Raw genomic sequence first — 230,686 nt, 5'->3', positions numbered from 1 at the left:
TTGGTTTGCGTGATCCGCGTCAACCTGATCAATTACTCGGCGTGGTGGCATTGAACAAAGGTTTTGTTGCTTCGTCAGGCGACTACGAACGATATGTCATGCACGAGGGACAACGCTTGCATCACATACTAGATCCCAAAACAGGTTACCCGACCAAAGGCCCGCATGGCGTGACATTAATTAGCGATAAACTCGAAGCGATTAATGGCCTGGGGGCTGCCATTATGGTGGCCGGCGCACAATCTGGTCGCACCAGACTTCAGCAGATGAGCGATGTAGATGCATTGATCGTCGATGCCAACAATCAACTCTGGACATCATCTGGAATGGCGCGTCGCTTGGTACGTAGCTAAGCTGACGTTTGAGCTTTGTTTGACATTCCGCAGAGCTACACTTGAGGCGACTAACTCGAGAGCAGAATACTGACCGCATTCACGAGAACTTTTCGAATGTGCTTGCTGTTTCATTTTGCCATCCTTAATTTGACATAATATAAATTATGCGAAAAAATCGCGTTTATTTTCCTGTTGCGCATATTGGGATATTTGGTCGATGAACTTTATTCACAGCATGGGTTCAAACTAAGCTCTCTAAACTACTAAAAAAACGGAGCTGAAATGAATGTAAATCCTTATTTCGTTTTCACAGGATTATTCCTGAACTTTGCATTGATTTGTAGTGCGCCAGTGCATGCGACTGAAAAGCCCGCTATGTTGCAGCAGACTTCGCCGGTCTTGGTCTCGACCCCTGCCGCACGTAGCCTTGATGTGCAATCAATTGATGGGATTGTTGCCGCGCTTTATGATGTTATTTCTGGTGGAATTGGTCAGGCACGCGATTGGAATCGAATGCGCTCGCTGTTTGTACCTGAGGCTAGGATTATGGCCATCGGCCCAAAGCGAGACTCGAAGGATTTTGGTCTTCGAATCATGAGTGTCAGTGACTACATCGCAAATTCCGGCCCGATTTTAATTGAAACTGGTTTTCGCGAAAAAGAACTCAGTCGAAAAACAGAACAATGGGGTGAACTTGCACATGTGTTCACCACCTACGAAACAAATACGGAAAAAAATAAATCAATACAGCGAGGTATCAATAGTGTGCAATTAATGCACGATGGAACTCGCTGGTGGATTATTTCTTTATTATTTGAAGCCGAAAGACCTCAACTTCCTCTGCCTGAAGCCTATTTGAAGTAGTCGGGTTATTGCTTATTCTTTTAGAGAGAAAGGATTTGTAATGCATACAAATCCTTTGGTTTGCAACCTCATGGTGCGGTAAGTTTCAGCAGATGGCTGCGGATTTAAAACTTACTCCGTGGGAGTTTGATCTGTTACAGATTCCGTATCACGTGCAGATTCTTGAGAAGAGTCTTCATCAGAGTCAGTATGTCCCCGCTCCGCACGCGTCTTTAATTTTTCTTCTTTTTTGCGCTTTTTCGCCAATTCTTTTTGGCGTTTTTCGTATCCGTAATTTGGTGTAGCCACAATTTTCCTTTAGTTATGCCAGCACTTTAACACATGGAGGGTGTTGCGATCTTAAGAATAAAATTAAAAAGAGACTTAGGAAATCGTACGGTAAGCTGACCGTAACGGCGCTAGCGTCCGTTTTGCGTAGGTCCTGACATTATTTAATAGTATCTTCTTTATATTGTCAGTTTCCATTTTATCATTTAGTATCTTCCGATCAATACTTGGGACACAAGGATACGATATGACTCAGCTGCCTCCTGCTTTGAATGGATCAATCAACGATAATCCTGAATTGATGTACAAAGGATTGGGCCATGTAGTTCGTGCCTTACATGATGCATTAACTTGGGTTGGCGCCGACGATATTCTGGCTGAAGCTTCCAATGAATTCCCCTCTGCGCGCGAACGGCTTAATCACATTGCGGTACTCACGGAAAAAGCAGCTAATACAGTTCTATCTGCCGTTGAAAACACCCTTCCATTGCAGCAAAGCACAACAAGAAATGCCGAAATACTGCTGCAAAAAATAGACACGCCACAATTGGCCGAACTATCAAAAGAAGAGTTAATCGCACTGACTTTGCAAATGCATGAATTTATCCAGGAAACAAAAATTAACAGCACCAGTACTGAGCGGGCCTTGTCCGACATTATGATGGCGCAAGATTTTCAAGACTTAACAGGGCAGTTGATTAAAAAAGTCGTTAGCTTATTGGAGCGAACTGAAAAAGATCTACTAGCCCTACTTATCAGTGGCGCACCAGAGGGGGCAGTTTCTGCTATAAAAAAAGAAGACCTCTTGGCGGGGCCAGGAGCTGTTGGTGGAATACAATTGAATCAAGAAAACGTGGATGATTTGTTGTCTGATTTAGGGTTTTGAGTTGCCTGAGAAACTAAAAAAGGATTAGTTTACTTAGCTTGCATTTCATCCGATGTACATCGCTGAATTAGCGCACAAAAAAATCAGGCTTAAAAAACAGCCTGATTTTTTGTTTGGAGTTACATGAGTGGGATGCACTATTAATCGCTCATCAATCGCTCATCAAATCGTATGCAATATTATCTAGCCTTAGATAAAATCACTAACCACTTACGGAACAATAAAATCTCTAAATGGCCAGCCTGTACTCCAGTTGAGCACTCAATTACAGGATTTACTTGGTAGTGTCGATTTCTAAAATCATTGCAGACAAAAATCTCGCGACGTCCGAAGCGCATTAAGAAAGTGCTAGGAGAAAATTGCACGGTGAAACGCGTATCCAGTGTTTGTTCTAAGTTAGTCATTTGATAAAATCTCCGTCATTAAATGTCGATATGGTCTAAGCTGATTTACTCACAATTCCTCGCAACAGAAATACTGTATGCGCGTTCAGTAGTTAGTAATGTAAAGCAAAAATACTGTGTATGCAATCAGTATTTTTGCGTTGTTGTTTTAGTTTTAGTTTGTATAGACAATAGCTTAATGATGCCGATTTGCAGACCACATTTCATTCAGGTATGCACTTCCCCCCAAGTCTTAATGACTTTCAACCAGGCCTTGATCTGTTAATCGTAAAACTCGATCACAGCGTGTCGCCAAATCTGCATCGTGGGTGACGATCACAAATGCCGTCCCTAAGGTTTTAGATAGTTCCAACATCAAAGCAAATACCTGATCTGCGATGCCACGGTCTAGATTCCCAGTTGGTTCGTCTGCTAATACGCAAGCTGGATTGGTGACCAAGGCTCGTGCTAACGCCACGCGTTGACGTTCGCCCCCAGATAACTCACCTGGCACGTGCGTTACGCGATGAGCCAAACCGACTTTAGTCAGCATCGTTTTGGCAATCTCTTGCGCCTCCGCGCGCTTCATGCGGCGAATTAACAAAGGCATGGCGACATTATCTAAAGCAGAAAATTCAGGCAGCAAATGATGGAATTGATACACAAAACCGAGCGACTGATTACGCAAATCACCGCGCGCAGATTCACTCATATTGGCAAAATCATTGCCGAGCAAATTGACGATGCCTTTGCTTGGCGTATCCAAGCCACCAAGTAAATGGAGTAAGGTTGATTTACCAGAACCCGATGCACCAACGATCGCGATGCGTTCGCCAGCGTGGATAGCAAAATCGACACCATGCAAGACCTTGACTGCTTGCTCACCTTGACCGAAGGTTTTTGCCAAATTTTTACACGATAAAACAGTTTGCAGCTTACTCATAGCGCAGTGCCTCCGCAGGTTTAACGCGGGCCGCACGCCAGCTAGGGTAAATTGTTGCTAAGAATGCCAATACAACTGCGATGCCGCCTATGGTCCAGACGTCTGACCAGTGTAAATCTGAAGGTAAAGTGCTGATGACATACACTTCTTTCGCCAAGAACTGTATGCCTAGAATTTCCTCAATGAAGGGCACGATGACATCGATATTGAGTGCCACAATAATGCCCGACAAAACGCCGAGCGCAGTGCCAAATAGTCCGACTAAGCCGCCCTGCACCATAAAGATTTTCATGATAGACATCGGCGAAGCACCTAAAGTACGCAAGATCGCAATGTCGGCCTGTTTCTCGGTCACTGTCATGACTAAAGTCGAGACCAAATTAAAAGCCGCGACCGCAATAATCAAGGTCAAAATAATGAACATCATGGTTTTTTCTGTTTTCACGGCGGCAAAATAATTACTGTTCTGCTGAGACCAATCGCGCGTAATTAAACTGCCGCCTAAAGAGCGGCTCAATTCAAACGCAATCTGTGGCGCTTGCAACATATCTTTAATGCGCAAACGCACGCCGGTTGGTGCTTCTTGACGGAAAAATTTCTGAGCATCGGCAAGGTGAATAAAAGCCATACCCGAATCGAATTCATAGTGCCCTGCTTCGAACACCGCAACGACGGTGAATCCTTTTAAACGCGGGATCGTACCAGCTGGGGTTAATTGACCTTCGGGCGCTGCCAAAGTGACTTTATCGCCTATTCCCACATGCATCGCGCGCGCTAGTTCAACACCGAGGATGATATTGAAGGCGCCTTCTTTCAAATCACTTAATTTGCCCGCTTTCACTTTGCTCGCGACGATAGAAACTTTAGGTTCTTCCTCAGGCAAAATGCCGCGTAATACTGCACCGCGCATTACACCATCATTGACGATCATACTTTGCGCATCGACATACGGCGCGGCACCCAAAACCGCAGGATGTAATTGAGCCTGTTTTGCGGTCGCTTGCCAATCTGGAATCACACCACTGGCATCAAATACTTCGATATGCGGCAAAACAGATAACATCCTGTCCCTCACTTCTTTTTGAAAACCGTTCATGACCGAAAGGACGATAATCAAGGCGGCCACACCAAGTGCGATGCCAGCCATAGAAATAAGGGAAATAAAAGAAATAAAACTATTGCGGCTACTACGACGACCTGCACGGGTATACCGCAAGCCGACCAGCCACTCAAATGAGAGATTTTTCACGTAAAGAGCGATTCCAATTAAACAAAAAAAGCAGACTAAGCTTCAAGAGCCCGTAGTTTGCCATACAATACGCCTAGAATGTTGATAATTAACTAGGAAAATCAACAGTTTAGAGTATCTTTTGAGAGTGAAAAAAACGCATCAAAACAAACAATTGCACCCTAATAAAATCAAACACTTAGCACTTGGGTTTGTACAATTTTCGGCTAGTTTTCATTCATGAAATTTAAGATAAATGAATTTTTTTATTTTCAGTAAATTAGTGTTCGGTAAGTTCAATTCAAATTTAATTTAGGCATCAATATGACCTTGGCTTGCGCAATCTATGGTTATGAATTTACACGTGAATTCACATGCCAAGGCATGCGATTCTTACCTAGATATACTTGTGTAACCGATGCTAGCGAAAAGGCTCGCGATTTAGCTTCTTATCAGCTCACAGGTATAGTTATTCTTGAAAAGTACGATAGTCATCAGATCTTCTGCTTGGAAGCGGTGTTATCTTTCATAGAACATCTTGATGTACTTATATCTGATCCTCTTCCAATGCAGGATTCTGACCTGTTCGAAAAGTTTCCACTAATCGGAAGAACCTCAACAAGAAATAGCGGAGGTGGTGCTGTTCTGCATCAGGACGCATTCTGTTTTGACATGCGATCAGATTTCATTAAACTGGCGATGGATAGACTTGCTGACGAACAGTTCGCAAAAAACACGCGCTGGAAAACTCTCTTCTTTAAGGCGACGACGCCATTTCGCATAAAACCGTCATACGTTGATGTTTCCTACTTTCTACTCTTCTCAGGGCTTGAAACTTACGTTCGTCAAACACTAAACGATCGAGAAACCCAAATTTCCACACTCATCGCAAGAAGATTACGCCAACTTGGTTTTGATATTTACGAATTCAAGCCCAAGGACCTTAAGCGTTCCGCTGATACCTATGCTCGACTGCGCAATCGCCAGTTTCACAACAGTTCAATGCAGACCACTCGAAAATATCAAGGAAAAGTGATTGATTACAATCTACTCGACTATTACCCCAACTTCCGCATCCTTGTGAGTTTGGTTGTGCTTAAAGCATCAGGGTTCGATCATCCGGCACTAAATTGGGACTCATGGATCACCATGCAGTATTGAAGATGGCGACGCCAATCAAGAGAGGTTTTATTTTGATAGCGTACGCTCTCAAGACTTCATACTTAGAAAAAAAGGCGGCATTTCTGCCGCTTTCAGTCAATTTTTGGGTTTTTCTAGCTTCAAATGCAATTGCTTTCGTGTCTTTACTTTTCTCGGTGCAGCTAGCTTTTTAATAACTGGATCTTTTGCCAATCGTGCAAGCTCAACATCGCATTGAGAAAGAAAACCTGCTAGCCCACCAAAGGCATCTGAACGTTCTTGTTTGATGTAGTCTGGCATTCGCCCCTTATAAATTACTGCATGTTGAATTTGTCCCCATGCCTCTTGCAACAATGTTCTAACTTGAAGTTCGAACTTATGAAATAATTTTGGCTCCCTACCCCAACATGGATCTACAGGGACAGGCTCTATGATGTAATGAATACCGACATATCCATTATGATTCATCCTTCTTTCATCACGTCCTTTTTGAAGTTGCATATCTGAGAATCTTGGATTTTCTATAGAGTCATGAATAGTGACGCGAATGATTTTGAATCTCTGGTGAGAAATAATTTCCTGATGCAAGGGAAGAATTGAGTCGTGCAAGTATGCAATTACCCTACAACCGACCCAATCATCTATCAGTGCTTCAAAGTCATTAAAATTTTTTGCATTTACCCATTTGGCTTGAGACGGATGTAACTCACCAATTTCTAGTCGACGCTTTTCATCGCCAATTTTCCCATCGATTTTTGTTAAGACACTGGAGATATCTTTTACTCGGAGTACATAACTATACAAATTTGGATCTTGGTGAACTATTCCTCCAATGGCATCATCAATCCATAACTGCTGTCCCTTGAAATTATCTAAACGTCGCGCAAATTCTCGATGAAGTTCCAATTCAAGAGCATTTGATATTTCAGAACCCATGTCACCTCCATAAGTGTAAGTAATGTATATAAGTTTCATTAAGCTACATTGATGCAATAAAATAATCAATAATTTTATAGCAAATATTTGGTAACCTTTTTGTCAGTATTATCATCAACCTCCTCTATTTTTTCAGTCTTGATAAGCATGTGCCAAGTGCCGTAATTACAACTGGTGGAATGGGCATCAGATATTGAACAAAAAACGCTAGGACGGTGACTTAATGATTACCTCTCTATTTTGATGGAGAAAATTTCACTGGCAAAAAGTACAGTTGTGTACGCAAAACTAATGCTTATACGTATTTGCAAGTTCGATTTCGCATGGATGAATTTGAAGGACATCACAACACAGCACGTCTCTAAACAAATCAAGGAAAGCATGGGTCACAAGCACGTAAAAATGACTCCTGAATATAACGATTTACGCGGTGGCGGGCGGAGGATTTTCGAGGCAAAGACGAATTAGCCTTTTGTACGACTCTCAAAAAACCTTATGGATAATAGGTCTTGGACAGTATTGGTTGATTCCCATACAATGACGCCATGAGCTATTTAGAAATTATTTTGCCTTTCGGCATACCGCCTGCGCCCTTGGCTAAAGAATTAGTCAGGCAAATGAAAACACCTTCACTGGCAACACTTTTGGGGTATGTCTCAAGCGAACAACATCATGATTTTGATGAGTTTGCGCGTTTGCTACCGCATGAATTGTGGATTACCCGACACTTCAATCAAACGCATGCCAAGTTGAATAGCCCTGCGCTTAGTCATAGTCGTATGCACGGTTTTGGAATGCAAGCGCCAGCAGGTTTTTGGTTTACTTTGAGCCCTATCCATATTCATATCGCACGTGATCACATGGTCATGACCGATCCGCGTCGTCTCGATATCAATGAAGAAGAATCACGAGCGCTTTTTAATGCTGCAAAAGAAATTTGTGAAGAGCTAGGAAAAACACTTGTCTATGGTGATGCGAAAATCTGGTTTTTAAGAGCCGATGAATGGGCGTCATTACAAACAGCGAGCCTAGATGCAGCGGCTGGTCATAATATGGAAATTTGGATAGCCAAAGGTGAGCACGAAGTCGCTTGGCGCAAATTACAAAATGAAATCCAAATGCTCTGGCATATTCATCCAGTCAATCAACGCCGAGATGAGCTTGGTCGAAACACGATTAACTCAGTTTGGCTACATAGCGGAAGTGCGGAACTTCAAACCTTGGATTGCCAGTTAGGGCTAGAACGTTTTTCTGATTTGCATCAGCAAACAAGTCAGCGAGCAACCCAACAAACAAATAAAAGCGATGCCAAACAACGTGTCCTGATCGAAAATTTAATCGAGCCCACGCTAAATAGCGATTGGGGTACTTGGCTGGCACACATGAATCAATTGGAACAAGACTGGTTTGTGCCAGTTTTACAAGCTTTACAAAATAAACAGTTCAAATCTGTGCAATTGGTATTGAGTAATGGGCAATCTCTGACAGAGTTGTGTTGCCACGCGCCACAAGCATGGAAATTTTGGCGCAAACCTAGCTTAGAAACTTTATTCAAACTAGCACATCGATCACAGCAAAATGCATAGAAAATAGTTCGCCAAACCTATCAACTTCATTCACTCATTTACTTTCGATCGCTATGACACGCATCAGCACACGCCCCTACGCATTTCGCCAAGCAGAGTTACTGAAACAAAGTGGCTTACATCCTGTATTGGCGCGTCTTTTTGCAGCGCGTGGCATTCTCAGTGCAGAAGAATTATTGACGGATCTGCCTGCCTTAATCCCACCAAATCGTTTATTAAATAGCGAAAAAGCGGCGAAGTTTTTAGCTGACGCGATTGCTGCCAAGAAGAAGCTCGTGATTGTTGCCGATTATGACTGTGATGGCGCCACGGCCTGTGCGGTGGGCTTGCGTGGCTTGCGTATGTTGGGTGCCGAAGTTGATTACATCGTGCCGAACCGATTTGAATATGGCTATGGCTTAACGCCAGAAATTGTCGAACTCACAGCGCGGGAAAAATCACCCGATATTATCGTTACCGTGGATAACGGCATCGCCAGCATCGATGGCGTCGCGGCGGCGAACGTACGTGGCATACAAGTCTTGGTAACGGATCATCATTTACCAGCCGATACTTTGCCGCAAGCGAGTGTGATCGTGAATCCGAACCAGCCATTTTGCGACTTTCCGAGTAAAAATTTGGCCGGTGTTGGTGTGATGTTCTATGTGCTGCTGGCATTGCGCGCAGAACTGCGACAACGCGGTGCATTCGATCAGCAGAATCAACCTAAATTGGATACTTTGCTTGACCTAGTTGCGCTAGGCACGGTCGCCGACGTGGTTAAACTTGATCCGAATAATCGTATCTTGGTGGCGCAAGGACTCAAACGTATGCGCGCTGGTCGTATGCATGCCGGTATCGCTGCGCTATTTCGTGTCGCTGGTCGCGAGCCACGTTTAGCTAGTCCATTTGATTTGGGTTTTGCGGTCGGTCCGCGTTTAAACGCAGCAGGTCGCCTGGCAGATATGTCGCTGGGGATAGAATGTTTAACCACCGACGATGAAGGCCGAGCTTGGCAAATCGCGCAAGAACTGAATAGCATCAATGCCGACCGCAAAGACATAGAACGAGAAATGCAGGATGTCGCCCTCCTCCATCTCGATGATTTTCAAGCGCAAGACACGCACACCATCACGGTCTTTGATGAATCTTGGCATCAGGGCGTGATCGGTATCGTAGCTTCTCGTTTGAAAGATAAATTTTTTCGCCCGACGATTACCTTCGCTCCCGGCGATGAAGGTTTAATCAAAGGCTCTGGGCGTTCCATTCCAGGTTTTCATTTACGTGATGCCTTGGATTTGGTCTCAAAACACGCGCCCAGCTTGATACAAAAATTTGGCGGACACGCAATGGCGGCAGGTTTGACTATTCGCGCTGAGGATTTCGCTGCGTTTCAAACAGCATTTGAAGCAGTGGGGAAATCCTGGCTACGCCAAGAGCAGTTAGAACGGATCATAGAAACCGATGGCGCCTTAGAAGAAGCGTATTACTCCACCGATTTTATTGAACTTCTTGATAGTCAAGTCTGGGGGCAAGGTTTTGCGCCACCGATATTTTGTGATGAATTTAAATTGGTGTCACAGCGCATTTTAAAAGAGCGCCATTTGAAGATGGTATTGGAGAAAAATGGCATGCGCTATGATGCGATTTGGTTTGGTCATACGGATAGTTTTGGGGAACGCATCAATGTCGCCTTTAGACTCGATGCGAATGAATACAATGGCGTGACCAAGGTGCAGTTATTGGTCGAACACGTAGAGCCAGCTTAATCGTCATCGGCGATCTGCAAATCAGCTGGGTCGATGTCGTAATCAAGAATATCAGCTGGTTTGCAATCTAACACCAGACAAATTTTTGCCAGGGTATCAAAGCGTATCCCGCGCACTTTCTCAGTACGCAACATGGATAACTGCGTTTCAGAAAGTCCGATTTGTTCGGCCAATTGCTTAGCACGCATTTTTCTGCGAGCCAGCATGATGTCTAAGTTGACGCGGATAGGCATGTCAAAAAAACTTAAACAAAGCTATCAACTTGGCGCTGTAAAGACTGTGCACGCTGCGCGACATATTTGAGGATCAGACCTATCATACCTATCGTCACAGCTTCGACATCCCAGTCTGTTGTTAGATCGCGAGAACCTTGATTGATCCAAGCTTCAATACTTGGCACAAACAAGATCGTGGCCATTGCCGCATACATCAAATTGGCACCAATCGACTGCAAGCTTTTGAGTAAGTTATGATCAAAAGATTTGCTGAGTTCAAATTTTTTCAAAAAATCTGCCGCCGCCCAAAGTGCCAAAACATAGATGATTGGTACTAGCAATCCCGTCCAAAAAAATGGCAATTTCAATGAAAGCATGAAGGTATTTTCCACACTAAAATTGCCGCCTAAGGTATAGGCAGGAAGCACTTGGATCAACCGATCCGCAATTAAATTAAGGATGAAAATAATTGCGATGATTTTGACAAAAATACTTAATTTGCCTGATAGTGGTGTCGTTTGCTTCATCGTTGCCGCTTTGCTTGAATTCATACTTATCCTTGGGTGAAAACAAAATAATTACATTAATACACATATTAATTTAAGTAAAACTTAAAGTAAATGGATTTATTGTCTGTGGTGATTTAAACAAACTGAGGCTAGTGATAAGATTCCAACTTCTCTTCCTAATAAAAAATGTCGAAACCTATATCGTGCAATCAACTATCTACTGGATTTATCATGCATAAAATTGCCCTCCTATGCGCCAGCATGCTACTGCCAATCGCATTCGCCAGTGCGCAGTCCAATATCCGATTAAGCACTGTTGAAGGTGTAGAAAACGAAGACTTAATGAACGTCTTACGTTTTCAAGGAATTAATTACAACAAAGTAAAATTTTCAGGCACACATTTATGGGGCAAAGATTTTAAAATTTTTATCCGTGACTACGAAAACGGCAAACTCATCAAAACGCACGAAATCTTTGATTCAAAAGAAGAAGAGTTCTTTAAACTTAAAGAACAAGAGTTTAATTTTAATGTGTTAGTGCAAGGCACTAGCAATGGTAAAGCTAAATTTGATTTTCGCTTTTTGGGCTTTGGCGTTGTGAAGGAACTTAACTTGGGTGTCGCACACAAGGACTTTATTCTGAAAAGTTTTCAAGCTAAATCAGAAGAGCTTGCCTTCCCTGTCAATCAAAATCACAGTATTTTGACTTTCATCATGCCTTATAAAACAAAGGCCAAATCTATGCAGTATCCTGATGTAATCGGTTCGGGCATTCGCCCTGAAGATTTGGGGCGACATTTTAAAATTCCACGTTATTTCTTGATCGATGTTCGTTTTGACTAAGTCTGATTATTCAGCCTGTTGAATAAGCCTGTTGATTCAAACAGCCAAGTATCTAAATAGTTTTACGCGGTAAGTATAGAAGAAAATAAAGCGCATCAGCTCAAGCTTGATGCGCTTTATTTTTTGCGGGCTAGCTGGTAATCGGAAATAACAATTTCGATTACTTTAGCAATTTAGCTGCTGGCATTGAGACACTTGCACTGAGCAGATTATTTCGCATTCCAGATTGCCATCATATCGGCGGAACCTTGCGAACGAATTCCATTGTCAGATAAAACACCTTCAGTTTCAGCTAGCATGGCTTTGCGTGGTAACACCATCGTTTCTCCATAACGTTGGTCGTAATGAATTACAATCAATTCATCTTGCATATCACGTAACAACGTTACCAGATGCTTTAAGCTTTTTACGGGAATGCCATTGATCGAGTAAATCACAGAGCCAAATCGATTGCTATAACCTGTCACCAGTTTGTGCGGGAAAAATGGAGAACTGATTACCACCAATTCTTCGCGATCTTTCGTAGGCATTTCTCCGCGCAAGGTTACCAAAGGGCTAGCGTTATAGGCGTAGCCGTTTAGCGCTGGCGCATTGTTACTCAGGAAGCTCATATATTCAACTGTCGCGCGGGAAAATACGATGGGGCCAAAGATAAAGTACGACGGATAGCCACCTTGCAAATCACCGATTAAATGTGGTCGTCCAATATGAACAGGCGCTTGCACGCTCATCGGTTTTCCAGCTCTGACAATCTTGAGAGCAAGCTTGCCATTGATTGCAGCTTGTTGCACTTTATACTTAAACATCACGCGCACACTTGGTTTAATTCTCACCATGCATTGATTGTCGATTGCAGTATCTCCAATATGTGTGATCACATCCCATTCTTTTAAAACTGAGCTGCTCGATTGATCATATGGTCTGTGAATAATGCAACCTTCGACGCTTTTATCGAGTTTGAGATATTCACGAACTGTAGGGTTTTCTAAAGTTTGCGTGACATCGAGTAAGGATGGTTTACCGTCATACTTTTTATCGGCGATATCTTTAAGAAAAATCTCAATCTCTTCGTTAGGAATGATGTAACCAATATTTTGTGCATGCATCAATCCAGAAAATGCCAAACCTATCATCTTGTCACCAGCAATCACGGGGCCTCCGCTATTGCCAGGATTGATCGCCGCATCAATCTGTATTCGCAAACCACCAGTGCTGCCATCATAGTCAACAAACTCAATACGAGAGACGATACCTTTGGTGATCGACAATGAGTTGCCGCCTGTTGGATAGCCATAGGCGAAGACTGCATCAGTGACTTCGGGTAATTTATTGCTGCGGGCGACGGCTGCATGGCTATCAAAAAACTTTTCATCGTCAAGTTTTAAGATTGCCAAATCCATGCCACGTGAGATCGCAACTACGGTGGCAGAAACCTTATCACCTTCCTGCCCCGTTTGTACTTGTACCTGACTTGCATATTCCACTACATGTGCATTGGTTAGAATGCGGCGCCCTTCAATGACCACGCCGGAACCAGTCACTTCTTGTGGTGAAGCTTTTCCCCAAGGCTTGAATGGGTCGGGGCCACGCAAAGTAGAGAATACTTTAACCACGGATTTTTCTAAATTACTTGCCGTGGCGGTCGCCACTTTATTATCGGCTGCATGCACTAAATTCATTGAGCTGAATAAGGTCCATGAGATAAAACTGAAACCTGCGAAAAACTTTTTAAACATCTGAGAGTCTCTTTGCATAAGCTAGTTATTATAAAAATGTAGATGAAAATTAAATACGACAACGACTAAAAATAAACGCAAAACAGGCACAAGCCCATGTTGAGATGTGCAACGATGAAACTTAGATGAACATTTCCCCCGCTTGGACAACAAAAAAATTATTTAGTTGTGGCCGACTCTTGCGTTGTTGGTGCTTTAGTTGAACAAGATTTCGCAGTGCTTACACCTTTTAGATATGAGCGTCGGACAATGCCTGCCATTCCTGCCGCGGCGACTTCTCGTGCATGGCTATCCGCACCTGTTAATCGTCTTACCCAAGAACGAAAAGGAACAAATCCTTCGGTAAAACTTTTTAATGCGTTGATGGTCGCATTGCCTAATTTGCGCTCGACAATATTGCCATTTGCATCGACTTTCGCCGCATCTAAATCGGGGCCCAATACAGCATTTAAGCTATCTATTTCACGTTCGTACCAAGCACAATCTGCTCCAGGCACGATTAGATAAGGTGCTTTTCTAGCATTCATTAAGACTTCAGGAATATCCGATTTAACAATATTCAGATCACTCAACGGTGATGTCATCGCCGCACCGACTCTGGAATCAAATCCGGTGTCTGCACTGGATTTCTCTGTCTTTTTTTGCACTGTTTCTGATTTGCTTGCACATCCAGACAAGCTAATGATGGCAACACAAACAGCAATCCATTGATTACTTCTACTCACAATTTGATGTGAATCCATTTTTTTCCTCACGCTAAACTGCTATCCATTTAACAAAGCGCTGACAGACGCAATACAAGTCCAAATTTTGTAAGCCGAAATTTCTTGTGTGCTTATTTTTAGCTTATTTGGGACTTACTTTATGCTTATTTTGTAATTAATTGAATCGTATCAGCTTAGATCGATTCTACCCTCTGTTGCCTCGACTTGCTTGCATCAAATGAAATATATGCGATTCAATTGCTAGCACACATCGCTCATTTTGCTTGCAAGATCGAGATTGAACATGAGAATGAGCTTAAGCTCAACAATCCAAATTTGCTCGTCATCAAAACAGAAATTCTGTAAGGTCGGAATTTTGCCGAATAAGCTAGTGGAGCCTTCACACAATCATTAGCAAAAACAAAGGCTTACAAGATCGACTGTTTTACATCAGACAGGCGAAGAATCCTAGATTCAGGTAAAATCGCGCCCATGAATCCTGCACCGAAAAATCTCTTCGCCTCCCCGCGTTATCGCCCCGATGTTGGCGGCAAACATGCTGCTCCTTTTCTTCCTATGACACGTGCCGAAATGGACGTACTTGGTTGGGATAGTTGTGACGTCATTTTAATTACCGGCGATGCCTATATTGATCATCCTAGTTTTGGTATGGCATTAGTTGGACGTTTGCTTGAACAGCAAGGATTTCGGGTCGGCATTATCAGTCAACCCGATTGGCATTCAGCGGAAGATTTTCGCGCCCTAGGTCGACCAAATCTGTATTTTGGCATCACTGCCGGCAATATGGATTCGATGGTGAACCGCTATACGGCAGATCGCAAAATTCGTTCAGAAGATGCCTACACACCAGATGGTGATCCGAATAAACGTCCAGACCGCGCTGTGGTGGTCTATGCACAACGGGCACGCGAAGCTTTTCCTGAGGTGAATGTCGTCATCGGTAGTATTGAAGCGAGTTTGCGCCGTATCGCGCATTACGATTATTGGTCAGATAAAGTGAAGCGTTCAGTCTTACCAGACTCTAAAGCGGACATGCTATTGTTTGGCAACGCAGAGCGGGCGATTGTTGATTTAACGCACAGACTGGCAGCGGGTGAGTCGATCAAATCTATTCGTGACTTGCGCGGTACCGCGTTTATGACACCCTCTAACTGGCTGCCAGATGACGATTGGTCTGAAATCCAATCGATCAAAATCGATACGCCAGGCAAAGTTGAAGTGCATACCAATCCGTATGAAATGATGCCGGAAAAAGAGGCAAAATGCGCAACTGGACAAGCACCAGCATCAGCAGCGGCTTCAGTAGTTGCGGAGCAAGCAGACGTGATCAAACAACAAGCGATTCGCATCATGAGTCGTGAAGAACGTCAGGCGATGCTCAAGAATAAGCACAATAACACCGTGATTCGATTACCATCATTTGAAGCGATTAAAGATGATCCGGTGATGTACGCTCATGCTTCACGCGTATTTCATCTGGAAGCAAATCCAGGAAATGCTAAAGCATTGTCGCAAGCGCATGGTGACCGCGATGTGTGGATTAATCCGCCACCACTACCCTTAGCAATGGATGAAATGGACGGCGTCTATGATCGCGCTTATGCGCGTGCGCCTCACCCTAGCTATGGCAAAGCGCGTATTCCTGCTTGGGAAATGATTCGTTTCTCCGTCAATATTATGCGTGGTTGTTTTGGTGGTTGCACCTTTTGTTCAATCACTGAGCATGAGGGTAGGATTATTCAGAGTCGTTCTGAACCGTCTATCCTTCGTGAAATCGAAGAAATTCGCGATAAAACCAAAGGTTTTACCGGCACGATTTCAGATCTCGGCGGGCCAACTGCGAACATGTATCGACTCGCTTGCAAAGATAAAAAGATTGAAGAATCTTGCCGTCGTTTATCTTGTGTTTATCCTGGCATTTGCAGCAATTTGAATACCGATCATAGTAAATTGATTTCGCTTTATCGTAAGGCGCGTGCAATACCCGGCGTGAAGAAAATTCTGATCAGTTCTGGACTACGTTACGATCTTGCCGTGCGCTCGCCAGAATATGTGAAAGAATTAGTCACGCACCATGTCGGCGGACTATTGAAGATCGCACCAGAACATACCGAGACCAATACTTTGTCGAAAATGATGAAGCCTGGAATTGGCGCTTATGACGAATTCAAAGCGATGTTCCATAAATATTCAAAAGAAGCCGGCAAAGAACAGTATTTGATCCCCTACTTCATCGCAGCGCATCCGGGAACAACCGATGAGGATATGGTGAATTTGGCGCTGTGGCTAAAGAAGAATGATTTCAAGCTCGATCAGGTGCAAACCTTTATGCCTACGCCTATGGCATTGGCAACGACGATGTACCACACGCGCAAGAATCCTTTGAAGAAAATTACGGCAGACTCTGAGGTGGTAGAAACTGCGCGTTCTGGCAAGATCCGTAAATTTCATAAAGCTTTGTTGCGCTATCACGCACCGGAAAATTATGAAGTTGTTAAAGAAGGTTTGTTGCGCATGGGGCGTGGTGACTTAATCGGCAGTAGTGAACGCCATTTGATTCCATCGAGAGCGCCAGTCGTCGCTAATTTGGTGAGTACAGGCGTAGTGGCTGTTAAACGCGGCGCCGCACCGAAGTTAAACACTTTCGGCAAAAGTTCGGCAACACGTCTGGCAGCTAAAGTTGCACCTACAGCGTCTAAATCTGGCCTTGCTTATAATCCGGCCAAACCCAAAAAAGTAGCTGCTAAGTCTGGTCGGCGATAAACCATTATTTCGGTACATCTTCAGCATGCTGGAAGCGAATTCCTTGACAGCATGCTGAATCAAATGAAGAAGAAAACGTCTTAAACAACAAGCACAAGAATTTATCCGCCTACAGCATCAATCTCGCGTTACAATTTTCATCGAGGAAATTCTCTAAGTCCCCTATTCCCCTAATTTTCCTACACAGGAGAGTCGCGATGAAGCACATGAAAACCGTGTTGATTTTGGAACATACTGAAGAAGTATTCGATAAATTAACTTGCGATGTCTGTGGCACGGAATCCCACTGGGACGAGAACTGGTCAAGTGCAGAACCAGAAAAACATATCACGACCGTACAATTAGAAGAGGAAGAATCCTTCCCAAATGGCGGTCAGTCAACGCAAACGCAATTTCACATTTGTCCGACTTGTTTTAAAACCAAGCTTAGCGCATGGTTTGAAAGTCATCGACAAGCAAAAGCTACTGTATCCAATTCGGTGTGGTGAGTTCACCAAAGTTTTGCCTGCAATGAATGAGTAACAAACCATTTTCTTTGCTCGGTGAAGTTGAGAAATATCCGTATGCACAGGTATTTCTCAACGGCCTTAGTCGAAGCTACATTGGTTGAAACCATGTATTTATGCATTCAATGACGACATTTGGCCTGTGTTTGCGCAAGTTTGAAGCACACTCGGGTATAATTTAGGGTTTATTTATCTCACCTAAAAGAAGCCCAAATGGAAGCCGAACGACTCAATAGCATTGCCAACCTGCTCATCGACTTAACAAGTCGTGAAGCCGAACTTCGGAGGTATCTTTGACTTCGATATCAAGTCAGAGAAACTCGAACAAGTTAACGGTGAATTAGAAGATCCTAAAGTTTGGGAAGAACCTAAACGCGCACAAGAACTTGGCAAAGAAAAAAAATCCTTAGAAGCCATTGTTCACACCCTCATCAAAATCGATGCCGATCTGAAAGACGCCAACGAAATTTTCGCGATGGCACGTGAAGAAGACGACGAAGACACGCTAGAAGCGATTGAAGCCGACGCTGCGAATCTGAAAGAATTAGTCGAAGGCATGGAATTCCGTCGGATGTTTAATAATCCCATGGATCCAAACAACTGCTTTATCGATATTCAGGCTGGCGCTGGCGGCACTGAGGCGCAAGATTGGGCATCGATGCTGTTACGCCAATACTTACGTTATTGCGAACGCAAAGGCTTTAAGGTTGACATCCTCGAACAATCTGATGGCGAGGTTGCTGGTATTAAGACCGCAACACTCAAGGTTGAAGGCGAATACGCTTACGGCTTTTTGCGCACCGAAACTGGTGTGCATCGTTTAGTGCGTAAATCACCATTTGATTCTGCGAATGGCCGTCACACATCATTCTCCAGTTTATTCGTGTATCCGGAAGTCGATGAATCATTTGAAATCGACATCAATCCTGCTGACGTGCGTGTTGATACCTATCGAGCATCTGGTGCCGGTGGTCAGCATATCAATAAAACTGATTCTGCGGTTCGTTTAACCCATGCACCTTCTGGCATCGTCGTCCAATGTCAAAACGATCGCAGTCAACATCGCAACCGAGCTGAAGCTTGGGAAATGTTGAAAGCGAAATTGTTTGAATTGGAATTACGCAAACGCATGAGTGAAAAACAAAATCTGGAAGACACCAAGACCGATGTCGGCTGGGGTCATCAAATTCGCTCCTATGTACTGGATCAATCTCGCATCAAAGATTTACGCACCAATTACGAGATGGGTAATACCAAAGCAGTATTGGATGGCGACTTAGATGGATTCATCGCAGCGTCGCTCAAGCAAGGCGTGTAAAAATGTGCGCGCATAAATCCAATTCTAGGGTGCATTACAGCGTTGCCAATGCTCGCAATACCGACGTATTGCTGTGCTTGCTGCCTTGTACTGCATCCCTATAATTGAATTTCTACACGCACATTTCCGATTGCATTATTAAAGAAATAAAATTTCATTTTAGAGAACAATCATGTCCGACCAACAAAATACAGCAGCAGAATTGCCACAAGACGAAAATTCGATTATCGCTGAGCGTCGTGCCAAGCTCGATGCGATTCGCGCGAAGGGTGTCGCCTTCCCTAACGATTTTCGTCCGCAACATAAGGCCGCTGACTTACAAGCTCAGTATGGCGATATCAGCCGTGAAGACTTAGAAGTGCAAAACGTGGAAGTTGTTGTCGCTGGTCGTATGATGCTCAAACGTGAGGCTGGTAAAAAAGCGGCGTTCGCGACTTTGCAAGATGCTTCTGGTTTAAAAGCCGATGGCCGCATTCAGCTCTACGTAACTAGCGATAAAACGGGTGAAGCAGAAATGGAAGCTTTCCGTCATTATGACTTGGGCGACATTCTTGGCATTGAAGGTGTTTTATTTAAAACTAAGACCGACGAATTGACTGTCAAAGTAACGAAGTTGCGTTTGCTGACCAAGTCTCTGCGCCCACTGCCAGACAAGTTCCACGGTCTGTCCAATCAAGAAACCAAATACCGTCAGCGTTACGTCGATTTGATCATGAGCGAAGAAACACGTCGCACATTCAAAGCCCGTACTGCCGCGATGAATTCCATCCGTAGCTTCATGAATAGCCATGATTTTATGGAAGTAGAAACGCCAATGTTGCACGTCATTCCAGGTGGTGCTGCGGCAAAACCGTTCATCACGCATCACAATGCGTTGGATATGGAAATGTATCTGCGTATCGCCCCGGAATTGTATTTGAAACGATTAGTCGTCGGTGGTTTTGATCGCGTGTTTGAAGTGAATCGTAACTTCCGCAACGAAGGCGTATCACCACGTCACAATCCAGAATTCACGATGATGGAATTCTATGCGGCGTATGTGGATTACAAGTGGTTGATGGATTTCACTGAAGAAGTGATTCGTAAAGCGGCGGTCGATGCACATGGCACAGCGGTGTTAACTTACCAAGGTAAAGAATTGGATTTATCTAAACCTTTCCAACGCTTGACCATCGTCGGCGCGATCAATAAGTACGCTCCACATTACACTGCAGAACAATTGGGCGACGCAGAATTTATTAAAGCAGAATTGAAAAAATTTGGCGTTAAACCATTTACTACAGCAGGTTTGGGTGCATTGCAATTAGCTTTGTTCGAAGAAACTGCCGAAGCGCAGTTGTGGGAACCAACTTACATCATCGACTACCCAGCGGAAGTTTCACCGTTGGCACGTGCTTCTGATACGGTTGCTGGCATTACAGAACGTTTTGAACTGTTCATGACTGGCCGCGAAATCGCCAATGGCTTCTCAGAGTTAAACGATGCAGAAGATCAGGCAGCGCGCTTCATGGCGCAAGTTGCCGCCAAAGATGCGGGTGATGAAGAAGCTATGTATTACGATGCCGATTATATTCGCGCCTTGGAATACGGTTTGCCTCCAACCGGTGGTTGCGGTATCGGCATTGATCGTTTGATGATGCTGATTACCGACTCACCAAATATTCGCGATGTGATTTTATTCCCGCATTTGCGTCGTGAGGAATAAAGTTTTTTGAATTTTTTAGGCAGAAAATTCATTGGTAAAAAAGGAGAAAACTTAAAATGTTTTCTCCTTTTTTTATTTATATGACTATCGATCTAAAACCCACAGCAATATGGCAAAATGCATCATCGAATTTCTTCTTAATGCTAGTAGCTGTAGCGTAATTCCCACTTATTTTTAGCCAACGCTTTTTACTTAAAAACTCGAGTGTTAACTTATGTTAATTTCAGAAAACTTTTGCTTTAGTGATATCGAAGCAGCGCATCAACGCATCTTGCCGCACATTCAAGCTACCCCTGTACTGACTTCATCGACAGCTAATCAGCTATCTGGTGCGAGACTGTTTTTTAAATGCGAAAACTTTCAAATGACGGGTGCTTTTAAGTTTCGTGGTGCTTGCAATGCCTTGCTGCAATTCACGACTGAACAGCAAGCGCGCGGCGTGGTGACTTTTTCTTCTGGCAATCACGCGCAAGCAATTGCTAAGGCAGCGCAAAGATTGGGTATGCGTGCAGTGATTGTCATGCCGCAAGACGCGCCGGCGATTAAGGTTGCGGCAACGCGTGCGTATGGTGGTGAAGTCGTTTTGTATGATCGTTATACAGAAGATAGAGAACAAATTGGCCGCCGCTTGGCAGAGGATCAAGGCTTGACCTTGATTCCACCATACGATCACCCGCATGTAATTGGTGTGGAGCCAGAAGCGGGAAATGATGGTCAACGCAGTTTTCGCAGCGGCAGCATAGTTCATATTGACACGCCCAATACGATTGCCGATGGCGCACAAACGCAGCATTTGGGACAGCACACTTTTCCAGTAATTCAACGTTATGTCGATGATGTGATGACGGTCAGTGATGCACAATTAATCGATACCATGAAATTTTTTGCCAGCCGTATGAAGATCATGGTTGAGCCAACCGGTTGCTTAGGTGCCGCGCTAGCAATGAGTAAGCAAATTGATTTGCGCGATCTGAAGGTTGGCGTGCTTGTCTCTGGTGGTAATGTGGATTTGGCGCGTTTTGCCGGTTTTGTTCAGAGTACCGAGAAATAGGTTGCGCTTATCTATTTTGAAATTATTTTAAAAATGAAGTCAGCACTGTAGCTGTTACTTAACTATTTTATCCACCAATTCCAAAGATGAATTACCCCAAATATGTGAGAAATTATCTTGCTAGTAGAGAGGATATTCACTAGTCTATCGAAACACCAAGCGAATTGCTTGCCCCGCCTTTGCTGCATTTCAATAAGGATTGCTGATATGTTAAAACTCAATGTCAATATGAAAGAAAGTTCACTTGATCTGGCACCTGACACGCCAGTGTTGTGGGCGATTCGTGATGGTTTAGGCTTGAGTGGCACCAAGTATGGTTGTGGTGTTGCGCAATGTGGTGCTTGTACCGTGCATTTAGATGGGCAGCCTATCCGTTCTTGTGTCACCCCAGTTTCAGCAGCGAATGGTCGCAAGATCACAACCATCGAAGCGATCGCCAACGACAGAGTTGGTAAAGCAGTTCAGGCTGCATGGGTTGCCCACGATGTGGCGCAATGTGGATACTGCCAAAGCGGCCAAATTATGAGTGCGACGGCTTTATTGAAATCGAATAAGAAACCAAGTGATGCGGATATCGACGCTGCCATGTCAGGCAACATCTGCCGATGTGGTACTTACCAACGCATCCGTAGTGCGATCAAAGCAGCATCTGCCGCGCTGGCTTAATTGAACTCATTGACCGTCTTGGCACATAAAGGATATCAACATGCATTTTCATTCAAAAAATAGCGACTTAAGTCAAATTCCTAAAGGGATTGCCGCGCTGATTCAACAACAAAGCGCTGATACGAATCAGGTCACAGAACCGTCACGCCGTAGTTTCTTAAAAATGAGTGTCGCTAGCGGTTTTGCGCTGGGCATGTATCCAGCTTTTGCACAGAACAATAAAGCTGCTCCTGCTGGACTCAAAGCCTTCCAGCAACCTGCGGCCTTTGTTCACATCGGTAAAGATGGCGGCATCACAGTCACCATTAACCGACTTGAATTTGGCCAGGGTGTGCATACTGCCCTGCCAATGATCTTAGCCGAAGAGTTGGATGCCGACTGGTCTAAAGTAAGCGCGGTGCATGGCAGTGCTGATCCGGCATACGTCGACCCTGGTTTTGGTATGCACTTAACTGGTGGCTCTGGATCGATTAAAAATTCCTACATGCAGTATCGTGAGTTAGGTGCGCGAGTCAGAGCAATGTTGATCTCAGCAGCAGCGGCACAATGGAATGTTAGCCCAGATATTTTGCGTGCAGATCGTAGCACCATTATTCGCGCAGATGGAAAAATGCTTAGCTATGGCGAGCTTGCTGAAGCCGCGATGAAATTGGCAGTTCCAGAGAAAGTTAGTTTAAAGGATCCAAAAAATTTCAAAATTATCGGACAGCAAGTCGGTCGTTTAGATGCGAATGATAAATCTAGCGGCAAGCAAAATTTTGGTATCGATGTTCGCCTGCCAGGTATGTTAACCGCAGTGATCGCGCACCCTCCCGTATTTGGCGCCAAATTAACATCCATGAACGACAGCGCGGCGAAACAAATTAAAGGTGTTCGCGCCATCGTAAAAATCGCCGTAGATCGTGGCGGTGAAGGCGTGGCGGTGATTGCAGATGGATTTTGGCCTGCGAAACAAGCGCGCGATGCGTTGATACTAGAATGGGATACCAGTGGCGTTGAAAAAGTGGATAGCGTCGCGTTACTGAAAAAATATCAGGACCTTGCAAAAACAACGGGCAAACTACATTTCAAAGCAGATGTCAGTAAGCTCTCGGGTGCGGCAAAGAAAATTTCTGCGGAATATAGTTTCCCCTACTTAGCGCATGCGGCAATGGAGCCACTCAACTGCACGGTGCAACTAAGTGCAGATGGCAGTCAGGCGCAGTTATGGGTGGGCACACAAATGCCAGGCGTAGAAAGTGTCGCCGCGGCACAAGCTTTAGGCATCTCTCCACAACAAGTAAGCATGCATGTACAAATGGCAGGTGGTGGATTTGGACGACGTGCAGTGCCGAGTTGTGATTACGTGATTGAGTCTTGCCATGTCGCGAAAGCTGCACGCAGTGCTGGCATTCAAGCACCAATACGCACGATCTGGAGTCGTGAAGATGATATCAAAGGTGGATACTATCGCCCTATGCATGTACATCGTGCAGAAATTGCGTATGACGAACAAGGTCAGGTTCAAGCTTGGGATCATGTGATTGTTGGTCAATCCATCGTTGCGGGTACGCCTTTTGAAGGCTTCTTGATCAAAGATGGTATCGACGGCACGACGATCGAAGGTATGCGTGATCCTTACCCTATTCCTATGCGTTTATCTGTGCATCATCCAAAAGTCAATGTGCCAGTGCTATGGTGGCGCAGTGTCGGTTCCACGCATACTGCTTATGTGATGGAAACCTTGATTGATGAAATCGCGCGGGGTGCAAAACAAGATCCCGTCGCCTATCGTTTGAAACAGTTTGCCGATAAACATCCGCGCCATACAGCGGCACTCAAATTGGCCGTGGAAAAATCTGGATATAACAAACGTCGCCTGCCTAAAGGTCACGCTTGGGGCGTCGCGGTGCATGAATCATTTCAAACCGTGGTCGCCTATGTCGTAACCGCTTCTGTTCAAAATGGTCAAGCTAAATTACATACGGCGACTGCCGGAGTACACTGCAACTTGGCGGTAAATCCCAAAACCATTGAGGCGCAGGTGCAAGGTGCCGCATTAATGGGGCTGGGAATGTGTATAGAAAACGCGGCAATTACCCTAAAAGATGGTGTAGTTGAGCAAACCAATTTTGGTCAATATGCGGTGGCACGTATGACAGATATGCCGCAAGTTAGTGTGCATATCGTGCCAAGTGCAGACCCACCAACCGGAATGGGTGAACCTGGCCTCCCACCATTGGCACCTGCATTTGCAAATGCGATCGCGAAACTGACAGGTAAGGTGCAGCGCAGCTTACCATTTAAGTTAAGTTGAACCGCTAAAGCTGAGAAATAAGTAGTTAGAAAAAAGCCCCTGAACAGTTCATGTCAGGGGCTTTTTTAATCCTATTAGCGCACAATTTTCAAGCAATAAGAAATGATTAATCGTGGCTTAATTTGCTGTGATGCGCCTTAAAGAATCGGACGAAGATTAAGCAAAAAAGTGCTGCAGCGCCCGCCATCATGATTAACAGAAAATACAAGACGGGTTTTTCTAATGGCAGTTCGCTATCCATGTAAATTTGCCCCGGCTTAGTCACATATTTTCCATCGGCACTGATCATGCCTCCGTCTTTTGCAAGTTTCGGACCTGTGGTTTGTTGTGATTGCTGTGGCATGATCACTCTTGCACTGATGGCCTGCCCCGCCACTACCGGAAAATCACCACTAGTCGATTTTAAGCCTTTCTTACTACAAGCTTCGTTAGAAAACATCTTCTTGCCTTTATCATCAATGCAAACAAATGTATCAGCATAGGCATCGTTGAAAGAAGTAAAAAGAACTAGCACTATCAAGCAAGAAAAAAGACGCAGCATAGAATCGAATTGGAGAAAAATAGAGAATGGTTGCAGCTAAAATAAATCAGCACAGCGATCAATACCTTGATCAGTGCGCTAATCGATGCAAAAAATAAAGCAAGCTTTCAGGCACTTCACTAGTGTCAAAGTACGATTCAGCACACAGAGCGGCGATGGTATCAGAGCACAGCATGTTTAGGGAATTTTTAGCGAAAAGCTGACGGCAACTTAGACATGGAATTTGTTTGACACCTAAAAATAGCTTGTAAAAAGATACATCAATCTTCATTACAGCGCAATTGCCGTATATTTCTTGTTGATTTACGAAGAAACTCAGCAACTTATAGTATATTTTCACAAGTGCAGAAAAATTCTCAATTGCAACAATTAACCTAGCAAGCGATCCGTCCTCTAGTCTATGCAAATCACAATTTACGATAAAACCGACAAAGGTCGCGAAGAAATCGCGACCCGGAAATGGCATTTGCCATCACGCATGCGCTCTTTGCTGGTGCTCATTGATGGAAAAAAAACGGACGCAGATATCGTGCAAAAAATTGGCGGCTTGGGCTTAAATTTACAAAGTTTGCAAGAGCTTCAAGACGACGGTTTTATTCAACGTGTGCACGTAGAATCGGATCAGGTTGATACGATATTAGATCCGCAATCAGATGATCTGGATTTAACGGTAGGTTCAACACCGTTAAATTTAGAGGGAAACACTTTAGGCTCAATTAATGCATTAGAAGAATCGCAAACTATTTTTGAACCATCAGAAGATCAAGATCCCGCGTGGAATCAAGATCTCGATGCGATGCTAGCAAAGTATGATGAAGAGCCTAGTGAATTGCGTATTGATATGATGAAACGTTACTTGAATGAAGTCATCAAAGAATATCTAGGGCTAAGAGGATTTTTCTTACAAAGAAAATTACAAAAAGCACAGAACCTTTACGACATTCACACTTTCCGTCAGGCCTATATTTCCGCAATATTGCATTCCAAAGGAAAGGACTTGGCAATAGAATTACGTGATCAGTTTGATGCACGTATGTACGTCAGATTTTCGATTGATGATCCTGAATTTTTAGACGATTAAATGCTCTCAAAGGCCATTTTAAAATAAAAAAGACCAGAAAGTTTTCTGGTCTTTTTTCGTTCAACTCAGGATGAAATTATTCAATACCCTGACTAGTCAAATACTCTTCATAGGTACCACGGAAGTCGATGATCTTGCCTTCTTTGACTTCCAAAACGCGCGTCGCTAACGATGAAACGAATTCACGATCATGCGATACGAAAACTAAAGTCCCTGCATATTTTTCTAAAGCGATATTCAGGGATTCAATCGATTCCATGTCCATGTGATTGGTCGGCTCATCCATCAATAAAACGTTATGGCGACCGAGCATTAATTTGCCGTAAGTCATACGGCCTTTTTCACCACCGGATAAGACTTTCACGGATTTTTTAACGTCATCACCGCTGAACAGTAAGCGACCAAGAATAGAACGTACCGCCTGATCGTCGTCGCCCTCTTGCGTGTACATGCCCATCCAATCGGTCAGATTCTTGTCCGACGCAAAGTTTTCTGCTGGATCTTGTGGCATATAGCCAGGGTTCGCATTTTCCGCCCATTTCACTTCACCACGATCCGCAGTTAAACCACAGAGATCAGCACCGCCTATGCAACGCAATAAAGTCGTCTTACCAGCGCCGTTGGCACCAATAATCGCGATGCGTTCGCCGGCTTCGATCATGATGTCAAAACTGTCGAATAATTTTTGATCATAGGCTTTGGACAGATGTTTAACTTCCACCGCCAAACGATGCAATTTTTTCTCGCCATCGAAACGGATAAACGGATTTTGACGACTAGATGGCTTCACGTCTTCAATCTTAATTTTTTCGATTTGTTTAGCGCGTGATGTCGCCTGACGTGCTTTGGATTTGTTTGCTGAGAAACGGCGTACGAAATCTTGTAACTCTAAGACTTTATCTTTCGCCTTTGCGTTATTGGCTAATTGTTGCGCACGCGCTTGCGATGATGCCAGCATGTATTCATCGTAATTGCCTGGATAGACCTTCAAGGTACCGTAATCCATATCAGCCATGTGGGTGCAGACTTGATTCAAAAAGTGACGATCATGGGAAATGATGATCATGGTTGAATTACGCTGATTCAAAATATCTTCTAACCAACGAATTGTATTGATGTCCAAGTTATTGGTTGGTTCATCGAGCAACAGAATATCTGGATTGGAGAACAAAGCTTGCGCCAACAAGACGCGCAATTTCCAACCTGGTGCTACGGAGCTCATCAAGCCTTGGTGTTGATCGGTAGGAATACCTACGCCCAATAACAATTCACCTGCACGTGCCTCGGCTGTATAACCATCATATTCAGCGAACTTCGCTTCCAGATCGGCGGCCTTCATGTAATCGTCGTCAGTCGCTTCAGGATTGGCGTAAATCGCATCACGCTCCGCCATCGCTGCCCACATTTCGGTGTGGCCCATCATGACCACGTCGAGTACGCGCATATCTTCAAACGCGAACTGATCCTGACGCAATTTACCTAAACGCTCATTTTGGTCGAGCATGACGGTACCGGAGGATTGATCCAGATCGCCACCTAAGATTTTCATGAAAGTGGATTTACCGCAACCATTCGCGCCGATCAAACCGTAACGATTGCCCTCGCCGAACTTAACTGAGATGTTTTCAAACAGTGGCTTAGGGCCAAACTGCATGGTGATATTTGCTGTTGCTAACACGTTGAGACCTTTTGCATGGAATTAAATTAACCGCGCATTATATCATTGCACCATAGGCGCTAAGCGATTTTTCGCCTTAACAGCGCAGAGTGCACGAAGGCTCATTTTAAAAATCGCTACATGATCTACGTCTCTGCAAAAAGTGTTTTTTCTTTAATTGAAATTAATAAGAATAACAATGGATGCTGCGGGCGTAGGGTGCGCCATGCGCACCATCGCTCTCAGTCAGCATTGACTCTTGGTGCGCACGGCGCACCCTAGGAAATCGACATTTAAACCTAAAGAAGCCAAGTCCCACCCTGGTGTCCTTGTTGAAATTGTTGCAAAAGACCATCAACTTTATCCCAGTCTAAATTATTCGCATAAAACATAGGGCCGCCACGATGTAGCGGAAAACCATAGCCTTTCAAATACACAATATCAATATCCGACGCGCGTGCCGCGATGCCATCACGCAGGATTTTTCTGCCTTCGTTTGCTAAAGCTAATACCAATCGTTGGACGATCTCTTCATCGTTGATCTGTCTTTGTGTTACTCCCAGCGTTTGTGCATGTTGCTTGATGATTTGATGGACTAATTCCGAAGGATGCGCGGTTCTGTCATTTGCTTGATAGTCATACCAACCAGCTTGGGTCTTTTGCCCAAAACGTCCCTGCTCGCACAGCAAATCACCGAGCTTGGAATAAATTGCTTGAGGATTTGCAGCATGGCGGCGTTTGCGTATTGCCCAACTGATGTCATTACCCGCCAAATCGCTCATACGAAATGGTCCCATCGCAAAGCCAAACGCTTCAATTGCGCGATCCACTTGTTGCGGCGTGCAGCCCTCCTCTAACAAAAATGCCGCTTGTTTGGTGTACTGCTCTAGCATGCGATTGCCGATGAAGCCATCACAAACACCCGCGACTACGGCGGTCTTTTTGATCTTTTTGGCTAGCGCAGCACAAGTCGCCAATACATCAGCCGCTGTTTGTTCTCCTCGCACGATTTCTAACAATTCCATAATATTGGCAGGGCTGAAGAAATGTAAGCCGATGACATCGCTAGGACGTTTGGTGAAACGCGCAATTTGATTCAAATCCAAGGTCGAGGTATTCGACGCCAAAATCGCACCCGCTTTCATCACCTGATCGAATTGTTCAAATACACTTTGTTTGATTTGCATCTCTTCGAATACGGCTTCTATCACCAAATCAGCCTGCGCGATCGCTGCATAATTATCGACACCAACTATCAATTTACAACGCTGTTCGCATTGCTCTTGTGTGAGCTTGCCTTTACTGACCGCGCTTTGATAATTGCTACGAATTCTTTCCAAGCCCTTTTCTAAAGAAGCGGCTTGCAGATCCAAAATTTGCACAGGCATTCCAGCGCTAGCGAAATTCATTGCAATTCCCGCGCCCATCGTGCCAGCGCCAATCACTGCTACGGATTTAATGTCGCGCAAGGGAGTATTTACATCTACACCTGCGATTTTTCCAGTGGCGCGTTCTGCCATAAAAATATGACGCAATGCCAATGATTCGGGGCTTTGCAACAAGCGTTGAAAAATAGCGCGTTCGGTCTTGATACCATCTTCAAAGTTTTGTGTAAGACTCGCTTCCAAAGCATCGAGGCAGCCAAATGGTGCGGGGAAATGCTTAGATTTTTTCATTAGTGCGCTACGCGTTACTGCAAAAAAATCAGTTGTTGTTGGCGCATTCGCAGGTCTGTCACGTACACGAGGAATTGGTCGTACATCAGCGATACTGCGTGCAAAATCCTCAGCACTAGCCAGTAGATTTTGAGAATCGCTCTCATAGATGTCAAACAAAGCGCTTTGTGCCAACTTATCCGACAAGACAATTTGTCCAGCACTGATCATACTGGCGCAAGTCTCTATATCTAACAAACGTGGCAAACGTTGCGTGCCGCCTGCGCCGGGCAATAGCCCTAACTTCACCTCGGGTAAAGCGATCTGCAAACCGCTACCAGCAACACGATAATGACAGGCCAAAGCCAACTCCAAACCGCCACCCATACATACGCCATTGATGACGGCAACGATGGGCTTGGTGTAAGCATCCATTTGCTCAATCAAAGCAGGCAATGAGGGTTGGGCAAAAGTTTTCTCTGTGCCAAATTCTTTGATGTCGGCACCACCTGAAAATGCTTTGCCACTGCCTGTCAGCAAGATAGCCATCACTTCGGAATTCGCTTCAGCGGTTTTTAGACACTCTGCGATAGCAGAACGAGTTGCGTGACCGAGTCCGTTCACGGGTGGATTGTCAATCGTGATGATGGCTAAGCTGCCATTTATCTGCATCGATGCTGTCATGTTCTGTCTCTTTATTTTTATGTTTAAAACTAATTTGGATTCCAACTTACAGCGTTTAATATTACATCAAACTTCCAGCCATTCCTGTCGAATCGCCTCGTTCGCGAGCAATGCCTGTTGATCGCCTTCAAATACCGTTTGACCATGTCCCATAATCAAGAAGCGATCCGCCACTTGCAAGGCTAAATTCAGTTTTTGTTCGACCAGTAAAATCGCGATGCCACGTTGTTTTATTTTAATAAAAAATTCGCGCAAAAGCTCGATGATTTTAGGTGCTAAACCTTCGGTTGGTTCGTCGATCAACAGTAAATCAGGATTGCCTAGCAAGCTGCGTGACAGGCTTAGCATTTGCTGTTCACCCCCCGATAGCACTCCTGCTTTTGTGTGGCTGCGTTCTTTCAATATGGGGAATAATTCATACATCTCATCTAGTTGCCAATGCGGTTGATCAGTCGCGCCAGATTTTTGACCTAAAAGTAAATTTTGTTCGACTGTTAGCTCCGCAAAAATTTCGCGGTTCTCTGGAACATAGCCTATGCCTAATTGTGCGATTTTAAAACTCGGCAGCCCTAAAATTTCATGGCCTCGAAAACGGATACTACCTTCAGCCCTTAGCATGCCCATAATCGTTTTTAAGGTCGTAGAGCGACCGACACCGTTCCTGCCCAATAGCGCGAGTATTTCACCTGATTTAATGTCGAAGTTTAGGCCGTGTAAAATATGACTCTTATCGTAGTAAGCATGCAAATTTTCTACTCGTAGCAAGACACTCATACTGTGCTCTCCAGATGTCCCAAGTAGGCTTCTTGCACTTTGGCATGACGACGAATTTTTTCTGGTGTATCACAAGCGATGATTTCTCCATGCACCATCACTGCAATCCTGTCGGCCAGTTCAAATACCACTTGCATGTCATGCTCAACCATCAGCAGGCTTTTCCCTTGGCTTAATTCACGAATGAGCGCGATGGTTTTTTCTGTTTCAGAACGACTCATGCCTGCTGTTGGCTCATCCAATAAGATGCAATGCGCGCCGCTAGCTACCGTCATGCCGATTTCTAAAGTGCGTTGTTCGGCATAGCTTAGCTCGCCAGCAATTTGATCGCGCTGCGCGTTTAATCCTATGATGCCCATTAAGTGCATGGCTTGTGCATGAATCTGATTTTGCTGAGAAAATCTGCGCCAAAATGTATAACGAAAACCCAGATGCCACATGACGGCACAGGAAAGGTTGTCGATAACGCTTAGATGCGTAAATACATTACTGACCTGAAAACTCCGCGCTAAGCCTTGCCGCGCTATTTGGTGTGGTAGCAAGTTAGATATTTTCTTCTTATTTAAAAATATCTGACCATGCATTTTTGCATTATCAGAATGTCGTCCTGAAATCAGATTGAACAGGCTAGATTTTCCTGCACCATTTGGGCCTATCAAAGCCAGTCGCTCTCCTGCATGCAATTCCAAGTCGATACCACGAAGTATTTTGGCGCTACCAATTTCTAGCCTCACTTGCTGCAAACTAAGTACGCTCATCTGCGGCCCCTTTGCTTCGTTTTACGCCATGCGATGAGACTGACACTCACACCAAACAATAGGACTACGACAACCCAGCTAAACAAGTTATGTGGATTTAATTCCAAGCCAAAAGAACGCAATATTTGCGCATCTCCTGCTTGAAAACGCAGGTGATATAGCATTTCTATAATCAAGATGATTCCGCAAGAAAACATGCCTGCAAGTACAACATTGACGCCACAGCGCAAAATAAAATTCTGTACCGATGCCTGTGTTTGCGCACGCTGAAATCCGCAAGAAAAATTGAATGCGAGACCACTCAGACCTTGCGGTGCTTTCACCACGATGAAGATAAACAAGATACCCATATATAACTGCCAGGCCGGCGTCAACTCAGATAAAAATACCGACATAAATACACCTAGCACCGCGCCAACAACAGGACCTAAGAAGAAACTGACGCCACCGATATACGTGAATAACAGCACCGTACCAGAGCGCACAGCACTGAGGTTTTCTGCCGTCACGATTTCAAAATTAATAGCCGACAAAGCCCCTGCAATACCGGCAAAAAAACTCGACAAGACAAACATTAAGAAGCGCACCCAGCGTGGATCAAAACCTATAAAAGCAAGGCGTTCTGGATTATCTCGCACCGCTTCCGCCAATTTCCCTAGAGGCGTTTTTTGGATAAAGTACATGGACAACACCGCAACGATCGTCCACAGAATAATCAGATAGCTGACTTCTATCTGCGGACCAAACGTGATGCCAAAGAAAGCCTCACCTGAAACGCGATTAGCGCTAATGCCACCCTCGCCACCAAAAAATCCCGGAAACATCAAGGCGCTGGCAAACACTAATTCACCTATGCCCAGACTAATCATAGAAAAAGTGATACCTGATTTCTTGGTTGAAATCCATCCAAAAAAACTACCGAATAGCGCACCCGCCAAACCACCGATCAAAGGAACTAAACTAAGCGGCAAATTCAAACCACTCTCGCTAATTTTATTCATAGCATGAATCGCGACAAATCCCCCCAAGCCAGAATAAACCGCATGTCCAAAAGACAGCATGCCAGTTTGACCGAGCAACATATTAAAAGACAAAGCAAAAACCGATGCGATGCAAACTTGAGAGATGAAATTTAAAGCTTTGCCAGAAGAAAAATACGCAGGCAAGAATAGAATTGCGAGGCTCAACAATGCTATACAAAACACTGGCAGATAGGGCTGAAAGCGTGATTGAGACCGCAGTTGAACATTATTAAGCATTGTGCGTTCCCATCAAACCTTGGGGTCGCCACAATAGCATTAAGATCAACATCAAAAAAGGCAAGATAGGCGCGACCTGCGAGACAGTTAAAGACAGCAAGGCATACGCAAAGTGATCCGTTTGAATGGTGCTGCCAAAGTGATGAATGAGATTAAGCAGTGAGACATCAAGCGTCACCGCAAAAGTCTGCACACAGGCAATCAGTAAGGACGCCCAAAATGCACCTACCAAAGATCCCATGCCACCCAACACCACGACCACAAAGATAATGCTACCAACGCTAGCTGCCATACCCGGCTCGGTGACAAAGGCGTTGCCACCCACAGCCCCAGCCAAACCGGCCAAGGCACAACCCGTGCCAAACACCCACATAAAAATACGCGGCACATTGTGGCCTAAGGCTTCCACCATGCTTGGCTGTGTTAATGCCGCCTGTATCACCAAACCAATACGAGTGCGCGTCATCAGAAGATAGATGATCGCGAGCATTAGCAATGCAATAAGCGCCATGAAAGCGCGATAAACCGAGAATGTACTCGAATAAATAGGGAACAGCGCGCCTTGCAAAGATGCGGGAATCGCATAAGGAACGGTCAGGCGTCCCCAGATTAATTGCACTAACTCGACAATCAGATAGGAAAGACCAAAAGTAAACAGCAGTTCAGCGAGTTGACCTTGCGCATGCAAACGTCTGAGGGCAAAGCGCTCGACGACGACACCCAGTAAGCCAGTGACTATCGGTGATAGCAACAAGCCCCACCAAAATCCCCATAAACCACTAAAGGTATATCCGAGATAAGCACCCAACATATAAAAACTAGCATGCGCAAAATTCAGAACACCCATCATGCTAAAAATCAGCGTCAGTCCCGCTGAAAGCATGAAGAGTAAAAGGCCGTAACTGAGGCCATTGAATAAATTGATGAGGAAAAATTCCAAAGATTCGAACTTTCAGGCTAGTTCAACAAATAGGTTAAGTATCGAAAAGTCAAAAACCCTTAACTTCGAGCTACTGAGGCGCAGAGGGGTTCGGAGAAAAGCTTGATGCGCCCTTGCCTCCTCTCCTTTTCTTTAGCTTTTATGTTCGGAATTTGTGCTTTTAGCCCCTTCCGCTTCAAGTCAAAGGTATCTACACAAGTTGGCGCGCGATGAAATACTCCTTCCCCTTCAAGGGGAAGGTTGGGATGGGGATGGGTTTTGGTCGTGTGATAGCGACTGCTGATTGCGTCACTATAACCCATCCCCACCCTAGCCCTCCCCTTGAAAGAGAGGGAACATGATACTTGCACAATTTCCATTTTAAGTTGGCACTTATGGGATCAATTCCGGTATGACGCTTATTACAGCTGGTGTCAGCCAGAATTCCTATATTTTATATTTATGTGCATAGAATAACCCGCATGCAAAGGATTGGCTATTCAGGCTAACATCCGAAACAACATCAAGGTCGTTTCATCTGACAAGAAGTCGGTTGTGCCGCCACGAAGGCATCGATTTTTTGTAAAGTCTGCCAACCCATGCCCGTGTTTTCCTGATCGAACTGAACATCTTTACCGTTCAACTTGACCCAATTAGACAGATACAAAGTTTGTTGAATTTGGTGGTCGCTCTTACGCATGCTGGCTGGATTGCCGAAGAAATCAATTTGCACATCTTCGAGCGCTAGCGCAACTTTGACCGGCTCTGTCGTGCCTGCTTTTTTTACAGCTTTGCTTAGGCTGGCGATCAAGGAATATGTAGAGACAGAAGACAGATCATCTTTGTATTTGTCTTTAAACCCTTTGGTGAGTTGCCCACCCAATACTGACGCATTATTCGGGTGCCAGTAGCCAATGAGTTTTACTTTGTCGATACCGGCCGGTCCCATGGCGGTTGGTACGCCAGTTGAGCTAGCGTAATAGGTATAGAAATTGGCGCTCAAGCCTGCTTCTTTCGCCGCTTTAATCAACAGCGCCAAGTCAGTACCCCAGTTGCCGGTAATGACGGAATCTGCACCTGATGCTTTAATCTTGCTAATGTAAGGCGCAAAATCTTTAACTGTCGCGAGCGGATGCAGGTCTTCACCGACGATCTGTATATCTGGCCGCTTACGTGCCAAGTAGGATTTCGCAGCACGTGCGACTTGTTGGCCGTGTGAATAATTTTGGCCGATTAGATAGATTTTTTTGATGCTTTTATCCGCCGCCATGAAGGTGCTGAGCGCCTCCATTTTCATGTCCGAATTGGCATCGAAACGAAAATGCCAAAAGCTACATTTGCTATTGGTCATATCGGGATCAATCGAGCCGTGATTCAGGTAAATAATCTCTTTGCCTGGATTGCGTTGATTATGTTTATTGATGGCGTCGATCAGCGCTAAGCCAACAGCTGAGCCGGTACCTTGCGCAACATACCGATAATCTTTGTCGATGATGGTTTTGAGCAGACTTAAACTTTCTTGCACGCCCGCTTTATTATCAAAGGCATCGAACACTAACTTATGTTCCCCCGCCCACTTTTCTGCATTCGCCCGTTCGGCGAGATAAGTGAACGAATTAAAGGTATTGTGTCCAACGGGGGCAAACGGCCCAGACATCGGGTCGATGACAGCGATTTTCAAGGTATCGGCATACGCCAAATTGCCAGTCGCCGTCAGGCTCAACATGAATGCGAAAAGAATTTTTTGCATAAGGCTCTCCATGAAGAAAACAAATGACACGAAGCGCGCACCTTAGTTTCCTTAAAGGTGCGCATTCTTATTACAGCATTAACGTGAACGCGCTTTCGACAAATTTGCAGGACGAGCGACGCGCTTTCCCGGCCCTACATCACGGTTGGCACCTGCGCCGGTATTGCGACTTGGGGCAACACCCGCTTTCGTACGCAAACTACCAACTTGAGGACGCGCACTGCCTTCCACAGCTGGTCGTCCCGGGCGTTGATCCGCACGATTGCTACGATCAGCAAGTGGACGTACGGGGGCTCGCACGGGTCCTTTCATACGAACGGTCTCAGTTTCACCTGATTCAATTTCAAACTTGGCGCTAACATCTTTACCTAATACACGTACCAAGTACGGCATCACTTCTCGTAAAGTTGCCTCTAAAGTCCATGGTGGATTGATGATAAACATGCCACTACTGTGCAAACCAAAACCATCAGGTGTTGGGCCACTAATACTCAAAGTCACGTTCAACCAACCGTTCGCTGGAATACGTTTCAAGCGCTCAGGCAATTGCTTGGATTCTATGCGCGATAAGACCGGATACCAGACCGCATAAGTGCCAGTTGGAAAACGCACTAAAGCATCTTCCAGACAAACTTTAACGCGGCGATAATCGTCTTTAACTTCATACGGCGGATCAATCAAAACCAGACCGCGACGCGATGGCGGCGGCAAGATTGCCTTCAAACCTTCAAAACCATCACCGGCATTAATCATAATGCGCTTGCCACGCACGGTTTGACGTTCGCCCTGCTCGGCTTTATGCGCTTCTAATTTGCGAAAATTTTCGCTGAGGATTTTGATTTCACTAGGATGTAATTCAAACAGACGTAAGCGGTCTTGCGAGCGCATCACTTCATTTGCGCAGTAAGGAGAGCCCGGGTAGTAACGCATCTTACCGCTGGGGTTCATACCCTTGACTAAATTCAGATACTCTTGCAAAGCGGCTGGTACATCATCTCTTTCCCACAATGGCCCGATACCCGTTTCGTATTCTGCGTTCTTCATCGCATAGCCGGTATCCAAAGAATACAAGCCAGCACCGGAATGCGTATCAACGTAAGTGTAAGCAGTATCTTTTTGGCCGAGATAATTCAGCAATTCGATTAAAACAAAGTGTTTGAGAACGTCAGCATGATTGCCAGCGTGAAAACCATGGCGATAGCTCAGCATAGTGGGGATTCCTGATTGATTGATGCTGACTCAAGCGAATTGAACCAGTCATGAAGATGTCGATAAGCCCGAATTTTACTCTGTTTGCAATATAAGCGCTTGATTTTGCGATGATTTCGATTCGCAAGACTAGTACAAATCTAGTCAGATTGACACATTCATCAAGTGTTTTTACCCAACTCGCTTACCAAAAATAATCAAGTCCCGTTCAACACCATCCAAATTGGCGACTCTTGGCATGTTGGCCCAGATTTCGAAGTTGAATGAGGCGAATAAATTCATACTGGCGACATTGTGTCCAAAAATAAAGCCTAGCAAGGTGTGAACTTGAATTTTAGGTGCAAAGGCGATGGCTTGTTCTAAAAAATAGCGCCCCAAACCCTGACGACGCGTAGATTCGTGCAGATAGATTGATAGCTCTGCAGTGCCTGAATACGCTGGGCGTCCATAAAAGTTAGAAAACGAAAGCCAACCAATAATCTCGCCTTGCGCCCCTTCGGCTACCCATAGTGGACGTTTTTCTGGTGAGTGTTCATGAAACCAATTTAAACGTGACTCGACCGAAATTTCTTCGGTATCGGCAGTGACCATGCGTGATGCAATGGTGGAGTTGTAGATGGCGACGATGGCATTGAGATCTTCTAAGCGGGCTAATCGATGAGTAAAAGCCGCAGCACTGGTGATGGTCATAATGAAATTGAGATAAAAAATAAAAAGCGCTGAACTTCGTTATTAAGTGTCAGCGCTTTGGCAATTAATTGAATAAGGTGGCAGCTTTATTTACAAAGTATGCGTCGCGCGTGAAGAACGTATCGTTGCGCCCAACACTTCTTCGACACGAGTTTTGACACGTATGCCACTTTCGTCTTGGGGAAAGTGTACGCCTATTCCTTGTGACTTATTATTGCCCGCACCCGCCGGAGTGACCCACGCGACCTTACCTGCAATAGGGTACTTACTAGGATCATCCAGTAAAGTCAAAATTACATAAATTTCTTCACCCAATTTATAGGTCTTGTTGGTAGGAACAAAAATACCACCATTTTTTAGAAATGGCATATAAGCAGAAAACAATGCAGACTTTTCTTTGATCGCCAGCGACAGCACTGAAGGCCGCGATGGTGAAGGCATATTTAACGGTACGCCGGGATCTTGTGGTAACTCAGCCATAATTTTTCCTGTTGATGTTGTTCGCGTCCTTGATAAAGAATCGCCTTTGACATCCAAAAATACTTAGATAAAAGCAGACGAATATTCTAACAGCATATCTTCTAAAAATAGTTTTCCTGATAAGGGATGACTCGCAATTGCCTGTCTATCTTGCACATTTTTGATTAAATGCAGCAATTTATCCACGCTTGTACGTCCTGCTAATCTGGCGATATCCGCATGATGCTTAGGATAATAGCGAATTAATCCAGTTTGCTTGTATGAGAAAACATCATACAACCAACGTTGCATCCAAGAGACGGTGCGTGGCATATCCATCTTTTGCATTTTATCAGCGGTTTTTAAACTGACTTCAATATCTGGTTTTGCCAGCATCGCTAACAATTCACCGAGTTCTTTCACATCATCCGACTGTGCCATTTCCAATGCCAATAGTGGCGCACCACCTTGCTGCGCCAACCAAATTTCTGCGTCTTTTACGCCTTGCGTTTTGAGCCATGCCAAGGCTTGTTCTTTACTTGGCATACTCAGCGCAATTTTATGGCAGCGCGACAAAATTGTCGGCAGTAATCGATCAATTTTATGCGAGACTAAAATGAACACCGTATTCGGATTTGGTTCTTCCAGTGATTTCAAAAGTGCATTCGCAGCAGGAACATTCAGAGCTTCTGCCGGATACATCACCACTACGCGTGTACCTTGCCTATGCGTAGAAATATTCATGAAATTAGCTAAAGCACGAACTTGGTCAATTACAATTTCTTTTGATGGAGCTTTACTTGATTTAGCTGATTTCTTTTCTGGCTCTTCACCACCCTCGCTGGCTTCCGCATCCGCCGCAGCCTCTTCTTCATCCAATAAGCCGGATCGTACCCGACGATAATCTGGGTGACTGTATTGGTCAAACCAATTGCAAGATAAGCAGTGTCCGCAGGCATGTCCAGCTTCGGCTGGCGATTCGCACAATAATGATTTTGCTAAATGTTCAGCAAATTGCGCTTTGCCTATACCTTCTGATCCATATAACAAAAAAGCATGCGGCATGCGCTCACGCATCGCCATGATTTGCTGCCAACTGTCTTGCTGCCAATCGAATAAAGTGTTGCTCATTGTTTGATTTTTTTGACCTATGCGATAGTGGTACTTGCGTTTGCAACTTTAACGCAGAGCGCGTCAATGATTTCCGATAATTCTTCTTGTATTGCCTCAATACTGCGGGTCGAATCGATTACTTTAAAACGCTGCGGAAATTCAGCAACTCTTCTTAAATATTCATTGCGTGTATCGTTGAAAAAATCGCTTTGTTCTTGCTCAAACTTATCCAAAGTACGGGTCGCATCTAAACGCGCCCTGGCAACTTCAATTGGCACATCAAATAGCAATGTTAAATCTGGCTGCAAATGTGGATGTACCCATTGTTCTAATGTGTTCAATTTGTGTAAGTCTAGTTTGCGACCGCCACCTTGATACGCAAATGTCGCGTCAGTAAAACGATCTGATATGACCCAAGTGCCAGCATCAAGTGCTGGTTGTATTACTTGCGCGATATGCTCACGACGTGAGGCAAACATCAATAGTGCTTCTGTTTCTAAGTGCATTTTTTCTTTTAATAGCAAAGCGCGCAAAGCTTCGCCCAAGGGTGTGCCACCTGGTTCTCTAGTCGTAACAACTTGAATTCCGCGCTGGTTCAAAGCCTCTTGAACAAATCTGATATGGGTTGATTTACCAGCCCCATCTATGCCTTCGAAGCTGATGAATTGTCCAGCCTGTTGTCCTTTATTCGTCATACTTGATTCTCGTTTTTATTTTAGCGTTGGTATTTATTGACGGCTTTATTATGCTCATTCAAATTTTCAGAAAATTGACTTGTGCCATTGCCGCGTGCGACAAAATAATAAGCATTGCTGGGTTCAGGATTGACAGCTGCTTTCAATGCACCAAGGCCAGGCAAAGCAATCGGCGTGGGCGGCAATCCAGCACGGGTGTAAGTATTGTACGGCGTATCCGTGGTCAAATCGCGCTTACGTATATTTCCCTGAAACTGATCGCCCATGCCGTAGATCACGGTTGGGTCGGTTTGCAGTAGCATGCCTGAACGTAAGCGATTGACGAAAACACTGGCGATCATGCCACGCTCAGATGCTTGTCCAGTTTCTTTCTCAATAATCGAAGCCATCACTAAAACTTGATACGGCTCTTTGTAAGGTAAATTAGGAGCGCGATTTTTCCAAACTTCATCGAGACGATTTAACATCGCCTGATGCGCTTGTTGGTAAACTTGAATGTCACTGCTATTCTTGGCAAATAAATAGGTGTCGGGAAAAAACAAGCCTTCGGGGTGGTGGTATTTACTGCCAATCTTGATAAGGAGATCGCGGTCAGATAAACCGGTGGTATCGTGTCTGATAGCTGGATGTGCATCAATGGCGTTACGCATTTGCTTAAAACTCCAGCCTTCGATGATGCTTAAATTAGTTAAACTAAATTTGCCTTCCACAATTTTTTTGAGCAATTGTTGCGGTGTTTCTTGCGTTTGCAGTTCAAATGAACCTGCCTTTAAGCTGGCAGCTTTACCAGTAATACGTGCTAAAGCTTCAAATAAATAAGGGTGAATTGGAATGCCTGCATCAACCAACTGCCGTGAGGCTCCGCGTATATTGCTGCCGGATTTAATGGTGAATTCGACCGCTTTGTCATTACTAAGTGGCGTTTCGATCCAGCGCATAAACATCCAAGCGCTGGCTCCAGCGATTAGCAAGACCAGTAAAGTACAAAAAACAAAGAATTTTTTCAAAGAAGCCATGTGAACACTAATCTCATTTTGCTGCGATAATCATAAAAATCGCTGTCATTGTAAATGGGAACATTCTGCATTGACATAAAAACTGGAAAAATCAGCACAACATAAGCACAATATGAGCACAACACAGCAATTATTTGAATCCGCCAATCACTTCAACGCGTCCAATATGCGCCCCGAACAGCTGGCAAATGGCTATATTTGCCAACTACAAGATCAAAGTTTGATGCAAGCCAATGGCGATGATGCCGCCAGTTTTTTGCACAATCAACTCAGTAATGACCTTGAACATTTGAACCAGACACAAGCACGTTACGCGGCCTACTGCACACCTAAGGGACGCATGTTAGCGAGTTTTTTGTATTGGAAAACAGATAGCAATATTGTTTTGCAATGCTCGTCTAGCTTGCAGCCCGCTTTACAAAAACGTTTGCAAATGTTCGTAATGCGCTCCAAAGTCAAACTCGAAGATATCAGCGAACAATTCGCGATTCTTGGACTTGGCGGCAAAGCCGCAGAAGTTTTCTTATTGAGCCAATTTACAGAATTGCCTAGCGCGATTAATGACAAAGTCAGTGGCGATATGGGCAGCGTGATTCGCGTGCAAGATGCATTTGACTCACCGCGCTATCAATGGGTCATCAGTCATGAGAAATTGGCGGCAATCTCCACGCAAATCAGCACAGAATTACAAAAAGTTGATGCCAGCATTTGGCGCTTAGGAAATATCTATGCCGGCTTGCCGCAAGTTGTCGAGCAAAGCAAAGAAAAATTTGTACCGCAGATGATTAATTTCGAATTAATCGGTGGAGTAAATTTTAGAAAAGGCTGTTACCCGGGACAAGAAATCGTCGCCCGCAGTCAGTATCTCGGCAAACTCAAACGACGGATGGCGATAGCTTTAGTGAGGGCAGAAGCGGTCAATGTGGCAATGGAAGTTTTTTCCGATAATGACCCAATCCAGCCTTGTGGCATGATCGTTAGTGCGGAGCGCAATTTTGATAATCATTTTGCCTGTTTGGTAGAAATTAAACTGCTTGATCAAGAACAAGGCAAAGTGCATTTAGGTCTTAGCGATGGGCCTGTTTTGGAATTTTTACCCCTGCCGTATGCATATCTCGATGTCACTGAATAGGTGGAAAAATGGACTGCTATATTTACTACAAAGCGAAAGTGGAAAATGCCAGACAAATACAAGTCTGCGCCAATCGATTGCAACACTATGTGGTTGAAAATCTGTGGGCGAGCAGTGATTTTGCAATGATAGCGCCTCAATTGCAGCGCCGTCCGGAAGCATTAGATGGCGTTTACACTTGGATGGAAGTCTATAAAAATGTGCCCGCACAATTCGAGCAGATAGTCAGAGATGCGGCGATTGCTTCTGGCATTCTTGAACTTGTCATTGGTGAACGAAGATTAGAATATTTTATTGATGCTGAAGCGTGATTGAATTTGACGTATTCAATTCAGTCATATTTCAGCATCAACAAACAAAAAGAGAATGCCGCATAAACGACAATCTCTTTTTTGTTTGTTAACTTAGCCTAGCCTACGCTTCGCCGACTTCACGCTCGCCATAGGCTAAGCTAATTTAATTTAAATTAACTCAGCTCTTCCAAACGCAGCTTAGTTACCTTACCCGTCACAGAAGCCAAAGCCTCGATTCTTGCAATCGCAGCGTCGACATTTTTCTCTTGCGTTTGATGTGTCAGCATAATGATGTCAGTACGTGACTCACCTTCTGCTGGCTCTTTTTGCAGCATGGCATCGATAGAAATTGAAAACTCAGCCAATATCTTTGTGACGTCAGCCAATACGCCCGGCTTGTCTTCCACACGCATACGCAAGTAATAGCTGGTAAATACCTCAGAAATTGGCAGGACTTTCAAATCGCTTAACGCATTAGGCTGGAATGCCAGATAAGGAACGCGATGTTCAGGATCTGCAGTTGCCAAACGCGTGATATCGACGACATCCGCAATCACTGAAGACGCCGTTGGCTCTGAACCTGCGCCTTTACCGTAATACAAAGTCGCGCCAACTGCATCGCCTTGCACCAAGACTGCATTCATTGCACCTTCCACATTGGCGATCAGGCGTTTTTCTGGAATCAGGGTTGGATGTACACGCAGCTCTATACCTGCCTCGCTACGCTTGCTGATACCCAAGAGTTTGATGCGATAACCAAGTTGTTCTGCGTATTCGATATCGGTCGCTTCTAATTTGGTGATGCCTTCGATGTAGGCTTTATCGAATTGGGTTGGAATACCAAATGCAATGGACGCCATGATGGTCAGTTTGTGTGCTGCATCGATACCTTCGATATCAAAAGTCGGATCAGCTTCGGCGTAACCGAGCGCCTGTGCTTGTTTCAAAACCGTAGCAAAGTCCAAGCCCTTATCACGCATTTCGGACAAAATGAAATTCGTGGTTCCATTGATGATGCCGGCAATCCATTGAATGCGATTCGCAGTTAAGCCTTCACGCAAAGCTTTGATGATAGGAATGCCGCCAGCGACAGCCGCTTCAAATGCAACCATCACGCCTTTATCTTGGGCGGCTTTAAAGACTTCGTTGCCATGTTTAGCGATTAAGGCTTTATTTGCAGTGACGACATGTTTGCCATTCGCAATTGCCTTTAGTACCAAATCTTTCGCAATATCATTTCCACCAATCAGCTCAACGACGATATCAATATCAGGATGATTCACGACTAGATTACCATCGGTGACGATTTCCACTTCACCTTTAACGATTTCTTGTGCACGTTCAACATTGCGGACTGCCACCATCGTAATTTCAATCGCACGACCAGCACGGCGCATAATTTCTTCTTGATTGCGCTTGAGAACATTGAAGGTGCCGGAGCCGACTGTGCCTAATCCTAATAGGCCTACTTTGATGGGTTTCATATATGCTTAAATTAATTTAAAAAAGATTGATTATAAGTTATTCACTCGTCTTTTTAACTGCAAATTCGCCAGTTCCATGGCGACGGCGATAGCCTTCCAAGAAACTCGCTATGCGAGCAACTGCGTCTGTTAAATCATCAGTATTGGGCAAGAACACTACGCGGAAATGATCCGGTGCGATCCAGTTAAAACCAGTGCCCTGCACCAATAAAACACGTTGTTCAACTAAGAGTTCTTGAATGAACGCCTGATCATCCTTTATTGGATAAATAGTGGGATCAAGTTTGGGGAACATATACAGCGCCGCTTTTGGCTTGACGCATGTAACGCCGGGAATTGCAGTTAATAGTTTGTGCGCAAGATCGCGCTGTTTCAATAGTCGTCCACCTGGGCCGACTAGATCTTTAATGCTTTGATAGCCGCCTAAAGCGGTCTGAATCGCAAATTGTCCTGGTGCATTCGAGCACAAACGCATCGATGCCAACATATTCAGGCCTTCAATATAATCCTTCGCATGTCGTTTCTCGCCAGATATCACCATCCATCCTGCGCGATAACCGCAAGACCGATAATTCTTTGAAAGCCCATTGAGCGTTAAAAATAATACGTCATCTGCTAGGGATGCGATCGACACATGTTCTACGTCGTCATACAAAGTTTTGTCATAAATCTCATCCGCGAATACGATCAACTGATTTTCACGCGCAACATCAACGATTTTTTGCAGAATTTCAACTGGGTACAAAGCACCCGTTGGATTATTGGGATTGATAACAACAATCGCTTTAGTATTGGGTGTAATTTTGCGCTTGATGTCTTCGATATCGGGCATCCAGTCAGCACTTTCATCACAGATGTAGTGCACGGGTTTGCCGCCAGAAAGACTGACTGCCGCCGTCCATAAAGGATAGTCTGGCGCAGGCACTAACACTTCATCGCCTGCATTCAATAGCGCATTCATACCCATCACAATCAATTCGGAAGCGCCATTGCCAATGTAAATATCATCCATCGTCACGCCACGAATTTTCTTTTCTTGGGTGTAGTGCATAATGGATTTACGTGGGGCAAACATCCCTTTTGAATCTGTATAGCCCGCGGCACTTTGCATGTTCAAAATCATATCCTGGACGATTTCGTCCGGTGGGCCAAAATTAAACACGGCTAAGTTACCGATATTTAACTTGATGATTTTCTGACCTTCTTCTTCCATCTGCTTGGCCTTTTCCATGACGGGGCCGCGGATGTCATAACAAACGTCTGCAAGTTTTTGGGATTTTTGGATGGGGCGCACGAGACTGCTTTCAAAAAGTGAATTAAAAATGCTGCACTGCCGAATGAACCATTCTGCCCAAAGCGCCTGATTTTATCAATGTGTTTTACCAAATTATTTAAGGGTATTTGTATTCAGACTGTATTTTCCTCTTGGCTTTTTTAAATTCAGCACAATTTAATAGATTAAATGTGTTAAATCTCCGCAGGAAATCAGCATCTATCAGCATCCCTAGTAATTGTTTTGTACCAAACAGTCAGATATTGCGAGTAATGTATGATCTAGACTTATGCTTATGCATTTTCAAACACTTTGAACTTTTCTTGAAAAGAATCCATGCTAAAAAGCCTTCTCCTTTCTTTCCAAAATCCAACAAATCCAGAATCTAATCCACTGCCGCAGTTGATGGATTTATTTGATGCGTTGAGGCCACATACGACTGGTGGCGATTCACAGTTACCTGCATTACTAAGTTTGCTCCAAGAAGAGCCGCATTTAGCAACTGGCTTACGTGTTGGTTTGTTGCAGTTGTTTTCGAATCGACATGCCGTCTTACTGTTGGCGACTTCAGGTATTTATCCGGCAACTAGTGTGCTCTCTGAAACCATGCGGCGGATTTCTCACAAGCTATTGCCGGAAGTTGATGATGTTTCTCAGCTCAAAGATGCGTTACGCGAAATTCTCAAGCCTAGCGATGCAGAATGGTTGGCAGCAAGTAAACCGGAAGATTGGCAATCCTTAATTCGCTTGCTTGGGTTTGATAATAGTCAAACCAATTCAGGTGGGACAGCCATGCTTGCGGATGTGGTTGAGGCTTTGCGTGTGGTGGCGCATCGTATTGCTGCCGCCGGATTGGAATCCGAAATGCTGCGTTTAGATCCCAGCCTGGAAAATCATGTTTCACCTTTTTTGGGCGTGTGTGAAGAAGCGCTCGATTTAACCAAAGCGATAGAAGCTAGTTTGCTGAGGCTAAACACGGTTAGATCGGTCGATTATTCAGGGAATGATCATCAGGTGATCGACACTGACACTTCTCACCTCGATGTATTGGTCGCACAAGCTCGCAGCACAATAGACCGGATTCGCAAACGTGCTCAGCAGCAGGGAGCGAGTTTTTATTTGACCTTTCATTTAAGACGACTGCAACAGCACTTAGATAGACTCGTTAGCTTAAGCGCCCTGCTTTCTAGTTATGCACAGAATGATCAAAAAAATTGTGTGATTCATATTGCCGGTTTATGGCAAGAGCTGGCAATTGCCGAATGTTGTCAAAATAATGTGCGCCAGTTTTGGCGACAAAATGCAGAACTTGTCGCCTTGCGGGTGACAGAAAATGCTGGACGTAGCGGCGAGCATTACATTACCGAGACTCGCAGCGATTATTTTACGATGCTGAGAGCTGCGGCTGGAGGTGGTTGTGCTGTTGCATTGGTTGCAGCGATAAAAATTAATATTGGTATGCGTGGTTTAGCGCCATTGGCGGAAGTGCTAGCGAATTGTATTAACTATGGTTTAGGTTTTGTGCTGATTCATTTATTGCATTTTTCAGTTGCCACCAAACAGCCTGCAATGACCGCCAATGCAATCGCCGCTGCAATCGGCGAGATCCAGGGTAATCCACGTGAACGCCAGCGCGATCTTGAGCCTTTAGTCAGTTTGGTTGCTCGCACCATGCGAACGCAGCTAGCGGCGATCATTGGCAATATTGGACTAGCAATTCCAGTCGCTTTATTGATTGCATATCTGGTGCACTATCTGAGTGGTGCACATTTTTTAACACCAGAAAAAGCCAAACATCTGCTGCACGATATTGATATTTTGAGCGCAGGTACCCTAATTTTTGCTGGCGTTGCCGGTGTCTGTTTATTTTTAGCCGGGTTGATCGCTGGTTACTACGATAATCTTTGTAGCTACAGCCGGATTCCCGAACGACTAAACCAATTGAAATGGGCACAGAAATTATTCGGCGCGGCCCGCTGGCAACGCGTCAGTGAATATATTCGCGATAATCTCGGTGTACTGGCAGGTAATTTCTTCTTAGGCTTCTTATTAGGTGGTGCCGCCGGTCTTGGTGCGCTGCTTGGTTTGCCGCTTGATGTGCGACACACGACTTTGTCTTCTGCAATGTGGGGTTACTCTTTGTTTGCCTTGGACTTTAAGTTGCCGTGGCAATTGATTTTAACGACGGCGATAGGCTTTTTAGGCATAGGCATCGTGAATCTGGGTGTCAGTTTTTATCTGGCATTGTCCGTTGCTTTACGTGCCCGAGGTGTTGATTTTACCCAGCGATTAGCATTGCTCAGAGCGATAGGTCGTAGGTTTAAATCGAATCCTCGCGAATTTTTACTTCCCCCAAGAAATGTAAATTAAGGTTAAATCACAATAATCATATTAATAAAACAACTCAAAAGACGCTCAAAAGATGGACAATTATTTGCGTCTTTAGTTATTTAGCGATAAATCATCGCACCCCTTTGATGCGTAGCGATAAAACGCTACAATGCGCCAGTTTTTTTCGGTCAGCGCCTCTTCAGAGCGCAAATTACAATTATTTTAAAAAATCATGAAGCTGCACTCCACAAATACCCAACAGTATCAAACCGTAACCGCCTACGATGACAAAGGCGTCGAGTTTAATTTGCTTCGCTTTGAGCATAGTTTGATTGTGCTACCTGAGATGCCGCCAGTAAATTGGGATGTCGCGAGTTTCGATGCTTTAGCGCCAGCACACTTTGAACAAATTGCTTCGATGGCGCCAGATGTTGTGATTCTGGGTACGGGCAAGAAACAAAAATTTATTCATCCAAAATTGATTGCCGCACTAAGCGCACAGCACAAAGGCGTTGAATGCATGGACAATCAGGCTGCTTGCCGCACCTATAACATCCTGATGACCGAAGGTCGCAAGGTCGCATTAGCGTTGATTTTGGAACCAGCATGAATCAGCCACTGATGAAATCACCGTATGATTCACCACGCACTCTGTGGGCGATTTTATTTGGCTTTTTAGTCGTGTGGTTCTATATGCTAGGTGCACGTACTCTAGTGCCAACCGACGAAGGCCGTTACGCTGAAATGGCACGTGAAATGGCGGCGACAGGTGATTGGATTACGCTACGCTTAAACGGCATTAAATATTTTGAAAAGCCGCCCTTACAAAATTGGATGAACGCACTCACCTTCAGCCTGTTTGGTTTGGGTGACTGGCAGGCAAGATTATGGACCGGCCTGTGCGGTTTAATCGGCATCGCAGCAGCTAGTTATACCGCACTAAAATTGTATGGTCGTCGTGTCGCGATTAATACAGCTTGTGTTTTAGGTGCGAGTTTTTATTGGGCAGCGATGGGACATATCAATTCTTTAGATATGGGCTTATCGAGCATGATGACCCTGGCTCTGTGTGGTTTGTTGTTGGCGCAACGAGATGGTGCCAGCGCAAACGAACAGCGTAACGGTATGCTGTTATGCTGGGCAGGCATGGCATTAGCGACCATGTCCAAAGGTTTAATTGGCTTTGTTTTACCTGGCGCCGTATTGGTTTTGTACACCATCTGGTCTCGTGATCTAGGCTTGTGGTTGCGCTTACACATGGGCAAAGGTTTGCTGCTGTTTTTTGCCATCACCGCGCCATGGTTTATTTTGGTGTGGCAGGCCAATCCTGAACATCCACACTTTTTCTTTATTCACGAACATTTTCAACGTTTTACTAGCACCGTTCATAAACGAGATGGCGCTTGGTACTACTTCGTCCCATTATTGTTGATCGGTATCTTGCCTTGGCTTGGCTTGTTAATACAAAGCTTAATCACCAGTTTACGTAAAGAAAATACGCGATTTCAAGTGAAAAAAATGCTCTTCATCTGGGTCACATTTATTTTCTTTTTCTTTAGCATTTCTGGCTCTAAATTACCGTCCTATATTTTGCCGATTTTCCCCGCGTTAGCGATTTTAATCGCCTGCCAACTAGAACAAATTTCGACATTCAGCTTGCGCTTAAATGCAGCACTGATGTTGACAATAGGCGCGGTATCGTTAGCGCTTACACCAAAAATTGCTGGCATGGCAAAACATGCTTATGAAATTCCCTTCTATGCAGCCATGGTGCCATGGGCTTATGTCGCTGCGGGACTGGCGTTTATTGGAGGCTTAAGCGCTTTGGCGTTTGCCAAACGTAACAAAGATTTGTCCGTCATCGCCTTGGCTTGCTGCACATTTCTCGCTGGACAAGCGCTGTTCTTAGGACATGATACTTGGGGTAAATACAATGCAGGCGTCTATCATCTTGATGCGATTAAAGCTGAGCTAAAGTCAGAGACTCCGATTTTTTCTGTGGGTCGCTACGAGCAAGCTTTACCATTCTATTTGCAACGTACCACCATCTTGGTCGAGCATCCTGATGAGATGCAATTTGGTGTTGGTATTGAGCCAGCATTATGGATTCCAAAGCAAACAGATTTTGTGTTGAAATGGCGAGACATGCATGCAAAAGGACAAAATGCGGTGGCGTTTGTACGCCAAGAGATTTATGACGATTTACAAAAACAAGCAATGCCAATGCGAGTGATTGGACATGATCCTAAACGCGTCATTATTGCGATGCCCCGATAATTCAATTTGCTACTTTTGAATATCACGCCAGTTTTGGTTTTTATCAGAAAGTTTTTATGAGCGTAACCCCACAATCTAAGCTTGAGTTTCTTCCATTTACCAAGCCAACTATTGATGAAGACACCATCAATGCCGTGACAGAGGTGCTTCGATCTGGTTGGCTCACTAGCGGGCCAAAAGTAAAAGAGTTGGAAGCTCAGTTGTCTGCTTATTTTGGTGGTCGACCAGTACGAACCTTTAACTCCGGTACGTGCACCATGGAAATCGCTTTGCGTATCGCCGGAATTGGTGCTGGCGACGAAGTGATTACGACGCCAAATTCTTGGGTAGCAACGGCGAATGTGATTATTGAAGTTGGTGCGACACCCGTGTTTGTGGATATTGATCCTAAAACTCACAACATTGATCTGAACAAAGTAGAAGCCGCAATCACTTCTAAGACTAAGGCCATTATTCCTGTTCATATGTGTGGCTTGCCTTGCGATATGGATCAGCTCTACGCAATCGCAAAACAATACAATTTGCGCGTGGTAGAAGATGCGGCACAAGCGATTGGCTCTCTGTGGCACGGTCAGCGCATAGGCTCATTTGGTGACTTCGTGTCGTTTAGTTTTCAAGTGAATAAAAACATCATGACAGCCGAAGGTGGTTGTTTGGTATTGAATAATGAGGCCGAAGCAAAACTTGCCGAAAAATATCGCTTGCAAGGAGTCTCGCGCTCAGGCTTAGATGGTATTGATGTTGATGTCTTGGGCGGCAAATACAATATGACTGACATGTCCGCGGCAATCGGCCTGGGTCAGATCAAACGACTAAATGAATTCAATGCGAAGCGCAAAGCTTTAGCAACGCATTATTTCAACAGTTTTGGTGAGCAATTTGAATTACAAACCGGGGCTGAATTGCCAGTCGCTGATTTTACCAATTCAAATTGGCATATGTTTCATATCGTTTTGCCGGAACGTATTAATCGCGCCGAGTTTATGCAAAAGATGTTGGATCTAGGCATTGGGCTTGGGTACCACTATCGCGCCATTCACTTATTTACGCTATACCGTGAACGCGGTTTTACCGATGGCATGTTTCCAATCGCCGAACGCATCGGCAAGCAAATCGTTACCTTGCCACTGTTTCCAGCGATGAGCGAAAGTGATGTCGAACGGGTGGTGTCTGCGGTAAAATCCTGCCTTTGATATTCCCAGCACAGAAAATCACAATGCATCCAGAACTCTCTGTCGTCATTCCTGTTTACAACGAAGAAGCCGGGCTCGCTAAACTCTATGCGCGTCTGTATCCAGCACTGGATGACCTCGCAGCACGCGGTGTTACTTACGAAATTGTTTTTGTTAATGACGGCAGCAGAGATCGCTCTGCTGAAATTTTGTCTGACCAATATCGCCTGCGCCCAGATGTGACACGGGTCGTTTTATTTAATGGCAATTACGGTCAGCACATGGCGATTTTGGCTGGTTTTCAAGCAACGCGAGGTGACATCGTTGTGACCTTAGATGCCGATTTGCAAAATCCGCCAGAAGAAATCGGTGCATTAGTCGATAAGATGCGCGAAGGTTACGATTATGTGGGATCGATTCGGCGCAAGCGCCAAGATGCCGCGTGGCGTACTTATTTATCGAAGGCGATGAATCGTCTACGTGAAAAAATTACCCGCATCAAAATCACTGATCAAGGCAATATGTTGCGCGCTTATGGGCGCAATGTGATTAATCTGATTAATCAATGCACCGAGGTGAATACCTTCGTGCCAGCTTTAGCCTACACCTTTGCGCGCAAGCCAACAGAGATCGTTGTAGAACACGAGGAACGTACAGCGGGAGAATCAAAATATTCTTTCTATAGCCTGATTCGACTTAATTTCGATTTAATGACTGGCTTTTCCATCATGCCCCTGCAATTATTCTCAATGATGGGAATGATACTTTCCGGTTTATCTGGCGGCCTAGTCGTGCTGTTATTGATACGCCGTTTCTTGCTTGGTGCAGAAGCAGAAGGTTTGTTTACCTTGTTCGCCATCGCCTTTTTTATGATGGGTGTGATTCTGTTTGGTATTGGCTTGCTCGGGGAATATGTTGGGCGCATTTATCAGCAAGTTCAAGGTCGTCCACGCTTTGTGGTGCAAACTATTTTAGAAGAACAGCACGATGAAGCAATCAAGTAATACCAGTATGCCGACGGCAGTTGTGTTTGCCTACCATAGTGTCGGTGTGCGCAGTATCAAAACTTTACTGGCGCGAGGCGTTGAGGTCAAACTTGTCGTCAGCCATGAAGATAGTGCCAATGAAACCATCTGGTTTGAATCAGTCGCAGCAGTTTGTGCAGAATACAATATCCCACGCATTACGCCGAATGATCCAAACACGACGGAAATCATTGCACAAATTGCGGCATTAAAGCCCGACTTCCTCTTCAGTTTTTATTATCGACACATGCTGTCGAGCGAAATACTCAGTATCGCAAAACGTGGTGCTTATAATTTGCACGGCTCTTTGCTACCTAAATATCGTGGCAGAGTCCCTGTCAATTGGGCGGTTTTGCATGGAGAAACTGAAACTGGCGCAACGCTGCATGAAATGACGATAAAGCCCGATGCTGGTGCCATCCTTGCACAAACTTCGGTGCCGATTTTGCCTGACGATACCGCATTCGAGGTCTTTGGGAAGTTAACTGTCGCGGCTGAACAAACTTTGTGGAAGGCATTACCGGCAATCATTGCGGGTAATGCAGCTAAGATTGTTAATGATGTAAGCCAAGGAAGTTATTTTGGTGGGCGCAAACCAGAAGATGGCCGTATTGACTGGAATCAAACAGCACAGCAGGTCTATAACTTACACAGAGCGGTTGCGCCGCCCTACCCCGGTGCTTTTACGGACGTGAATGGCGAACGATTCATTATAGAAAAGGCACGTCTGATGAATTATTCCACCACAAAACTCCCCGCAAATTTGCCGCTAGGCATATCTGTAGTGGATAATGTCACTTTTGGCGTATGTGGTGACGGTAAGGCAATCAGGATTCTGGCTTTACAACATCAAGGCCACACTTTAGATCAACATGCGCTGGCAAAATTTTTCAGCCGATGTTAAGTCTCACCTGGTCGAGATAACTTCGTCAGCATGAACGCCAGCTGATTCCATAATTCCAATTCCTACTATTTAATTTCTCAGAGAAGCTACCATGAAAAAAGTCCTCATCCTAGGCGTGAATGGTTTTATCGGCCATCACCTTTCCAAACGCATTTTAGAAACCACGGATTGGGAAGTGTATGGCATGGACATGCAAACTGAGCGTCTTGGTGATTTACTCGATCATCCGCGCATGCATTTCTTTGAAGGCGACATCACCATCAATAAAGAGTGGGTTGAATATCATGTCAAGAAATGTGATGTCATCTTGCCTTTAGTCGCGATCGCAACGCCATCGACTTATGTTAAGCAGCCATTGCGTGTATTTGAATTGGATTTTGAAGCGAATTTACCTATCGTGCGTTCTGCAGCGAAGTACGGCAAGCATTTGGTATTCCCTTCCACATCCGAAGTGTATGGCATGTGCCATGATGAGGAATTCGATCCAGAAAACTCTGAATTGATTTGCGGCCCTATCAATAAGCCACGTTGGATTTATTCTTGTGCTAAACAACTGATGGATCGTGTGATCTGGGGTTATGGCATGGAAGGTTTGAATTTCACACTGTTCCGTCCATTTAACTGGATCGGTGCGGGCTTGGATTCTATCCACACACCGAAAGAAGGTTCATCACGCGTAGTAACGCAATTCTTCGGTCACATTGTTCGTGGAGAAAATATCTCGCTGGTTGATGGTGGCGCGCAAAAACGTGCATTTACCTATATTGACGACGGCATCGATGCCTTGGTCCGTATCATCGCCAATAAAGATGGCGTCGCTTCGGGCAAAATCTACAATATCGGTAATCCGACCAATAATCACTCTATCCGTGAACTAGCACACATGATGTTGGATCTGGCGGCTGAATATCCTGAGTATGCAGAATCTGCGAAAAAAGTGCAGTTGACTGAAACAACATCAGCAGCTTACTACGGTGGTGGTTATCAAGACGTACAAAACCGCGTACCAAAAATCACCAACACATGTGAAGAATTGGGCTGGGCACCAACCACGACGATGGCAGATTCTATGCGTCATATTTTTGATGCCTATCGTAGTCAGGTGGCACAAGCACGCGCATTAATGGATTAATGGATAGAAGATTAAAGCGTATTTGACGTGTTCAGACAACGATCAGACGAAGCAATAAACAATGATAAGCGGTGATCAATGGTGATTTATTGATTCCCAGCAGTTTTCCGCCTCATCTGATCGCAGTTAGCCCTTTGTTTTTTATCGAGATCCTCACTAATAAAAATTATTGATGCCCACTATCGTATTAAAGATTGATGTGGACACCTATCGCGGAACCCTTGAAGGCGTTCCGAACTTGGTCCGCATTCTTAAACAACATCAAGCCAATGCGACATTCTTGTTTTCCTTAGGTAAGGATCACACTGGATGGGCATTGCGACGTGCATTCCGACCAGGTTTCTTCAAGAAAGTATCTCGCACATCCGTGCTAGAACACTATGGCCCCAAAACTTTGATGTATGGCGTTTTTTTGCCCGCACCAGATATTGGTAAGGAGTGTGTCGAAGAAATGCGCGCAACGAAACGCGCTGGTTTTGAGTGCGGCATTCATTGTTGGGATCATGTCGTGTGGCAGGATAATGTCCGTCGACGCGGCGAAAGTTGGACACAAAAACAAATGCAGGCAGCATATGAGCGCTTCAATGATATTTTTGGTGCGCCACCAAAAACCTACGGTGCGGCTGGTTGGCAAATGAACCCCTATGCTTTTGCGCAACTTGATCAGTTTGGGATTCAATATTCGTCCGATTCGCGTGCAATGTTAAAGGCTGACGGATCGCTGGCAAATCCTGCTGCAGGTCCTTATCGCTTAAGTGACGGTGAACATATTTACGACTGCGTACAATTACCGACTACCTTACCCACATTAGATGAGTTGCTTGGCGTCGAGATTAACGATACCCTCATTACCGAGTCAAATATTGCTGCAACAATTTTGACATTGACGGCTGAACCGAGGAATCATGTATTTACTATGCATGCAGAGCTTGAAGGCCAAAAGCTCGCCCCCATATTAGTTGAATTGCTCCATGGATGGAGTGAACAAGGTTATCAATGCATTTCGATGGGGCAATATTTTGCGAATATTCGAGACCAAAAATTGCCGACATATCCGATAACATGGGCTGAGCTCCCTGGACGCTCTGGAGAGTTACTCGCACTGGATGCGAAGTAGTATCGTTGACTCTCCAATAAACGCATTTTTTAGGAGATATTTGTGTCAGAAAATCTCAGCACAGACAGTGCGATTGGTTGTCTGGTTCCGCCATTTTCGGCAACAATGACAGGTGCTTCAGCATTCCAATTGAGCGCTTATTCAGGCAAGAAAGTCATACTTTATTTCTATCCTAAAGATAACACGCCTGGCTGCACCACAGAAAGTATTGCATTTCGTGATATCCATACTCAGCTTCTAGCGCAGAATGCCGTCATTTTTGGCATTAGTCGAGATAGTTTACGTTCGCATGAGGGATTCAAGAGTAAGCTTGAATTACCATTTGAATTGATTTCCGACCCAGATGAAACACTTTGCTTGATGTTTAATGTGATGAAAATGAAAAACATGTACGGAAAACAGGTACGTGGCATCGAACGCAGCACATTTGTGATTGACGAGTCTGGCAAATTGGTGAAAGAATGGCGTGGAGTCAAGGTCGCAGACCATGCTCAAGCTGTGTTGGATTTTGTGAGTAGCCAAACTTAATTGAAACCAAACCTTCATCAAACTAAAGCCGTTTCGGAAGACAAAAGCGTCTTCCCAAGCGGCTTTTATTTTTCCGTTTTCCCTAGCACTTCTTCTTATCATTTTTCATTTAATTTTCCTTTCACTTCACCAATTTTTTCTAAGAGGTTCTAATGCCCCTGCCAAAAATGCCGACTAAACCAGCGGCCCTGCTTTCTCCCAAAGATTATCCTAAAGCAGATAAAGGAAAATTTACTCAAGCTGCGATTGCCGAAGTGAAATCGGCTCCTGTGGCAAAAACACCATCAATGGCAAAAACACCTGCTAAATCTGTCCCTGTCAAAGCCAAATCTATTGCACCGATGATCAAAGCAAAAGCAAAGGAGACGATCGCAACACATCAAACGAAAGAAAATCCCGCCAAATCACCAGTGAGCAAGGCCGCGGATAAAAAAGGAATTACCAAACTATTCGTTTTAGATACGAATGTGCTCATGCACGACCCAACATCGCTGTTCCGTTTTGAGGAACATGATGTCTATTTACCGATGATCACATTGGAAGAACTAGATGATCATAAAAAAGGTATGTCGGAAGTGGCTCGCAATGCACGCCAGATCTCTCGCTCACTCGATGCCTTGGTCGGTGAAATAGAAAATGAAGATATAGAAAAAGGTATTTCGCTATCCAAGCTTGGGAATAAGGACGCGAAAGGTCGGTTATTTTTCCAAACTAAATTACAAGGTGGAACCTTACCGCAAGGTTTGCCGCAAGGAAAAGCGGATAACCAAATTCTCGGCGTGGTGCGTGCATTAGAAGCTGAGTTCCCTGCCCGCCCTATTGTGCTGGTGTCGAAGGACATCAATATGCGCATCAAAGCACGCGCCATGGGCTTGCCTGCTGAAGATTATTTCAACGACCATGTACTGGAAGATTCTGATCTTTTGTACACCGGCATTGTGCAATTGCCGAATGATTTCTGGACTAAACATGGTAAGGGGATCGAAACTTGGCAGGAAAATAAAAATGGTCTGAGCACCACTTTTTATCGTATTACTGGACCGCTCATTCCATCCTTATTGGTGAATCAGTTCGTTTATTTGGAGCCGAATAATGGGGAAGCTTCTTTCTACGGCCAAGTACGACAAATCAATGGCAAAACGGCAGTGCTGCAAACTTTGCGTGACTATGGTCATTCCAAACACAGTGTTTGGGGTGTCACATCACGCAATCGCGAGCAAAATTTTGCCTTGAACTTATTGATGGATCCAGAGTGTGATTTCGTGACTTTGCTTGGTCAAGCGGGTACCGGAAAAACTCTGTTGGCGCTGGCGGCTGGCTTGGCGCAAGTGCTCGAAACCAAAACTTACAATGAAATTATCGTTACGCGCGTCACGGTACCAGTTGGTGAAGATATTGGATTCTTACCAGGTACAGAAGAAGAAAAAATGTCGCCATGGATGGGCGCTTTTGATGACAATTTAGAAGTTTTAAACAAATCTGATAGCGATGCAGGCGATTGGGGACGTGCAGCGACACAAGACTTAATCCGTTCGAAAATCAAGATTAAGTCACTTAATTTTATGCGTGGCCGTACCTTTGTGAATAAGTTTTTGATTATTGACGAAGCACAAAACTTAACGCCGAAACAGGTAAAAACTTTGGTGACGCGCGCAGGCCCTGGTACCAAGATTATTTGTTTAGGAAATATTGCGCAAATTGATACGCCTTACCTGACAGAAGGATCTAGTGGCTTAACTTATGTGGTTGATCGTTTTAAAGGTTGGGCACATAGTGGTCATGTGACTTTAGCAAGAGGTGAGCGTTCTCGCCTTGCTGATCATGCCAGTGAAATCCTGTAATTGAGTTTAAACAACATAAAAGCGCGAATCAGAACTGATTCGCGCTTTTTTTTTCACTAATGAGTTTGTTTGAGGAAATAGACTTTACAATCGAAATATAGGATTTGATGCTTTGGCGAAATTAATTGAAACTCAAATTAGTTTTTAGAACGCTGGACATACAGCTCAGATCCTCAAGCAAAAACACGGTACGTACACTGGATGTGAGCCAATTAAGCTAAAGCTAACATGAACAACACGAATTCGGATGACGCCCTGCTCTTCATTGAAGACGATAGTGCGTTAGTAGAAATAGACAAAGTCGCAGATCACCATGTCTGGAATATCCTGATTATTGATGACGATCCAGACGTCCATTCCGCAACCATGTTTGCCTTACATGGTTTGAAAATTCAAGCACGTAGCCTGCACTTTTTGCACGCATATACCACAGCAGAAGCACGGCAAATTCTCATTCATCAGGAAGACATCGCGGTCATTTTGTTAGATGTCGTGATGGAAAAAGATAACACCGGTTTGCAGTTGGTCACATTCATTCGTGACGCTTTGAGTCGTCGGGATGTTCGTATCATCTTGCGGACGGGTCAGGCAGGATATGCTCCAGAAATCGATGCCATTCGTGATTTTGATATCAATGATTACAAAAGCAAAACTGAACTGACACAAGCGAAACTTTTTACGGCAGTCACTTCCGCCGTGCGTTCGTATCAGCAGATAAAATTAATTTCTTCTAGTAACGACAGTTTGGCATTGATTATTGATGCAAGTAGTAATTTGATGTCGGCAAATACCCTTCCTGCTTTTTCAAAGTTATTGCTTGATTATGTGTTTGAACTACTTAACTTAGAAGTACAAGCCTTTATTTGCAGCTCTAGTTTTGCCGATGATGTGGCGGCAAACGAGCATGATTTTTCAAGCAGATTGCAGGTCATCGCCGGCACAGAAGAATATGAAAGCTGGTTAGAAAAGCCGTTTGCACAAGTCGCGAATCAGACAGAAATGCAAATCGTACAAAAAGCACGGTTTGAACAGCGACATGCTTATCACGATCAACATACTGTTTTATATTTAAGTAATTTGGCGGGAGTCACGCTAATCATTTTCTTGAATCAGCGAATATCACCAGATTCGAATGACGCGCGCATATTGGAACTATTTTGCAGCAATGCCTCGGTCTGCTTGGATAATGTTATGCTCAATTCAAGAATGCATAATCTGGCTTTTTATGATCCATTGACTGGCCTCGCAAATCGACTTCAAATACTACAAAATCTACAGCAAACTTTACAGTCATCTCAACGTTCGGACAGTATTCTTGCTTTGATCGACATCGATCATTTTGCCGAAACCAATGATGCATTAGGTCATCAATTTGGTGATTTTCTATTACATAGTGTTGGCAAACGATTGAGCGATCATTTTAGCGATCATTGTAAAATTGCGCGCATCGGTAACGACATTTTCGCATTACTGGGACATGAAGTTGTGGTCTCACCCAAGCTCATTTTGAGTTTATTTTCTCGACCTTTTTTAGTCGAACAGCAAACCGTGCAGCTGTCTGCAACTTTGGGGTTGCTCAAGCTATCTGATTATGAACTAACGGCACCAGACGCTTTAAAAGACGCGAATATCGCTTTAAAGCGCGCCAAGATTTATCATCGGGCCGATTACAGCTATTTCACCCGTGAAATGGGGGTGGAAATCCGAGAACGAGTTCGCATGATGCATGCTTTACGCACAGCATTTGAAGATGAACGTTTATTTATCGTGTTTCAACCACAGGTGCATATTGGCTCAGGCAAACCAATTGGGGCAGAAGCTTTGCTGCGTTGGAAAACAGAGGACGGCACATTAATTCCGCCAGATCAATTCATTCCTATCGCTGAATATTCAGGACTCATAGTGAACATTGGCGAATGGGTATTACGCACTGCCTGCCTAGAATTATCGAGAATTCATCAATCAGGTTTGCAAGATTTTCGCATGGCGGTCAATGTTTCACAAACACAGTTTAGCCATCCATTATTTTTACAATTGATCACAAGCGCATTACACGACGCGGGTGTCCCACCTGAGAATTTGGAATTGGAGATTACCGAATCGATGGCCATGACCGATCCAGATTTACTCATCATGACCTTAGAAAAAATTAAAGCAATGGGTGTCAGAATTTCGATTGATGATTTTGGCACAGGCTTTTCATCGCTGAGCCAACTACAAAAATTAAAAGTCGATAAATTAAAAATTGATCGTGCTTTTATCAATGAAATTTCAGATGGCACAAACGATGGCAGCATTGCAAAAATGATCGTTCAACTAAGTCAAAGTCTGCAATTGGAAGTGATCGCAGAAGGCGTCGAGAATCAATTGCAGGCAGAAAAGCTGATGTCTTTTGGCTGCGACCATGCACAAGGCTTTTACTTCGCGAAACCTAAAAACAAAGTGGAACTTCATACTTGGTTACAAGCTTATCTCTAGAGGTTATTAGCTTGCTAACAGCGATCGACAATTAATTCTTCGTGCAAAAGTTTAATCCTCTAGACCTTGAAAACATACACGCAACATGTTTTCAACAATCGCATTGGTGTCCATCTTACTAAAACGCTGCAAATATTCGACGGCAGGATCACAACTACGTGCGTAATAGCTAAACAAAATAACATCCGGGCTCAATTTAGTACTCAAATCGCCATTTTTCTGTGCTGCGATCACTAATTTTTCTAACTGCGAATTGAGTTTAATGACCCGTCCAACATATTTCAGATTACGCATCAGCATTTCTCGAACAGCATTACTTGTCGAGGGTAAAAATGGCAAACCACCATCTAAGCGCACCCGAAGCGCCCATTCCAATAAGGCCGAAAGTCTTTCTTTTGGCGTGTATTCAGACGGAAAAGATTCTAGCTGCGCAGTTGCACCATCGAGCAAACGTATCATGGCTGCACCGACCAGATCTTCTTTCGATTTGAAATGCTTGTACAAACTAGGCTTGGAAATGCCGATGAGATTGGCAACATCATCCATTGTCATTAAATCAAATCCCTTACTTGCAAGAACATTCGTTGTCGCGTCCAGGATTGCATCTTCTCTCAGACGAAAAGCCTGATCTTTAAAATTTAATTTGCCAAAGATACTCATAAGTATTAATATCTACCAATTAGTAGCAGTTTTTCCATATCGGTAGCGATCTTAACACCGAAGTAAATCTCGCACAATAAATTCATGCTGACAAAAAACACAAAATAAAGACTGACAGCTTAAAAAACGATTTGAGGAATCCGTATGACGCATAAGAAACAGAAGATTGCCGTGGTTGGCGCAGGTATTTCAGGCTTGACTAGCGCTTATTTTCTGCAACAGCAACATGATGTCACGTTGTTCGAAGCGAATCGTTACTTGGGTGGCCATACCAACACAGTGGACATCGAGATTGATCAGAAAACACTGGTGGTCGATACGGGATTTCTTGTCTTTAACGACAAGACATATCCAAATCTGATCGCATTATTTGCCGAACTAGGGATCGAAAGCTATAGCACCGATATGTCATTTGGCGTCTCCTTAGATGATGGCAGACTGGAGTGGGCAGGCACCAATCTGGACACAGTTTTTGCGCAAAGAAAAAATCTGATTTCCCCCTCTTTTTTAGGAATGATTCAAGACATACTCCGATTTAATCGTGATGCCGAGCGCAATCTCAAGATGAGCATAGAAACAGGTATTTCGCTGGGGCAGTTGTTGCACCAGCAAAAATACAAAGCTAGTTTTGCTAATCAATATTTAATTCCAATGGCGGCGGCGATCTGGTCAAGCTCCCCAAAGGATATTCTGGATTTCCCTGCACGCACTTTCTTACGCTTTTGCATCAACCACGCGCTGCTTCAAGTGAATGACCGACCTCAATGGCGCACAGTTCAAAATGGCGCGCGCAGCTATGTTAGAAAAATCGCTGAAACGCTGAAAGATGCGCGGCTCAATAGTCCTGTAAGCGCTGTCAAGCGCACTGAACAAGCTGTTATGGTCACATCTAAGGGCAGTACCGAATTATTCGACCAAGTTATTTTTGCTACCCATGCACCAGATACGCTGAGCATGTTGACGGATGCAAGTGAAGCGGAATATGAATTACTCTCCAAAGCACGCTATCAAGCCAATACGGCCTACCTGCACACCGATATATCCTTATTGCCACGCTCGAAAAAAGTGTGGAGTGCCTGGAACTATATCGGCCAAAGCGCCGATGCCGAGATGGACGGAAGCGCACAAACAAGTGCTGTCTGTGTCAGTTACTTATTGAACCAGCTACAGCGACTTGATACACAAACTCCAGTGATCGTCACCTTAAATCCCATCTATGAACCACAACCAGAAAGTGTGTTCGCAAAATTTGAATACGCGCATCCGGTATTTGATCAGAAAGCGATTGATACACAGCGAGATCTATCTCAAATTCAAGGAAAAAACAAAGCATGGTTTGCAGGTGCCTGGACCGGCTACGGATTTCATGAAGATGGTTTGAAATCTGCGCTACGTGTCGTTAAACATTTTGATCTTAGCCCCGCTTGGGCACGTACCGAATAAGGCAAATAGAAAATGGCATCTCGCATTATCCAAGCTTTAGTAATGCACCAGCGACTGCGACCAGTTAAGCACAAATTTGTCTATCCGGTGTTTATGCTTAAGCTCGATCTTGATGAATTAAATGCATCGAATTCTTCGGCAATGCCAACTGGCATGCTATTTGGAATTAATTGTTGGCGACCAATTTCGATTCATACCAAAGATTACGGGCCGCGCGATGGTTCAGATCTGAAACAGTGGATGCAGCAAATATTGCAGGCACATCAGATTCCGCAGATCGACAGAATAGAATTGCTCAGCTTCCCACGTGTCTTTGGCTATGCATTTAACCCCATCAGCATTTGGTATTGCTACAACAACGCATCTCAGCTGATCGCGATTTTAGCGGAAGTTAACAATACGTTTGGCGAACACCATTTTTACTTATTGAAAGCTGCCGATAATGCTGTCATCGATGCGAGCACCCAATTGATCAGCACGAAGATGATGCATGTGTCACCGTTCTGTGAGGTTAAAGGCCACTATCAATTTGGATTTGCTGAAAGCTGTAAAAAAATCAAAGTGAATATCGACTACTACGATGACGAAGGCTTGTTGATTCAAACAGCAATCATCGGTAAGTCACAACAACTCAGCAACAAGCATTTATTAAGCGCACTGTTTAAGCAACCGTTTTTGACTTTCGGTGTGTTTTTTCGTATTCACTGGCACGCCCTACTTTTGTGGATAAAGAAGGTGCCGTTTCGGCGTCAGGTGCATTTCACTAATCAACAAATTACCACTGGCAAATCAAAAGAACAGGAGCAGACAAAGTGAGTTCAATTCCAAGCACATCTAGCGAAATGACAAAGAATTCCGACGCCATCAAACTATCTGCGATGCCGCCAAGTGCCAAGCTTTTTATCCGCATGCTAAGCAGAATTAAGCACGGCAATTTGCATATCGTGACGCCAAGCGGCGATGTTTTAAAATTTGGTGATCAACAATTAGCACAATCAGTGATCTTAACTATTCACGATTGGCAAGCCTGTAGAAAAATCTTACAGGGCGGCGACATTGGATTTGCTGAAAGCTACGAAGCCGGATGGATCAGCACTACTGATCTAACCGCCCTGCTCCGCTTGGCGATTCAAAATGAGGCAGCTTTGGACAAGGCCATTTTCGGCGGTAAGTTAATGGGTTTATGGTACAAGCTCAAACACCTGTTGCGCCCAAATACGCGCAAAGGTAGTCGCAAAAACATTCATGCACACTACGACATTGGCAACTCCTTTTATCAATTGTGGTTAGATGCCAGCTGGACTTATTCGAGTGCGATTTTTTATGGCGATTATGCGATCAACCTGCAAGAAGCGCAGTATCGCAAATACCAACGCATCATCGATGTACTTGGTTTGAAAGCGGGTGATCGCGTCTTGGAAATCGGTTGCGGCTGGGGCGGGTTCGCCGAACATGCATCGTCGATCGGAATCTATGTGCATGGAGTAACGATTTCACCATCTCAACTTGAAATCGCTGAGCAAAGAATGAAGCAACTGCAGCGTCAAGATTTGGTGAAACTAGAGTTGTGTGACTATCGTGATCTCGACGGAAGTTACGATGCGATCGTGTCGATTGAAATGTTCGAAGCCGTCGGTGAAGAATACTGGCCGGTCTATTTCAAAACAGTCAATCAACGTCTAAAAGCGGGTGGCAAGGCATTGATACAAACAATCACCATTGATGAAGCGCGCTTTGAACGATATCGTAGTGGTACCGATTTTATTCAACAATACATCTTCCCCGGCGGCATGCTCCCTAGCCCGCCACGCTTTATGCAAATCGCGCAACAGCATGGTTTGCAAACATGCGATCAATACGCATTCGGGAAGGATTACGCAGAAACCTTGCGTCGTTGGAATCATGACTTTGAAAATAATATAGAAGGAATTCAAGGCCTAGGTTTTGGCACCGCCTTCCAACGAATCTGGCAACTATATTTTTCTTATTGTGAAGCCGGTTTCGACGAGGGTCGCACCGATGTTTATCAATTCTTATTGCAGAAGAGTTCATGATGCGTAGCCATTTACAAGTCCTGTTGTTCAGTTTGACGTTTCTACTTAGCGTCAATGCTGGCGCGCAAGTGTGGAAACAACATTTGCCACAAGCAAAAATGTTAGGTGGTGGTGAGTTTCGTTGGTGGGGATTTTCGATCTACACCGCAAGAATTTGGCAGCAGACACCGAACAAAGATGGTGGTCTTGATCAAAGCGCGAGCTTTGCTTTAGAAATCACATATAACAAATCGATTAGTCGCGATCGGTTTGTTGATTCTAGCATCGATGAAATCAAGCGCTTACATGGTGACAAATTTAACGCGGACAAATTGAAGTCATGGCGCCAGTACATGGAAAAAGCCTTTATCGATGTGAAGTCGGGCGATCAATTGATCGGTGTTTTCCTGCCAGGAATTGGCTGCCGTTTTTACAGTCAACAAGCATTGTTGGCAGAGATTCCCGATGAAATATTTGCGAATGCTTTCTTTTCGATTTGGTTAGATCCACGCACCAAAGATAGTAATTTGCGTCAGCAACTATTGGGCAATAATAAATCCACAGCGGCAATCACTGGTTCCTCAATGTGAAAATCTCTTCATTGATTTTTTATGGTTTGCTGGGACTGCCATTGGCAATGGCAGCCTTACCTGTGTATGTGCAGATTCCAAACTACTACACGGCACAACTTGGCTTACCCTTAGCGAGCACGGGTTTAGTATTATTTTTTGCGCGCATGTTTGATACTGTGCAAGATCCCTTTATCGGACAAATCATTGATAAATTGGGATGTAGTAATCGAATCTGGATCTTCGTCTCGGCCGCATTACTGTGTTTAACATTTGCTGGTCTTTGGCTACCACCTGCTTTTGCACGTAATTCAAACACCAGCTTATTGATTTGGTTAGGTGTGATGCTCAGCCTCGCCTACACGGCGCATAGCATGCTCAACATCGCTTACTTAGCGTGGGGCTCTAGCCTTGAAAGCCAAGGAACAAGCAACAGCGATCAACAAGCTGCAAGTTATCATCAACTGCTTGGTGCTTCGGCATGGCGTGAAGCTTTTGGCATGCTTGGTGTCATCGTCGCGAGCATCATACCAAGCTGGATTATTCTGCAAGATAAGAGCTCGACCGAGACACAATTAGTGCAGTATGCAATGGGATTTGCTGCCTTAGTATTGGCTGCCGTTGTCGCTCTGTTGTTTGGCGCAGTCAAGCCTTTGCAGCGTGGAGCCCATGCCATCATCGCCTTACGCATTTTGCTTAAAAATCCACGATTCGTCGCACTTTTACGTATTTATTTTTTCAATTCCTTATCTGTTGCGATTCCAGCTAGCCTGATTCTGTTTTTCATCAACGACAGAATTCAAACACCAGAAAAAACGGCGCTGTTTTTATCTTCTTACTTTATTGCGGGGGCATGTGGCTTGCCACTATGGATCAAATTAGCAAAACGCATTGGCGCGCAACGATCCTGGCAGCTCGGCATGTTGATTGCCGTATTGAGTTTTGTCAGTGCGAGCATGCTTGGTGCTGGTGATGCCAATGCTTTCTTGTTGGTCTGTATTGCATCAGGATTTGCTCTGGGTGCTGATTTAGCACTGCCGCCAGTTTTACTCACTGTACTTGTCGACGACAAACAAAACATGGGCGCCTATTTTGGTTTGTGGTCGCTCGTTGGAAAATTCACTTTGGCCTTAGCGGGTCTTAGTCTTTCTTTGCTTGCCTTACTGAGCTACCAAGCCAATCAAGTGAATCAAGCAAGTGGTTTGATGGCCTTAACTTTCACCTATGCGGTTCTCCCCTGCGCTTTCAAATTGATCGCGCTCTTTTTACTTCGTCATTTTTCTAAGAGCACTCCATCATGATCAAAAAATTTCTTCTCGCCCTTGGCGCAGTGTCTTTCACTTTCTTTCTCAGTGCTTGTGCCATCACTGATGTCAATCACTACAAAGACGTCAAGCCACAACTCGACCTAGAGAAATTTTTTCTCGGCACGACAGACGCCTGGGGCATGTTCCAACAAAGAAACGGCGCGGTCATTAAACGTTTTCATGTCGTCATTGACACGAAGAAAATCGGCGAAGAGTTGGTCCTCGACGAGCGCTTTGTGTATGACGATGGCAGCAAACAACAACGTATCTGGCACTTACGCAAGAATGCGGATGGTCGTTGGATAGGCAAAGCAGACGACGTCAAAGGTGACGCGCTTGGTGAAGTCGCGGGAAATGCATTCAAATGGCAATACACCCTGCTTCTACCTGTCGATGGCAGTATCTATGAGATGGCGATGGATGATTGGATGTATCTGATCGATGAGAACACCATGGTCAATCGCGCCAAAATGAGCAAATTCGGTTTTGAGGTTGGCGAAGTGACTTTATTCTTCCGCCGGAGAGGATGATGCGATTCCCATTCTTGCAACCACTCAATCGCCCCGTGCGTGATTGGCAAAATCAGACTATCTGGATTATAGGTGCCTCAAGTGGCATCGGCGCTGCGTTGGCTAGATCTTTATTGAGCCTGGATGCCAACGTCATCTTATCAGCGCGACGTCAAGCGAATCTAGAATCTGTGGCCAACGCCCATCCACGCGCTCACATACTTGCGTTTGATGTTGCAGATCAAAACGCTTGGCAAAGCGCAAGCCAACAGTTGCAGGATAAATTCCCACAGATTGACTTAGTCATTTTTTGTGCTGCGAAATATCAACCCGAGCGCAGTTGGGAAGTGAATGCGAATGACGCTGCGGATACGCTAAAAATTAATCTAGAAAGCGTTTATCACGGATTACAGACTGTCTTACCCGGCATGCTTCAACGCGGCAACGGCGGTTTAGCCATACTCGCCAGCGTGGCTGGCTATCTTGGTTTGCCTAATGCTAGTGTGTATGGCCCAAGTAAGGCTGCGCTCATCAATTTAACTGAATTGCTATATAGCGATCTGCACGAAAAGAATATCAACGTGTATTTGGTCAACCCTGGCTTTGTAAGCACTGAACTCACCAGCAAAAATGATTTCACCATGCCAGCTTTACAAACACCAGAGCAGGCCTCGCATGCCATACTGGCTGGAATTGCCAATGGTGATTTTGAAATCCATTTCCCCAAGCGTTTCACGATGGGATTAAAATTGATGCAGATGTTACCGTACCGTCTACGATTTGCGTTGATACGTCGCTTTGTTGTCGCTTAAATTACGTGTTCCAAACAATGATTACGAGATAGATAATGATGACACCACAAGTTCAAAACATCATGGCTTGGTATGCGAATTTGAGTCCAACCAGCTTGGAAGAAATCACCAAGTATTACGCTGATGATGCACGCTTTAAAGACCCCTTCAACGAGGTTCAAGGGGTTAAGGCAATCCAAGCGATTTTTGAACACATGTTCGCAACGACACAGTATCCCAAATTCATTTTTGAAGAAGTGATAGAGCAAGAATCAAAAGCCTTCCTCACATGGGAATTTCATTTCGGTTTGCGTGGCAAGAACTATGTTGTGAAAGGTGGTTCTATGTTGACTTTCAACGACAGAGGATTAATCACCGATCACCGCGACTATTGGGATGCGGCGGAAGAATTATGGGAGAAATTGCCGATTGTGGGTGCTTTGGTTGGATGGTTGCGGCGACAGTTTAAGGTGCATAACTAAATTTGCACTTCGACCAAAAAATAAACGCCCTGAATGCATGGTTCAGGGCGTTTTGTTTTTCACTAATTCGTCTGCAGTAAGCGCTTTTCTACTTCCAATCTCCACGCAATTCTTTCACCTGCTGCTGCAAACTTTCTGGTGAAATCTTCTCTGGATCTTGTGGCTCACCCACTACCAATTCCAAACGAGAAAAAGGTCCACGGCGGAAAGAACGATGAAATGGATTGCCCTCGTCACGCGACAGCAAGCTGCCCCATAGCCCACGCAATGCCATAGGAATTACAGGAACGGGAGTCCGTTCGACGATCTTCATCACGCCGCCTTTGAACTCGTTGATCTCACCATCACGTGTGAGTTTTCCTTCCGGGAAAATGCACACCAAATCGCCTTCATGCAAAGCCTGGGCGATATCGACAAAGGATTTTTCCATCAACCACGGATTGTCTTTTGCTGATGCAATCGGAATCGCTTTAGCGGTGCGGAATACCCAAGACAAAAATGGGATTTTGAAAATCCCGTGATCCATTACAAAACGAATTGGACGTGGGCTATACGCCATGATGACGATCGCATCCATGTAACTAACGTGATTACAAACCAATACCGCTGCGCCTTCTTCTGGAATTTTATCGACATTGATGCCCTTTACTCTATGCACGGTATGGATCAAAATCCATGCAACAAAGCGCATCAAGAATTCTGGCACCACACTGAAAATATAGATCGCCACCAAGGCATTCAAAATCGCCGTTGCCATAAAAATTTGTGGAATCGTGAATCCTTGCTTCAACATCAGCATCGCTGCCAAAGCCGCTACTACCATGAATAAGGCATTCATAATATTCATGCCGGCAATCGTGCGCGACAAATGTTTAGGATCGCAACGGGTTTGAATCAAGGCAAACAAAGGCACGATATACAAACCACCAAAAATACCAATCATGAAAATATCGAACAAAATTTTATAGCTACCGACTTGATCGATAAAACTCATTGCCGTCACTGTAGCCGTATTCGTGTACAGTAAACTCGACAAATACAAGTCAAATCCGAAGATCGATAAACCGATGGCACCGAACGGAACCAAGCCAATTTCAACTTTGTGTCCCGACAAACGTTCGCACAACAAAGAACCTGCACCGATACCAAACGAAAAAATCGTCAACAACAAAACGAAGACACTGTGATCGCCGTGCAGATAGTCTTTTGCGTAAAGAGGGAATTGCGCGAGCAAGATCGCACCATAAAACCAGAACCAAGAGTTCGCTAATAGAGATAAGAAAACTGGGCGATTTTTTCTACTAAAACTGATGTTACGTACTGTTTCTGTGGCTGGATTCCAATTGATTTTTAAATCGGGTACGGGTGCGGGTGAGACAGGAATGCGTAAGCTAAACAACCAACCCAAAACCGCAATCAAAATACATCCACCAGCGACCAACTCAACACCCCAAGGTTTATGCACGACCAACATTGCACCTAAAATTTCGCCTAAAAGGATACCGACGAAGGTGCCCATTTCAATCACACCATTACCACCGACTAATTCATCCGAACGCAAATGTTGTGGTAAATAGGCGTACTTGACGGGGCCAAACAAGGTGGAATGAATACCCATGCCAGCGACAGCGGCGACTAAAATCCAAATATTTTTGCTCATCCAACCATACGCTGCGATTGCCATGATGGCTATCTCTAGCAACTTAACGTAGCGCGCCACCTTTCCTTTTTCAAACTTATCTGCCAATTGACCCGAAGTCGCAGAAAACAAAACGAAAGGCAAAATGAACAGACCAGGAATCAGATTATTCAACAAGCCCACATCCATCGTGGTCCAAGTCAACGCATCATAGGTCAAGACCGTGAGCAAGGCTGTTTTAAAGACGTTATCGTTAAATGCCCCAAAAAACTGCGTCCAAAAAAACGGCGCAAAGCGGCGCTCTTTCAATAGGGTGAATTGGCTATGTTGGCTCATGTATGAAGGCTCGCGAAGGCGACCATTAACAAAAAAGCCAATTCTAAAGTAATTAGCTTTGAAATTGGCTTATTTTTTAATGCACCAAAATTTACAGTGTTTTGTTCATATGCACGTGCTGAATACCGGCTTCCATAAACAAGTCGCCTTCGCGATTAAATCCCTCACGTTGATAAAAAGGCTCCGCAGAAATTTGTGCATTCAACTGCACCGCAAACATGCCGCGAAGTTTTGCTTGTGCCATCAATTGACGCAAGATTTCAGCACCGACACCACAATTACGCGCCGAGCTCAAAACAGCCATACGTCCTATGTGCCCATCTGGCAGTATGCGCCCTGTGCCTATCGGCTTGCCTTGCGCATCGTAAGCCACAGCGTGCAGGCATTGTGCATCCATCACATCCCATTCAAGTTCTGCGGGGATTTTTTGTTCATCGACGAATACGGCCGTGCGCACGGCTTGCGCATCTGCCTGTAATTCTGACCATTCGCCGAGTTTAATTTGCAATTCTGGATTCATTTTAATTTCCATTCCATACTTTTTGTACAAAACACTTACGGAATCAAGCGCACTAGCTGTTTGCCGAGATTTTTACCTTTTAGCATACCGATAAAGGCTTCCGGCGCTGAGGCTAAATTAGGAGCGATGCTTTCTCTGAATTTTAGTTTACCTTGTGCGACCAATAAGCCTAATTCTTTCAAGCCTTGCGGCCACAAATCCAAATGTTCGGAAATAATAAATCCGCGCAAACTCACGCGCATACTCAACAAGACTCGTGCATTGTGGATCGCCATATCGCCACCGTCATAGCCAGCAATCATGCCACACATGGCAATTCGGGCAAACGGATTCACACGCGCTAAGCAAGCATCAAAACTGGCACCGCCAACATTTTCGAAAATCGCATCGATACCGTTTGGCGTTGCCACTGCGAGCTGTTCTTCCAAGTTTCCGGCTTTATAATCCACACAAGCATCAAAACCCAACTCATCGACCACGTAGGCACATTTTTCTGCGCCACCAGCAATTCCCACCGCGCGGCAACCACGCATTTTGGCGAGCTGTCCGACCACGCTACCAACCGCACCACTAGCCGCAGAAACCACAATCGTCTCGCCCTCTTTCGCTTGCATGATTTGGGTTAATCCATACCAAGCCGTCATGCCAGGCATGCCCACCGCGCCGAGATAGGCTGATAAAGGAATATGCGTGGTATCTAATTTGCGTAATAAACTGCCGTCGGATACACCCATTTCAGCCCAGCCCATCATGCCGATCACCTTCTCACCGACCTGAAATTGGGGATTTTTGCTAGCAACAATTTCACCTACGGTTCCACCGATCATTGTTTCATTTAGCGCTTGCGGCGCTGCATAATTTTTCGCATCATCCATACGAACACGCATGTAAGGATCGATTGATAGAAAATGATTTCGTATGAGAACTTGGCCTTCCACGATCGTTGGAACAGGCACAGTCTCTAGACGAAAGTTGTCAGCTGTCACTTCGCCATTTGGGCGTGAGGCTAAAACGATACGTTGAAATTGATCATGCATATTGAATTTTTCCTTTTAACTTTGATTATTGCGCCCGCCCTACAAGACTTACGAAGGAATTCTGTGAATTTAATCACTACCACCCATCTTCACCAAACCAGCTTTCGATTTGAGACTACGCAAATACTTGTACGTCCCCATCGCCTTTGCCACTAATTTGTCGCCACTCCAGATTTCACCATCGCAAAAACACATGGTCGTCGATTGATGAAAAGCGACACTGCGTGCTTCGAGGCGCCCGCCCTCAATGCCACCAGGTTGTAGGAACGTGGTTTTCATCTCGACGGTGACCACACCTTTTTGGTCATCATGCAAAGAGCGTCCTGCCATTGCCATCACGACGTCAAGCAGAGTCATTAAGACCCCGCCATGCGTGATTTGCCAGCTGTTCATGTGGTGGTGATGCAGATCCAAATACAAGCTCGCTTTACCCTCTCTCATCTCACCTGACACGATGCCGAGATAATCTAGGAAGGGATTTTCAATCTTTGAAATAGCACTAGAGTTTTGGCTAGCGTGCGGAGCAGATTCAGACATCTATTTTTCTCTAAATTAAATTGGTAAACGCCAAGACACGTTTATAAAACCTCAAACAAACCAGCAGCGCCCTGCCCACCGCCAATACACATAGTCACGACCACATATTTAACGCCACGGCGTTTGCCCTCTAACAGCGCATGTCCCGTTAATCGTGCACCAGAAACGCCATAAGGATGACCGACTGCTATTGCGCCACCATTCACGTTTAAACGATCCATAGGAATACACAGTTTGTCTGCGCAATACAATACTTGTACAGCAAACGCTTCATTGAGTTCCCACAGCCCGATATCGTCGATTGTTAAACCAGCGCGTTTGAGTAACTTCGGAATTGCGAATACAGGACCAATACCCATCTCATCTGGTTCACAGCCCGAGACGGCAAAACCACGAAACACACCCAGCGCCTGCAAGCCTTTGCGCTCAGCGACCTGTGCATTCATCACGATCGTCATCGCTGCACCATCTGAAAATTGACTGGCATTTCCTGCAGTGATCACGCCATCGGGCAACGCTGTATTGATTTTAGAAACAGCCTCCAAAGTCGTCCCAGCCCGTATGCCTTCATCCGCTGAAATCGTCACCTCGCGCAAATGATGTTCGCCCGTTTCCTTATCGGTCACCCGCATCGTCGTCGTCACGGGAATGATTTCCGCATCAAATAAACCAGCTGCCAGGGCTGCACTAGCGCGTTGTTGACTGCGCACGCCATATTCATCCTGACGTTCGCGTGAGATTTGATAGCGCTTAGCGACGATCTCCGCAGTTTCTAGCATAGGCATATACACTTGCGGTTTATGCTGTTGTAACCAAGGATCACTGAGCATGTGCTTATTCATTTCATTTTGCACGCAAGAGATAGACTCAACGCCACCTGCTGCGACGATATCGACTTCACCCGAGATCACACGCTGCGCTGCCAAAGCAATGGATTGCAAGCCCGATGAGCAATAGCGATTAATCGTGATTCCAGGCACTGTCACCGGACAGCCGGCACGCAAGGCAATTTGACGGGCAATATTGCGGCCATTGGCGCCCTCTGGAAAGGCACAGCCAACCATCACGTCTTCGATTTCGGCAGGATCTAGCTGCGCTCTATTCATTACTGCTGCTAGCGTTGGCCCTGCCATGCTCGCGCCGTGCGTCATATTGAACGCACCTTTCCATGACTTTGCTAATCCGGTTCGCGCTGTCGCGACGATCACTGCGTCTGTCATTTTGTCTCCGATTTTTTTAATTGATTAGTAGCCTGCTGTGAGCCTTACTTGCACGTCTGTGACGGTTAGGCGCGCTGTTGAACCTTGCATCAAACTCGCTTTATCATCGCAATGACCGAATGGAAGTCCGGTAATAATCGGAGTCGAAATGGTCGAACGTAAAAATTTCAACATCGCTGCAAAATCATAACCATTGTCTTGCGGTGCTAAACGGTAGGCAGAGAAATTCCCCAGCACGATGGCCTTTTGTTTCGTTAATACACCCGCCATATGAAGTTGTAATAGCATACGCTCGACCCGATAAGGATGCTCTGCGATATCTTCGACAAATAAAATGCCACCATCGATTTGCGGGAAATACTCGGTGCCGAGTAAATGACAAATCATGGCCAAATTACCGCCCCACAATGTGCCCTCAAGCTTGAGCGCAGCTGCTTGATCTGATTCAAATTCGAGATGTGTTTTTCGTTGATGAATCGCTTGCAAAAATTGGTCTTGTGTAAAAGCACGTAATTCATCGCGAGTGAAGTCGTTACATAACATAGGACCACACAGACTCGCTGTGCCAGTCTTGGCCAACATCGCCAACTGCAAAGCATTGAAGTCACTATAACCAACTAGCCATTTGCCACTGCGCGCAATTTTCTGTAAATTGATACGAGGCAAAATCCGTGATAAACCATAGCTCCCACGTAGCGCCATCACAATATCAATTTCGGGATTATCTATCGCAGCATGGAATTGATCCAGACGTTCCTGATCTGCCGCCCCAAAACGTTCGAAACGATCAGCATGTTGGTAGTAATTGAGCACCTTAAATCCGGCACTTGTCAGCGCCTTCAAACCGGCTTCAATATTGGTGTCGTTTAAAGCAGCTCCGCTGGGCGCAACGATAGCGATACCAGGATTTTCAGGCAGTATTTTGGGGAAAGAAAAAGACATCGCTAATGACTCGTTTTCAATAATCAGCGATCGATATCGGCTATCACTCGCCAGGGTTGTCTGATTGGATACGCGATTCTACCGCGGCACGGCGGCGCTCAGCAAAGAAATCCTTGAGCAGCTGCACACATTCCTCAGCCAATACGCCAGAAACCACTTCAGCGTGATGATTGAGTTTTTTTTCTTTGAATAAATCGACGATAGAACCACATGCGCCCGTCTTGAAGTCATGTGCACCAAAGACGATGCGGGAGAAGCGTGCATGCATCAGTGCTCCAGAACACATCACGCAAGGTTCGAGGGTCACATAGAGTTCACAACCACGAAGACGATAATTGCCAAGTACTTCTGCTGCAGCGCGCATCGCGATGACTTCGGCGTGTGCCGTTGGATCATTCGTGCCTATCGGTTGATTAAAGCCTCGGGCGATGATTTGACCATCTTTGACGACCACCGCGCCAACTGGCACTTCGCCCGCTTGCCATGCAAGCTTAGCTTGCGCGATAGCTTCGCGCATGAAAGTTTCGTCTTGCATCATTGAATTGAGTTCTGCCATCTGTATATAAATGCAAATATCTTGGTAGCTTATTGACTCTTTTTCGACGAGAAATGCCCTAATAAATAGCCAGCCGTCGTACATAACGACACAACTAAACGAACTTCAGACCAATTTGATATATCCAGAAAGTGTGAAATGAGGGAACCAAGAATAAACCCTGCGATACTACAAAGAATTATCACTTGGTATTTTTGACTCATATTACAGATTGCAACTTCGGCAAATTGTGAATGTACGATTAACCCTCAATCTCCGCCCAGCAATTAGGCGTTTCGTACAAGGTGATTTTGGTCAAAGATAAATGACGACCATAACGATCGTGATACACATCTTTCAGCATATCAAACGCAATCTTCGCCAGATTTTCTACCGTAGGTACGCGATCAATCACGACCGTTTTATGCCCTGGCATACTTTCTAAGAATTGACGTACGGCGGTATCTTTTTCATAGACGATAAACGCGTGATCCCAAAGATCCACCAGATGTTTGTTGGCGAGTGCTTTGATATCACCAAAATCCATGATCATGCCGTTGTCAGATTCGCCGTCTTTTTCGACGACATCACCAGTCAAGGTAATCAACAAGGTATAGCGATGCCCATGCAAATTGCGGCATTGACTATTGTGATCTGGAATCCGATGTCCGGTATCGAATTCTACTTTTCTGGTAATGGTTAACATGTATTGCCTGTGTACATAAGGTCAGACAGAACGCTGTAATCACGCGATGTCGACAGCTAATAAAAAAATATTTAAGGAATCTGCAGCAACTTATGCGTCTGCAAACTCAATTTCCACTTCGGATGCGCTTTGCAATAATCGATTGCTCTGTGCAGATTATCTTGTAATAAAGGGCCGTCCATCGCTTGCAAATAATGGTGGGTAAAATCGAGCGCCTCGTAAGCTTTCAAATCTTGACCCAACTGCGGAATGACCACTTTCAGCTCATCGCCTTTGAGTACAATCAATTGCGAACCCATCTTCGGACTAACGCAAATCCAATCCACACCAGTCGGCACTTCTATCGTGCCGTTGGTCTCAATCGCAATTTCAAAGCCCACATCATGCATCGCATCGATCAAGGCTTCGTCCAATTGCAATAAAGGTTCACCACCAGTGAACACGACAAATTTAGTCGCCTCATGCGTGTCGGGCCACAAAGCATTAATGCGCGCAGCGACCGCTTGCGGTGTTTTAAACTTACCACCGCCCTCACCATCGGTGCCAATGAAATCGGTATCACAAAATTGGCAAACTGCAGAGCTACGATCTTCTTCACGCCCAGTCCACAAATTGCAACCGGCAAAACGACAAAACACAGCAGGTCGCCCAGCATGTGTGCCCTCGCCCTGCAAAGTGTAAAAAATTTCTTTAATGCTGTAGCTCAAAACTAAATTCCTAGTTGCTTAATGGAGGTTTCATTGCGCTGAGAAATTGCAGCAGCGGGATGCAGTGCTAGGCGCGAAACGCAGCAATATGTCGATATTGCGAGGCTTCGCAACGACGCAATGCGCCCGCTTCTGCGATTTATCAGTGCAAGGAGCTATTCCCATTCTATTGTCGCCGGCGGCTTTCCAGAAATATCGTACACAACACGATTTATCCCACGCACTTCATTAATAATGCGATTCGACACTTTGCCCAACAGCTCATGCGGCAAATGTGCCCAGTGTGCAGTCATGAAGTCTTGCGTTTGAACCGCGCGCAAAGCGACAACATATTCGTAAGTGCGGCCATCGCCCATCACACCAACCGACTTCACTGGTAAGAACACAGCAAATGCCTGGCTAGTCGCGTCATACCAAGTTTGTGGTTTTTCCGCGTTAGGATCAACGTAAGTATTGCGTAATTCTTCGATGAAAATCGCATCAGCACGGCGCAGTAAATCAGCGAATTCTTTCTTTACTTCACCCAAGATACGTACGCCCAAACCTGGGCCAGGGAACGGATGACGATACACCATGCTATGCGGCAAACCTAATGCCACACCGAGTTTGCGCACTTCATCCTTAAACAACTCACGCAATGGCTCTAATAATTTCAGATTCAAAGTATCAGGCAATCCACCAACATTGTGATGACTCTTGATCGTATGTGAACCTTTTTTGCCTTTACCAGCACTTTCAATCACGTCTGGATAAATCGTTCCTTGTGCCAGCCATTTTGCATTCTTGAGCTTGCCCGATTCAACTTGGAATACTTCGACAAACTCACGACCAATAATTTTGCGTTTTGCTTCTGGATCGGTAACACCAGCCAAATGCCCCATGAACTGTGCAGTTGCATCAACGTGGATAACTTTGACGCCCAGATTTTCAGCGAACATTTCCATGACCATCTTGCCTTCATCGAGGCGCAATAGACCGTGATCGACAAATACGCAAGTCAATTTATCGCCAATCGCGCGATGGATTAAGGCGGCAGCAACACTACTATCCACCCCCCCAGATAAACCAAGAATCACTTCATCGTCGCCAACTTGAGCGCGGATCGAAGCAACAGCTTCGGAGATGTAATCAGGCATATTCCAATCCGATTTGCAGCCGCAAATATCGTGCACAAAACGACCAATGATCGCTTCACCTTGGATCGTGTGCGTCACTTCTGGATGGAATTGCACTGCGTAAAAACGACGGTCTTCATCTGCCATCGCCGCGATTGGGCAATTGTCGGTGGATGCCATTAATTTGAAACCTGCTGGCATTTCATTGACTTTGTCGCCGTGACTCATCCACACCTTGAGCATGCCGTGACCTTCAGGGGTCACGAAGTCGTTAATGCCGTCTAATAATTTAGTATGGCTACGAGCACGAACTTCTGCATAGCCAAATTCACGAACCTTACCATTTTCAACTTTACCGCCAAGCTGTTCTGCCATGGTTTGCATACCATAGCAAATACCCAAAACTGGCACGCCCGCATCGTACACAGCCAAAGGCGCACGTGGTGTATCTCCTTCAGTTACGCTGCTTGGGCCGCCTGATAAAATAATCCCAGAAGCACCGTAGTTGCGAATGAATTCATCGCTGACATCGTAAGGAAATACTTCCGAAAAAACACCTGCATCACGAACACGGCGGGCGATTAGTTGAGTGACTTGGGAACCAAAGTCCAGAATAAGGATTTTTGAATGCATGATTCTATAAAGATTATCAAAGAAGGATATCAAGCTGATCAGCTTCAGCTTGAACAATTCGGTTACGCTCTAATCGTTTCGCTGTGAGCAAAGCTTTTTCCGCATTAGCGACTAGTACCTCAGGTGTAACATTAGGAAACACACTGGTCGAAGCGATTCCCATACTTATTTCTATTTCCACGCTATCGTCATTCACCATTTCAGCGCGAGAAATTACGGCCAATCTGATTCGCTCTGCAACTGCAGAGGCAACCAAATTGGATGCGCCTGGTAAAACAATCAAAAAAGCGTCACTCTCAAAACGTCCAAGTGCATCAAAAGGACGGATACATGAACGCATACGGCTAGCTACTTTCAGCAAAAACGCATCGCTGACTGAACTACCAAATTGCTCTTTCAAACTTTGGTACTGGTTAATACTGATGTAAAGAAGAGAAGCTGGCTTTTCCGCTTTTTGGCATCGTTCCAACTCCAATCCCAAAGAGCGGGTAATCGCAGCGCGATTCCACATCCCTAACACTGGATCCAATAATGCATCTCGCTTGAGATTACGAATCTGCTTCGCCAGCTCAGCATAATGCGCTTTTACTGCACCGATCGTTAATTCGCGCTCAACCATGACTGCCAAATCAGCAAATAATAATCGAGACTCGTCGTCAAACGCATGTTCGACATAGTCAATCAAATAAATGCTACCGACACATTGGTTATCCGTGTCAAAGATCGGATGCTGGGCGCAAAATACAATCTGGGGTTCACCCTTTACTGAGGGATGATTCGCATACTCTTCTTCAAAATTTAAATTATTGAAGACACGAATTTCTTCAGAGAAGCCCAGCATTTCACAAAACGCTGCCTCAATCGAGACCATCGATTGCTCACTGCGATTAAAACGCTCACGTAAATTGCCAAAGCTAACGATGCAATTTGCGACGCCGAACAAACGAATTCCAAGACGTTCAAATCGCGCAATCTTTGCCTCGTACTTATTCGGATCGGCGCTTGAACTACCAGCGCCATCCAAAAACAAATCCATACGACTAACACCTGCGGCGGATGTCACCATTGCTTGCTCCGTATTGAAGACACCTGATCAAACATCTCGGAACTGTCTAGTGATTATTCTGCTCGATAATTTGGCGCTTCTTTTGTGATTTGCACATCGTGTACATGTGACTCACGCATACCAGCAGATGTAATCTCAACAAACTCAGCCTTATCATGCAAATCTTGGATTGACGCACAACCACAATATCCCATGGAAGAACGCACGCCACCCACCATTTGATACAAAATTGCCAGTACGCTTCCTTTATAAGGTACGCGCCCTTCAATTCCCTCTGGAACCAATTTATCCGCATTATTCGCAGCATCTTGGAAATAGCGATCTGCAGAACCATCTGCCATTGCGCCTAAACTACCCATGCCACGATAGGATTTATAACTACGTCCTTGAAACAAAATTACTTCGCCTGGCGCTTCTTCTGTACCAGCAAACATACTACCCATCATGACAGTAGACGCACCTGCTGCTAAAGCCTTCGATACATCGCCAGAAAAACGAATACCACCGTCGGCAATACATGGCACACCAGTACCACGCAAAGCTTCCGCCACATTCGCAATCGCGGTGATTTGCGGAACACCTACGCCAGCAACAATACGTGTGGTGCAAATCGAGCCTGGACCAATACCGACTTTAACAGCATCTGCACCATGTTCAACTAAGGCCAGCGCAGCAGCAGCGGTTGCAATATTGCCACCAATGACTTCGATGTGCGGATAATTGGTTTTCACCCAGCGTACACGATCAAGCACGCCTTTAGAATGACCATGTGCTGTATCAACAACAATCACATCGACACCAGCTTTTGCGAGTAAATCAATGCGTTCATCATTATCAGCACCAACGCCAACAGCCGCGCCGACACGTAATTTACCCAAACCGTCTTTTGACGCAAATGGATGTTCAGTCGACTTTTGAATATCTTTAACGGTAATCAGACCACGTAACTCAAACGCTTCGTCAACGACCAACACACGCTCTAAGCGATGCTTATTCATCAGACGCTTTGCTTCACTTAATTCAGCGCCTTCAGTAACATAAACGAGTTTTTCGCGCGGAGTCATCTTGGCACGCACTTCCGCATCAAGCTCCTGCTCAAAACGTAAATCGCGATTAGTAATAATACCAACAACTGTTTTACCTTCGACCACTGGGAAGCCACTGATGCCATGCTGCAGACTCATCGCAATAACATCACGAATCGTCGTGGTTGGCGCAACGGTAATAGGATCACGTAACACACCGGATTCAAAACGCTTCACCTTAGCGACTTCGCGGGCTTGCTCCTTCGGCGTCAGGTTTTTATGGATAATACCAATACCGCCCTCTTGTGCCATTGCAATGGCTAGGCGTGCTTCTGTCACGGTATCCATTGCAGCAGACACCAAAGGGATATTGAGCTTGATATTACGAGTTAAATTCGTCGCAAGAGAAGTATCTTTTGGAAGAATATTTGAATAAGCTGGAACGAGTAACACATCATCGAAAGTGAGTGCTTTTTGGAGAAGACGCATAGTATTTCCTATAGGCGCAAAAGTAAATTATACAGAAAACTTGCCGATCCGTCTCGTTCCGTGTAAAACTCACTCTTAATTTATTCAAAAAGAACGCTTTCATTTCAGAATATTCGAGTACATCATGAAGAAAACATACGGCTTTTTAGCATCTGGACTTATCGCATCGCTAATGATTTCCAATATCGCAATGGCGCAATACATTTGGCTTAATGAGAAGGGAATTAAGCAATACTCCGATACCCCGCCACCGAAATCAGTCCCACGAGACAAAATTTTGAAGTCCCCATTTGGTAGCACTCGTCCAACGACAAGTACAGCCAATCAGAATGCTACAGAATCTGCGACGGATAACCCGAAGATCGAAAAGCCAGTAACAACCGCCAGCAAAAATGAAGATTTCAACAAACGCAAGTTAGCGCGTGAAGAAGCAGATAAAAAAAGCGCAGCGCAGAAACAAGAAAGTGCTGATAAGACTAAAAATTGTGAACGTGCCAAGTCGTACAAGCAAAGCTTGGACGAAGGGATCTTGATCATGTCCAGAGACAAGAATGGCGAACGCACTCCGCTCGATGAAGCGCAGCGAACAAAAGAAATGGCGGACGTGAAGAAGGTATTGGCAGATTGCCGCTAAAGATCAAGATGAGAAGCGCGATTACATCTTGCCCGATTTGTGCTCGCGCTTTGCCCTGTGGCGGCGAGCACTCATAGGATCGGCAATCAAGGGACGACACAATTCAAGCCGATCACCATCTTGCAACAAATAATCTGCATTTTTTTTCTTACCAAAAACTGCCCAAGCACTTTGCTTATCCAGTTGTGCTTCAACGATGGCGAGATGAGACGGATCTAAATGTTGCACTGCTTGGGTCACTTTACTGTCCCTCGGCAGCTCCAACATAACGATGGTTGGATTCATTTTTTCGATGGCATAGCAAAGCTGTATGCGAATCGTTGCACTTAAATTATTTTCCATAGACGACCTCGGCTCGTTCACAAAATGCATCGACGAAGCTATTAGTGATCTTACTAAACACTGGACCAATTAAATGCTCTAGTAATTTACTGGAAAATTCATAACGCAAATCAAACTCGATTTTACAGGCATCGCTGCGTAATGCCGTAAATGTCCAATACCCATGCAACTGTTTAAAAGGACCATCCACCAAGTGCATTTCCATTGTGTGTGGTGGACAATTTATATTTTGGGTAGTGAAACTTTGTTTGATTCCATGATAATTGATAGATAATGTTGCCTTTAAGTGTGTATCAGTTCGCTCAGCAACATGAACGCCGCCACACCACGGCAAGAATAAAGGATAGTCTTCTACTTTGTCGACGAGTGCGAACATTTGTTCGGCACTAAAGGATACAAGAACGTTTTTTTTGACGACTGCCATTATCTCAAGTCATTTGGTATGATCACAGGCCGAATTTTAACTGAAACATCGCTCTTCTCGTTGAATATGCGCAAATTCATTCCTATTTAGCGTTGAAGAACTTACATAATAATCAGAATTAGCAAGAGAGTAGTATGAGCATCGCAGATAATAAAAAAGCATTCCACGATTTTTTCATTGAAGAGCAATATGAAGCAGGTATCGTACTGCAAGGCTGGGAAGTCAAAGCCATCCGGGCTGGTCGCGTACAGTTAAAAGAAGCCTATGTGATTATCAAAAACGGTGAAATTTATCTCTTTGGTGCGCATATTGGCGCGCTGCCGACGGCATCTACTCACATACACCCAGATTCAGTACGTACCAGAAAATTACTACTTCACGCGGAAGAAATTAAGAAACTCATCGGAAAAGTAGAACGTTCTGGTTACACGATGGTGCCATTAAATATGCACTATTTAAACGGACGAGTGAAATGCCAAATAGGTTTGGCCAAAGGTAAGAAGCAACATGATAAACGCGAAACTGAAAAAGAACGTGATTGGCAACGCGAGCAGCAAAAAATCATGAAACAACATCGCCGCTAACATTAGGGCGTGCAGACATTGTATTAATCAAAATATTTTTCGGCTTAAATCGGCCGACAATTGATGCAATAGAAGTCAGTTCTTTTGTTTCTGAAGTCGGCGCAAATAAATGTCTTGTCTAGCTTCGCGGATTTGCCTTCGAAGCGCAAGACGTTCTTCGGGGCTTAAACGATTCAACTTGATGATAGGTCGCTCCGCAGATCGCTCATCACGATCGATTGCACCTGACGAGCTTTCACGTATGGGTGGTAACGCCCCTCTGTCACGCACTGCGCCTGATTGAGCGTCTTGTATGCGTTCAAGACGCTGATTAAATCGCAGTTCTTGCAGCTCACGAAATTGCTGGCGCCGCTTCTCGATTTTTTGCATCGCTTGGGCGTCCTGTGTTTGTGGAGGTGACGCACATGCATCACTGCTCACAAAAAACACAGCGCCTATCAGCAAGCAAAATAATGGGCATTTCCCAGGAAACACAGCACACTTTCAGTTAATCAAAAACCTACAATCACAAAAGCCTATCAGCAGCATTTTATAAGCAAACAAAACCGCATCCAAGCAATTTCATCGACAGTTTAAGTCTAAAGCTGAGTCCAAAAGATAGATAGACTTGTTTCTGTAAGCGCTGTAACAGTTTGTAATCTTCTCAAAAGTTTATATGGCATTTGATTGTTTGGCAGTAAGATAAGCTTTTTTCATGTGCAAATAAGTGAGCGCGGTTATGAATGAATCAAAAGCAAAAATTCTGGTGGTTGACGACGACTTACGATTACGAGATTTATTGCGACGTTATTTAGGTGAACAAGGTTTTCAAGTTGTTGTTGCTGAAAATGCGCAAGCAATGAATAAGCTCTGGATGCGAGAACGTTATGATTTATTAGTGCTAGACCTCATGTTACCTGGGGAAGACGGCTTATCAATTTGTCGTCGTCTGCGTGGTGGTGGCGATAATACACCGATCATTATGCTTACCGCAAAAGGTGAAGAAGTTGATCGCATCATCGGCTTAGAGATGGGGGCGGACGATTATTTGCCCAAACCTTTTAATCCCCGCGAATTAGTTGCTCGCATTCATGCCGTATTGCGCCGGCGTGGTCCAGAGGAAGTTCCAGGTGCACCGACGGAACAAGGTCAATGCTTTCAATTTGGTGAATTTGTTTTGGATTTATCCACCAGAAATTTGAAGAAAAACGGTGAGAACGTGAGCTTAACGACAGGTGAATTCTCTGTACTCAAAGTCTTTGCCCGTCATGCCCGTCAACCTTTATCGCGTGAAAAATTGATGGAATTAGCGCGTGGTCGCGAGTATGAAGTCTTTGATCGTAGCTTAGACGTACAGATTTCTCGCCTAAGAAAATTAATCGAAATTGATCCTACAAATCCGCAATATATTCAAACGGTTTGGGGATTGGGATATGTATTTATTCCTGATGGACAAAGTCATTAAGACAACTGAGGTTTATCGAATTCGAACGCGCCTTACTTAGCGTAGACGTGGTCTGTATTCATCACCTACCCACTTTCAATTTAATGCGACAATATTTACAGCGCTTCGGTTGGTTTCAAAACAGCCTATTCTGGCGAACTTTCTTGTTATTAGCCGTGCTTGTCACAGCCAGCATGCTGGCATGGTTCGTCAGTATCAAGTTACTCGAACGTAAGCCCCGTGCTCAGCAATTAGCGAATCAAATCGTCTCTATTGTCACGATCACCAGTGCCGCGTTGACTCATTCTGCCGAAGATAAACGACGCGAGTTACTCATTGACCTTGCCAGTAACGAAGGAATACGAATTTATCTATTAGAAGAGAATGATCAAATAAAGAAAACCGACGAAACACCGCTATTAATTGAAGTAAGAAAATTAGTTCAAGACAAACTGGGTAGCCAGACCCAGTTCGCACAAAGTGTTAATGGTGAAGTTGGATTTTGGTTGAGCTTTCAGATTGACGAAGATCAGTTTTGGCTCCGCTTAGAGGCTGATCGCCTGCAAACAGAAACCAATCTGCAATTCTTTGGCTGGGCGTTCATTAGTTTAATATTGGCCTTGATTGCCGCCGTATTTATTTCTCAAAGAATCAACGCACCTTTATCAAATTTGAGCGCAGCAGCACGGCAGCTCGCTAGAGGAAAGCGCCCACCCGCACTATCTGAGTCTGGACCACGAGAAATTCGCGAAACCAACACCAGCTTCAATCAAATGGTCGACGATTTAGCGCGTATAGAAACAGATAGAACCGTGATCCTCGCTGGCATTTCACATGATCTACGAACGCCGCTCACTCGTCTGCAATTGGAATTAGAGATGGCAAATCTTGAAGCTACTACGCGCGAGGCCATGCAAGGTGATTTGCAGCAAATGGATAGCATCATTCAGCAATTTTTAGATTACGCAAAACCTTTACATGAATCAACGTTTACTAGCTTTAATCTTAGTAGCCTGATTGACAAACTATTTACTGACTTAGCCAAATCAAGTGATGTGCGTATCGATTTGCAGATCGAACCAGAACTCTATGTAACAGGAATAGAAATTGAATTTCAACGTCTATTTAACAACCTGATTCAAAATGCGATGCGCTATGGACGCTCGCCAGAGGATCAAGTGCTGCATCTACAGATAGAATGCCGGCGACAAGCCAGTGCCAGCCATTCTGGCACGCTTGTTAAGTTCCGAGATTTTGGCACTGGAATTGAAGATACTCAAATACCACGTTTACTACGACCATTCACGCGTGGTGAAATCGCGCGCAGCCAAGCAAACGGTTCTGGTTTAGGTTTGGCGATTGTGAACCGCATCGTCAAACGTCACGGTGGCAAAATGCATATCCACAATCATGCACAAGGTGGCTTAGAAATTCTACTAATGTTCCACTAAGCGAGCGCATAAAAAGTAACTGATAGCTGACTTCATTTGAGCTCGTTTCCCTGTAAAACAATTACATCGCTTCATTTTTTGGCGCGGTTGCCTTATCCGCATTCGTTTCGATTTGATACGACATACGCAAGGATTCTTGTGCTGGCGATACCAAATTAACTTTGGCTTGCGAAACAGCGGGTAATTTTTTCTCAGCAGAAGCACTGACATTTGCTGCATTACTTGTTTGTGCCTGTAACATTCCCCAACTTGCTGCGCCGACCATACCAATACTCATCAAAACGCTAAACAGCACAGGTGAACGTAATTTGCGACGTGGATTTGCTGGCGTCAGCAGATTCAATTCAACTGGAATAGGCGAAGCTTGTAATACTTCTTTCGCACGATCACACCATTGCTGATGATGTCCTTGCTCTAAGGTCAAACGATCCAACAACTGTTTCGTCAACGCTTCTGCCGCTTGTTTTTCAGCCTCGACTTGCTGCTGCAAAACCAGAGAATTTTCTTTTTGCATACTAACTTCTTGCTTTAATTGCGCTTCCAATGCTTGATTTTTCAGTAGCAAAGTATGTTCTTCTTCGCATTTTTGATTAGCCGCCATCAAAGCTGCCTGTTCTTGTAGCAAACGTTCTTGCATCAATGCCTGCGCTTGTTGTTCACGCTGCAGACGTTCGAGATGGTTTTGACGTAAAGTCTGCGCTTCAATAATTTGTTCGGCCAACAATTTAGCAATGTGTTTTTCTACTGCCACATTATCTTGTTCCATCTGCGCCAAAACTTCTTGTTGCTCGCGATTCGCCTGCATTGCATCTGTCTGCAAGGAATCTTGCGCTAATTTTTCATTTGCAGCCATGGTCAAGGCCAATTCAGCTTCAAATTTTGCTTGCTCATTTTGCGCTGCCTGGCTTTCTGCTTGCAAACGTTCTTGTGCTTGCAACAAGGCTTGCGCTTCTAATTCTGCACGACGCTTAGATTCCTCGATAATCATTGATTCTGCTTCTAATTTCAATTCGATGTCGCGCAAGCTGGATTGATGCAATCTGATCAGCTCTTCTTCAGCCGCTAACTGAGCATTTAACTGATTAGCGACCGTGGTTTCGAGCTCCAAACGCGTCATCTGAGACTGCTGCAAACTGAGTAATTGATTTGCATGCTCTTGCGCCAATTGCGCAGCGGCAGTGTCGAGTTGTGCTTGTTGCTCTGCTAAAACGCGCGCCTCATTTTCTGCCGCCAAACGGTTTTGCATGGCAATTCTCGCCTCTTGCTCTGCCAGCACCCGACGTTCACACTCCAACAGATACGCCTGTTCAGCGTCGATGCGTTTCTGTGTTTCTTCAGCAAGATATTTTTCAGCCACTGTTTTTTGTGCCAATAGTTGTAACTCTTGTGATTCGACTGCGATACGTTGCTCTTCAAAAGCTTTCAATTCTTGCGCTTGCGCCAAACGTGAATCAATTAATTTCAGCGCTGTTTTTTGCGCTTCAGCATGTTCACGTGAACTCAGCAACAAAGCGTTTTCCGTCGCAAATTTCTCTTGAATAATTTGCGCCGCAAGTTCTTCTTCTTCGGCGCGCTGACGCTCGGTCTCCGCCAACATCGTTTCAAAACGCAAACGTTCATTTAACGCTGTCATAGCGCGTTGCTCATCTTGAATTTTTTGCTGAATCTCTGCTGTTAGTTGTGCTTCTATTTGCGCCTGCTCTTCGGCAATCGCCAGAGCCGTCGCCAAGCTTTGATTCTTTGCTTCTAAGGATGCGGTTGCTTGTTGACGAGCGACGCTCTCTTTTTCTGCAAGTGCCAAATAGTTTACTTCTTCAGCATTTAAAGACGCCAATTCAATACGCGCTTGCTCATCTTGTTTTTGTCGTTGAATTGCCAACGCTAATTTTTCTTCTTCTGTTGCCTGCAGACGCATTGCCTCATCGATCGCATTTTTTTCTGCAACTTGTGCATATTCAAGCGAGCTCAATGCCACGGTTTCTTTCGCGATTCGTTCTTCATGCAATTGATGTAGCTTCAATTCTTCATCTACGCGCTGTTGCATCAAACGTGCGAAAATATTTTGCGCTTCTGCATTGGCAGCAAGCGCCTCATGCAATAAAAGTTCCTTGCCAAGCGCACTCTCTGCATCTTGCTGTGCAAGCGCTGCCAAGCCTTCGTTAATCTGCGCATTTTTTAATGCTAGCTGTTCGGCTTTTTGCTGGTTTTCTACATGATGCAAAGTTGATTGTTCAATCGCTAGCTTGTCATTCGTCGTTGCCAACAAAGTCTGATCTGCAATTAAACGAGCTTCTGCTGTTTTTTCTAACTCAGCGATGCGCTGTTTTTTTTGAATTAGCACTTGGCGCGCCTGATCTTGCAAATCTGCGTAGGCATGCGCTTTTGCATGCAACGCCTGCTCTTGCGCTAGCTTTTCTTCTTGCAAACGTTTTGCATTCTGTTCTGCCTGCGCCCGCTCCTCAGCCAATTGTGCATTTTGTTTTTCCAGCGTCAATTTAGTTTCAGCATCAGCCGTTGCAGCACGCTCTTGTTCAAGTCTTTGAAGCTGCAATTGCGCTTCTTGCAAGGCAGCTTCTTTTTGCTGCTTTTCTAATACACTAATTTCTTCCAAGGTTTTGAGTGCAGTTTCTTGCGCATGCAGCTTAGTTTTCTCAATTTCCGCCAACTCACAAGCGCGTTTTGCACGCAACTCGGTTGCTTCCTTAATTTGCTGCTCAAGTTGAATTTTTTCTTGATTTTGAATAATCAATTGTTGTTCAGCTTGCGCCTTTTCTTCTAAAGCCAAGCGAATTTTTTGCTCAGAAGCTAAGCGCTCTTGGTTCAATCGAATTTCGTTTTGTTCCGCTTCTGATTTTGCATTCAATTCAGCGATTAATTGCAGTTCTATCGCCTTTTTTTCTTCAATTAAAGCCAGTTTGCGGGATTCTTCTTGCCCACGTTGACGCATCAATTTGGTTAATTCTATGGCTTCAGTTGCTTTAAACTTTGCCACTGTTGCAGTTTGTCTTTGCAACTCAGCGTGCTCAGTCATTTTTTGCAAACGTACCTGTTCTGCCTGCAATAATTCCTGACGTGCCAATTTGGATTCTTTCTCTTTCTCTTGACGTGCAAAGAGCATTTGAGCGTGTTCACGATCCGCTTTCGCACGTGCCAACACTTGTTCTGCAGCTTCGCGCTCCGCTTCTAATTTCTCTTGATTCGCGATTGCGGCGTTGCGTTCGGCTTCTAGACGTATTTGTTCGGCCTTGGTCATTTCTACAACTTGACGTGCTTTCAGCAAAGCTAAAGCGGCAGCCTTGCACTGCAATTCAGCCTGTACTTGTGCTTGTTCGATCGCTTGGCGCTCTGCTTCGGTACTCGCCTGCAAAGCTTTTTGTTGCTGCAATTCTAAGGCTTCTTTTTGCGCGGCTAAAGCAATTGCATCCTCTTCCGCTTTCAGGCGTGCTGCGGCAGCTGTCTCTGCATCTTTTTCGCTAGCCAATTTTTCCGCAGAAGCCAGTAATAATTTTTCAGCGGATTCAGCCCGACGGTGCTCCAAGACCAATTTTTCTTGTATCAATTCTAAAGCTTTGCTTTCTGCATCAACACGCGCTTGCTGCGTTTCTAACAAGGCTTGCGAATCTTGATTCTTTTGAATCGCAATCATCGCCAGTTGTTGACCCAGTTTTACATTTTCTACGGTGTTTTCCAGAGTAATTTTCTCAGCAACCACCTTGGTTTCTTGCGCAATCCGAATTGCCTGTTGCGCCTGGTGTTGCATGTTCAAAACTTCTGTTTGCGTTTCCTCAACTTTGGCAATCGTTTCCGCTTCGGCGATCACTTTTTGTTCGACTAAAACTTTCGCTTGAATCGCTTTTGCAGCGCGTTGTTCTGCCTCGGCGCGCATTTTTTCTGCTTTCGCCAACTCGATTACACTCTTCGCTTTGGAGTTTGCTGCTTGATTGGCACGTTTCAAATACTCTGTTTGCAATGCAATCGCTGCTAATGCTTTTTGCTCAGCATCTGCTTTTTCTTTTGCTAATTGGACTGCTTCGCGTTCTAAACTCGCCTTTTCTTTTGCATATTTTTCTGCACGTTCCTCTTCTTCACGACGCTGTTTTGCCATTTGCGTTGCTTCTAGTTCTGCTTGGCGACGACGTTTTGCCTCTTCATTCGCTTTTTCTTCTGCTTCTAAACGCGCGCGTGCGTTTGCATCGGCATATTGTTCAGTTTCTACACGCATCAGTGCTTTTGATTGCAATTCCTTTTCTGCTTCGATGCGTGATTCGGTCGCATAACGAATTTTTTCTTCGGCCTCGCTTCTTGCGATAGCGGCCTCTGCTGCGATTTTTTCCGCTTGCTCGCGACGATTGGCCGCCGCCAACAAAGCTTCTTCGGCTTGCAAACGTAATTGAATCGCATCCGCCGCACGTTTTTCAGAATCGACACGTGCCTGCGCAATGGCTTCATATTCTCGCTCTAAAACCGCACGTCCACGCGCTTCTTCACGTGCCCGTATTTCTAGCGGCGTGCGACTTAATGACACTTCTAAAGCAATGGCTTCGGCCTGATCACGTTCACGGTTGATTTGTTGCGATTCATTGCGAATTTTCGCTAGACGTTCAGCATTGATACGCGCTTCACGATCTTGACGTTCACGCTCACGTGCGTGTTCAGCAATGCGTGCATCGACTCTGGCACGTTCTATCGCCTCTTGCTTGGCTGCATATGATGCGGCAGCGCGCTCGGCGGCCCATTGCTTAGCATTTTCGGCTTCGGTGGCAAGCTGTTCTGCATCTATTTTTGCTTTGAAATTAAGCTGTGTGTCGATCTTAATTTGTTCGATCACCATTTTCTTTGCTGCTTGCTCATTCTTAAATCGCAATCCGGCTTGAAATTTGGCCTCTTCCTTTAATGAAGTATGCTCTTCAGATTCCTCCTGCATGACAGGTGAAGGAATGTGCAATTGTGAAATGTTTGCTTTAGTGGGAGAGGATGGTGTTAATACTGGAGACTCGGATCGGCCTTCCGCCTCTGCTTCAACCCGTGCTATCGCGGCACGAATACCTTTAATATCAATCCGCGCGTGTGCTGCCAGGCTATCATCACTCACTAGATCAACATTGGCATGATGAAGATCATCTACCGCATCGACAGCATCAATTGCCATTGCGCCCATGGAGAGTCGGTTGAGTATCATTTGATTATCGTTCATTGCAGACCTCGTCGTTGAGTGATTCCAAGCCCCCACATCCATGGCCACCTCGGCACAATTGGGATTTGTATAGCTTGAATTATCGAACAATCAGATGAAAATGAATCCTGAAGAAGAGCTGGAAAAGCACCGTAATTCAATGCTTTATGTAAAAACATGCTTACCAGGCTGAACAACGAGGAAACCTCGTATAAAAATGCACATGAGCTTATAGAGAGAATATCTAAGCGTCATGTTCTTTGATACTGAAATTGCAAGTAAAATCTTCGGATTACAATCTTAGGCTTATTCACCACAACATGACTACCAATAACAACGGCACATTGATTGAATCCAAATTACCCGAAGTTAAGACCACTATTTTCTCAACCATGTCGGCATTAGCACAGTCCTATCAAGCGATTAATCTGGGCCAAGGTTTTCCAGACTTTGATTGCAATCCGGCGTTAATTGAACAGGTACATCAAGCGATGCTAGCCGGGCACAATCAATATCCACCGATGCCCGGTGCTGCTATCTTGCGCCACGCGATTGCAAGCAAAGTAGAGACGTTATATCAAGCAACATACGATGCCGATACTGAGGTGACAGTCACAGCCGGTGCCACACAAGCAATTATGACCACCATACTTGCATGCGTACGCACTGGGGATGAGGTAATTGTGATTGAGCCAGCCTACGATAGTTATTTACCAACAATACAACTCGCTGGCGGAATTCCTGTACTAGTTTCAATGCGGCTTGATCAGCATGGATTCTCTATCGATTGGGACGCTGTCGCTTCCAAAATCAGCAGCAAGACTCGCCTTATCTTAATTAATTCGCCACACAATCCAACTGGAATGAGCTTAACGAACAAGGACCTTGAAAATCTAGCGGCGCTGGTTCGAGATACGAAAATCTTATTGATTTCAGACGAAGTTTACGAACACATGGTATTTGATGGGAAATCGCATCTATCCCTAGCATCACATGCGGAGTTAGCACAACGTAGTTTTATTATTTCCAGCTTTGGAAAAACCTACCATGTCACTGGCTGGAAGATAGGCTACGTGTTAGCGCCCAAAGTTTTATCCGCCGAATTTCGCAAAGTTCATCAATTTAATGTATTTACCGTCAATACGCCGATGCAAATTGGTATCGCCCACTTTATGCAAGAACCAGCGCATCATCTGAATCTGCCTATGTTTTATCAAAATAAGCGCGATTACTTTTGTGCTGGCTTAGCAAAAACAAAATTCAAATTATTGCCGGTCAGTGGAACCTATTTTTTATGTGCTGATTATTCGGAGATCTCTGATCGAACCGAGCTTGATTTTGCGACTTGGCTAACCAAGGAGATTGGTGTTGCGACAATTCCACTATCGGCGTTTTATCGTGATCAAAATCAACATCAACTAGTGCGTTTTTGTTTTGCGAAACAAACCAAAACTTTGGACTATGCATTAGAACGCTTACAAAAAATATAGTATTGCAATCACTAACATTGCTTAATCTTGCTCAACAAGGTTCTTGGATTTATTTGCGCGCGTACCGCGTAGAAAAGATTTGGCTTCGATACGAATGTTACGCAAGATTGCTTGCAGTTCACGCCGTTTTAATCGAAGTTCTTGCAAGCATGCATTGGTGAAAAAATGATCAAGACAGGCCGTTTCTTTTTCCTGCAACTCCACTTGCAAAGTGGTTTGCAACTGTTCAAGCTTATTCAACGCTAACTCTGCTAGTGGTACAGACAAAATGCTGCCACTAGAAAATTCCTTACTAAGTGCCTGAACCGCAGATTCGGTGGTGATGTTATTCAAATCGGACGTCATAGCAAAGGCATATGACGATACCAGCACAAAACTCAGAATTATTTTCTTAATTAAAATTATCATTCTATTGACATTAGTGTGAATGATCTGAATCAAGCATCGCCACGATCTCACGCTGATCGGCATTCATATAATCTTGAGACTGCATTTCTATAATGCGTGAAACGGTACGATGAAACTCGTTCGATAAAGTACCCTGCATGTACAGCAATTCTGGCGCGACTTCTGCAGACATAATCAACTTCACCTTGTTATCGTAGAAAACATCAATTAACCAAGTGAAGCGACGCGCCTCGGAAGACATGCCAGCCGACATTTGCGGAATCGACGACAAAATAACAGTATGAAATCGACTCGCGATTTCTAGATAATCATTCTGTGAACGCGGCCCGCCACATAAGGTTGCGAAGTCAAACCAGATCGTCGTACCGGCACGACGCAAGGCTTTCAACCGCCGCCCTTCAATATCAACATGATGATCTTCGTCCTTAGTTTCCGCCAATCGACCAAAAGCTTCGCGCAATAATCGATCAGTATTCGCACCCAACGGCGTCAAGTAAGCATCAACTTGCTCAAGTGCGCGCTTCCGATAGTCATTACCAGAATCGACATTCATCACATCCATACGTTCTTTAATCAAAGCGATGGTTGGCAACATACGATCGCGATGCAAGCCATCCGGATAAAGCGTATCTGGTTGATAATTTGAAGTCATGACGAAAGACACCCCATTATCAAACAAGGCTTTCATCAAGTTGTATAACAACATGGCATCGGCCACATCAGAAACATGAAACTCATCAAAACAAATCAGTCGATATTTTTTGGCGATGCGTGCGGCGACTTCATTGAGTGGATCTGCCACGCCTTTCAACTCATCTAATTCGCGATGCACAGCACGCATGAATTCATGAAAATGCAAACGTGTTTTGCGAACCACTGGGACAACTGAATAAAAACTGTCCATCAAAAATGATTTACCGCGCCCTACTCCGCCCCACATGTAGACACCGCGCGGCACCTCAGGGCGACTGATCAGACGAACTAATCGATTTGAACGCTTCGCTTTATAAGCCACCCAATCATCATATGATTGTTGCAAGCGATCTACCGCGCGCTTTTGTGCAGCATCAACTTGAAAGCCGCGCTTGTCGATTGCTTCTTGATAAAACTCGTGAACATTCATGCTTGGGCTGTGGTGATGAGTTGATCGCTCAATTGGACTGATGTAGATACATAAAAGCGGAATAGATGGTCGAGAATCTATTCCGCTCTTTACCTGGAACCTTGAATTGACTTTGATTAGAAGTTCAATGAACGCTTATCAACTGCGAGTGCGGCTTCTTTTGTCGCTTCAGATAAAGATGGATGTGCGTGGCAAATACGAGCGATATCTTCAGAAGATGCACGGAATTCCATCGCTACGACAGCTTCAGAAATCAACTCAGAAGCCATAGAGCCTACGATATGCACGCCCAATATTTCATCAGTCGTCGCATCTGCTAAGAATTTCACCATACCTGAGGTATCACCTAAAGCGCGCGCGCGGCCATTTGCCATAAACGGGAAGGTGCCCGCTTTGTATGCTACGCCGTCAGCCTTCAGTTGTTGTTCAGTGCGGCCAACCCAAGCGATTTCTGGTGAGGTGTAGATCACCCAAGGAATCGTGTTGAAATTCACGTGGCCATGTTGACCAGCGATACGCTCAGCGACGGCGACGCCCTCTTCTTCTGCTTTGTGTGCCAACATAGGACCGCGTACGACGTCACCAACTGCCCACACGTTAGGCAAGTTCGTCTTGCAATCGCCATCCACTGCGACGAAGCCACGTTCGTCCAAAGCCAATCCTACAGCTTCTGCATTCAAACCATTGGTATTTGGTGTACGACCGATAGAGATAATCAGTTTGTCGAAAACCGCTTTGTGCTCAGCGCCTTTGTCATCTGTGTAATTGACTGTGACATCATTAGCACCTTTGACGATTTCGCCAATTTTCACGCCGAGGTTGATAGACAGACCTTGCTTCACAAATAATTTGTGCGCTTCTTTAGCGATCTGCTCATCAACTGCGCCAAGGAAAGTTGGCAATGCTTCTAATACGGTGACTTCAGCACCGCAACGACGCCAAACGCTACCCATTTCCAGGCCAATAACACCCGCGCCGATCACACCCAACTTCTTAGGAACAGCGCCAACTTTCAACGCGCCGTCATTCGACAAAATCAATTCTTCATCAAATGCTGCGCCTGGCAATGCACGGGCGTTCGAGCCAGTTGCTACAACGATGTGCTTACCAGTGATAGTTTCTTCTGCTTTGCCTGCGACTTTGATTTCGTAGCCGCCATCTGCCGCTTTTACAAAGGAACCATGTCCGTGAAAGAAAGTGACTTTGTTCTTTTTAAACAGATAAACGATACCGTCGTTATTTTGCTTAACAATCGTATCTTTACGCTTGAGCATTTTCGCAACGTCTAATTCCAAACCGCTGACATTGATGCCATGATCGGCAAATGCATGACCAGCGTGTTCATAATGTTCAGACGATTGCAATAAAGCTTTGGATGGAATGCAGCCAACATTAGTACACGTACCACCAAGCGCTGGGCCGCCTTTTTCATTCGTCCATGCGTCGATACACGCGGTAGAAAAACCCAATTGTGCCGCACGAATTGCAGCGATATAACCACCAGGACCGCCGCCGATCACGACGACATCAAATTGTTTGCTCATAGTTTTACCTTGTCAGGCTTACTGAAAAATAAATAAATGTAAAATGAGCGCAGCAATGAATCGTCATGACTCTAGCCCTGCGCCCAAAAAATTGCTGAATTATGCTTCCTCTGGAATGAAAATCCAGGCCAACAAATACGCGACCACACCAAAACCAAAACAGGCGACAAACAAAAAGAACATCAGGCGCCAGATCCAAGCTTCCATTCCTGTAAATTTGGCCAAGCCACCACAAACGCCACCTATCCATTGATCCGTTTTGGAACGGCGCAATTGATTGAGTTGAGCAAATGGATTTTCGCCATTTGCGCCACCATGTGAGGCGTTTGCAGCATTTGCTGCGTTTGCATTAAGTGACGCAAGTAACTTTTCTTTGGCCTGAGCGAATTCTGCATCAGTCAGTGCGCCTGACTGATGCAATTCGTGCAGACGTTTAATTTCGTCAGCAATATTCATATTTTGATGTGAGTGTAATTGTTAAGATTACAGATCCAACAACAAACGAGCTGGATCTTCCAGTGCTTCTTTCATTGCGACCAAACCTAGCACGGCTTCACGACCGTCAATGATACGGTGATCGTAAGACATCGCTAGGTAGTTCATAGGACGAATCACGATTTGACCATTTTCAACTACTGCGCGGTCTTTCGTCGCATGTACGCCCAAGATTGCAGATTGTGGCGGGTTGATAATCGGTGTCGACAACATAGAACCGAAAGTACCGCCATTAGAGATGGAGAAAGTACCGCCAGTCAAATCATCTAAAGTCAATTTACCGTCTTTCGCTTTCGCGCCGAATTCGCCGATTTTCTTTTCGATTTCAGCGATAGACATTTGATCTGCATTGCGCAAGATAGGCACTACCAACCCACGTGGTGAACCAACTGCAATACCGATGTCGAAATAACCGTGGTACACGATGTCATTGCCATCAACGGAAGCATTGATGATTGGGTATTTTTTCAATGCCGCAACTGCAGCTTTGACGAAGAAAGACATGAAACCTAATTTCACGCCGTGTTCTTTTTCGAACTTATCTTTGTACTTGTTACGCAAGTCCATCACTGGTGCCATGTTGACTTCATTGAAGGTCGTCAAAATCGCGTTAGTGGACTGTGATTGCACCAAACGTTCAGCGATACGTGCACGCAAACGGCTCATAGGAACGCGCTCTTCTGGACGATCACCGAGGTTGACCACTGCAGGCGCTGATACTTGTTGCAATGCTGGTTTTGCTGCAACTGGAGCTGCCAAAGGCGCAACAGCTGGTGCTGCTTTGCCAGCTACTGCTGCCAATGCATCACCTTTTGTTACGCGGCCATCTTTACCTGTGCCATCAATTGCACCTGCAGACAAATTGTTTTCTGCCAAAATTTTTGCCGCTGCTGGCATTGCTATGCCTGCTGAACTTGCGGCTGCGGAACTGCTTGTTGCAGCAGCTGCAACTGGAGCAGCCACCGCCGCTGCGGCTGCCGGGGCACTAGCAACTGTACCAGCTGAAGCTTCAGTATCTAACATTGCGATGACTTGACCCGCAACCACAGTGCTGCCATCACCGCTAATAATTTGTGTGATAACGCCAGCTGCTGGTGCTGGTAATTCCAACACCACTTTATCAGTTTCTACGTCCACCAGATTTTCATCGCGAGTAACTGCTTCGCCTACTTTTTTATGCCAAGACAGTAAAGTCGCTTCTGCGACGGATTCAGATAACTGAGGAACTTTTACTTCGATAATTGCCATGTTTTTCTCCGTGTAGGATGTCTATTCGGTGCCGCACTATATTTATTATTGGCGGCACCACCTAAGAATTATTTAGTCAGGATGTAACCTTTAAGTTTCGAAAAGGCTGCATCAAGCAATGCTTTTTGTTGTGCATAATGCTTGTCGTAGTAACCGACAGCAGGTGATGCACTAGCAGGACGGCCTGCGTAAGCGAGCTTCTGACCTTCATCCAAACTTTCAAAGATATTGTGTTGAATCTGGAACCATGGACCTTGATTTTGAGGTTCATCTTGCGCCCAAACCAATTCGACCATATTCGGGAACTTCTTCAATTCGGCCACGAAACTCTTATGTGGAAATGGGTAGAGTTGTTCAACACGAATAATCGCTGTATCAGACTGACCGCGTTCTTTGCGAGCATTGACCAGATCGTAGTAAACCTTGCCGGAGCAAGCCACAACACGTTTCACTTTTTTGGCATCGATAGTTTCATCAACTTCACCGATCACGGTATGGAAGCTACCTTTTGCCAATTCAGACAATGGAGAACCCGCATCTTTATTACGCAGCAAAGATTTTGGCGTCATGATCACCAAAGGCTTGCGGAATTGACGGATCATTTGACGACGCAATAAATGGAAAATCTGTGACGCAGTAGTTGGCTGAACGACTTGCATATTGTTATCAGCACATAATTGCAAGAAGCGTTCTGGACGAGCGGAAGAATGCTCTGGGCCCTGACCTTCGTAACCATGTGGCAGCATCATCACCAGACCACAAGCGCGACCCCATTTCACTTCGCCTGAGCTAATGAACTGATCGATAACAACTTGCGCACCATTCGCGAAATCGCCAAATTGTGCTTCCCAAATCGTCAAAGTATTTGGCTCTGCGCTGGAATAGCCATATTCAAATGCCAACACTGCTTCTTCGGACAACACGGAGTCGATCACAGTAAACGGTGCTTGCTTGTCAGAGATATTTTGCAAAGGAATATACGTACCCGCATCCCAACGCTCACGTTTTTGATCATGCAATACCGCATGACGATGAACGAAAGTACCGCGACCAGCATCTTGACCGGTTAAACGGATCGCATAGCCTGAGGAAACCAAAGAAGCGAATGCTAAGTGTTCGCCCATACCCCAGTCCAGATTCATTTCACCACGGCCCATCGCAGCACGATCACCCAAGACTTTCTCAACCAAACTATGTGGTTTGAAATCTGCAGGAATGCTCGTAATGCGTTCAGCTAAGCGTTTTAATTCAGTGGTTGGCACGGCTGTATCAGCTGCATCAGTCCATTTCTTGTTTAAGAATGGAATCCAATCGACTGCAAACTTATTTTTGAAATTGGAAATAACTGGATCAACGGTGTGTTTACCTGCATCCATCGCATCACGGAAGGCTTTCACCATTGCATCACCGCCATCAGCAGCGATCGTACCTTGCGCTGCTAATTTATCCGCGTACATCTTACGCGTACCTGGATGTTGCGCAATTTTTTTGTACATCAATGGTTGTGTCAGTGCTGGCGTATCTTGTTCGTTATGACCCAATTTACGGTAGCAGATAATGTCGACAACAACGTCTTTCTTGAAAATCATACGATAATCAAGCGCAATTTGCGTTGCCAACACGACCGCTTCTGGATCATCTGCATTGACGTGCAACACTGGCGCTTCAATCATCTTAACCACGTCTGAGCAGTACAAAGTGGAACGTGCATCGCGTGGATCAGAAGTAGTGAAACCAATCTGATTATTGATGACGATATGCACTGTGCCGCCTGTGCCATAACCACGCGTTTGTGCCAGATTCAAGGTCTCCATGACAACGCCCTGACCTGCAAATGCCGCATCACCGTGAACCAAGATAGGCAAAACTTGCGCGCCATCTTTATCACCACGACGTTCCATACGTGCTTTAACAGAACCTTCGACCACTGGATTAACGATTTCCAAATGGGATGGGTTAAATGCTAAAGACAAATGAACTGGGCCGCCTGGCGTTGATACATCGGATGAGAAACCTTGGTGATATTTAACGTCACCCGCTGGCAAATCATCGCCATGTTTGCCTTCGAATTCAGCAAACAAATCTTGCGGCATTTTGCCCAAGGTATTGACCAACACATTCAAACGACCGCGATGCGCCATACCGATAACGATTTCTTCTACGCCGCGTTCACCCGCGCGTTGAATAGTCTCATCGATAGAAGCGATAAAGCTTTCGCCACCTTCTAATGAGAAACGTTTTTGACCAACGTAGCGTGTATGTAAGTAGCGTTCCAAACCTTCTGCAGCTGTCAGGCGATCCAGAATATGTTTTTTCTTTTCTGCTGTGAAGTTTGGTGTGGAGCGGATAGATTCGAGTTTTTCTTGCATCCAGCGTTTCTCGGCTGGATCACCGATATACATGAATTCAGCGCCGATAGAACGGCAATAAGTATCACGTAAAGAATTGAGCAGATCGCGTAAAGAGGCGGTTTCTGACCCAAAATAGGTATTACTGATGTTGAACTGGGTGTCCATATCTGCGTCAGTGAAACCATAGAAACTGGCTTCTAGTTCCGGCAAAGGCGGACGTTCTTGACGTTGCAGTGGATCGAGGTTCGCCCAGCGGCTACCCAAAAAGCGATATGCGGCGATTAATTGCTGAGCGGCGACGCGCTTGCGTCCCATTTCAGCATCACCAGCAGCACTTACGGTACGGATAGGACCTTGTTTTGCGCGTTCGGCAAAAGAAGCAATGACTGGCGCATGAGCGACGTCAGGTTTAGCAGAACCATCAACAGCGGGAACGTGTTGCATGGCGTCGAAATACGCCCGCCAGTTATCCGGCACGGAGCCAGGATTGTTTAGATACGCTTCATACAGTTCTTCAACATACGGCGCATTGCCGCCGAACAGATACGAGTTAGCGTTATATTGTTGCATCATATTGCTCACCTTTCTTCGCGCTTCGCGAGATTAGCGGGTTAATCTAACCTTCCGCGACACGGCCTGACCGGTTAGCGGATTGCACATCAAGTTGTGGGGAAGGACTCATTCGAAATTCTATTTTCAACCTAAATTTTGACTCGGTAGGAAAACAAATACCACTTCAAATAAAACAGGAGGAATATTGACTTTCAACATCAAACGCGAGAATAACATATTTCGCCATAAAAAAAGCGAGTAATTTATACTCGCTTTTATAAAATATATTTAATTACTTAAATATTTAATATTGTGGTTTCTGATTACCACTTGACGTTTAAGTTCAGATTAACGCTTATCCATTGCTGGCACATCACGCTGCGGAGAACCAACAAACAATTGACGTGGACGACCAATTTTTTGTTCTGGATCAGAAATCATTTCTTTCCATTGTGCGACCCAACCTACAGTACGTGCCAATGCGAAGATACCTGTAAACAATGCAGTTGGAATACCCAACGCGCGTTGCACGATACCAGAGTAGAAATCAACGTTTGGATACAATTTACGAGATACAAAGTATTCGTCTTCCAATGCGATTTTTTCTAATGCCATTGCTAATTTGAACAATGGATCATCTTGCAAACCGAGTTCATTCAAGACTTCATAGCAAGTTTCGCGCATCAATTTTGCACGTGGGTCGTAGTTTTTGTAAACGCGATGACCAAAGCCCATCAATTTCACGCCAGAATTTTTGTCTTTGACTTGTTCGATGAAATGAGGAATGTTATCGACGGAGCCGATTTCTTCCAACATACTCAAGGCCGCTTCGTTCGCACCACCGTGAGCAGGGCCCCACAAGCATGCGATACCGGCAGCGATACAAGCAAATGGATTCGCACCAGAAGAACCAGCCAAACGGACTGTAGATGTAGAGGCATTTTGTTCGTGATCTGCATGCAAAATCAAAATGCGATCCAATGCGCGTACCAAAACTTCATTGACTTTGTATGGCTCACATGGATTCGAGAACATCATGTACATGAAGTTCGCGCTGTACGACAAATCATTGCGTGGATACACGAATGGTTGACCGATAGAATATTTATACGCCATTGCTACCAAAGTTGGCATTTTCGCGATCAAACGAATTGCGGAAACTTCACGATGATGGGCATCGTTGATATCCAAAGAATCGTGATAGAAAGAGGCCAAAGCACCTACTGTACCCACCAATACGGACATAGGATGCGCATCACGACGGAAGCCGCGGAAGAAGAATTGCATCTGTTCGTGCACCATCGTGTGCTTAGTCACTGTGTCCACAAACTTTTGCTTTTGTTCTGCGTTTGGCAATTCGCCATTCAACAGCAGGTAGCAAGATTCTAAGAAATCACCACCGTTTTGCGCCAATTGTTCAATTGGGTAACCACGATATAACAACTCACCTTTATCACCATCGATATAGGTAATGGAAGAATTACATGCCGCAGTCGACATGAAACCCGGGTCATAAGTAAATTTACCCGTGGCACCGTACAACTTACGGATATCAATCACATCAGGTCCAATAGAACCCTTATAGATAGGCATCTCGATCGATGGGGAGCCATCAGAAAATGATAGCGTTGCTTTTGTTTCAGAGTTAGTCATGGCTCTTCCTTCGTTGCAGGTGAGTCGTTAATGAAAAAATGCGATCAAAAAATATGATCAAAAAGTACAAAATCTTAGGCTGCGCGCAGACGCGTCAGCAGTGCTTTGACATGAGGTAAATCAAGCTGATCTTCAGGCTCGTTTTTCCCCATCAACAAATCCATCAGTGCATTGTCAGAGATATCCATCAGACGACTAAACGCGTCCACCTCTTCATCTGACATGTTCTCTTCATGCGCATCCAAAAAGCGCGTCAGTATCAAATCATTTTCCAACAAACCGCGGCGCGCACGCCAGCGTAGTCTTGCTCGATTGACTGGATCACTCTGATGCAAGCCAGACATAACACCTGACATGATTTTTCCTATCTCTTTTACTGACCAGATTGACAGGTATAAAACCCGGTCAATCTGGTACAGAGTACTTCAATGCGCTAATCTTTAATCATTAACGCGATACATTGAAACTACTTACACCGCACGTCTTACCATCAACTCTTTAATCTTACCGATAGCACGGGTAGGATTGAGGCCTTTAGGACAAACGTCAACACAGTTCATAATCGTGTGGCAGCGGAATAAACGGTAAGGATCTTCCAGATTATCCAAGCGTGCGCTCGTCGCTTCATCGCGTGAATCGGCAATAAAACGATAGGCTTGCAATAAACCAGCTGGTCCAACGAATTTATCCGGATTCCACCAGAATGACGGGCATGATGTAGAGCAGCATGCGCACAAAATACATTCGTACAAACCGTCCAATTCTTCACGTTCTGTCGGTGATTGCAGACGCTCTTTTTCAGGCGGAATGCTATCGTTGATCAAGTAAGGTTTGATCGAATTGTATTGTTTGAAGAATTGCGTCATGTCCACGATCAAATCGCGAATCACAGGCAAACCTGGCAATGGGCGCAAAACGATAGGTTCAGACAATTCGTTCAAATTAGTAGTACAAGCTAGACCATTTTTACCATTGATATTCATCGCATCAGAGCCGCACACACCTTCACGGCATGAACGACGCAGCGCTAAAGAATCATCGACGTCCGCTTTAATACGTTGCAGCGCATCGAGCAACATCTTGTCTGTGTCTTGCAATTCGACCGTCAGGTCCTGCATGTAAGGCTTTGCATCCTTGTCCGGATCGTAGCGATAGATTTGAAATTTTAATGTACGTGCCATAGTGATCTCTTTAGAATGTACGTGCTTTAGGTTGGAAGGTTTCCACCGTGAGCGGCTTAGTCACAACTGGTTTGTAATCTAAGCGATTACCCTCTGAATACCACAATGTGTGCTTCATCCAGTTTTCATCATCACGCTTTTCATAATCACGATGGGCGTGCGCACCACGTGATTCTTTACGTGCATTTGCAGAAGTAATCGTCGCTTTTGCTGTTTCGATCAAGTTATCCAACTCCAAAGCTTCTACACGTGCCGTGTTGAATACTTTAGATTTATCCTTGAAAGAAACGTGCTTACGACGTTCATCCAACTCCATAATTTTGCCCAAGCCTGTTTGCAACAATTCATCAGTACGGAATACGCCGCAATATTGTTGCATTGTGCTACGAATCGCATTCGCTACGTCTTGTACGCGCTCTGTGCCAGTGCTGTTTTCCAGTTTAGATAAACGAGACATCGCCAAATCAGCCGCATCTTTCGGCAAATCTTTATTGCTACGTGCTTTGAGATTACTTGCGACAACGTGATTACCAGCAGCGCGACCGAACACGATCAAATCTAACAAGGAGTTAGTACCCAAGCGATTCGCGCCATGAACTGATACGCAAGCGCATTCGCCGATAGCGTACAAGCCATTCACGACTTCATTCACGCCATTTTTAGTCGTAACGACTTGACCGTGAATATTGGTCGGAATACCGCCCATTTGGTAGTGAATTGTTGGAACGACTGGGATAGGTTCTTTAGTCGCATCAACGTTGGCAAACTTGTGACCAATTTCCAAAATAGATGGCAAACGTTTTTGAATCGTATCCGCGCCGATATGACGCAAATCGAGCATAACGTGATCTTTATTTGGACCACAACCGCGACCTTCTTTAATTTCCTGATCCATAGAACGGGAAACGAAGTCACGTGGTGCCAAATCTTTCAATGTCGGTGCATAACGCTCCATGAAACGCTCACCTTGGCTATTCACCAAAATACCGCCTTCACCGCGCACACCTTCGGTAATCAAGACACCAGCACCGGCCACACCCGTTGGGTGGAACTGCCAGAATTCCATATCTTGCAAAGGTAAGCCAGCACGTGCAGCCATACCCATACCGTCACCGGTATTGATAAATGCATTAGTTGAAGCAGCAAAAATACGGCCAGCACCACCAGTGGCGAACATGGTTGTTTTAGCTTCCAGCATCATCACTTCGCCAGTTTCCATTTCAAGTGCAACTACACCTAAAACGTCACCAGAGGCGTCGCGAATCAAATCAATCGCCATCCATTCAACGAAGAAATGGGTGCGTGCACGCACATTGCGCTGATACAGTGTATGCAGCAATGCGTGACCAGTACGATCAGCTGCGGCGCAGGCGCGTTGCACTGGCTTTTCACCAAAATTCGCGGTGTGGCCACCGAATGGACGCTGATAAATAGTGCCATCCGCATTACGATCAAATGGCATACCAAAATGCTCTAATTCGTACACGACCTTCGGTGCTTCGCGACACATGAATTCGATCGCATCTTGATCACCGAGGTAATCGCCACCTTTAACGGTGTCGAACATATGCCAGAACCAGTTGTCTTCAGACATATTGCCCAAAGATGCACCGATACCACCTTGAGCGGCTACAGTATGAGAACGGGTTGGAAAAACTTTAGACAGAACAGCCACGTTGAGGCCAGCTTCTGCCAATTGCAAAGATGCGCGCATGCCAGATCCGCCGGCACCGACGATTACCGCATCAAAACGACGCGAAGGGATTGCAGACTTGATTGCAGCCACGGTTACATTCTCCACAAAATCTGTGCGGCGTAGCCAGCACAAGCGATCAGCCACACAATAGTGGCGACCTGAAATACCAAACGCAATACAACAGAGTGCGTCACATAATCCATCCAAACGTCACGCATGCCTACCCATACGTGGTAGAGCAAAGCGACAACAACGACGAAGGTTAACAACTTAAACCATTGCATCGCAAAAATACCACTCCAAGCGATGTAACTTGATTCTTTCGAAGTCAAAAACAAAACTAATAATACGACGGTATAAACCGCCATTAAAATGGCTGTTACGCGTTGCGCTAACCAATCGCGCATACCATATCCTGCGCCAACAACCAGGCGTTTTGATCCAATATTATTATTCGCCATTTTTAGAATACTCCAAACAATTTCAATGCAACGAGAGCCGTCAAACCCAAGCTCACGAACAACACCGCGACCGCTGATTGACGACCACTGTCTTTATCTAAACCAATATGAAAATCCATCAACAAGTGACGCACGCCTGCAGAAAAATGGTGCAAGTACGCCCACACCAAAGCCAATACAACGAGCTTGACTGGTATCGATGCGAAGAAAACGTGCAACATGGCAAATGACACTTCAGAGCGAAGGCTTTGATCCAGTAAATACAATGCGAATGGCAACAGCAAACACATCAACATGCCACTAATACGATGCAAAATCGATACAAAGCCTGCTAGCGGTAGTCGATAACCGCCAAAGACTGCATCAGAAAGGCGCATCACACCAAAACGCTTCTTATTTTTAACAACTTCAGACATAAATAAACTCCCCCAAAATGACTCAGCACTACAACTTTATAATTTTCGCCTATTTTGATGCATTGCACCAACAGATTTGACGGTTTTCTGAGAATTATTCTTCAATTTGATCAAGAATTAAGCAAATAATCTGGTTCAATCCTGCTCAAGCACACGGTTCAACTCAATTCGTTTCGATAGTGATGCGCATTCGTTAAGTACAAGCCACGTCGCAACTCCACCGCTCTATCGCCATAAGTAAAAGAAATTCGCTCCACACTTAACAGTGGCGCTCCAATTTCAACTTGCAATAAATCTGCGGTATCTTGTTCGGCACACACAGCACGAATTTCTTCCTGTGCACGTATCATGTGCGTACCAAACTCCGATTCAAATAAGGCATACATCGGCCCTTTGTACTCATTCAAACGCTCGATGGTTAAACCCTTAAAAATAGAGCCCGGCAACCATAACTCTTCCAAAATTGTCGGCACACCAGCGAAAGATTGTACACGCTTTAAAAAAACGACTGACTCACCGACCTTCATTTCCAGCAGACGAGCCACTTCGGCTGGCGCTCGCAAACGCTTTACTTCGATGATTTTGTTTTCTGGATAGGAACGCTCGCCATTATCAGGGACTAAGCGCAAAAAACGGAATTGCGAGCGAGCTTCGTGGTGAGTCGCAACAAAAGTGCCCTTCCCTTGTCTGCGCACGACTAAATTCTCTGCAGATAATTCATCAATAGCCTTGCGCACAGTACCCTGACTAACTTTGAAGCGAGCAGCTAATTCGATCTCACTAGGAATTAGCTCACCCGGCTTCCACTCGCCAGATTGCAGGCTTTGCGTGATTAAGCCTTTAATCTGTTGATACAGTGGGCTAAAGGTCGGCGCTGCGGAGGAATACGAATCCGCATCGGAAGCTGGCAAACTTTTCGACTCATTAGACTGCATAGTTGACGATACCGTTGGATTCATAGTCCGCAATTTCACCACAAAAGCAGTCCAAAAGTCTAGAGAAAAGTAAAAAACTTATCATGTCTTATATAAGACATAAGATATCGATTGACACAAACTAAGTGGCGCAATAAACTCCCAACAATTAAGCTGATCTAGCGCAATGTTGATCACAATTTTTGACAAATTCAAAGCAAATTAGGCGGCACAATTGTAAATTCAATCGCATGTGAAGGTGATTCAGCGTTATCATTTCAGCCGCTCATTTCACTTACATTCGATTTTGGTGATTTTGATGAAATAGACGACCCGACCGATGCTTAAGCAGAGTCCTAAACAAACGTTTCAATCTAATTCTTGAATTAGAGCATTACAATATTATTTTTACACCACTGCGGAGAAATACCATGTCTAAATCCCCTATGCGCGTTGCTGTTACTGGCGCAGCTGGCCAAATCGGCTATTCCCTCTTGTTTAGAATCGCTAACGGCGACATGCTGGGCAAAGATCAACCAGTGATTTTGCAATTATTGGAAATCCCTGACGAGAAAGCACAAAAAGCGCTGAAAGGCGTAATGATGGAAATCGACGATTGCGCTTTCCCTTTGTTGGCTGGCATGACAGCACATAGCGATCCAATGACCGCGTTTAAAGATATCGATGTTGCGTTGTTGGTTGGCGCACGTCCACGTGGTCCAGGTATGGAACGTAAAGATTTGCTCGAAGCAAATGCACAGATTTTTACAGTGCAAGGTAAGGCATTAGATGCAGTTGCATCACGCAATGTCAAAGTATTGGTGGTTGGTAATCCAGCCAACACCAATGCTTACATCGCCATGAAATCTGCACCAAATCTGCCATCTAAAAACTTCACAGCGATGTTGCGCTTGGATCACAACCGTGCTCTGTCACAAGTTGCTGCGAAAACTGGCAAAGCAGTTGCTGATATTGAAAAATTGTGCGTTTGGGGTAACCACTCTCCGACGATGTACGCTGACTACCGTTTCGCAACGGTTGCCGGCGCATCTGTTAAAGACATGATCAATGATCAAGAATGGAACAAAGACGTGTTCTTGCCAACAGTCGGCAAACGCGGAGCGGCAATCATTGAAGCCCGTGGCTTGTCTTCTGCTGCTTCTGCAGCGAATGCAGCAATCGATCACGTTCGTGACTGGGTACTGGGCACGAATGGCAAATGGACAACGATGGGCATTCCATCGGATGGTTCTTATGGCATCCCAGAAGGTACGATGTTTGGCTTCCCTGTTACAACAGAAAACGGTGAATACACGATTGTTCAAGGTTTAGAAATCGATGAATTCTCTCGTGAACGTATCAACGTCACTCTCAAAGAATTGCAAGAAGAGCGTGATGGCGTAAAACACTTGGTCGGCTAATTGACCTAAAACTGGGCTTGCCTATCAGGGCAAGCCCTTTAGTTTGTAAATAGTTTAAATTCAAGTAACAAGTTTTGCGATCCGATTTACCACACGACGATTTACCACTCGATTTATCAATGACATCACCGCTGATGCATCCATCGCTAGCATTATTTCAAGATCAGGCAGCGCCAATTTTTTTACCGGTATGTGATCACTATGCTGGTTCAGAAAAATTGATGCTCAAATCCTTGAGCCTGCAAAATGAGCTCGGGCCAGTGTTTGATATTACTTTCGACTGTGAAGATGGCGCGGCAGTTGGCAATGAATTGGCGCATATACACATGTTGACGCAGATGATCGCGTCTGACAGTAATCAATTTAATCGTATCGGGGTGCGCGTTCACCATCTCGATCACCCAGCATTTCAACAAGATATTCAACAGCTTTTATGCAATCGTGTAGCCTGTGAAAAACTGGCTTACATTGTACTTCCTAAAGTAAATACGGTTGATGAGGTCAACACAGCCATTAATACCATCAACCAATTCTCACAACGCCATGCGCGCCAATCCATTCCTGTACATTTGCTAATTGAAACACAAACTGCGCTGGCACATGTACAGGCTTTGGCAGCGATTCCTCAAGTGGAATGTCTGTCCTTCGGCATTATGGATTTCGTGTCATCGCATTGGGGTGCTATTCCAGCGAGTGCGATGCGCTCGCCATCGCAATTCACCCATCCATTAGTGATACGTGCCAAACTGGAAATTGCAGCGGCTTGTCATTTACATGGCAAAGTACCATCACACAATGTCACCACCGATTTTAAAGATCCATCGGTAACCATCAGCGATGCGACCAGAGCTGGTCAGGAATTTGGATACACCAGGATGTGGAGCATACATCCTAGCCAAATCAAACCAATTATTAAAGCGATGGCACCGCGCAGTGCAGAGATTAATGAAGCGGTTGCGATTTTGAGCACAGCACAAGAAAACCACTGGGGACCGATAGAAATGCACGGACGCCTGCACGACAGAGCGAGTTATCGCTATTATTGGACAGTTCTGAAGAAAGCTAGTATGAGTGGCATCAACTTGCCCGAAGGTGCACAATACTTGGTCTAGGACAGCTAAGTTAAGCTAAACTAAGTAGCTTATGCATGAGAAATAAAGCGTAGTTTTGTATCGAATTTGAATCACTGAATTGAATCACCGAGGGGCATCATGAAATCAACATTATTTTCACCTTTAAAGCCGCAGCTATTGGCAAAGTTACTTATTACTTTATGTGCAACTGGCTTATCTGTATCTGCGATTGCGGCCGATGCAACCAAAGATCCTATCAGCAAAAAAACAACCAAAGCAAAAACAACAAAAAATGCTAAAGCCGATAGCAAAAAATCTGAGATCGATACTAGCGAACCAGAACCGAATATTGATCAAAACGTAGATACAGAATACAAATGTGAGCTCGGCAATTCTCTGGTGATGTATGCCCATCCAGAAGACAATCAAAGCTTGGCTATGCGTTGGAGAAACCGCCTGTACAAATTAACCCGAGTAGAAACTTCCACCGGCGCGCATCGTTTTGAGAATCAGAAAATTGGTTTGGTGTGGATTAATATTCCATCCAAAGGCATGTTACTTGACTCACGTCGCGGCCATCAATTAGCAAACGAATGCAAGAGTACCAAAGTTGCCAGCTTAAGCGTCACAGAAACACAAGTGAAGTAAAAGCCAGAAAGAATTATTTCGCTAGTTTATTAGTTTTAAGTTTCAAATCCGTATCACCTCACTTCATTGTTCATCATCGAATATAAGGAACAGCCATGAGCCAAGCCAATTATCAAGACGCGTTTAAAACGCTGAAAGATTTTAAAATCACTGACACCAAGAAAGGTAAATTCTTTTCTTTGCCAGCATTGGAAAAAAATCTGGGCGTGAAAGTTTCACGTTTACCGATTTCTATCCGTATCGTATTGGAATCCGTTTTGCGTAACTGCGACGGTAAAAAAGTCACTGAAGAACATGTCAAACAATTGGCGAACTGGGGTGCAACTGCAGCGCGTACCGATGAAATTCCATTCGTGGTTTCTCGCGTGGTATTGCAAGACTTTACTGGCGTCCCTTTACTGGCTGACTTGGCTGCAATGCGCAACGTCGCAGCAAAACAAGGCAAAAATCCAAAGAACATTGAACCATTGGTACCGGTTGATCTGGTCGTCGATCACTCCGTACAAATCGATCATTTCCGTGAAAAGAAAGCCCTTGATTTGAACATGAAACTGGAATTTCAACGCAATAACGAGCGTTACCAGTTCATGAAATGGGGCATGCAAGCCTTTGATACTTTTGGCGTGGTGCCTCCAGGCTTTGGTATCGTGCATCAAGTCAATCTTGAGTACTTGGCACGTGGCGTACACAAAGCATCTGATGCGAAGAAAAACGATGTGTATTACCCAGATACTTTGGTTGGTACAGATTCTCACACTACCATGATTAACGGTATCGGCGTAGTTGGTTGGGGTGTGGGTGGTATCGAAGCTGAAGCGGGCATGCTCGGTCAACCAGTTTATTTCTTGACACCTGACGTTGTTGGCGTGAATTTGACCGGCGCATTGCGTGAAGGTTGTACCGCAACCGATCTGGTATTAACAATTACAGAAATGCTGCGTAAAGCAAAAGTCGTTGGTAAGTTTGTCGAATTCTTCGGCGAAGGTACACGTACTTTATCTCTGACTGACCGCGCAACTATCGCGAACATGGCACCAGAATACGGCGCAACGATGGGCTTCTTCCCAGTTGATGAAGCGACTATCGATTACTTCAAAGGTACAGGCCGCACTAAAGCAGAAATCGACGCATTTGAAGGCTATTTCAAAGCACAGAAAATGTTCGGTATTCCGAAAAAAGGCGACATCGATTACACGACAGAATTGTCATTAGATTTATCAACGGTGGCACCATCATTAGCTGGTCCAAAACGTCCACAAGATCGTATCGAAATCGGCAACGTCAAATCCACTTTCAGCGACTTGTTCAGCAAGCCAACCTCAGAAAGCGGTTTCAACAAAAAAGCAGAAGATTTGACAGCGGTGTACACCAATACCGATGGCGTTAAAGTGAAAAACGGCGACATCTTGATCGCTGCGATTACTTCTTGCACGAACACCTCTAATCCTAGCGTTTTGCTGGCAGCTGGTTTGTTAGCGAAAAAAGCAGTTGAAGCTGGTTTAAAAGTATCTCCGCACATCAAAACATCCTTAGCGCCTGGCTCCCGCGTTGTAACTAAGTATCTCGAAGCTGCTGGCTTGTTGCCGTATTTGGAAAAACTCGGCTTCGGCGTGACTGCATATGGCTGTACAACTTGTATCGGTAATGCTGGTGATTTGACGCCTGCGATGAATGAAGCGATTGTAGCGAACGACATCGTTGCAGCGGCGGTATTGTCCGGCAACCGTAACTTCGAAGCACGTATTCACCCGAACATTCGCTCCAACTTCTTGGCATCACCTCCGTTGGTAGTCGCTTACGCAATCGCTGGTAACATGAACAAAGATTTGATGACTGAACCTGTTGGTCGCGTCAAAGGCAAAGACATTTTCTTGGGCGATATCTGGCCAACCAGCGCAGAGATCAACAAGTTGATGAAGTTCGCGATGAATTCCAAAACATTCAAAGAGAACTATGCCGACGTTAAGGGTGCGCCAGGTAAATTGTGGGAAGACATCAAAGGCGTGGCAGAAGGCCAAGTCTACGACTGGCCAAGTTCTACTTACATCGCAGAACCACCGTTCTTCGCTGACTTCACGATGGAGCCAAAAGCAGCAGCGACAGGCATCACTGGCGCACGTGCTTTGGGCGTATTTGGTGATTCCATCACGACCGATCACATCTCCCCTGCTGGCTCGATCAAAGAATCTAGCCCTGCCGGTAAATGGTTGAAAGAAAACGGCGTATTGAAAGCTGATTTCAACTCCTACGGTTCACGTCGTGGTAACCATGAAATCATGATGCGCGGTACATTCGCCAACGTACGTATCAAAAACTTGATGATCCCAGCCAAGGAAGACGGTTCCCGCGTCGAAGGCGGCGAAACATTGTTCCAACCAACTGGCGAACCAATGGCAATCTACGATGCAGCGATGAAATACGTTGCAGAAGGCACGCCAACCATGATCTTCGGTGGTGAAGAATACGGTACAGGTTCTTCCCGTGACTGGGCGGCAAAAGGCACGCAATTGTTGGGTGTTAAAGCCGTTATCGCTAAATCTTTTGAACGTATCCACCGTTCTAACTTAGTGGGTATGGGTGTATTGCCTTTGCAATTCATCGGCACTGACGGCGTTGATTCTTTGGGCATCACTGGCAATGAATCTTTCGACTTGAAAGGTATCGAAAACGATATCAAACCGCAACAACAAGTAACTCTGGTCATCAATCGTGCCGATGGCAGCAAGCAAGAAGTCAAAGTCTTGTTGCGCATCGATACACCGATCGAAGTGGATTACTACAAACACGGCGGCATCTTGCCATTCGTGTTGCGTCAGTTGTTAGCTGCGTAATTAACATGGCATAAACAAAGAAAAGGAATGTGACTTTAATCGGCGCATTCCTTTTTTTTCGAAACGAATTTGAATCACAGGTTTTTTAATAAGTTATTAGTAAAATTTAACAACAAGGAGAGCAATATGTGGAAGGCACTAGTAGGTTTTTTAGTTTTTGCAGCAGTCGCACTATTTTTTATTTTTAAAGCTGGCGACAAAATGGACATGCAAGGTGAAGCTGGTGCGCATACTGGCGCAGCTTCTGAACACGTGGTCGCTGATCCAGCTGCTTCGTCCGCATCTGCTGCCACCGTACCAGCGCCTGCTGTTGATACTGCAGCGTCTACAGCATCAGCACCTGTTGCACCGGCAGTCGAGGCAAGCCCAGCAGCCGCTTCCGCATCTACATCTGCAAGCAAATAAATAAGTAGCAGATTCTGCCAAAAACAAAAGCCAGGCTTCGCTATGGAAGTCTGGCTTTTGTTTTTAGAAATTTTAATTTATAAAAGAAAATTTCTAATGTCGTCTATCCAATTACGTATTGGCAAAATTCAATAAGTCATCGCCAGCCAAACGGTATTTGACCCACTCTGCTTGCGCTTTAGCACCAACCGCGTTATAAAAATCTATCGCTGGTTGATTCCAATCCAAGACGCTCCACTCAAAGCGACCACAGCCCTCGTCCACGGCAATTTGCGCAAGATGACGAAGCAAGAATTTGCCTGCACCTAGGCCGCGATGTTTTGGAGAGACATAAAGATCCTCCAGATACAGTCCCTTCTTGCCCTGCCATGTTGAATAGTTGTAGAAATAAACTGCAAAGCCGATTGCAACGCCGTTCAATTCACAAATCAAGGCTTTAGCGGGTGAGTTCGCAGAAAATATACTGCTTTCGATTTCTGCGATGCTAGCTTTCACTTCATGCTCTGCTTTTTCATAGACGGCGAGTTCAACAATGAAGCCGTGAATGGTGGCAGCATCTGCCGGAACTGCTTTACGAATACTGATTGACAAAGTAAACCTCGACAAATTTTTAAAATTTAAAGTGAATTCAAAGATTGCTCTATATCAGCAATCAAATCTTCTACATCTTCCAAACCAATATTAAAGCGCACCAGAATTCCCTTGTCGCTCCAACTTTGGCGCATGGTTTCTATACGATATGGCACACATAAACTATGCGAACCACCCCAACTAAAGCCAATCTTAAAGAGCTTCAATTGGTTCACGAATTGGTCGGTTTGTGCTTCTGAATATTTTTCGTCAAAGAGCACAGAAAACAAACCGCCTGCACCGGTAAAATCGCGCTTCCAAACTTCATGTCCTGGACAATCTTCCCACGCCGGATGCAAGACCTTCGCGATCTCTGGTCGGCTTTTTAACCACGTTGCAAGCTTACGTGCTGCTGCGTCATGTGCATCAAAGCGCAGCTTCATACTCTGCAATCCACGCAACACCAAGTACACATCATCCATGCCAACGCCTAAACCTAAGCGCATGTGTGCCATCAATAAGCGATTATTTAGCTCGACGTCTTTGGTGATAACCGCTCCCATCAACACGTCAGAACCACCACTTTGATATTTCGTCAGCGCCTGCATAGAAATATCGACACCGTGTTCGAAAGGTTTAAAGGCGAGACCTGCGGACCAAGTGTTATCTAGCGCAACCAGTACACCTTTGCTATGCGCAGCTGCACAGATGGCTGGCACATCCGCAACCTCCATCGATACAGAACCTGGTGCTTCTGTCCAGATTAATTTAGTATTTGGCAAAATTAAGTCCGCAATGCCACTACCTATCATCGGGTCATAGAAGCGAACGCTAATGCCAAAACTTCGTTGAAGCCACGCCCCTTGCTCTTTGTTTGGTCCATAAGCATTGTCAGGCACCAAAACATCATCACCAGCCTCAAGAAACGCCATATTCACCAAGCTGATCGCGGCCAACCCACTTGGCGCTAATACACAATGATTGCCACCTTCAATTTGAGCTATCTCACCTTCCAATTGAAAGCTGGTTGGCGTGCCATGCAAACCATATGTGTACGTCGACTTGTTAAGCCAACTACGGGCACGCATTGCTTCAACATCTTTAAATAAAACTGTCGAAGCATGATGAATGGCGGTAGGAAACGCAGAAAATCCATCGGGCGACTCATAAGCAGGATGAACAATCGTGGTACTAGAACCTTGCTGTTTGTCAGTCATAATAATGTCGTCGATAAAAGTCTAAATAGATAAAAAATAGGGGCGAAAAATCGCCCCTCTCAATCAAACAAAACGAAGATTAAATTGCCTCACCCCACAAATCGTGAGCATCGGCAGCGGTAATTTTTACCTCAACAAATTCACCAACCTTCAATTTACGATGCGGTTCAAATGGCGGCTTAACATACACTACGCCATCAATTTCAGGTGCATCAGCTGAGCTACGACCGACACCACCACTACGATCGAGACTATCAATCAACACGCGCATCGTCTTACCAACTTTCGCTTGCAAACGTTTTTTAGAAATCGTCTCTTGCAATTCCATCACGCGACGGCGACGATCTTCGCGCACTTCATCTGGCAATTGATTTGCTAATTCGTTTGCAGTAGCGCCTTCAACTGGAGAATACGCAAAGCAACCTAAGCGATCAATTTCAGCTTCTTTCAAGAAGTCTAAAAGATATTCGAACTCTTCTTCTGTCTCGCCCGGGAAACCAGCGATAAAAGTCGAACGTATCGTAATTTCTGGGCACATTTCACGCCAAGCTTTGATACGTTCAATATTTTTTTCGCCACTGGCTGGGCGCTTCATCCGCTTCAATACGTCAGGATGCGCATGCTGCAAAGGTACGTCCAAATACGGCAACACGTGGCCATTATTCATAAATGGAATGATTTGATCGACGTGAGGATAAGGATAAACATAGTGGAGACGCACCCAGGCATCGTAACGTTTCGCGAGTTCACCCAGTGCTTCCACCAATTGTGTCATGTGTGTTTTGACTGGTTTACCATCCCAGAAGCCAGTACGGAATTTCACATCCACACCATAAGCACTAGTATCTTGAGAAATAACCAGCAATTCTTTAACGCCAGCTTTGAATAAATTCTCAGCTTCGACCATGACTTCACCAATTGGACGCGACACTAAATCACCACGCATCGATGGAATAATACAGAAGCTGCAACGATGGTTACAGCCTTCAGAAATTTTTAAGTAAGCAAAATGTTTTGGTGTCAGCTTCACGCCTTGTGCCGGAACTAAGTCAATGAAAGGCTCATGCGGTTTTGGCAAATGCAAATGCACGGCGCTCATCACCTCCGTCAATGCGTGTGGTCCCGTCACTGCCAAGACTTTCGGATGTATGCTTTTGATCAGATCATTGCCATCGGCATCTTTTTTCGCGCCTAGACAGCCAGTCACGATCACTTTGCCATTTTCATTAAGCGCCTCAGCGATTGCATCTAAAGATTCCTGCACGGCTGCATCAATGAATCCACAAGTATTCACGACGACCAAATCGGCGCCATCATAAGACTTAGCAGTTTCGTAGCCTTCTGCACGCAATTGCGTAAGAATTTGTTCTGAATCGACCAAGGCTTTCGGGCACCCGAGAGAGACAAAACCAACTTTGGGCGCTACTTGGGTGGATGCAGAAATGAGAGTTTCGTTAGACATAATAAAAAAGGATACAAAGCAATTCGCTATTGTACCCTTTCTTAGCTACTTACTACAGCTTGTACAACGATAGATTCGCTGCAAGCGTTTGAATTCATTACTTTTTCTTATCGTCTGGAACGAATGGAAAGCCAAACATATTCTTTGATTGGTTCTGCATCTGCTCTTGCATTTGTACAAACAAATTTTTACTTTGATCGATATAATTGCCCATCATGCCTTGCATCATCGGCCCTTGCACGTTCATAAACTGTGTCCACATTTCCGGACTAAATGGTTTTCCTTCTACACCGCCACCAGCACCTTCGGTCAGTTTATTTTGTATATCGATGAATGCCTGAATATTTTTCTCAAGATAAGAACCCATCATGCCTTGCATCGCATGACCGTAGTAGCGAATAATTTGCGCTAAAGCGACGCTAGAAAACATCGGCGCACCGCCGGCCTCAGCTTCCAAAATAATTTGCAGCAAAATACTACGTGTTAAATCTTCACCAGTTTTGGCGTCGACCACTGCAAAATCATCATTTTCCATCACGAATTGCTTCACATCGACCAAGGTGATATAGCTACTAGTTTGTGTATCGTATAGGCGACGATTTGGGTATTTCTTAATCAAATGCTTGTTTATTTTTTTTGTGCTATTCATTGCATTCTCGTTCAAAAACTGCATTAAAAAATAAAACTAAGATGCTTACGAATCCCCATCTTCATCGTAAGCATCTTGGGCGAATTTTGCGCTGACAAGCTTGCTACATGACAGCATTATACTTAGTACAAAATTCTTGGGAATAGTTCATTTGCAGAAAGCCAAATGATTATCCCATATGCAAACCACCGTTGATAGAGAAGTCTGAGCCAGTCGCATAACCACCTTCATCAGACGCAATCCAAGCCACAATGGAAGCGATTTCTTCAGGTTCTGCCAAGCGCTTGACGGGAATACCTGCAACGATCTTTTCCAAAACATCTGGACGAATCGCGCGCACCATGTCAGTTCCGACATAGCCCGGTGAAACGGTATTTACTGTCACACCTTTCGTCGCGACTTCTTGTGCCAATGCCATACTAAAGCCGTGAATACCTGCTTTTGCAGTGGAGTAGTTAGTTTGACCAAATTGTCCTTTTTGACCGTTGACCGAAGAAATATTAATAATACGTCCCCAGCCGCGATCAACCATACTCTCAATAACTTGTTTCGTGACATTGAACAAGGAATTCAAATTAGTATCAATGACCGCATCCCAATCTGCCTTACTCATTTTACGGAACTGGCCGTCACGAGTAATGCCAGCATTGTTGACTAAAACATCGACTTCACCGATTTCAGTACGGACTTTCTCAAACGCTGCACGGGTCGATTCCCAATCAGAGACATTACCTTCAGATGCATGAACATCAAAGCCTTCTGCACGCATATCGGCCAGCCATTTATCTTTACGCGGAGAATTTGGCCCGCAACCTGCAACTACGGTATAGCCATCTCTACACAAACGTTTACAGATTGGAGTTCCAATACCACCCATACCACCAGTTACATAAGCAATTCGCTTTGACATACTTAATCTCCAGAGTTTTTATAAAAGGCACTACTACACTAACCAGAAAACTTATTCACTACATCATTTAATCCGCGCGCACTTTGACATATCGCCCAGGTGCAGGCTCTAACTCACTATACCCTACCGCCCCAACTTTAGCGGGAGCTTTTACCATTTTTCCAGCATGTTCAGCCAAAAATGTTGCCCATTGCGGCCACCAACTGCCCGGGCACTCGGTGGCGGCATTTAGCCAGGTTTGTGGATCTGCTACTAATTTATCGTTAATCCAATAATTGCGCTTATTCTTTGATGCGGGATTTATGACACCTGCGATATGGCCTGACGCGCCAAGCACAAAGCGATTTCTGCTTTTTTTCTTCGGATTCAAAATGCTTGCTGAAGCAAAAGCTGCTTGCCATGGAACAATGTGATCTTCTTTAGAGCCATAAATAAACACTGGCGCATCGATCTTCGCTAAATCCAGCTTACTTCCTGCGACATTTAATTTTCCTGGCTCTTTCAAACTATTTTCCAAGTAAGTATTGCGCAGATACCAGCAAAACATAGGACCAGGCAAATTGGTGCTATCAGAGTTCCAATACAGAAGATCAAATGCAGGTGGTTTTTGACCCTTCAGATAATTTGACTGCACGTAATTCCAAACCAAATCGTTCGGACGTAAGCTTGAAAAAGTGCTGGCAAGGTCCCTGCCTGGCATCAATCCGCCACTGCCAAGCGTTTGTTCGCGCAGACTCACTTGTAGTTCATCAACGAACACGTCTAGAACACCTGTATTCGTGAAGTCCAATAAAGTCGTTAATAAAGTTAAGCTACTTGCAGGATGATTTCCTCGATCAGCAAGTACTGCTAAAGCGGTCGATACGATCGTTCCACCAACACAGAATCCAAACACATTTAACTTATCTTGTTTACTGATGTCTTGCACTACTTCGATAGCTTTAATTGCACCCTGTTCTATGTAATCATCCCAAGTGACATCGGACATACTTTGATCAGGATTCGCCCAAGAAACTAAGAACACAGTGTGCCCTTGCTCCACCGCATAGCGGACTAAAGAATTTTCTGGCTGCAAATCTAAGATATAGAATTTATTGATACAAGGCGGCACCATCAATAAAGGACGTTGATGTACCGTTTTTGTCGTTGGCTTATATTGAATCAGTTGAAACATGCGATTTTCAAAGACCACTGAGCCCGCTGTGGTGGCAACATTCTTACCGACTTCAAATGCAGATTCATCTGTCAGCGAGATTCTGCCTTTTTGCAGATCTTCGAGCATTTGCGCAATGCCTGTCATTAAACTCTCGCCGCCAGTTTCAATCAATTTCGCCTGCGCTTCTGGATTTGTCGCCAGGAAGTTAGCAGGTGACATCGCATCAACCATTTGCTGAACAGCAAATCGAATTTTTTGTTTTTTCTTTTCTGGAGCTTGAACAGATTCGGTCAGTAGACCCAGAAATCGGGCATTAAGTAAATAAATCGCCACGTTATAGGCATGTGTTGTTTGTTGATGCCAATCCGTGGCCGAGAAACGTCTGTCATCAAACTGCGGTAATTTGGAAGCAATAAAGTCCTTCCACAAATTCGCTAGTTCCGTCATATATTCTGATTGCAGTCGACTAAGCACTGCAGGATCTATTTCGGCACCATATTCTTTTAATGTTGTTAAAATTGAGGAGTCTTGCGCAAATGGGTTTTGCATCCCCACTCCATTAATTTTCATCCATTCCTGCAAAGGATTTTGCTTCATTAATTCTTGCATCCAATTCGCATACATCGTCTGAGAGGTGTCACTCATTATGCAATTTTCCTGGTTATAGAGTATTGTCATCAGCACTGACGTTTATCAATTCAGCATCAATGATTAACTTAACATCTTATTTGAAATAATATGGCCTTTTTATATCTTATCGCAATCGCGTGGATTTATGTCGTACTCTTAATGTCTTTAGCCGAATCATCTTTGATTGCAGGCATCATGACCTTCATTTTTTACTGCATCATTCCACTTGGCCTCGTGTTATACATACTCAGCTCCCCTGCACGCAAACGACAAATTCGCGCAAAAGAACTCGCGCTACGTGAACAACAAAAACAAGAAGAGCCGCAAAAAACCACTAGCCAATCCAAATCCAACTTGCCATCCGACCAGTAACACCATCACGTCGATAAGAGTAAAAAAGTTCTTCGTCCGTATAAGTGCAAAAATTTCCACCTGAAATTTTTTGAACATCACAAGCCTTCAGCACATCGCTGGCTAAGCCATATATGTTCGCAAAAAACTTACCTTCTGCTTGCTTATTAGGTATGAAGTTTAGCGCGTGCTTATGTGATTTCCGAGAAAAAATCTCACGTACTTCAGAACCCACTTCAAAAGCGTTTGGTCCAATTGCCGGTCCCATCCAAGCGGAAATCTCGGCTCGTGTTTTTAGCCGCATGTGCTTCAAGGTAGATTCGATCACGCCATTTGCCAATCCTCGCCAGCCAGCATGTACTGCGGCCACGCACTCGCCATCAGCAGAAGCAAGTAAGAGCGGCAAACAGTCGGCGGTCAGAACGACACAAGTTAGATTCGGCAGGCTGGTAAAACAGGCATCGGCTTCAATGATCTGGTCAGCCACCACACTAGCAAGGTCAACAGCAATATTGCCATGAATTTGTGATAAGAATGTGACAGGCTTCGGCATGTAATCTAATAAACAGTCGCGATTGATGCGAACTGCGTCTCGACTATCGCCAACATGCTCCCCCATATTTAAGCCTGCGTCACCATTAACATCACCGTATGGAGCGAGACTGACCCCACCCATACGAGTACTGGAATACGCGTGCACATTGGCAGGACAATCAGGCCAGTCGGCCTGAATTAATACCAAGCCAGTGTCACTATCACGAATTAGCGCCATGGCTGAGGCATGCCAGCACGATCAAGCAAGTCCACAAAATCTACCTCCAAGGGGATGCTCCATTCAACTGGCAATTGCGTACTTGGATGAATCAAGCCAAGTTTACGCGCTTGTAACGCTTGTCTCGGGAAAAAACGAACCAAATGCTGCTTTCCGTACAAAGTATCGCCAACCAAAGGGAATCCCAATGACGACATATGAACGCGAATTTGATGCGTACGTCCAGTTTCCAAGTGACAGGCAACTAAGCTCACGGGGAACTTCTCTAACATTCCCACTGAAATTCGTTGAAAATGGGTAATCGCTGGTTTAGCCAAAATACTCATAGACACGGCCATCTTCAGACGATCACGCGAATGGCGTGCCATCGCGGCATCAACCGTACCGGAAGCATTCGGTGTCCCCCAAACCAGCGCAGCGTATTCACGCTTGACCGTGCGCGCCTGCAACTGACGCACCAATTCCGTTTGGGCTGTCAAGGTTTTCGCTACCACCATCAGCCCAGATGTGTCTTTATCTAGTCTGTGCACAATTCCCGCACGTGGAACCATCGCCAATGCTGGGCGATGAAATAGCAAACCATTCAATAAAGTACCAGACCAATTGCCAGCCCCCGGGTGTACGACTAAACCTGCCGGTTTATTTAGCACTAAAATGGCTTCGTCTTCATAAATGATATTGAGTTCTATATCTTCGGGAACAAAAGCATTGTCTTCAATCGCGAGCTGAGGTTGAATTGTAATTAACTCACCGCCGAGCATTGTCGTTTTTATCTTCGATGGCTGACCATCAACTTGTACATGCCCCGCCTCTATCCACTGCTGCAAGCGCCCGCGCGAATATTGCGGCACCAGTTTTGACAAGACTTTGTCTAAACGATCACCACAAATACTATCTGGTAAGGTTAAACTGATAGGATCATGGTCTTGAGCAGACTTTATTGAGACTTCATGATCGATTTCATCGAGATCTAACTCAGTATCGGTTAAAATCATTTGGTCTTTTGGTATAACATTAATTACCATCGGCTATAATCCGTAAATTATTCTCATGCACACGCAAAGTTTATGCACATTAAATATATGAAATTGTTAGGTTTGGCTCTGTCTTTATCACTTGCTGGTTGCGGTATCTTCGGCGATAAAGTAGAGGAAAGTAAGAATTGGACCGCTGAGAAATTATACGCTGAAGCAAAGGATGAACTCGCATCTGGTTCTTATGATCGCTCAGTACAATTGTTCGAAAAACTCGAATCACGTTTTCCGTTCGGTGCTTATGCACAACAGGCGCAACTTGAAATAGCGTATGCACATTATAAACAAGGTGACCAAGCACAAGCGCTAGCTGCGGTTGATCGCTTTATTAAATTACACCCAAATCATGCCAACGTTGACTATATGTATTACTTGCGTGGCTTAATTAACTTCAATGACGATATGGGCTTTTTCAGCTTTATCGCCAACCAAGATGTGACCGAACGCGACCCTAAAGCAACTCGTGACTCATTTGATGCGTTTAAAGAATTAGCAGTCAGATTCCCAAACAGCAAGTATACGCCAGATGCGATTGCGCGCATGAAATATTTAGTCAATGCATTGGCCCAATATGATCTACACGTAGCAAAATACTATTTACGCAGAAATGCTTTTGTCGCAGCTGCTAATCGTGCCCAATCTGCAATCAAAGAATATCCTGATGCACCTGCAGTAGAAGAAGCACTGGTTGTGTTGATTAAAGCTTACGACGCGATGGGCATGGTTGAATTGCGGGATGACGCAAAACGTGTCTTCACCAGTAATTTCCCGAAAAGTAATCTACTTGACACTTATGGTAGCAAGAAAAGCTGGTGGAAGTTTTGGAGCTAGTCTGAGATAAATCCCAATCTTCTCAACAATTTGAAAGCCTCAAGAGAACCTTGAGGCTTTTATTTTACGCGCTCATTTTCCGACGAAATACAAAATTGGTTTCTGTTGATTCTTGTTCAGAAAAACGATAACCCTCTTCCATAAAGCTTTTTAATTCCGCAGGTTTCTTAATCTGATTCAATGCACAATATCTCACCATACTGCCACGTGCCTTTTTGGCATAAAACGAAACCACCTTGTATTTTCCAGCTGAATAATCTTGGAATATCGGTTGAATAACAGGAAGCTCAAGTGATTTAAATTTAATGACCTTTGCATATTCTTCAGACGCCAAATTCACAATGCACTTTGCCTTAGTTTGGCGTATTTCATGCTGAAGATACGCAGTTAACTTATCTGCCCAATAGGCATATAGATTGTTGCCAGCAATGTTCTTTAGTCCAGTCCCCATTTCTAAACGGTAAGCCTGAATTAAATCCAAAGGCCTTAACATTCCATATAATCCGGACAAAATTCTCAATTTCTTTTGTAAATAGGAAATCTCCTTTTTCGCCAATTGTCTAGCTTGTAAACCAGAGTAAACATCGCCATCAAAAACAAAGACTGCTTGCCTTTTGTGCTTTTTAGGGTCGTCATTAAGCAAATCAGAAAATCGTGCGACATTCAAGTTAGCAAGTGCTGGCGATATGCTCATTAATTGTTGTAAATCTGAGCTAGTAAGCTTGGCCGCAACCGATGCAAGGTATTCGACCTCATGTGGGAACTGAATCTCACTTACCTCCTTCACCAAACTGGGCGTATCAAAATCAAGGCTTTTCGCAGGGGATAACAAAATCAGCATAAAATAAGAACAGTAAAATGGAACAACAATTGATGATGTGCTTCAATAGACAACTAACGCACATTCACTAAATACACTAAGCAAGATCAGCTCGATCAGTGTCGATTTGCACTCGAAGCTCAAACTCATCTCAAAAACTGGGCAACAAATATGTCATTAAAAATTGTTTTGGATACCAACGTCTGTCTGGATTTATTTGTATTCAAAGATCCGCGTTGGCAACAAATCCTGGAAGGTCTGCAAAATAAGGAATTGAACGCGATAACACGAGAAGATTGTCGAGACGAATGGCTAGCGGTTTTAAACTATCCGCATTTACCCGTCAACGACGAAAATCGAGAGCGGATTGTATCAAGTTTTGATGAATACATTTTGTTAGAGAAAAATCCGACAAAAGAAATCAAACTTCCAGCTTGTAGCGACAAAGACGATCAGAAATTTCTTGAAACTTCTAGAGACGCTGAAGCAAAAGTGCTGGTAACGAAAGACAAAGCACTTCTCAAGCTAGCAAGGAAAATACAGAATATGAATCTATTCATTATAGAAACCCCAGAGAAATTTGTTGCTCGCCTAGTTGCAAAAGCGCAAGTTTTGTAACTAATTTCATTAAATGCACAATAAAGTGATGACAAATTTTGTTGCTCGGGGTTATCCTTACAACACGTAAGTCAGGTTGCTATCGATAAATATTTTCATACATTCTTAGTTTAGCAAATATTAAACTTTGAATAAGAACGTTCATTGAAATTTCATCATCAATTACCAGCAACTTTCACCGCAAGTTCGCACATCACGATTGGCGTTTAGGAGAGAAAAAGATTATGGCAGATTCAGCAGATGATCTAGATGCATTGTTTGAAGAGATGTCCAGTCAAAGAGAGACAGTTGCGCCAGCGGCTCCACAAGTTGTAACGGCACCAGCGCCTGAAGTAACGCATAGTAAGCTTTCACTCGATCTCGAAGGCCAGGAAGCAAGCAAACCAATGTTTGACCGATTGGGTAATTTGGTTCGCATGATGCATGACTCTATGCGCGAATTGGGTTATGACCGCTCCTTATCAGACGTTGCATCACAAATTGCAGATGCCCAAGGCCGACTCGAATATGTTGCATCACTAACGGAACAAGCGGCTAATAAAGTATTGAATGCAACTGATGCGGGTATTCCCGAACAAGATGGTTTGGGTAAGAATGCAAAAGATATCGAAGAGCGTTGGACGACACTATTTAGCGGCAAAATGAGTGTTGATGATTTTAAATTACTGGCTTCAGACTCAAAGTCCTTCGCTAGTAAAGTGCAAGCCTCCACTGATGCCGAAAAAGCGCGACTCTTAGACATCATGATGGCGCAAGATTTTCAAGATTTAACTGGTCAGTTAATCAAAAAAGTATTAATCATCACACAAGCAGTTGAACATGAATTAGCGCAAATTTTGCTCGATAATGCCCCTACTGAACTGAAAGAAAAAGCCATTGAATTGATGGAAGGCCCGTCCGTTCCAAATGCTGCACTAGAGCAGGACGATGTAGATAACCTACTTGACAGTTTGGGTTTCTAAATGGATGACATGCTCAAAGAATTTGTCGTTGAGGCATTAGATCTGGCGATCAATGTAGAAGAGCACCTGCTCTCTTTGCAACGCAATCCAGAGGATATGAATACGCTCAACGCGGTGTTTAGGTCATTTCACACGATCAAGGGCGGTGCAGGCTTCATGAACTTGTCTGCCATGGTTTCCGCATGCCATTTAACTGAAAACTTATTTGATGCTCTACGAACCGGAAAATCGCCAGTAACGCCTATCGCCATAGAAGCAGCTCTTGAAGCTAGTGGTTTTGTATCGGATCAGTTAACCGCATTATCAAATGGTACGGATCCTGACCAATTATCCACCATGCCTTCAGCGCTAGAGCAATTACTCAATGATGCGATTGAAGGTAAATCATCTTCAAGCGCCCCAGCCAATAAAGCAGCAGAGGTTCAAGCATCTTCAAATGCAAATGCCAGTGCTATCGTAGCGGCAGCACCCGCGCCAATGGCTGAAGGTGAAGTACCTTGGGATGCGTACTATCGCGCAGTTGTTCCCGCTGGCACATTACCAGAACCAGCCGTCGTCAATCCTGTAATGAAGCAAGAACAGGAAGCGGTCAAAACTTCGTTGGCAAGCAATGAGACCAAACAAAACGCTCCGGTCAAAGAAGAAAGCATACGTATCGACGCAGTGAAACTCGACGTTTTGCTGGAAGTCGCTGGTGAATCTGTTCAGGCGGCAAACCAAGCTGCCGTGTTACTCGAAAAGCTGTCACAATATTCATTTGACGGCGATGCAGCGCCTTTAATGTCAGCACTAACAGAGACGCTTAATCGCGCTTCACGTTACTCGACCGAGTTGCAAAGAGCAACGCTGGCGACGCGCATGCAGCCAGTTGGACGCTTGTTCCAAAAATTCCCACGCTTGATTCGAGAACTTGCCAAAGATTTAGGTAAGGACGTGGACTTGGAAATCTCTGGTGCCGAAACAGAAGTGGATCGCGTTGTCGTCGATAGTTTGTACGATCCACTGGTTCATATGCTACGCAACTCACTGGATCACGGCATTGAAACGGCTGACGAGCGCGCACAAACCAGTAAGCCTGCCCGCGCAAAAATTTTACTCAAAGCTTGGCAAGAAGCCAGCAGTGTCATGATCGAAGTCACTGATGATGGCAAAGGCATGGATGCGAACCGGTTGCGTGAAAAAGCCATTTCAAAAGGCTTGATCAATGCTCACGAAGCGCGTACTGATGATGAAGCCTTTCAATTGGTTTTCTTACCTGGTTTTTCTACCAAAGAAGTCGCTTCCAGTGTTTCAGGACGCGGCGTTGGTATGGACGTGGTAAAAACAGCTGTCGAACGGCATCGCGGGGCGATTCGTATTAATTCACAGCTAGGCAAAGGAACTACTTTTATTATTCGCTTGCCTATCGAATTGTCGATTGTTCCGACCATGTTGGTGCGCACTGCGGGAGCATCTCTAGCCTTACCAATGGCAACGGTGCAACGTGTGGTTGAGTTACCTGAAACCTTTGAAAGTGTTGGCGGTCAACCGGTATTACGTGATCTCGGCCGTCCATTACCAATTCGCTCGCTTGGACAAGTGCTCGGCTATGAAAAGAGTACTGAGCGCGTAGGCATTGTGATTGCTGCTCCTAATCCTTATATCATTTCTGTTGATTCCGTTGATGGCACGTCGGATCTGGTTATTAAACCACTTACATGCATTTCCACACCAGGCATTACAGGTACTGCCCGCTCTGCAGAAGGTGAATTGGTATTGGTAATTAGCTTATCTTTCCTACTTGATGGATGTAAAGTTGTTGAGCGTCACGGCACTTAGCATCATAATTTCAAAATAGAAAAGGCGGCGGCAGATCGAAAGGTCTGCCGCCGTTTCAACATCAAATCTGGTTCTCTGGCAAAATGGCCGTACTAAATTACTCGGCATCCGCCTGATTATTCATGAGCACTAAAGCTTTGCAAATGCAGCCAGACCTTTCCTTTCAGAATCGCTTCACTCAATTAGGTGTGCCTTTCTTCACGACACTGCATCCGAGTCCAATAAAAAATCCGTATTTAATTGCAGTTAGTAGCACCATGCTCAAAAAATTTGGAATCATTGATGCGCAAGCAAATTCAGCAGAATTTATTGAGGTATTTAGTGGCAATCGCGTTCATCCAACTAGCACGCCATTAGCCGCAGTTTATTCAGGACATCAATTTGGTGTCTGGGCAGGACAATTGGGTGACGGTCGCGCTATCTTATTAGGAGAACTTAGCGCAGTTGACGAAACCAGTCAGGCATCAAATCAAAGCGCAAATCTCCACGAAATTCAGCTAAAAGGCGCTGGCATGACTCCCTACTCTCGCATGGGAGATGGGCGTGCAGTTTTACGCTCCTCGGTCAGAGAGTTTTTATGTTCGGAAGCAATGGCAGGATTAGGCATTCCCACGTCTCGCGCTTTGTGCATTATTGGATCGGACCAATACACGATGCGTGAAATGCCAGAAAAAACGGCTATCGTCACACGTACAGCTCCTAGTTTCCTACGATTTGGTTCCTTTGAACATTGGTACTACAACGACAAGCCAGAACAATTGCAACAACTTGCAGATTTCGTCATTCAGCAGTATTACCCGCATTTACAAGAACTAGAAAATCCTTACCAAGAGCTGCTCAAAGAAGTCGTAATAAAGACCGCAGAATTGGTCGCACAATGGCAAACCGTTGGCTTTATGCACGGGGTTTTGAACACCGATAATATGTCAATACTTGGTTTAACTTTGGATTACGGCCCTTTTGGTTTCATGGATGGCTTTGATCCCGCCCACATTTGTAATCACAGTGATAGTCAAGGACGCTATTCATATCAAATGCAAGCACGCATAGGCCAATGGAATTGCCACGCTTTAGCACAAGCTTTATTGCCGTTGATTGGCAGTATTGAAGCGACTCAAGAAGCGCTCTCTTGCTACGCAGAACACTACGAAAGCTATTACGCACAAAGACTTAGCGAAAAATTTGGACTACTTGAAACCCTACCAGGTGACCAAGAATTGTTTGCCGACTATTTGGCATTGATGGCGGCAACCCACACTGACTTTACACTGGCTTTCCGGAATTTAAGTCAAGTCACCTTAGCACCAAGTGCGCAGGAAAACGCCTTGCGTGATTTATTTATCGATAGAGAAAAACTAGATCAATGGCTGCTAGTTTATCGTCAACGCTTACAACAAGAGCACTCTGTCGATGCCGAACGCACAGTAAGAATGAATCAAGTGAATCCCAAATATGTACTCCGCAACTATCTTGCGCAACAGGCGATAGAAAAGGCTGAGCAGAAAGATTTTAGTGAAATCGATCTACTCTTAAAAATATTGGCAAATCCGTTTGCCGAACAGGCTGAGTTTGAAAGGTATGCGCAACTTCCACCGGACTGGGCAACGCAACTTTCCGTTAGTTGTTCGTCTTAGCGACGAATTGCTGCTATTTGATATCGTCGAAAAATTCTCATTCATTTACTTACATTTCTTACGATCATGAACAAAATTAAAAAAACGGAAGCCGAATGGCGCCAGCAACTATCGGCACTGGAATATCAAGTCACTCGTCACGCAGCAACAGAGCGTGCTTTCACTGGCAAATTTTGGGATCATCATGAAGTTGGTATCTATACTTGCGTTTGTTGTGACACCCCACTTTTTGAATCAGATGCAAAATTTGATTCCGGCTGTGGCTGGCCTAGCTACTTTAAAGCACTTAATCCTGAACATGTCAGAGAAATTGCGGATCATACACATGGCATGACGCGCACAGAAATTGTGTGTAATATCTGCGACGCGCATTTAGGCCACGTATTTCCAGACGGCCCACCACCGACGCGCTTACGTTATTGTATTAATTCCGCATCACTCAAATTTAAAGCAAAAAATTAACGCTATGATGAAATTCCTGTTTGACGTCTTTCCCGTAATTCTCTTCTTCATTACCTACAAATGGGGTGAGAAAAATGCAGAATCTTCTCAACAACTAGCGAATCAAGTTCTCTCGCATTTCACTGCCGGAAATGGCGTCGGCCTAGAACAAGCGCCGATTTTATTGGCGACTGCGCTCGCCATCCTTGCCTCTGTCATACAAATCGCTTATCTCTTAATTTCCAAGAAAAAAGTCGATGCCATGTTGTGGATTTCATTCTTCATCATCACTGTATTTGGCGGTGCCACGATCTATTTCCAAAACGATGCCTTCATCAAATGGAAGCCAACCATCATTTACTGGTGTTATGGAGTCGCCTTCTTGATGAGTGACTTTATTTTCAATAAAAATTTATTGAAAATGGCTATGGGTGGGCAGATTGTGATGGCCGATGAAATCTGGCGTAAATTGAATTTAATTTGGGCCGTCTATTTCCTGGCAATGGGTTTATTGAACATCTATGTTGCATTCAACTATGCTCAAAGCACTTGGGTTAGCTTCAAACTGTACTCAATTGGTGCTTTACCTGTCTTTCTAATTTTACAAAGCTTCTTTCTTGCTAAACATATACAGGAACCAAAATGAGTTCTCGCTTTGAACGTATTCAACAATGCCTGGAAAATTCACTACAACCTAGCCTCTGCGAATTAAAGGATGATTCCGCAGCGCACAAAGGTCATGCTGGCGCTGCCAGTGGTGCTGGGCATTACTCTGTGACCATCATTAGCGAAAAATTTGAAGGTTTAAATCGCATTTCTCGCCACCGACTAGTGTATGATGCCGTTGGCGATTTAATGCATACGGAAATACATGCCCTTGTTATCCAAGCTTTAAGTCCTTCTGAAACACCAAAATAACCATTTTTATTAACCGTTTTTTGTTTTACTTACTTTGTATTTTAGGAACAGATAATGACTTTTAAACCCGCTCATTTGCTGGTTGTACTTCTAGTAACCGCATTCCCTGCGATGGCGCAGAATTTGGCAACGGTCAATGGAAAAGCAATCCCTGCCTCGAAAGCAGAACCATTTGTAAAGCAAGCTTTGGCACAAGGTCAAAAAGACACGCCACAACTGCGCGCAATGATTAAAGACCGTTTGGTTGGTACAGAAGTATTGTTGCAAGAAGCAGAAAAAGCTGGCTACTCAAAAAATGAAGATGTCAAAATCCAAATCGAAATGGCTCGCCAACAGATTTTGATTCAATCATTGATGCGTGCTCACGTAGAGAAAAATCCAGTATCTGAAGCAGATATCAAAGCTGCTTACGATAAATGGAAAGCGCAAAACGGTGACAATGAATACCATCCTTTCCATATCTTGGTTGAAAAAGAAGATGACGCTAAAGTCATCATCTCCAAGTTAAAAGGTGGCGCTAAGTTTGAAGAATTAGCAAAGCAATCAAAAGACACTGGTTCTGCTGCAAAAGGTGGTGATTTGGATTGGGTTTCCCAAGCTAATGTGCCACCAGCATTTGCAACAGCATTGGCGACATTGAAAAAAGGTCAATTCACAGAAACTCCAGTTAAAACTGAAGTTGGTTTCCACGTGATCAAATTAGATGACGTGCGTCCTCTGAAATTGCCAACAATGGAAGAAGTAAAACAACAGATCGGTGAAAGCTTGGTACAAGAAAAAGTTCAGGCTTATCAACAGTCATTGATCAAAAAAGCAGTGATCAAGTAATCTGCAATCACTCGTTTGATCCATAAAAAAAGACGCTCTCGGGCGTCTTTTTTTACTTCTTCGACAGCGAAGATAATTACACGCCCATTTTTTCCAACATACTGCCAAGTTCACGCAAAGCTGGTTCAAGCTTCGGATGTTTACTGGCAAATTCTGCATAGATAGCGCGGGAACGATCACTTAAGGCCGCATACAAAGGATCATCTGGATTTTCATCTTTGGCTAAGACTGTTTCAATGTCTTGATGCAAATTTTGCAGTAATGCTTTCATTTCGGCATCGACCTGCTCGGTTGTATGCAAGCCATCCTGCAACTGCTTTAATAAACCTTTTAACATATCGCGTTTCATCGTTCTCTCCTTAGTACTTCAAATGACAAATTAGATTAGCTCGACGGGACACAAATCGTCGGACTTCGCTTAATCATGCTTTATAAAGCAAAGCCACCGCCTCGGCGGCAATTCCTTCTTCACGCCCCAAATAACCAAGCTTCTCATTGGTCTTCGCTTTAATATTCACTTGGGATAGTGCTACTTGCAAATCTGCTGCAATATGTTCGACCATTTTAGGAATATGCGGCGCCATTTTTGGCTGCTGAGCGATAATCGTTGCATCTAGATTGCCCAGCACATATCCACTCTCATGTACACGTGAAATTGCCTCTCTGAGCAATACACGAGAATCTGCACCAGCAAACTTGGCATCGGTATCGGGAAACAATTTTCCAATATCACCTAAAGCCGCTGCCCCCAATAATGCATCTGTGATCGCATGCAGCAAGACATCAGCATCAGAATGCCCCAACAAACCCGTTTTGTGCGGGATATCCACACCGCCAATGATCAATTTACGCCCTTCAACCAAGGCATGGCAATCGTAACCTTGACCAATTCGGAATGGCATAGGCAGGGAGATTCGACTATGGATGTTTGCACTCATAAATCTTTAAAAAATAAATTCAAAAACTCTAAATCTTCAGGCACAGTCAATTTGCGATTACGCATTGCGCCTTCTACTAATTTAGGACTATATCCTATCGTTTCAATAGCACTGGCCTCATCGGTCACTGCGATTGCCATTTCCAGCGCGCGCGACAGCAAATCCAGACGAAACATCTGTGGCGTCTGCGCCAACCATAAATCTTGTCGATCTACGGTTTCTACACGCCCTGCCACACTGCGTTTAACGGTATCGACGACTGGCAAGGCCAACAAGCCACCATTCACATCAGCACCAACTGCTTCGATTAACTTAGATACCAAAGCAGGCGTCAATCCTGGACGCGCTGCGTCATGCACCAGAACCTGATCGTAATCTTGATATTGACTAAATTTACGTATCACTTCCAAACCATTTTGTACGGTATCGCGACGCGTAGCGCCTCCGCAATTTAACACCGTTAGTTTTTCATGCGCAGCTAAAGCTTCATCAATAAATGCATCTTCAGTGCTGACTACGACAAAGATATGATCAATTTGTGAGCAAGCTAAGAAACAATCAACCGTTCTTTGCAAAACGCTCTTCCCCGCCAAATCCAAGTATTGTTTAGGTATATTGCTAGCCATACGAGCACCAACGCCAGCCGCCGGAATTAAGACGATATATTTTGGCTTTACGCCGTTTAAACTTTCCCCTAGCAAATTGCGGGGCAAATCGGATAAGTCGGAAGATTGTTGGGTCATTTCAAGGATACAAGTAGCTGCGCTTGTGCATCGTTTATAATTGATCCTCATTTTAACCGCCAATTCCTGCTTCTGGGCTTTTTCCCGCTCGTAGCGCACGAATTTGCAGAACTCCTTGCTTTACATCTAATGTCTTTCGATTTCATCAAAGCGCTACCCAAAGCTGGTCACCGATTCGTGCTACCGTCTACTCACGGTTCCGCCGATGCTTATGCCATTGCACAAGCCGCTGCTGCCTTAAAAGCGGAACAAAGATTTCTGACGATCTTCGTTGCCAGTCCAGCAGACGCGCAACGTTTACTCAGTGAATTGCCTTGGTTCGCCCCAGATCTGCGCTGCCATTTACTACCAGACTGGGAAACGCTGCCGTATGACGCTTTTTCACCGCATCAGGATCTGGTATCCGAGCGTCTGGCGACCTTGTATGAAATCAATAGTGGTAACTGCGATGTTTTAATCGTCCCTGCTACCACGGCCTTGGTGCGCATGGCGCCACCGTCGTTTTTAGCGGCTTATACCTTCTTCTTTAAAGTTGGTGAAACACTCAATGAAGCCAAGCTCAAAACGCAATTAACATTAGCTGGTTACACCCATGTCTCCCAAGTCATGTCGCCGGGTGAGTATTCTGTGCGCGGTGGCTTGATTGATTTGTTCCCTATGGGCTCTGTGCTGCCGTACCGACTTGACCTGTTTGGCGATAGCATAGAAACCATACGCACCTTCGATGCCGATACTCAGCGCTCGCTGTATCCGGTGAAAGAAGTTCGCTTGCTGCCGGGTCGTGAATTTCCTATGGATGAAACGGGTCGCAGCGCGTTTCGTAATCGTTGGCGCGAACAATTTGAAGGCGATCCTTCACGCTCTACCGTGTATAAAGACATCGGCAATGGGATTGCATCAGCTGGTATTGAATATTATCTGCCCTTATTTTTTGAATCGACGGCGACACTTTTCGATTACCTGCCGCAAAACACGCATTACGTTTTGATTGGCGATATCGAGGAAGCGATACAACGCTTTTGGGTTGACACTCGCTCACGTTATCAGTTTTTAAAATCCGACAGAGAACGCCCTGTTCTACCGCCAGAGACCATTTTCTTACGCGACGAGGATTTCTTTGCAACACTAAAGTCGGAATCTCGGTGGATCATACAAAATGGTGGCGCGGCCTCTGAAGTCTCTAGCTTTTTGCCGGATATCGCTGTCAATCGTCGTGCCGATGATCCACTAACAAATTTGCGCTCGTATTTATTGCAAACCGATAAGCGCGTCTTCATTTGTGCAGAAACCGCAGGTCGGCGTGAAACCTTGCAACAATATTTCCGTGATTTCGATCTCGAAATTAGCATCAGCGAAGATTACACCGACTTCATCACCAGCAGCCCCAAACTGGTCTTAGGTGTAGCACCGTTACATGCAGGATTCCAAGCGCACGACATCGCGTTTATCACTGAAACCGAGTTATACGCTGGCTCTGGCAAACGCGTAGGTCGCAAAAAACAAGAAGCCGTGACGCAAGTCGAGCACATGGTGCGCGATTTGTCTGAATTGAAAATTGGTGATCCCGTCGTCCATAGCAACCATGGTATCGGTCGCTACATGGGACTGATTAGCATGGATCTGGGTGAAGGTGAAACCGAATTCCTGCACCTGGAATATGCGAAAGACACCAAGCTCTACGTGCCAGTATCGCAGTTACACGTAATCTCACGCTACTCTGGTGCATCGCCCGATGACGCACCTTTGCATGCGCTAGGCTCGGGTCAATGGGAAAAGGCCAAACGCAAAGCCGCACAACAAATTCGTGATACGGCGGCCGAGTTACTCAACTTGTACGCTCGCCGAGCTTTACGTCAGGGTCATGCATTTGAATATTCTGCGCACGATTACGCGGCCTTTGCTGACAGCTTTGGTTTCGATGAAACACCCGATCAAGCCGCAGCGATTACCGCAGTAATTGGCGACATGACTTCAGGTAAGCCGATGGACAGATTGATTTGCGGTGACGTCGGTTTTGGTAAAACTGAAGTCGCTCTACGTGCCGCTTTCGTTGCGGTGATGGGCGGCAAACAAGTCGCGATTCTGGCACCGACTACGCTGCTGGCAGAACAACACGCACAAACCTTCACCGATCGTTTCGCCAATTGGCCAGTAAAAATCGCCGAATTATCACGCTTCAGAAGCGGCAAAGAAATCGCGCAAGCCATCAAAGGCATGGGAGATGGCACGGTCGATATCGTGATCGGCACGCATAAACTTTTATCCGAAGACGTCAAATTCTCTCGCCTCGGTTTGGTGATTATCGACGAAGAACATCGCTTCGGTGTACGTCAAAAAGAAACACTCAAAGCCCTGCGTGCCGAAGTCGATGTACTGACCTTAACAGCGACGCCAATTCCACGAACACTGGGCATGGCGCTTGAAGGATTACGCGACTTCTCTATCATCGCCACCGCCCCGCAAAAACGTTTAGCAATCAAAACTTTCGTGCGCAGTGAAGGCGATTCCGTAATCCGTGAGGCGTGCTTACGTGAACTCAAACGCGGCGGTCAAGTCTATTTTTTACACAATGAAGTCGAGACCATAGAAAACCGTAAAGCCATGCTGGAAGCCTTGTTGCCGGAGGCACGCATCGCAGTCGGTCATGGTCAGATGAATGAGCGCGATTTAGAAAAAGTCATGCGCGATTTCGTTGCGCAACGCTACAACATCTTACTTTGCACGACGATTATTGAAACCGGTATCGACGTTCCAAGTGCCAACACCATCATCATGCATAGGGCCGATAAATTTGGTCTAGCGCAGTTACATCAATTACGTGGCCGCGTCGGTCGCTCACATCATCAAGCCTACGCTTATCTGCTGGTGCACGATGTACAAGGCTTAACCAAACAAGCGAATCGTCGTTTGGAAGCGATTCAACAAATGGAAGAACTTGGTAGCGGGTTCTACCTCGCCATGCATGATTTAGAAATTCGCGGAGCAGGTGAAGTCTTAGGCGACAACCAATCTGGTGAAATGCACGAGATTGGATTCCAGATGTACTCAGACATGCTGAGTGAAGCCGTACGCAGTTTGAAGAACGGCAAAGAGCCAGATCTCGCCGCACCACTCTCCACTACAACTGAAATTAATTTACACATCCCCGCTCTCTTACCCAGCGATTTTTGTGGTGATGTACACGAGCGCTTATCTATCTATAAGCGCCTGGCAAATTGCAACAAGCTTGAAGCCATTGATGATTTGCAAGAAGAGATGATAGATCGTTTTGGTAAATTGCCAGAACCAGTCAAATCACTCTTAGAAACACATCGACTGCGGGTTGCCGCAAAGCCGCTGGGCATTATCAAAATTGATGCCCACAGCGAAGCCGCAACACTGCAATTTGAACCACAACCACCGATCGATGCGATGCGCATTATCGAATTGGTTCAGAAAAACAAACACATCAAACTCAACGGACAAGACAAGTTACGCATCAGCGCCAACATGCCCGATCTGGCCGCACGCGTCGCCCAGATTAAGAGCACGATGAAAGCCCTGCACTAATCGTCCTACACCAATCGTCCGTCACTACACTTCAACATGCAAAACATGAATCTGATCATACAAGGTTTAAATGCTGTCTTAGCGCAGCAAGCGGCAACTATACAAAGCATCGCCCAAATGTCTGGCGCAGAGAAAATCGTACCGATTAATGCCAAGGCAGTTCGCCTCGAAAACGTACAATGCGATGCAAGAATTCTGCAAGCAATTCAAGAGTTATGCTTACTCGCGCAGCTCGATGTGTATCACGGACAAACACGTCAACTCAGTGACTTTAAGCTGGTCGCGATGGACATGGATTCGACTTTAATTACCATAGAATGCATAGATGAAATCGCCGACATGCAAGGCTTAAAACCGCAAGTAGCAGAAATCACCGAAGCCGCTATGCGTGGCGAAATTGAATTTCAAGAAAGTTTAATTCGTCGCGTCGGTTTGCTGAAAGGCTTAGAAGCATCGGCGCTACAGAAAGTTTACGATCAACGCCTGCATTTATCGCTGGGCGCAGAGAACATGCTCAAACATGTGCAAGCGGCGGGCTTAAAAACTTTATTAGTATCAGGTGGATTTACCTTCTTCACCGATAGAATGAAATCGCGCTTAAATCTCGACTGCACCCACGCCAATGTACTCGAAATCATCGACGACAAACTGACAGGCAAAGTCATCGGCACCATCGTTGATGCCGATGAAAAAAAACGCACGGTTGAAAAAGTGTGCACCGAACTTGGTATCAGTCCACAACAAACTATCGTCATGGGCGATGGTGCGAACGATTTGAAGATGATGGGCATTGCTGGGCTATCCGTTGCCTTCCGCGCCAAGCCAGTTGTGCGTGCGCAAGCTAATGTCGCATTGAATTTTGTTGGTTTGGACGGGGTTTTGAATTTACTTTAAGAATTGTGCTTCCATAAAAAAATAAGCCGGGTGACGCGACGGCATCCAGCTTGAGACCAGACAGTTAGACTGAGACTTAGAGCACACATTTACCAATTTCTCATAAAAAGCCATTTGAAATCTGTAGAAGTTTTATACAAGCAAAATCTAATCTGTCGATGTATTAAGGTTTCATACCAACATTCGATATATACTTGTTCTGAATACCTTCCGATCAAGACTAGTCGTTATTCAACCAAGTCAAAAATCGTGGTTTCATGCGAATAGAGTTAGCAATTAAATGAAATTCATCTTCATTTTTTGCGTAATCCTCTTCAAAACTCCAAGTCGTTAAATAAAGAATTTTTTTACCTACGCGTATTTGTGTCGACAGGAAATGCAGAGGTACAGAATTTTTATCTCGACCACGATATTCAACTTGGAATCCATCTAAATTTTGAAACTTCGTTTCTTTAATTCTAGTAATGTCGGAATAAGCTAACTGATCGCGCATACGTAGATACATAGAATCTCGACTGTCAGACCAGATTAAAAATGGGTTTGCGTCAAACACACTGATAAACAGTGCAGCTTTAGTCTCACTATTTTTTGCAAAGACTTGGTACAAAGGAGATGGCGAAGTATCTGCCTCCCATCGACTATTTGCATCCAACTCGAAATTGTAATGTCCGTTTTGAAATGTCATCTGAAATACTGACCTTGGAAGACTTGAAGAGCTTTTGCTTTTCCCTTTACTGTCAACCGAACTTACCGCTCGCCGCTTTACGACAGACTCTTCTGTTCGGTACGTAAATTTTGCGTCGATAGGAGGATCGAATTCGTCAAATCCCTTGGCATACGTAGTTTTCAAACATGTCGTCTTTAAATCTTGCATCCAAGATGCTGACAAAAATTGGTGGTCAAACGAAGATGCTTGAGCAATACCAAAATTCCATGGCCCGCAATTAGTATCTATTGTTGGCGACTTAGTGCTAATGCATGCCGTTAAAAAGCCAATCGTACAAAACAGTATAAAAACTCGTCTTAATATTTGTTTCAAACCAATTCCAATCACAAATAGTTTCTAGAACATCAGATACCGCTATTTCACAGTATCTGATAAATTCAATATTAATTAACTCAGCTTCCAGACATAAGCAACATTGATCGTCGAATCAACATTCTTACCGTCAATTTGAGCGGGACTAGCCATACATGTTCCTGATCTCAACTTTTTCGCAACGGCTTCATCCAACCCTCGAAACCCACTCGATGCCGCTATCTTGACATCATCAATGGCGCCTACCTCATTCACTTTTAATGCCAGTGCTGTCGTTCCTTGTTCTTGATTTCGCACTGAAACTTTGGGGTATTCTGGGCTGCAACCACTCTTTGCAAAATCCAAGCTAGCAAGTGTTTTTGAACTAACGGGAAGATTTTCTTTCGATTGCGCTGATTTAACTGGCGACTCATCAAGTTTCCAATAATATTCAACGGCTGTTTTGCTTGCTTGCGGTTTGCCATTAAGTGTTCCAGGTGTACTTGTGCATGTCCCCGACAAAAGTTGATTTTTCACCGAATCATCCAGCTGAACATGTCCACTCGATTTCACTACGTTGACATCTTCAATACGTCCCTTGTTAGAAAAACTAACTAATAGTCTGGTCACACCTTGTAATTCATGACGTAAAGCATCACGAGGATATTCAGGCGCACATCCTGGTTTCGAAAAATCAATTCGCGCATGTGTAACAACGTCTTTGTTCGAACGTCCCTTGCCTTTCAAATTGTTAGCCTCAGATCCTGGCGTTGACGACTGATCGACCAATCGACTTTCCAAACTTGTCGATTCCATTGAATCCACTTCTACTACCTTGTCATTCGCAACTACTTTAGCTTGGCTCTGAGAACTCAATTGATCAGGCTGCGACAAAGTTCGGATCGCTGCATTCGCTGCCAAACCAACACAAGCTGCTGCAACGCCAACTGCAGTTACCGCGGTTTTCCAATTAACACTTTGTACTTCTGGACGTATTAAACGTTTGATTCTGGACATAAGATTTCCTCCATGTGCCGCTTGGGCGAGTTGAGGGGTGGTGAATTGGATTAATTCCAACTCTTGTAAAGCAAGCGCCAGACGCCGCGGTTCGCCGAGTATGCTTGCAGCTAAGTCATCCGCAATATGTTCTCTTTCATTGCGAATTTTTTTTGAAATCCACCAAACTGCTGGGTGGAAAAACAAAAACATTTCAATCAGATTTTGGATAAAATTCACCAGATAATCATAACGATGAATATGCGCTAATTCATGCGCTAGTAAGGCCTCAAGATGGGCGGGAGCCATACCAGTAAGCAGTGACGCTGGAACTAAAATCATAGGACGCAACCAGCCGATGGTAATGGGGCTTTTTAGATCATGTACGATCCACACCATCACTGGTCTCGACAAATTAAAACGTCGTGCTAAGCCTTGTACATGTTGCTGCCAGTAGGGATTTACCGCGCCACGTTGTCCATGGCTGTAACCACGCAACCACCAGAGACCGAGGCATAAACGAATGCTCAATAAGCTAACAACAAGCGCCCATATCAAAACAATTTGGTGCATATTGAGATGAAGCCAATTCGCCCAATTGTTCAGTAAAGTCTCTTTACCGATGTGTTGTGATTGCTGACTAAAATAAATCAATGACGCAATTCCATCTTCTCTTAATTGCAAAGCCTGCATCACCTGCCATACAGGAATAAAGAAGCAGCAAAGTAAAGCTATACAAGCGATCACATAACGCGTTTGAGCTCTTGCATTTCGCAGAAAAAGTAAGAGACCAGCTGCAACCAAAGCGACTAGAGTGCCTTGCCACAAAAAATGAATTAGCGCCCACCCAATCGCACTGACAAAATCACTGGTGAGATGATGCAGATTACCTATCATTTTTCATCTCCATGTAAGAATTTTTGAATCTCGTCACGCTCTTCTTTACTCACATGTGATCGCAATGCAGCAAGCACCAAGGCTTTAGCAGAACCAGAAAAGGCTTTTTGAATTAGATCCTTTACCAAATTGGTTTGTAAGGTATCTTGTTCCTCTACAGCGGCATAGACATGCGCTTTTTGACTCTCATCGCGATGCAGTTGTCCTTTGCTATGCATCACTTGAAGCATGCGCAAAACAGATGCATAGGCGATTTCTGGACGCTCTTTTAATGCTGCCTCATGCACTTGCTTAGCAGTCGCTGGACCTAATACCCAAAGCAAACGCATGAGCTCCATCTCTGCGGCCGTTGGTTTTGGCGGACTCGATTTTTCCGATTTTGTGGAAGTGTCTTTTTTCATTTGTGCGTGACGTAAAGTAGATCGATTGATCTAGATTAAATAATCTAGATTATTTTGTCTAGATATTTTTTAACTCTTTTTAATTTCTTTTAGTTTTGTTGTTTTAATACATAAACTGGGAATTAATCCATCTAGATATTGACGAGTGATATGACAAAGTAGGCGCAAGCTCAAAGTTGAACTCGAAATACGCACGCTCAGGATATAATCAGGATCAGTTTTTCTAATATTTCATGCTGTTCAAATTGACTAAACCACTAAGGAGATTCTTGAAATGATTGACGTCTATTCCTGGCCGACGCCAAATGGTCACAAAGTGCACATCATGTTAGAGGAATGTGGCTTAAGCTATCGGGCGATTCCGATTGATATTGGTGCAGGAGACCAATTTACGCCCGAATTTCTTGCAATTTCGCCCAATAATAAAATTCCGGCGATAGTCGATGCCGATGGCCCTGATGGCAAACCAATTGCGTTGTTCGAATCAGGTGCAATTTTGGTTTATCTTGCGAGTAAAGCTGGACAATTTCTTGGCCAAACCGATAGAGAAAAATATCAATGCTTGCAATGGCTGATGTTTCAGGTTGGTGGATTTGGACCTATGCTCGGGCAAGCGCATCATTTTCGGATTTATGCACCCGAAAAAATTGACTATGCCTATGATCGTTATACCAATGAAGCGAAGCGCCTCTACAATGTATTAGAAAAACAGTTAAGTCATCACGCCTATCTTGCCGGTGAATCTTATACAATCGCCGATATCGCCAGCTTTCCGTGGGCTCGTTCCGCGGCCAACCAAGGCATAGATTGGAACGATTATCCCCATACGAAACGCTGGTTCGATCAAATTAATCAACGCGCAGCAGTACAAAAAGCACTCAAGGTACTGGCAGATCATCGAAAACCATTAACCGACGCAAAAGCAAAAGACATTTTGTTTGGCCAATCACAATACGCAAAGAAATAGTTTTATCTTGTTGGCGAGTTTGTTCATTGACACTCGCCATCAAAACCTGCGCCAGCACAACATAGCCGATAAGGAATGACACATAGTATGCGACGCGCACCTAAAAAGAAAATTCAAAAACTAGCTGGCGACGCATTGCGTATCGCTAACCTATCTTTAGCGGTATCGCAAGCAGGGAGTCGTTTAGAAGATAACGACTGGCAATCATTGCTCGATGCCTTGATCGCCAAAAATCTGGAAGTAAAGCATCAGAGTATTTTAGATGCCGCTGCAGAACACGTTTTCACAAATCAACCAGATGCTTATGAAGTTTTGATAGAGGCAATCGAGTCAATTGCCACTTCAGGTCAAATTAAAGATGGAGATAGTTCCTACGATATTTTGTTGGTGGCGGCGCCGATACTCGCTTGGAGTCGCTTTGATATCGCATCGGGTAATATCCCCGCAGCGATACTGAAATCACTCACTACCAGTTGGCGCGAATCTTTATTGTGCAAGGGTGTACAAGTCTGCATACTACCGACCTTATATTCGATTGATCAATTACCGCAAGATCACTGCACGATCAATGATTTATTGCATGACACGGCACAACATTTCTTACAGAATAAAGCCATCCTTGCTCCCAAGGAGCTACCAAAAACCGTGCCATTCCTGGCCGATAGCCGTTACTTACTGGGTGTCGTTCTTGCACCAAGCAACGCCCCATTATTTCAATGGCAAATGACACCATCGCCTTTTGATATTGCCAAAGCAAAGGAAGCTGCGCTGCTGTTATGGAAACAGCGTGCACATGCAGATATTGCGCATTTACTGCCGGGCTGTGGCTTTGAATTTCTCTTACCTGAATCGTATTATTCAGCCTGCCGAGAAGCAGATATCTTGGTGCGACCGATTTCTATTCGCGCAACTGTGTTTTATCTCTGCCAGACACTGAATGTTGAAGCGAGCGAATTGAGTGCAATCTTAGGTCGATTCGGACCAGAAACACACCCAGGTCAAGTGGATGAAATTCGTGTCGGCTTCACACTCAAGAAAGCGCCAGAAATTATTTATGGTGTGATCTGGCCTTTGTATCAGCAAGAGGATGAAGTCAACGCTTTGGTTGGCCCGTCGATCTCGACCATGGATGAGCGTGAAGGTGAAATTCCTACCTTATTAAAAGAAAGTGGTATCAGCCAAATTCAAATTTTGGAGGATATTTTTGGCATGGAATTTTGCGAGGACTGTCAAGCGCCCTTATATGCCGATGCAGAAGGAGATCTGGTGCATCCAGAAATGCCTGATGATGCGCCACCAGAAGGATCTGTCCATCTGCACTAGACCCGTTACCATGAACTGGTAGCTAAGAAACCTTAGTAGCGATGTAATCTAATTTTCTGTCTAAGATGCGGTGAAGTTGGCACCTAGGGGCGAATGGCAAAAAATAAGGGCGAGCAATTGTGCTTCACAATCACTCGCCCTTATTAACTATTCACTTCAGTTCACCGTGCTCAGTCACGATACTAACAATTTCAGTAACTACAGCATCCGTGCTAACAATGCCTTATCGTATTTCGCGTCTAGGGGAATACGTACTTTATGCCCGGCACCACCAATCACATCGATTGCTTCATTCCGCTTATTGCGTATCTGTGCCAGATCAATAATTTCGTTACCACTTGGGTGAATAATTTCTATCTTATCGCCAACTGAAAAACGATTTTTGACTTCCACTTCAGCCCAGCCATCTTCGATAGAAAGTACATTGCCGACGTATTGACTGCGATGCGCCTTGGATACACCTTCCATGTAATTTTGATGATCTTGGGTGTGATGACGTTGATAGAAACCATCTGTGTAGCCACGGTTTGCCAATCCATTTAATTCGCCCAACAATTGCTCATTAAACGGACGACCAGCAACTGCATCATCAATCGCACGACGATAAGTTTGTGCGGTGCGCGCGACATAGTATAAAGACTTAGTTCTACCCTCCACCTTCAGGGAATCCACACCTATTTTCGCCAAACGCTCGACGTGTTCAATGGCACGCAGATCTTTAGAATTCATGATGTAAGTTCCATGATCGTCTTCCAAGATAGGCATGAAACTACCTGGACGCCCTGCTTCTTCGATCAGGTATGGACGATCGGCCAATGGATGTCGTGGCATATCGCCCATCGCTGAGAATGATTGATTTGCTTCCTCTAAAGCCTTATTGAAATCAAACTTGATGGTTTCAACTGGAATACGTTGTAAGTCACCGGTTTCATTTTCTGTCGCATTCTCAACCTTGTAATCCCAGCGACAAGAATTGGTACACGTGCCTTGATTCGGATCACGGTGATTGAAGTAACCAGACAATAAGCAACGACCAGAATAGGCGATACACAAAGCACCGTGCACGAAGACTTCGAGCTCCATTTCTGGACAACGCTGTTTGATTTCTTCTATCTCGTCCAAAGATAATTCACGCGACAAAATCACGCGGGTTAAGCCCATCTTTTGCCAGAATTTAACGTCAGCCCAGTTCACGGCATTCGCTTGTACAGAGAGATGCACATTCACTTCTGGCCACTTTTCACGCACCATCATGATCAAACCAGGGTCAGCCATAATCAGCGCGTCTGGCTTCATGGCGATCACTGGTTCCATATCAATCAAATAGGTTTTGAGTTTGGAGTTATGCGGGAAAATATTACTAGCGACGAAGAAAGATTTGCCACGTGCATGTGCGCCTTCTATGCCTTGCTGCAAAATATCCAGCGTAGAAAATTCATTGTTACGTGCGCGCAAACTGTAACGAGGCTGCCCTGCATACACTGCATCAGCACCAAAATCAAAGGCAGCGTGCATTTTCTCTAAGGAGCCTGCAGGCAATAATAATTCAGGCGACTTCAATAGCTGGGAGGATGAATTTGACATTGCAACACCATCTTAAAATACTGCGCATCAAGAACATCTCGTGCGCGCAAGGTTAATCAATTTTGCGCCAGTTTAACAACTGACGATTTCTCACATACTGCGTTATGACAAGCTCTTTGCTTGCCTATCTTGGCGAAAGGCCATAACTTCATTGAAGATCAAAGCCCCCAAAACCACGGTTCCACCCATTAAGGTTGCTTTGGCAGGCTCTTCCCCAATGGCTAACCAGACCCAAAATGGTCCGAGTACAACTTCAAGTAAAGAAAGTAAGGATATTTCCGGTGCACTCAAACCTTTGGCAGCATGCACCATGATCATGCACGGCAAGCCTAACTGAAACACACCTAAGGTCGCCAAAATCAAGATGTCATGCAGCGAAGCAGACAGCGGCAAAGCAAATGGCAACATCAACACCGCAGATAAAACACCACCGACTAATACAGCCGGAATTAAATCCACGTGCTGCCCACCTTTTTTCAAAATAATGACATTCGCTGCCACTGCAAAGGGAACGCAAAGTGCCAACATCACACCGATCAAACCACGTGAATCAAGTTGCGAAAATCCATCAATGAACATCCACAACATGCCACAAAAAGCCACCACAATCGCAAGCCAAGTGCGCCCTGGAATTTTTTCCGAGAGAAAAATCCAAGCAAAAATTGCGGTCAATAAAGGTGCAAAACTTTCAACGATCAAAGCATTGGCGACCGTCGTCATGGTCAGTGCCAACATGAAGCAAGTGAACATCGCTGCCCACATCACACCAGAGGCTAATCCATAGCGACCTAAACTTTTTAGTTTCTGCCCAAGCCCTGTTTTATGTTGCCCAGCCAAAACCGTACCGACAAAGAGCGCCGCAAAAAAACTACGCCAAAAACTGACTTCAAATCCACGTGCAGATTCCAATTGACGCGACAACACACCCGCCGTGCTCCACATCGTGGGCGCGATAATCATCAATAGTAATGCTGTTTTGTGACTAGGTTGCTGCATGCACAAACTCCGAATTTAAAAAGCAGAAACCCGCTTGATATGACATCAAGCGGGCTTATGTTGGAACTAATTTAAACCTGATTTAAATCTTATTAAGCTTCGCGAGATGCTTTTTTACGCTCGTGTTCTTTCAAGAAGCGCTTACGTAAACGAATGCTCTTCGGCGTGACTTCTACCAATTCATCATCTTCAATGAATTCAACCGCGTATTCCAAACTCATTTGAATTGGTGGAACCAAGCGCACCGCTTCATCTGTACCAGAAGAACGAACGTTGGTTAATTGCTTACCTTTAATCGGGTTCACAACCAAATCGTTATCACGTGAGTGAATACCGATGATCATGCCTTCATAGACTGGATCGTTGTGCACGACGAACATACGACCACGGTCTTGCAATTTCCAGATCGCGTAAGCAACTGCTGCACCGTCATCTTGAGAAATCAACACACCGTTACGACGGCCAGCCAATTCACCTTTAGTATTATCAACTGGTGCGTATTCATCAAACACGTGACTCATCAAACCAGTACCGCGTGTCAATGTCATGAATTCGCCTTGGAAACCGATCAAGCCACGCGCTGGAATACGGTATTCCAAACGCACACGACCTTTACCGTCCGGTTCCATGTTTTGCAAATCACCACGACGACGACCGAGCTCTTCCATCACGCCGCCTTGGTTGTTTTCTTCTACGTCAACCGTCAAGTTTTCATACGGCTCGTGGCGCACGCCATCTACCATTTTGAACACAACGCGTGGACGAGAAACCGCCAATTCGAAACCTTCACGACGCATGTTTTCGATCAAAATTGTCAAATGCAATTCACCGCGACCAGAAACTTCGTATGTAGAGTCGTCACCTTCAGCTTGCACTACGCGCAAAGCCATGTTGGATTTCAATTCACGATCTAAACGATCACGGATTTGACGTGTCGTCACGAATTTACCTTCGCGACCAGCCAATGGTGAGCTGTTAACCATGAAGTTCATCGTCAATGTTGGTTCATCGATCTTCAACATTGGCAAGCCTTCCGGTGTGTCCGGTGCGCAAATGGTGGAGCCGATACTGATTTCTTCAATACCATTGATCAAAACGATATCGCCAGCCAATGCTTCATCAGCCAATACACGATCCAGACCTTTGAACGTCAATACTTGATTGATACGTGCTTTACTCGGTTTATCTTCTGGACCATTCATCCAGACTACGTCTTGACCTGCGCGAACACGACCACGCAAGATACGGCCAACGCCGATCTTACCTACGTAAGAAGAGTATTCCAAAGAAGTGATTTGTAATTGCAATGGACCATTTGGATCATCTTCACGTGCAGGAACGTGTTTCAAGATCGCGTCAAACAATGGCTCCATGTTACCGTCACGTACTGTATCTTCCAGGCCAGCATAGCCTTTGAAGCCAGAAGCGTAAACGATAGGGAAATCTAACTGTTCGTCGGTTGCGCCGAGTTTGTCGAACAATTCAAATGTCGCGTTAACTGCTTTTTGAGGATCAGCGTTTTCACGGTCAATTTTGTTCACAACCACGATAGGTTTCAAACCCAAAGCCAAAGCTTTACGTGTCACGAAACGTGTTTGCGGCATTGGACCTTCTTGCGCATCAACCAGCAACAACACGCTGTCAACCATGGACAATACACGTTCAACTTCACCACCGAAATCCGCATGGCCTGGGGTATCAACGATGTTGATGTGTGTGCCTTTGTATTCAACTGCACAGTTTTTGGAAAGAATCGTGATACCGCGCTCTTTCTCAATATCGTTGGAATCCATAACGCGATTATCAACTTGTTGATTATCACGGAAAGTACCAGATTGGCGCAGCAATTGATCCACTAGCGTAGTTTTGCCGTGGTCAACGTGGGCGATAATGGCGATGTTGCGAATAGCGCGTGTATTGTTGGTCATGATTGTATTTATTTGGGAGGTGATTCGAATAACCGACGATTATAGCATGCTGCAATGCAAAACTTACGTCTTGATTACAAACAATGCAGATATTTTCGTCATTATTTCAAAGACTTACTACGCATTGATGACAAAAAGATGGGTTTCTGTCACGCCTATACGGCGTTTTGTATCAGGGGATTATCTTTGCTTGTTCAAAATACACGCCAAACTCAAATGTAGAAAAAGTCTACATCTCCCTCTTGAAATATCGCGTTACTGCCACACCTGATGCCCACATTAAAACATTCATTGAATCCGCGTAGGCGCGGTTTCTACTCCTTCAATTCTTAAATATCGAGGAAAGCATGTCAGAAAAACAAACCCTAGGATTTCAAGCAGAAGTTTCACAATTACTCCAATTGATGATCCATTCTTTGTACTCAAACAAAGAAATCTTCTTAAGAGAACTCATTTCTAATGCATCGGATGCATCCGACAAATTGCGTTTTGAAGCTATTAACGATGCCAGCTTGTTCGAAAATGATTCCGAATTAAAGATCAAAGTTAGTTTCGACAAAGCCGCGCGCACGATTACCATCAGCGATAACGGCATTGGTATGACACGTGACGATGCAGTGAATCATCTGGGCACGATTGCCAAATCTGGCACCAAAGAATTCTTCTCCAAATTGTCTGGCGATCAGCAAAAAGATGCCGCTATGATTGGTCAGTTTGGCGTCGGTTTCTACTCAGGCTTTATCGTTGCAGACAAAATGACGGTGGAATCACGCCGTGCCGGCACAGCGGCAATCGAAGGCGTACGTTGGGAATCTGCTGGCGCTGGCGACTTCAGTGTAGAGCAAATCACCAAAGAAGATCGTGGCACTTCTATCACCTTACATTTGCGCGAAGGTGAAGATGATTTCCTCTCTTCTTGGAAACTCAAATCCATCATTCGCACTTATTCTGACCACATCTCTTTGCCTATCTTGATGCAAAAAGAAGAATGGGATGACGAGAAAAAAGAACAAGTTCTCAAAGACGAACTTGAAACTGTCAATCAAGCGAGCGCCTTGTGGGCTCGCAGCAAATCTGACATCACGCCTGAGCAATACACAGAATTCTACAAACACATTTCGCACGATTACACTGCGCCTTTGACGCATACACACAATCGCGTCGAAGGTCGCAGCGAATATACACAGTTGCTGTACATTCCAAGCCGCGCGCCGTTTGATATGTGGGATCGCAACAAACGTGGTGGCATCAAGCTCTACGTCAAACGTGTATTCATCATGGATGATGCCGAACAATTGATGCCAGTTTATTTGCGTTTTGTAAAAGGGATTATTGATTCCAACGATTTGCCTCTGAATGTATCTCGTGAAATTTTGCAAGAATCACGCGATATCAAAGCGATCCGTGAAGGATCTACAAAACGTGTGCTGGGTATGCTGGAAGATTTGGCGAATGCGGAAGGCGATGAAGCAGAAAGCAAGAAGGAAAAATTTGCCAGCTTCTGGAAAGAATTTGGTCAAGTATTAAAAGAAGGTGTTGGCGAAGACGCAGCGAACAAAGATCGTATCGCTGCCCTACTCCGTTTTGCTTCCACGCACAATGATAATGAGTCCCAAACCGTTTCACTAGCCGACTATATTGCCCGCGCTAAAGAAGGTCAAGATAAGATTTACTACGTTACGGCAGATAGTTTTGCCGCAGCAAAAAATAGCCCACACCTGGAAATTTTCCGCAAAAAAGGCGTAGAAGTCTTATTGCTCACCGATCGTGTTGACGAATGGATGTTGTCCTTCCTGACTGCATTTGAAGGTAAAGATTTGGTATCAGTCGCGAAAGGCGATTTGGATCTGGGTAAATTGGAAGATGAAGCTGAGAAGAAGCAGCATGAAGAAACCGAAACGCAATTTAAAGATCTCGTTGAAAAGATGAAAACTGCCTTAGCTGATAAAGCTAAAGACGTTCGCATCACCTTCCGCTTAACTGATTCACCAGCTTGCTTAGTCGCTGACGAAAACGAGCTTTCAGGTAATTTGGTACGCATGTTGAAAGCCGCAGGTCAGGCAGCGCCAGAATCTAAACCGATTTTGGAGGTCAATCCCGATCATCCCTTGGTACAACGTTTGAAATACGAAGAAGCCAAGTTCAATGATTGGTCACACATACTGTTCGATCAAGCGGCGCTGGCGGAAGGCGGCACACTCGAGGACCCAAGTGCGTTTGTAAAACGTTTGAACGAAATGCTGTTAAACGTTAGCAAGTAAGTAATTTAAGGCTCAAAAAAATAGAAGCCGGAACTTTAGAGTTCCGGCTTTTTATTTTAAGTTAAACACGTAATACTTAATGTGTGACGCGCGTAGTACGACGATCAGATAATAAACGAACGCGATCTCCAGGACGGAATGTTTCGTCCGCATCTTGTGTAATTGCTTTTAATTCACCGTTATCTAAACGAACCGTAATTTCAAAACCTTTGCGCACATTCGCATTTGATTCCACATTATTACCAATAATTCCACCAACAACCGCACCGACAATCCCTGTCGCAGTTGATCCGCGCCCGCCGCCAACACTGGAGCCAGCCAGTCCACCCAAAGCAGCGCCAGTCAGTGTTCCCACACCACTGCGACCACCATCAATAGTCACCTCGCGTACTGAATCGACTACCCCCATACGAACCGTCATTTCATTCTGCGTTTGATATGGGCGATAAACACTTCCTGAGGTGCGTGTGGACACGCATGCACTTAAGGAAAAAGTGGCCGCGATCACCGTCGCGATTAAGATAATTTTTTTCAAAATAAACTCCTTAAAAAAGAACCGTAAGAACAAGCCTAAACAGTATTGCCTGTCCAAGACCAAATAAATCAATGCCCACTACCCGTTTCAACACAACGTCACATTTAACAATCAGTTGACAATTCAACGTGTTTTAATGCCTGTACAAGTAGGCCTCAATTCAATTCACATCAAAAAAATAAGATTCTAGAAATATTTTCATGTCATGCTGATAGCACATACTACAACATAGGGTTTACAATCAATCATTGCAAGCGCTATCCAGCAAAAACGAGTTAATTTATTCTCCGCCCCTTATGCTAATTAAACGAAAATCTATCGAAGCCGAATCAAATTACCGATCTGGCCCAAGTGCCGCAGAAAAAAAGCGCAAACCAAAATTTGCTCCTGTCACCTTATCTGAACACGACGGAGTTCGTTATCTGCACTTTGGTACTGAATGGGTGCAGGGCGCAATGCGTTTGCGTAAACCAGATTGGTTAGAACTGGAATATGCGCAGCAAATGATGTGTTGGATGCTATTTAAAGATCAGCCTCAACATATTTTGCAACTAGGCCTGGGTACTGGTGCGCTAACAAAATTCTGCTATCGACATTTTCCGAATGCAAAAGTGACCGCAGTCGATTTAAACCCGGCAGTCATCATGATTTGCGAAAGCATGTTCAAACTACCTGCGAATGATGAGCGTCTACAAGTACTAGAAATGGATGCAATGGATTTCGTGTGCGATCCAGAAAATCATGATCAATTTGACGCCTTACAAGTCGATCTCTACGATGCAACCGCGCGAGGACCAGTTCTTGACAGTACAGAGTTTTATCAAGCGTGCTTCGATTGTCTGAAAGCAGACGGTATGTTGACGGTAAATTTATTTGGAGACCATCCGAGTTTTGCTAAGAACATCAAAGTTCTGCGATATGTATTCGGTACCGTACTCTGTTTGCCCGAAGTCCATGATGGAAATGTGGTAGCGATCGCATTCAAACCACGGCTGAAGCTTGACCTTGATCTCCTCTATTCCCGCGCGCAGCAAATTCAAGAGTCAAGCAAACTTCCAGCAAAGAAATGGGTTGATGGCCTGACCAACACACAACATTAATCCATTCGGGCATCTGCGTCTTACCTATCTAATTAGCCAATTACAAAGTGATCAATATGAATAGTGGAACGATTAAAAGTCTCAATATGCAGCAAATTTTTACTTGGCTGATGGAAGATGGCATCGTCAAAAAAGAAGATGCAAAAGTTGCGTTCAATCATGCGCGTGGCATACACAAAAATGGCCCAGAGAGCATGCATCCTTTTACAGCGATCGCGCAGGCAAAGCTGTACTCCGCGTTACGACCACAACAGTTATTGACGCTAGATTGGTTAACCGAATGGGCCGCACGTAAAGCTGGCATTCCTTTTTATCGCATAGACCCTTTAAAAATCGATTTCACCAAAGTCTCAGATGTAATGTCGTCGACCTATGCAACGCGCTTTCATATTCTGCCAGTCGATGCAACGAATGACACCGTGATTGTTGCCACAACCGATCCTTACAATAACGCATCATGGCTTGATGAAATTTCACGACTGACAAAAAAAGAAATTAAACTGGTACTAGCAAATCCTCTTGATATTGCACAATATACGGCACAGTTTTTTTCACTCGCAAAATCGATCAAAGACGCACGTAAATCAAGTGGCAATGATGTTGCCCTCAGAAATAATTTTGAGCAATTAGTCGAGCTTGGCAAAGCGAACAAACAAGTCGATGCCAATGATCAACACATTATCAACATCGTCGATTGGCTTTGGCAATTCGCTTTTGAACAAAGAGCGTCCGATATCCATCTAGAACCAAAACGTGATATGGCCGCCATACGATTCCGTATCGATGGCGTACTACACCAAGTTTACCAAGTTCCAGCGATCGTCATGATTGCAATGACTGCCAGGATTAAATTATTGGGACGTATGGACGTGATTGAGAAGCGTCGCCCACAAGATGGTCGGGTGAAGACACGTACATCGGATGGTCAAGAAGTGGAATTACGTTTATCAACCTTGCCGACTGCATTTGGCGAGAAATTGGTGATGCGTATTTTCGATCCCGAAGTCGTGGTAAAAACTTTACCCGAATTAGGTTTTCCAATCAACGACGCGATTCGCTGGGACGAGCTGACCAAAAAACCTCATGGGATTATTTTGGTTACCGGACCAACAGGTTCAGGAAAAACCACGACGCTTTATACGACATTAAAAGCATTAGCAACTTCTGATGTGAACGTCTGTACCGTTGAGGATCCCATTGAAATGGTGGAAAGTTCATTCAATCAAATGCAAGTACAGTCGAATATCGATTTATCATTTGCAGATGGTATTCGTGCCTTAATGCGTCAAGATCCAGACATCATCATGGTCGGTGAAATTCGCGATTTGGCGACGGCAGAAATGGCGATTCAAGCTGCACTTACAGGACATTTAGTGTTATCAACACTACACACCAATGACGCCCCATCAGCGATTATGCGTTTGTTGCAATTAGGTGTTCCCTACTATTTACTAGAAGCGACTATTATCGGCATTCTGGCACAACGTTTGGTCAGAACTTTGTGCCCTCATTGTAAGTCGACTGATGGTGAAATTCCCGACCCTGTTTGGTCAGCCATGGTAGAGAGCTGGCCAATCGAGAAACCAAAAACAGTCTACCGACCGGTTGGTTGTCTGGAATGTCGTCAGACTGGCTACAAAGGGCGAACAGGCTTATATGAATTATTAACTGTCACACAAACCTTTAGTAAGCTAATACAACAAGACTCAGACATTCATGCACTCAGAGATCAAGCAATTAAAGATGAAATGAAACCGTTGAGAGTGGCGGGTGCACACAAAATTATTGATGGTGTGACGACGATAGATGAAGTCCTGAAAGTGACCTCGGCACTATTCTAAGAAATATTATTCGCTAAAATACCAAATAAATATTGACTTTTAGTTCACGCCAAAGACCTTGTACTAGACACGAAGAAGGTGAAACACTGTTAGATCGGGCAATACAACGTATTTCAAGCTCAGCTTCTTTATGTTAAATTCGATGACGCTGTCGATCAGCAATCAGAAATTAACGTAAGGTCAGAATGGATTTGTACGTATTAGATGCAGAAATTTTTGGACTGGAGTCGGCACTATCATCGACTGAAGAGTTGCCTCGTCTGGAAATTTTAGTACAACTAGCCTGGCACTTGCGGCAACGCGATTGTCAACAGGCACTCTGTCTAATCAAAGAAGCTGAAGACTTACTCAAGGCCCTCTCAAAAACACTTAAAAATCCAGCATCTACGCTGACACGGATTGCACTTATCCGAGCGGAAATTCAGTGGCTTTATGGAGATTTGGATTTAGCTAAACAAGACGCCAATCTTGCCTTCAACTTATCAGAAGAATGCGGAGACTTCATAAGTCTCGGCGATACTTATTTTTTATTTAGCTCTATTCATCGTGACCTGGGCGAAATCCAACAACGTGATCAATGCTTACAAGCGGCGAAAGAACATTATCTAGATGCGGGTGATCTGCTGCGCACCCAGGTTGCTTTAGCTCGCCAGCTGCATAATAGCGCGATTCGCGATCCACAAAATACACTTACTGAATTACATCAACATTTTAATGTCGAGCTCGATTATCACCCCTCGGTAGTGGCTTGGCTTGCTAGCGCCCGCGCGATCATCGCGAATAAAATTGGCGACATGGGCGAGTCATGCAGACTACATATTCAAGCACACGCCGCCGCCTTAGAAACCGGACAAATTCGTCAATCTATTTTGGCGGCAACAAATGCTGCTGACTCGTTTGCAACCTTGGGCGATATGAATGCCGCACTAGAATGGGATGAGATTGCACTTGGATACGCACGAGAAAATCAATGGCCTAGTTCTTTGGCGATTGCCTTACTACAAACAGGTAATGCATTACGATTATTAGGTCGGCATGAAGAAGCAAAAGAGAAACTCATTGAGGCATTAAATAACCAGATAAAAATTCCCAGATCACGAACTTATGCTCACACCCTGGCGTATCTCGGAGATTTATCCTTAGATTTAGGCAAGCCCGACGAGGCGCTGCGTTTTTTCGAGCAAGCTGCGGAGCGAATTGAAAATCATAATGAGCCTGTGTTTTTATCAGATTGCTGGCGTGGTCAGGCTATTGCGTATTGTCGTCTCGACCTAGTCAACGAAGCACATGAGAAAATCTGTCAAGCGCTGAACATTGCACGCGAACACCACAATATCGACGAGCAAATTAAATGTTTACGGGTGTACGCAGAACTCGCAAGAAAAAATCCCGATTTTCACAATAACTCTCTGCAAATTGAAAGCCAAGCTCCCAATCTGTGCTTGCATTATCAACTGGAAGCGCTCGCCCTGTGCCAATCCATCAAAGGCATCAACATTCCGGCAGATTTGCTGGACCATATTGCCGACAGCTATGCACTCATTGCAGATTTTCAATCCGCATTTCATTATTCACGCCTTGCAGCAAAAGCAAAAGATAATCGTCGATTACATGAAGCGCATAATCGTGCGATTGCAATGCAGGTTCGCTACGAAAATGCGCGCCACCGTGCGGACGCAGAATATCATCGAAAAATTGCGACATCCGAAGCAGAACGCGCTGCCAGTTTACAAGAAGCCAGTAACACCCTTGAAACCTTGGGTTTAATCGGACGCGAACTCACCGCAAATTTAGATGTGGAATCTGTATTCGAAGCTTTACATAGACATGTCAATGACTTGCTCGATGCAACAAGTTTTGGAATATCGCTACTGGAGCCTGATGGCGATACTTTACGTTTCGTTTTCGGCATAGAGAATGGCGTACCAATCCCTTGCTTTGAAACGGCTCTTGATCATCCTATCTCATCATTTGCACGTTGCGCGCGTGAACGTCAAGAAATTGTATTGGAGCGAGAACCTGGCGCCACCGGTCGTTTTATTATTCCCGGCACGGTCGCTACCCTCAGCCTTTTGTACACACCATTGATGATAGGTGAACGCCTGTTAGGTGTGATGTCGATCCAATCAACACGAGCGCATGTCTATGGTGAACGTGAACGTTCTATCTTACGCACCCTGGCAGCCTATGGCGCGATTGCGCTCGATAATGCATCTGCCTATAAGCAATTACAGCTCACCTTAACTGCATTGCGGGAAACGCAAAATCAATTAGAAGAAGTCAGCATCACAGATCCATTGACAGGATTACGCAATAGACGATTTTTGCTACAAAACATCGAAAGTGATGTAGCACGGGCGCTGCGCGCTTACGAAGATCAAATGCATAATCCCAACGAGCTAATGAATCACCCAGCTGACAGCGATATCGTATTTTTTATGGTTGACCTCGATCATTTCAAATCTGTCAACGATACTTATGGTCACGCCTGTGGTGACATGGTACTGATGCAAATGCGAGACCGCTTGCAAAGTGTTTTTAGGGAATCCGATTATCTGGTGCGCTGGGGCGGAGAAGAATTTCTAGTCGTTGCCCGCACTTGTAATCGTAAAGATGCCGCGCTGGTCGCTGAACGCATCCGTCAAGTAGTCGCTGACACCACCTTTAAATTACTTGATGATGTCGAAATTTCTCGCACCTGTTCAGTTGGCTATGCGAGCTTCCCCTTCCTGCCAATGCAGCCTCATCTGGTCACTTGGGCACAGGTGGTAAATTTTGCGGATCAGGGTTTATATCTGGTGAAAAAATCTGGGCGGAATGCTTGTATAGGAATCATACACACTAGCCTAGTACAGCCAGAAGATTTCTATAGTCGTGTAATGCGCCATCCACAACAAGCGGCGCAGTCGGGTTTAATCAGCATTGCATCGCATCGAACAGATGATTTGGACGACACGATACATGCAAGCTAGTATGCAAGCTCGCTTTCAATTTCATTCATTAAGTTAAATTTTCAACTCTAATCTTAAATTGAATACGGTATAAGTACGAGAACGATTGCTTTGCAAATAGTTGATACGATTGATCGCCAAACTATTCCCACTAACATAATCGTTCGCCTGCAAATTATTCGCGGCAAGGCGTATCTTTAGGTTAGGTGAAAATTTCCACAAGGCGTATACGTCAACTTGCCGCTTAATACCGATACTGAGCATTTGTGTGTCACTGACTTGATTGACGTAAGCTGGCGTCCAATTTAAGTTCCCGCCCAGTGTCATCGGCAAACCACTAATCCGATAATCTAAACCAAGATTTGCGGTCTGACTAGGTTGCTGATCTAAACGATTATTGGGTCCTTTGACATCATCGACGCTAGACCAAAATCGACTGTAGTTGGTGCGTACATCGACGGCCGGCCCTTGCGGGAAAAATTCCTGCAACTGAAATTTCGCTTCGAGTTCAATGCCCTTTGCAATGGCTCGCCCGATATTAATCGGCGAATTCAGCCAGCGTGATTCATTGCCCACTTGTACTAATTCAGTACGACGTCGAATCAGATCATCTATTTCCTTAACGAACAGATTCACGCTCATAATTCCAGCGGTTTTCAAATAATGTTCATAGGCGATATCAATACCTCGTGACAACTCCGGCTTCAAGTCAGGATTGCCGCTTCGATCGGGTCGCGTCGGTCCATTCAATGGCGAAATTGCAGGCACTGCGATCACATCATTTAAGGCCGGTGCCCGATAGCTGTTGGTCAAACTCATACGAATCTGATCTTTACCGAAATCGGGAATACGATACACCGCATGTACGATAGGACTAAAAACACTACTGGAATTATCAACCACATAATTAGCTTTGCTACTGTGCGTTTGAATACCTTCCCAACGAATACCTGCATAGCCAGACCATTGTGGACTGAGATCTATTTCACTTTGAACATAGGCAGCGACACGACGTGTCGATGCTTCTAAATTATCACCTGACTCGGTAAACTGCGGCTTACCATTATCTAGAGAAATACGTTTTTGCTCGCGCTGACTACGCTCAAAATCCCAACCTGCGGCCAGATTCTGTCTATCACCAATCGGCGTCGTATATTTACCGCCTAAGCTAATGCCCGTATCGCGCGTATTATTGAGATCACTGATCAAATTGAGTTGCTCACCGTTCTTAGCAAATTGTGTGCGCAAACTATCGCTGTCTGCACGACCACTGCTAACACCAGCGCGTAGTGTTAGTTTAGAAGTATCTTCAAATCGATGTTGATAATTGGCGTTCAAACGAAACATGCTTGATTCGGAATGACTTTGCGAGTTTGCTAAGGCGACTGGCGCACGCAAAGTAACAGGATCAAGCAATTCAGGCGTTTGATTAATTCGCGAATGATTGCTTGACTGGCTGCGCGAATTCATCAAGAAAGGTTGTAAAGTCACATTATCGCCATTCTCGAATTTATAGCTAAACCTTGGCGTCAAATGGATCCCAATTGATTGACGGCTAGTTTGATCGATTTGATCTTGAATCAACTGGATGTCACCGGCGTCGCCCTGCTCTATTCTTTGCGAACTTCCGTAATCTCGTTGTCCGTTACGAAATATAGAGCCACTCAGGGCATAGTTCAAATCACCGATCTGTCCGGGATAAGTAATGGATAAATTAGGTGCCACTCTTCCTTGCTCAAACCCCAAAGCCAACTTCAAATCAACATCCTTAGGGTGAAACTCTTCTCGCAAAATGATATTGATCGTGCCAGCAATTGCTTGCGTGCTAAATTCTGCAACAGGACCACGCATTACTTCGATACGTTCTACCTGATCGGGGGACAAAGACTCCATCGAAAAGCCTCGAGGTGGGCGTTCGCCATTCACTAAAATTTGTGTATAGCCACCACCCATGCCGCGCATCCGAACATCACCACCTCGCCCTGGACGGCCACCGGTCGTCACCCCAGGCAATCGTTTTAAAATTTCACCAACAGTAAAATCTCCATCACGATCTAATTCTTCACGTCCGACAATTATTTTTCCGGCGATAGAATTACGTCGCAGATCGATATCCGATTGTTTGCTTCCATTCACCGTTACTTTTTGTAATTGATCTGTATTTTTGGATTCTACAACTTCATTTTTTTCGGCATTTGATTTCGCTGGCGGCACACTCTGCAAATTATTTTGCTGCCGACTCTGCATAGCACGTCGACGAACTTCTATTGCTGCATTCGACGTCGCTGTTTCCTCCACTTTCTTGATAGGCTCTTCTGTTTTGTTTTTCTCTTGCTGCCCTTGTGCAAACGACATTTCACTGAGACTAAAGATACTTCCAATAGCCAATGCAACGGCACTTTGGGGAAAAGAGAGTTTATTCATTATTCAATTCAAGAAATGGTGGAGAAAGTTTCCACCATTATATTTTCAATTCCTTATCGAAAATCGCTCGTGCATGTTTGTTTTGTATGAAATTGAAACAAGCGAGTATGTTCTGTTACGTTTGGATACGAATACTAACTAGCCTAGTATTTTTTCACCCAGTCACCGCTCCATCATCGCCCTATTATCTTGCGGCTTGCTCACGACCAAAGCGCCACAACGCCAAGGCACCAAATAGGAAGGTAAATCCAGCCAAAGCTGCCATTGGTAAAATCGCCGCGTCAATTCCCAAGCCTCGCCACGTCATGGCATCAAATCCATCTACCGCCCACCGTGTCGGAATAAAAACAGTTATATCCTGTAACCATTGCGGGAAGAGAAAAGACGGCATCCACGCGCCCCCAAGCATCACCAAGATTAAAGTTGCAAATGTAGCGATTCCACGTGCTGCTTCCGGTGTCTTGCCGAACGCGGCGATCAGCAATCCAAAACTCGCCGTCATCATCGAAAAACAAATGGCGATACCAATCAATCCCAAAACACTGCCCAAAATTTCCACCTGAAATACCAAGATCGCCACGACACACAATACACAGCTGACAAAGAAAGCGATCAAAGCACAAGACAGTGCACGAGCGATAATTAAGGTATTCATACCAATTGGTGCCGCCAAGAGTCGATTCCAAAGACCTTGCTTGCGCGATAGCAGAACCCCGATGCCAGCATCAATCGCCAAAAACAAAATGAACTGTACGGTCATGCCCGCAAATGAATGTGCATAGCCGTTATAACTACTGGCGACGCCAGTCTTCGCACTTAAAGCTTCATCTTTTGGATTAAACGGCATACTCAAACCTGCTGGCTTTTGTTGCGACTCAGCTGTGGCACCAGTTGTTACGTCATTGGTGCTTTGTGCGCTTTGCTGACCTTGCTGATATTGCTGAAAGTCTTTCAAACTGCCTAAAAATGTCTTCAGTTCTTTTTGATCTGCATTCTGTACTGATGTCGCATTAAGCTCCGCGATGCTTTGTTCAACCATATTGGAACCTGTAGTACCTGAAAACATTTCGGCACTCACGCTTTGCATCACATGTTGAACTAAAATTCCTTTCACCATTGCCAATACAGTGCCCTGTGATGGATCATAATACAGCGGCAAATCAGGTTTTTCTTTTGCGTTAAAGAAGGCTTTGCCAGCTGCTGCACCAAAACCCTCTGGCAATACTATCGCCACAGCTAACTTGCCTTTTCTAACCAACTCTTGCGCTGCGTCTACACTGAGTTCTTTTATCTGCAAACTGGCATCTGCTTTCAGACCTGCGACAATTTTTTGACTAATCACATGCTGGTCAATTTGCACTAAAGCGATTTCAATTTTTGCAGCATCTTTTTTGCCGCTACCGCCAGTAAGATAGCCGAAGAATGCGGCTAACAAAATTGGCATCAACAGTGTTAAGACCAAAGCACGTTTGTCGTGCAAGAACAAAATAATATCTTTGCGTATCAGGGCGAATAAGGGAATCATGATTGATCACCGTCTTTCATAAAATGAATTGGTAAGAGGACGCGTATAAATAAAGACTTTTGGTGACTAATCTCGCAGACTTCGACCAGTCAATGCTAGGAAAACGTCTTCTAACTTGGTTTTGGCAGTCGCAAAATGCGTAACCACACATCCTTGCTGCGCTAAAAAATTGAGTATCGTCAGAGCACAATCTTGTGTATGCAAAGCGATTTCCAGTGCCTTACCATCGTCTTTCAAAGTGACCGCACTGACTCCAGTGTGTTGTTTAAGCTGATCTAGCATTGGCGATGAAAGCGCTTGAGTCAAACTCAGAAGTAACGCAGCTTGTGCAGGCAAGCGTTGAATTAACTCTGCTGGCGTTTCATTCGCGATGATCTTGCCATGATCGACGATAACAATATGATCTGCCAGACGCTCGACTTCCTCCATGTAATGGCTGGTATAGATCAAAGCGCGACCTTGTGCTTTTAAGATTTCTAAAGCGTCGAAAATTGCATTCCGACTTTGCGGATCGATGCCGACGGTTGGCTCATCGAGTATCAATAACTGAGGGTCATGCAGCAATGCAGCTGCGATATTCAAACGCCGTTTCATGCCACCAGAAAAGCTCGAGGGCTTATCTTTTGCCCTGTCTTTTAAACTGACCAGATCTAATACGGCATCGCAACGTGATTCCAAATGACGACCGCTTAGTCCATACAAAGCGCCAAACAACTTCAGATTTTCACGCGCCGACAAATCTTCAAATAGGGCTAACTCTTGCGGTACCAAGCCTAATTGCATTTTGGCTTTTTGATTCCCCGCAGCCATCAATTCACCGGATAATAAAACTTTGCCAGCATCCGCTGTCAAAAGGCCACAAATCATATTCACGGTAGTCGATTTGCCAGCGCCATTCGGCCCTAATAATCCTATGGTTTGACCTGCTTGTACCGAGAATGAAATATTGTCGACCACGAGGCGTTGCGCGAAACTTTTGCTTAGTTGCCTTACTTCAAGGAGTGCATGGGTCATTTTTTATCCTATCAAAAAGTGGCTTCGAAAATTTTCAAAGATGGCATGATTTTGCAGCAAAGCTGCTACTTTGAATAGAACCGTTTGCCACCTCTTTTTAATGACAATTGTCATATGTAAAGTCAATAAAAAAACGCCGTTAGTTTTCACTAACGGCGTTTTTCAAATTCAGAGAAATTAATTGATAAATTTAGTCTGTACTATGAGATAAATTCAAATTCAATTGTGAACGTACCATGTCCTCTTTATCTGAACGCGAGCCATTGCGCGCTGCTTCGAGTCGATCTAAATATTCTGGTGTCACATCGCCTGTAATATAAAAACCGTCAAAGCAAGAAGCTTCTATACTCTTCAATACGGGATTCGCATCTGAGATCGCTCGCTTCATGTCAGCCACATCTTGGTAGACCAAAGCATCGGCTGTAATTTCGCGACAAATCTCATCTTGTGAACGACCAAAGGCAATCAACTCACTGCGGGTTGGCATATCGATGCCGTACACATTCGGGAATTGTACTGGTGGCGCGGCTGAAGCAAAAATCACTTTACGCGCACCAGACTCACGTGCCATCTGTACGATTTCACGACTGGTTGTACCGCGCACAATAGAATCATCAACCAATAAAACGTTTTTGCCTTTAAATTCAGAAGCAATCGCATTCAATTTTTGGCGTACAGATTTTTTACGAATTGCCTGACCTGGCATCATGAACGTACGACCGATATAACGGTTTTTAATGAAGCCTTCACGGTAATCCAAATTCAAGCAATCTGCTAATTCCATCGCAGACGGGCGAGAAGAATCTGGGATCGGCATCACAACATCGATATCGCCTTGTCCAAACTGGCTACGAATTTTCTCTGCCAGATATTTGCCCATATTCAAACGGGTCTGATACACCGACGTACCATCAATAGTAGAATCTGGACGTGCTAAGTACACGTATTCAAATGCGCATGGATTCAAGCTAGGATTTTCTGCGCACTGTTCACTGTAAAGTTTGCCATCAAGATCAATAAAAATCGCTTCACCTGGCGCAACATCACGTTCGAATCTAAAGCCTGTACCTTCTAAAGCAACAGATTCACTTGCCAACATATATTCGACACCATTATCGGTCTGCGCAGAACCAAGACACAAAGGGCGAATACCGAATGGATCACGGAAAGCGAGCATACCGTGACCAGCAATCTGTGCAACCACCGCATAAGAACCGCGTACACGGCGATGCAACATCGCTACGGCACGGAACAGAGATACCGGATCTAAAGAGTAGCCGCTAACAACTTCTTGGATTTGATGCGCCAAGATATTCAACAAAACTTCAGAATCCGAATCTGTATTTAAATGACGGTAATCATTTTTGAACAATTCGATTTTTAATTCTGCGGCATTGGTCAAATTACCGTTATGCGCCAACACGATACCAAAAGGTGCGTTCACATAAAATGGTTGCGCCTCTTCTTCACTGGTAGAGCCAGCCGTTGGATAACGAACTTGGCCGATACCGATGTTACCTGGCAGCGAACGCATATTGCGGGTGCGGAACACGTCACGCACTAAACCATTCGCCTTGTGCATAGCAAACTTACTACCATGACTAGTGGCGATACCAGCAGCATCTTGACCACGATGCTGCAATAGCAGCAAAGCATCATAGATTAATTGATTAACAGGATTTTTTGATACGACGCCAACGATGCCACACATGGTGGACTCCTAAAAAAACAAAAATAAGAACGATTAAAACTTGATTAAAATCCGAACAAAATTCGAATAAAAATCCAACAAAAACTTTACAGTTTGACGTGTTGCGTCACTGAGCCAGGCAAAAAAGGCATCACAGTGCGCACAGCACTCACCGCAACGGGGCTTAGCAAAGCATCTTTCCAAAAACCTTGTTGTGGAATGGCAGTCATGCCACAAACCAAGACTATTGCCATCACAATCACACAACCACGTGCTAAGCCAAACAAGCCGCCCAAGCCACGGTCCGCTAAGCTCAAACCACTGGCCTTAATCATCGCATCAACTGCGCGCATCAACAACGCCATCAACAAGCGCACACCAATAAATAAGGCGAGGAAGGCAACGATCATCCGACTTAATTGACCCGGTATCAGATCTGACAACCAATTTGCCACTGTGGCACCAAATGCATTCGCCACCACCAAGGCGACGATCCAACTGATCAAGGACAAAATTTCTTTGATCAAACCGCGCAAAGTACTGATCACTACCGAACAAATAATAATAAACAAAACGATGTAATCAAATAAAGTCACAAATTTATCCGTAGGCTAGCTATTTATTGTCTGTGTTTAATTTGGTATCAAAGAGCCATTCAAACCGAGCTTCACCAACTTTGCGCGCATCTTTTCAGCTTCTGCTTTATTCGCAAATGGTCCAACACGAATTCTGCTCACCTCACCGTTTGTGGTGATGATCTTCTGCGTATACGAAGTGATATTCGCCGCTTTGAGCTTACTCTGTAATTCTTTTACTTTTGCAGCCGAATTGAGCGCAGCAACTTGCACCACAAAACTGCCATTAGCGCTATCTGGTTTATTCGCCTTCACTTCTGTTTTTGGTGGCTCATCCGGCAGAGTACGGCCTTCTAACAGAGCCAATGCGCGCGTGGCATCGTCTAATTTATCCTTTTTGATCTCGGTCTTGGATTCAACTTTGACCTCAGGTTTCTTCAAGGTTTCTTGTGTAACTTTGTTTGCTACAAGTGTTGAATTAGTAGCGACCGCCTTACTTGCAGCAACAAGCTCAGCCTTTTTATCTTGTAGCTTCTCAGCCACATGCGAAGTCGATTTTGCATTCGCATCCACGCTCACGATTGCACGTGCATCTTTCACTGCTGGGTCAGAAATTGGCGCGTTGACTGTTGGTGCTGTTGCAGTTGCAGGATTAGGTGAAGGCTTAAGTACTTCTTCTGATGGATCAATACCCTGATTTAAGTTCTTATTCACATCCGTCAATGGCGTTGTCGTTTGTGGTTGGGATTGCAGATCTTCTTTGGAAGGAATTTCTATCGCGATTTTAGGTGCTGATGTATTTGGCTCTGAATCAAATACCATGGGCAAGCCAATCACCGCAGCCAGTACCAGAGCAACGGCACCAATCAAGCGACGACGCGCACGCTTTTTTTCAGGCAAGGCCGCATCGTCTACGCTAGCTTTCCGGCTATTTCCTGGGCTAGCGCTCCGCTTGCCAGGCTTGTTCGCTTTGCTGCGCGAGGACGATTCGGCTGCTGCCAAAGATTCTTCTTCTGAGCGCGAACGAAACTCACCGCTAACATCGTCAGCGAATTCATTATCATTTTTGTTCTTATTATTTTGCTTAAATAGCGAGTCTAGGCTCATAGCAAATAGGTTTTCTTTGGTAGGTCGCTTAGGATTGAGCGTTTCTTCTAGCACGCATGACACCTGCAACTGTCAAAAACGAACCGAAGACCACTATTCTATCATTTTCCCCTGCTTTGCTCATCGCAAAAGCATAAGCTTCTTCGGGAGTGCTGAATTTTTGTAAGCTATGCTCTTTATCTTCAAGCACATTAGCAATCTGCAGCTCCTGCGCTAACTGCTCAGATGTTGCTGCGCGTGGCAATGGCAGATCGCAGACACACCAGTGATCGACCTTGCCTTTCATCTGCGCAATAACACCTGCAATGTCTTTATCCAGCATAGAACCAAACACCGCGTAGGTATAGGCATGAAAGCCCATATTATCGAGATTTTGAGCTAAAGTTGCAGCTGCATGCGGGTTGTGTGCGACATCTAAAACAACTGTTGGACGTCCGGGCAAGACTTGGAATCGCCCTGGCAAATCGACCATCACCAATCCCGTTCGCACTTCTTGCGCACCAACGGGTAATTCATGGCGTAAGGCTTCAAGTGCTGCCAATACAGCTGAGGCATTCAACAATTGATTCGCACCTCGCAGACTTGGGTAAGCTAAAGAATTACGCCTTTGTTCGCGGCCACCAAAGTTCCATTGTTGCTTGTCGCCGTTGTAGTTGAAATCGCGACCAAATAAACGCAAATCTGCACCAATTGACTCGGCGTGATCAATTAAGCTTTGCGGTGGTTGCGGATCGCTACAAATTGCCACTTTACCAGTCCGGAAAATTCCCGCTTTTTCAAAACCTATTTTTTCGCGTGTATCACCGAGGTAGTCAACATGATCAATATCCACACTCGTCACGATAGACACATCGGCATCAATCACGTTGACCGCATCTAAGCGCCCACCCAAACCTACTTCCAATATGACGACATCGAGCGGCGCATCGGCCAACAACTTACAAATAGCGAGTGTAGTGAATTCAAAATAAGTCAGCGAAATATCACCACGTGCCGCTTCTACTTGATCAAATACCTGCACAAAGATTTCATCGTTGACGGGAATACCATTGATACGTGCGCGTTCGTTGAAATCCAAGAAGTGCGGTTTGCTATATAAACCGACGCGATAACCTGCTTGCATCAAGATCGCCTCCAGCATCGCGCAAGTCGAACCTTTACCATTAGTACCAGCCACCATAATCACAGGGCAACCGTACTGAATGTCGAGCTTATTCTTGACGCGAGAAACCCGATCTAAGCCCATATCTATTTCTTTTGAATGGCGGGTTTCCAAAACAGACAACCATTCGAGCAAATTACTTGGTTTTACTGAAGCGTCAGAATTACTCATGGTGGTTATGCGAAAATAATCTAGAAGTAAATAAAAATGAAAAGAGCCTGAAGACTTTTGCCAAATCAGCAAATATCTTCAGGCTCTCAGAATGACATTGGAATTAAGAAACGGCTTCCACTGGTTGATTTTGCAAAAGTGCCATCAACCGGGCTAATTCTTCACGCATTTTGCGACGATCAACGATCATATCCACGGCGCCTTTTTGCACTAAAAATTCTGCGCGTTGAAAGCCTTCTGGAAGCTTTTCACGTACCGTGTTTTCAATTACGCGCGGCCCTGCAAAACCTATCAATGCTTTTGGCTCTGCGACCACGACGTCACCCATAAAAGCGAAAGAAGCGGACACGCCACCCATGGTTGGATCTGTTAAGACTGAAATGAACGGTAGTTTCTTCTCAGAGAGCTTGGTTAGCATTGCCGTGGTTTTAGCCATTTGCATCAAGGACAATAAGCCTTCTTGCATACGCGCACCACCTGTCGCTGTAAAGCAAATAAACGGCACTTTTTGTTCCAGCGCCGTTTGCACGCCACGTACAAAGCGCTCGCCAACGACTGAGCCCATAGAGCCGCCCATAAATCCAAATTCAAAGCAGGCTACGACGGCGGGTACGGACATAATTGATCCACCCATCACAACCAATGCATCAGTTTCATTGGTGCTGTCCATTGCATCTTTAAGACGTTCTGGATATTTTTTGCTATCTTTAAACTTCAAAGTATCCACAGGCAAAACTTCCTGCCCGATTTCATAACGACCACCAGTATCCAATAAGGCATCAAGACGTTCACGTGCGCTAATACGCAAATGATGATCGCACTTGGAACATACGTGGACATTGGCCTCTAAATCGGAACGGTATAAAACAGCTTCGCAAGATGGGCATTTGACCCATAAGCCTTCAGGCATGGAACGGCGGTTGGCCGTTTCGGAACGTTGAATACGTGGGGGAAGTAATTTTTCTAACCAACTCATAGCTCTCTCCTCATATCTATTTGATCAATTTACATTCATCAAACGGGGCGCACTCTTCTGGGAATGCTGCAATTGGCGCGTATTCTATTCTATTTCCGCGCCAATTGCGACTCAGGTAATTATTTGACAAGCATCAAGCGGTAGATTTCCGGGAATTTTTTAACGATTTAATTATCAAGAGCACTACGAATTCCCGTGATAAAGCTTTGTACTGCTGTGACTGCTTGCTCTCTCGGGGTATTTTCCAACTCTTGAATAATGCGAGAACCGATCACTACGGCATCCGATATCGAAGCAATTGCTTTCGCCGTCGCACCATCACGAATTCCGAATCCAACACCAACTGGCACACTCACATGCTTTTTGATGCGAGGAATCATGGCAGTGACAGCATCCAAATCCAAAGCACCGGAACCTGTCACGCCTTTTAGTGAAACGTAATACACATAGCCAGTGGCAATTTTCCCAACTTGCGCAATACGTTCATCGGTAGAAGTCGGTGCCAATAAGAAAATCGTATCCATGCCGTTTTTGTGCATATTTTCAGCGAAATATTCACATTCTTCAGGCGGGTAATCGACTACCAAGACACCATCAACACCAGCTTCTGAGGCTGCATGAATAAATTGCTCCTGCCCCATACGTTCTATGGGGTTGGCATAGCCCATTAATACAACGGGCGTGGTTTGATTATTACTGCGGAACTGCTTGACCATCTCCAATACATTGCGCAAGCCAACACCTTTAAGCAAAGCACGCTCAGAAGCACGTTGTATCACCGGCCCATCGGCCATAGGATCAGAAAATGGCACTCCGAGTTCGATGATATCGGCACCACCATCGACTAAGGCGTTCATCAAAGGTAAAGTTAATTCTGGATCAGGATCACCTGCGGTGATAAATGGGATCAGACCTTTTTTATTTTGTGCTGCTAAGGCAGCCAGACATGCTTGAATTCGGGACATAATTTTTACGCTCAATTTAGGCTAAGAATAGTGGAACTACAGAGCGACGCTGACCGCACCTTAAAAAACTCTGTGCATTCAGCGTCTCTGCGGCTATGTTGATTATGCTCAGTAGAACTTCAGCCCTGCTCGTTCTGCAACGGTATGCATATCCTTATCGCCACGCCCAGACAAATTCGCCAACACGATCTTATCTTTAGACATAGTTGCAGCTAATTTTGCCGCGTAGGCTAAAGCATGACTTGATTCCAATGCAGGAATAATTCCTTCAATACGACAACAATCGTGGAAAGCTTTGAGCGCTTCTTCATCCGTAATTGTCGCGTATTGCGCGCGGCCAGAATCTTTGAGCCAGGCATGTTCGGGGCCAACACCTGGGTAATCCAAACCAGCTGACACCGAATGCGTCTCGATGACCTGTCCATTTTCATCTTGCATCAAATAAGTGCGATTACCATGCAATACGCCCGGAGATCCTGCCGTCAAGGAGGCCGAGTGCTTGCCTGTTTCCAAGCCTTCACCTGCCGCTTCAACACCGATCAACTGTACATCTTTCAGATCGATGTAGGGATAAAAAATCCCCATCGCATTCGAGCCACCACCAACGCACGCGGTCACCACGTCGGGCTGACGTCCCGCTACTTCTGGCATCTGCCATAAGCATTCTTCCCCGATAACGGATTGAAAATCACGCACCATCATAGGGTAAGGATGCGGACCAGCGACCGTGCCGATAATATAGAAAGTATTGTCGACATTCGCGACCCAATCGCGCATTGCTTCGTTTAAGGCATCTTTCAAAGTCTTAGAGCCAGATTCAACTGGCACCACAGTCGCTCCCAAGAGCTTCATACGATACACATTTTGCGCCTGACGTTTTACGTCTTCAGAACCCATGTACACCACGCATTCCAAACCAAATCGCGCGCAAATAGTTGCAGTCGCTACGCCATGTTGACCTGCACCGGTTTCTGCAATCACACGTGGCTTACCCATGCGTTTAGCCAACAAGGCTTGACCAATCACGTTATTAATTTTGTGCGCACCAGTGTGATTCAGATCTTCGCGCTTAAAGTAAATCTGCGCGCCACCCATGATTTCGGACCAGCGTTTTGCGTGATAGATAGGTGATGGACGACCGACGAAATGTTTGAGCTCATAGCGAAACTCCTCTAAGAATTCCGGGTCATGCTGGTATTTAGCGTAAGCATCCTTCAACTCATTCAAAGCATGGGTCAAAGTTTCTGAAACAAAGGTTCCGCCATACATACCAAAGTGCCCTTTGGCATCGGGGAAATTATAGGTGGCGGAATGATAAATCGCTGCTGGCGCTTGAGCGCCTACTGGTTGACGCTCGAAATGAGCGTCAAGAGGAGATAATTCTTTCATGAGAATTCCTTGGAAAACTAATTTTGATTGTCTGGCATGCTATCGGCCAAGCGCACTGCTTGCAAAAACGCTTGTACCTTCGCCGCATCCTTCACGCCTTTTGACAGCTCGACACCACTACTGATGTCCACTGCAAACGGCCGTACACCCACGACTGCGTCAGTCGCGTTTTGTACGCTCAAGCCACCACTTAAAACGACCCGAGGCGCGAGTTCTTTTGGGATGAGAGACCAATCAAAAACCTTTCCACTACCACCGAAACTATCTACGAAAGTGTCAAGCAACAGTCCCTGAAACAAAGGACTAGCCACTTTATATTCTGCCTCGCATTCTAACAAATCTGCCGCGCTTGTGTCAGGTTTTACCCGAAAAGCACGGATAAAAGGCCGGTTCACGGCACTCGCCAAGCGATGACACTCTTGTGCCGATTCATCGCCGTGAAATTGCAATAATTGTATAGGTGCTAGCTTGATGACGGCTTGCAGCTCTTCAAGACCGGTATTCACAAACAAACCCACCGAGGTCACGAATGGCGGCATTGCGGCAATCAAGGGAGCCGCAGCTTCAGGCGTCAGGTAACGCGGACTTGGTGGATAAAATACAAAACCGAGTGCGTCAGCGCCAGCATCGACCACGGCGCGCAAATCTTCTATTCGCGTAATTCCACAAATTTTTGTTCGAGTTTTTTTTGAAAAAGACATAAAATAAATACATCAAAAGTGAAATAGTTTAACGAAAGAACTAAGGCTATCCTTGGGATACTAACCGAATGCACTGAAAACGATGGACGGCAATTGCAATTAACAAATCATTATCACCATAATTCTATCAAGGCCCTACGTGCAAAGAGATTCTCATATGGACATTCAAGTAAAACCTGTAAATCATTTCAAGTTTACTCGTTCGATATTGATTGGAATGCTAACAGCCTCCTGCTACACATTTGCATACCAGACAAACCACCCGTCACAACCCTCACAAAAACGCCAACAACAAATGGAAGAAGGCCAGCGTCTGTTAAATCAGTACCAATCCAACAAAAATAGTTTAATCGGCATAGGGAATCTATTTTCGAGCAACGTCGAAACCATCATCGCCATCCAAGCGAAAGGCTTACCAATCACCGCAAAAAATGTTGAAAGCATACGCAACTTACTTGCATCGAACAGTAAGAAAGAAGAAAAAATCGCCTTATTACGCCTGTTGGGAATCTTATACACTTACGACAATAAAAGTAATACCAACCACCTGATCGTGCAAGACTTGCGCCACCATATCAAATCAAACGACAAAGACATTTGCTTAGCAGCACTTTTGACTTTTTCCCGACTAGGCTATTTTAGCGACTCAGTGGAAGTCTTAAAGCATGCTTACGACAAAAAAATATTAGGTGAAAATGGTTACCTAGGAGAAATCGCACATTTATTGCCATTTGCGCCAACGACTGATCAACACAAATTATTGGCGATTCTAAGCACTGGCAACAACAGCTATGCAAACGAAGTTTTGATATCTAGCTTTACCCAAACTTCTAGGATCAAAAAACTCGATCCCAGCATAAAGAAAGCCTTACGATTGCACTTCGAAAAAAACCAACCCAATTTTCCTCTGGCAATCGGAGAATATAGCGTCATTGATTCATTTCGCTACAGTAATTGGCTGCAGTCGAGCACCATGCTGAAAATCGACATGACCGGAAAAACTTATCAAGAATTAATTTTCAAACACTTAAACAATCCTGATTTAGATCCACGTAAAATTATCGCTTTTCTGAGTACGACTGAAGGCAAGTATCTGATTGATCATCTACAGAATGCCAAACAAAAGGAGGACCTCAAAGCACTCAATGAACGTGCACAACTGTATTCAAAACAGTCGCCTCAAAATACGATTATGCGTGATCTTGTACAGCAAATCACGTTTAATATGGAATCGTCGGTCAGATAAAATTGCAATAGAGTTCGATGCTCACATGCTCATCAATAGTAGCAAAAAAAGAGGCGGCACAATCACAATGCCGCCTCCCTTAAAACTCAAATCACACTTATTTACTAAGCGACTTTCTTAGCATCAAAAAACTGTTCATCCTCAGTAGAACCATGCAAAGCAGTCGTTGAAGACTGACCTTGTTGAATTACCTGAGTCACAGCATCAAAGTAGCCAGTACCAACTTCACGTTGGTGTTTCACCGCAGTAAAGCCCTTCTCTGCTGCTGCGAATTCTGCTTCTTGCAATTCGACGAAGGCGGACATCTGACGACGTGCATAGCCGTGTGCCAAGTTGAACATGCCGTAGTTCAATGCATGGAAACCTGCCAAGGTGATGAATTGGAATTTGTAACCCATAGCACCCAATTCTTTTTGGAATTTTGCAATCGTTGCGTCGTCCAAATTCTTTTTCCAGTTGAAGCTTGGTGAACAGTTGTAGGCCAACAATTTACCTGGAAATTTGGCGTGAATCGCATCGGCAAATGCTTTTGCGAAAGCCAAATCTGGCTTACCTGTTTCGCACCAGATCATATCGGCATATTCTGCATAAGCTAAACCACGAGAGATCGATTGTTGCAAACCTGGATGCGTTTTGTAGAAGCCTTCAACCGTGCGCTCGCCCGTCAAGAATGGCTTGTCGTTGTCGTCGATATCAGACGTGATCAAATCCGCTGCTTCAGCATCTGTACGTGCCAACAAGACGGTATGCGTGCCCATGACGTCGGCAGCCAAACGTGCAGCGTTCAATTTTTCTACGGCTTCACGAGTTGGGACTAAAACTTTGCCACCCATGTGACCGCATTTTTTGACTGACGCCAATTGATCTTCGAAATGAACGCCGGATGCGCCCGCTTCGATCATAGCTTTCATCAATTCAAATGCGTTCAAGACACCACCGAAACCAGCTTCTGCGTCAGCAACAATCGGCGCGAAAAAATCAACATCGCCAGAGCCCTCTGACCATTGAATTTGATCTGCGCGGGTCAAAGTATTATTGATGCGCTTAACGACCAATGGTACCGAGTTTGCAGGATACAAGGATTGATCTGGATACATCTCACCAGCCACGTTTGCATCGCCTGCGACTTGCCAGCCTGAGAGGTAGATCGCTTTCAAACCCGCTTTCACCTGTTGCATCGCTTGATTACCAGTCAAAGCGCCGAGAGCATTTACGAATGGTTCGTTGTTGACCAAGTCCCACAATTTCAATGCGCCCGTTTTAGCGATGGTGTGTTCAACTTGCAAAGAGCCACGTAAACGCACCACGTCTTCTGCGGTGTAGTTGCGTTTGATCCCTGTCCAACGTGGATTGGTATCCCAATCCTTTTGAATTTCTGCAATTTGCTGTTCGCGAGTGAGTTTCTGCGTCATGGTAGTTCTCCTGTTGTGATTGCTGCGGTTTTTAAATCAATGCTTAAAAAAAGTGTTCGTCCTTGAGATCTATAGTAGGACAAACCTTGCAGCGCAACAATGTCTTATATAAGACATAGGAGAAATATTTTTTACTTACAAATCAACTAGATACGATTTACATTTCATGATACGAAACAACTTTCCTCAAAATGAAATTATTTTATGGTGCAGCACATTATAAGATTTCACGATGTGGAAAGTACATTTCACAATGCAGAATAATCCGAATTAAAATCTACTTTTTTAAAATTAACCAAATAAAATCAACGTAAGCTAAAATATTCAAATAAGCTTTCAGACATACCATCGCCAATTACTTGATGCACACGATTTGCCAATGGTGAGTCTGCCTTGGTATCAAAAATAAATAGGCGATACACATCCGCTAAAGTAAATGCTGCAGGATTCATAATTAATATCCAACGCTCTGCGCCCGTATCATGCTTTCGCCACCACGAACGTTTTTGTAGCGGAACATCAGAAGCCAACCTGGCAACCCATCCCACTTCCAACATCTTCTCGAGCAATCCCTCAATTTCATCAACGCCAAATCGGGTCTGACGTCGAATCTGCAAAACATCAATAGCCGCATCCGCATCCGAATTGCGGGCAGACACCATGATTCTCAAAATGGACATCGCATCCTCAAAAGCACTGCCAGCTTTAGGCACATGCCACCACCGCTCAAATTTCACCACGGGCAAAGAGGCGGCAATCACAGCGCCAAACAAGGTAATTAACCAAGACAAATAAATCCAGATTAAAAAAATCGGAACTGCAGCTAACGCGCCGTAGATCACTGTATACGTCGGGAATTGTTTAATGAAGATGGCAAACAGGCGTTTTGCGATCTCGAATGCAACTGCTGCTACCACCCCGCCCCATGCCGCATCACGCCAATCAACCGGACGGTTAGGCACAGTCAGATACAACAAGGTATAAGCAATGGTTGTAAAAGCAACCGAAACCGAGGTGTAAAAAATCGTTCCGACCAAAGGCACAGACTTCATCAATCCATTCGTGGCAGTGAATAAATTTGAAGTAGCACTCATGGAGATACCGATTAGAAGTGGCCCCAATGTAACAATTGCCCAATAAACCACAATACGTTGGACCAAGGGGCGTGAACGCTTCACTTGCCATATTTGATTAAAAGTCTTATCAATCATCGCCATTGTTGCGACCGCCGTCACCATCAATACCACGCCACCGACCGCAGATAACCGAGTGGCTTTAGTCGCAAACTGGGTTAAATACCCCATAACCGTCGTTGATATCTGCTTAGGCATCAGACTTTGCGTAAAGTAAGCCTCTAGTGATGCCTTAAAATCAGTAAATAGTGGGAAGGCCGTTAGAATTGCAAGACCGATCGTTAAAATGGGAACGAGAGCTAATACCGTTGTAAATGTGAGGCTTCCAGCCACTTGCGGCAAACGAACTTCTCGCAAACGACGATTCGCAAATTGAAATAAGTTCTTTATTTGAGGCCACGTTAATCCACGCATTGATGCAATTTCCTTTTTTTAGTGTGCCAAACAATCTTGTTAGAGCACTTTCAAACATTTTACTTAGCTGACGCAAATTTGTCTTAAATACAAAGGTGAACTGATAGCTTCGCATTACTCTCAGAACAAAGCTTTCAATCACAAACCATACATTCGCTTTTTACGACATTTAAGATAAGGTATCATGTCGTATCCTCTGTGACATCTCGCTCGCTTCTGAGGCAATCGGTCCATGCCAAATTGCGCAAGCTGAAAACCGTAAAGCTCAAGTTCCAATTTCATCTATAAACAAATATTCATACTCTCATTTTGAAATCACCTTCTAAAACAGCCGTTTTCACGATCGTTTCTTTGAACTATGGCGCATTTGCTAAGACGCTTATGAAGTCATTACTGGAGACACATCCAGATTGGGATAGGTTTGTTGGACTTGCCGATCGCTGCGATGATACACAGGGATTCAGTCAAAACCTATTTGAGCCTGTTTTGGTTGAGTCTCTACCGCTTCCTGACATGCGTGCATTCCTATTTCGTTATGGAATCATGGAGCTCAACACCGCTATAAAGCCCTATATGTTTTCGCACCTACGAAAACTAGGATACGAACGGATTGTCTATATTGATCCGGACATTCTTGTACTTGATCGCCTAGTTGATGTAGAAAAATTGCTTGACGATGGCGCGGCAGCTGTCGTTACACCACATTTAACAGCACCGCTAAACGATCATTATTCCCCGACCGAATTAGACATTATGCGAGCGGGTGCCTTTAACTTAGGTTTTCTTGCTATTGGCAACCAAATCGAATCAGATGCTTTTATAAAGTGGTGGGAAGAAAAACTAGAACATGGCGCTGTTTCTGATCCATCGAAAGGTCTATTCACAGATCAGAAATGGGTGGATTTAGCGCCTGGCATGTTCGGAAAATTCGCAATCTTGCGTGACCCTGGATACAACGTTGCATATTGGAATCTTGCACATCGCTCAGTGAAAAAAATAAATAACGTTTTCCGAGTCAACGATCACACCTTACGCTTCTTTCATTTCAGCGGCTTTGATCCAATCAATCCTAAACCGTTTTCAAAACATCAGGATCGATATACGCTTGAAACAATAGGTGACGCCAAGTTACTTGCACTCATCTATGCCGACAAAGTCAAAGAAAATGGACTCATTGAGTTCAGAAAATGTGCCTACACTTTTGGAAAATTCAGTGATGGAACGCCGATCCCAAATGCACTTCGATATCTTTATCGCGAAGACGAAGATATCAGATTTCAAGCAGGTGAAAATCCATTTGACAGTGCCGACTTTTTTATGCATGACGATGCGGATAGGCTCCCAGTAATCTTACGTGCGGTGTGGTTGGAACACAAACATCTGCAAAAGGCGTTTCCTTATCCGCTGGGGGCAAGTCGTCTCCCGTTTTATCATTGGTTTGTAGAAAACGGCGCTGTTGAGATCGGCATCCCTGAGATCTTTGTCGACCCAATTAGATCTGCGCTCGATGAGTACGTAACTAGCAATCAAACAACCAATCCTACGATCAATTTTAAACCGTCCATTTGGGCGAGAGGCTTAGTTTTCTTGCACAAGAAAGCAACTGGCGGGCGCATCGGCCACGCAAGAATCAGTCAGTACCAACAAATCAATAATCCATTTGACTTCATCCGACTTGGCTTCACGCAATTTCGTGCGTCACGTTGGGCTGCTCGGATTGGTATCGGACAAAACACCTCGGCAAAAATCGATCCGCTACAGGCTATCCAAGTTGAATCAGGTTTAACATCAACAAAAAATAAATTCCGCACTTACGCTCCGAAACAAAAATTTTCTGGCATTTATTTTGAAGCTGGCCAAAGTGCGTGGTGGATGGGAAAACAAGCACGTTTCAAGCTTGCAGAAACACAATCGACAAAACTACGATTACGTGGAATACATCATCCAGAGTTATGCAGGCTCACGTCTGGCACGAATGAGTTAATCATCAGCGTTGGATTTGATCGGATGCCAAAACAAGAGATAAGATTAACTGAAACCCAAATAGATCTTGAAATTGATTTACTGCATTTACCTACCACATGGCCAGCTACGTTTTCTATTACGCCGTCTGTGTATTTTAAACCCAGCAATTTAGGTGTAAATGATGATACGCGTGAGCTATCTATACAAATCAGCGAATTGAAAATTGGTGAACAAGTATTATTTAACCCTAGCTTATTTGAAACAGAAGATACGATCAGCAAAGAAATGCTTGGCATCAACCTCATCGGATACGCGCGCTCAGAACACGGTGTCGGTCAATCATTACGGCAATTTGCGAATGCAGTAACTGCCGCAAAAATTCCTTTTGTTGTTATTGACTTTAACCGAAATAATCTAAGCAGAACACAAGATGAGAGTGTCGCAAAACAACTGGCGACTGATGTAACTCATGACATCAATGTTTTCCATATCAATGCTGATCAAATGCCCGAAGCGGAAATGCAGTTACCTAGCCATTTCTTTAGTCGTTATAATATTGGCTTTTGGCATTGGGAACTCCCCGAAATGCTTGCCGAGCATCGTGCTGGATTTAATCAACTTAATGAAGTTTGGGTGCCAACTGGCTTCGTACAGGAAGCGATTGCAAAACACTCGCCGATACCAGTTATTCGGATGCCGCACGCAATTGAATTTACCATTTCTGAGAGTGCTAATCGCGCGAAATTTGGTTTACCAGAAAATACATTTCTATTCCTAATGATGTATGACTTTTCTTCTTATCAAGAACGAAAAAACCCTCAAGCTGCACTTGATGCGTTTAACTTAGCCTTTGCTGGCGACAACGACAGAGTCAAGTTGGTAATCAAAACTCAAAATGCTCATCACCATGCTGAGGATATGAATTTACTCAAGGAGAAGCTTGCTGGTCGCAACGATATCATTTGGATTAATGAAACACTGACGAGACAAGAAGTATATGATCTTCAATCCGTCTGCGACTCATTAGTTTCTTTACATCGCTCAGAGGGCTATGGACTTGGCCCCGCTGAAGCAATGTTCCTTGGGAAGCCAGTGATTGCAACGAATTGGTCAGGCAACACCGAGTTCATGCGTCAAGATAACTCCTTGCCTGTCAATTATGCACTAGTGCAGATCCAAAAAGACGTCGGCGTATATAAAGCAGGACAAACTTGGGCTGAGCCAGATATTACCCATGCAGCTGAGCTGATGAAACGACTGGTCGATGATCCCGCTCTCTACACAAAGATTTCAACCGCAGCTAGTAATACGATGCGAAACGAGTTCAGCCCAACAATAATTGGCGAGAGAATCCATCAAAGACTGAAATTCATTCGAGAGCAGATGTTATAAGCGAACATTGATTTCAATTCAGAAAGCATAACTAGTGATGATCAATACAACGATACCCATTTTGGTACTCTACTACTCACGCCATGGCAGCACACGCCAATTAGCACAACTAATTGCACAAGGAATTGATAGTGTAATTGGATGCGAGGCTAGAGTAAGAACAGTACCTGCGGTCTCTACAGTTATCGAAGCCACTGAATCACCGATTCCCGCAGATGGTGCTCCCTACGTAGAATTAAGTGATTTTAAAGAGTGTGCTGGCCTAGCACTTGGCTCGCCAACTCGCTTTGGCAATATGGCATCGGCCATGAAATATTTTTGGGATGGCACCGCTGCAGATTGGGTATCAGGCACGTTATGTGGTAAGCCAGCTTGTGTATTCACTTCGACGGGTAGTCTTCACGGTGGCCAAGAATCAACTTTGCTATCCATGATGCTACCGCTAATGCATCATGGCATGTTGATTTTAGGCTTGCCTTATACATTGCCAGAATTGATGACCACAAAATCTGGTGGCAGCCCGTACGGTGCAAGCCATTGGTCGGGGTTAGACGGCAAATTACCGATTACTGAAGATACTCGCACTCTTGCCATTGCTCTTGGCAAACGTTTAGCCGAGACCGCTCTACAACTACAAAAAATATGAATACGCATCAAACTTTGTTTTATCGTCTTGCCTCTAGCAGCTTAATCTGCTTAATTTTGCTTTGTCTTGCATGGGAAATGTGGCTAGCGCCCTACAAACCTGGCGGTTCTATTTGGGTAATTAAAGTTTTGCCATTATTATTCCCTTTGCGTGGAATATTGCAAAAAAATATTTATACGATGCAATGGTCGTCAATGTTCATTATGTTTTATTTCATCGAAGGCGTGGTGCGTGCGATGAGTGATGCCGATGGCATGTCACGGGCACTTGCTGGTGTTGAGATTGTACTAAGCGTGGTATTTTTTCTGAGCACCATTTACTACGTAAGACCATTTAAAAAAATCGCCAAGGCTGCTAAGAAACAAGCTGAAGCAGAGAGCAAACAAAGCCATTCAACTCAGTAGATCCAACTAGCAAATCAACACATGCAAAACTTTCTGAATCTCTGCAAATCGACAATTGGTGAAGAATTTGTTTTAATCGATGTTGAACAACAAGCACCCTATTTACAAGACTGGCGTCAACGTGCAAGCGGCAAAGCCTTAGCGATTTTAAGACCGGCGAACACTACACAAGTCGCTCAACTGGTGCGTCTGTGTGCAGAGTATCGGGTACCAATTGTGCCTCAAGGCGGCAATACAGGACTGGTAATCGGCAGCATTCCAGATCTCTCTGGTAACGCAGTCGTGATGTCGCTACAACGCCTCAATTCCATACGTCAGATCGATATCGCCAATAGCACTATGACGGTGGATGCTGGCTGTTTGCTGCAAAACATACAAACTGCAGCTGATCAAGTCGATATGCTATTCCCACTTTCGCTTGCATCGGAAGGTAGTTGCAGCATCGGCGGCAATCTATCGACCAATGCTGGCGGCACTGCTGTTCTACGCTATGGCAACACACGTGACTTATGTCTAGGATTGGAAGTCGTCACCGCAACAGGTGAAATTTGGAATGGCTTACGCGGTTTACGCAAAGACAACACTGGCTATGACCTACGTGATTTGTACATAGGTGCAGAAGGAACTTTGGGCATCATCACTGGTGCGGTACTAAAACTTTTTCCCAAACCACGTAATTTCGGTACTGCCTTCATTAGTCTCCATAGTATTCATCATGCGGTGAGTCTGTTAACGTTAGCCAAACAGCACTGTCACGCCAACCTGACAGGATTCGAACTCATCAATCGTTTAAGTTTGGAATTAGTTCATCGACACTTTCCGCAATACCAAAGAATTTTTTCTGAACCAAGCAATTTCTATGTGTTGCTAGAACTATCTGGCTACGATCAAGAAGATAGTACACATCAACAGCTAGAACAATTAATTACGGCGGCGATTGAAGCCGATCTCATCGTCGATGCGATCATCGCGACTTCTATTGCACAAGCAAAAAACTGCTGGGCATTGCGCGAATCAATTTCATCTGCACAAGCAAAAGAAGGCAAGAATATCAAACACGATATTTCACTACCCATTTCAGTGATTGCTCATTTTGTTGATGATGCCAGCAGCAGTCTAGAGCAATCATTTGCTGGCTGTCGCATGGTCACTTTTGGCCACCTGGGAGATGGCAATTTGCATTTCAATGTTTCGCCGCCAATTGACAATCAAGATGATGACTTTTTACATCATCAAGCAGAAATCAATCGCATCGTTCACGACAAAACAGACCAATACAAGGGTTCGATCTCCGCTGAACATGGCATCGGCACACTCAAAAAGCAAGAATTACGACGTTATAAGTCTCCAGTTGAATTGCAACTCATGCGCACCATCAAGCAGGCGCTCGATCCAAATAACATCATGAATCCGGGGAAAATTTTATAGGAGCGTATATGAAATTCTTAGTCACTGTTTTGACCTTACTTTTGCAATCAACAATCGTTCTAGCCGATACTCCAGCATTTAAATGCCAAGAAAATGGTAAAACAATATTCAGCCAACATCCGTGTAAAACTGGAATATCAACTGCGATAGAGATCAAAACAATTGCGCCTTCAGCGGAAGATCAGATCGCAGCACAAAAAGCGCACAAGCAAAGAATGTCGGCGATTGGAAAATTAGAAAAAACTCGAGAACGTGACGACGCAAAACATGAAGCAATCAATCGCAGACTCGCCAACAAAGCCGCTGCGGCAAGAAAACGTTGCGAAGCGCAACAATTGCAAACCAAGTGGGCAAAAGAAGATTTAAAAAATACGCAGCCCAAAGGCGAAATGAAGGCACAACAAAAACTCAAACGAGCACAAGAACGTGCTGACTTGGTCTGCAAAGATACCTAGAAAGTACAAGCCATGCAAACTCAAGCACTGCATCGGCAAGCAAAGGCGCTCTCTTAAATCGAATGGCAATACTTACATAAGCGATTAAACGCCAATCCCGACAGCAAAAAAAATGGATTATCAACAAAAGTTAATAATCCATTTTGAGAATCCATTTGGTGCGTCGGGAGGGGTTCGAACCCCCGACCCATGCCTTAGAAGGGCATTGCTCTATCCAACTGAGCTACCGACGCACACGTATTTTTAGTCGTTCAAGACTACGATAACGAGCTAAAAATCAGAAGGCTGAATATTACAGTGTATCGCTGCTAACATCAAGAATGATTCCCCTAAAATAGAGAATTTAGCTGATGCAATTAGCTAAGCGACGTGCCATTTTATTCGCCATTTCCGCATCAGATGTTTCCACCATCACGCGAATTAGGGGTTCGGTTCCTGATGCACGTATCAATACACGTCCCTGCCCTGCCAATTCTTTTTCTACTTGTGCTTTTTCTGTTACCAACGCGGCGTTGCTCTGCCAATCAAATCCTGGCGTCACACGCACATTAATTAACACCTGAGGAAACAATGTGAGGCTTTCAAAACATTGGTCTAAAGATTTTCCATTACGCTTCAATGCAGATAACACTTGTAATGCAGAGACGATACCGTCACCTGTGGTATGTTTATCTAAACAGAGTAAATGTCCCGACCCTTCGCCACCCAGCAGCCAACCTTGCTGTTGCATTTGCTCCAAGACATAACGATCACCAACTTTGGCACGAATAAAACCAACGCCTAACTCTTTGAACGCGAGCTCCACCGCCATATTGGTCATCAAAGTGCCAACTGCACCAGCAACCGGACCGATCGCCATACGATCTAAAACCATCAAATAAAGAAGTTGGTCACCGTCGTAAATTTTGCCGTTTTTATCGACCATCACAAGACGATCTGCATCACCATCTAGGGCAATACCTAAATCAGCATGATTTGCGCGTACAGCTAATGCTAAAGCCTCTGGCGCTGTCGCACCAACTGCATCATTAATATTAAAACCATTCGGATTATTTCCAATCGAAATAACCTCTGCCCCTAACTCATGAAATACATGCGGCGCAATATCATAGGCAGCACCATGCGCACAATCGACAACTATTTTTAAACCACGTAAATCTAGCTCACTTGGATAAGTGCTCTTGCAAAATTCGATATAACGGCCATTCGCGTCATCTAAACGTTTTGCTTTACCTAATTTATCTGAACTCACACACTGCATGTCACGATCAAGCTCGGCCTCTATCGCCTGTTCAATATCATCTGGCAGTTTCGTGCCTTGGGCAGAGAAAAATTTGATGCCATTATCGTCATAAGGATTATGCGAAGCAGAAATCACCACACCCGCAGACAAACGCAAGGCGCGTGTCAGATACGCGATCGCCGGGGTTGGCATGGGGCCGGATAACATAATGTCGACGCCAGCTGCCGCGAATCCAGTCTCAAGAGCCGCTTCGAGCATGTAACCAGAAACTCGTGTGTCCTTACCTATCAACACAGTCGGACGGGCGTGACTTGCCGTGTCTAATTTTGCTAACACTTTACCGGCCGCATAACCTAGACGCATCACAAAATCTGGGGTGATGGGGCTAACGCCAACTTTGCCACGAATGCCATCGGTACCAAAATATTGTCGAGACATGTTTTTCCTTTCTTATTTTTTTATTGATATTTGAATTTTGAATTGATTTCGCTTACATCACTTTACTGGTATTGACTGCCTGCCAAACACGTATCGCATCAACGGTTTCTGCGACATCATGTACACGTAGAATCCGTGCCCCTTGCGCCATTGCGGCGAGCGCTGCGGCGAGACTGCCGGCCATACGGCGCTCTACTGGTTTCCCTGTAAGACTGCCTATCATGGTCTTGCGTGAAATACCCGCCAATACTGGCAAACCTAATTCTTCTTGCATCAAGTCGATGTTTTGCAAAAGCTCAATATTGTGTTCCAAGGTTTTCCCAAAACCAAATCCCGGATCAATACTTAAGCGATTTTTCTCAACGCCTGCGACCACTAATTGATCACAACGCTCGCGCAAAAAAGCGATGACTTCTTGAGTCACATTTTGGTATCTTGGTTGCTCTTGCATGGTCTCCGGTGACTTTTGCATGTGCATCACGCATAAGCCGACATCGCTATCCGCCACCACCGCACGTGCTTCTGCGGAATCAAAACCTCGAATGTCGTTAATCATATCGGCGCCAGCGATAATCGCTTCACGCATTACTTCGGGCTTATAAGTATCTATCGAAATTGGTTTGCCACAATCGCGCAGAGCATAGATCAATGGGATCACGCGCTTTAATTCTTCATCCAAGGGCAAAGGTGTAGCACCTGGGCGACTTGATTCACCACCAATATCGATAATATCAACGCCATCTTCAATCATCTGTTCCGCATGGGTTATCGCGTGATCTAAAGATTGAAATTTTCCGCCATCAGAAAACGAATCAGGGGTGACATTGAGAATTCCCATCACCAGTGGTTTGAATACCGTTTTCAGACCATTGGTGCTCGCCATTTTCATTGGGAAACGATATCTTCCACATTCAAAATACGTTGTCAGCATCATCATGTCATTAAGCGATCGCTCTAAAAATGAAGGGTGAGGATTTCTCCTCACCCCCGTAAATCAATTTAATTTTTTAAAAATTAAGCTGGTGCTGTTGCATTTGGTGTCACGCCGCCAGGTGGCGTATCTGAAGAAGATTTAGGCGCAGCTGTGAATGACTTCGGTGGATGAGGTTCAACGCCGTTCATGATGTCATTAATCTGCTCAGCATCAATAGTTTCCCATTCGAGCAATGCTTTGGTCATCGCTTCCACCTTGTCACGATTATCCTCTAACAATTGACGGGAAATCGCGTATTGCGCGTCTAAAATCGCGCGAATTTCCGCATCGACTTTTTGTTGCGTTGCTTCAGAAATCGTTTTGGAAGAGCCGCCGAAATAACCGCTTTCCTGACTATCTTCGTACACCATCACGCCCAAGGTATCGGACATACCAAAACGCGTCACCATCGCACGTGCTAATTTCGTCGCACGAGAGAAATCGTTAGAAGCACCAGTCGACATTTGACCGACGAAAATTTCTTCTGCAATACGACCGCCAAACAAGATCGCGATTTCTTCCAACATCTTATCTTTGTAACCGCTGATCTGGTCGTGTTCTGGCAATTGCCAGGTCAAACCAAGTGCATTACCACGCGGCATGATCGTGACTTTATGAACTGGATCCGCTTTCGGCAATAACTTAGCGACTACAGCATGACCAGACTCGTGATAAGCCGTGTTACGACGTTCATCTTCACGCATGACCATGGATTTGCGTTCAGGTCCCATGTAGATCTTATCTTTTGCATCTTCAAAATCTTGCATCTCCACCAAACGCTTGTTACGACGAGCCGCAAACAATGCAGATTCATTGACCAAATTGGCCAAGTCAGCACCGGAGAAACCTGGCGTACCACGAGCCAAAATATCGGCGCGAACATCTGGTGCGATAGGTACTTTGCGCATGTGCACATTAAGAATTTGCTCGCGTCCACGAATATCGGGCAAGCTGACGGTCACCTGACGATCAAAACGACCTGGACGCAACAAAGCTTTATCCAACACGTCGGCACGGTTAGTTGCCGCCACCACGATCACGCCAGAATTTGGTTCAAAACCATCCATCTCCACCAGCATCTGATTCAAAGTCTGTTCACGCTCATCATTACCACCGCCCATACCAGCGCCACGATGACGACCAACGGCATCGATCTCATCGATAAAAATAATACATGGAGAATGTTTTTTTGCATTGTCGAACATGTCGCGCACACGAGAGGCGCCCACACCGACAAACATTTCCACAAAATCAGAACCAGAGATCGTGAAGAACGGTACTTTTGCTTCACCGGCAATCGCACGCGCCAGCAAAGTTTTACCTGTACCTGGAGGACCTACCATCAAAACGCCTCGCGGAATACGTCCACCGAGTTTTTGGAATTTGCTTGGATCTTTCAAGAAGTCAACAACTTCGCTAACTTCTTCTTTGGCCTCGTCGCATCCAGCCACGTCCGCAAAAGTCACATGATTATTGGTTTCATCAAGCATACGCGCTTTAGACTTACCAAATGAAAATGCACCACCTTTACCGCCGCCTTGCATTTGACGCATGAAGAATATCCACACACCGATCAACAACAACATTGGCCCGTATGAAATCAAAATCTGGCCGAGCAATGAAGGTTCTTCTGGCGGTTTGCTATCAAACTTAATGCCATTATCAACCAAGTCCTTCGCCAAGCCCTTATCGAAAATTGTCAGTTGAGATTTGATTTTTTTATCATCGATAGTCGTCGCGACAACCGTGCGATTACTATCATCAATCACCGCTTCTTTAATACGCTTTGCACGCACTTCATCCAAGAATTGAGAATAAGGAATCGTCACTGCATTCGCAGCTAAATTTTTACTATCAAATTTATTGAACACCATAAAGAGCACTAAGAGGACAGCGCCCCACATTGCAATTTTGGTTAACATTGAATTATTCACAAAAACTCCTCAGGTGCGTAATTTGCACAAAAAGTCGCGGGTAAAATGACGCGCGAAAAAACTGGCACTGGTAAATGATTATTCTACTCGCATTGAATACAGCTTGCTGGACAAGATATGCTGCCACAATTGACAATTATCAAGAGTAAAACAGGCGAAATTTAGATTTATTTCACTTATTTCTCACTTACTTCTCATTTACTTATTATTCAGGTCGGGTGTTTTAAGCCTTTTCCTAACAAAAATATCTCAGATGACTTGTCTTTACTAGCTTTTGGCTTTTTATTCGCAACCGTAGTAAATTCATTTTTGAACAACGTCACCAAGGTATTATAGCTAGTCCCGTGAAAACATTTCACCAGCAAAGCACCATTCGGCTTTAAATGCGCCTTAGCAAATTCAACTGCCAATTCAATAATGTATTCAACCCGCGCACCATCTACGGTGGCATTACCAGACAAGTTGGGTGCCATATCCGACAAAACAACATCGACTTTTTTGCCATGTAGCTTAGCTTCTAGCTGAGATAAAACCTCTTCTTCGCGAAAATCGCCCTGAATAAAATTGACGTCGGCGATTGGCTCCATCTCCAGCAAATCGAGTGCATAGATTTCGCCGAGAATGCCGCCGCCCTCTTTACCAGCCAATTTATTCCGGACATATTGCGACCAACTACCCGGTGTCGCGCCCAAATCGACGATAATCTGACCGGATTTGATCAATTTTTCGGTTTCATCGATTTCTTTGAGCTTATAAACAGCCCTTGAGCGATAGCCCTCTTTTTGTGCTAATTTCACATAAGGATCATTAATATGATCGTGAACCCAATTTTGATTGAATTTATTCTTGGCCATTGGCGTAAAATACTGCTTTTAAAGGAATTTATATGTCAAACGACGCATCAACTGCAAAAATCAAACCAAAATCAAAACTCACACCAGCTGAACGTAGTGAATTACGTGCTGAAGCGCATGGTCTCAAACCTATCGTTATCATCGGTGAAGCTGGACTCACACCGGCAGTAAAGAAAGAAATTGATGCCAGCCTGAATTCTCACGGATTAATCAAGGTTCGCGTCTTTGGTGATGATCGTGAAGCACGCGTGGCAATGTACGACACAATTTGCGAAGAACTCGATGCCGAACCAGTTCAACACATCGGCAAATTATTAGTGATCTATCGTCCAAAAATCGACGGCATTAAAGAAACAAAATTTGTAAAACGTGGCAAAGGTTTGCGTGAAGTGACTATTGTGAAGCCTAGCGCAAGTGGCACGAAAAAACCATCTGTTTCTAAAGTTTTAGTCAAAGGCAATGAACGTGTAACCCAAGGTGGCACGATCAAACGTGCTAAACCACGTCAATCCAGCGTCAAGAAAACTGGCAGAGACTAAGTTCAACCTCTTTGGCTAGTAGCTAATATCAACTAGCACATCAGTTAGTATCGTTATTATCAAAGAGGGGCGCAAACTTGCGCCCCATTTTTTAGTACTAATTTACCCTCGCGACTTCACAGTGTTTTTTTGCGAAACTTACGCCTGCAAAGTTCACGTCAAAGTTTAGATGTACAAGACATCCAAAATTTCATACTCACGGACACCAGCTGGTGCTTGCACGCCAACAACATCACCTGCGTATTTACCAATTAAGGCACGCGCGATTGGTGAAGTAATCGACACTTTATTCAATTTCAAATCGGCTTCGTCTTCACCGACGATTTGATACTGAACTTTTTGTCCATTTTCTAAATCTTCTAGTTGCACAGTCGCAGCAAACACTACGCGCCCTTCTGCATCCAATTCAGTAGGATCGATAATTTGTGCCGCGCTCAATTTGCCATCAAGCTCAGCGATACGACCTTCAATAAAACTTTGACGCTCTTTGGCTGCGTCATATTCTGCATTCTCAGACAAATCACCTTGTGCGCGTGCTTCTGCAATCGCGTTGATCACTTCTGGACGTTCTTTGGTCTTTAATTTGTGCAATTCTTGCTTGATCAATTCTGCACCAAATTTAGTCAGGGGTACTGTACTCATAGCTATCTACAATATTCACGTAAAAAATTAGGAAAAAAAATCCTAGGATAAAATCCCAAGTTAAAAAAACAAGATGGATTGCCATCATGCCTAAAAGTAGAGAGGTCACAAGAACAATGATGGCTCATTGTTGATTGTGACCTCTCAGTGCGCGATTTCCTATTAGCTAGGAATTCGCAGAATTGCGCTTAGTGTAAAGACTTATGCAGACCTTGTAAATCATAGACATGCAATTCATCCAAATGACGCATACCTTCCACCGCAGCTTCGGCACCCGCAATCGTTGTGATTGTCGTCGCCCCCGAAGCTAAAGCCGAAACACGAATCGAACGAGAATCGGCAATTGCATTGCGTTTTTCTTCAACGGTGTTGATGACCATCACCACTTCACGGTTCTTCAACAAATCAACCACGTGTGGACGACCTTCAGCGACTTTATTTACTGATGCACAAGTCACGCCAGCAGCTGAAATTGCCGCTGCAGTCCCCTTAGTAGCAACCAACTCAAAACCCATCGCGATCAAGTTCTTCGCGATATTAATTGCACGAGGCTTATCCGCATTTTTGACGGTCAAGAACACTTTACCGGATCTTGGCAATTTAACGCCTGCGCCCAATTGCGATTTAACAAAAGCTTCACCGAAAGTCTTGCCAACGCCCATGACTTCACCGGTCGATTTCATTTCAGGCCCCAAAATCGTATCGACGCCAGGGAACTTCACGAACGGGAACACCGCTTCTTTCACGCTGAAGTAGGATGGAATCACTTCTTTATAAATACCTTGAGAATCCAAAGACTGACCAACCATGCAACGCGCCGCTATTTTCGCTAACTGCAAACCAGTGACCTTAGAAACATAAGGCACAGTACGGGACGCGCGCGGATTCACTTCCAACACGTAGACGACATCTTCGCCATCTTTTTGTTGAATCGCGAATTGCACGTTCATCAAACCGACCACATTCAAGCCTTTGGCCATCAAACTGGTTTGACGCTTTAATTCATCAATTGTTGCTTGCTTCAAAGAGTACGGTGGCAAAGAACAAGCGGAGTCACCAGAGTGCACGCCAGCTTGTTCGATATGCTCCATGACGCCACCGATGAAAGTGCGTGTACCGTCAGACAAACAATCAACGTCAACTTCAATCGCGTCATTTAAGAATCGATCCAACAACACTGGGGAATCGTGTGACACTTTGACCGCTTCGCGCATATAGCGTTCCAGATCGCGTTGTTCATGCACGATTTCCATTGCACGACCACCGAGTACATAAGATGGACGCACCACGAGTGGATAACCGATTTCTTGTGCCAAAGCGATCGCTTCATCTTCCGTACGTGCTGTGCGATTAGGTGGTTGACGCAAGCCTAATTCATGCAACATTTTCTGGAAGCGTTCACGATCTTCTGCTGCATCAATCATGTCCGGCGAAGTGCCAATAATCGGTACACCATTCGCTTCTAATTCCAATGCCAATTTCAATGGCGTCTGACCACCATATTGCACGATCACGCCAACTGGTTTTTCCAGATCAACGATTTCCAAAACATCTTCCAAAGTCAATGGTTCGAAATACAAACGATCGGAAGTATCGTAGTCAGTGGAGACGGTTTCTGGATTACAGTTAACCATAATCGTTTCATAGCCATCTTCACGCATCGCAAATGCCGCATGCACGCAGCAATAATCAAATTCAATACCTTGACCGATACGGTTTGGACCTCCGCCTAGGACGATGATTTTCTTCTTATCGGTTGGCGCTGATTCGCACTCATCTTCATAAGTAGAATACATGTATGCTGTTTTAGTTGCGAACTCACCGGCACAAGTATCAACACGTTTATAGACAGGACGCACATTCAAAGCAATACGTTTTTCACGCACGGCTGTACCTGTGGATTTCAAAAGTTTTGCCAGACGACGATCAGAGAAACCTTTTTTCTTCAGCTTCAACAACAAATCTTTATCGATGGCATCCAAAGACTGTGTTTCTAACCATAATTCAATATCGACGATGTCTTTGATTTGCTCCAAGAACCACGGATCGATGCGCGTCAGTTGATGCACTTCTTCCATCGTAAAACCTTGCGCGAACGCATCACCAACGTACCAGATACGATCTGGACCTGGAGCGCCAAGTTCTTTTTCCAAAACTTCGCGGTCGGTGGTTTTTTCATTCATGCCATCGACGCCAACTTCCAAACCACGCAATGCTTTTTGGAAGGATTCTTGGAAAGTACGACCGATAGCCATCACTTCACCGACTGACTTCATCTGTGTCGTCAAACGATTATCCGCTTGCGGGAATTTTTCGAAAGTAAAACGTGGGATCTTCGTTACCACGTAATCGATAGATGGCTCGAAAGACGCTGGTGTTTGACCACCCGTAATTTCGTTACGCAATTCATCGAGTGTGAAACCGACCGCAAGTTTCGCCGCGATCTTCGCGATTGGAAAACCAGTCGCTTTCGATGCCAAAGCAGATGAACGTGAGACACGTGGATTCATCTCAATGACGATCATGCGACCATCGGCAGGATTGACGGAGAACTGTACGTTGGAACCGCCCGTATCGACACCAATTTCGCGCAACACTGCCAAAGAGGCATTACGCATGATTTGGTATTCTTTGTCGGTCAAAGTTTGTGCTGGCGCTACCGTAATCGAATCACCCGTATGCACGCCCATAGGGTCTAAGTTCTCAATCGAGCACACAATGATGCAGTTGTCCGCTTTATCGCGCACCACTTCCATCTCGTACTCTTTCCAGCCAATCAAAGATTCTTCAATCAATAATTCGTTGGTTGGTGATGCTTCCAAACCGCGTTTGCAAATCGTTTCGAATTCTTCTTCGTTGTAGGCGATACCACCACCCGTGCCACCCATCGTGAAAGATGGACGAATGATGACTGGGAAGCCGACTGTCTTTTGTACAGCCCATGATTCTTCCATGCTATGCGCCACGCCAGAACGCGCAGAACCGAGACCAATTTTGGTCATCGCATCTTTGAATTTCGAACGATCTTCCGCTTTATCAATTGCTTCCGGAGATGCACCAATCAATTCACATTTATATTTCTCCAGCACGCCATGCTTATGCAAATCCAAAGCGCAGTTCAAAGCAGTCTGACCGCCCATCGTCGGCAAGATCGCATCTGGACGTTCTTTGGCGATGATGCGCTCAACGACTTGCCAGGTAATTGGCTCAATGTAAGTCACATCGGCCATTTCTGGATCGGTCATGATGGTGGCAGGATTACTGTTCACCAAAATAACTTTGTAACCTTCTTCACGCAAAGCTTTGCAAGCCTGTGCGCCAGAATAATCGAACTCACAAGCCTGACCAATGATGATAGGACCAGCGCCGATAATTAAAATACTTTTTATGTCTATACGCTTAGGCATTTTTGTTTTTCTCCAACTTTGCTGTCTTCATCAAGTTCGTGAAACGGTCAAACAGGTAGGCAATATCATGCGGACCTGGTGAAGCTTCAGGATGACCTTGGAAACAAAATGCTGGTTTATCGGTACGAGCAAAACCTTGCAAAGAACCATCAAACAAAGACACATGCGTAACGCGACAATTATCTGGCAAGGATGCTGCATCGACTGCGAAGCCATGATTCTGCGATGTAATCAGCACTTGTTTAGTATCGAGATCTTGTACAGGGTGATTCGCGCCGTGATGACCAAACTTCATCTTCAAAGTTTTTGCGCCAGACGCCAAGGCCATGATTTGATGACCAAGACAAATACCGAAAGTTGGGATGCCTTTTTCGATCAATTCTTTAGACGCCGCAATCGCGTAATCGCAAGGTTCTGGATCACCAGGACCATTCGATAAAAATACGCCATCAGGATTTAATGCCAGTACGTCCGCCGCTGTAGATTGCGCTGGCAACACGGTAACTTTGCAACCGCGCTCTGCCAACATACGCAGAATATTACGCTTTACGCCGAAGTCGAAAGCAACGACATGAAATTCTGGATTGCTTAATTGTCCGTAGCCTTGACCGAGTTTCCATTCTGCTTCTGTCCATTCATAAGACTGAGAAACAGAAACCACTTTCGCCAGATCCATGCCCGACAAACCTGGGAAAGACTTCGCCAACTCTAAAGCTTTCGCTGCATCCTTGCCCACCAAAATCGCGCCACCTTGCGCACCTTTTTCGCGCAAGATACGCGTTAATTTGCGCGTATCTATGCCAGCGATGGCAACGATATTTTGTGATTTCAGGTAATCCGTCAAAGATTGCTCAGAACGGAAATTTGATACTAGCAACGGCAGATCTTTGATGATCAAACCAGCAGCATGAATTTTGTCGGATTCGACGTCTTCCGCATTCACACCCGTATTGCCGATGTGCGGATAAGTTAAGGTAACGATTTGGGAACTATAACTAGGGTCAGTCAAGATTTCTTGATAACCAGTCATGGAAGTATTGAAAACAACTTCACCGATCGTATGACCGGCGGCGCCAATGGAGACACCCGTAAAAATCGTGCCATCAGCGAGGGCAAGAATAGCGACGGTATCGGGATTGGAACTTAAGGACTGCGGAATGGGCAGCAAGGGCAACTCCTGTAGTGTTACCGCCGTTGCGCGCCCAAACATCGATCGTTACTTGCTGTTCTCAGAACACCGCTTTAATAACAGAGCGCTATCCGGAGAATGAGGAACAATCAAATTAGAGAGTGATTTTTTGGATATGCGCTACGACGAGATTTGAATAAGCTAAACCCTCGAATTATAGCGCAATTGACGTCCTCAAGCAATCGCAGAATACTTTCCAATTGGCATTTTTCTAGCATTATTGCAATATAATCGCCTGCACTTGTGAAGATTCTAGCAAGAGATTTGTTCAGCCTTGGCTTTGAGAGGATAATACTGACTTTATCGCTCAAAGAATAAACGCCGTGGCATCGACTCTCGCTGAACAAATCAATAATTTATTGCCACAAACTCAATGCACCAAATGTGGATATCCAGCTTGTCGCGCTTACGCCCAAGCAATTGCCGATAGTACTGCCAGTTATAACCAATGCCCACCAGGCGGGCAGGAAGGCATCAACAAACTCGCTGACTTACTAGGGCAAGCAAGTATTCCATTAAATCCCAATAATGGCGTAGAAAAACCGCGCACCCTCGCCTTCATCGATGAAGCAGTATGTATAGGCTGCACACTTTGCATACAAGCGTGCCCGGTCGATGCCATCATGGGGGCGAATAAACAAATGCACACCGTGATTCCAGAGCTATGCACTGGCTGCGACCTATGCGTAGCACCATGCCCTGTAGATTGCATCGCGATGATTCCAAGCAGTGACTCACTCAACAAAACGGGCTGGCAAGCGTGGTCACAAGAACAAGCTGATAGCGCGAAATTACGCTATCAACAAAGAGAACTGCGCCTCATTCGAGAAAAACAGGAAAATGAAAAACGCTTATTAGCAAAGGCGCACGAAAAACTCAAATTAGTCTCGTCCGAGACCGCAGAAACGCAAAGTGAGTTAGATGAAAAAGAGCGCAAGAAGAAAATCATCGCCAATGCAATCTTACGCGCCACCAACAAAAAAGAGCAGCAACAATAATATTAAGCCGACAGAAATTTTATGAATGCCAACAAACGCCTGGAAATATTCACCCGCTTGCGAGCACAAAATCCGCATCCGACCACCGAGCTAGAATACACAACACCATTTGAATTATTGATCGCGGTCTTACTATCCGCCCAAGCGACCGACGTCTCCGTAAATAAAGCGACTAAACGGCTCTACCCTATCGCCAATACACCACAGAAAATATTTGATTTAGGCGTAGACGGCTTAATTCCTTATATACAAACGATAGGCCTATTTCGCACCAAAGCAAAAAACACCATAGAGACCTGCCGCATTTTGCTAGAACAACACAAAGGTGAAGTACCACGCACCCGAGAAGCTTTAGAAGCACTACCTGGCGTCGGTAGAAAAACGGCGAATGTCGTGCTCAACACTGCATTTGGTGAGCCTACGATTGCGGTCGACACGCATATTTTCCGCGTTTCAAATCGCACTGGTATCGCGCCAGGAAAAAACGTTGATATCGTCGAAGAAAGATTATTGAAATTTGTGCCGAATGACTTCAAGCTCGATGCCCATCATTGGCTGATCTTGCATGGTCGCTACACTTGCATTGCGCGCACACCCAAATGTTGGAATTGTATGATTGCTGATTTGTGTGAATTCAAACAAAAAACGCCCTTACCAGAAAATGTGTAAGAGCGCTTCTTAATTACGAGTACAAAGTTTAATTAAACGATTTGACAAGCCTCATCAAAATCCAAACGTGGCGAACGTGGAAATAATTTTTCCGCATCACCATAACCGATACTGCACACAAAATTCACTTTTACTGGCGTATCCGCAAAAAAGGCAGCATTGATTTTATCCGCATCAAATCCTGACATAGGGCCACAATCCAAACCTAAAGCACGTGCCGCCATCATCAGGTAAGCACCTTGCAAACTCGAATTTCGGAAAGCAGTCGCTTCAATATTCGCTTGATTACCTTCAAACCAAGAGCGCGCATCTGGCGCATGTGGAAATAATTTAATCAATTTCTCATAAAACGCCAAATCCATACCGATGATCACTGTCACAGGTGCTTGACGTGTTTTTACAGCATTACCTGGCGACATGCATTCCACCAGTTTCTCTTTTTGCTCGGCAGATTTTACAAAGACAAAACGTGCCGGGCATGAGTTAGCCGATGTCGGTGCCCATTTCATCGCATGGTAAATGGCTTGAATTTGCTCATCACTCACTGGCTTATCTAACCAAACATTGTGGGTGCGTGCGGAAGCAAACAATAAGTCTAAAGATTCTTGATTTAACATGATGAAATAACTTTCAATAAACGAAGTCGCGATCATAACCGAAAATAGTTTTTTCTTCAGAGCCATGCTCCCCAATATGGTCAGGCAAAAATTACGGGAACATCAAATTCCCAGTAAAATACCGCACACTAAAGAAATCCTGATCAAGCAACAAACTTAACCAAGCAGAACATGTTTAATCCCAGTCAAGACGATGTACGCCGCTTTTTTTGCGAGACTTTTCGCAAATATCACGCCAAAGAAATTCTCACACCATTAGAAACCATCGCCGCCGATTGGATTTCTCAACATCCTGAATATGCAGATGATTTCCGCGATGTCGAAGCGGCATTGCAACGTAACTACAGCGTAGATTCAGGCAAAACCAATCCGTTTTTACATCTTTCTATGCATTTGACGATTGCCGAACAAGTCACCATTAACCAACCTCAAGGTGTTCGCATCGCCTACGAAGCATTAGCACACAAAAAAAATTCCATCCATGAAGCACACCATGAAATGATGGATTGTTTAGGTGAAATGATCTGGAATTCGCAACGAAATGGCACACCACCTGATGGCGAAGCCTACCTGTCCTCGTTAATGAAACGTGCAGGGAAATAAGTTCGATACCAATAAAAAAAGCCACGGTATGCGTGGCTTTTTTTAATTCCAATGAAAGCGAAATTATTTCTTTAAAACCAGACTGCCTTTTAAGCTAGCCAAATAAGCCGAAATATTTTCAATGTCAGCATTACTCAATGCTTTCGCCTGCGCTTCCATAATCGCATTGCTACGACCAGACGTTCCCACTGCGCCGCGCTGATACGATTTCAACGCTTGCACCAGATAATCCTTATGTTGACCCGCTAATTTTGGATAGCTAGGATCGATAGCTTCGTTGTAATTTGCACCGTGACATGACGCACAATTAAATTTTGCCGCCGCAACTTTACCTGCTTCGATATTGCCAGCAGCTAATGCACCAGCAGAGAATGTCAGTGCAGAAGCAGCTGAAACGACTAAAGCGATTTTTTTCATCATTATCCTCAGCTTATTTTTGTTGTGCATAGTATGCGGCCAAATCAGCGATATCCTGATCAGTCAAACTACCTGCAATGCCGCGCATCGACGGATGCTTACGATCGCCTTTACGATAGGCTTTCAACGCGTTCTCAATGTACTTTGCAGATTGTCCACCAATCATAGGCACTTGATACACTTCTGGAAAAGTGGCTTTATAACCTGGGATTGCATGGCAACCGATACACATCGCCACTTTGTTTTCTGCGGCTTTCGCGTTACCAACAACTTCAGCCGACACAGCAAGCTGTGCGACGCTCGCCAAAGCGAGTAGAGCAAATAATTTTTTCATATTAGCTGAGAGAAAATAATCAGGAAAATCAAAACTGCGATTTGATCGAAGTCAGCATTTTAGCCGATAACCATTATTTTTGCGCAAATTTCATGTGCATTTCAGACACAAATTACCTTCATTAAGAGATTTCAATAAGTTATATGCAAACACAATTCTATAACTTTCTCGATTCGAGGCTTACTACCAGAATCACCTCGCCCGACATCCTGACAAGAATTTTTGTTTATACTCACGACTCAATCTTTTCGAATGCAATAACAGCAATTAACTTTCATGAAAAATACTCGACGCTTTGACGGTGCGGATAATTATGTCGCTACCGATGACTTAAAACTCGCTGTCAATGCAGCACTGACCCTTCAACGTCCACTATTAATTAAAGGTGAGCCTGGTACGGGAAAGACCATGCTGGCAGAAGAAGTCGCAGCGGCCTTGAATATGCCTCTGCTCCAGTGGCATATCAAATCCACCACCAAGGCGCAACAAGGCCTGTACGAATATGACGCCGTTTCACGTTTGCGCGATTCGCAATTAGGCGATGAGCGCGTCAAAGACATTCACAACTACATCATCAAAGGCGTGTTGTGGCAGGCTTTCAATGCCGATGAGCCAGTTGTTTTGCTCATTGATGAAATCGACAAAGCTGATATTGAATTTCCCAATGATTTATTGCGCGAACTTGATCGTATGGAATTTTATGTGTATGAAACGCGAGAAATGGTACGCACGAAACATAGACCGTTGGTAATCATCACCTCAAATAATGAAAAAGAATTGCCCGACGCATTCTTACGTCGTTGCTTCTTCCATTACATTAAATTCCCAGACAAAGAAACGATGCAGGCGATTGTTAATGTACATTTTCCGAATTTAAAAATTGAATTACTCAACAATGCATTAGAGGCATTCTATCAATTACGTGAGGTCAATGGACTCAAGAAGAAGCCATCGACTTCCGAACTAATCGATTGGCTGAAACTATTGTTGGCGGAAGATATACCCGCAGAAGCCTTGCTTTCCAAAGAAAATAAAAATGCCGTTCCGCCGCTGCATGGAGCGCTTTTAAAGAATGAGCAAGATGTGCATTTATTTGAACGATTAATGATGATGTCGCGAAATCATCGCTAGCATCAAATTTTAACCATTAAAAAAGCCGTCAACGTTGACGGCTTTTTTACGCTAACACCCAATCAAACTGATTAGTTCTTCGACTGATCAACCATCTTGTTCTTCGCGATCCAAGTGCACTTGAAGGCGTAAAAAAAGTCACCCCTGCGGGTGACTTTTAGCCTTCGAGCAGTGCACGCATACTTGCGTGTGCTGAATGATGCCTCGATAAAATAACTAATCAGTTCTTCGACTGATCAACCATCTTGTTTTTAGCAATCCATGGCATCATCGCGCGCAATTTTGCACCGACTTGTTCGATCTGATGTTCAGAATTCAAACGGCGACGAGAGATCAAAGTTGGCGCGCCCGCTTTGTTTTCCAAGATGAAGCTCTTTGCATATTCGCCCGTTTGAATATCTTTCAAACATTGACGCATCGCTTGTTTCGTTGCATCAGTGACGATACGAGGGCCAGTCACATACTCACCGTATTCTGCATTGTTAGAAATCGAGTAATTCATGTTAGCGATACCGCCTTCATAAATCAAATCAACGATCAATTTCAGCTCGTGCAAACATTCGAAATATGCCATCTCTGGAGCGTAACCACCCTCAACCAAAGTTTCAAAACCTGCTTTGATCAATTCCACGGCACCACCGCACAAAACTGCTTGTTCGCCGAATAAATCCGTTTCAGTTTCTTCACGGAAGTTAGTTTCGATAATACCAGCACGACCGCCGCCGTTTGCCATTGCATAAGACAAAGCGATGTCACGTGCAGAGCCTGACTTATCTTGATACACAGCGATCAAATGTGGCACGCCGCCACCTTGTGTGTAGGTTGCGCGCACTGTATGACCTGGTGCTTTTGGTGCGATCATGATCACGTCCATGTCGGCACGTGGAACGACTTGACCGTAGTGGACGTTGAAGCCATGCGCGAAGGCTAATACCGCGCCTTGTTTTGCATGTGGAGCGACGTTTTCATTGTAGACCTGAGCGATATTTTCATCTGGCAACAAGATCATGATAACGTCGGCTTCTTTGACCGCATCATTTACTTCTGCGACTTTCAAACCAGCATTCTTTGCCTTATCCCAAGACGCGCCACCTTTACGCAAAGCGACAGTGATCTGGCAACCAGATTCACTCATATTCAATGCGTGAGCATGACCTTGTGAACCGTAACCGATGATGGCAACTTTTTTGCCTTTGATCAAAGAGAGATCGCAATCTTTATCGTAAAAAACTTTCATTTTAATATCCTATAAATTTAAATTATTCAAAATCGAAACTGAAACTAAGTCGCCAACATTGGCGTTAATCTGGACCGCAGAGACACCGAGAGCACGGAGGAAGAATCTTTCAATTCTCGGTATCCTCTGCGCCTTCGCGGTTTTACTTCTTCTGCTAAATCTGATTACACTTTCAGGATGCGTTCACCACGCCCAATACCAGAACCACCGGTACGGACTGTTTCCAGAATTGCGGTACGCTCTATGGAATCGATAAAGGCATCGAGCTTTCCTTTGTTACCGGTCAATTCTATGGTGTAGCTTTTTTCAGTGACGTCGATGATACGGCCGCGGAAAATATCCGCCGTGCGTTTCATCTCTTCACGCTCTTTACCGACTGCGCGCACTTTGATGAGCATGAGCTCACGTTCAATATGCGCACCTTCAGTTAAGTCGACCACTTTCACTACTTCAATCAAGCGATTCAAATGCTTAGTGATTTGTTCGATCACATCATCTGAACCTGTGGTGACTATCGTCATACGTGACAGCGTTGCGTCTTCAGTAGGCGCAACTGTCAAAGTTTCGATGTTATAACCACGTGCAGAGAATAAGCCCACTACACGCGATAAGGCGCCCGCTTCGTTTTCGAGCAATACGGAAATAATGTGTCGCATTACAAATCCTCCGAACCAAGCAACATTTCAGTCAAACCCTTACCGGCTTTCACCATAGGCCAAACTTTTTCGTCTTGATCTGTAATGAAGTTCATGAAAACCAATTTGTCTTTCATAGCGAAAGCATCATGCAACGCGCCATCGACATCGGCTGGATTTTCGATCTTCATCCCCACATGACCATAGGCTTCAACCAATTTGGTAAAGTCAGGCAAGGAGTCCATATAGGATTCGGAATAACGACCTGCATAATCAATTTGCTGCCACTGACGTACCATGCCGAGCGCACGGTTGTTCAGCAAAATAATTTTTGGTGTCAAATGATATTGCTTACAGGTTGCGAGCTCTTGGATACACATCTGTATTGATGCTTCACCCGTAATACAAGCGACCGTTGCATCAGGATTTGCCATTTGTACACCCATCGCATACGGCAATCCAACACCCATCGTTCCCAAACCACCAGAATTAATCCAGCGACGTGGTTGATTGAATTTATAGTATTGTGCTGCCCACATTTGATGTTGACCAACGTCAGACGTGACGAAAGCATCGCCCTTGGTAATCTCACACACTTTTTGAATAATCGATTGCGGCTTAATGATCTCAGAAGAATCGGTATAGCCAAGACAATCTTGGGCGCGCCATTTCTTAATCTGCTTCCACCAATCTGCGAGAGGTTTCGCATTTGGCTTTGCATCGGATGCCGCCAATTGCGAAAGCATCTCAACCAACACATCTTTCACATTGCCGACGATAGGAATGTCAACCTTCACACGTTTGGAAATCGATGAAGGATCGATATCGACGTGGATAATCTTACGTGGATGTGATGCGAAATGCTTAGGATTTCCAATGACTCGATCATCAAAACGCGCACCGATCGCGATCAAGACGTCGCAATGTTGCATCGCCATGTTAGCTTCATAAGTACCGTGCATGCCCGGCATACCGACGAATTTTTCGTCAGCCGCACGATAGCCACCAAGCCCCATCAAGGTATTGGTGACAGGGAAACCTAATTGATCGACTAATTTATTCAATTCTGGCGCGGCGTTTGCCAAGATCACACCACCACCGGTGTAAATCATTGGGCGTTCCGCTTGCAACAGCAATTGAACTGCTTTACGAATTTGTCCTGCGTGACCTTTATCGACGGGACGATAAGAACGCATCTCAATTTCTTTAGGGTAGTGATAAGTGGTTTTGTGATTGCTGATATCTTTTGGGATATCAATCAATACTGGGCCAGGGCGACCTGTAGTCGCAATGAAGAAAGCCTTCTTCACCGTGTCGGCCAGATCACGTACATCTTTCACTAAGAAATTATGCTTCACGCATGGACGGGTAATGCCCACGGTGTCACATTCCTGGAACGCGTCTTCGCCAATTGCATGGCTAGGTACTTGTCCAGAAATGACGATCATGGGAATAGAATCCATATAGGCTGTTGCCAGCCCTGTCACAGCATTCGTTACGCCAGGGCCGGATGTCACTAAAGCGACACCAACTTTATTCGACGAACGGGAATACGCATCCGCAGCATGAATCGCCGCTTGCTCGTGACGTACTAAGATATGTTGGAATTTACTTTGATTGAAAATCGCGTCGTAAATATAAAGGACAGCACCACCCGGGTAACCGAATACATGCTCAACGCCTTCTTCTGCGAGACACTTGACGAGAATTTCTGCGCCCGTGTACTCAGTGTTGCGGTCGAGGGTTTTCTCGGCACCGCGTTCCGATTGACGATCGGACGGTCGTTCTGAACTCATTTTGTTTCCTTTCAAGGTCCATTGGAGATTGATCGGATGTTCTTTCCTGACGAAATTCAAATTTCAAAAGCGGTCAGCTGACGTTCCTTTTTGTGCGGTCACTTTCCCCTTCTACTATCCGTTGGATAATATTCCAGGCAAAGCTTAATGGCGACTCGTGCGGTCAGGGTAAGGCTAAGAAATATTAAATTTCTCACGCTTGTGGCATGGGTTAGAACAAACTGCTACTAACAATTTACTGATAGTGACTTGTTGACAGAGGCATTGTGAGCCAGATCAAACAAGTGTTGGTACTCCGAGATTTTGGAGCGAGGCTCTACACTACTGCGATGCAGCAAATTGGTCAAGTATATTTAGATCTCAATTGGAAGAAATTTGAAAGAAATCCTTAAATTCAAGCGCTTAAGCGTAGTTTTTACTGAAATAAGAGGACATCGCTAAGCTTTTTTGCTAGCATGTGCGCACTTTTAGCATGCTAGCAAAAATATCGTCGCACCAAAAAAGTGCTCGACAGGTAAACCAAACTCAAACGTTCTTCGTTGAGCAATTTACACTTGCATACTGCTTCTTCTAACATTTTAGAAATTTTACGATTTCCAAGGCACTACCCTCTGAATGGCAACTAGCAAAGAACTCTCCAATTTTCTCGAAGGCGTCGAACGTCGTGCGTACAAACACGCTGTGTACATGGTACGCAATGATGAATCTGCACTAGACATTGTACAAGATGCAATGATTAAACTTTCTGAGAAATACGGCGACAAACCAGCCAATGAATTGCCATTATTATTTCAGCGAATTCTACAAAATACTATTTTAGATTTTTTTCGCAGAGAGAAAGTTCGCAATAATTGGGTGAGTTTATTTTCAAATATCACCACAAATAATCAAGATGATGATAATTTTGACTTATTAGAAATTCATGCTTCTGAAGAAGGTAGCGAAGCAGCGGAATCGACAGAACAAAAATTAGAAAGAGAACAAGTTTTAAATATTATAGATGACCAGATAAAAAAACTTCCAACACGTCAACGAGAAGCCTTCCTTATGCGTTACTGGGAAGACATGGATGTCGCAGAGACAGCAACCGCCATGGGCTGTTCAGAGGGAAGCGTTAAAACTCACTGTTCAAGAGCAACTCACGCATTGGCAGCATCACTTAAAGCAATTGGGATACATTTATGACTTACGCAAAAGACAAAGAAGAAATTGACTTCGCCTACAAGGTGCGTCGTGCGATGACTGAATCAAGCGAAAAACTTCCAGAATCTACGCTGGAACGCTTAGCAACTGCGCGTGAATTAGCTTTATCTCGTCAAAAACAGGCAGAACCAAGTCGCGCTTTGGCTTTTGGTGGTGTTTTGGCAGGCAATAATGGCACATCGATGTCACAAAAGAGCTGGGTCAAAAAGATGTGGATCGCACTCCCCCTTTTAGTATTAATGCTTGGTTTATATAGTATTTATGAATATGAACAAGAGCAGCAAATTAATGATTTGGCTGAAATTGACGCTGCTGTTTTAGTTGATGAATTACCACCTGATGCTTATTTAGATGGTGGTTTTAACGCCTACTTAAATAAAGAAACACCACCAGCCAAAACAGAGGAATAAGAGTGCGCATTAAGAATTTATCGCTACTACCACTACTTCACATGACTTTTTTAATGCTGGTCACAATTGTGACCAGCAATGTTTTTGCACGTCAATTGGCGATACAAGCAAACAACGCCACTACGATCGCTTCAGTCGACGCAAGCAGTCCCAATACGCCAACGACAAAGCAAGTCGATTTAATACAACCGCAACAACCGCGCACACCAAATCCGACAATCGTGGCGGCACAGGCTACAAGCATCAATAAAACAAGTTGGAAAAATCTTAGCCTTGAAGAGAAAAATGCATTAGCCCCGCTAGCCAATGAGTGGGACAAAATGGATGCCACCCGACAAAAAAAATGGCTAGGCGTTTCTCACAAATACAGCAACATGAAACCTGAAGAGCAGCAACGTGTGCAAGAACGTATTAAAACTTGGGTTAAAATGACACCTGAGCAGCGTATGTCAGTTCGTGAAAATTTTGCCAATACTGCAAAAAAATCACCTGAACAAAAGTCAGCACAGTGGCAGCAATATCAGCAGTTGAGCGATGAAGAAAAGAAGAAATTCGCCCACCAAGCTAAGGTCAAAAAATCAATTACAACGATACAGCCAGAGTCAAAACGCACAACGCCAGTACTAGCTCCGATTAAAAAAGGACCATCACCGGTCAATCCTACAAGTGCAAGCGCATCTCAAGCTAGTGTCAAGTAATTTAGTTAAAACCAAGCAAAAATTAATCAAACATTCAACAAATTATTTCGCAAGTGACTCAATTACATCCTGCAACACCTTACCCTACTCCCAGTCTAAAACGCCGCCTCGTATGCATGATGATCTACGAAGCGGCTTTAGTTTTTGGCGTCATTTTTTTTGCCAGTTTTATATTTGATGTTTCTACCCAAAGTAAAAGCGCACTAACACTACGCTTAGCCAGAGAAGCATTCTTGTTTTTTGTGATTGGCAGTTACTTTGTGTTCTTCTGGCGTCGCGGTGGACAAACCTTAGCGATGCAAACTTGGCGTATTAAGCTGGTCAACGATGACTTTAGTACAGTCCCCTTGGTAAAAGCGATTGTGCGTTACTGCCTCGCTTGGATGTGGTTTTTACCGGGATTTATAGTCGCTTACCAATTGAATTTAAAAAATGCCCAATTAGCCATTCCTATCGTCATTGGATTTTGTGCTTGGGCAGCGACCGCGTTATTTATCAAAGATGGTCAATTTTTGCACGACAAACTTGCAAAGACACGCCTAATCGAACTTCCCAAATTTGATAAAAGAATTGAACAAGATCAAATTTGATTTTGTTTAATTGCTTTTCTGCACCAGTAAATTTGGGGTATTGCTTGATTCAATGATATTCTATTGCCAAATGATCGCTACTTGCGATTAGACAAGATCAATAGGCATTCAACATGCAAAATAAAACACCAAGACGAACACGCGATCGCATTTTGGATTTGTCACTCAAGTTATTTAATGACTTTGGCGAACCAAATATTACAACAACTATTATTGCCGAAGAAATGAGTATCTCTCCCGGCAATTTATATTATCATTTTCGCAATAAAGAAGATATTGTAAACTCACTGTTTGTTCAGTTTGAGGAAGAAATTAATAAGAAGCTAGCCTTCCCCGAAGGCAGAAAAGCTAACATTCAAGATATCTGGACCTATTTACACCTAACGTTTGAATTGATCTGGCGCTATCGTTTTTTCTATCGCGATCTAAATGACTTATTGACACGCAATCGAAAACTCGAACTGACTTTCAAGCAGATTCTTAACCATAAGATTAAAGTGGCGACGGAACTCTGTCTTGGATTGCGTGCCGATGGCGAATTTGAAGCCGATGACATCACAGTGGAAGCCTTGGCAACTAATATGGTTGTAGTAGCAACTTACTGGCTCTCCTATGAATATGTGCGCAATCCACGTAAGTACACGGAACTTCAAACGATGTCCGAATCTCTGGCGCGCGGCTGTTATCAAGTGATTGTGCAGATTAGCCCTTATTTGCGCGGGCACACGAAAGAAGTTTTCGAGAAATTATCTCAAGATTATTTGCTAAAAATTAAACGAGAAACCTAAGTTTGTAATATGAAATCTGTTTGTGTCTACTGTGGTTCCGCGAGCGGCAACTCGCCTGCTTTTCAACAAGCGGCAAAGTCTTTAGCCAGTCAACTGGTCCTACATAATCAAGAGCTGGTCTATGGCGGTGGTGATGTCGGACTAATGAAAGCGGTCGCAGATGAAGTCTTACGGTTGGGTGGACATGTTACTGGCGTCATTCCGCAAGCCTTACTTGATCGAGAAGTGGGACATAGCCAATTAAGTAAATTGCATGTAGTGGCCAACATGCATGAACGTAAAGCGCTGATGGCAGAATTATCAGACGGCTTTATCGCGATGCCTGGCGGCATTGGCACATTAGAAGAATTATTTGAGATGTTTACCTGGTTGCAACTAGGCTTTCATCAGAAACCACTAGGATTACTCAATGTAAATGGCTTTTACGACCATTTATTACAGTTTCTCGAACATGCTGTCTACTCAGGATTTTTAAAACCAGAACAGAATGCTTTGCTCATTAAAGAAACTGATCCGTCTTTATTATTAAGTCGCATGACGCAATTTGAAAACATCATCAGAGCCAAAGAGTAATGGGCTTCACTTTATTTACCCTGAAATCTTCATAAGCAACATTTCGTGGGAATATCTACTCTAATCGTCAGAAAAAGAACGATTACAGGGTAAAATGCCAACCCCGACTGTCGTTACCATAACAGCGACTACAGCAGTTAACCATTTATCCTTTCGATTGAAAAACAATGAAATTTTCCAAACAATTTTCTCTCTATCAATCTGAAGCCACACAGTTCATTAATGGCTTAAAAGAAGCAAATCCAACGATGGAACAAGGTCAACGTGATGGACGTGCCCTACTATGGGATAAAACACCTGTTGATCTTGATAACCAACGTCGCGCAGCGGAAGCACGTGTTAATCAGCAGCCCTACGTTTACCAAAACAAAAATTAATCGCCATTGAAGCTGGCCACTAAGCTCTAAACGCTTGGCTTCGAAAGCTCAGACGCATGTCTACGCAAAACCTACCGGCAACGGAATTACCTCTTATTGGTGCAAGCGACAGTACACCCGATGTCGTTGACGGGCTTGCATTTGCTAAATTATATGGCGAGCCCTTATTCAAGCTTCCCAACGACCTGTACATTCCTCCCGATGCGCTAGAAATTTTTCTTGAAGCCTTCGAAGGTCCATTAGATTTACTCTTATATTTAATCCGCAAACAGAACTTCAACATTCTGGATATTCCCATGGCGCAGGTCACTCAACAGTACCTGCAATATGTTGATCAAATTCGAAAACATAATCTCGAATTAGCTGCAGAGTACCTTTTAATGGCTGCAATGTTGATTGAGATTAAATCACGCATGCTGGTTCCCAGTAATAAAGTGCAGGATGGAGATGAGGCCGATGACCCACGCGCGGCTTTGGTGCGCCGATTACTTGAATACGAACAAATGAAATTGGCGGCTTATGACTTAAATGCCGTACCTCAACTTGGACGTGATTTTTTACACGCCCAAGTATTCATTGAGCAAAACACAATACTACATTGGCCTGAAGTACACATCGCAGATCTGCAACAAGCCTGGGCAGATGTGCTTGGTCGAGCAAAGTTGGTCGCTCATCACAAGATTAGCCGAGAAGAATTATCGGTACGTGAACACATGAGTAGCATTTTACGACGTTTGCAATCAAGTAAATTTGTCGAGTTTGCCGACTTATTTGACCCAACTCGGGGTGCGCCAGTTCTCGTCGTCAATTTTGTTGCCTTACTCGAACTGGCAAAAGAAACGCTGATAGAAATTACCCAAGCGGAGGCGTACGCTCCGATCTATGTACGATTAGCCTACGCGCCGACATAAATACCGCATTCGTGCGACAACTTACCACTCCATCTCACATGAAAATTATTTCCTCCATTGAAGAATTACGCGATCAATTACGCGGTCAGTTACGAACAGCATTTGTTCCAACTATGGGTAATTTACATGAAGGTCATTTATCTCTCATGCGTCTTGCACGTCGTCACGGCGATCCTGTAGTCGCATCAATCTTTGTGAATCGTTTGCAATTTGGTCCAAATGAAGATTTCGAGAAGTATCCAAGAACCTTTCAAGCTGACGTTGAAAAATTAGAAAAAGAAGGCGTTTATGTGCTGTTTGCACCGACTGAAAAAGACCTATATCCGGAACCGCAAGAGTATCGGGTTCAGCCACCAAATGATTTAGGCGACATTCTTGAAGGTGAGTTCCGTCCTGGCTTCTTTAATGGTGTCAGTACCGTCGTCTTAAAATTATTTTCCTGCGTACAACCAAAAGTTGCGGTGTTCGGCAAAAAAGATTACCAACAACTCATGATCATCAGAAACATGGCCAAACAATTTGCTTTGCCAACGGAAATCATTGCTGCAGAAACTTTCCGCGCCGATGATGGCTTGGCACTATCATCACGGAACGGCTATCTGAGTAGCACCGAGCGAGCTGAAGCGCCAAGCTTGTATCAAGTCTTAAATCAAGTGGCAGATCAAGTACGCAGCGGAAGAACTGACATTTCAGAGATTGAAAATCAAGCCATGCAATCACTCTCAAAGCGCCAATGGCAAGCAGATTATGTTGCAGTTCGCAAACGTGTCGATTTACAAGCACCAAGTGAAGAGGATTTAGCAAACAAGGAAGCCTTGGTGGTGTTGAGCGCCGCCAAGTTAGGCAATACCCGCTTGATCGACAACCTTGAAATTTAATTCACACTGAAACCAATTTGATGATGCATTTACGCTCCCTACATTACCGCTGCCTGATCGCTGCGATACTTAGCATCGCAGCTATTCCACCAAGTTATGCGCAGCTTCAAGTCATTGATGATGGAAAGCGAACAGTCAATCTAACGCAACCAGCAAAACGTATCATTAGCTTAGCGCCGCATGTAACGGAGCTTATTTTTGCCGCTGGCGCAGGTCACCTCCTGATCGGCGTCAGTGAATACAGTGACTACCCCGAAGCGGCAAAACACATCACGTCAGTGGGCAACATTTTTGCATTGGATTTAGAACGTTTACTTGCCTTAAAACCTGATCTGGTGATCATCTGGGGAACAGGCAATGCCAAGCAACTAACAAAAAAATTACGCGAGAATAAGGTAACGGTGTTTGAAAGCGAACCGCATAATTTTGATGATATCGCCAGCTCAATTGAACGAATTGCCAAGCTAAGTGGCACGGAATCTGTTGGCGTAGCCAATGCCAAGCAATTTCGCGATCGACTACAAAATCTCACATCCACCTATCGCTTAAAAGACAAAGAAAAACCCATTAGTGTCTTTCATCAAATGGTCCAAAGCCCATTAATGACAATCAATCAGGAACATTTCATCTCAAAAATGATTGATTTATGCGGTGGACGCAATGTTTTTGCCGAATTGAAAGATATCAGCTCCACTATCTCGGTAGAAGCTCTGTTGGCAGCCAATCCAGAACTGATTTTTAGTAGTGGCAAGGACAATACAAAGTTACGCAAAAACTGGGAGGATTTTCCAAATTTGCAAGCGGTCAAAAAACACAATCTCTACAGCATTCAAGGCGATTGGTTGCATCGTGCCGGCCCACGTGTGCTAGATGCGACCGAGCAACTTTGCAAAAATATTGCCGAGACTCGCAAGAAGACTCAACGTAATTAAATTTACGCTGCAGAATAAAATAAAGCCAGTGTCGAGATACTGGCTTTACCAAAAATACTGCTAAAACGACTCTGCTAACGACAAGTTAATGCAAAGGATATGAACGGTACTCTCCGTCCTCTTCTTCGTCATCATCTGGATGTCCATGCGCACCGTGTACGTGGCCATGGGCGATCTCCTCTGAGCTTGCTTCACGCACGTCAATCACATTCAGCGTAAATCGCAGCGCAATTCCCGCCAAAGGATGATTGCCGTCTAAAACCACTTTATCTTCCGCGATTTCAGTCACAGTGAAAATTAAACTTTCGCCGTCTTCATCGTCATCGGGTGTTCCTTCAAACTGCATTCCAACTTCGATCGGAGATGGCAAGCGACTACGCTCTTCCATTTTCACCAACTCAGCATCATATTCACCAAACGCATCTTCTGGCTCTACCTGAATTGTGTCATTAAAACCGACTTCTTTACCGTCGAGCGCTTCTTCGATTTTCGGCAAGGTGTTTTCATAGCCACCGTGCAGATATACCATCGGCTCTTGTCCTTGCTCAATCAGATTGCCTAACGTATCAGACAAACTGTATTCGACCGTCACCACGGTATTTTTGGCAATTTTCATACTATTTCCTTAAAATTTTCAGATCTTTTGTGTTGCATCACGCATTATACCTTCCTCAAGTGGCGTCTATGATTTATCCTGCCTGAACTTTTTATTTACCTTGGCATGCATCGCACCATGAAAAAACTGTCCTCTCCTCTCACTTTATTGGGTGGCATTTCACCTGAAGAATTTTTCACTACTTACTGGCAAAAAAAGCCTTTGCTGATTCGTCAAGCGATTCCCGACTTTAAACCCTTATTTAGCCCAGAAGAATTGTTCGAGATGGCCAGCCGGGACGACGTGGAGTCACGCCTGATTTGTTTTTTCAAACAACATTGGGAAATGAAAAATGGGCCAATAGACAAAATTCCTGTCAAAGAAAAAAAGGATTGGACCTTATTAGTTCAAGGTGTCAATTTGCACCAAGAAAAAGCAAATGAACTACTACGGCAGTTCCGTTTTGCACCAGATGCCCGTCTAGACGACTTGATGATCAGCTATGCGCGCGAAGGCGGCGGCGTAGGACCGCACTTTGATTCCTATGATGTGTTCTTACTACAAGCGCATGGACAACGCCGCTGGCAGATCAGTGCGCAAAAAGATCTGACTTTAATTGAAGGCATGCCACTAAAAATATTACGCAACTTCAAGTGTGAACAAGAGTTTGTATTAGAACCTGGTGACATGCTTTACCTGCCCCCTCATTACGCACATGACGGTGTAGCACTCAACGAATGCATGACTTACTCAATTGGATTCAAATCCCCCTCTTACCAAGAGCTTGGTGAAGGTTTCCTCCAATTTATGGCAGACACCATCGAGCTACCAGGTCGATACGCGGATCCAGAGCTGAAAGCGAGTAAAAATCCCGCAGAACTTGGTGAATCAATGATAGACAAGGTCGCTGCAGAGCTTGCCAAGATTAGCCTGAACAAAGAAGACATGGCGATTTTCTTAGGGGAGTATTTGACCGAGCCTAAATCAAGTGTGTTCTTCGATTCTCCAGAAAAGCCCTTACCGCCAAAGAAATTCACACAAGCGGCATTAAAATACGGCGTTCGCTTAGCACTCAAAACACAAATGCTGTACCAAGCTAAGCATATCTTCATCAATGGCGAGTCATTTAGCGTTGGCAAAGTCGATAAACAGACTTTGAGCCAATTGGCGAATCAAAGAAATCTAAGTGCGGATGAAATGACAAAGGCATCGGATGATGTCATGGAGGCCTTCTGTATTTGGTATGAAGATGGTTGGCTAGAACTCGATAAGAACTAGATTTTTCCAGCTGAAAATCACAGTGAAATTTCAGCATTTTTCTCGATGTTTATCGCTTTTTGATCCACATACAACAGTGAATAAGCCCATTCGCGATGAATTCCGTAAATAAGCGTATTTTTTTCCAAAAAAGTCGCTTCAGGTGTATTCGATTGACAGAAAACTCATTATAATTCGCGGTTAGGAAAGTTTCGAAGGAATCGCAAGATCTTTTTGATTTTTGTGCCGACGGCTTAACCTATTGAGCGATAATTACCGGTAATTATTCATCGCAAGTTTGTTGTTTTTTTAGATCTATTTTTTGAAAGTAAAAACATGAAAAAATCACTTTTGCTCGTTTCTATGTTGGCAGTAGCTTTGGTAGCATGCAACAAACCAGCTGAAACACCAGCTTCTACACCAGCAGTTGAAGCAGCTCCAGCATCTGCACCAGCATCTGCACCAGCTGAAGCAGCTCCAGCATCTGCACCAGCAGCTGACGCAGCAGCGTCTGCAGCATCTCCAGCAGCTGAAGCAGCACCAGCTGCAGCTTCTGCAGCAGCATCTAAGTAATTTTATTACTTTTTAAAGAAAAGCCGGTCATTGACCGGCTTTTTTGCGCCTCGAGATTGAGGCAACTGCAAGATGTAGATCCCAAGCAATGCTCTTAAAGCTATGGGCGTAAAAAAAGCGGATTAAAATCCGCTTTTTTTACTTAAACATCGATCACTTCAATTGTTCGTTCAGAACTTTCAAAATCTTACTAGCAACAGGTGAAGCTGAAACCTTACCGTCTTCACCGTGCACGGTAACACGACTCAACTCCCCAGCGTCACGCACTAAGATACGATATTTCTCGCCATCTTTTGCTGCATCACTAGAGCCCCAAGAGAACAAACGCGCAAAGAAACCTTCACTAGCTCCCTTTGTTTTCGCATCAATATCTTGATCTATATAACGCACAAAATAAATACCTTTTGAACGATCTCTATCTTCAATCGTAAAGCCGATACGATCCAATGCCAGTCCGACGCGACGCCATGAGCGATCAAAGCCTTCATCAGTCTCCAAGTAGCTCAGATCATTTAAGCTAAGCAATTTAGATCGTGGTGCACCAGTCGAAACCGCACCAGCATCTGTAGGGTTTGTAGCCGCTGCGACGACCGCTTTCGCCTTCGTTTCGTCTGCGCCCAGACGCAACATTAGTCGAGACAAGAACTCAGCTTCTAATCCAGCATCATTCGCACGTGAAGTCCAAGCTGTATTGCTCTTATCGCTTCCAGTCAATACTTCCTGCGCGCCACGATGGCTGACATAAACCTCTACTTCGCCAGTCGGACTACGCTCAACTCGGGTACGAAACTTATCACGCTCACCCGTTGAATATAAACCATCAAATACTTTGCCAATCGTGGAACGAATTAAATCTTGCGGAATTTTTCCACGATTCTCAGCCCAATCCGTTTCCATCACACCCGTCGATTCATTTTCAAGGTTGATCAGGAAGCCCTGCTCTTGCCAAAAATCTTTTAACTGAGGCCACAAAATTTCAGGACTCAATTTGACAACTAAGTAGCGCTGCGTTCCATTACGCTCAATACGCATATCTTTCAATTGATTCGGTGCCACGACGCCATTAGCGGTCGCAACTGCACCGCCAGCACGCTTTGCCGCGTATGAAGAAGCAGTCGCGCTACCTTGTTCTGCATCAGGAATTGAAAAGCGACTATCGCGACGAATCTGCGTTAAATCTGGTGGGACTTCCAAAGATGTGACTTTAGCCTTACTCGCACTCTTATAGTCAATACGATTTGATTCAGCAATATTCCCTACAAAACTACAACCAGTAGAAAAACCCGTAATTCCAATTACGCCAGCCAATGCTAAAGCACGAACCATCTTTTTATTAGCAACAACGCTTTTTGCCATGTGAAAATCCCTACGAATTGTAATCAATTAAATATACATGTATGCACGAGTGCTTGTCCCCTACCATGATTAATCCATGCGCACTCGTCAAAAACTCTTATTGCAATACACCTGCTTCACGTAAAGCGGAACGAACAATATCATGATATTGGCTAGAAAGGCTAACCAAAGGCAAACGAATTCCAGCTGGCATCAAACCCATTTCTGCCAGAGCCCATTTGACTGGTACTGGATTAGGTTCAACAAATAACTTGGCATGCAAAGGAATTAAGCGATTATTTATTTCAACTGCTTTCGCAATATTGCCCTGCATGGCTGCAGCACATAATTCGTGCATAGCACGTGGCGCAACATTGGCGGTCACGGAAATATTACCTTTACCACCACAGAACATCAAAGTCATCGCAGTAGGATCATCGCCTGAATACACCGCAAATGATTTTGGCACCATACACAATAATTCGAGATCACGACCTACATTGCCGCTAGCTTCTTTGATACCAATGATACCCGGCAGCTGCGCCAGACGAGCAATGGTCTCATTCGACATATCGGCCACAGTACGGCCAGGCACGTTGTACAAAATAATAGGAATATCAACTGACTCAGCAATTTTCTTGAAATGCTGATACATACCTTCTTGCGTAGGTCGATTGTAGTAAGGCACAACCTGCAAAGATGCATCGGCACCGGCTTCTTTGGCAAACTTGGTCAAAGCGATCGCTTCAACTGTGGAATTACCACCTGAACCAGCAATAATCGGTACACGTTTATTCGTGTGCTCCACGGCGATACGAATCAACTCGCAATGCTCTTCAACACTCACAGTCGGCGATTCGCCAGTAGTGCCGACAATCACGATGCCGTCCGTACCTTCGGCGATATGCCAGTCGATCAGCTTGCGCAGCGTTGGAATATCGAGACTGCCATCGGCATGCATAGGGGTCACAATCGCGACCAAACTTCCTTGTATCGTTGTCATCTTAGCGCGTGGAAAAAGTAAAGCCATTATTGTAGCGGATCGTTACCTGCTATGGGAGAGAATCGAGGGCAGATTCAAGAAGAATCAACAGCAAATCTTATCCTGACAGAAACCAAACTGGCGACAAACTTGGCGGGTGGAAAATTAAGTTGAAATATCGAACAAAACTATCGACATCTGCAAAAAAAGTCACGCACTGAGTCGAGACTTATTTGCGCAAACGTCGGATGCAAATTCTTTGAACGATAGCTTCAGTGGTTTGGTTGACATAGGTATGTTCAAAAGCAAGACATTGTTGGCGCCAAGTTGCAGACTCAACACCGACAAAATGCGTTAACAATTCATTTTCTTGTAGCAGAAAATCAGGGTTACGAGGCCTGCCATATTTTTCATTACCAATCGCAAAGGTCTCGTAAATCAACACACCATTATCTGCAAGAGAGGACAAAATCAAAGGCATTAAGGGGCGATGTAGATAATTGGTCACGATGATGCCAGCAAATTGTTCGCTTGCAAACGGCCATTTAAAACCATCTTGTTCCAAATCGATATGTAGACAATTTGCCCCAATTTTTTCTAATTCAGACAAAGAATCTGCATCACGATCAACTGCCCAGACATCGTAACCAGCCGCAATTAACAAACGAGTGTGGCGGCCTGAGCCGCAGGCTAAGTCGAGTACGGGATCTTTTGACCGGGGAATTTCCTCAAAAAAGCGCAGCACCCATGACGAAGGATTACTATTACTCACAAAAACTCACTTTAAAAACATTGTGAATGGCGTCAACACAAATTGCAAAATTGACTGCGCGATGTTCATCAATGGGTACATCCAAAATTGCAGAATCTTAAAATAAACCAGAGCCATGACAATGAAAAAACCATAGGGTTCGATTTTGGCGAATTGATATGCCTGCCGATGTGGCAACAAACTGGTCAAGATACGTCCACCGTCAAGAGGCGGAATCGGAAACAGATTAAATGCAAACATGACCAAATTAGTCAACAATCCAGCCTGTGCCATTCGATAGAAAAACTCGTGCTCGACTTTAAATGCGACCAGCAGAATCGCCAAGATCATCCACAAAAATGCCATTAGGAAGTTTGCTCCGGGCCCTGCTAAAGACACCCAAGCCATGTCGCGTTTAGGTTTGCGCAAAGCACCAAAATTAACGGGTACTGGTTTCGCGTAACCAAACAAAAACTGCCCATCCGTTGCCATGTATAAGACGACGGGAATAATAATCGTGCCAAACAAGTCAATATGCACGATAGGATTTAAACTCATGCGGCCTTGGCTATAAGCAGTCGTATCACCAAAATATTTTGCAGCATAGGCATGCGCAGCTTCGTGCAAGGTAATCGCCAAAATGACAGGAATCGCATATACCGCGATAGTTTGTATCAATGCATCCATGAGTTGAGTTAATCCTTAATTCCAATTTTTATTTTCAAGTGAAAGCGCTATGTTCCGCGATTTACAAACCAAACAAAGCCGCATCACCGCGCCCCTGACGAATCAACTCCGGCGTTTCCTGCGTCATATCAATGACGGTAGTTGGAATCAGGCTACATGCACCACCATCAATCACCAAATCAATTTGTTTTTCCAAACGTGCACGGACTAATTCAGGGTCAGTTAATGGCTCATCTTCATCCGGCAAAATCAGAGTGGTTCCCAACAATGGCTGCTTTAACTCTTCCAGCAAGGCGTGAGTAATTGGATTTTCTGGTACGCGCAAACCTATAGTTTTACGTGAAGGATGACTTAGGCGACGCGGTACTTCTTTGGTGGCTTCCAGAATAAAGGTATAAGGCCCAGGCGTTGCCGCCTTCAGCATGCGAAACTGGCGATTATCAACCTTGGCATATTGCGCGATTTCCGATAAATCTCGACATAACAAAGTCAAATGATGCTTTTCATCGACGCCACGAATTCTGCGCAAACGCATCACGGCATCTTTATCATCAAGATGACAGACCAGTGCATAACAAGAATCCGTCGGCAAAGCGACGATGCCACCTTGATCAATAATTTGTACCGCTTGTTTGATCAAACGTAGCTGTGGGTTGTCGGGATGAATTTGAAAAAATTGGCTCATAAATAAATTCTGTGAATATGACAACGGAGGCTGAGCCTCCGTTGATTATCTTACTAATATTTCAGTTTATCTTAATTGTTGGAGCGCTGCGATACGTTGCGCCATCGGCGGATGAGTCGAAAACAATTCCGCCCAGCCCGGTTTATCACTAATACCGACTGCCGCCATCGATTGCGGTAACTCGCCAGGTGCCATACCGCCTAAACGTGCCAAAGCGTTAATCATAGGCTGACGATCTCCCAATAATTTTGCCGCACCTGCATCGGCTCGGAATTCACGTTGACGTGAGAACCACGCCACGATTAGAGAGGCGCCGATACCGAACAAAATCTGAAATACAAACGACGCAATATGAAAACCAATTCCCGGCGTATGATTCTCATCATTTTTCGACAAGAAACTATCGACTGCATAAGCTGCAATGCGCGACAGAAACACCACAAAAGTATTTACCACGCCTTGAATCAAAGTCATGGTGACCATATCACCATTGGCGATGTGAGCAACTTCATGTCCCAACACCGCTTCAACTTCTTCTTTAGTCATGCTTTCCAACAAGCCAGTCGAGACGGCGACCAAGGCGGAATTCTTAAATGCACCTGTAGCGAAAGCATTTGGCTCACCGTTATATACCGCAACTTCTGGCATCGCGATACCTGCGCGCTCAGATAAAGTTTTTACTGTGCTGACTAGCCAAAATTCTGTAGACGAAGATGGATTATCGATGACGCGCGCGCCAGTTGACCATTTCGCCATCGGCTTACTGATCAGCAAAGAAAAGATAGAACCAGTAAAACCAACTACCAGTGAGAACACAGCTAAGGCACCCAGATTCAAACCTTTAGCGCTCAGATAATTATTCACACCCAACATGGACAAAATCACGGTCATCACCAACATGACTGCAATATTGGTGGCTAAAAATAAGACAATACGTTTCATATTCAATTCTCCAAAACCTAATCAACAAACTATTGTGGACCGTACATGTTGCAATATGGTTGTCTTTAGCGTGATTTCAAGTGCTGCTAATCTGAGTAAATTCACTTTATCCAACTATGCCATACCGGTGTCAAATCTTTCGCCAGCGCAGGTAACTGTCCTAAATCGGGCAAATTTTCATCTGGCGCATGGAAATCCGAACCTCGTGAAGCCATAAATCCGTAGCGATTGGCGATTCTAGCGTATTCATCATATTGATCAACGGTATGACTGCCAGTCACGACTTCAATCGCTTTGCCACCGAGATCTTTAAACTCGTTAAAGAAAGCGTCAAATGCCAATGGCGTTAGATCATAGCGTCCCGGATGTGCAACTACCGCGACACCACCAGCACCACGTATCCAACCAACGGCCTCAGACAATGTTGCCCAACGATGCGGTACAAAGCCCGGCTTACCATCCGCCAAATACTTTTTAAATACCCCAGAAACGTCTTCACACACACCGATTTCAACTAAATATCGGGCAAAATGCGAACGAGAAATCAGATCAGGATTACCGACATATTTCAAAGCACCCGCATAGCAATTTGGGATACCAACGCGCGCTAAATCAGCCGCCATATCTTCTGCACGGCGTTGACGCCCTGAGCGAGTTTTGACCAATCCTGCCAGCAAATCAGGATTAGTTTCATCGATATTCAGGCCAACGATATGAATAGTTTTATTTGCCCAAGTAACGGAAATCTCTAAACCTGTCACGTAATCCATGCCCAAATCGGTCGCGGCTTCACGTGCAGCGACGATACCACCAACTTCATCATGATCTGTTAATGCCCAAACATCGACACCCTGCGCATGTGCCCGCTGAGCGACTGCCGCAGGAGCTAGGACACCATCAGAAACGGTGGAGTGACAATGCAAATCGACATTAAGCTCAGGGCTAAAAACAAGGGAGGACATGATAAAACCAAATTCAATAGATAAGAATGAACATTGTACTCCTGCAAAGCGGGCTTTGCCGCATTGCGGCAATTAAGTCGTTCAAGACAGAGCGGTAATCTGCTTTAGAGCATCGGCCACCGTGGGAAACATCAAGCGCGCACCCAATTCTGCTTTAATCCTTTGATTGAGCAAGCGGCGTGACTCTGACATAAACGACAACAGCATAGGAGACACTTGTTTTTCCAATTCAAGCCTCGGCAAGCGTGGTGCACGCGGCAATTGAAAGTGGTCGGCAACTTGATCAAAATAGTCGGCCATTTTCAAATCACTATCATCCACTGCATGATAAACACGATTTGACCGCGCCCGGAACATTGCCAACTTGATCAGGTTGGCAAGATCTTCTGCATGTATATGATTGGTGTACACATCATCAGCTTCGATTAAGGCCGGGGTCGCTTTACGTAAGCGTTCAATTGGCAAACGATCTGCTGCATAAATCCCTGGCACGCGCAAAATAGACAACTGACCACCCCGTCGCTTTGCCCAAGCACGCAGGATCGCTTCAGCCGACACCCGACGCTTGGCTCTCGCATTATTCGGGTTCAAAGAATGCGTTTCGTCAAACTGCTCGCCGCCGCAATCTCCGTACACACCTGTGGTACTGATATAAACAAGATGCGCCTTCTCAGGTAAAATGGCGGCCAAATGCCGCGTTCTGACATCAATTTCACCATCACTACGCGGCGGTGCCAGGTGCACAATAAAGTTTGCAAGTCCAGCCAATCGCCTCAAAGTATCAGGCTGATCCAAGTCGGCAAATACAGGAACAGCGCCCGCCGCACGCAATTGCGCAAAACGCTCTGAAGCAGCTCCCTGACTGGTCATTGCAAATACCCGAAAGCGATCGACCAGATGCGGCAACAAGCGCATGCCTACATCGCCGCAGCCAATAATCAGACAGCGGGGTTTTGCAAATTGGGGGCGACGAACTAGCTCAGAAATGCGTTGCTGCATAGGTTTTTATTTTATTTAAGTTTTTAAAATTCAGGAATCGTATGACGTTTCAAGTAACAATCTCACCAAGTGGTCGCCAATTTAATTGCGATAGCGATGAAACCGTCTTGGCGGCTGCCCTACGTGCAGGGCTCATTTTGCCATACGGTTGTAAAAATGGTGCGTGCGGATCATGTAAAGGCAAGGTCAGCACCGGACAAGTGGTACATGGCAATCATCAACAAAAAGCGCTAAGTGACGAAGAAGAAGCACAAGGCGGCGCATTATTTTGCTGTGCGAAACCTCAATCAGATCTCACCATCGAAGCCCGCGAAATGTTGGCGGACGACGACTATCCCATCAAAAAACTCCCAAGCCGCATCGCTAAATTGGAAAAACTATCCGATGACGTCATGCTGATTGAGTTGCAATTGCCAGCCAATGAAAAACTCAATTATCGCGCCGGGCAGTACATAGAATTCTTATTAAAAGATGGAAAACGCCGCAGTTATAGTCTGGCGAATGCGCCGCATATCGACGGACCTTTGAGCCTACACGTGCGTCACATGCCAGGTGGTTACTTCACCGATCAAGTATTTGCTACGGTCAAAGAGCGTGACATTATGCGTTTTGAAGGGCCACAAGGCAGTTTTTATCTACGTGAAGAATCCGACAAACCAGTGATTTTATTGGCATCAGGCACGGGTTTCGCCCCAATCAAAGCGATCGTTGAACACTTAATCCACATCGACTCTAAGCGCCCAATTCATTTATATTGGGGTGGGCGTCGCCCGCAAGATCTCTATATGCAGTCACTGTGCGAAGATTGGGCAAGTAAGCTTGGGGATTTCCAATATACGCCCGTGATTTCCGATGCAAAAATTGAAGACAATTGGAATGGTCGTACGGGCTTCGTACATCAAGCTGTGGTCGATGATTACGCTGATTTATCAGCGTATCAAGTCTATGCTTGCGGCGCACCTATCGTGGTGGAATCAGCAAAACGCGACTTTGTAGCAAAGTCGCAATTGCCTGCGGATGAGTTTTATGCAGACGCTTTCACCTCAGAAGCAGATTTAACAAAAAACTAATTTATTTAAATTGATGAAATTATTTTTCATTTTTTTTGATTTATTTCAGTATTGCAGTGCGCAAAACCGCAAAAAAACCGTTACACTACGCCCATGAAAAATTTTACTGACATGTCTTCCCCAAATATCGCTCGACGTCGCAGTTCACACACCGAGCCTGGGAAGTCTTGCGCGTAAGAAAAGCAAGGTCACGATAAAACCACAGGCTCAACCCCTGTGGTTTTTTTTTGCGCATGTTTGAATTAGGACTTATGCAAAATTGTCCCAGCTAGGCGTGCCGACGAAGACAGTGCTTCAGCACGGCGAGGCGGCGACAACAACGCTGGGACTGTTTTACGTAAGTTCTATGAATGTCAGTTCTGCGGTAACATCTTCTACCCTACTTTGTATTTATCTTTAAGGAGTTTTGAAATGGAATTTAGTCAGTACAACGTCGACGCCCTGATGTACATCACACCACGTCCTGAGTTGGTGTTTACCGAGGGCCGAGGCATGTGGATGACTGACCATAATGGCAAACGCTACCTCGATTATTTACAAGGCTGGGCAGTCAATTGCCTTGGTCATTCGCCAAAATGCATAGAAGATGCGATCGTCGCGCAGGCAGGCAAATTACTAAATCCTTCTCCTGCTTTCTATAACGAAAACATGATCAAGCTGGCCGACCAACTCACCCAACATTCCTGCTTTGACCGCGTGTTTTTTGCGAACAGCGGGGCTGAAGCAAATGAAGGTGCGATTAAATTAGCGCGCAAATGGGGTCAAAAAAATAAAAACGGCGCGTTTGAAATCATTACTTTCGATCACGGATTTCATGGTCGCACTTTAGCGACGATGTCAGCATCCGGCAAACCTGGCTGGGATACCATTTTCGCACCTCAGGTAACAGGTTTTCCAAAAGCCGATTTAAATGACATCGCCTCCGTTGAAAAACTCATTAGTGATAAAACTGTGGCGGTCATGCTAGAACCTGTGCAAGGTGAAGGCGGCGTGATTCCTGCAAGTCGCGAATTCATGCAAGCTTTACGCGCGCTCACTAAACAACACAATATTTTATTAATCGTCGATGAAGTTCAAACCGGCATGGGACGGACAGGTGAATTGTTCGGCTATCAGCTTTCTGGTATCGAACCAGACATCATGACTTTGGGCAAAGGCATAGGCGGTGGTGTTCCACTCGCTGCTTTGCTAGCGAAAGAAGAAGTTTCTTGCTTTGTACCAGGTGATCAAGGTGGCACATACAACGGCGCTCCACTAATGACGGCTGCTGGCTTAGCCGTTATTAACGCATTGACCGCTCCAGGATTTTTGGACGAAGTGAAAGCAAAATCGGTATATCTAAGTAAAGCACTCAACACCCTCTCAGCAGAATTTGGAATGGAAGGCGAACGCGGTGAGGGCTTGTTACGCGCACTGAAATTAGGTAGCGATATTGGCCCACGCTTGGTCGAAGTTGCCCGTGATATGGAGCCAATTGGCTTACTAATTAATTCTCCACGCCCGAACTTACTCCGTTTTATGCCGGCACTAAACGTCAGCTACGAAGAAATCGACACCATGATTTCTATGTTGAGCAAAGTCATCCAACAGGTGATAGACGAAAAAGCAGCAGCATCGACGGCATCATAAAACGACAATCTCAGTAAAAATTTAAAATGGCTATCAAACATTATTTACAGGTCTCCGACCTGACCCTCGATGAATACGACTATCTGATGCAGAGAGCTCGTATCATTAAAGATCGTTTTAAGAAATACGAACCTTATCATCCGCTCTTAGACAGAACGCTGGTCATGGTATTTGAAAAAAATTCCACACGTACGCGTTTGAGTTTTGAAGCGGGCATGCATCAACTCGGTGGCGCAGCGATTTATTTGAATACACGTGACAGCCAACTCGGTCGTGGCGAACCTGTCGAAGACGCCGGTCAAGTCATGTCACGCATGTGTGACATCATCATGATCCGTACTTTTGAACAAGAGATGATAGAAAAATTTGCCGCAAATTCCCGCGTGCCTGTCATCAATGGTTTGACCAATCAACATCATCCTTGTCAGGTATTTGCCGACGTGTTCACTTTCATTGAACATCGCGGCTCTATCGCGGGCAAAAAAGTGGCGTGGATAGGCGATGCCAACAATATGCTGTATTCATGGATGCAAGCGGCGAAAGTTTTTGGTTTTCATTTGCATATTTCTACACCTAAAGGCTATGACATTGATCCTGCTTGTGTGACGGTGGAAGCTGAACACTACACGGTGTTCGATAATCCATCCGATGCCTGCGTTGGCGTTGATGCGGTCAATACCGATGTCTGGACCAGCATGGGTTACGAGGCTGAAAATCAAGCCCGTCTCAAAGCCTTTGATGGCTGGATTGTGGATGAAGCAAAAATGGCTCGCGCCAATCCTGAGGCGATTTTTATGCATTGTTTGCCCGCTCATCGTGGCGAAGAAGTTTCAGCAGGCGTGATTGATGGCCCGCAATCGGTAGTTTGGGATGAAGCAGAGAATCGTCTACACGTACAAAAAGCTTTGCTTGAATATTTAGTCATCGGCAAAGTCGACAACTAATTATTCGGCGGCAATTCCAAGAATAGAAATTTTCGTTTACATACTTTTAGCCAATTTTTAGACATTAGAAAGCACATTATGAGCGACGTCAAAAAAGTAGTTTTAGCGTATTCCGGTGGTTTGGATACTTCCGTGATTTTGAAGTGGTTGCAAGACAACTACCAGTGTGAGATCGTCACGTTCACTGCCGATTTAGGTCAGGGTGAAGAGCTCGAGCCAGCACGCGCCAAAGCATTGAAATTTGGTATCAAGCCTGAGAACATTTTCATCGACGACGTACGCGAAGAATTTGTGCGTGATTTCGTTTTCCCTATGTTCCGTGCAAACACCGTGTATGAGGGTGAGTATTTATTGGGCACTTCAATTGCACGTCCATTGATCGCCAAACGTTTGATCGAAATCGCACGTCAAACTGGTGCAGATACCATCTCTCACGGCGCAACCGGTAAGGGCAATGATCAGGTTCGGTTTGAACTCGGTGCCTACGCATTGATGCCAAATGTCAAAGTGATCGCGCCATGGCGTGAATGGGATTTATTGTCGCGTGAGAAATTGATGAAATATGCCGAAGATGCTGGCATAGAAATCGATCAAAAACACAAAAACGGTGGCGCGCCCTACTCCATGGATGCCAACCTTTTGCACATCAGTTTTGAAGGTCGTCATTTGGAAAACCCAAGTGCTGAAGCAGAAGAATCCATGTGGCGTTGGACTGTAAGCCCAGAAGCGGCGCCAGACCAAGCAGAATACCTCGACATCGAATACGAAAAAGGCGATATCGTGGCATTGAACGGCGTGCGCATGTCACCAGCAACGGTATTGACTGAGTTGAACCGCCTCGGTGGCAAACACGGTATTGGTCGTTTAGATCTGGTTGAAAATCGTTTCGTCGGTATGAAGTCACGTGGCTGCTACGAAACACCTGGCGGCACCATCATGTTGCGCGCACATCGTGCGATCGAGTCCATCACCTTAGATCGTGAAGTCGCACATTTGAAAGATGATTTGATGCCACGTTACGCCAGCTTGATTTATAACGGCTACTGGTGGTCGCCAGAGCGTCTCGCATTGCAAACATTAATCGATCACACACAGCAAAATGTGAATGGTTGGGTACGCGTCAAGCTGTACAAAGGGAATGTGATTACTGTGTCGCGTGATTCAAAAACAGACTCTTTATTCGACATGAATATTGCGACCTTCGATGAAGATGGCGGCGCTTACAATCAAGCCGATGCAGGTGGCTTCATTAAGCTCAATGCATTGCGTATGCGTATTGCAGCGAATGCAAAATTGAAGCGCGGTTAATTAATAGAATCCATTGCAAAAGTAATTCTAAAAATTGTAGGGCGGGTGCAACCCGCGCAGTTCATAAGTCGATTTCGCGCACACCTCGTTTTGGCGGCGCGGATTGCACCCGCCCTACTTTTCCATCTAAATATTTCATCATGAGCACACAATTCGATCAAGTCAGCGTCATCAAAAAAGCTAATGTTTATTTCGATGGCAAATGTATTTCTCACACTGTTTTATTTGCTGACGGCAACAAGAAAACGATAGGCGTGATTTTTCCATCATCCTTAGTTTTCAATACCGCTGCAGCAGAAATTATGGAAATCAATGCGGGTCTATGCCGCATTCGTTTAGCAGGAAATAGCGAATGGCAGAGCTATGGTGCGGGACAAGAATTTCATGTGCCGGCAAATTCTAGTTTTGAAATTGAGACTTCAGAATTACTTGATTATGTTTGTCACTTTATCGCATAAATCAAATGAAGAAAATACAAATAGAAAATGGGTATAAATCCCCTTTTTCTATTTTGCAAAATTCTATTTTCGACATGTGCCGAAACATAAATTGTTAAACAAATACGGGCTCAACTTCTAACTCTACCGCAAACTGTTCAAAAACAGTACGCTGTATATCTTTCGCCAAAGCGCGTACTTCCGCCCCAGTCGCGCCACCTAAATTCACTAATACAAGCGCTTGTTTTTCGTACACGCCCACGGGGCCAACACTTCGGCCTTTCCAGCCACAGGTATCAATTAACCAGCCAGCAGCGAGTTTGAAGCTGCCGTTGGTTTGACGGTAACTGACACATTGCGGAAATTTCTGAAGGATTTGTTCTCGTAATTCGGCAGAAACGATGGGGTTCTTGAAGAAACTGCCTGCATTTCCTATCTTCGCTGGATCTGGCAGTTTACTCTGACGTATTGCAATAATCGCCGCGCTCACATCAAGAGGTTTCGGCTGCGTGATGCCGATGTCGGTCAAATATTTTGCGACATCGCCGTACCCAAGATTCGCCTGCCATTGCTTAGGTAAGGCAAAAGTCACATCAACGATCAGATAACGATTTGGCTCACTGCTTTTGAAATTACTGTCGCGATAAGCAAAGGCGCATTCAGCTTTATCAAATGTTTTTAACGCACCCGTAACAAAGTCAAACGCGGTCAAACTGTGAAAACGATCTTGCATCTCGACACCATAAGCGCCGATATTTTGAATTGGCGAGGCGCCAACGGTTCCCGGAATCAACGACAAGTTTTCTAAGCCACCATAGCCTTGCGCTAAGGTCCATTGTACAAATTCGTGCCAATTTTCACCCGCACCTGCACGTACAATAAATTGATCGCTCGTTTCGACGATCAGTTCGCGCGCTTTTATCGCCACTTTAAGCACAAGATGCGGCAAAAAATCAGAGAGAATGAGATTGCTGCCACCACCTAAAATCAAACGCGGCAAATTGGCTAACTCATCGTCATGCTGAAACGCTTCATACAAAGCAATTAGCTGTTGCACACTGTCAATCACAAGCAAACGATGCGCCTGAGCCTTGATTCCAAAGCTATTCGCGGTTTGCAAGCACACGTCATGCTGGAAAATTAATTCGTTTTTTTCATATTTCATAGGAACACGATTATAGTCGCGAACACGTGGATTTCCTGTAAATTGCGACGAAAGTTGGCCTTGGTTTTTGTTAAAATAGCGGCACTTCGAATAAATTTGGATTTTATTGCCAAGTTTTTCTTATCTAACCAATCAACACTCTATTTTTTAGGAAATACCATGCCGTCATTTGATACCGTTTCTGAAGCCAATATGGAAGAAGTTAAAAATGCGATCACACAGACAAACAAAGTCGTGACCAATCGCTTTGATTTAAAAGGCACTAGCGCCAAAGTCGAATTGAAAGATAAAGAGCGCGAAATCACTATCTTCGGCGACTCTGATTTCCACCTTGATCAAATCATGATCGAAGTCACCCAAACAATGGGCAAACGCGGCGTCGATGTACGTTTTCTTGATATCGGTGACGTGCAAAAAATAGGCGGAGACAAAGTAAAAAAAGTCATCAAAGTCAAAAACGGTATCCAGACGGAAGACGCAAAAAAAATCGTGAAAGTCATTAAAGATAGCAAAATGAAAGTGCAAGCAAGTATCCAAGGTGATGCGGTACGCGTGACTGGTGCAAAACGCGACGATTTACAAGCTGCGATGGCAATGTTACGTAAAGAAATTAAAGACTTGCCGCTAGAGTTCAATAATTTTCGCGATTGATTTTTTAGCGAAACTCTAGAGATGATGTAGCCGAATACATCGCACTACTGTCGTCAAACTTCAAAGCAAGATTGAGAATTCAGACGAAACTGCGAAATAAGATCGAGAGATAAGACTGAAAGCGAGGTTTGAAAAATGTACGAACGATTTCTCAATCTTTTGACAGCACAATTTGTATTAAAGAATAGCAAATTGACTGTGCTACTGAGTGTTATTGGATTCAGCGCGCTGTTCGCAACGCATAGCGCCTATGCCAATGAATTTAGCTTGGTAGCATTAAGCAATGGCAAAGCGATGCTGATCGTTGATGATAAGCCACCCAAAATGTTCACGGTAGGCAGCAGCATTACTGCTGGAACGAAATTAGTCTCGATCAATAGCAATAGTGCGACGATAGAAACGGATGGAAAGCGCCAGACTTTATTTCTAGGACATGCTGTGTTGCGCACAGATACAGCAAAAAACCCCAGTATTACATTACAAGCAGGTGACAACGGCCATTTTTTCACGGAAGGTAAAATCAATGGCGGCAGCAAACTCAGAATGATGGTCGATACCGGTGCGAGTTTTGTTTCTATGTCTGCCAGCGATGCTCGCAAACTTGGCATTGATTACAAAAAGGGCATACCGTCCCGAACTAGCACGGCAAATGGAATTGTCCCAACCTATATCGTCCGACTTGATTCAGTCAAAATTGGTGACATCGAATTGTTTCAGGTTGATGCATCGATTCAGGAAAACGAGTTAGGAATTTGCTTACTAGGCATGTCTTTTCTAAAGCGCCTAAGCATGGTTCGAGAGGGGCAACAAATGGTTTTGACCAAAAAATAAGCCTCTCACATACTCAATACCTGCCGGATACTTACCCGATACATACGCAAAACTGAATTTAGCTCCTGCTTCATCAGTGCATCAACACTCACGAAGCAGGAAGAACTGACAAGCAGTCCAAACAACTGCAAATTTATGATTTCTTCAAACGACGTTGTTTGACAGCATCTGCAAGCACTTGCAAACTTGCCTGGCTATCCGTCCAATCAATGCAACCATCTGTAATTGACTGACCATAGACTAATTCTTTACCAGCGACCAAATCTTGGCGCCCTGCGACCAAATTAGATTCAATCATCACGCCGACAATCCGGTCATCACCAGCAGCAATTTGACCGGCGATATCTGCGCAGACCGGTATCTGATTCAAAGGATTTTTTGAGCTATTCGCATGCGATGCGTCAATCATGATACGAGCTTGTAAACCATTGGCTACGATATCTTTAGCAGCAGCATCAACACTTGCAGCATCGTAGTTTGGCGTCTTCCCACCACGTAAAATAATATGGCAATCTTCATTGCCGTTAGTAGACACAATCGCAGAATGTCCACCTTTAGTTACTGATAAAAAGTGATGTGGTTGTGACGACGCTTTAATCGCATCAACTGCGATTTTGACATTACCGTCTGTGCCGTTTTTAAAACCTACTGGGCATGACAAACCAGATGCTAATTCACGATGCACTTGCGACTCGGTGGTACGTGCACCAATCGCTCCCCAGCTAATTAAATCGGCGATGTATTGTGGGCTAATCATATCCAAATACTCGGTGCCCGCTGGCAATCCAAGTTCATTAATGTTTAACAATAATTCGCGTGCAATACGCAAGCCATCATTAATGCGGAAACTGTTATCCATATACGGATCATTGATCAAACCTTTCCAACCCACTGTCGTGCGTGGTTTTTCGAAGTACACACGCATCACGATTTCTAGTTCACCAGCAAATTTCACACGCGCTTCTGCGAGTTTTTTTGCATACTCTAGCGTCGCTTTCGTGTCGTGAATCGAGCATGGACCAATAACGACCATAACTCTGTCATCTTTGGCCTGCAAAATATTATGCAAAGCTGTGCGTGCATTGGCAGTTACTTCTGAAGCTTTATCAGAGCAGGCAAATTCGCGAATCAAATGCGAAGGTGGAAGCAGCTCTTTCATTTCCCGAATACGTAAATCGTCTGTGCGTTGCATAATGTTTTCCTGAAGTTTGAATGAAATAAATTGGGCTTTTAAAATTCTGTTGAAAATGTTTTTGATCTATTTTCCTATCCACCGCACCTGAAAATTAAATTCTTAGGGCAAAAAAAAACCGCCAAGACTGGCGGTTTTTTTGGATCGGTTGGGTTCTATGTACGTCGATTTTGCTTCTACGTGAACTTACCGCTTCTCCACCGCCTTAGGGTTGGAATAGCTAAAGTAAAAGTGAAAGTAAAATCGTGCAAAATTCATGAAAACCTCGTGATCGAATGGAACGACTATAACAACATCAGCACGCAATTGGCAAGCAATTTATCTGAATGTGCGCGTAATTTTACAAAAGCCTTGAGCTAACACATGGGATTCGACATAAGCTTATATTCAAATACTGATGAAGTCTTATAAAAAACTGGCAATTTCGCTCAAAGGCTTCTTACGAATATTCGGCACCATACAGTGATCAGCAGGATGACCGACCACTAATAAGATGTAAGGTTTTTCATTATCAGGGCGATCTAATAACTCATTCAAAAATCCCATTGGGCTGGGAGTATGTGTCAAAGTCGCCAAGCCCGCGTGGTGCAAAGCTGCGATCAGAAAACCTGTGGCAATGGATACTGATTCGGGCACATAATAATTTTTAACTGCGGTACCGTCATCCATCAAGGTACTTTTTTGGCCGAAAATCGCGATTAAGTAAGGTGCGTCCTCCAAGAACGGTTTGTTTGAATCCGTACCCAATGGCGCTAACGCATCTTTCCATTCTTGAGGTGCACGGCGCTCATAGAATTCACGCTCTTCAATTTCTGCTTCTACCCGGATACGATGTTTCAATTCTTTATCGCTGACTACTGCAAAATGCCAAGGCTGATGATTTGCTCCGGATGGTGCTGTTCCTGCCGCTAATAAACATTGCTCGATGACTTTACGCGACACCGGGGCATCTGAAAATTCTCGTATCGTTTTACGACGAGAGAGCTCTTCATAAAATTCTTGTGCACGTGCTTCCATCTCATTTTCTGGATAGGCACGATAAGTGCTCAGCGGTATAAATTGCGGAGAGCCTTGATTGAAGGAAAGTTTAGACATGCTGATCCTTTCATAGAAAAAAGACACTGTAATCACAATATCTCATCTACTCAAGACACAACAGCACATTCAATACAAGTCACAAAAACAAAGGCTTTTTAGCAATGAATCAACGGCAGAAAGATGTATAGACAATACGAACTTTTGCCGCCAGTTTTCCGCCAGAAAGATTTCTATCGTCGGTTTGAGGGCAAATCAAGCAGTGCCGCCAACAACAAGTCCATCAATCCTTAAGGTTGGCTGGCCGACGCCGACAGGAACGCTTTGGCCTTCCTTACCGCACACCCCAACGCCCGAATCTAAACGCATATCGTTACCAATCATCGATACCCGATTTAATACATCTGGACCATTACCGATCAAGGTCGCACCTTTAACAGGATAAGTGACTTTGCCGTCTTCGATCATATAAGCTTCGCTGGCAGAGAAGACAAATTTACCGTTCGTGATATCAACCTGACCACCGCCGAAATTCACCGCGTACAAACCATTTTTTACTGAAGCTAAGATTTCAGCCGGATCTTTATCACCACCCAACATGTAGGTATTCGTCATACGTGGCATAGGTAAATGAGCGAACGACTCTCGACGCGCATTGCCAGTCACTGGCATCTTCATTAAACGCGCATTCATCGTGTCTTGAATATAGCCTTTGAGTATGCCGTCTTCAATCAGGGTCGTACATTGTGTAGGATTACCTTCATCATCAATATTCAAAGAGCCGCGACGATTTGCTAAGGTACCATCATCCACCACGGTTACACCTTTAGCCGCAACGCGATCCCCAATCCGACCGGCAAAAGTACTAGAACCTTTACGATTAAAATCGCCCTCTAAGCCGTGGCCAATCGCTTCATGCAACAAAACACCTGGCCATCCAGAGCCGAGCACCACCGTCATAGAACCTGCAGGCGCTGGGCGAGCGTCCAAGTTAACCAAGGCAGATTTCACGGCATCGTCAGCGTATTGTTCAAGAATTGCATCATTGAAATACGAAAAATTATAACGACCACCGCCACCACTAGAGCCAGTTTCGCGACGCCCATTTTGTTCAGCAATCACCGTCAATGACATGCGTACTAATGGACGAACATCAGCAGCGATGACACCGTCACTGCGTGCTACGAGAATCACATCGTACTCACCAGCCAGACTCGCCATCACCTGCACGATGCGCGGATCCTTTGCGCGAGCGATTTTCTCTATTCGCTCTAACAAAGCGACCTTTTGCGTCGCATCTAAGGATGCTAATGGATCATCTTGTAAAAATAAATTATGCCCTTGTACGCCCTTCATAGCCGAAGCAACTTGAATCTTGCCTGAACCAGCACGGGCAATGGTTCGTGTCGCGGCCGCCGCTTCTAACAAGGCATGTTCTGAAATCTCATCAGAATAAGAGAATGCAGTTTTGTCACCAGATACTGCGCGCACACCAACGCCTTGATCAATCGAAAAGCTACCCGTTTTGACGATACCTTCTTCCAGACTCCAGCCTTCGTTCTTAGTGAACTGGAAATACAGATCGGCGTAATCAATTTTATGCGTGAACATCGTTTTTAAGGCAGACGCCAACTTCGCTTCATCCAGCCCAAAAGGCGTCAAGAGAATATCGCGGGCAATGGCGAGGTGTTTTAAATTCGAATCAAATGGTGTCATGTTTTTCAATCTTTATTGGCTGCCATCATGGCTATTAAAGCGTATTGTAGAGTATTTCACGCTCAGGTTCTTCACCTGAACAATCAAGACGAGCAAGCAAATCGTCGGTGCTTCAAGGCTGGCAAGTTATTACGAATCTTTTGCATGCAATCCATATCGAGATCTGCGATCACGACGCCCTCGCCCTCCTCCAAACAATTCAATACTTTGCCCCAAGGATCTATCAGCATACTATGCCCCCAAGTGCGGCGACCGCTGTCGTGCGTTCCGCCTTGCGCCGATGCGAGAACATAGCATTGATTTTCGATCGCACGGGCACGCAACAAAATTTCCCAATGCGCTTGCCCTGTCGTGTAGGTAAAAGCTGCCGGCAAGACTAACAGACTGCAAGCACCCATATTGCGGAATAATTCAGGGAAACGCAGGTCATAACAGATACCCAAACCAACTTTGCCTATCGCGCTATCAAAGCTAACGATGTCATTCCCTGCTTGTATGGTGTTCGATTCTTGATAGCTCTCCTCGCCATTGGTAAATCCAAACAAATGAATTTTGTCGTAACGCGCGATTTGTATTCCATTCGGATCAAATACCAAGCATGCGTTATAGATTTTATGACTATCATCTGACTGCAATGGAATCGTGCCGCCAACGATTGTCATCTGCAAATCTTTAGCCATTTGCGCTAAAAACGTTTGCAATGCACCCTTACCTGGCTGTTCTGCAAACGCCACTTTATCGGCATCACGCAAGCCCATAATCGACCAGTACTCGGGCAGCACAGCCAATTCCGCGCCTTGCGCTTTTGCTAGTTTCAATAAACGTTCTGCTGTTTGGAGATTGGTATCAGGAATTGATGCCGAGACCATTTGAATTGCTGCGACTTTCATCGTCTATCCTTATTTTGATTCTGCTTTAGCCTTGATTTGCTCTGCTCTTTGCTTATCTAAAATTTCTTGACGCTCTTTATTTTCTATCTTCGTGACAATAGGATTTGCCCATGGTCCGGTAATTTGATATTCATAAGTAAAAGCGCGCTTGAGCGGATCTCTAAAAAACAATTGTGCCAGAAATGTTCCCAATCCAATCACAGGGTTTACCGCTAAACCATAAACAACAGAAGCTGCACCAGCGTTAAAATCAGGAATGACCGCGACATGCAAATCTTGCGTTTCTTTTGCGATATCAGCGCTACCTTCCATCAACACTGCCGCATTAACACTGCTCATTTTTAAATTATCCGTCTTTGCAATTCCTTGTTGAATTTGCGCTGTGCCAACGATGCTGTCGAATGCAAAGCCCTCAGAAAACACATCACGAAAATCTAAAGTAAATCGACGCGGCAAAGACTGCATGCTCAAAACACCCAATAATTTTGCAGCACCAGGATCGACTTTCAAGAATTGCCCTGCAGCTAAAGTCATTTGCAATTGACCTCCCAAACTCGGAATATCAATATCAAACGGAAGACCTGTCCAATGTGCGCTACCTTCCAATTTCCCCTTGCCGCCACGCAGTACTCCGGGAAACTCCAAGCGATCCAATAAACTTCCTGAATTGAGTATGTCCAATACATATTCCAATTTGGTTTGACTATCACTCTGACGTGATACCCAGTTGCCCTTAGCATGCAAACTTGCGTCGTCATTTTTCAACACCAACTTGTCGATATTCCATTCACGTCCAAGTGATGACAAGGTATTACTTGCCTGTAATGCGAGGAACCCTAGTTTTTTATTGAACAGCTCAAAATTTTCAACTTGGATATCCAAACTGGGAAGCTGTTTCGTCGTACTTTTTGCCTCTAGCAAATCACCCACATCACTCGCCGCTGAACGCGGAATCATTAAGCGACTTAAACGGGCAGCGACTTGTCCGGTGGATTGTTGATTACCAAATCCGTTCCAACTAATAAAGCCGGAAGCTTGCTTAGAATCGAGATTAGCCTGCCACAGACCGGATTGATGTGATGCTCCCAAGACGATCTGATCCAATTTTTTTCCGAACAAATACAGTTCATCGGTAATCAGAGAAAAACTATTCGGTTCAATGTACTGAGAAAATCCGGTAGTGCCAACAACTGCTGTGGTCGATACCGCAGTCGATTGATATACGCCGCGCTTTTGCGCAAGCTCACCTAAATAGCGACGCCAATCATCCACATTAAAAGTTTTGGTCTGAATATGAAAGTTCAAGCCAGAGTCAGGCAATTGTGCCGGCGTATTCACGGCAACACTACCTCGCAAAACCTGCCATGCTGCGTCTTTTTCGTTATTCTTTTTACGTTGGTATTGCGCATTAAAACGATTACCCACATTGAGCTTAATTTGCTCACGAATTTCACTCGTTACACTTGCAGCATCCGCGATAATTTCCAAACGTAGTGGTGCGTTTTCATTGGCAGTTTTAGTCAATGGTTCTGGTAAGTTCCAAGCTAAACCTTGCAAATCAGATTCAATCAATAATTCAGCCTGACGGCGTTTCACATTAATCAACGTGTTATAGCGTGTCTCGCCTTGCATACTTTCAAGGAACTGGGCAAATTCAAGATGAGAAAAATGTTTCTGTATGCCTTCAGCGTTTGCAACTCCATCGATCTTAATTCGTATCGCGCCATCTTTTTGCGAACCACCGCTTGCCTGTGCAAGTCCGCCCAATAGATTGCCTTTAATACCGTTTAGCGTCACACCACGTTCGTTAAATTCAATTCGTCCGGTGAGATTGCTAATCTTTGGCAAATCAACTTGTAAAACCGTCTCAGCTCCATTCAATTGCAATACGCCGTTCACCTTCGATTCAACAATGGTGTTTAGCGGCAATGCCAATTTCAGGCTAAGCTGAGCTACTCCGTTAGCCACTGTGTCATGCAGGAAATGCCCTAGCCATTCATCAACTGGACTAGCCTTTACATAATTCAGCATAGTTTGCAATTGACCTGAAGCGGCGCCATCAATTTCTAGAATAGGATTGTCCGCCAGTAAGTCTGGAATAACTGCCTTCACTTTTTTCAAAGCGACCGTATTGGTACTCGCCGTTTCTGCACGAATTT

The 230,686-nt window shown here is 44.7% G+C and carries 208 protein-coding genes, 1 tRNA gene and 1 pseudogene (2 of these 210 cut by a window edge); 94 read left to right on the top strand and 116 right to left on the bottom strand.

Annotated elements, in window-relative coordinates:
* Nucleotides 1-353 carry the 3' end of an FAD:protein FMN transferase gene (locus tag H8K33_RS03640; protein ID WP_186889589.1) on the top strand. The gene continues 679 nt to the left of window position 1, outside the view, so 353 of the gene's 1,032 nt are visible here — the last part of the coding sequence; the start codon falls outside the window, past its left edge; the stop codon is at nucleotides 351-353.
* Between the two features lie 264 nt (nucleotides 354-617).
* Nucleotides 618-1,199, top strand: coding sequence for a hypothetical protein (locus H8K33_RS03635; RefSeq protein ID WP_246443266.1), 582 nt, complete (start codon nucleotides 618-620; stop codon nucleotides 1,197-1,199).
* A gap of 111 nt (nucleotides 1,200-1,310) precedes the next feature.
* Here H8K33_RS03635 and H8K33_RS03630 read toward each other — a convergent pair whose 3' ends face one another.
* Complete coding sequence (locus H8K33_RS03630) at nucleotides 1,311-1,487, bottom strand: hypothetical protein (RefSeq protein ID WP_186889588.1); 177 nt, start codon at nucleotides 1,485-1,487, stop codon at nucleotides 1,311-1,313.
* Between the two features lie 226 nt (nucleotides 1,488-1,713).
* Here H8K33_RS03630 and H8K33_RS03625 point away from each other — a divergent pair, with 226 nt between their 5' ends.
* Entirely contained in the window at nucleotides 1,714-2,352 is a 639-nt protein-coding gene (locus H8K33_RS03625) for a protein phosphatase CheZ (protein WP_186889587.1), read from the top strand.
* A gap of 179 nt (nucleotides 2,353-2,531) precedes the next feature.
* Here the strand turns inward: H8K33_RS03625 and H8K33_RS03620 are convergent, their stop codons facing one another.
* The 3 genes from H8K33_RS03620 to H8K33_RS03610 form a co-directional block, all read right to left on the bottom strand.
* The gene (locus H8K33_RS03620) at nucleotides 2,532-2,756 is read right to left on the bottom strand and encodes a hypothetical protein (RefSeq protein WP_186889586.1); all 225 of its coding nucleotides are present in this window, start codon (nucleotides 2,754-2,756) and stop codon (nucleotides 2,532-2,534) included.
* A gap of 232 nt (nucleotides 2,757-2,988) precedes the next feature.
* The gene (lolD, locus tag H8K33_RS03615; protein WP_186889585.1) at nucleotides 2,989-3,678 is read right to left on the bottom strand and encodes a lipoprotein-releasing ABC transporter ATP-binding protein LolD; all 690 of its coding nucleotides are present in this window, start codon (nucleotides 3,676-3,678) and stop codon (nucleotides 2,989-2,991) included.
* On the bottom strand, nucleotides 3,671-4,927 hold the full coding sequence (locus tag H8K33_RS03610) for a lipoprotein-releasing ABC transporter permease subunit (protein WP_186889584.1): 1,257 nt from the start codon (nucleotides 4,925-4,927) through the stop codon (nucleotides 3,671-3,673). The genes lolD and H8K33_RS03610 overlap by 8 nt, the downstream gene beginning before the upstream one ends.
* Nucleotides 4,928-5,230: 303 nt before the next feature.
* On the opposite strand from H8K33_RS03610, the gene H8K33_RS03605 reads away from it, so the two are divergent.
* Nucleotides 5,231-6,067 carry a hypothetical protein gene (locus tag H8K33_RS03605; RefSeq protein ID WP_186889583.1) on the top strand — a complete coding sequence of 279 codons (837 nt, stop codon included), beginning with the start codon at nucleotides 5,231-5,233 and terminating at the stop codon, nucleotides 6,065-6,067.
* Between the two features lie 96 nt (nucleotides 6,068-6,163).
* Here H8K33_RS03605 and H8K33_RS03600 read toward each other — a convergent pair whose 3' ends face one another.
* Nucleotides 6,164-6,982, bottom strand: coding sequence for a hypothetical protein (locus H8K33_RS03600; protein ID WP_186889582.1), 819 nt, complete (start codon nucleotides 6,980-6,982; stop codon nucleotides 6,164-6,166).
* Nucleotides 6,983-7,527: 545 nt separating this feature from the next.
* On the opposite strand from H8K33_RS03600, the gene H8K33_RS03595 reads away from it, so the two are divergent.
* Together H8K33_RS03595 and recJ are read left to right on the top strand one after the other, a co-directional pair.
* Complete coding sequence (locus H8K33_RS03595) at nucleotides 7,528-8,568, top strand: hypothetical protein (RefSeq protein WP_186889581.1); 1,041 nt, start codon at nucleotides 7,528-7,530, stop codon at nucleotides 8,566-8,568.
* Nucleotides 8,569-8,621: 53 nt separating this feature from the next.
* Nucleotides 8,622-10,316, top strand: coding sequence for a single-stranded-DNA-specific exonuclease RecJ (gene recJ, locus H8K33_RS03590; protein WP_186889580.1), 1,695 nt, complete (start codon nucleotides 8,622-8,624; stop codon nucleotides 10,314-10,316).
* Here the strand turns inward: recJ and H8K33_RS03585 are convergent.
* Together H8K33_RS03585 and H8K33_RS03580 are read right to left on the bottom strand one after the other, a co-directional pair.
* Complete coding sequence (locus tag H8K33_RS03585; RefSeq protein ID WP_186889579.1) at nucleotides 10,313-10,549, bottom strand: helix-turn-helix domain-containing protein; 237 nt, start codon at nucleotides 10,547-10,549, stop codon at nucleotides 10,313-10,315. The two genes, recJ and H8K33_RS03585, sit on opposite strands and share 4 nt — an antisense overlap.
* Nucleotides 10,550-10,560: 11 nt before the next feature.
* Complete coding sequence (locus tag H8K33_RS03580) at nucleotides 10,561-11,082, bottom strand: hypothetical protein (RefSeq protein ID WP_186889578.1); 522 nt, start codon at nucleotides 11,080-11,082, stop codon at nucleotides 10,561-10,563.
* A gap of 189 nt (nucleotides 11,083-11,271) precedes the next feature.
* On the opposite strand from H8K33_RS03580, the gene H8K33_RS03575 reads away from it, so the two are divergent.
* A complete protein-coding gene (locus tag H8K33_RS03575) occupies nucleotides 11,272-11,883 on the top strand; it encodes a hypothetical protein (protein ID WP_186889577.1) in 612 nt (203 codons plus the stop codon).
* Between the two features lie 209 nt (nucleotides 11,884-12,092).
* Here the strand turns inward: H8K33_RS03575 and H8K33_RS03570 are convergent, their stop codons facing one another.
* Both H8K33_RS03570 and H8K33_RS03565 read right to left on the bottom strand, forming a co-directional pair.
* Complete coding sequence (locus H8K33_RS03570; protein WP_246443263.1) at nucleotides 12,093-13,619, bottom strand: S1C family serine protease; 1,527 nt, start codon at nucleotides 13,617-13,619, stop codon at nucleotides 12,093-12,095.
* A gap of 158 nt (nucleotides 13,620-13,777) precedes the next feature.
* Entirely contained in the window at nucleotides 13,778-14,362 is a 585-nt protein-coding gene (locus H8K33_RS03565; protein WP_246443261.1) for a hypothetical protein, read from the bottom strand.
* A 537-nt stretch (nucleotides 14,363-14,899) separates the two neighbouring features.
* Here H8K33_RS03565 and H8K33_RS03560 point away from each other — a divergent pair.
* The 7 genes from H8K33_RS03560 (at nucleotide 14,900) to H8K33_RS03530 (ending at nucleotide 24,649) form a co-directional block, all read left to right on the top strand.
* Nucleotides 14,900-17,107 carry a YgiQ family radical SAM protein gene (locus H8K33_RS03560; RefSeq protein WP_222613286.1) on the top strand — a complete coding sequence of 736 codons (2,208 nt, stop codon included), beginning with the start codon at nucleotides 14,900-14,902 and terminating at the stop codon, nucleotides 17,105-17,107.
* Between the two features lie 197 nt (nucleotides 17,108-17,304).
* Entirely contained in the window at nucleotides 17,305-17,595 is a 291-nt protein-coding gene (locus tag H8K33_RS03555; RefSeq protein ID WP_186889574.1) for a hypothetical protein, read from the top strand.
* 231 nt (nucleotides 17,596-17,826) lie between these two features.
* Nucleotides 17,827-18,931 (top strand): peptide chain release factor 2 gene (prfB, locus tag H8K33_RS03550; protein WP_186889573.1). Its coding sequence is split into 2 segments (ribosomal slippage): nucleotides 17,827-17,907 and nucleotides 17,909-18,931, totalling 1,104 coding nucleotides; the frame shifts between segments, so codons are not numbered across the junction.
* A gap of 172 nt (nucleotides 18,932-19,103) precedes the next feature.
* The gene (gene lysS / locus H8K33_RS03545) at nucleotides 19,104-20,636 is read left to right on the top strand and encodes a lysine--tRNA ligase (protein ID WP_186889572.1); all 1,533 of its coding nucleotides are present in this window, start codon (nucleotides 19,104-19,106) and stop codon (nucleotides 20,634-20,636) included.
* A gap of 214 nt (nucleotides 20,637-20,850) precedes the next feature.
* Complete coding sequence (locus H8K33_RS03540; RefSeq protein WP_186889571.1) at nucleotides 20,851-21,687, top strand: pyridoxal-phosphate dependent enzyme; 837 nt, start codon at nucleotides 20,851-20,853, stop codon at nucleotides 21,685-21,687.
* Between the two features lie 207 nt (nucleotides 21,688-21,894).
* Nucleotides 21,895-22,353, top strand: a complete 459-nt coding sequence (locus H8K33_RS03535; RefSeq protein WP_186889570.1) for a (2Fe-2S)-binding protein — start codon at nucleotides 21,895-21,897, stop codon at nucleotides 22,351-22,353.
* A gap of 40 nt (nucleotides 22,354-22,393) precedes the next feature.
* Nucleotides 22,394-24,649: a xanthine dehydrogenase family protein molybdopterin-binding subunit gene (locus H8K33_RS03530; protein ID WP_186889569.1), complete on the top strand. Its 2,256-nt coding sequence runs from the start codon at nucleotides 22,394-22,396 to the stop codon at nucleotides 24,647-24,649.
* 106 nt (nucleotides 24,650-24,755) lie between these two features.
* Here H8K33_RS03530 and H8K33_RS03525 read toward each other — a convergent pair whose 3' ends face one another.
* Complete coding sequence (locus tag H8K33_RS03525) at nucleotides 24,756-25,088, bottom strand: hypothetical protein (RefSeq protein ID WP_186889568.1); 333 nt, start codon at nucleotides 25,086-25,088, stop codon at nucleotides 24,756-24,758.
* A gap of 502 nt (nucleotides 25,089-25,590) precedes the next feature.
* Between H8K33_RS03525 and H8K33_RS03520 the strand changes: the two genes are divergently transcribed.
* Nucleotides 25,591-26,271 carry a hypothetical protein gene (locus H8K33_RS03520; RefSeq protein WP_186889567.1) on the top strand — a complete coding sequence of 227 codons (681 nt, stop codon included), beginning with the start codon at nucleotides 25,591-25,593 and terminating at the stop codon, nucleotides 26,269-26,271.
* Nucleotides 26,272-26,347: 76 nt separating this feature from the next.
* Here H8K33_RS03520 and H8K33_RS03515 read toward each other — a convergent pair whose 3' ends face one another.
* The 13 genes and pseudogenes from H8K33_RS03515 to mltG form a co-directional block, all read right to left on the bottom strand.
* Nucleotides 26,348-27,949, bottom strand: coding sequence for an ABC-F family ATPase (locus H8K33_RS03515; protein WP_186889566.1), 1,602 nt, complete (start codon nucleotides 27,947-27,949; stop codon nucleotides 26,348-26,350).
* A gap of 278 nt (nucleotides 27,950-28,227) precedes the next feature.
* The gene (locus H8K33_RS03510; RefSeq protein WP_186889565.1) at nucleotides 28,228-30,267 is read right to left on the bottom strand and encodes a 3-hydroxyacyl-CoA dehydrogenase NAD-binding domain-containing protein; all 2,040 of its coding nucleotides are present in this window, start codon (nucleotides 30,265-30,267) and stop codon (nucleotides 28,228-28,230) included.
* Between the two features lie 66 nt (nucleotides 30,268-30,333).
* A complete protein-coding gene (locus H8K33_RS03505) occupies nucleotides 30,334-31,032 on the bottom strand; it encodes an ABC transporter ATP-binding protein (RefSeq protein ID WP_186889774.1) in 699 nt (232 codons plus the stop codon).
* Nucleotides 31,033-31,037: 5 nt separating this feature from the next.
* Complete coding sequence (locus H8K33_RS03500; RefSeq protein ID WP_186889564.1) at nucleotides 31,038-31,799, bottom strand: ABC transporter ATP-binding protein; 762 nt, start codon at nucleotides 31,797-31,799, stop codon at nucleotides 31,038-31,040.
* Nucleotides 31,796-33,058: a branched-chain amino acid ABC transporter permease gene (locus tag H8K33_RS03495; protein ID WP_186889563.1), complete on the bottom strand. Its 1,263-nt coding sequence runs from the start codon at nucleotides 33,056-33,058 to the stop codon at nucleotides 31,796-31,798. The genes H8K33_RS03500 and H8K33_RS03495 overlap by 4 nt, the downstream gene beginning before the upstream one ends.
* The gene (locus tag H8K33_RS03490) at nucleotides 33,051-33,941 is read right to left on the bottom strand and encodes a branched-chain amino acid ABC transporter permease (protein WP_246443258.1); all 891 of its coding nucleotides are present in this window, start codon (nucleotides 33,939-33,941) and stop codon (nucleotides 33,051-33,053) included. Before H8K33_RS03490 ends, H8K33_RS03495 begins: the two co-directional genes overlap by 8 nt.
* Nucleotides 33,942-34,500: 559 nt before the next feature.
* Nucleotides 34,501-35,727: a branched-chain amino acid ABC transporter substrate-binding protein gene (locus H8K33_RS03485; RefSeq protein WP_246443256.1), complete on the bottom strand. Its 1,227-nt coding sequence runs from the start codon at nucleotides 35,725-35,727 to the stop codon at nucleotides 34,501-34,503.
* Nucleotides 35,728-36,054: 327 nt separating this feature from the next.
* A pseudogene (locus H8K33_RS03480) lies at nucleotides 36,055-36,936 on the bottom strand (23S rRNA (adenine(2030)-N(6))-methyltransferase RlmJ); the annotation flags it as partial.
* Between the two features lie 171 nt (nucleotides 36,937-37,107).
* Entirely contained in the window at nucleotides 37,108-37,626 is a 519-nt protein-coding gene (locus H8K33_RS03475) for a GNAT family N-acetyltransferase (RefSeq protein ID WP_186889560.1), read from the bottom strand.
* Nucleotides 37,627-37,716: 90 nt separating this feature from the next.
* Nucleotides 37,717-38,106 (bottom strand): PilZ domain-containing protein, encoded by a 390-nt coding sequence (locus H8K33_RS03470; RefSeq protein WP_246443253.1) that lies wholly within the window; start codon nucleotides 38,104-38,106, stop codon nucleotides 37,717-37,719.
* 63 nt (nucleotides 38,107-38,169) lie between these two features.
* Nucleotides 38,170-39,216: a DNA polymerase III subunit delta' gene (holB, locus tag H8K33_RS03465; RefSeq protein WP_186889559.1), complete on the bottom strand. Its 1,047-nt coding sequence runs from the start codon at nucleotides 39,214-39,216 to the stop codon at nucleotides 38,170-38,172.
* A 17-nt stretch (nucleotides 39,217-39,233) separates the two neighbouring features.
* The gene (gene tmk / locus H8K33_RS03460) at nucleotides 39,234-39,893 is read right to left on the bottom strand and encodes a dTMP kinase (protein ID WP_186889558.1); all 660 of its coding nucleotides are present in this window, start codon (nucleotides 39,891-39,893) and stop codon (nucleotides 39,234-39,236) included.
* Between the two features lie 20 nt (nucleotides 39,894-39,913).
* Complete coding sequence (gene mltG, locus H8K33_RS03455; protein ID WP_186889557.1) at nucleotides 39,914-40,909, bottom strand: endolytic transglycosylase MltG; 996 nt, start codon at nucleotides 40,907-40,909, stop codon at nucleotides 39,914-39,916.
* Between the two features lie 112 nt (nucleotides 40,910-41,021).
* Between mltG and ygfZ the strand changes: the two genes are divergently transcribed.
* A complete protein-coding gene (gene ygfZ, locus H8K33_RS03450) occupies nucleotides 41,022-42,041 on the top strand; it encodes a CAF17-like 4Fe-4S cluster assembly/insertion protein YgfZ (protein ID WP_186889556.1) in 1,020 nt (339 codons plus the stop codon).
* Nucleotides 42,042-42,049: 8 nt separating this feature from the next.
* Complete coding sequence (locus H8K33_RS03445) at nucleotides 42,050-42,352, top strand: DUF4936 family protein (RefSeq protein ID WP_186889555.1); 303 nt, start codon at nucleotides 42,050-42,052, stop codon at nucleotides 42,350-42,352.
* A 155-nt stretch (nucleotides 42,353-42,507) separates the two neighbouring features.
* On the opposite strand, the gene H8K33_RS03440 is transcribed toward H8K33_RS03445, so the two are convergent.
* The gene (locus H8K33_RS03440) at nucleotides 42,508-43,818 is read right to left on the bottom strand and encodes a homoserine dehydrogenase (RefSeq protein ID WP_186889554.1); all 1,311 of its coding nucleotides are present in this window, start codon (nucleotides 43,816-43,818) and stop codon (nucleotides 42,508-42,510) included.
* 37 nt (nucleotides 43,819-43,855) lie between these two features.
* Nucleotides 43,856-45,112 carry an aminotransferase class I/II-fold pyridoxal phosphate-dependent enzyme gene (locus H8K33_RS03435; protein ID WP_186889553.1) on the bottom strand — a complete coding sequence of 419 codons (1,257 nt, stop codon included), beginning with the start codon at nucleotides 45,110-45,112 and terminating at the stop codon, nucleotides 43,856-43,858.
* A 315-nt stretch (nucleotides 45,113-45,427) separates the two neighbouring features.
* Between H8K33_RS03435 and H8K33_RS03430 the strand changes: the two genes are divergently transcribed.
* The 11 genes from H8K33_RS03430 (at nucleotide 45,428) to H8K33_RS03380 (ending at nucleotide 59,896) form a co-directional block, all read left to right on the top strand.
* Nucleotides 45,428-47,461, top strand: a complete 2,034-nt coding sequence (locus H8K33_RS03430) for a preprotein translocase subunit TatB (protein WP_186889552.1) — start codon at nucleotides 45,428-45,430, stop codon at nucleotides 47,459-47,461.
* A 193-nt stretch (nucleotides 47,462-47,654) separates the two neighbouring features.
* Complete coding sequence (locus tag H8K33_RS03425) at nucleotides 47,655-48,032, top strand: Mth938-like domain-containing protein (RefSeq protein ID WP_186889551.1); 378 nt, start codon at nucleotides 47,655-47,657, stop codon at nucleotides 48,030-48,032.
* Nucleotides 48,029-49,699, top strand: coding sequence for a glycosyltransferase family 39 protein (locus H8K33_RS03420; protein WP_246443251.1), 1,671 nt, complete (start codon nucleotides 48,029-48,031; stop codon nucleotides 49,697-49,699). The genes H8K33_RS03425 and H8K33_RS03420 overlap by 4 nt, the downstream gene beginning before the upstream one ends.
* 56 nt (nucleotides 49,700-49,755) lie before the next feature.
* A complete protein-coding gene (locus H8K33_RS03415; protein WP_186889550.1) occupies nucleotides 49,756-50,892 on the top strand; it encodes a DegT/DnrJ/EryC1/StrS family aminotransferase in 1,137 nt (378 codons plus the stop codon).
* 23 nt (nucleotides 50,893-50,915) lie between these two features.
* The gene (locus tag H8K33_RS03410; RefSeq protein WP_186889549.1) at nucleotides 50,916-51,875 is read left to right on the top strand and encodes a glycosyltransferase; all 960 of its coding nucleotides are present in this window, start codon (nucleotides 50,916-50,918) and stop codon (nucleotides 51,873-51,875) included.
* Nucleotides 51,859-52,800 carry a formyltransferase gene (locus H8K33_RS03405; RefSeq protein WP_246443249.1) on the top strand — a complete coding sequence of 314 codons (942 nt, stop codon included), beginning with the start codon at nucleotides 51,859-51,861 and terminating at the stop codon, nucleotides 52,798-52,800. The genes H8K33_RS03410 and H8K33_RS03405 overlap by 17 nt, the downstream gene beginning before the upstream one ends.
* A 91-nt stretch (nucleotides 52,801-52,891) precedes the next feature.
* Entirely contained in the window at nucleotides 52,892-53,932 is a 1,041-nt protein-coding gene (locus H8K33_RS03400; protein WP_186889548.1) for a bifunctional UDP-4-keto-pentose/UDP-xylose synthase, read from the top strand.
* A gap of 172 nt (nucleotides 53,933-54,104) precedes the next feature.
* The gene (locus tag H8K33_RS03395) at nucleotides 54,105-55,049 is read left to right on the top strand and encodes a polysaccharide deacetylase family protein (RefSeq protein ID WP_186889547.1); all 945 of its coding nucleotides are present in this window, start codon (nucleotides 54,105-54,107) and stop codon (nucleotides 55,047-55,049) included.
* A gap of 42 nt (nucleotides 55,050-55,091) precedes the next feature.
* Entirely contained in the window at nucleotides 55,092-55,577 is a 486-nt protein-coding gene (locus H8K33_RS03390) for a peroxiredoxin (RefSeq protein WP_315481083.1), read from the top strand.
* 152 nt (nucleotides 55,578-55,729) lie between these two features.
* Nucleotides 55,730-57,418 (top strand): PhoH family protein, encoded by a 1,689-nt coding sequence (locus tag H8K33_RS03385; protein ID WP_186889546.1) that lies wholly within the window; start codon nucleotides 55,730-55,732, stop codon nucleotides 57,416-57,418.
* Between the two features lie 228 nt (nucleotides 57,419-57,646).
* Nucleotides 57,647-59,896, top strand: a complete 2,250-nt coding sequence (locus H8K33_RS03380) for a bifunctional diguanylate cyclase/phosphodiesterase (protein WP_246443247.1) — start codon at nucleotides 57,647-57,649, stop codon at nucleotides 59,894-59,896.
* A gap of 51 nt (nucleotides 59,897-59,947) precedes the next feature.
* Here H8K33_RS03380 and H8K33_RS03375 read toward each other — a convergent pair whose 3' ends face one another.
* The gene (locus tag H8K33_RS03375) at nucleotides 59,948-60,556 is read right to left on the bottom strand and encodes a TetR/AcrR family transcriptional regulator (protein WP_186889545.1); all 609 of its coding nucleotides are present in this window, start codon (nucleotides 60,554-60,556) and stop codon (nucleotides 59,948-59,950) included.
* Between the two features lie 144 nt (nucleotides 60,557-60,700).
* Between H8K33_RS03375 and H8K33_RS03370 the strand changes: the two genes are divergently transcribed.
* The 8 genes from H8K33_RS03370 to H8K33_RS03335 are packed head-to-tail and all read left to right on the top strand — an operon-like array spanning nucleotide 60,701 to nucleotide 67,690.
* Entirely contained in the window at nucleotides 60,701-61,999 is a 1,299-nt protein-coding gene (locus H8K33_RS03370) for an NAD(P)/FAD-dependent oxidoreductase (protein ID WP_186889544.1), read from the top strand.
* A gap of 12 nt (nucleotides 62,000-62,011) precedes the next feature.
* The gene (locus H8K33_RS03365; RefSeq protein WP_186889543.1) at nucleotides 62,012-62,815 is read left to right on the top strand and encodes a DUF1365 domain-containing protein; all 804 of its coding nucleotides are present in this window, start codon (nucleotides 62,012-62,014) and stop codon (nucleotides 62,813-62,815) included.
* Nucleotides 62,816-62,841: 26 nt separating this feature from the next.
* The gene (locus H8K33_RS03360; protein WP_186889542.1) at nucleotides 62,842-64,053 is read left to right on the top strand and encodes an SAM-dependent methyltransferase; all 1,212 of its coding nucleotides are present in this window, start codon (nucleotides 62,842-62,844) and stop codon (nucleotides 64,051-64,053) included.
* Nucleotides 64,050-64,622 (top strand): chalcone isomerase family protein, encoded by a 573-nt coding sequence (locus H8K33_RS03355; protein WP_186889541.1) that lies wholly within the window; start codon nucleotides 64,050-64,052, stop codon nucleotides 64,620-64,622. The genes H8K33_RS03360 and H8K33_RS03355 overlap by 4 nt, the downstream gene beginning before the upstream one ends.
* A complete protein-coding gene (locus tag H8K33_RS03350; protein WP_186889540.1) occupies nucleotides 64,619-65,902 on the top strand; it encodes an MFS transporter in 1,284 nt (427 codons plus the stop codon). Before H8K33_RS03355 ends, H8K33_RS03350 begins: the two co-directional genes overlap by 4 nt.
* Nucleotides 65,899-66,438 (top strand): DUF3833 domain-containing protein, encoded by a 540-nt coding sequence (locus H8K33_RS03345; protein WP_186889539.1) that lies wholly within the window; start codon nucleotides 65,899-65,901, stop codon nucleotides 66,436-66,438. The genes H8K33_RS03350 and H8K33_RS03345 overlap by 4 nt, the downstream gene beginning before the upstream one ends.
* The gene (locus H8K33_RS03340; RefSeq protein WP_186889538.1) at nucleotides 66,438-67,229 is read left to right on the top strand and encodes an SDR family NAD(P)-dependent oxidoreductase; all 792 of its coding nucleotides are present in this window, start codon (nucleotides 66,438-66,440) and stop codon (nucleotides 67,227-67,229) included. The genes H8K33_RS03345 and H8K33_RS03340 overlap by 1 nt, the downstream gene beginning before the upstream one ends.
* Nucleotides 67,230-67,264: 35 nt before the next feature.
* A complete protein-coding gene (locus tag H8K33_RS03335) occupies nucleotides 67,265-67,690 on the top strand; it encodes a nuclear transport factor 2 family protein (protein WP_186889537.1) in 426 nt (141 codons plus the stop codon).
* Between the two features lie 88 nt (nucleotides 67,691-67,778).
* Here the strand turns inward: H8K33_RS03335 and H8K33_RS03330 are convergent, their stop codons facing one another.
* The 12 genes from H8K33_RS03330 to guaB form a co-directional block, all read right to left on the bottom strand.
* Nucleotides 67,779-69,665 carry an MFS transporter gene (locus H8K33_RS03330; protein ID WP_186889536.1) on the bottom strand — a complete coding sequence of 629 codons (1,887 nt, stop codon included), beginning with the start codon at nucleotides 69,663-69,665 and terminating at the stop codon, nucleotides 67,779-67,781.
* 91 nt (nucleotides 69,666-69,756) lie between these two features.
* Nucleotides 69,757-70,185 (bottom strand): GNAT family N-acetyltransferase, encoded by a 429-nt coding sequence (locus tag H8K33_RS03325; protein WP_186889535.1) that lies wholly within the window; start codon nucleotides 70,183-70,185, stop codon nucleotides 69,757-69,759.
* A 35-nt stretch (nucleotides 70,186-70,220) separates the two neighbouring features.
* Nucleotides 70,221-71,222 (bottom strand): NADP-dependent oxidoreductase, encoded by a 1,002-nt coding sequence (locus tag H8K33_RS03320; protein WP_186889534.1) that lies wholly within the window; start codon nucleotides 71,220-71,222, stop codon nucleotides 70,221-70,223.
* Nucleotides 71,223-71,291: 69 nt separating this feature from the next.
* The gene (locus H8K33_RS03315; RefSeq protein WP_186889533.1) at nucleotides 71,292-71,759 is read right to left on the bottom strand and encodes a PaaI family thioesterase; all 468 of its coding nucleotides are present in this window, start codon (nucleotides 71,757-71,759) and stop codon (nucleotides 71,292-71,294) included.
* Between the two features lie 41 nt (nucleotides 71,760-71,800).
* Entirely contained in the window at nucleotides 71,801-72,979 is a 1,179-nt protein-coding gene (locus tag H8K33_RS03310) for an acetyl-CoA C-acyltransferase (protein WP_186889532.1), read from the bottom strand.
* A gap of 24 nt (nucleotides 72,980-73,003) precedes the next feature.
* A complete protein-coding gene (locus tag H8K33_RS03305) occupies nucleotides 73,004-73,921 on the bottom strand; it encodes an LD-carboxypeptidase (protein WP_186889531.1) in 918 nt (305 codons plus the stop codon).
* 43 nt (nucleotides 73,922-73,964) lie between these two features.
* Entirely contained in the window at nucleotides 73,965-74,456 is a 492-nt protein-coding gene (gene tadA / locus H8K33_RS03300) for a tRNA adenosine(34) deaminase TadA (protein ID WP_222613280.1), read from the bottom strand.
* A 262-nt stretch (nucleotides 74,457-74,718) separates the two neighbouring features.
* Complete coding sequence (queD, locus tag H8K33_RS03295) at nucleotides 74,719-75,162, bottom strand: 6-carboxytetrahydropterin synthase QueD (RefSeq protein WP_186889529.1); 444 nt, start codon at nucleotides 75,160-75,162, stop codon at nucleotides 74,719-74,721.
* Between the two features lie 71 nt (nucleotides 75,163-75,233).
* Complete coding sequence (queE, locus tag H8K33_RS03290; protein ID WP_186889528.1) at nucleotides 75,234-75,869, bottom strand: 7-carboxy-7-deazaguanine synthase; 636 nt, start codon at nucleotides 75,867-75,869, stop codon at nucleotides 75,234-75,236.
* A 155-nt stretch (nucleotides 75,870-76,024) separates the two neighbouring features.
* Nucleotides 76,025-77,617 (bottom strand): glutamine-hydrolyzing GMP synthase, encoded by a 1,593-nt coding sequence (gene guaA, locus H8K33_RS03285; protein ID WP_186889527.1) that lies wholly within the window; start codon nucleotides 77,615-77,617, stop codon nucleotides 76,025-76,027.
* Nucleotides 77,618-77,633: 16 nt separating this feature from the next.
* Entirely contained in the window at nucleotides 77,634-78,683 is a 1,050-nt protein-coding gene (locus tag H8K33_RS03280) for a GGDEF domain-containing protein (protein ID WP_186889526.1), read from the bottom strand.
* 53 nt (nucleotides 78,684-78,736) lie between these two features.
* Complete coding sequence (guaB, locus tag H8K33_RS03275) at nucleotides 78,737-80,197, bottom strand: IMP dehydrogenase (protein ID WP_186889525.1); 1,461 nt, start codon at nucleotides 80,195-80,197, stop codon at nucleotides 78,737-78,739.
* 124 nt (nucleotides 80,198-80,321) lie between these two features.
* Here guaB and H8K33_RS03270 point away from each other — a divergent pair, with 124 nt between their 5' ends.
* On the top strand, nucleotides 80,322-80,831 hold the full coding sequence (locus H8K33_RS03270) for a DUF4124 domain-containing protein (protein WP_186889524.1): 510 nt from the start codon (nucleotides 80,322-80,324) through the stop codon (nucleotides 80,829-80,831).
* 21 nt (nucleotides 80,832-80,852) lie between these two features.
* Here the strand turns inward: H8K33_RS03270 and H8K33_RS03265 are convergent, their stop codons facing one another.
* Both H8K33_RS03265 and H8K33_RS03260 read right to left on the bottom strand, forming a co-directional pair.
* Nucleotides 80,853-81,173 (bottom strand): RnfH family protein, encoded by a 321-nt coding sequence (locus tag H8K33_RS03265; RefSeq protein ID WP_186889523.1) that lies wholly within the window; start codon nucleotides 81,171-81,173, stop codon nucleotides 80,853-80,855.
* Complete coding sequence (locus H8K33_RS03260) at nucleotides 81,163-81,597, bottom strand: type II toxin-antitoxin system RatA family toxin (RefSeq protein WP_186889522.1); 435 nt, start codon at nucleotides 81,595-81,597, stop codon at nucleotides 81,163-81,165. The genes H8K33_RS03265 and H8K33_RS03260 overlap by 11 nt, the downstream gene beginning before the upstream one ends.
* Nucleotides 81,598-81,731: 134 nt before the next feature.
* Between H8K33_RS03260 and smpB the strand changes: the two genes are divergently transcribed.
* Complete coding sequence (smpB, locus tag H8K33_RS03255) at nucleotides 81,732-82,181, top strand: SsrA-binding protein SmpB (RefSeq protein ID WP_186889521.1); 450 nt, start codon at nucleotides 81,732-81,734, stop codon at nucleotides 82,179-82,181.
* A 75-nt stretch (nucleotides 82,182-82,256) separates the two neighbouring features.
* Here the strand turns inward: smpB and H8K33_RS03250 are convergent, their stop codons facing one another.
* On the bottom strand, nucleotides 82,257-82,550 hold the full coding sequence (locus tag H8K33_RS03250; protein WP_186889520.1) for a hypothetical protein: 294 nt from the start codon (nucleotides 82,548-82,550) through the stop codon (nucleotides 82,257-82,259).
* A gap of 349 nt (nucleotides 82,551-82,899) precedes the next feature.
* On the opposite strand from H8K33_RS03250, the gene ompR reads away from it, so the two are divergent.
* Both ompR and H8K33_RS03240 read left to right on the top strand, forming a co-directional pair.
* On the top strand, nucleotides 82,900-83,625 hold the full coding sequence (gene ompR, locus H8K33_RS03245; protein WP_186889519.1) for an osmolarity response regulator transcription factor OmpR: 726 nt from the start codon (nucleotides 82,900-82,902) through the stop codon (nucleotides 83,623-83,625).
* Between the two features lie 83 nt (nucleotides 83,626-83,708).
* Nucleotides 83,709-85,055 carry an ATP-binding protein gene (locus tag H8K33_RS03240; RefSeq protein WP_186889518.1) on the top strand — a complete coding sequence of 449 codons (1,347 nt, stop codon included), beginning with the start codon at nucleotides 83,709-83,711 and terminating at the stop codon, nucleotides 85,053-85,055.
* A gap of 61 nt (nucleotides 85,056-85,116) precedes the next feature.
* On the opposite strand, the gene H8K33_RS03235 is transcribed toward H8K33_RS03240, so the two are convergent.
* Nucleotides 85,117-90,249: a hypothetical protein gene (locus H8K33_RS03235; protein ID WP_186889517.1), complete on the bottom strand. Its 5,133-nt coding sequence runs from the start codon at nucleotides 90,247-90,249 to the stop codon at nucleotides 85,117-85,119.
* Nucleotides 90,250-90,548: 299 nt separating this feature from the next.
* Between H8K33_RS03235 and H8K33_RS03230 the strand changes: the two genes are divergently transcribed.
* Nucleotides 90,549-91,718: a pyridoxal phosphate-dependent aminotransferase gene (locus tag H8K33_RS03230; protein ID WP_186889516.1), complete on the top strand. Its 1,170-nt coding sequence runs from the start codon at nucleotides 90,549-90,551 to the stop codon at nucleotides 91,716-91,718.
* Nucleotides 91,719-91,739: 21 nt separating this feature from the next.
* On the opposite strand, the gene H8K33_RS03225 is transcribed toward H8K33_RS03230, so the two are convergent.
* The 13 genes from H8K33_RS03225 to H8K33_RS03165 form a co-directional block, all read right to left on the bottom strand.
* Nucleotides 91,740-92,126 (bottom strand): hypothetical protein, encoded by a 387-nt coding sequence (locus tag H8K33_RS03225; RefSeq protein WP_186889515.1) that lies wholly within the window; start codon nucleotides 92,124-92,126, stop codon nucleotides 91,740-91,742.
* Between the two features lie 10 nt (nucleotides 92,127-92,136).
* On the bottom strand, nucleotides 92,137-93,249 hold the full coding sequence (gene zapE / locus H8K33_RS03220; protein WP_186889514.1) for a cell division protein ZapE: 1,113 nt from the start codon (nucleotides 93,247-93,249) through the stop codon (nucleotides 92,137-92,139).
* A gap of 116 nt (nucleotides 93,250-93,365) precedes the next feature.
* The gene (lpdA, locus tag H8K33_RS03215; RefSeq protein ID WP_186889513.1) at nucleotides 93,366-94,793 is read right to left on the bottom strand and encodes a dihydrolipoyl dehydrogenase; all 1,428 of its coding nucleotides are present in this window, start codon (nucleotides 94,791-94,793) and stop codon (nucleotides 93,366-93,368) included.
* Between the two features lie 99 nt (nucleotides 94,794-94,892).
* A complete protein-coding gene (locus H8K33_RS03210; protein WP_186889512.1) occupies nucleotides 94,893-95,249 on the bottom strand; it encodes a PspC domain-containing protein in 357 nt (118 codons plus the stop codon).
* A 27-nt stretch (nucleotides 95,250-95,276) separates the two neighbouring features.
* Nucleotides 95,277-96,536 carry a 2-oxoglutarate dehydrogenase complex dihydrolipoyllysine-residue succinyltransferase gene (gene odhB, locus H8K33_RS03205; protein WP_186889511.1) on the bottom strand — a complete coding sequence of 420 codons (1,260 nt, stop codon included), beginning with the start codon at nucleotides 96,534-96,536 and terminating at the stop codon, nucleotides 95,277-95,279.
* Between the two features lie 68 nt (nucleotides 96,537-96,604).
* Nucleotides 96,605-99,460, bottom strand: coding sequence for a 2-oxoglutarate dehydrogenase E1 component (locus H8K33_RS03200; RefSeq protein WP_186889510.1), 2,856 nt, complete (start codon nucleotides 99,458-99,460; stop codon nucleotides 96,605-96,607).
* A 327-nt stretch (nucleotides 99,461-99,787) separates the two neighbouring features.
* A complete protein-coding gene (gene gltA, locus H8K33_RS03195; protein WP_186889509.1) occupies nucleotides 99,788-101,092 on the bottom strand; it encodes a citrate synthase in 1,305 nt (434 codons plus the stop codon).
* A 74-nt stretch (nucleotides 101,093-101,166) separates the two neighbouring features.
* Nucleotides 101,167-101,436 (bottom strand): FAD assembly factor SdhE, encoded by a 270-nt coding sequence (locus tag H8K33_RS03190; protein WP_186889767.1) that lies wholly within the window; start codon nucleotides 101,434-101,436, stop codon nucleotides 101,167-101,169.
* A gap of 126 nt (nucleotides 101,437-101,562) precedes the next feature.
* Nucleotides 101,563-102,273: a succinate dehydrogenase iron-sulfur subunit gene (locus tag H8K33_RS03185; RefSeq protein ID WP_186889508.1), complete on the bottom strand. Its 711-nt coding sequence runs from the start codon at nucleotides 102,271-102,273 to the stop codon at nucleotides 101,563-101,565.
* A 10-nt stretch (nucleotides 102,274-102,283) separates the two neighbouring features.
* A complete protein-coding gene (sdhA, locus tag H8K33_RS03180; protein WP_186889507.1) occupies nucleotides 102,284-104,059 on the bottom strand; it encodes a succinate dehydrogenase flavoprotein subunit in 1,776 nt (591 codons plus the stop codon).
* A gap of 2 nt (nucleotides 104,060-104,061) precedes the next feature.
* Entirely contained in the window at nucleotides 104,062-104,430 is a 369-nt protein-coding gene (sdhD, locus tag H8K33_RS03175; protein WP_186889506.1) for a succinate dehydrogenase, hydrophobic membrane anchor protein, read from the bottom strand.
* 2 nt (nucleotides 104,431-104,432) lie between these two features.
* Nucleotides 104,433-104,846: a succinate dehydrogenase, cytochrome b556 subunit gene (gene sdhC, locus H8K33_RS03170; RefSeq protein ID WP_186889505.1), complete on the bottom strand. Its 414-nt coding sequence runs from the start codon at nucleotides 104,844-104,846 to the stop codon at nucleotides 104,433-104,435.
* Between the two features lie 158 nt (nucleotides 104,847-105,004).
* Nucleotides 105,005-105,781: a GntR family transcriptional regulator gene (locus tag H8K33_RS03165; RefSeq protein ID WP_246443317.1), complete on the bottom strand. Its 777-nt coding sequence runs from the start codon at nucleotides 105,779-105,781 to the stop codon at nucleotides 105,005-105,007.
* 410 nt (nucleotides 105,782-106,191) lie between these two features.
* On the opposite strand from H8K33_RS03165, the gene H8K33_RS03160 reads away from it, so the two are divergent.
* The 5 genes from H8K33_RS03160 to H8K33_RS03140 all read left to right on the top strand — a co-directional run bounded on the left by H8K33_RS03160 (nucleotide 106,192) and on the right by H8K33_RS03140 (nucleotide 112,138).
* On the top strand, nucleotides 106,192-107,181 hold the full coding sequence (locus H8K33_RS03160; RefSeq protein WP_186889503.1) for a malate dehydrogenase: 990 nt from the start codon (nucleotides 106,192-106,194) through the stop codon (nucleotides 107,179-107,181).
* A 134-nt stretch (nucleotides 107,182-107,315) separates the two neighbouring features.
* Nucleotides 107,316-108,293 carry an HpcH/HpaI aldolase/citrate lyase family protein gene (locus H8K33_RS03155; protein ID WP_186889766.1) on the top strand — a complete coding sequence of 326 codons (978 nt, stop codon included), beginning with the start codon at nucleotides 107,316-107,318 and terminating at the stop codon, nucleotides 108,291-108,293.
* A gap of 99 nt (nucleotides 108,294-108,392) precedes the next feature.
* Complete coding sequence (locus H8K33_RS03150) at nucleotides 108,393-108,902, top strand: hypothetical protein (RefSeq protein WP_186889502.1); 510 nt, start codon at nucleotides 108,393-108,395, stop codon at nucleotides 108,900-108,902.
* A 95-nt stretch (nucleotides 108,903-108,997) separates the two neighbouring features.
* A complete protein-coding gene (gene acnA, locus H8K33_RS03145; RefSeq protein ID WP_186889501.1) occupies nucleotides 108,998-111,733 on the top strand; it encodes an aconitate hydratase AcnA in 2,736 nt (911 codons plus the stop codon).
* A gap of 126 nt (nucleotides 111,734-111,859) precedes the next feature.
* Nucleotides 111,860-112,138, top strand: coding sequence for a hypothetical protein (locus H8K33_RS03140; RefSeq protein ID WP_186889500.1), 279 nt, complete (start codon nucleotides 111,860-111,862; stop codon nucleotides 112,136-112,138).
* 111 nt (nucleotides 112,139-112,249) lie between these two features.
* Here H8K33_RS03140 and H8K33_RS03135 read toward each other — a convergent pair whose 3' ends face one another.
* From H8K33_RS03135 to phaC, 6 genes are all read right to left on the bottom strand, one after another.
* A complete protein-coding gene (locus H8K33_RS03135; RefSeq protein ID WP_186889499.1) occupies nucleotides 112,250-112,729 on the bottom strand; it encodes a GNAT family N-acetyltransferase in 480 nt (159 codons plus the stop codon).
* Between the two features lie 26 nt (nucleotides 112,730-112,755).
* Entirely contained in the window at nucleotides 112,756-113,925 is a 1,170-nt protein-coding gene (locus H8K33_RS03130; RefSeq protein ID WP_186889498.1) for a cystathionine beta-lyase, read from the bottom strand.
* Nucleotides 113,926-114,004: 79 nt separating this feature from the next.
* Nucleotides 114,005-115,387 (bottom strand): 30S ribosomal protein S12 methylthiotransferase RimO, encoded by a 1,383-nt coding sequence (gene rimO / locus H8K33_RS03125; protein WP_186889497.1) that lies wholly within the window; start codon nucleotides 115,385-115,387, stop codon nucleotides 114,005-114,007.
* Nucleotides 115,388-115,484: 97 nt separating this feature from the next.
* Complete coding sequence (gene phaR, locus H8K33_RS03120) at nucleotides 115,485-116,036, bottom strand: polyhydroxyalkanoate synthesis repressor PhaR (RefSeq protein ID WP_186889496.1); 552 nt, start codon at nucleotides 116,034-116,036, stop codon at nucleotides 115,485-115,487.
* 169 nt (nucleotides 116,037-116,205) lie between these two features.
* On the bottom strand, nucleotides 116,206-116,946 hold the full coding sequence (locus H8K33_RS03115; protein ID WP_186889495.1) for a 3-ketoacyl-ACP reductase: 741 nt from the start codon (nucleotides 116,944-116,946) through the stop codon (nucleotides 116,206-116,208).
* Between the two features lie 67 nt (nucleotides 116,947-117,013).
* Complete coding sequence (phaC, locus tag H8K33_RS03110) at nucleotides 117,014-118,747, bottom strand: class I poly(R)-hydroxyalkanoic acid synthase (protein WP_390319881.1); 1,734 nt, start codon at nucleotides 118,745-118,747, stop codon at nucleotides 117,014-117,016.
* 93 nt (nucleotides 118,748-118,840) lie between these two features.
* Between phaC and H8K33_RS03105 the strand changes: the two genes are divergently transcribed.
* Entirely contained in the window at nucleotides 118,841-119,104 is a 264-nt protein-coding gene (locus tag H8K33_RS03105; RefSeq protein WP_186889494.1) for a hypothetical protein, read from the top strand.
* Here the strand turns inward: H8K33_RS03105 and pgeF are convergent.
* Both pgeF and H8K33_RS03095 read right to left on the bottom strand, forming a co-directional pair.
* Nucleotides 119,067-119,855, bottom strand: coding sequence for a peptidoglycan editing factor PgeF (gene pgeF, locus H8K33_RS03100; RefSeq protein WP_186889493.1), 789 nt, complete (start codon nucleotides 119,853-119,855; stop codon nucleotides 119,067-119,069). The two genes, H8K33_RS03105 and pgeF, sit on opposite strands and share 38 nt — an antisense overlap.
* Entirely contained in the window at nucleotides 119,846-120,850 is a 1,005-nt protein-coding gene (locus H8K33_RS03095; protein WP_186889492.1) for an RluA family pseudouridine synthase, read from the bottom strand. Before H8K33_RS03095 ends, pgeF begins: the two co-directional genes overlap by 10 nt.
* A 72-nt stretch (nucleotides 120,851-120,922) precedes the next feature.
* Between H8K33_RS03095 and H8K33_RS03090 the strand changes: the two genes are divergently transcribed.
* On the top strand, nucleotides 120,923-121,720 hold the full coding sequence (locus H8K33_RS03090; RefSeq protein WP_186889491.1) for an outer membrane protein assembly factor BamD: 798 nt from the start codon (nucleotides 120,923-120,925) through the stop codon (nucleotides 121,718-121,720).
* A gap of 64 nt (nucleotides 121,721-121,784) precedes the next feature.
* On the opposite strand, the gene yaaA is transcribed toward H8K33_RS03090, so the two are convergent.
* Nucleotides 121,785-122,561: a peroxide stress protein YaaA gene (gene yaaA, locus H8K33_RS03085; RefSeq protein ID WP_186889490.1), complete on the bottom strand. Its 777-nt coding sequence runs from the start codon at nucleotides 122,559-122,561 to the stop codon at nucleotides 121,785-121,787.
* A gap of 150 nt (nucleotides 122,562-122,711) precedes the next feature.
* Between yaaA and H8K33_RS03080 the strand changes: the two genes are divergently transcribed.
* The 8 genes from H8K33_RS03080 to H8K33_RS03045 all read left to right on the top strand — a co-directional run bounded on the left by H8K33_RS03080 (nucleotide 122,712) and on the right by H8K33_RS03045 (nucleotide 129,759).
* Complete coding sequence (locus H8K33_RS03080; protein ID WP_186889489.1) at nucleotides 122,712-123,158, top strand: putative toxin-antitoxin system toxin component, PIN family; 447 nt, start codon at nucleotides 122,712-122,714, stop codon at nucleotides 123,156-123,158.
* A 224-nt stretch (nucleotides 123,159-123,382) separates the two neighbouring features.
* On the top strand, nucleotides 123,383-124,120 hold the full coding sequence (locus H8K33_RS03075) for a protein phosphatase CheZ (protein WP_186889488.1): 738 nt from the start codon (nucleotides 123,383-123,385) through the stop codon (nucleotides 124,118-124,120).
* Entirely contained in the window at nucleotides 124,121-125,938 is a 1,818-nt protein-coding gene (locus H8K33_RS03070) for a chemotaxis protein CheA (protein WP_186889487.1), read from the top strand.
* Nucleotides 125,939-126,060: 122 nt separating this feature from the next.
* The gene (locus H8K33_RS03065) at nucleotides 126,061-127,572 is read left to right on the top strand and encodes a protein adenylyltransferase SelO (RefSeq protein ID WP_186889486.1); all 1,512 of its coding nucleotides are present in this window, start codon (nucleotides 126,061-126,063) and stop codon (nucleotides 127,570-127,572) included.
* 66 nt (nucleotides 127,573-127,638) lie between these two features.
* A complete protein-coding gene (gene msrB, locus H8K33_RS03060; protein ID WP_222613256.1) occupies nucleotides 127,639-128,034 on the top strand; it encodes a peptide-methionine (R)-S-oxide reductase MsrB in 396 nt (131 codons plus the stop codon).
* 4 nt (nucleotides 128,035-128,038) lie between these two features.
* A complete protein-coding gene (locus tag H8K33_RS03055; RefSeq protein WP_343043777.1) occupies nucleotides 128,039-128,659 on the top strand; it encodes a septation protein A in 621 nt (206 codons plus the stop codon).
* Nucleotides 128,656-128,931, top strand: coding sequence for a BolA family protein (locus H8K33_RS03050; RefSeq protein WP_186889484.1), 276 nt, complete (start codon nucleotides 128,656-128,658; stop codon nucleotides 128,929-128,931). Before H8K33_RS03055 ends, H8K33_RS03050 begins: the two co-directional genes overlap by 4 nt.
* Nucleotides 128,932-128,985: 54 nt before the next feature.
* Nucleotides 128,986-129,759 (top strand): peptidylprolyl isomerase, encoded by a 774-nt coding sequence (locus H8K33_RS03045; protein WP_186889483.1) that lies wholly within the window; start codon nucleotides 128,986-128,988, stop codon nucleotides 129,757-129,759.
* A 76-nt stretch (nucleotides 129,760-129,835) separates the two neighbouring features.
* Here H8K33_RS03045 and H8K33_RS03040 read toward each other — a convergent pair whose 3' ends face one another.
* The 3 genes from H8K33_RS03040 to ispD all read right to left on the bottom strand — a co-directional run bounded on the left by H8K33_RS03040 (nucleotide 129,836) and on the right by ispD (nucleotide 131,440).
* The gene (locus tag H8K33_RS03040) at nucleotides 129,836-130,108 is read right to left on the bottom strand and encodes a DUF4404 family protein (RefSeq protein ID WP_186889482.1); all 273 of its coding nucleotides are present in this window, start codon (nucleotides 130,106-130,108) and stop codon (nucleotides 129,836-129,838) included.
* A 73-nt stretch (nucleotides 130,109-130,181) separates the two neighbouring features.
* Nucleotides 130,182-130,697 carry a 2-C-methyl-D-erythritol 2,4-cyclodiphosphate synthase gene (ispF, locus tag H8K33_RS03035; RefSeq protein WP_246443244.1) on the bottom strand — a complete coding sequence of 172 codons (516 nt, stop codon included), beginning with the start codon at nucleotides 130,695-130,697 and terminating at the stop codon, nucleotides 130,182-130,184.
* Nucleotides 130,694-131,440, bottom strand: coding sequence for a 2-C-methyl-D-erythritol 4-phosphate cytidylyltransferase (ispD, locus tag H8K33_RS03030; protein WP_186889481.1), 747 nt, complete (start codon nucleotides 131,438-131,440; stop codon nucleotides 130,694-130,696). Before ispD ends, ispF begins: the two co-directional genes overlap by 4 nt.
* A gap of 129 nt (nucleotides 131,441-131,569) precedes the next feature.
* On the opposite strand from ispD, the gene mfd reads away from it, so the two are divergent.
* Nucleotides 131,570-134,989 carry a transcription-repair coupling factor gene (gene mfd / locus H8K33_RS03025; protein WP_186889480.1) on the top strand — a complete coding sequence of 1,140 codons (3,420 nt, stop codon included), beginning with the start codon at nucleotides 131,570-131,572 and terminating at the stop codon, nucleotides 134,987-134,989.
* Nucleotides 134,990-135,034: 45 nt separating this feature from the next.
* Nucleotides 135,035-135,883, top strand: a complete 849-nt coding sequence (gene serB / locus H8K33_RS03020) for a phosphoserine phosphatase SerB (protein ID WP_186889762.1) — start codon at nucleotides 135,035-135,037, stop codon at nucleotides 135,881-135,883.
* A gap of 220 nt (nucleotides 135,884-136,103) precedes the next feature.
* Here the strand turns inward: serB and H8K33_RS03015 are convergent, their stop codons facing one another.
* The 3 genes from H8K33_RS03015 to H8K33_RS03005 all read right to left on the bottom strand — a co-directional run bounded on the left by H8K33_RS03015 (nucleotide 136,104) and on the right by H8K33_RS03005 (nucleotide 139,195).
* Nucleotides 136,104-136,922, bottom strand: a complete 819-nt coding sequence (locus H8K33_RS03015) for a hypothetical protein (RefSeq protein WP_186889479.1) — start codon at nucleotides 136,920-136,922, stop codon at nucleotides 136,104-136,106.
* Between the two features lie 75 nt (nucleotides 136,923-136,997).
* The gene (locus H8K33_RS03010; protein WP_186889478.1) at nucleotides 136,998-138,794 is read right to left on the bottom strand and encodes a M56 family metallopeptidase; all 1,797 of its coding nucleotides are present in this window, start codon (nucleotides 138,792-138,794) and stop codon (nucleotides 136,998-137,000) included.
* Nucleotides 138,791-139,195, bottom strand: a complete 405-nt coding sequence (locus tag H8K33_RS03005) for a BlaI/MecI/CopY family transcriptional regulator (RefSeq protein ID WP_186889477.1) — start codon at nucleotides 139,193-139,195, stop codon at nucleotides 138,791-138,793. Before H8K33_RS03005 ends, H8K33_RS03010 begins: the two co-directional genes overlap by 4 nt.
* Before the next feature lie 274 nt (nucleotides 139,196-139,469).
* Here H8K33_RS03005 and H8K33_RS03000 point away from each other — a divergent pair, with 274 nt between their 5' ends.
* The gene (locus H8K33_RS03000; protein WP_186889476.1) at nucleotides 139,470-140,162 is read left to right on the top strand and encodes a glutathione binding-like protein; all 693 of its coding nucleotides are present in this window, start codon (nucleotides 139,470-139,472) and stop codon (nucleotides 140,160-140,162) included.
* 75 nt (nucleotides 140,163-140,237) lie between these two features.
* Nucleotides 140,238-141,485 (top strand): DUF2863 family protein, encoded by a 1,248-nt coding sequence (locus H8K33_RS02995; RefSeq protein ID WP_186889475.1) that lies wholly within the window; start codon nucleotides 140,238-140,240, stop codon nucleotides 141,483-141,485.
* Nucleotides 141,486-141,683: 198 nt separating this feature from the next.
* Here H8K33_RS02995 and trhP read toward each other — a convergent pair whose 3' ends face one another.
* The 3 genes from trhP to typA all read right to left on the bottom strand — a co-directional run bounded on the left by trhP (nucleotide 141,684) and on the right by typA (nucleotide 145,993).
* Nucleotides 141,684-143,069, bottom strand: coding sequence for a prephenate-dependent tRNA uridine(34) hydroxylase TrhP (gene trhP / locus H8K33_RS02990; RefSeq protein WP_186889474.1), 1,386 nt, complete (start codon nucleotides 143,067-143,069; stop codon nucleotides 141,684-141,686).
* Between the two features lie 102 nt (nucleotides 143,070-143,171).
* Nucleotides 143,172-144,065 (bottom strand): DMT family transporter, encoded by an 894-nt coding sequence (locus tag H8K33_RS02985; protein ID WP_222613255.1) that lies wholly within the window; start codon nucleotides 144,063-144,065, stop codon nucleotides 143,172-143,174.
* A 92-nt stretch (nucleotides 144,066-144,157) separates the two neighbouring features.
* Nucleotides 144,158-145,993 (bottom strand): translational GTPase TypA, encoded by a 1,836-nt coding sequence (gene typA / locus H8K33_RS02980; protein ID WP_186889473.1) that lies wholly within the window; start codon nucleotides 145,991-145,993, stop codon nucleotides 144,158-144,160.
* Between the two features lie 347 nt (nucleotides 145,994-146,340).
* On the opposite strand from typA, the gene htpG reads away from it, so the two are divergent.
* Nucleotides 146,341-148,254, top strand: coding sequence for a molecular chaperone HtpG (gene htpG / locus H8K33_RS02975; RefSeq protein WP_186889472.1), 1,914 nt, complete (start codon nucleotides 146,341-146,343; stop codon nucleotides 148,252-148,254).
* Between the two features lie 76 nt (nucleotides 148,255-148,330).
* Here htpG and H8K33_RS02970 read toward each other — a convergent pair whose 3' ends face one another.
* Nucleotides 148,331-148,789 carry an outer membrane lipoprotein gene (locus H8K33_RS02970; protein WP_186889471.1) on the bottom strand — a complete coding sequence of 153 codons (459 nt, stop codon included), beginning with the start codon at nucleotides 148,787-148,789 and terminating at the stop codon, nucleotides 148,331-148,333.
* A 296-nt stretch (nucleotides 148,790-149,085) separates the two neighbouring features.
* Between H8K33_RS02970 and H8K33_RS02965 the strand changes: the two genes are divergently transcribed.
* The 3 genes from H8K33_RS02965 (at nucleotide 149,086) to H8K33_RS02955 (ending at nucleotide 154,702) form a co-directional block, all read left to right on the top strand.
* The gene (locus H8K33_RS02965; RefSeq protein ID WP_186889470.1) at nucleotides 149,086-149,889 is read left to right on the top strand and encodes a spermine/spermidine synthase domain-containing protein; all 804 of its coding nucleotides are present in this window, start codon (nucleotides 149,086-149,088) and stop codon (nucleotides 149,887-149,889) included.
* A gap of 56 nt (nucleotides 149,890-149,945) precedes the next feature.
* Nucleotides 149,946-151,730 (top strand): type IV pilus assembly ATPase TfpB, encoded by a 1,785-nt coding sequence (gene tfpB / locus H8K33_RS02960; protein WP_186889469.1) that lies wholly within the window; start codon nucleotides 149,946-149,948, stop codon nucleotides 151,728-151,730.
* A gap of 185 nt (nucleotides 151,731-151,915) precedes the next feature.
* Complete coding sequence (locus H8K33_RS02955) at nucleotides 151,916-154,702, top strand: diguanylate cyclase (RefSeq protein ID WP_186889468.1); 2,787 nt, start codon at nucleotides 151,916-151,918, stop codon at nucleotides 154,700-154,702.
* A gap of 33 nt (nucleotides 154,703-154,735) precedes the next feature.
* Here the strand turns inward: H8K33_RS02955 and H8K33_RS02950 are convergent, their stop codons facing one another.
* The 11 genes from H8K33_RS02950 to H8K33_RS02900 all read right to left on the bottom strand — a co-directional run bounded on the left by H8K33_RS02950 (nucleotide 154,736) and on the right by H8K33_RS02900 (nucleotide 168,380).
* Nucleotides 154,736-157,105 carry a TonB-dependent receptor plug domain-containing protein gene (locus H8K33_RS02950; RefSeq protein WP_246443241.1) on the bottom strand — a complete coding sequence of 790 codons (2,370 nt, stop codon included), beginning with the start codon at nucleotides 157,103-157,105 and terminating at the stop codon, nucleotides 154,736-154,738.
* Nucleotides 157,106-157,289: 184 nt separating this feature from the next.
* Nucleotides 157,290-158,630, bottom strand: a complete 1,341-nt coding sequence (locus tag H8K33_RS02945; RefSeq protein WP_186889467.1) for an ABC transporter permease — start codon at nucleotides 158,628-158,630, stop codon at nucleotides 157,290-157,292.
* A 66-nt stretch (nucleotides 158,631-158,696) separates the two neighbouring features.
* Nucleotides 158,697-159,644, bottom strand: a complete 948-nt coding sequence (locus tag H8K33_RS02940; protein ID WP_186889466.1) for an ABC transporter ATP-binding protein — start codon at nucleotides 159,642-159,644, stop codon at nucleotides 158,697-158,699.
* 190 nt (nucleotides 159,645-159,834) lie between these two features.
* Nucleotides 159,835-161,355, bottom strand: a complete 1,521-nt coding sequence (purF, locus tag H8K33_RS02935; RefSeq protein ID WP_186889465.1) for an amidophosphoribosyltransferase — start codon at nucleotides 161,353-161,355, stop codon at nucleotides 159,835-159,837.
* Between the two features lie 86 nt (nucleotides 161,356-161,441).
* Entirely contained in the window at nucleotides 161,442-161,930 is a 489-nt protein-coding gene (locus H8K33_RS02930) for a CvpA family protein (RefSeq protein WP_186889464.1), read from the bottom strand.
* Between the two features lie 36 nt (nucleotides 161,931-161,966).
* Nucleotides 161,967-163,070 (bottom strand): SPOR domain-containing protein, encoded by a 1,104-nt coding sequence (locus H8K33_RS02925; RefSeq protein ID WP_222613254.1) that lies wholly within the window; start codon nucleotides 163,068-163,070, stop codon nucleotides 161,967-161,969.
* The gene (gene folC / locus H8K33_RS02920; RefSeq protein WP_186889462.1) at nucleotides 163,045-164,349 is read right to left on the bottom strand and encodes a bifunctional tetrahydrofolate synthase/dihydrofolate synthase; all 1,305 of its coding nucleotides are present in this window, start codon (nucleotides 164,347-164,349) and stop codon (nucleotides 163,045-163,047) included. Before folC ends, H8K33_RS02925 begins: the two co-directional genes overlap by 26 nt.
* 103 nt (nucleotides 164,350-164,452) lie before the next feature.
* On the bottom strand, nucleotides 164,453-165,325 hold the full coding sequence (gene accD / locus H8K33_RS02915) for an acetyl-CoA carboxylase, carboxyltransferase subunit beta (RefSeq protein WP_186889461.1): 873 nt from the start codon (nucleotides 165,323-165,325) through the stop codon (nucleotides 164,453-164,455).
* 167 nt (nucleotides 165,326-165,492) lie between these two features.
* On the bottom strand, nucleotides 165,493-166,290 hold the full coding sequence (trpA, locus tag H8K33_RS02910; RefSeq protein ID WP_186889460.1) for a tryptophan synthase subunit alpha: 798 nt from the start codon (nucleotides 166,288-166,290) through the stop codon (nucleotides 165,493-165,495).
* Nucleotides 166,291-166,398: 108 nt separating this feature from the next.
* Nucleotides 166,399-167,679 carry a tryptophan synthase subunit beta gene (trpB, locus tag H8K33_RS02905; protein ID WP_186889459.1) on the bottom strand — a complete coding sequence of 427 codons (1,281 nt, stop codon included), beginning with the start codon at nucleotides 167,677-167,679 and terminating at the stop codon, nucleotides 166,399-166,401.
* A gap of 17 nt (nucleotides 167,680-167,696) precedes the next feature.
* Complete coding sequence (locus tag H8K33_RS02900) at nucleotides 167,697-168,380, bottom strand: phosphoribosylanthranilate isomerase (protein ID WP_186889458.1); 684 nt, start codon at nucleotides 168,378-168,380, stop codon at nucleotides 167,697-167,699.
* A 295-nt stretch (nucleotides 168,381-168,675) separates the two neighbouring features.
* Here H8K33_RS02900 and H8K33_RS02895 point away from each other — a divergent pair, with 295 nt between their 5' ends.
* Nucleotides 168,676-169,626, top strand: a complete 951-nt coding sequence (locus H8K33_RS02895) for a hypothetical protein (RefSeq protein ID WP_222613253.1) — start codon at nucleotides 168,676-168,678, stop codon at nucleotides 169,624-169,626.
* A 104-nt stretch (nucleotides 169,627-169,730) separates the two neighbouring features.
* Here H8K33_RS02895 and aceA read toward each other — a convergent pair whose 3' ends face one another.
* Complete coding sequence (aceA, locus tag H8K33_RS02890; RefSeq protein ID WP_186889456.1) at nucleotides 169,731-171,038, bottom strand: isocitrate lyase; 1,308 nt, start codon at nucleotides 171,036-171,038, stop codon at nucleotides 169,731-169,733.
* Between the two features lie 305 nt (nucleotides 171,039-171,343).
* Nucleotides 171,344-172,585 carry a YihY family inner membrane protein gene (locus H8K33_RS02885; RefSeq protein ID WP_186889455.1) on the bottom strand — a complete coding sequence of 414 codons (1,242 nt, stop codon included), beginning with the start codon at nucleotides 172,583-172,585 and terminating at the stop codon, nucleotides 171,344-171,346.
* Between the two features lie 381 nt (nucleotides 172,586-172,966).
* Between H8K33_RS02885 and H8K33_RS02880 the strand changes: the two genes are divergently transcribed.
* Genes H8K33_RS02880 through H8K33_RS02860 form a run of 5 tightly spaced genes read left to right on the top strand, consistent with a single transcriptional unit; the run spans nucleotide 172,967 to nucleotide 178,875 of the window.
* Nucleotides 172,967-175,942, top strand: a complete 2,976-nt coding sequence (locus H8K33_RS02880; protein WP_222613252.1) for a glycosyltransferase — start codon at nucleotides 172,967-172,969, stop codon at nucleotides 175,940-175,942.
* A 37-nt stretch (nucleotides 175,943-175,979) separates the two neighbouring features.
* Nucleotides 175,980-176,588: an NAD(P)H:quinone oxidoreductase gene (gene wrbA / locus H8K33_RS02875; protein WP_186889453.1), complete on the top strand. Its 609-nt coding sequence runs from the start codon at nucleotides 175,980-175,982 to the stop codon at nucleotides 176,586-176,588.
* Nucleotides 176,585-176,992, top strand: a complete 408-nt coding sequence (locus H8K33_RS02870) for a DUF2069 domain-containing protein (RefSeq protein ID WP_186889452.1) — start codon at nucleotides 176,585-176,587, stop codon at nucleotides 176,990-176,992. The genes wrbA and H8K33_RS02870 overlap by 4 nt, the downstream gene beginning before the upstream one ends.
* Before the next feature lie 21 nt (nucleotides 176,993-177,013).
* The gene (locus H8K33_RS02865) at nucleotides 177,014-178,420 is read left to right on the top strand and encodes an FAD-binding oxidoreductase (RefSeq protein WP_186889451.1); all 1,407 of its coding nucleotides are present in this window, start codon (nucleotides 177,014-177,016) and stop codon (nucleotides 178,418-178,420) included.
* 8 nt (nucleotides 178,421-178,428) lie between these two features.
* Complete coding sequence (locus H8K33_RS02860) at nucleotides 178,429-178,875, top strand: hypothetical protein (protein ID WP_186889450.1); 447 nt, start codon at nucleotides 178,429-178,431, stop codon at nucleotides 178,873-178,875.
* Between the two features lie 156 nt (nucleotides 178,876-179,031).
* On the opposite strand, the gene H8K33_RS02855 is transcribed toward H8K33_RS02860, so the two are convergent.
* The 5 genes from H8K33_RS02855 to H8K33_RS02835 form a co-directional block, all read right to left on the bottom strand.
* Nucleotides 179,032-179,108 (bottom strand) — tRNA-Arg (locus tag H8K33_RS02855).
* 110 nt (nucleotides 179,109-179,218) lie between these two features.
* A complete protein-coding gene (glmM, locus tag H8K33_RS02850) occupies nucleotides 179,219-180,556 on the bottom strand; it encodes a phosphoglucosamine mutase (RefSeq protein ID WP_186889449.1) in 1,338 nt (445 codons plus the stop codon).
* 52 nt (nucleotides 180,557-180,608) lie between these two features.
* Nucleotides 180,609-181,487: a dihydropteroate synthase gene (folP, locus tag H8K33_RS02845; protein ID WP_186889448.1), complete on the bottom strand. Its 879-nt coding sequence runs from the start codon at nucleotides 181,485-181,487 to the stop codon at nucleotides 180,609-180,611.
* 83 nt (nucleotides 181,488-181,570) lie between these two features.
* Nucleotides 181,571-183,451, bottom strand: coding sequence for an ATP-dependent zinc metalloprotease FtsH (gene ftsH, locus H8K33_RS02840; protein WP_186889759.1), 1,881 nt, complete (start codon nucleotides 183,449-183,451; stop codon nucleotides 181,571-181,573).
* 221 nt (nucleotides 183,452-183,672) lie between these two features.
* Entirely contained in the window at nucleotides 183,673-184,317 is a 645-nt protein-coding gene (locus tag H8K33_RS02835; RefSeq protein ID WP_186889447.1) for an RlmE family RNA methyltransferase, read from the bottom strand.
* 32 nt (nucleotides 184,318-184,349) lie between these two features.
* On the opposite strand from H8K33_RS02835, the gene H8K33_RS02830 reads away from it, so the two are divergent.
* Complete coding sequence (locus H8K33_RS02830) at nucleotides 184,350-184,856, top strand: YhbY family RNA-binding protein (RefSeq protein ID WP_186889446.1); 507 nt, start codon at nucleotides 184,350-184,352, stop codon at nucleotides 184,854-184,856.
* A 165-nt stretch (nucleotides 184,857-185,021) separates the two neighbouring features.
* On the opposite strand, the gene greA is transcribed toward H8K33_RS02830, so the two are convergent.
* From greA to carA, 3 genes are all read right to left on the bottom strand, one after another.
* On the bottom strand, nucleotides 185,022-185,498 hold the full coding sequence (greA, locus tag H8K33_RS02825) for a transcription elongation factor GreA (RefSeq protein WP_186889445.1): 477 nt from the start codon (nucleotides 185,496-185,498) through the stop codon (nucleotides 185,022-185,024).
* 188 nt (nucleotides 185,499-185,686) lie between these two features.
* Complete coding sequence (gene carB / locus H8K33_RS02820) at nucleotides 185,687-188,905, bottom strand: carbamoyl-phosphate synthase large subunit (protein ID WP_186889444.1); 3,219 nt, start codon at nucleotides 188,903-188,905, stop codon at nucleotides 185,687-185,689.
* Entirely contained in the window at nucleotides 188,898-190,064 is a 1,167-nt protein-coding gene (gene carA / locus H8K33_RS02815) for a glutamine-hydrolyzing carbamoyl-phosphate synthase small subunit (RefSeq protein ID WP_343043783.1), read from the bottom strand. The genes carB and carA overlap by 8 nt, the downstream gene beginning before the upstream one ends.
* 332 nt (nucleotides 190,065-190,396) lie before the next feature.
* On the opposite strand from carA, the gene rsxB reads away from it, so the two are divergent.
* Nucleotides 190,397-191,092 (top strand): electron transport complex subunit RsxB, encoded by a 696-nt coding sequence (gene rsxB, locus H8K33_RS02810; RefSeq protein ID WP_343043782.1) that lies wholly within the window; start codon nucleotides 190,397-190,399, stop codon nucleotides 191,090-191,092.
* A 21-nt stretch (nucleotides 191,093-191,113) separates the two neighbouring features.
* Nucleotides 191,114-191,761, top strand: coding sequence for an endonuclease III (nth, locus tag H8K33_RS02805; protein ID WP_186889442.1), 648 nt, complete (start codon nucleotides 191,114-191,116; stop codon nucleotides 191,759-191,761).
* Between the two features lie 32 nt (nucleotides 191,762-191,793).
* Here nth and H8K33_RS02800 read toward each other — a convergent pair whose 3' ends face one another.
* Complete coding sequence (locus H8K33_RS02800; RefSeq protein ID WP_186889441.1) at nucleotides 191,794-192,378, bottom strand: malonic semialdehyde reductase; 585 nt, start codon at nucleotides 192,376-192,378, stop codon at nucleotides 191,794-191,796.
* Nucleotides 192,379-192,549: 171 nt separating this feature from the next.
* On the opposite strand from H8K33_RS02800, the gene H8K33_RS02795 reads away from it, so the two are divergent.
* On the top strand, nucleotides 192,550-192,981 hold the full coding sequence (locus H8K33_RS02795; protein WP_186889440.1) for a DUF1841 family protein: 432 nt from the start codon (nucleotides 192,550-192,552) through the stop codon (nucleotides 192,979-192,981).
* A gap of 63 nt (nucleotides 192,982-193,044) precedes the next feature.
* On the opposite strand, the gene H8K33_RS02790 is transcribed toward H8K33_RS02795, so the two are convergent.
* Together H8K33_RS02790 and H8K33_RS02785 are read right to left on the bottom strand one after the other, a co-directional pair.
* The gene (locus H8K33_RS02790) at nucleotides 193,045-193,401 is read right to left on the bottom strand and encodes a c-type cytochrome (protein ID WP_343043775.1); all 357 of its coding nucleotides are present in this window, start codon (nucleotides 193,399-193,401) and stop codon (nucleotides 193,045-193,047) included.
* A gap of 10 nt (nucleotides 193,402-193,411) precedes the next feature.
* Nucleotides 193,412-193,732 carry a c-type cytochrome gene (locus tag H8K33_RS02785; protein WP_186889438.1) on the bottom strand — a complete coding sequence of 107 codons (321 nt, stop codon included), beginning with the start codon at nucleotides 193,730-193,732 and terminating at the stop codon, nucleotides 193,412-193,414.
* A gap of 276 nt (nucleotides 193,733-194,008) precedes the next feature.
* Here H8K33_RS02785 and H8K33_RS02780 point away from each other — a divergent pair, with 276 nt between their 5' ends.
* Nucleotides 194,009-194,863, top strand: a complete 855-nt coding sequence (locus H8K33_RS02780) for an AAA family ATPase (RefSeq protein ID WP_186889437.1) — start codon at nucleotides 194,009-194,011, stop codon at nucleotides 194,861-194,863.
* Between the two features lie 220 nt (nucleotides 194,864-195,083).
* Here the strand turns inward: H8K33_RS02780 and ilvC are convergent, their stop codons facing one another.
* The 3 genes from ilvC to H8K33_RS02765 all read right to left on the bottom strand — a co-directional run bounded on the left by ilvC (nucleotide 195,084) and on the right by H8K33_RS02765 (nucleotide 198,531).
* Nucleotides 195,084-196,100, bottom strand: a complete 1,017-nt coding sequence (ilvC, locus tag H8K33_RS02775; protein ID WP_186889436.1) for a ketol-acid reductoisomerase — start codon at nucleotides 196,098-196,100, stop codon at nucleotides 195,084-195,086.
* Between the two features lie 164 nt (nucleotides 196,101-196,264).
* The gene (gene ilvN, locus H8K33_RS02770; RefSeq protein ID WP_186889435.1) at nucleotides 196,265-196,756 is read right to left on the bottom strand and encodes an acetolactate synthase small subunit; all 492 of its coding nucleotides are present in this window, start codon (nucleotides 196,754-196,756) and stop codon (nucleotides 196,265-196,267) included.
* Complete coding sequence (locus H8K33_RS02765) at nucleotides 196,756-198,531, bottom strand: acetolactate synthase 3 catalytic subunit (RefSeq protein ID WP_186889434.1); 1,776 nt, start codon at nucleotides 198,529-198,531, stop codon at nucleotides 196,756-196,758. The genes ilvN and H8K33_RS02765 overlap by 1 nt, the downstream gene beginning before the upstream one ends.
* A 615-nt stretch (nucleotides 198,532-199,146) precedes the next feature.
* On the opposite strand from H8K33_RS02765, the gene H8K33_RS02760 reads away from it, so the two are divergent.
* The 10 genes from H8K33_RS02760 (at nucleotide 199,147) to H8K33_RS02715 (ending at nucleotide 205,891) form a co-directional block, all read left to right on the top strand.
* Nucleotides 199,147-199,716, top strand: coding sequence for an RNA polymerase sigma factor (locus H8K33_RS02760; protein WP_186889433.1), 570 nt, complete (start codon nucleotides 199,147-199,149; stop codon nucleotides 199,714-199,716).
* The gene (locus tag H8K33_RS02755; protein ID WP_186889432.1) at nucleotides 199,713-200,144 is read left to right on the top strand and encodes a DUF3619 family protein; all 432 of its coding nucleotides are present in this window, start codon (nucleotides 199,713-199,715) and stop codon (nucleotides 200,142-200,144) included. The genes H8K33_RS02760 and H8K33_RS02755 overlap by 4 nt, the downstream gene beginning before the upstream one ends.
* Before the next feature lie 53 nt (nucleotides 200,145-200,197).
* Nucleotides 200,198-200,842: a DUF3106 domain-containing protein gene (locus tag H8K33_RS02750; protein WP_222613251.1), complete on the top strand. Its 645-nt coding sequence runs from the start codon at nucleotides 200,198-200,200 to the stop codon at nucleotides 200,840-200,842.
* 53 nt (nucleotides 200,843-200,895) lie between these two features.
* The gene (locus H8K33_RS02745) at nucleotides 200,896-201,432 is read left to right on the top strand and encodes an RDD family protein (protein WP_343043774.1); all 537 of its coding nucleotides are present in this window, start codon (nucleotides 200,896-200,898) and stop codon (nucleotides 201,430-201,432) included.
* Nucleotides 201,433-201,545: 113 nt separating this feature from the next.
* Nucleotides 201,546-202,220 (top strand): TetR/AcrR family transcriptional regulator, encoded by a 675-nt coding sequence (locus H8K33_RS02740; RefSeq protein ID WP_186889429.1) that lies wholly within the window; start codon nucleotides 201,546-201,548, stop codon nucleotides 202,218-202,220.
* 9 nt (nucleotides 202,221-202,229) lie between these two features.
* Entirely contained in the window at nucleotides 202,230-202,793 is a 564-nt protein-coding gene (locus H8K33_RS02735; RefSeq protein ID WP_186889428.1) for an LOG family protein, read from the top strand.
* Nucleotides 202,794-202,960: 167 nt separating this feature from the next.
* Complete coding sequence (locus H8K33_RS02730; protein ID WP_186889427.1) at nucleotides 202,961-203,170, top strand: DUF3460 family protein; 210 nt, start codon at nucleotides 202,961-202,963, stop codon at nucleotides 203,168-203,170.
* Between the two features lie 56 nt (nucleotides 203,171-203,226).
* Nucleotides 203,227-204,081, top strand: a complete 855-nt coding sequence (locus H8K33_RS02725) for a segregation and condensation protein A (RefSeq protein WP_186889426.1) — start codon at nucleotides 203,227-203,229, stop codon at nucleotides 204,079-204,081.
* 38 nt (nucleotides 204,082-204,119) lie between these two features.
* Nucleotides 204,120-204,959: a pantoate--beta-alanine ligase gene (gene panC, locus H8K33_RS02720; protein ID WP_186889425.1), complete on the top strand. Its 840-nt coding sequence runs from the start codon at nucleotides 204,120-204,122 to the stop codon at nucleotides 204,957-204,959.
* Between the two features lie 20 nt (nucleotides 204,960-204,979).
* On the top strand, nucleotides 204,980-205,891 hold the full coding sequence (locus H8K33_RS02715; RefSeq protein ID WP_222613250.1) for a cobalamin-binding protein: 912 nt from the start codon (nucleotides 204,980-204,982) through the stop codon (nucleotides 205,889-205,891).
* Between the two features lie 85 nt (nucleotides 205,892-205,976).
* Here the strand turns inward: H8K33_RS02715 and H8K33_RS02710 are convergent, their stop codons facing one another.
* A complete protein-coding gene (locus H8K33_RS02710; protein ID WP_186889423.1) occupies nucleotides 205,977-206,507 on the bottom strand; it encodes an FKBP-type peptidyl-prolyl cis-trans isomerase in 531 nt (176 codons plus the stop codon).
* Nucleotides 206,508-206,624: 117 nt separating this feature from the next.
* On the opposite strand from H8K33_RS02710, the gene H8K33_RS02705 reads away from it, so the two are divergent.
* Together H8K33_RS02705 and H8K33_RS02700 are read left to right on the top strand one after the other, a co-directional pair.
* Entirely contained in the window at nucleotides 206,625-207,764 is a 1,140-nt protein-coding gene (locus H8K33_RS02705; protein WP_186889422.1) for a cupin domain-containing protein, read from the top strand.
* Nucleotides 207,765-208,079: 315 nt separating this feature from the next.
* On the top strand, nucleotides 208,080-208,316 hold the full coding sequence (locus H8K33_RS02700) for a hypothetical protein (RefSeq protein ID WP_186889421.1): 237 nt from the start codon (nucleotides 208,080-208,082) through the stop codon (nucleotides 208,314-208,316).
* 153 nt (nucleotides 208,317-208,469) lie between these two features.
* Here H8K33_RS02700 and bamC read toward each other — a convergent pair whose 3' ends face one another.
* From bamC to H8K33_RS02660, 8 genes are all read right to left on the bottom strand, one after another.
* Entirely contained in the window at nucleotides 208,470-209,672 is a 1,203-nt protein-coding gene (bamC, locus tag H8K33_RS02695; RefSeq protein WP_186889420.1) for an outer membrane protein assembly factor BamC, read from the bottom strand.
* Nucleotides 209,673-209,769: 97 nt separating this feature from the next.
* On the bottom strand, nucleotides 209,770-210,681 hold the full coding sequence (dapA, locus tag H8K33_RS02690) for a 4-hydroxy-tetrahydrodipicolinate synthase (RefSeq protein WP_246443234.1): 912 nt from the start codon (nucleotides 210,679-210,681) through the stop codon (nucleotides 209,770-209,772).
* Nucleotides 210,682-210,862: 181 nt separating this feature from the next.
* Nucleotides 210,863-211,405 carry a methyltransferase domain-containing protein gene (locus tag H8K33_RS02685; protein ID WP_186889419.1) on the bottom strand — a complete coding sequence of 181 codons (543 nt, stop codon included), beginning with the start codon at nucleotides 211,403-211,405 and terminating at the stop codon, nucleotides 210,863-210,865.
* Between the two features lie 6 nt (nucleotides 211,406-211,411).
* A complete protein-coding gene (locus tag H8K33_RS02680) occupies nucleotides 211,412-212,071 on the bottom strand; it encodes a site-2 protease family protein (protein ID WP_186889418.1) in 660 nt (219 codons plus the stop codon).
* 61 nt (nucleotides 212,072-212,132) lie between these two features.
* Nucleotides 212,133-212,756, bottom strand: coding sequence for an L-threonylcarbamoyladenylate synthase (locus H8K33_RS02675; protein WP_186889417.1), 624 nt, complete (start codon nucleotides 212,754-212,756; stop codon nucleotides 212,133-212,135).
* A gap of 66 nt (nucleotides 212,757-212,822) precedes the next feature.
* Entirely contained in the window at nucleotides 212,823-213,698 is an 876-nt protein-coding gene (htpX, locus tag H8K33_RS02670; protein WP_186889416.1) for a protease HtpX, read from the bottom strand.
* A gap of 101 nt (nucleotides 213,699-213,799) precedes the next feature.
* Nucleotides 213,800-214,660, bottom strand: a complete 861-nt coding sequence (locus H8K33_RS02665; protein ID WP_186889415.1) for a 3',5'-nucleoside bisphosphate phosphatase — start codon at nucleotides 214,658-214,660, stop codon at nucleotides 213,800-213,802.
* 81 nt (nucleotides 214,661-214,741) lie between these two features.
* Nucleotides 214,742-215,659 (bottom strand): SDR family oxidoreductase, encoded by a 918-nt coding sequence (locus H8K33_RS02660; protein WP_186889414.1) that lies wholly within the window; start codon nucleotides 215,657-215,659, stop codon nucleotides 214,742-214,744.
* A 41-nt stretch (nucleotides 215,660-215,700) separates the two neighbouring features.
* Between H8K33_RS02660 and H8K33_RS02655 the strand changes: the two genes are divergently transcribed.
* From H8K33_RS02655 to ppnP, 5 genes are all read left to right on the top strand, one after another.
* On the top strand, nucleotides 215,701-216,729 hold the full coding sequence (locus H8K33_RS02655; RefSeq protein WP_186889413.1) for a CDP-6-deoxy-delta-3,4-glucoseen reductase: 1,029 nt from the start codon (nucleotides 215,701-215,703) through the stop codon (nucleotides 216,727-216,729).
* A gap of 411 nt (nucleotides 216,730-217,140) precedes the next feature.
* Nucleotides 217,141-218,358 carry an acetylornithine transaminase gene (locus H8K33_RS02650; protein WP_186889412.1) on the top strand — a complete coding sequence of 406 codons (1,218 nt, stop codon included), beginning with the start codon at nucleotides 217,141-217,143 and terminating at the stop codon, nucleotides 218,356-218,358.
* A 26-nt stretch (nucleotides 218,359-218,384) separates the two neighbouring features.
* Complete coding sequence (gene argF / locus H8K33_RS02645; protein WP_186889411.1) at nucleotides 218,385-219,302, top strand: ornithine carbamoyltransferase; 918 nt, start codon at nucleotides 218,385-218,387, stop codon at nucleotides 219,300-219,302.
* A gap of 78 nt (nucleotides 219,303-219,380) precedes the next feature.
* Nucleotides 219,381-220,610 (top strand): argininosuccinate synthase, encoded by a 1,230-nt coding sequence (locus H8K33_RS02640; protein WP_186889410.1) that lies wholly within the window; start codon nucleotides 219,381-219,383, stop codon nucleotides 220,608-220,610.
* 140 nt (nucleotides 220,611-220,750) lie between these two features.
* The gene (ppnP, locus tag H8K33_RS02635) at nucleotides 220,751-221,068 is read left to right on the top strand and encodes a pyrimidine/purine nucleoside phosphorylase (RefSeq protein WP_186889409.1); all 318 of its coding nucleotides are present in this window, start codon (nucleotides 220,751-220,753) and stop codon (nucleotides 221,066-221,068) included.
* A gap of 94 nt (nucleotides 221,069-221,162) precedes the next feature.
* Here the strand turns inward: ppnP and murB are convergent, their stop codons facing one another.
* On the bottom strand, nucleotides 221,163-222,212 hold the full coding sequence (gene murB / locus H8K33_RS02630; RefSeq protein WP_186889408.1) for a UDP-N-acetylmuramate dehydrogenase: 1,050 nt from the start codon (nucleotides 222,210-222,212) through the stop codon (nucleotides 221,163-221,165).
* A gap of 159 nt (nucleotides 222,213-222,371) precedes the next feature.
* Between murB and H8K33_RS02625 the strand changes: the two genes are divergently transcribed.
* Both H8K33_RS02625 and H8K33_RS02620 read left to right on the top strand, forming a co-directional pair.
* Nucleotides 222,372-222,863 carry a YajQ family cyclic di-GMP-binding protein gene (locus tag H8K33_RS02625; RefSeq protein ID WP_186889407.1) on the top strand — a complete coding sequence of 164 codons (492 nt, stop codon included), beginning with the start codon at nucleotides 222,372-222,374 and terminating at the stop codon, nucleotides 222,861-222,863.
* A 135-nt stretch (nucleotides 222,864-222,998) separates the two neighbouring features.
* A complete protein-coding gene (locus H8K33_RS02620) occupies nucleotides 222,999-223,694 on the top strand; it encodes a retropepsin-like aspartic protease family protein (protein WP_186889406.1) in 696 nt (231 codons plus the stop codon).
* A gap of 133 nt (nucleotides 223,695-223,827) precedes the next feature.
* On the opposite strand, the gene aroG is transcribed toward H8K33_RS02620, so the two are convergent.
* The 5 genes from aroG to H8K33_RS02595 form a co-directional block, all read right to left on the bottom strand.
* On the bottom strand, nucleotides 223,828-224,886 hold the full coding sequence (gene aroG, locus H8K33_RS02615; RefSeq protein WP_222613249.1) for a 3-deoxy-7-phosphoheptulonate synthase AroG: 1,059 nt from the start codon (nucleotides 224,884-224,886) through the stop codon (nucleotides 223,828-223,830).
* A 405-nt stretch (nucleotides 224,887-225,291) separates the two neighbouring features.
* Nucleotides 225,292-225,981, bottom strand: coding sequence for a nitroreductase family protein (locus H8K33_RS02610; RefSeq protein ID WP_186889405.1), 690 nt, complete (start codon nucleotides 225,979-225,981; stop codon nucleotides 225,292-225,294).
* A 195-nt stretch (nucleotides 225,982-226,176) separates the two neighbouring features.
* On the bottom strand, nucleotides 226,177-227,637 hold the full coding sequence (gene tldD, locus H8K33_RS02605) for a metalloprotease TldD (RefSeq protein ID WP_186889404.1): 1,461 nt from the start codon (nucleotides 227,635-227,637) through the stop codon (nucleotides 226,177-226,179).
* Between the two features lie 83 nt (nucleotides 227,638-227,720).
* Nucleotides 227,721-228,527, bottom strand: a complete 807-nt coding sequence (locus tag H8K33_RS02600; RefSeq protein ID WP_186889403.1) for a carbon-nitrogen hydrolase family protein — start codon at nucleotides 228,525-228,527, stop codon at nucleotides 227,721-227,723.
* Nucleotides 228,528-228,536: 9 nt separating this feature from the next.
* A protein-coding gene (locus tag H8K33_RS02595) for a YhdP family protein (protein WP_186889402.1) crosses the window boundary here: on the bottom strand, nucleotides 228,537-230,686 show its 3' portion. Its footprint extends 2,083 nt past the window's final position; only the last 2,150 of its 4,233 coding nucleotides appear in the window; its start codon lies beyond the right edge, outside the window — the gene reads right to left on this strand; its stop codon occupies nucleotides 228,537-228,539.

Source organism: Affinundibacterium amnicola (assembly GCF_014284275.1).
GTDB lineage: Bacteria > Pseudomonadota > Gammaproteobacteria > Burkholderiales > Burkholderiaceae_D > Undibacterium > Undibacterium amnicola.
The sequence above is the reverse complement of the archived record's forward strand: the minus strand, read 5'-3'. Positions and strand labels throughout refer to the sequence as shown.

Coding starts and splice junctions, on each gene's coding strand:
- H8K33_RS03365 (WP_186889543.1), top strand. CDS start 62,012: ATGGCATCTCGCATTATCCAAGCTTTAGTAATGCACCAGCGACTGCGA.
- H8K33_RS02830 (WP_186889446.1), top strand. CDS start 184,350: ATGTCAAACGACGCATCAACTGCAAAAATCAAACCAAAATCAAAACTC.
- H8K33_RS03150 (WP_186889502.1), top strand. CDS start 108,393: ATGAAATCAACATTATTTTCACCTTTAAAGCCGCAGCTATTGGCAAAG.
- H8K33_RS03355 (WP_186889541.1), top strand. CDS start 64,050: ATGATGCGTAGCCATTTACAAGTCCTGTTGTTCAGTTTGACGTTTCTA.
- H8K33_RS03490 (WP_246443258.1), bottom strand. CDS start 33,941: ATGCTTTCAGCGGGACTGACGCTGATTTTTAGCATGATGGGTGTTCTG.
- H8K33_RS03335 (WP_186889537.1), top strand. CDS start 67,265: ATGATGACACCACAAGTTCAAAACATCATGGCTTGGTATGCGAATTTG.
- H8K33_RS03000 (WP_186889476.1), top strand. CDS start 139,470: ATGATTGACGTCTATTCCTGGCCGACGCCAAATGGTCACAAAGTGCAC.
- H8K33_RS03165 (WP_246443317.1), bottom strand. CDS start 105,781: ATGCAGTCTAATGAGTCGAAAAGTTTGCCAGCTTCCGATGCGGATTCG.
- wrbA (WP_186889453.1), top strand. CDS start 175,980: ATGATCAATACAACGATACCCATTTTGGTACTCTACTACTCACGCCAT.
- recJ (WP_186889580.1), top strand. CDS start 8,622: ATGACACGCATCAGCACACGCCCCTACGCATTTCGCCAAGCAGAGTTA.
- H8K33_RS03190 (WP_186889767.1), bottom strand. CDS start 101,436: ATGTCTGGCTTGCATCAGAGTGATCCAGTCAATCGAGCAAGACTACGC.
- dapA (WP_246443234.1), bottom strand. CDS start 210,681: ATGGCTTTACTTTTTCCACGCGCTAAGATGACAACGATACAAGGAAGT.
- H8K33_RS03535 (WP_186889570.1), top strand. CDS start 21,895: ATGTTAAAACTCAATGTCAATATGAAAGAAAGTTCACTTGATCTGGCA.
- H8K33_RS03475 (WP_186889560.1), bottom strand. CDS start 37,626: ATGACCATCACCAGTGCTGCGGCTTTTACTCATCGATTAGCCCGCTTA.
- htpX (WP_186889416.1), bottom strand. CDS start 213,698: ATGAAACGTATTGTCTTATTTTTAGCCACCAATATTGCAGTCATGTTG.
- H8K33_RS03575 (WP_186889577.1), top strand. CDS start 11,272: ATGCATAAAATTGCCCTCCTATGCGCCAGCATGCTACTGCCAATCGCA.
- H8K33_RS03330 (WP_186889536.1), bottom strand. CDS start 69,665: ATGAGCCAACATAGCCAATTCACCCTATTGAAAGAGCGCCGCTTTGCG.
- H8K33_RS02735 (WP_186889428.1), top strand. CDS start 202,230: ATGAAATCTGTTTGTGTCTACTGTGGTTCCGCGAGCGGCAACTCGCCT.
- H8K33_RS02650 (WP_186889412.1), top strand. CDS start 217,141: ATGGAATTTAGTCAGTACAACGTCGACGCCCTGATGTACATCACACCA.
- H8K33_RS02725 (WP_186889426.1), top strand. CDS start 203,227: ATGTCTACGCAAAACCTACCGGCAACGGAATTACCTCTTATTGGTGCA.
- H8K33_RS03240 (WP_186889518.1), top strand. CDS start 83,709: ATGCGACAATATTTACAGCGCTTCGGTTGGTTTCAAAACAGCCTATTC.
- H8K33_RS03385 (WP_186889546.1), top strand. CDS start 55,730: ATGCCCCTGCCAAAAATGCCGACTAAACCAGCGGCCCTGCTTTCTCCC.
- H8K33_RS03105 (WP_186889494.1), top strand. CDS start 118,841: ATGGCCTTTTTATATCTTATCGCAATCGCGTGGATTTATGTCGTACTC.
- queD (WP_186889529.1), bottom strand. CDS start 75,162: ATGTTAACCATTACCAGAAAAGTAGAATTCGATACCGGACATCGGATT.
- H8K33_RS02610 (WP_186889405.1), bottom strand. CDS start 225,981: ATGTCTAAACTTTCCTTCAATCAAGGCTCTCCGCAATTTATACCGCTG.
- H8K33_RS02945 (WP_186889467.1), bottom strand. CDS start 158,630: ATGATTCCCTTATTCGCCCTGATACGCAAAGATATTATTTTGTTCTTG.
- H8K33_RS02700 (WP_186889421.1), top strand. CDS start 208,080: ATGAAAAAATCACTTTTGCTCGTTTCTATGTTGGCAGTAGCTTTGGTA.
- H8K33_RS02660 (WP_186889414.1), bottom strand. CDS start 215,659: ATGCAGCAACGCATTTCTGAGCTAGTTCGTCGCCCCCAATTTGCAAAA.
- H8K33_RS03320 (WP_186889534.1), bottom strand. CDS start 71,222: ATGCATGATCAATTTCAACGTATCGTTTTAGCCTCACGCCCAAATGGC.
- H8K33_RS03445 (WP_186889555.1), top strand. CDS start 42,050: ATGGACTGCTATATTTACTACAAAGCGAAAGTGGAAAATGCCAGACAA.
- zapE (WP_186889514.1), bottom strand. CDS start 93,249: ATGAATGTTCACGAGTTTTATCAAGAAGCAATCGACAAGCGCGGCTTT.
- H8K33_RS02940 (WP_186889466.1), bottom strand. CDS start 159,644: ATGACCCATGCACTCCTTGAAGTAAGGCAACTAAGCAAAAGTTTCGCG.
- H8K33_RS03500 (WP_186889564.1), bottom strand. CDS start 31,799: ATGAGCGTACTTAGTTTGCAGCAAGTGAGGCTAGAAATTGGTAGCGCC.
- H8K33_RS03230 (WP_186889516.1), top strand. CDS start 90,549: ATGACTACCAATAACAACGGCACATTGATTGAATCCAAATTACCCGAA.
- H8K33_RS03315 (WP_186889533.1), bottom strand. CDS start 71,759: ATGTCTGAATCTGCTCCGCACGCTAGCCAAAACTCTAGTGCTATTTCA.
- H8K33_RS02640 (WP_186889410.1), top strand. CDS start 219,381: ATGAGCGACGTCAAAAAAGTAGTTTTAGCGTATTCCGGTGGTTTGGAT.
- aceA (WP_186889456.1), bottom strand. CDS start 171,038: ATGACGCAGAAACTCACTCGCGAACAGCAAATTGCAGAAATTCAAAAG.
- H8K33_RS03625 (WP_186889587.1), top strand. CDS start 1,714: ATGACTCAGCTGCCTCCTGCTTTGAATGGATCAATCAACGATAATCCT.
- H8K33_RS03185 (WP_186889508.1), bottom strand. CDS start 102,273: ATGGCACGTACATTAAAATTTCAAATCTATCGCTACGATCCGGACAAG.
- H8K33_RS02665 (WP_186889415.1), bottom strand. CDS start 214,660: ATGTCCTCCCTTGTTTTTAGCCCTGAGCTTAATGTCGATTTGCATTGT.
- H8K33_RS03605 (WP_186889583.1), top strand. CDS start 5,231: ATGACCTTGGCTTGCGCAATCTATGGTTATGAATTTACACGTGAATTC.
- H8K33_RS03115 (WP_186889495.1), bottom strand. CDS start 116,946: ATGTCAAAGCGAATTGCTTATGTAACTGGTGGTATGGGTGGTATTGGA.
- H8K33_RS02900 (WP_186889458.1), bottom strand. CDS start 168,380: ATGTCTTTTTCAAAAAAAACTCGAACAAAAATTTGTGGAATTACGCGA.
- murB (WP_186889408.1), bottom strand. CDS start 222,212: ATGAAATATGAAAAAAACGAATTAATTTTCCAGCATGACGTGTGCTTG.
- phaC (WP_390319881.1), bottom strand. CDS start 118,747: ATGAGTGACACCTCTCAGACGATGTATGCGAATTGGATGCAAGAATTA.
- ilvC (WP_186889436.1), bottom strand. CDS start 196,100: ATGAAAGTTTTTTACGATAAAGATTGCGATCTCTCTTTGATCAAAGGC.
- H8K33_RS03540 (WP_186889571.1), top strand. CDS start 20,851: ATGTTAATTTCAGAAAACTTTTGCTTTAGTGATATCGAAGCAGCGCAT.
- H8K33_RS02955 (WP_186889468.1), top strand. CDS start 151,916: ATGGATTTGTACGTATTAGATGCAGAAATTTTTGGACTGGAGTCGGCA.
- H8K33_RS03555 (WP_186889574.1), top strand. CDS start 17,305: ATGAAGCACATGAAAACCGTGTTGATTTTGGAACATACTGAAGAAGTA.
- rimO (WP_186889497.1), bottom strand. CDS start 115,387: ATGTCTAACGAAACTCTCATTTCTGCATCCACCCAAGTAGCGCCCAAA.
- H8K33_RS03065 (WP_186889486.1), top strand. CDS start 126,061: ATGAGCACTAAAGCTTTGCAAATGCAGCCAGACCTTTCCTTTCAGAAT.
- lolD (WP_186889585.1), bottom strand. CDS start 3,678: ATGAGTAAGCTGCAAACTGTTTTATCGTGTAAAAATTTGGCAAAAACC.
- H8K33_RS02860 (WP_186889450.1), top strand. CDS start 178,429: ATGAAATTCTTAGTCACTGTTTTGACCTTACTTTTGCAATCAACAATC.
- H8K33_RS03470 (WP_246443253.1), bottom strand. CDS start 38,106: ATGGCTGAGTTACCACAAGATCCCGGCGTACCGTTAAATATGCCTTCA.
- tmk (WP_186889558.1), bottom strand. CDS start 39,893: ATGACGAATAAAGGACAACAGGCTGGACAATTCATCAGCTTCGAAGGC.
- H8K33_RS03635 (WP_246443266.1), top strand. CDS start 618: ATGAATGTAAATCCTTATTTCGTTTTCACAGGATTATTCCTGAACTTT.
- acnA (WP_186889501.1), top strand. CDS start 108,998: ATGAGCCAAGCCAATTATCAAGACGCGTTTAAAACGCTGAAAGATTTT.
- H8K33_RS03600 (WP_186889582.1), bottom strand. CDS start 6,982: ATGGGTTCTGAAATATCAAATGCTCTTGAATTGGAACTTCATCGAGAA.
- H8K33_RS02785 (WP_186889438.1), bottom strand. CDS start 193,732: ATGAAAAAATTATTTGCTCTACTCGCTTTGGCGAGCGTCGCACAGCTT.
- H8K33_RS02780 (WP_186889437.1), top strand. CDS start 194,009: ATGAAAAATACTCGACGCTTTGACGGTGCGGATAATTATGTCGCTACC.
- H8K33_RS03525 (WP_186889568.1), bottom strand. CDS start 25,088: ATGTTTTCTAACGAAGCTTGTAGTAAGAAAGGCTTAAAATCGACTAGT.
- H8K33_RS03005 (WP_186889477.1), bottom strand. CDS start 139,195: ATGAAAAAAGACACTTCCACAAAATCGGAAAAATCGAGTCCGCCAAAA.
- H8K33_RS03620 (WP_186889586.1), bottom strand. CDS start 2,756: ATGACTAACTTAGAACAAACACTGGATACGCGTTTCACCGTGCAATTT.
- H8K33_RS03585 (WP_186889579.1), bottom strand. CDS start 10,549: ATGCCTATCCGCGTCAACTTAGACATCATGCTGGCTCGCAGAAAAATG.
- H8K33_RS03595 (WP_186889581.1), top strand. CDS start 7,528: ATGAGCTATTTAGAAATTATTTTGCCTTTCGGCATACCGCCTGCGCCC.
- H8K33_RS02885 (WP_186889455.1), bottom strand. CDS start 172,585: ATGCGTGGATTAACGTGGCCTCAAATAAAGAACTTATTTCAATTTGCG.
- H8K33_RS02985 (WP_222613255.1), bottom strand. CDS start 144,065: ATGCAGCAACCTAGTCACAAAACAGCATTACTATTGATGATTATCGCG.
- ispF (WP_246443244.1), bottom strand. CDS start 130,697: ATGAGTGCAAACATCCATAGTCGAATCTCCCTGCCTATGCCATTCCGA.
- H8K33_RS03050 (WP_186889484.1), top strand. CDS start 128,656: ATGAGTTCTCGCTTTGAACGTATTCAACAATGCCTGGAAAATTCACTA.
- H8K33_RS02625 (WP_186889407.1), top strand. CDS start 222,372: ATGCCGTCATTTGATACCGTTTCTGAAGCCAATATGGAAGAAGTTAAA.
- odhB (WP_186889511.1), bottom strand. CDS start 96,536: ATGGCAATTATCGAAGTAAAAGTTCCTCAGTTATCTGAATCCGTCGCA.
- H8K33_RS03155 (WP_186889766.1), top strand. CDS start 107,316: ATGCATCCATCGCTAGCATTATTTCAAGATCAGGCAGCGCCAATTTTT.
- guaA (WP_186889527.1), bottom strand. CDS start 77,617: ATGCATTCAAAAATCCTTATTCTGGACTTTGGTTCCCAAGTCACTCAA.
- yaaA (WP_186889490.1), bottom strand. CDS start 122,561: ATGCTGATTTTGTTATCCCCTGCGAAAAGCCTTGATTTTGATACGCCC.
- H8K33_RS03265 (WP_186889523.1), bottom strand. CDS start 81,173: ATGGAAAATAATTTAAGTGCAACGATTCGCATACAGCTTTGCTATGCC.
- H8K33_RS02895 (WP_222613253.1), top strand. CDS start 168,676: ATGGAAGAAGGCCAGCGTCTGTTAAATCAGTACCAATCCAACAAAAAT.
- H8K33_RS03235 (WP_186889517.1), bottom strand. CDS start 90,249: ATGAACGATAATCAAATGATACTCAACCGACTCTCCATGGGCGCAATG.
- H8K33_RS03225 (WP_186889515.1), bottom strand. CDS start 92,126: ATGATAATTTTAATTAAGAAAATAATTCTGAGTTTTGTGCTGGTATCG.
- H8K33_RS02965 (WP_186889470.1), top strand. CDS start 149,086: ATGCTAATTAAACGAAAATCTATCGAAGCCGAATCAAATTACCGATCT.
- htpG (WP_186889472.1), top strand. CDS start 146,341: ATGTCAGAAAAACAAACCCTAGGATTTCAAGCAGAAGTTTCACAATTA.
- holB (WP_186889559.1), bottom strand. CDS start 39,216: ATGAGCAACACTTTATTCGATTGGCAGCAAGACAGTTGGCAGCAAATC.
- H8K33_RS03160 (WP_186889503.1), top strand. CDS start 106,192: ATGTCTAAATCCCCTATGCGCGTTGCTGTTACTGGCGCAGCTGGCCAA.
- lysS (WP_186889572.1), top strand. CDS start 19,104: ATGTCCGACCAACAAAATACAGCAGCAGAATTGCCACAAGACGAAAAT.
- H8K33_RS03410 (WP_186889549.1), top strand. CDS start 50,916: ATGCATCCAGAACTCTCTGTCGTCATTCCTGTTTACAACGAAGAAGCC.
- glmM (WP_186889449.1), bottom strand. CDS start 180,556: ATGTCTCGACAATATTTTGGTACCGATGGCATTCGTGGCAAAGTTGGC.
- H8K33_RS03530 (WP_186889569.1), top strand. CDS start 22,394: ATGCATTTTCATTCAAAAAATAGCGACTTAAGTCAAATTCCTAAAGGG.
- H8K33_RS02790 (WP_343043775.1), bottom strand. CDS start 193,401: ATGATGAAAAAAATCGCTTTAGTCGTTTCAGCTGCTTCTGCACTGACA.
- pgeF (WP_186889493.1), bottom strand. CDS start 119,855: ATGGCGCTAATTCGTGATAGTGACACTGGCTTGGTATTAATTCAGGCC.
- guaB (WP_186889525.1), bottom strand. CDS start 80,197: ATGCGTCTTCTCCAAAAAGCACTCACTTTCGATGATGTGTTACTCGTT.
- bamC (WP_186889420.1), bottom strand. CDS start 209,672: ATGGCAAAAAGCGTTGTTGCTAATAAAAAGATGGTTCGTGCTTTAGCA.
- H8K33_RS03430 (WP_186889552.1), top strand. CDS start 45,428: ATGCTAAAAAGCCTTCTCCTTTCTTTCCAAAATCCAACAAATCCAGAA.
- H8K33_RS03210 (WP_186889512.1), bottom strand. CDS start 95,249: ATGAATATTGCTGACGAAATTAAACGTCTGCACGAATTGCATCAGTCA.
- H8K33_RS02760 (WP_186889433.1), top strand. CDS start 199,147: ATGGCAACTAGCAAAGAACTCTCCAATTTTCTCGAAGGCGTCGAACGT.
- H8K33_RS03250 (WP_186889520.1), bottom strand. CDS start 82,550: ATGCAAAAAATCGAGAAGCGGCGCCAGCAATTTCGTGAGCTGCAAGAA.
- H8K33_RS03045 (WP_186889483.1), top strand. CDS start 128,986: ATGACTTTTAAACCCGCTCATTTGCTGGTTGTACTTCTAGTAACCGCA.
- H8K33_RS03325 (WP_186889535.1), bottom strand. CDS start 70,185: ATGAATCCAGAATTGCAAATTAAACTCGGCGAATGGTCAGAATTACAG.
- H8K33_RS03495 (WP_186889563.1), bottom strand. CDS start 33,058: ATGCTTAATAATGTTCAACTGCGGTCTCAATCACGCTTTCAGCCCTAT.
- H8K33_RS03510 (WP_186889565.1), bottom strand. CDS start 30,267: ATGACAGCATCGATGCAGATAAATGGCAGCTTAGCCATCATCACGATT.
- H8K33_RS03075 (WP_186889488.1), top strand. CDS start 123,383: ATGGCAGATTCAGCAGATGATCTAGATGCATTGTTTGAAGAGATGTCC.
- H8K33_RS03095 (WP_186889492.1), bottom strand. CDS start 120,850: ATGATTTTAACCGATACTGAGTTAGATCTCGATGAAATCGATCATGAA.
- H8K33_RS03520 (WP_186889567.1), top strand. CDS start 25,591: ATGCAAATCACAATTTACGATAAAACCGACAAAGGTCGCGAAGAAATC.
- purF (WP_186889465.1), bottom strand. CDS start 161,355: ATGTGTGGCATCGTTGGCGTCGTATCAAAAAATCCTGTTAATCAATTA.
- H8K33_RS03140 (WP_186889500.1), top strand. CDS start 111,860: ATGTGGAAGGCACTAGTAGGTTTTTTAGTTTTTGCAGCAGTCGCACTA.
- H8K33_RS03425 (WP_186889551.1), top strand. CDS start 47,655: ATGAAGCTGCACTCCACAAATACCCAACAGTATCAAACCGTAACCGCC.
- H8K33_RS03305 (WP_186889531.1), bottom strand. CDS start 73,921: ATGTCTTTTTCTTTCCCCAAAATACTGCCTGAAAATCCTGGTATCGCT.
- H8K33_RS03360 (WP_186889542.1), top strand. CDS start 62,842: ATGACAAAGAATTCCGACGCCATCAAACTATCTGCGATGCCGCCAAGT.
- serB (WP_186889762.1), top strand. CDS start 135,035: ATGAATCTGATCATACAAGGTTTAAATGCTGTCTTAGCGCAGCAAGCG.
- trhP (WP_186889474.1), bottom strand. CDS start 143,069: ATGTCAAATTCATCCTCCCAGCTATTGAAGTCGCCTGAATTATTATTG.
- ispD (WP_186889481.1), bottom strand. CDS start 131,440: ATGACCCAACAATCTTCCGACTTATCCGATTTGCCCCGCAATTTGCTA.
- ygfZ (WP_186889556.1), top strand. CDS start 41,022: ATGAGCACAACACAGCAATTATTTGAATCCGCCAATCACTTCAACGCG.
- H8K33_RS03405 (WP_246443249.1), top strand. CDS start 51,859: ATGAAGCAATCAAGTAATACCAGTATGCCGACGGCAGTTGTGTTTGCC.
- H8K33_RS03440 (WP_186889554.1), bottom strand. CDS start 43,818: ATGAAACCCATCAAAGTAGGCCTATTAGGATTAGGCACAGTCGGCTCC.
- gltA (WP_186889509.1), bottom strand. CDS start 101,092: ATGACTAACTCTGAAACAAAAGCAACGCTATCATTTTCTGATGGCTCC.
- greA (WP_186889445.1), bottom strand. CDS start 185,498: ATGAGTACAGTACCCCTGACTAAATTTGGTGCAGAATTGATCAAGCAA.
- H8K33_RS02705 (WP_186889422.1), top strand. CDS start 206,625: ATGAAAAAACTGTCCTCTCCTCTCACTTTATTGGGTGGCATTTCACCT.
- H8K33_RS02710 (WP_186889423.1), bottom strand. CDS start 206,507: ATGAAAATTGCCAAAAATACCGTGGTGACGGTCGAATACAGTTTGTCT.
- H8K33_RS02995 (WP_186889475.1), top strand. CDS start 140,238: ATGACACATAGTATGCGACGCGCACCTAAAAAGAAAATTCAAAAACTA.
- H8K33_RS03570 (WP_246443263.1), bottom strand. CDS start 13,619: ATGTTTAAAAAGTTTTTCGCAGGTTTCAGTTTTATCTCATGGACCTTA.
- H8K33_RS02715 (WP_222613250.1), top strand. CDS start 204,980: ATGATGCATTTACGCTCCCTACATTACCGCTGCCTGATCGCTGCGATA.
- ftsH (WP_186889759.1), bottom strand. CDS start 183,451: ATGTTAACCAAAATTGCAATGTGGGGCGCTGTCCTCTTAGTGCTCTTT.
- H8K33_RS03090 (WP_186889491.1), top strand. CDS start 120,923: ATGCACATTAAATATATGAAATTGTTAGGTTTGGCTCTGTCTTTATCA.
- H8K33_RS02740 (WP_186889429.1), top strand. CDS start 201,546: ATGCAAAATAAAACACCAAGACGAACACGCGATCGCATTTTGGATTTG.
- folC (WP_186889462.1), bottom strand. CDS start 164,349: ATGAGTAATTCTGACGCTTCAGTAAAACCAAGTAATTTGCTCGAATGG.
- H8K33_RS02680 (WP_186889418.1), bottom strand. CDS start 212,071: ATGGATGCATTGATACAAACTATCGCGGTATATGCGATTCCTGTCATT.
- H8K33_RS03340 (WP_186889538.1), top strand. CDS start 66,438: ATGCGATTCCCATTCTTGCAACCACTCAATCGCCCCGTGCGTGATTGG.
- H8K33_RS03395 (WP_186889547.1), top strand. CDS start 54,105: ATGCCCACTATCGTATTAAAGATTGATGTGGACACCTATCGCGGAACC.
- H8K33_RS03580 (WP_186889578.1), bottom strand. CDS start 11,082: ATGAATTCAAGCAAAGCGGCAACGATGAAGCAAACGACACCACTATCA.
- H8K33_RS03375 (WP_186889545.1), bottom strand. CDS start 60,556: ATGAGTATCTTTGGCAAATTAAATTTTAAAGATCAGGCTTTTCGTCTG.
- H8K33_RS03310 (WP_186889532.1), bottom strand. CDS start 72,979: ATGACAGACGCAGTGATCGTCGCGACAGCGCGAACCGGATTAGCAAAG.
- H8K33_RS03565 (WP_246443261.1), bottom strand. CDS start 14,362: ATGGATTCACATCAAATTGTGAGTAGAAGTAATCAATGGATTGCTGTT.
- H8K33_RS02750 (WP_222613251.1), top strand. CDS start 200,198: ATGCTGGTCACAATTGTGACCAGCAATGTTTTTGCACGTCAATTGGCG.
- H8K33_RS02730 (WP_186889427.1), top strand. CDS start 202,961: ATGAAATTTTCCAAACAATTTTCTCTCTATCAATCTGAAGCCACACAG.
- trpB (WP_186889459.1), bottom strand. CDS start 167,679: ATGAAAGAATTATCTCCTCTTGACGCTCATTTCGAGCGTCAACCAGTA.
- H8K33_RS03400 (WP_186889548.1), top strand. CDS start 52,892: ATGAAAAAAGTCCTCATCCTAGGCGTGAATGGTTTTATCGGCCATCAC.
- ppnP (WP_186889409.1), top strand. CDS start 220,751: ATGAGCACACAATTCGATCAAGTCAGCGTCATCAAAAAAGCTAATGTT.
- H8K33_RS03415 (WP_186889550.1), top strand. CDS start 49,756: ATGAGCGTAACCCCACAATCTAAGCTTGAGTTTCTTCCATTTACCAAG.
- H8K33_RS03560 (WP_222613286.1), top strand. CDS start 14,900: ATGACACGTGCCGAAATGGACGTACTTGGTTGGGATAGTTGTGACGTC.
- H8K33_RS03345 (WP_186889539.1), top strand. CDS start 65,899: ATGATCAAAAAATTTCTTCTCGCCCTTGGCGCAGTGTCTTTCACTTTC.
- H8K33_RS03040 (WP_186889482.1), bottom strand. CDS start 130,108: ATGAAACGCGATATGTTAAAAGGTTTATTAAAGCAGTTGCAGGATGGC.
- tldD (WP_186889404.1), bottom strand. CDS start 227,637: ATGACACCATTTGATTCGAATTTAAAACACCTCGCCATTGCCCGCGAT.
- H8K33_RS03010 (WP_186889478.1), bottom strand. CDS start 138,794: ATGATAGGTAATCTGCATCATCTCACCAGTGATTTTGTCAGTGCGATT.
- nth (WP_186889442.1), top strand. CDS start 191,114: ATGAATGCCAACAAACGCCTGGAAATATTCACCCGCTTGCGAGCACAA.
- tfpB (WP_186889469.1), top strand. CDS start 149,946: ATGAATAGTGGAACGATTAAAAGTCTCAATATGCAGCAAATTTTTACT.
- H8K33_RS02620 (WP_186889406.1), top strand. CDS start 222,999: ATGTACGAACGATTTCTCAATCTTTTGACAGCACAATTTGTATTAAAG.
- H8K33_RS02755 (WP_186889432.1), top strand. CDS start 199,713: ATGACTTACGCAAAAGACAAAGAAGAAATTGACTTCGCCTACAAGGTG.
- ompR (WP_186889519.1), top strand. CDS start 82,900: ATGAATGAATCAAAAGCAAAAATTCTGGTGGTTGACGACGACTTACGA.
- H8K33_RS02795 (WP_186889440.1), top strand. CDS start 192,550: ATGTTTAATCCCAGTCAAGACGATGTACGCCGCTTTTTTTGCGAGACT.
- H8K33_RS02800 (WP_186889441.1), bottom strand. CDS start 192,378: ATGTTAAATCAAGAATCTTTAGACTTATTGTTTGCTTCCGCACGCACC.
- typA (WP_186889473.1), bottom strand. CDS start 145,993: ATGACCAACAATACACGCGCTATTCGCAACATCGCCATTATCGCCCAC.
- H8K33_RS02870 (WP_186889452.1), top strand. CDS start 176,585: ATGAATACGCATCAAACTTTGTTTTATCGTCTTGCCTCTAGCAGCTTA.
- H8K33_RS02950 (WP_246443241.1), bottom strand. CDS start 157,105: ATGAATAAACTCTCTTTTCCCCAAAGTGCCGTTGCATTGGCTATTGGA.
- aroG (WP_222613249.1), bottom strand. CDS start 224,886: ATGCAACGCACAGACGATTTACGTATTCGGGAAATGAAAGAGCTGCTT.
- H8K33_RS03055 (WP_343043777.1), top strand. CDS start 128,039: ATGATGAAATTCCTGTTTGACGTCTTTCCCGTAATTCTCTTCTTCATT.
- H8K33_RS02865 (WP_186889451.1), top strand. CDS start 177,014: ATGCAAAACTTTCTGAATCTCTGCAAATCGACAATTGGTGAAGAATTT.
- mltG (WP_186889557.1), bottom strand. CDS start 40,909: ATGGCTTCTTTGAAAAAATTCTTTGTTTTTTGTACTTTACTGGTCTTG.
- sdhC (WP_186889505.1), bottom strand. CDS start 104,846: ATGTCTGAAGTTGTTAAAAATAAGAAGCGTTTTGGTGTGATGCGCCTT.
- H8K33_RS02835 (WP_186889447.1), bottom strand. CDS start 184,317: ATGGCCAAGAATAAATTCAATCAAAATTGGGTTCACGATCATATTAAT.
- argF (WP_186889411.1), top strand. CDS start 218,385: ATGGCTATCAAACATTATTTACAGGTCTCCGACCTGACCCTCGATGAA.
- accD (WP_186889461.1), bottom strand. CDS start 165,325: ATGAGTTGGTTAGAAAAATTACTTCCCCCACGTATTCAACGTTCCGAA.
- phaR (WP_186889496.1), bottom strand. CDS start 116,036: ATGAATAGCACAAAAAAAATAAACAAGCATTTGATTAAGAAATACCCA.
- carB (WP_186889444.1), bottom strand. CDS start 188,905: ATGCCTAAGCGTATAGACATAAAAAGTATTTTAATTATCGGCGCTGGT.
- H8K33_RS02880 (WP_222613252.1), top strand. CDS start 172,967: ATGAAGTCATTACTGGAGACACATCCAGATTGGGATAGGTTTGTTGGA.
- tadA (WP_222613280.1), bottom strand. CDS start 74,456: ATGCAAGACGAAACTTTCATGCGCGAAGCTATCGCGCAAGCTAAGCTT.
- lpdA (WP_186889513.1), bottom strand. CDS start 94,793: ATGAGCAAACAATTTGATGTCGTCGTGATCGGCGGCGGTCCTGGTGGT.
- H8K33_RS03200 (WP_186889510.1), bottom strand. CDS start 99,460: ATGATGCAACAATATAACGCTAACTCGTATCTGTTCGGCGGCAATGCG.
- H8K33_RS03380 (WP_246443247.1), top strand. CDS start 57,647: ATGAACAACACGAATTCGGATGACGCCCTGCTCTTCATTGAAGACGAT.
- folP (WP_186889448.1), bottom strand. CDS start 181,487: ATGCTGACAACGTATTTTGAATGTGGAAGATATCGTTTCCCAATGAAA.
- H8K33_RS02675 (WP_186889417.1), bottom strand. CDS start 212,756: ATGAGCCAATTTTTTCAAATTCATCCCGACAACCCACAGCTACGTTTG.
- H8K33_RS03080 (WP_186889489.1), top strand. CDS start 122,712: ATGTCATTAAAAATTGTTTTGGATACCAACGTCTGTCTGGATTTATTT.
- H8K33_RS03420 (WP_246443251.1), top strand. CDS start 48,029: ATGAATCAGCCACTGATGAAATCACCGTATGATTCACCACGCACTCTG.
- mfd (WP_186889480.1), top strand. CDS start 131,570: ATGTCTTTCGATTTCATCAAAGCGCTACCCAAAGCTGGTCACCGATTC.
- H8K33_RS02765 (WP_186889434.1), bottom strand. CDS start 198,531: ATGAGTTCAGAACGACCGTCCGATCGTCAATCGGAACGCGGTGCCGAG.
- H8K33_RS02655 (WP_186889413.1), top strand. CDS start 215,701: ATGACGTTTCAAGTAACAATCTCACCAAGTGGTCGCCAATTTAATTGC.
- smpB (WP_186889521.1), top strand. CDS start 81,732: ATGAGCATCGCAGATAATAAAAAAGCATTCCACGATTTTTTCATTGAA.
- H8K33_RS03485 (WP_246443256.1), bottom strand. CDS start 35,727: ATGCAAAAAATTCTTTTCGCATTCATGTTGAGCCTGACGGCGACTGGC.
- H8K33_RS03070 (WP_186889487.1), top strand. CDS start 124,121: ATGGATGACATGCTCAAAGAATTTGTCGTTGAGGCATTAGATCTGGCG.
- H8K33_RS02600 (WP_186889403.1), bottom strand. CDS start 228,527: ATGAAAGTCGCAGCAATTCAAATGGTCTCGGCATCAATTCCTGATACC.
- ilvN (WP_186889435.1), bottom strand. CDS start 196,756: ATGCGACACATTATTTCCGTATTGCTCGAAAACGAAGCGGGCGCCTTA.
- H8K33_RS03260 (WP_186889522.1), bottom strand. CDS start 81,597: ATGGCAGTCGTCAAAAAAAACGTTCTTGTATCCTTTAGTGCCGAACAA.
- trpA (WP_186889460.1), bottom strand. CDS start 166,290: ATGTCCCGAATTCAAGCATGTCTGGCTGCCTTAGCAGCACAAAATAAA.
- sdhD (WP_186889506.1), bottom strand. CDS start 104,430: ATGGCGAATAATAATATTGGATCAAAACGCCTGGTTGTTGGCGCAGGA.
- H8K33_RS03370 (WP_186889544.1), top strand. CDS start 60,701: ATGACGCATAAGAAACAGAAGATTGCCGTGGTTGGCGCAGGTATTTCA.
- H8K33_RS03130 (WP_186889498.1), bottom strand. CDS start 113,925: ATGACTGACAAACAGCAAGGTTCTAGTACCACGATTGTTCATCCTGCT.
- H8K33_RS03270 (WP_186889524.1), top strand. CDS start 80,322: ATGAAGAAAACATACGGCTTTTTAGCATCTGGACTTATCGCATCGCTA.
- msrB (WP_222613256.1), top strand. CDS start 127,639: ATGAACAAAATTAAAAAAACGGAAGCCGAATGGCGCCAGCAACTATCG.
- H8K33_RS03280 (WP_186889526.1), bottom strand. CDS start 78,683: ATGGTGACATCCGCCGCAGGTGTTAGTCGTATGGATTTGTTTTTGGAT.
- panC (WP_186889425.1), top strand. CDS start 204,120: ATGAAAATTATTTCCTCCATTGAAGAATTACGCGATCAATTACGCGGT.